The organism is Rhizobium tumorigenes (genome assembly GCF_003240565.2).
Classification (GTDB): Bacteria; Pseudomonadota; Alphaproteobacteria; order Rhizobiales; family Rhizobiaceae; genus Rhizobium; species Rhizobium tumorigenes.
On record NZ_CP117255.1, the window covers coordinates 2145725 to 2375821 of the forward strand.

Annotated in this window: 214 protein-coding genes and 1 other annotated feature (2 of these 215 only partly in view); of the genes, 98 read left to right on the plus strand and 116 right to left on the minus strand. The window is 61.1% G+C overall.

The features are described from left to right. From PR017_RS10575 to PR017_RS10600, 6 genes are all read right to left on the minus strand, one after another. Nucleotides 1-58: the beginning of a nucleotidyltransferase family protein gene (locus tag PR017_RS10575; RefSeq protein ID WP_111222608.1), read on the minus strand. Its footprint begins 236 nt before the window's first position; the window shows 58 of its 294 coding nt (coding positions 1-58); the start codon lies at nucleotides 56-58; its stop codon lies off the left edge, out of view. 55 nt (nucleotides 59-113) lie between these two features. Further along, nucleotides 114-1136 (minus strand): allantoicase, encoded by a 1023-nt coding sequence (alc, locus tag PR017_RS10580; RefSeq protein WP_111222607.1) that lies wholly within the window; start codon nucleotides 1134-1136, stop codon nucleotides 114-116. Then, nucleotides 1137-1634, minus strand: a complete 498-nt coding sequence (gene uraD, locus PR017_RS10585; RefSeq protein WP_111222606.1) for a 2-oxo-4-hydroxy-4-carboxy-5-ureidoimidazoline decarboxylase — start codon at nucleotides 1632-1634, stop codon at nucleotides 1137-1139. Then, nucleotides 1635-2558, minus strand: coding sequence for an allantoinase PuuE (gene puuE / locus PR017_RS10590; protein WP_111222605.1), 924 nt, complete (start codon nucleotides 2556-2558; stop codon nucleotides 1635-1637). A gap of 95 nt (nucleotides 2559-2653) precedes the next feature. Next, nucleotides 2654-3361: a DUF1045 domain-containing protein gene (locus tag PR017_RS10595; RefSeq protein WP_111222604.1), complete on the minus strand. Its 708-nt coding sequence runs from the start codon at nucleotides 3359-3361 to the stop codon at nucleotides 2654-2656. A gap of 98 nt (nucleotides 3362-3459) precedes the next feature. Then, nucleotides 3460-4644 (minus strand): NAD(P)/FAD-dependent oxidoreductase, encoded by a 1185-nt coding sequence (locus PR017_RS10600; RefSeq protein WP_111222603.1) that lies wholly within the window; start codon nucleotides 4642-4644, stop codon nucleotides 3460-3462. Here PR017_RS10600 and mnmC2 point away from each other — a divergent pair. Next, nucleotides 4643-5374 carry a tRNA (5-methylaminomethyl-2-thiouridine)(34)-methyltransferase MnmC2 gene (mnmC2, locus tag PR017_RS10605; RefSeq protein ID WP_111222602.1) on the plus strand — a complete coding sequence of 244 codons (732 nt, stop codon included), beginning with the start codon at nucleotides 4643-4645 and terminating at the stop codon, nucleotides 5372-5374. The genes PR017_RS10600 and mnmC2 overlap by 2 nt on opposite strands. Here the strand turns inward: mnmC2 and PR017_RS10610 are convergent. After that, nucleotides 5363-9118: a response regulator gene (locus PR017_RS10610; protein WP_161959388.1), complete on the minus strand. Its 3756-nt coding sequence runs from the start codon at nucleotides 9116-9118 to the stop codon at nucleotides 5363-5365. The two genes, mnmC2 and PR017_RS10610, sit on opposite strands and share 12 nt — an antisense overlap. Nucleotides 9119-9539: 421 nt before the next feature. Between PR017_RS10610 and PR017_RS10615 the strand changes: the two genes are divergently transcribed. The 5 genes from PR017_RS10615 (at nucleotide 9540) to PR017_RS10635 (ending at nucleotide 17306) form a co-directional block, all read left to right on the plus strand. Beyond that, nucleotides 9540-11120, plus strand: a complete 1581-nt coding sequence (locus PR017_RS10615; RefSeq protein WP_279619505.1) for a DEAD/DEAH box helicase — start codon at nucleotides 9540-9542, stop codon at nucleotides 11118-11120. 301 nt (nucleotides 11121-11421) lie between these two features. Next, nucleotides 11422-12831 (plus strand): circularly permuted type 2 ATP-grasp protein, encoded by a 1410-nt coding sequence (locus PR017_RS10620; protein ID WP_111222600.1) that lies wholly within the window; start codon nucleotides 11422-11424, stop codon nucleotides 12829-12831. A gap of 7 nt (nucleotides 12832-12838) precedes the next feature. Further along, the gene (locus tag PR017_RS10625; RefSeq protein ID WP_111222599.1) at nucleotides 12839-13780 is read left to right on the plus strand and encodes an alpha-E domain-containing protein; all 942 of its coding nucleotides are present in this window, start codon (nucleotides 12839-12841) and stop codon (nucleotides 13778-13780) included. A 12-nt stretch (nucleotides 13781-13792) separates the two neighbouring features. Beyond that, nucleotides 13793-14614, plus strand: coding sequence for a transglutaminase family protein (locus PR017_RS10630; protein WP_111222995.1), 822 nt, complete (start codon nucleotides 13793-13795; stop codon nucleotides 14612-14614). Between the two features lie 130 nt (nucleotides 14615-14744). Further along, nucleotides 14745-17306 (plus strand): GcvT family protein, encoded by a 2562-nt coding sequence (locus tag PR017_RS10635; protein WP_111222598.1) that lies wholly within the window; start codon nucleotides 14745-14747, stop codon nucleotides 17304-17306. 39 nt (nucleotides 17307-17345) lie between these two features. Here PR017_RS10635 and PR017_RS10640 read toward each other — a convergent pair whose 3' ends face one another. Together PR017_RS10640 and PR017_RS10645 are read right to left on the minus strand one after the other, a co-directional pair. Continuing rightward, nucleotides 17346-17747, minus strand: coding sequence for a DUF4112 domain-containing protein (locus PR017_RS10640; protein WP_240539152.1), 402 nt, complete (start codon nucleotides 17745-17747; stop codon nucleotides 17346-17348). A 45-nt stretch (nucleotides 17748-17792) separates the two neighbouring features. Next, complete coding sequence (locus PR017_RS10645) at nucleotides 17793-18659, minus strand: transglutaminase-like domain-containing protein (protein WP_111222596.1); 867 nt, start codon at nucleotides 18657-18659, stop codon at nucleotides 17793-17795. A 251-nt stretch (nucleotides 18660-18910) separates the two neighbouring features. Here PR017_RS10645 and PR017_RS10650 point away from each other — a divergent pair, with 251 nt between their 5' ends. The 3 genes from PR017_RS10650 to PR017_RS10660 all read left to right on the plus strand — a co-directional run bounded on the left by PR017_RS10650 (nucleotide 18911) and on the right by PR017_RS10660 (nucleotide 21506). Next, nucleotides 18911-19357, plus strand: coding sequence for a PRC-barrel domain-containing protein (locus PR017_RS10650; protein ID WP_111222595.1), 447 nt, complete (start codon nucleotides 18911-18913; stop codon nucleotides 19355-19357). Nucleotides 19358-19443: 86 nt separating this feature from the next. Next, entirely contained in the window at nucleotides 19444-19782 is a 339-nt protein-coding gene (locus PR017_RS10655) for a hypothetical protein (RefSeq protein ID WP_111222594.1), read from the plus strand. Nucleotides 19783-19913: 131 nt separating this feature from the next. Then, nucleotides 19914-19969 (plus strand) — a sequence feature (sul1 is cis-regulatory element that is thought to sense ions involved in sulfur or methionine metabolism; They are found in Alphaproteobacteria). Nucleotides 19970-20039: 70 nt separating this feature from the next. Further along, nucleotides 20040-21506 carry a SulP family inorganic anion transporter gene (locus PR017_RS10660; protein ID WP_111222593.1) on the plus strand — a complete coding sequence of 489 codons (1467 nt, stop codon included), beginning with the start codon at nucleotides 20040-20042 and terminating at the stop codon, nucleotides 21504-21506. A gap of 68 nt (nucleotides 21507-21574) precedes the next feature. Here PR017_RS10660 and msrA read toward each other — a convergent pair whose 3' ends face one another. The 3 genes from msrA to PR017_RS10675 all read right to left on the minus strand — a co-directional run bounded on the left by msrA (nucleotide 21575) and on the right by PR017_RS10675 (nucleotide 23320). Continuing rightward, nucleotides 21575-22081, minus strand: coding sequence for a peptide-methionine (S)-S-oxide reductase MsrA (gene msrA / locus PR017_RS10665; protein WP_111222592.1), 507 nt, complete (start codon nucleotides 22079-22081; stop codon nucleotides 21575-21577). Then, a complete protein-coding gene (gene msrB / locus PR017_RS10670) occupies nucleotides 22078-22527 on the minus strand; it encodes a peptide-methionine (R)-S-oxide reductase MsrB (protein WP_111222591.1) in 450 nt (149 codons plus the stop codon). Before msrB ends, msrA begins: the two co-directional genes overlap by 4 nt. 229 nt (nucleotides 22528-22756) lie before the next feature. Continuing rightward, a complete protein-coding gene (locus PR017_RS10675; protein ID WP_111222994.1) occupies nucleotides 22757-23320 on the minus strand; it encodes a TetR/AcrR family transcriptional regulator in 564 nt (187 codons plus the stop codon). 90 nt (nucleotides 23321-23410) lie between these two features. On the opposite strand from PR017_RS10675, the gene PR017_RS10680 reads away from it, so the two are divergent. Then, a complete protein-coding gene (locus PR017_RS10680) occupies nucleotides 23411-24154 on the plus strand; it encodes an SDR family NAD(P)-dependent oxidoreductase (RefSeq protein WP_111222590.1) in 744 nt (247 codons plus the stop codon). 59 nt (nucleotides 24155-24213) lie between these two features. Here the strand turns inward: PR017_RS10680 and olsC are convergent, their stop codons facing one another. From olsC to PR017_RS10735, 11 genes are all read right to left on the minus strand, one after another. Beyond that, nucleotides 24214-25050, minus strand: coding sequence for an ornithine lipid ester-linked acyl 2-hydroxylase OlsC (gene olsC, locus PR017_RS10685; protein ID WP_111222589.1), 837 nt, complete (start codon nucleotides 25048-25050; stop codon nucleotides 24214-24216). 152 nt (nucleotides 25051-25202) lie between these two features. Beyond that, nucleotides 25203-26246, minus strand: a complete 1044-nt coding sequence (locus PR017_RS10690) for a Gfo/Idh/MocA family protein (protein WP_111222588.1) — start codon at nucleotides 26244-26246, stop codon at nucleotides 25203-25205. Between the two features lie 7 nt (nucleotides 26247-26253). Further along, complete coding sequence (locus PR017_RS10695; protein ID WP_111222587.1) at nucleotides 26254-27045, minus strand: ThuA domain-containing protein; 792 nt, start codon at nucleotides 27043-27045, stop codon at nucleotides 26254-26256. A gap of 131 nt (nucleotides 27046-27176) precedes the next feature. Further along, a complete protein-coding gene (locus PR017_RS10700; protein ID WP_111222586.1) occupies nucleotides 27177-27518 on the minus strand; it encodes a DMT family transporter in 342 nt (113 codons plus the stop codon). A gap of 15 nt (nucleotides 27519-27533) precedes the next feature. Continuing rightward, complete coding sequence (locus PR017_RS10705) at nucleotides 27534-28097, minus strand: TetR/AcrR family transcriptional regulator (protein ID WP_111222585.1); 564 nt, start codon at nucleotides 28095-28097, stop codon at nucleotides 27534-27536. Between the two features lie 30 nt (nucleotides 28098-28127). After that, nucleotides 28128-29228 carry an ABC transporter ATP-binding protein gene (locus tag PR017_RS10710; protein WP_111222584.1) on the minus strand — a complete coding sequence of 367 codons (1101 nt, stop codon included), beginning with the start codon at nucleotides 29226-29228 and terminating at the stop codon, nucleotides 28128-28130. Beyond that, entirely contained in the window at nucleotides 29225-30052 is an 828-nt protein-coding gene (locus PR017_RS10715) for a carbohydrate ABC transporter permease (protein ID WP_111222583.1), read from the minus strand. The genes PR017_RS10710 and PR017_RS10715 overlap by 4 nt, the downstream gene beginning before the upstream one ends. Next, nucleotides 30049-30951: a carbohydrate ABC transporter permease gene (locus tag PR017_RS10720; protein ID WP_111222582.1), complete on the minus strand. Its 903-nt coding sequence runs from the start codon at nucleotides 30949-30951 to the stop codon at nucleotides 30049-30051. The genes PR017_RS10715 and PR017_RS10720 overlap by 4 nt, the downstream gene beginning before the upstream one ends. 142 nt (nucleotides 30952-31093) lie before the next feature. Beyond that, nucleotides 31094-32323 (minus strand): ABC transporter substrate-binding protein, encoded by a 1230-nt coding sequence (locus PR017_RS10725; protein ID WP_111222581.1) that lies wholly within the window; start codon nucleotides 32321-32323, stop codon nucleotides 31094-31096. 79 nt (nucleotides 32324-32402) lie between these two features. Beyond that, nucleotides 32403-33305 carry a sugar phosphate isomerase/epimerase family protein gene (locus PR017_RS10730; protein WP_111222580.1) on the minus strand — a complete coding sequence of 301 codons (903 nt, stop codon included), beginning with the start codon at nucleotides 33303-33305 and terminating at the stop codon, nucleotides 32403-32405. A gap of 26 nt (nucleotides 33306-33331) precedes the next feature. Continuing rightward, a complete protein-coding gene (locus PR017_RS10735) occupies nucleotides 33332-34366 on the minus strand; it encodes a Gfo/Idh/MocA family protein (protein ID WP_111222579.1) in 1035 nt (344 codons plus the stop codon). 135 nt (nucleotides 34367-34501) lie between these two features. Here PR017_RS10735 and PR017_RS10740 point away from each other — a divergent pair, with 135 nt between their 5' ends. The 3 genes from PR017_RS10740 (at nucleotide 34502) to PR017_RS10750 (ending at nucleotide 36398) form a co-directional block, all read left to right on the plus strand. Then, nucleotides 34502-35539, plus strand: coding sequence for a LacI family DNA-binding transcriptional regulator (locus PR017_RS10740; RefSeq protein WP_111222993.1), 1038 nt, complete (start codon nucleotides 34502-34504; stop codon nucleotides 35537-35539). A gap of 87 nt (nucleotides 35540-35626) precedes the next feature. Continuing rightward, the gene (locus PR017_RS10745) at nucleotides 35627-36016 is read left to right on the plus strand and encodes a group II truncated hemoglobin (protein WP_111222578.1); all 390 of its coding nucleotides are present in this window, start codon (nucleotides 35627-35629) and stop codon (nucleotides 36014-36016) included. 7 nt (nucleotides 36017-36023) lie between these two features. Continuing rightward, on the plus strand, nucleotides 36024-36398 hold the full coding sequence (locus PR017_RS10750; protein ID WP_111222577.1) for a DUF423 domain-containing protein: 375 nt from the start codon (nucleotides 36024-36026) through the stop codon (nucleotides 36396-36398). Nucleotides 36399-36413: 15 nt separating this feature from the next. On the opposite strand, the gene hmuQ is transcribed toward PR017_RS10750, so the two are convergent. From hmuQ to PR017_RS10775, 5 genes are all read right to left on the minus strand, one after another. Continuing rightward, nucleotides 36414-36728, minus strand: a complete 315-nt coding sequence (gene hmuQ / locus PR017_RS10755) for a heme-degrading protein HmuQ (protein ID WP_111222576.1) — start codon at nucleotides 36726-36728, stop codon at nucleotides 36414-36416. 29 nt (nucleotides 36729-36757) lie between these two features. Next, nucleotides 36758-37030: a hypothetical protein gene (locus PR017_RS10760; protein WP_240539151.1), complete on the minus strand. Its 273-nt coding sequence runs from the start codon at nucleotides 37028-37030 to the stop codon at nucleotides 36758-36760. Continuing rightward, entirely contained in the window at nucleotides 37027-37422 is a 396-nt protein-coding gene (locus PR017_RS10765) for a DUF2325 domain-containing protein (RefSeq protein WP_111222575.1), read from the minus strand. Before PR017_RS10765 ends, PR017_RS10760 begins: the two co-directional genes overlap by 4 nt. A 122-nt stretch (nucleotides 37423-37544) precedes the next feature. Continuing rightward, nucleotides 37545-38894, minus strand: a complete 1350-nt coding sequence (gene tolA / locus PR017_RS10770) for a cell envelope integrity protein TolA (RefSeq protein ID WP_111222991.1) — start codon at nucleotides 38892-38894, stop codon at nucleotides 37545-37547. Between the two features lie 62 nt (nucleotides 38895-38956). Beyond that, the gene (locus tag PR017_RS10775; RefSeq protein WP_111222574.1) at nucleotides 38957-39385 is read right to left on the minus strand and encodes a hypothetical protein; all 429 of its coding nucleotides are present in this window, start codon (nucleotides 39383-39385) and stop codon (nucleotides 38957-38959) included. Between the two features lie 177 nt (nucleotides 39386-39562). Here PR017_RS10775 and hemP point away from each other — a divergent pair, with 177 nt between their 5' ends. From hemP to PR017_RS10810, 7 genes are all read left to right on the plus strand, one after another. Beyond that, nucleotides 39563-39733: a hemin uptake protein HemP gene (gene hemP / locus PR017_RS10780; RefSeq protein WP_111222990.1), complete on the plus strand. Its 171-nt coding sequence runs from the start codon at nucleotides 39563-39565 to the stop codon at nucleotides 39731-39733. A gap of 11 nt (nucleotides 39734-39744) precedes the next feature. Beyond that, nucleotides 39745-40803: a hemin-degrading factor gene (locus tag PR017_RS10785; protein ID WP_111222573.1), complete on the plus strand. Its 1059-nt coding sequence runs from the start codon at nucleotides 39745-39747 to the stop codon at nucleotides 40801-40803. A gap of 10 nt (nucleotides 40804-40813) precedes the next feature. Continuing rightward, the gene (locus PR017_RS10790; protein ID WP_111222989.1) at nucleotides 40814-41740 is read left to right on the plus strand and encodes a heme/hemin ABC transporter substrate-binding protein; all 927 of its coding nucleotides are present in this window, start codon (nucleotides 40814-40816) and stop codon (nucleotides 41738-41740) included. A 3-nt stretch (nucleotides 41741-41743) separates the two neighbouring features. Further along, on the plus strand, nucleotides 41744-42868 hold the full coding sequence (locus PR017_RS10795; protein WP_111222572.1) for a FecCD family ABC transporter permease: 1125 nt from the start codon (nucleotides 41744-41746) through the stop codon (nucleotides 42866-42868). Nucleotides 42869-42875: 7 nt separating this feature from the next. Further along, on the plus strand, nucleotides 42876-43679 hold the full coding sequence (locus tag PR017_RS10800; protein ID WP_111222571.1) for a heme ABC transporter ATP-binding protein: 804 nt from the start codon (nucleotides 42876-42878) through the stop codon (nucleotides 43677-43679). Nucleotides 43680-43809: 130 nt separating this feature from the next. After that, on the plus strand, nucleotides 43810-44154 hold the full coding sequence (locus PR017_RS10805) for an ElaB/YgaM/YqjD family protein (protein ID WP_111222570.1): 345 nt from the start codon (nucleotides 43810-43812) through the stop codon (nucleotides 44152-44154). Nucleotides 44155-44163: 9 nt separating this feature from the next. Then, nucleotides 44164-44565: a hypothetical protein gene (locus PR017_RS10810; protein ID WP_111222569.1), complete on the plus strand. Its 402-nt coding sequence runs from the start codon at nucleotides 44164-44166 to the stop codon at nucleotides 44563-44565. A gap of 98 nt (nucleotides 44566-44663) precedes the next feature. Here PR017_RS10810 and PR017_RS10815 read toward each other — a convergent pair whose 3' ends face one another. After that, a complete protein-coding gene (locus tag PR017_RS10815) occupies nucleotides 44664-45218 on the minus strand; it encodes an RNA polymerase sigma factor (RefSeq protein ID WP_111222568.1) in 555 nt (184 codons plus the stop codon). A 4-nt stretch (nucleotides 45219-45222) separates the two neighbouring features. Further along, on the minus strand, nucleotides 45223-45432 hold the full coding sequence (locus PR017_RS10820; protein ID WP_111222567.1) for a NepR family anti-sigma factor: 210 nt from the start codon (nucleotides 45430-45432) through the stop codon (nucleotides 45223-45225). 248 nt (nucleotides 45433-45680) lie between these two features. Between PR017_RS10820 and PR017_RS10825 the strand changes: the two genes are divergently transcribed. The 6 genes from PR017_RS10825 (at nucleotide 45681) to PR017_RS10850 (ending at nucleotide 54137) form a co-directional block, all read left to right on the plus strand. Next, complete coding sequence (locus PR017_RS10825; protein WP_111222566.1) at nucleotides 45681-46475, plus strand: response regulator; 795 nt, start codon at nucleotides 45681-45683, stop codon at nucleotides 46473-46475. 201 nt (nucleotides 46476-46676) lie between these two features. After that, on the plus strand, nucleotides 46677-47630 hold the full coding sequence (locus PR017_RS10830; protein ID WP_111222988.1) for a sensor histidine kinase: 954 nt from the start codon (nucleotides 46677-46679) through the stop codon (nucleotides 47628-47630). Between the two features lie 447 nt (nucleotides 47631-48077). Next, a complete protein-coding gene (locus PR017_RS10835; RefSeq protein ID WP_111222565.1) occupies nucleotides 48078-49439 on the plus strand; it encodes an NAD(P)-dependent oxidoreductase in 1362 nt (453 codons plus the stop codon). A gap of 14 nt (nucleotides 49440-49453) precedes the next feature. Next, on the plus strand, nucleotides 49454-50767 hold the full coding sequence (preA, locus tag PR017_RS10840) for an NAD-dependent dihydropyrimidine dehydrogenase subunit PreA (RefSeq protein WP_111222564.1): 1314 nt from the start codon (nucleotides 49454-49456) through the stop codon (nucleotides 50765-50767). A 263-nt stretch (nucleotides 50768-51030) separates the two neighbouring features. Further along, nucleotides 51031-51570 carry a biliverdin-producing heme oxygenase gene (locus PR017_RS10845; RefSeq protein ID WP_111222563.1) on the plus strand — a complete coding sequence of 180 codons (540 nt, stop codon included), beginning with the start codon at nucleotides 51031-51033 and terminating at the stop codon, nucleotides 51568-51570. Then, complete coding sequence (locus tag PR017_RS10850) at nucleotides 51567-54137, plus strand: HWE histidine kinase domain-containing protein (RefSeq protein ID WP_111222562.1); 2571 nt, start codon at nucleotides 51567-51569, stop codon at nucleotides 54135-54137. The genes PR017_RS10845 and PR017_RS10850 overlap by 4 nt, the downstream gene beginning before the upstream one ends. A 7-nt stretch (nucleotides 54138-54144) precedes the next feature. On the opposite strand, the gene PR017_RS10855 is transcribed toward PR017_RS10850, so the two are convergent. Further along, nucleotides 54145-54798 (minus strand): TetR family transcriptional regulator C-terminal domain-containing protein, encoded by a 654-nt coding sequence (locus PR017_RS10855; RefSeq protein ID WP_111222561.1) that lies wholly within the window; start codon nucleotides 54796-54798, stop codon nucleotides 54145-54147. 298 nt (nucleotides 54799-55096) lie between these two features. Between PR017_RS10855 and PR017_RS10860 the strand changes: the two genes are divergently transcribed. The 16 genes from PR017_RS10860 to PR017_RS10930 all read left to right on the plus strand — a co-directional run bounded on the left by PR017_RS10860 (nucleotide 55097) and on the right by PR017_RS10930 (nucleotide 71414). Then, a complete protein-coding gene (locus PR017_RS10860; RefSeq protein ID WP_111222560.1) occupies nucleotides 55097-56350 on the plus strand; it encodes a Zn-dependent hydrolase in 1254 nt (417 codons plus the stop codon). Nucleotides 56351-56386: 36 nt separating this feature from the next. Beyond that, the gene (locus tag PR017_RS28415; protein ID WP_111222559.1) at nucleotides 56387-56599 is read left to right on the plus strand and encodes an antitoxin MazE-like protein; all 213 of its coding nucleotides are present in this window, start codon (nucleotides 56387-56389) and stop codon (nucleotides 56597-56599) included. Then, nucleotides 56557-56976: a type II toxin-antitoxin system PemK/MazF family toxin gene (locus tag PR017_RS10865; protein ID WP_240539150.1), complete on the plus strand. Its 420-nt coding sequence runs from the start codon at nucleotides 56557-56559 to the stop codon at nucleotides 56974-56976. The genes PR017_RS28415 and PR017_RS10865 overlap by 43 nt, the downstream gene beginning before the upstream one ends. Further along, complete coding sequence (gene hydA, locus PR017_RS10870; RefSeq protein WP_111222558.1) at nucleotides 56973-58427, plus strand: dihydropyrimidinase; 1455 nt, start codon at nucleotides 56973-56975, stop codon at nucleotides 58425-58427. The genes PR017_RS10865 and hydA overlap by 4 nt, the downstream gene beginning before the upstream one ends. Before the next feature lie 2 nt (nucleotides 58428-58429). Next, entirely contained in the window at nucleotides 58430-58807 is a 378-nt protein-coding gene (locus PR017_RS10875; RefSeq protein WP_111222557.1) for a hypothetical protein, read from the plus strand. Beyond that, entirely contained in the window at nucleotides 58798-59613 is an 816-nt protein-coding gene (locus tag PR017_RS10880) for an ABC transporter ATP-binding protein (protein WP_111222556.1), read from the plus strand. Before PR017_RS10875 ends, PR017_RS10880 begins: the two co-directional genes overlap by 10 nt. Before the next feature lie 3 nt (nucleotides 59614-59616). Further along, on the plus strand, nucleotides 59617-59952 hold the full coding sequence (locus PR017_RS10885; RefSeq protein WP_111222555.1) for a hypothetical protein: 336 nt from the start codon (nucleotides 59617-59619) through the stop codon (nucleotides 59950-59952). Between the two features lie 2 nt (nucleotides 59953-59954). Next, entirely contained in the window at nucleotides 59955-60842 is an 888-nt protein-coding gene (locus PR017_RS10890; protein ID WP_111222554.1) for an ABC transporter permease, read from the plus strand. Beyond that, nucleotides 60839-61966 (plus strand): ABC transporter permease, encoded by a 1128-nt coding sequence (locus tag PR017_RS10895; RefSeq protein WP_111222553.1) that lies wholly within the window; start codon nucleotides 60839-60841, stop codon nucleotides 61964-61966. The genes PR017_RS10890 and PR017_RS10895 overlap by 4 nt, the downstream gene beginning before the upstream one ends. Before the next feature lie 59 nt (nucleotides 61967-62025). Next, the gene (locus PR017_RS10900; protein WP_111222552.1) at nucleotides 62026-62994 is read left to right on the plus strand and encodes an ABC transporter substrate-binding protein; all 969 of its coding nucleotides are present in this window, start codon (nucleotides 62026-62028) and stop codon (nucleotides 62992-62994) included. A 360-nt stretch (nucleotides 62995-63354) separates the two neighbouring features. Then, the gene (locus PR017_RS10905) at nucleotides 63355-63771 is read left to right on the plus strand and encodes a hypothetical protein (protein WP_111222551.1); all 417 of its coding nucleotides are present in this window, start codon (nucleotides 63355-63357) and stop codon (nucleotides 63769-63771) included. A gap of 41 nt (nucleotides 63772-63812) precedes the next feature. Then, nucleotides 63813-65276 carry a CYTH and CHAD domain-containing protein gene (locus PR017_RS10910; RefSeq protein WP_111222550.1) on the plus strand — a complete coding sequence of 488 codons (1464 nt, stop codon included), beginning with the start codon at nucleotides 63813-63815 and terminating at the stop codon, nucleotides 65274-65276. A gap of 48 nt (nucleotides 65277-65324) precedes the next feature. Next, a complete protein-coding gene (locus tag PR017_RS10915; RefSeq protein WP_111222549.1) occupies nucleotides 65325-65798 on the plus strand; it encodes an NUDIX hydrolase in 474 nt (157 codons plus the stop codon). Between the two features lie 284 nt (nucleotides 65799-66082). Next, nucleotides 66083-67273, plus strand: a complete 1191-nt coding sequence (locus tag PR017_RS10920) for an efflux RND transporter periplasmic adaptor subunit (RefSeq protein WP_111222548.1) — start codon at nucleotides 66083-66085, stop codon at nucleotides 67271-67273. An 11-nt stretch (nucleotides 67274-67284) separates the two neighbouring features. Continuing rightward, on the plus strand, nucleotides 67285-70599 hold the full coding sequence (locus PR017_RS10925; protein ID WP_111222547.1) for an efflux RND transporter permease subunit: 3315 nt from the start codon (nucleotides 67285-67287) through the stop codon (nucleotides 70597-70599). A 131-nt stretch (nucleotides 70600-70730) separates the two neighbouring features. Next, nucleotides 70731-71414, plus strand: a complete 684-nt coding sequence (locus PR017_RS10930; protein WP_111222546.1) for a Crp/Fnr family transcriptional regulator — start codon at nucleotides 70731-70733, stop codon at nucleotides 71412-71414. Between the two features lie 3 nt (nucleotides 71415-71417). Here PR017_RS10930 and ureG read toward each other — a convergent pair whose 3' ends face one another. The 18 genes from ureG to urtA form a co-directional block, all read right to left on the minus strand. Beyond that, nucleotides 71418-72029: an urease accessory protein UreG gene (gene ureG / locus PR017_RS10935; protein WP_111222545.1), complete on the minus strand. Its 612-nt coding sequence runs from the start codon at nucleotides 72027-72029 to the stop codon at nucleotides 71418-71420. Between the two features lie 109 nt (nucleotides 72030-72138). After that, nucleotides 72139-72807 (minus strand): urease accessory protein UreF, encoded by a 669-nt coding sequence (locus PR017_RS10940; protein WP_111222544.1) that lies wholly within the window; start codon nucleotides 72805-72807, stop codon nucleotides 72139-72141. Between the two features lie 5 nt (nucleotides 72808-72812). Beyond that, the gene (gene ureE, locus PR017_RS10945) at nucleotides 72813-73277 is read right to left on the minus strand and encodes an urease accessory protein UreE (protein ID WP_111222543.1); all 465 of its coding nucleotides are present in this window, start codon (nucleotides 73275-73277) and stop codon (nucleotides 72813-72815) included. A 47-nt stretch (nucleotides 73278-73324) separates the two neighbouring features. Further along, nucleotides 73325-74215 (minus strand): GGDEF domain-containing protein, encoded by an 891-nt coding sequence (locus PR017_RS10950; RefSeq protein ID WP_161959387.1) that lies wholly within the window; start codon nucleotides 74213-74215, stop codon nucleotides 73325-73327. Nucleotides 74216-74542: 327 nt separating this feature from the next. After that, complete coding sequence (locus tag PR017_RS10955) at nucleotides 74543-75082, minus strand: peroxiredoxin (RefSeq protein ID WP_111222986.1); 540 nt, start codon at nucleotides 75080-75082, stop codon at nucleotides 74543-74545. 189 nt (nucleotides 75083-75271) lie between these two features. Then, nucleotides 75272-75556, minus strand: coding sequence for a hypothetical protein (locus tag PR017_RS10960; RefSeq protein ID WP_111222541.1), 285 nt, complete (start codon nucleotides 75554-75556; stop codon nucleotides 75272-75274). A 39-nt stretch (nucleotides 75557-75595) separates the two neighbouring features. After that, nucleotides 75596-75847 (minus strand): hypothetical protein, encoded by a 252-nt coding sequence (locus PR017_RS10965; protein WP_111222540.1) that lies wholly within the window; start codon nucleotides 75845-75847, stop codon nucleotides 75596-75598. 518 nt (nucleotides 75848-76365) lie between these two features. Next, nucleotides 76366-78078, minus strand: coding sequence for an urease subunit alpha (ureC, locus tag PR017_RS10970; RefSeq protein ID WP_111222539.1), 1713 nt, complete (start codon nucleotides 78076-78078; stop codon nucleotides 76366-76368). Between the two features lie 188 nt (nucleotides 78079-78266). Beyond that, complete coding sequence (locus PR017_RS10975; RefSeq protein ID WP_111222538.1) at nucleotides 78267-78683, minus strand: lysozyme inhibitor LprI family protein; 417 nt, start codon at nucleotides 78681-78683, stop codon at nucleotides 78267-78269. A gap of 23 nt (nucleotides 78684-78706) precedes the next feature. Further along, nucleotides 78707-79012: an urease subunit beta gene (locus PR017_RS10980; protein WP_111222537.1), complete on the minus strand. Its 306-nt coding sequence runs from the start codon at nucleotides 79010-79012 to the stop codon at nucleotides 78707-78709. A 13-nt stretch (nucleotides 79013-79025) separates the two neighbouring features. Further along, nucleotides 79026-79280 (minus strand): DUF1272 domain-containing protein, encoded by a 255-nt coding sequence (locus PR017_RS10985; protein WP_111222536.1) that lies wholly within the window; start codon nucleotides 79278-79280, stop codon nucleotides 79026-79028. Between the two features lie 6 nt (nucleotides 79281-79286). Further along, nucleotides 79287-79589: an urease subunit gamma gene (locus PR017_RS10990; RefSeq protein ID WP_111222535.1), complete on the minus strand. Its 303-nt coding sequence runs from the start codon at nucleotides 79587-79589 to the stop codon at nucleotides 79287-79289. Nucleotides 79590-79608: 19 nt separating this feature from the next. Next, nucleotides 79609-80430, minus strand: coding sequence for an urease accessory protein UreD (locus PR017_RS10995; RefSeq protein ID WP_111222985.1), 822 nt, complete (start codon nucleotides 80428-80430; stop codon nucleotides 79609-79611). Between the two features lie 103 nt (nucleotides 80431-80533). Continuing rightward, nucleotides 80534-81229 carry an urea ABC transporter ATP-binding subunit UrtE gene (gene urtE / locus PR017_RS11000; protein WP_111222534.1) on the minus strand — a complete coding sequence of 232 codons (696 nt, stop codon included), beginning with the start codon at nucleotides 81227-81229 and terminating at the stop codon, nucleotides 80534-80536. Between the two features lie 193 nt (nucleotides 81230-81422). Beyond that, nucleotides 81423-82178, minus strand: a complete 756-nt coding sequence (urtD, locus tag PR017_RS11005) for an urea ABC transporter ATP-binding protein UrtD (RefSeq protein ID WP_111222533.1) — start codon at nucleotides 82176-82178, stop codon at nucleotides 81423-81425. Nucleotides 82179-82182: 4 nt separating this feature from the next. Next, nucleotides 82183-83343 carry an urea ABC transporter permease subunit UrtC gene (gene urtC, locus PR017_RS11010; RefSeq protein ID WP_111222532.1) on the minus strand — a complete coding sequence of 387 codons (1161 nt, stop codon included), beginning with the start codon at nucleotides 83341-83343 and terminating at the stop codon, nucleotides 82183-82185. Next, complete coding sequence (gene urtB / locus PR017_RS11015) at nucleotides 83340-84956, minus strand: urea ABC transporter permease subunit UrtB (protein ID WP_111222531.1); 1617 nt, start codon at nucleotides 84954-84956, stop codon at nucleotides 83340-83342. Before urtB ends, urtC begins: the two co-directional genes overlap by 4 nt. 283 nt (nucleotides 84957-85239) lie before the next feature. Next, on the minus strand, nucleotides 85240-86535 hold the full coding sequence (gene urtA / locus PR017_RS11020) for an urea ABC transporter substrate-binding protein (RefSeq protein ID WP_111222530.1): 1296 nt from the start codon (nucleotides 86533-86535) through the stop codon (nucleotides 85240-85242). 214 nt (nucleotides 86536-86749) lie between these two features. On the opposite strand from urtA, the gene PR017_RS11025 reads away from it, so the two are divergent. Both PR017_RS11025 and PR017_RS11030 read left to right on the plus strand, forming a co-directional pair. Continuing rightward, a complete protein-coding gene (locus PR017_RS11025; protein ID WP_111222529.1) occupies nucleotides 86750-90136 on the plus strand; it encodes a hybrid sensor histidine kinase/response regulator in 3387 nt (1128 codons plus the stop codon). Next, on the plus strand, nucleotides 90129-91052 hold the full coding sequence (locus tag PR017_RS11030; RefSeq protein ID WP_111222528.1) for a response regulator: 924 nt from the start codon (nucleotides 90129-90131) through the stop codon (nucleotides 91050-91052). Before PR017_RS11025 ends, PR017_RS11030 begins: the two co-directional genes overlap by 8 nt. 109 nt (nucleotides 91053-91161) lie before the next feature. On the opposite strand, the gene PR017_RS11035 is transcribed toward PR017_RS11030, so the two are convergent. The 11 genes from PR017_RS11035 to PR017_RS11085 all read right to left on the minus strand — a co-directional run bounded on the left by PR017_RS11035 (nucleotide 91162) and on the right by PR017_RS11085 (nucleotide 104701). Next, nucleotides 91162-92286 carry a branched-chain amino acid ABC transporter substrate-binding protein gene (locus PR017_RS11035; RefSeq protein WP_111222527.1) on the minus strand — a complete coding sequence of 375 codons (1125 nt, stop codon included), beginning with the start codon at nucleotides 92284-92286 and terminating at the stop codon, nucleotides 91162-91164. A 118-nt stretch (nucleotides 92287-92404) separates the two neighbouring features. After that, nucleotides 92405-92758, minus strand: a complete 354-nt coding sequence (locus PR017_RS11040; protein WP_111222526.1) for a DUF6867 family protein — start codon at nucleotides 92756-92758, stop codon at nucleotides 92405-92407. A gap of 23 nt (nucleotides 92759-92781) precedes the next feature. After that, nucleotides 92782-93510, minus strand: coding sequence for an ABC transporter ATP-binding protein (locus PR017_RS11045; RefSeq protein ID WP_111222525.1), 729 nt, complete (start codon nucleotides 93508-93510; stop codon nucleotides 92782-92784). Between the two features lies 1 nt (nucleotide 93511). Then, nucleotides 93512-94375, minus strand: coding sequence for an ABC transporter ATP-binding protein (locus tag PR017_RS11050; protein WP_111222524.1), 864 nt, complete (start codon nucleotides 94373-94375; stop codon nucleotides 93512-93514). Then, nucleotides 94375-95766, minus strand: a complete 1392-nt coding sequence (livM, locus tag PR017_RS11055) for a high-affinity branched-chain amino acid ABC transporter permease LivM (RefSeq protein ID WP_111222523.1) — start codon at nucleotides 95764-95766, stop codon at nucleotides 94375-94377. Before livM ends, PR017_RS11050 begins: the two co-directional genes overlap by 1 nt. A gap of 4 nt (nucleotides 95767-95770) precedes the next feature. Continuing rightward, the gene (locus PR017_RS11060; protein WP_111222522.1) at nucleotides 95771-96673 is read right to left on the minus strand and encodes a branched-chain amino acid ABC transporter permease; all 903 of its coding nucleotides are present in this window, start codon (nucleotides 96671-96673) and stop codon (nucleotides 95771-95773) included. A 307-nt stretch (nucleotides 96674-96980) separates the two neighbouring features. After that, complete coding sequence (locus PR017_RS11065; RefSeq protein ID WP_111222521.1) at nucleotides 96981-99407, minus strand: GcvT family protein; 2427 nt, start codon at nucleotides 99405-99407, stop codon at nucleotides 96981-96983. Between the two features lie 233 nt (nucleotides 99408-99640). After that, nucleotides 99641-100195: a sarcosine oxidase subunit gamma gene (locus PR017_RS11070; RefSeq protein WP_111222520.1), complete on the minus strand. Its 555-nt coding sequence runs from the start codon at nucleotides 100193-100195 to the stop codon at nucleotides 99641-99643. 10 nt (nucleotides 100196-100205) lie between these two features. Then, nucleotides 100206-103163, minus strand: a complete 2958-nt coding sequence (locus PR017_RS11075) for a sarcosine oxidase subunit alpha family protein (protein ID WP_111222519.1) — start codon at nucleotides 103161-103163, stop codon at nucleotides 100206-100208. Next, on the minus strand, nucleotides 103160-103438 hold the full coding sequence (locus PR017_RS11080; RefSeq protein WP_111222518.1) for a sarcosine oxidase subunit delta: 279 nt from the start codon (nucleotides 103436-103438) through the stop codon (nucleotides 103160-103162). The genes PR017_RS11075 and PR017_RS11080 overlap by 4 nt, the downstream gene beginning before the upstream one ends. A 12-nt stretch (nucleotides 103439-103450) precedes the next feature. Then, entirely contained in the window at nucleotides 103451-104701 is a 1251-nt protein-coding gene (locus tag PR017_RS11085) for a sarcosine oxidase subunit beta family protein (protein WP_111222517.1), read from the minus strand. A 323-nt stretch (nucleotides 104702-105024) separates the two neighbouring features. Between PR017_RS11085 and PR017_RS11090 the strand changes: the two genes are divergently transcribed. Beyond that, nucleotides 105025-105756 (plus strand): polysaccharide deacetylase family protein, encoded by a 732-nt coding sequence (locus PR017_RS11090; protein WP_111222516.1) that lies wholly within the window; start codon nucleotides 105025-105027, stop codon nucleotides 105754-105756. Here the strand turns inward: PR017_RS11090 and PR017_RS11095 are convergent. After that, a complete protein-coding gene (locus PR017_RS11095) occupies nucleotides 105728-106657 on the minus strand; it encodes a hypothetical protein (RefSeq protein WP_133255665.1) in 930 nt (309 codons plus the stop codon). The two genes, PR017_RS11090 and PR017_RS11095, sit on opposite strands and share 29 nt — an antisense overlap. Before the next feature lie 278 nt (nucleotides 106658-106935). Between PR017_RS11095 and cysQ the strand changes: the two genes are divergently transcribed. From cysQ to sciP, 3 genes are all read left to right on the plus strand, one after another. After that, nucleotides 106936-107730, plus strand: a complete 795-nt coding sequence (gene cysQ, locus PR017_RS11100; RefSeq protein ID WP_111222514.1) for a 3'(2'),5'-bisphosphate nucleotidase CysQ — start codon at nucleotides 106936-106938, stop codon at nucleotides 107728-107730. Nucleotides 107731-107866: 136 nt separating this feature from the next. Then, a complete protein-coding gene (locus PR017_RS11105; RefSeq protein ID WP_111222513.1) occupies nucleotides 107867-108907 on the plus strand; it encodes a DUF2793 domain-containing protein in 1041 nt (346 codons plus the stop codon). A 422-nt stretch (nucleotides 108908-109329) separates the two neighbouring features. Next, nucleotides 109330-109605, plus strand: coding sequence for a CtrA inhibitor SciP (gene sciP / locus PR017_RS11110; protein WP_111222512.1), 276 nt, complete (start codon nucleotides 109330-109332; stop codon nucleotides 109603-109605). Between the two features lie 25 nt (nucleotides 109606-109630). On the opposite strand, the gene PR017_RS11115 is transcribed toward sciP, so the two are convergent. Next, entirely contained in the window at nucleotides 109631-110101 is a 471-nt protein-coding gene (locus tag PR017_RS11115; RefSeq protein ID WP_111222511.1) for a paraquat-inducible protein A, read from the minus strand. Nucleotides 110102-110280: 179 nt separating this feature from the next. After that, the gene (locus PR017_RS11120; RefSeq protein ID WP_111222510.1) at nucleotides 110281-110631 is read right to left on the minus strand and encodes a flagellar export protein FliJ; all 351 of its coding nucleotides are present in this window, start codon (nucleotides 110629-110631) and stop codon (nucleotides 110281-110283) included. 439 nt (nucleotides 110632-111070) lie between these two features. On the opposite strand from PR017_RS11120, the gene ctrA reads away from it, so the two are divergent. Then, the gene (ctrA, locus tag PR017_RS11125) at nucleotides 111071-111772 is read left to right on the plus strand and encodes a response regulator transcription factor CtrA (protein WP_111222509.1); all 702 of its coding nucleotides are present in this window, start codon (nucleotides 111071-111073) and stop codon (nucleotides 111770-111772) included. A 117-nt stretch (nucleotides 111773-111889) separates the two neighbouring features. Here the strand turns inward: ctrA and PR017_RS11130 are convergent, their stop codons facing one another. Both PR017_RS11130 and chpT read right to left on the minus strand, forming a co-directional pair. Next, nucleotides 111890-112252: a response regulator gene (locus PR017_RS11130; protein ID WP_111222508.1), complete on the minus strand. Its 363-nt coding sequence runs from the start codon at nucleotides 112250-112252 to the stop codon at nucleotides 111890-111892. A gap of 110 nt (nucleotides 112253-112362) precedes the next feature. Then, entirely contained in the window at nucleotides 112363-113010 is a 648-nt protein-coding gene (gene chpT / locus PR017_RS11135) for a histidine phosphotransferase ChpT (protein ID WP_111222507.1), read from the minus strand. 278 nt (nucleotides 113011-113288) lie between these two features. Here chpT and PR017_RS11140 point away from each other — a divergent pair, with 278 nt between their 5' ends. Both PR017_RS11140 and PR017_RS11145 read left to right on the plus strand, forming a co-directional pair. Beyond that, nucleotides 113289-113801: a DUF1134 domain-containing protein gene (locus PR017_RS11140; RefSeq protein ID WP_224127810.1), complete on the plus strand. Its 513-nt coding sequence runs from the start codon at nucleotides 113289-113291 to the stop codon at nucleotides 113799-113801. 116 nt (nucleotides 113802-113917) lie between these two features. Then, on the plus strand, nucleotides 113918-115108 hold the full coding sequence (locus tag PR017_RS11145; RefSeq protein ID WP_111222505.1) for a coiled-coil domain-containing protein: 1191 nt from the start codon (nucleotides 113918-113920) through the stop codon (nucleotides 115106-115108). Here PR017_RS11145 and PR017_RS11150 read toward each other — a convergent pair. Both PR017_RS11150 and PR017_RS11155 read right to left on the minus strand, forming a co-directional pair. Beyond that, on the minus strand, nucleotides 115105-115935 hold the full coding sequence (locus tag PR017_RS11150) for a TrmH family RNA methyltransferase (RefSeq protein ID WP_111222504.1): 831 nt from the start codon (nucleotides 115933-115935) through the stop codon (nucleotides 115105-115107). The two genes, PR017_RS11145 and PR017_RS11150, sit on opposite strands and share 4 nt — an antisense overlap. Before the next feature lie 11 nt (nucleotides 115936-115946). After that, nucleotides 115947-116321 carry a hypothetical protein gene (locus tag PR017_RS11155; protein WP_111222503.1) on the minus strand — a complete coding sequence of 125 codons (375 nt, stop codon included), beginning with the start codon at nucleotides 116319-116321 and terminating at the stop codon, nucleotides 115947-115949. Nucleotides 116322-116359: 38 nt separating this feature from the next. Here PR017_RS11155 and PR017_RS11160 point away from each other — a divergent pair, with 38 nt between their 5' ends. Together PR017_RS11160 and rpoH are read left to right on the plus strand one after the other, a co-directional pair. Then, on the plus strand, nucleotides 116360-117385 hold the full coding sequence (locus PR017_RS11160; RefSeq protein WP_111222502.1) for an RluA family pseudouridine synthase: 1026 nt from the start codon (nucleotides 116360-116362) through the stop codon (nucleotides 117383-117385). A gap of 292 nt (nucleotides 117386-117677) precedes the next feature. Beyond that, on the plus strand, nucleotides 117678-118586 hold the full coding sequence (gene rpoH, locus PR017_RS11165; protein WP_111222501.1) for an RNA polymerase sigma factor RpoH: 909 nt from the start codon (nucleotides 117678-117680) through the stop codon (nucleotides 118584-118586). Between the two features lie 88 nt (nucleotides 118587-118674). Here the strand turns inward: rpoH and PR017_RS11170 are convergent, their stop codons facing one another. The 7 genes from PR017_RS11170 to PR017_RS11200 all read right to left on the minus strand — a co-directional run bounded on the left by PR017_RS11170 (nucleotide 118675) and on the right by PR017_RS11200 (nucleotide 127802). Then, the gene (locus PR017_RS11170; RefSeq protein WP_111222500.1) at nucleotides 118675-121065 is read right to left on the minus strand and encodes a hypothetical protein; all 2391 of its coding nucleotides are present in this window, start codon (nucleotides 121063-121065) and stop codon (nucleotides 118675-118677) included. 60 nt (nucleotides 121066-121125) lie between these two features. After that, the gene (locus tag PR017_RS11175; RefSeq protein ID WP_111222499.1) at nucleotides 121126-122424 is read right to left on the minus strand and encodes an adenylosuccinate synthase; all 1299 of its coding nucleotides are present in this window, start codon (nucleotides 122422-122424) and stop codon (nucleotides 121126-121128) included. Between the two features lie 232 nt (nucleotides 122425-122656). Next, nucleotides 122657-123349 (minus strand): aspartate/glutamate racemase family protein, encoded by a 693-nt coding sequence (locus PR017_RS11180; RefSeq protein WP_111222498.1) that lies wholly within the window; start codon nucleotides 123347-123349, stop codon nucleotides 122657-122659. A gap of 4 nt (nucleotides 123350-123353) precedes the next feature. After that, a complete protein-coding gene (locus PR017_RS11185; protein WP_111222497.1) occupies nucleotides 123354-124196 on the minus strand; it encodes an ABC transporter permease in 843 nt (280 codons plus the stop codon). Between the two features lies 1 nt (nucleotide 124197). Further along, the gene (locus tag PR017_RS11190) at nucleotides 124198-125097 is read right to left on the minus strand and encodes an ABC transporter permease (RefSeq protein WP_111222496.1); all 900 of its coding nucleotides are present in this window, start codon (nucleotides 125095-125097) and stop codon (nucleotides 124198-124200) included. Between the two features lie 300 nt (nucleotides 125098-125397). Beyond that, nucleotides 125398-126696, minus strand: coding sequence for an ABC transporter substrate-binding protein (locus PR017_RS11195; RefSeq protein ID WP_111222494.1), 1299 nt, complete (start codon nucleotides 126694-126696; stop codon nucleotides 125398-125400). 29 nt (nucleotides 126697-126725) lie between these two features. Further along, entirely contained in the window at nucleotides 126726-127802 is a 1077-nt protein-coding gene (locus PR017_RS11200; RefSeq protein ID WP_111222493.1) for an ABC transporter ATP-binding protein, read from the minus strand. A gap of 263 nt (nucleotides 127803-128065) precedes the next feature. On the opposite strand from PR017_RS11200, the gene PR017_RS11205 reads away from it, so the two are divergent. Continuing rightward, the gene (locus PR017_RS11205) at nucleotides 128066-128773 is read left to right on the plus strand and encodes a GntR family transcriptional regulator (protein WP_111222492.1); all 708 of its coding nucleotides are present in this window, start codon (nucleotides 128066-128068) and stop codon (nucleotides 128771-128773) included. Between the two features lie 16 nt (nucleotides 128774-128789). Here the strand turns inward: PR017_RS11205 and PR017_RS11210 are convergent, their stop codons facing one another. Then, complete coding sequence (locus PR017_RS11210) at nucleotides 128790-130088, minus strand: amidohydrolase family protein (protein WP_111222491.1); 1299 nt, start codon at nucleotides 130086-130088, stop codon at nucleotides 128790-128792. 276 nt (nucleotides 130089-130364) lie between these two features. On the opposite strand from PR017_RS11210, the gene PR017_RS11215 reads away from it, so the two are divergent. After that, nucleotides 130365-131369 (plus strand): NAD-dependent epimerase, encoded by a 1005-nt coding sequence (locus PR017_RS11215; RefSeq protein ID WP_111222490.1) that lies wholly within the window; start codon nucleotides 130365-130367, stop codon nucleotides 131367-131369. A 3-nt stretch (nucleotides 131370-131372) separates the two neighbouring features. Here the strand turns inward: PR017_RS11215 and rutF are convergent, their stop codons facing one another. Beyond that, entirely contained in the window at nucleotides 131373-131912 is a 540-nt protein-coding gene (gene rutF / locus PR017_RS11220; RefSeq protein WP_374108276.1) for an NADH-dependent FMN reductase RutF, read from the minus strand. Between the two features lie 185 nt (nucleotides 131913-132097). Continuing rightward, on the minus strand, nucleotides 132098-132994 hold the full coding sequence (locus tag PR017_RS11225) for a DMT family transporter (protein WP_111222488.1): 897 nt from the start codon (nucleotides 132992-132994) through the stop codon (nucleotides 132098-132100). Between the two features lie 193 nt (nucleotides 132995-133187). Between PR017_RS11225 and PR017_RS11230 the strand changes: the two genes are divergently transcribed. Continuing rightward, nucleotides 133188-133616 carry a hypothetical protein gene (locus PR017_RS11230; protein WP_111222487.1) on the plus strand — a complete coding sequence of 143 codons (429 nt, stop codon included), beginning with the start codon at nucleotides 133188-133190 and terminating at the stop codon, nucleotides 133614-133616. 57 nt (nucleotides 133617-133673) lie between these two features. On the opposite strand, the gene PR017_RS11235 is transcribed toward PR017_RS11230, so the two are convergent. Beyond that, nucleotides 133674-134282 (minus strand): alpha/beta hydrolase, encoded by a 609-nt coding sequence (locus tag PR017_RS11235; protein WP_425069994.1) that lies wholly within the window; start codon nucleotides 134280-134282, stop codon nucleotides 133674-133676. A 14-nt stretch (nucleotides 134283-134296) separates the two neighbouring features. Then, nucleotides 134297-135229 (minus strand): VOC family protein, encoded by a 933-nt coding sequence (locus PR017_RS11240; RefSeq protein ID WP_111222486.1) that lies wholly within the window; start codon nucleotides 135227-135229, stop codon nucleotides 134297-134299. 222 nt (nucleotides 135230-135451) lie between these two features. Here PR017_RS11240 and PR017_RS11245 point away from each other — a divergent pair, with 222 nt between their 5' ends. Beyond that, the gene (locus PR017_RS11245) at nucleotides 135452-135940 is read left to right on the plus strand and encodes a hypothetical protein (protein ID WP_240539149.1); all 489 of its coding nucleotides are present in this window, start codon (nucleotides 135452-135454) and stop codon (nucleotides 135938-135940) included. 124 nt (nucleotides 135941-136064) lie between these two features. Here the strand turns inward: PR017_RS11245 and ung are convergent, their stop codons facing one another. The 4 genes from ung to PR017_RS11265 all read right to left on the minus strand — a co-directional run bounded on the left by ung (nucleotide 136065) and on the right by PR017_RS11265 (nucleotide 141213). Continuing rightward, on the minus strand, nucleotides 136065-136772 hold the full coding sequence (gene ung / locus PR017_RS11250) for a uracil-DNA glycosylase (protein WP_111222484.1): 708 nt from the start codon (nucleotides 136770-136772) through the stop codon (nucleotides 136065-136067). A gap of 92 nt (nucleotides 136773-136864) precedes the next feature. Then, nucleotides 136865-139306 carry a GcvT family protein gene (locus PR017_RS11255; protein WP_111222483.1) on the minus strand — a complete coding sequence of 814 codons (2442 nt, stop codon included), beginning with the start codon at nucleotides 139304-139306 and terminating at the stop codon, nucleotides 136865-136867. Beyond that, the gene (locus tag PR017_RS11260) at nucleotides 139303-140187 is read right to left on the minus strand and encodes a phosphotransferase (RefSeq protein WP_111222482.1); all 885 of its coding nucleotides are present in this window, start codon (nucleotides 140185-140187) and stop codon (nucleotides 139303-139305) included. Before PR017_RS11260 ends, PR017_RS11255 begins: the two co-directional genes overlap by 4 nt. Before the next feature lie 120 nt (nucleotides 140188-140307). Next, entirely contained in the window at nucleotides 140308-141213 is a 906-nt protein-coding gene (locus PR017_RS11265) for a LysR substrate-binding domain-containing protein (RefSeq protein ID WP_111222481.1), read from the minus strand. 102 nt (nucleotides 141214-141315) lie between these two features. Here PR017_RS11265 and PR017_RS11270 point away from each other — a divergent pair, with 102 nt between their 5' ends. Then, the gene (locus tag PR017_RS11270; protein WP_111222480.1) at nucleotides 141316-142329 is read left to right on the plus strand and encodes a YeiH family protein; all 1014 of its coding nucleotides are present in this window, start codon (nucleotides 141316-141318) and stop codon (nucleotides 142327-142329) included. A gap of 22 nt (nucleotides 142330-142351) precedes the next feature. Here PR017_RS11270 and PR017_RS11275 read toward each other — a convergent pair whose 3' ends face one another. From PR017_RS11275 to PR017_RS11290, 4 genes are all read right to left on the minus strand, one after another. Further along, nucleotides 142352-144142 carry a putative bifunctional diguanylate cyclase/phosphodiesterase gene (locus PR017_RS11275; RefSeq protein WP_425069995.1) on the minus strand — a complete coding sequence of 597 codons (1791 nt, stop codon included), beginning with the start codon at nucleotides 144140-144142 and terminating at the stop codon, nucleotides 142352-142354. A 237-nt stretch (nucleotides 144143-144379) separates the two neighbouring features. Then, nucleotides 144380-147565, minus strand: a complete 3186-nt coding sequence (locus tag PR017_RS11280) for an efflux RND transporter permease subunit (protein ID WP_111222479.1) — start codon at nucleotides 147563-147565, stop codon at nucleotides 144380-144382. Between the two features lie 126 nt (nucleotides 147566-147691). Beyond that, nucleotides 147692-148894: an efflux RND transporter periplasmic adaptor subunit gene (locus tag PR017_RS11285; protein WP_111222478.1), complete on the minus strand. Its 1203-nt coding sequence runs from the start codon at nucleotides 148892-148894 to the stop codon at nucleotides 147692-147694. A gap of 59 nt (nucleotides 148895-148953) precedes the next feature. Next, nucleotides 148954-149763 carry an alpha/beta hydrolase fold domain-containing protein gene (locus tag PR017_RS11290; protein WP_111222477.1) on the minus strand — a complete coding sequence of 270 codons (810 nt, stop codon included), beginning with the start codon at nucleotides 149761-149763 and terminating at the stop codon, nucleotides 148954-148956. 170 nt (nucleotides 149764-149933) lie between these two features. On the opposite strand from PR017_RS11290, the gene PR017_RS11295 reads away from it, so the two are divergent. Continuing rightward, nucleotides 149934-150845, plus strand: coding sequence for a LysR family transcriptional regulator (locus tag PR017_RS11295; RefSeq protein WP_111222476.1), 912 nt, complete (start codon nucleotides 149934-149936; stop codon nucleotides 150843-150845). Nucleotides 150846-150863: 18 nt separating this feature from the next. On the opposite strand, the gene PR017_RS11300 is transcribed toward PR017_RS11295, so the two are convergent. Beyond that, nucleotides 150864-151631, minus strand: coding sequence for an AraC family transcriptional regulator (locus PR017_RS11300; protein ID WP_111222475.1), 768 nt, complete (start codon nucleotides 151629-151631; stop codon nucleotides 150864-150866). A gap of 111 nt (nucleotides 151632-151742) precedes the next feature. On the opposite strand from PR017_RS11300, the gene PR017_RS11305 reads away from it, so the two are divergent. After that, the gene (locus PR017_RS11305; protein ID WP_111222474.1) at nucleotides 151743-152699 is read left to right on the plus strand and encodes a DMT family transporter; all 957 of its coding nucleotides are present in this window, start codon (nucleotides 151743-151745) and stop codon (nucleotides 152697-152699) included. Between the two features lie 479 nt (nucleotides 152700-153178). Further along, nucleotides 153179-154459, plus strand: coding sequence for a cysteine desulfurase-like protein (locus PR017_RS11310; RefSeq protein WP_111222472.1), 1281 nt, complete (start codon nucleotides 153179-153181; stop codon nucleotides 154457-154459). A 9-nt stretch (nucleotides 154460-154468) separates the two neighbouring features. On the opposite strand, the gene PR017_RS11315 is transcribed toward PR017_RS11310, so the two are convergent. Further along, complete coding sequence (locus PR017_RS11315; RefSeq protein WP_111222471.1) at nucleotides 154469-155560, minus strand: LLM class flavin-dependent oxidoreductase; 1092 nt, start codon at nucleotides 155558-155560, stop codon at nucleotides 154469-154471. A 134-nt stretch (nucleotides 155561-155694) separates the two neighbouring features. On the opposite strand from PR017_RS11315, the gene PR017_RS11320 reads away from it, so the two are divergent. From PR017_RS11320 to PR017_RS11335, 4 genes are all read left to right on the plus strand, one after another. Further along, nucleotides 155695-156459 (plus strand): HpcH/HpaI aldolase family protein, encoded by a 765-nt coding sequence (locus PR017_RS11320; protein WP_111222470.1) that lies wholly within the window; start codon nucleotides 155695-155697, stop codon nucleotides 156457-156459. Between the two features lie 149 nt (nucleotides 156460-156608). Then, nucleotides 156609-157865 carry a pyridoxal phosphate-dependent aminotransferase gene (locus PR017_RS11325; protein ID WP_111222469.1) on the plus strand — a complete coding sequence of 419 codons (1257 nt, stop codon included), beginning with the start codon at nucleotides 156609-156611 and terminating at the stop codon, nucleotides 157863-157865. 80 nt (nucleotides 157866-157945) lie between these two features. Continuing rightward, nucleotides 157946-158743 carry an ABC transporter substrate-binding protein gene (locus PR017_RS11330; protein WP_111222468.1) on the plus strand — a complete coding sequence of 266 codons (798 nt, stop codon included), beginning with the start codon at nucleotides 157946-157948 and terminating at the stop codon, nucleotides 158741-158743. An 89-nt stretch (nucleotides 158744-158832) separates the two neighbouring features. Next, nucleotides 158833-159507, plus strand: coding sequence for an amino acid ABC transporter permease (locus PR017_RS11335; protein WP_111222467.1), 675 nt, complete (start codon nucleotides 158833-158835; stop codon nucleotides 159505-159507). 108 nt (nucleotides 159508-159615) lie between these two features. Here PR017_RS11335 and PR017_RS11340 read toward each other — a convergent pair whose 3' ends face one another. From PR017_RS11340 to PR017_RS11350, 3 genes are all read right to left on the minus strand, one after another. Continuing rightward, nucleotides 159616-160899, minus strand: a complete 1284-nt coding sequence (locus PR017_RS11340; RefSeq protein ID WP_111222466.1) for an MFS transporter — start codon at nucleotides 160897-160899, stop codon at nucleotides 159616-159618. A gap of 289 nt (nucleotides 160900-161188) precedes the next feature. Further along, nucleotides 161189-161704, minus strand: a complete 516-nt coding sequence (locus PR017_RS11345) for a MarR family winged helix-turn-helix transcriptional regulator (RefSeq protein WP_111222465.1) — start codon at nucleotides 161702-161704, stop codon at nucleotides 161189-161191. 110 nt (nucleotides 161705-161814) lie between these two features. After that, nucleotides 161815-163383, minus strand: coding sequence for a phytoene desaturase family protein (locus PR017_RS11350; RefSeq protein ID WP_111222464.1), 1569 nt, complete (start codon nucleotides 163381-163383; stop codon nucleotides 161815-161817). 338 nt (nucleotides 163384-163721) lie between these two features. Between PR017_RS11350 and PR017_RS11355 the strand changes: the two genes are divergently transcribed. The 3 genes from PR017_RS11355 to PR017_RS11365 all read left to right on the plus strand — a co-directional run bounded on the left by PR017_RS11355 (nucleotide 163722) and on the right by PR017_RS11365 (nucleotide 166703). Further along, the gene (locus tag PR017_RS11355) at nucleotides 163722-164507 is read left to right on the plus strand and encodes a cyclase family protein (protein ID WP_111222463.1); all 786 of its coding nucleotides are present in this window, start codon (nucleotides 163722-163724) and stop codon (nucleotides 164505-164507) included. A gap of 74 nt (nucleotides 164508-164581) precedes the next feature. Beyond that, the gene (locus PR017_RS11360; protein ID WP_111222462.1) at nucleotides 164582-166171 is read left to right on the plus strand and encodes a phytoene desaturase family protein; all 1590 of its coding nucleotides are present in this window, start codon (nucleotides 164582-164584) and stop codon (nucleotides 166169-166171) included. A gap of 25 nt (nucleotides 166172-166196) precedes the next feature. Next, nucleotides 166197-166703 carry a MarR family winged helix-turn-helix transcriptional regulator gene (locus PR017_RS11365; RefSeq protein WP_111222461.1) on the plus strand — a complete coding sequence of 169 codons (507 nt, stop codon included), beginning with the start codon at nucleotides 166197-166199 and terminating at the stop codon, nucleotides 166701-166703. 161 nt (nucleotides 166704-166864) lie between these two features. Here the strand turns inward: PR017_RS11365 and PR017_RS11370 are convergent, their stop codons facing one another. From PR017_RS11370 to PR017_RS11380, 3 genes are all read right to left on the minus strand, one after another. Continuing rightward, a complete protein-coding gene (locus tag PR017_RS11370) occupies nucleotides 166865-167047 on the minus strand; it encodes a hypothetical protein (RefSeq protein ID WP_111222460.1) in 183 nt (60 codons plus the stop codon). A 244-nt stretch (nucleotides 167048-167291) separates the two neighbouring features. Further along, nucleotides 167292-168851, minus strand: a complete 1560-nt coding sequence (locus tag PR017_RS11375; protein ID WP_111222459.1) for an indolepyruvate oxidoreductase subunit beta family protein — start codon at nucleotides 168849-168851, stop codon at nucleotides 167292-167294. A gap of 10 nt (nucleotides 168852-168861) precedes the next feature. Then, nucleotides 168862-171015 (minus strand): ferredoxin family protein, encoded by a 2154-nt coding sequence (locus PR017_RS11380; protein WP_111222458.1) that lies wholly within the window; start codon nucleotides 171013-171015, stop codon nucleotides 168862-168864. A 371-nt stretch (nucleotides 171016-171386) separates the two neighbouring features. Here PR017_RS11380 and PR017_RS11385 point away from each other — a divergent pair, with 371 nt between their 5' ends. The 14 genes from PR017_RS11385 to PR017_RS11450 all read left to right on the plus strand — a co-directional run bounded on the left by PR017_RS11385 (nucleotide 171387) and on the right by PR017_RS11450 (nucleotide 186648). Continuing rightward, nucleotides 171387-172922, plus strand: a complete 1536-nt coding sequence (locus tag PR017_RS11385; protein ID WP_111222457.1) for an ABC transporter substrate-binding protein — start codon at nucleotides 171387-171389, stop codon at nucleotides 172920-172922. Between the two features lie 97 nt (nucleotides 172923-173019). Next, entirely contained in the window at nucleotides 173020-174027 is a 1008-nt protein-coding gene (locus tag PR017_RS11390; RefSeq protein WP_111222456.1) for an ABC transporter permease, read from the plus strand. Next, nucleotides 174020-174913: an ABC transporter permease gene (locus PR017_RS11395; protein ID WP_111222455.1), complete on the plus strand. Its 894-nt coding sequence runs from the start codon at nucleotides 174020-174022 to the stop codon at nucleotides 174911-174913. Before PR017_RS11390 ends, PR017_RS11395 begins: the two co-directional genes overlap by 8 nt. Next, nucleotides 174910-175791, plus strand: coding sequence for an ABC transporter ATP-binding protein (locus PR017_RS11400; RefSeq protein ID WP_111222454.1), 882 nt, complete (start codon nucleotides 174910-174912; stop codon nucleotides 175789-175791). Before PR017_RS11395 ends, PR017_RS11400 begins: the two co-directional genes overlap by 4 nt. Beyond that, nucleotides 175784-176626: an ATP-binding cassette domain-containing protein gene (locus tag PR017_RS11405; RefSeq protein WP_111222453.1), complete on the plus strand. Its 843-nt coding sequence runs from the start codon at nucleotides 175784-175786 to the stop codon at nucleotides 176624-176626. Before PR017_RS11400 ends, PR017_RS11405 begins: the two co-directional genes overlap by 8 nt. 122 nt (nucleotides 176627-176748) lie before the next feature. Continuing rightward, nucleotides 176749-177351 (plus strand): VOC family protein, encoded by a 603-nt coding sequence (locus tag PR017_RS11410; protein ID WP_161959386.1) that lies wholly within the window; start codon nucleotides 176749-176751, stop codon nucleotides 177349-177351. Between the two features lie 158 nt (nucleotides 177352-177509). Then, nucleotides 177510-179828 (plus strand): bifunctional salicylyl-CoA 5-hydroxylase/oxidoreductase, encoded by a 2319-nt coding sequence (locus tag PR017_RS11415; RefSeq protein WP_111222452.1) that lies wholly within the window; start codon nucleotides 177510-177512, stop codon nucleotides 179826-179828. A gap of 9 nt (nucleotides 179829-179837) precedes the next feature. Continuing rightward, nucleotides 179838-180626: an SDR family NAD(P)-dependent oxidoreductase gene (locus PR017_RS11420; protein WP_111222451.1), complete on the plus strand. Its 789-nt coding sequence runs from the start codon at nucleotides 179838-179840 to the stop codon at nucleotides 180624-180626. Continuing rightward, nucleotides 180623-181474, plus strand: a complete 852-nt coding sequence (locus tag PR017_RS11425) for an enoyl-CoA hydratase family protein (RefSeq protein ID WP_111222450.1) — start codon at nucleotides 180623-180625, stop codon at nucleotides 181472-181474. The genes PR017_RS11420 and PR017_RS11425 overlap by 4 nt, the downstream gene beginning before the upstream one ends. A gap of 3 nt (nucleotides 181475-181477) precedes the next feature. After that, on the plus strand, nucleotides 181478-182659 hold the full coding sequence (locus PR017_RS11430) for an acyl-CoA dehydrogenase family protein (protein WP_111222449.1): 1182 nt from the start codon (nucleotides 181478-181480) through the stop codon (nucleotides 182657-182659). A gap of 14 nt (nucleotides 182660-182673) precedes the next feature. Next, nucleotides 182674-183861: an acyl-CoA dehydrogenase gene (locus PR017_RS11435; protein ID WP_111222448.1), complete on the plus strand. Its 1188-nt coding sequence runs from the start codon at nucleotides 182674-182676 to the stop codon at nucleotides 183859-183861. Nucleotides 183862-183868: 7 nt separating this feature from the next. Further along, nucleotides 183869-184300 (plus strand): acyl-CoA thioesterase, encoded by a 432-nt coding sequence (locus PR017_RS11440; RefSeq protein WP_111222447.1) that lies wholly within the window; start codon nucleotides 183869-183871, stop codon nucleotides 184298-184300. Next, entirely contained in the window at nucleotides 184278-184673 is a 396-nt protein-coding gene (locus tag PR017_RS11445; RefSeq protein WP_111222446.1) for a RidA family protein, read from the plus strand. Before PR017_RS11440 ends, PR017_RS11445 begins: the two co-directional genes overlap by 23 nt. Nucleotides 184674-184683: 10 nt before the next feature. Beyond that, a complete protein-coding gene (locus PR017_RS11450) occupies nucleotides 184684-186648 on the plus strand; it encodes a 3-hydroxyacyl-CoA dehydrogenase NAD-binding domain-containing protein (protein WP_111222445.1) in 1965 nt (654 codons plus the stop codon). A 6-nt stretch (nucleotides 186649-186654) separates the two neighbouring features. Here PR017_RS11450 and PR017_RS11455 read toward each other — a convergent pair whose 3' ends face one another. Next, complete coding sequence (locus PR017_RS11455) at nucleotides 186655-187863, minus strand: adenylate/guanylate cyclase domain-containing protein (protein ID WP_111222444.1); 1209 nt, start codon at nucleotides 187861-187863, stop codon at nucleotides 186655-186657. A gap of 215 nt (nucleotides 187864-188078) precedes the next feature. Here PR017_RS11455 and PR017_RS11460 point away from each other — a divergent pair, with 215 nt between their 5' ends. After that, nucleotides 188079-189425 (plus strand): LLM class flavin-dependent oxidoreductase, encoded by a 1347-nt coding sequence (locus PR017_RS11460; protein ID WP_111222443.1) that lies wholly within the window; start codon nucleotides 188079-188081, stop codon nucleotides 189423-189425. A gap of 52 nt (nucleotides 189426-189477) precedes the next feature. Further along, on the plus strand, nucleotides 189478-190020 hold the full coding sequence (locus PR017_RS11465) for a carboxymuconolactone decarboxylase family protein (RefSeq protein WP_111222442.1): 543 nt from the start codon (nucleotides 189478-189480) through the stop codon (nucleotides 190018-190020). A 5-nt stretch (nucleotides 190021-190025) separates the two neighbouring features. Here the strand turns inward: PR017_RS11465 and PR017_RS11470 are convergent, their stop codons facing one another. Continuing rightward, nucleotides 190026-190454: an OsmC family protein gene (locus PR017_RS11470; RefSeq protein ID WP_111222441.1), complete on the minus strand. Its 429-nt coding sequence runs from the start codon at nucleotides 190452-190454 to the stop codon at nucleotides 190026-190028. 158 nt (nucleotides 190455-190612) lie between these two features. Here PR017_RS11470 and PR017_RS11475 point away from each other — a divergent pair, with 158 nt between their 5' ends. The 5 genes from PR017_RS11475 (at nucleotide 190613) to PR017_RS11495 (ending at nucleotide 197490) form a co-directional block, all read left to right on the plus strand. After that, the gene (locus PR017_RS11475; protein WP_111222440.1) at nucleotides 190613-191878 is read left to right on the plus strand and encodes a glycerate kinase type-2 family protein; all 1266 of its coding nucleotides are present in this window, start codon (nucleotides 190613-190615) and stop codon (nucleotides 191876-191878) included. A 95-nt stretch (nucleotides 191879-191973) separates the two neighbouring features. After that, the gene (locus PR017_RS11480; RefSeq protein ID WP_153816486.1) at nucleotides 191974-192129 is read left to right on the plus strand and encodes a hypothetical protein; all 156 of its coding nucleotides are present in this window, start codon (nucleotides 191974-191976) and stop codon (nucleotides 192127-192129) included. Between the two features lie 342 nt (nucleotides 192130-192471). Then, nucleotides 192472-194151 (plus strand): gamma-glutamyltransferase, encoded by a 1680-nt coding sequence (gene ggt / locus PR017_RS11485; RefSeq protein ID WP_240539165.1) that lies wholly within the window; start codon nucleotides 192472-192474, stop codon nucleotides 194149-194151. Between the two features lie 235 nt (nucleotides 194152-194386). Next, nucleotides 194387-195835, plus strand: a complete 1449-nt coding sequence (locus tag PR017_RS11490) for an MFS transporter (RefSeq protein WP_111222438.1) — start codon at nucleotides 194387-194389, stop codon at nucleotides 195833-195835. An 83-nt stretch (nucleotides 195836-195918) separates the two neighbouring features. After that, nucleotides 195919-197490: a VOC family protein gene (locus tag PR017_RS11495; protein ID WP_111222437.1), complete on the plus strand. Its 1572-nt coding sequence runs from the start codon at nucleotides 195919-195921 to the stop codon at nucleotides 197488-197490. Between the two features lie 239 nt (nucleotides 197491-197729). Here the strand turns inward: PR017_RS11495 and PR017_RS11500 are convergent, their stop codons facing one another. From PR017_RS11500 to PR017_RS11520, 5 genes are all read right to left on the minus strand, one after another. Continuing rightward, entirely contained in the window at nucleotides 197730-198761 is a 1032-nt protein-coding gene (locus PR017_RS11500) for a hydroxyacid dehydrogenase (protein ID WP_111222436.1), read from the minus strand. A 126-nt stretch (nucleotides 198762-198887) separates the two neighbouring features. Beyond that, nucleotides 198888-200165 (minus strand): L-fuconate dehydratase, encoded by a 1278-nt coding sequence (locus PR017_RS11505; protein WP_111222435.1) that lies wholly within the window; start codon nucleotides 200163-200165, stop codon nucleotides 198888-198890. A gap of 229 nt (nucleotides 200166-200394) precedes the next feature. Further along, nucleotides 200395-200781 (minus strand): BRA0787 family protein, encoded by a 387-nt coding sequence (locus tag PR017_RS11510; protein WP_111222434.1) that lies wholly within the window; start codon nucleotides 200779-200781, stop codon nucleotides 200395-200397. A gap of 236 nt (nucleotides 200782-201017) precedes the next feature. After that, nucleotides 201018-201401, minus strand: a complete 384-nt coding sequence (locus tag PR017_RS11515) for a DUF427 domain-containing protein (RefSeq protein ID WP_111222433.1) — start codon at nucleotides 201399-201401, stop codon at nucleotides 201018-201020. A 530-nt stretch (nucleotides 201402-201931) separates the two neighbouring features. After that, complete coding sequence (locus PR017_RS11520; RefSeq protein ID WP_111222431.1) at nucleotides 201932-202135, minus strand: hypothetical protein; 204 nt, start codon at nucleotides 202133-202135, stop codon at nucleotides 201932-201934. A gap of 352 nt (nucleotides 202136-202487) precedes the next feature. Here PR017_RS11520 and PR017_RS11525 point away from each other — a divergent pair, with 352 nt between their 5' ends. From PR017_RS11525 to PR017_RS11545, 5 genes are all read left to right on the plus strand, one after another. Then, a complete protein-coding gene (locus PR017_RS11525; protein ID WP_111222430.1) occupies nucleotides 202488-203399 on the plus strand; it encodes a hypothetical protein in 912 nt (303 codons plus the stop codon). Between the two features lie 132 nt (nucleotides 203400-203531). Further along, a complete protein-coding gene (locus tag PR017_RS11530; protein ID WP_111222429.1) occupies nucleotides 203532-204044 on the plus strand; it encodes a (2Fe-2S)-binding protein in 513 nt (170 codons plus the stop codon). Next, nucleotides 204041-205057 carry an FAD binding domain-containing protein gene (locus tag PR017_RS11535; RefSeq protein ID WP_111222428.1) on the plus strand — a complete coding sequence of 339 codons (1017 nt, stop codon included), beginning with the start codon at nucleotides 204041-204043 and terminating at the stop codon, nucleotides 205055-205057. The genes PR017_RS11530 and PR017_RS11535 overlap by 4 nt, the downstream gene beginning before the upstream one ends. Then, the gene (locus PR017_RS11540; RefSeq protein ID WP_111222427.1) at nucleotides 205054-207321 is read left to right on the plus strand and encodes a xanthine dehydrogenase family protein molybdopterin-binding subunit; all 2268 of its coding nucleotides are present in this window, start codon (nucleotides 205054-205056) and stop codon (nucleotides 207319-207321) included. The genes PR017_RS11535 and PR017_RS11540 overlap by 4 nt, the downstream gene beginning before the upstream one ends. A 10-nt stretch (nucleotides 207322-207331) precedes the next feature. Continuing rightward, complete coding sequence (locus PR017_RS11545) at nucleotides 207332-208435, plus strand: catalase family protein (protein WP_111222426.1); 1104 nt, start codon at nucleotides 207332-207334, stop codon at nucleotides 208433-208435. On the opposite strand, the gene PR017_RS11550 is transcribed toward PR017_RS11545, so the two are convergent. The 3 genes from PR017_RS11550 to PR017_RS11560 form a co-directional block, all read right to left on the minus strand. Then, entirely contained in the window at nucleotides 208432-209721 is a 1290-nt protein-coding gene (locus tag PR017_RS11550; protein ID WP_111222425.1) for a DUF763 domain-containing protein, read from the minus strand. The genes PR017_RS11545 and PR017_RS11550 overlap by 4 nt on opposite strands. 52 nt (nucleotides 209722-209773) lie before the next feature. Beyond that, nucleotides 209774-210271, minus strand: a complete 498-nt coding sequence (locus tag PR017_RS11555; RefSeq protein WP_111222424.1) for a GAF domain-containing protein — start codon at nucleotides 210269-210271, stop codon at nucleotides 209774-209776. A 112-nt stretch (nucleotides 210272-210383) separates the two neighbouring features. Further along, nucleotides 210384-211457: a hypothetical protein gene (locus tag PR017_RS11560; RefSeq protein ID WP_111222423.1), complete on the minus strand. Its 1074-nt coding sequence runs from the start codon at nucleotides 211455-211457 to the stop codon at nucleotides 210384-210386. Between the two features lie 231 nt (nucleotides 211458-211688). Here PR017_RS11560 and PR017_RS11565 point away from each other — a divergent pair, with 231 nt between their 5' ends. Next, the gene (locus tag PR017_RS11565) at nucleotides 211689-212591 is read left to right on the plus strand and encodes a heparin lyase I family protein (protein WP_161959385.1); all 903 of its coding nucleotides are present in this window, start codon (nucleotides 211689-211691) and stop codon (nucleotides 212589-212591) included. Nucleotides 212592-212771: 180 nt separating this feature from the next. Here PR017_RS11565 and PR017_RS11570 read toward each other — a convergent pair whose 3' ends face one another. Next, entirely contained in the window at nucleotides 212772-213224 is a 453-nt protein-coding gene (locus PR017_RS11570; RefSeq protein WP_240539148.1) for an NUDIX hydrolase, read from the minus strand. 209 nt (nucleotides 213225-213433) lie between these two features. On the opposite strand from PR017_RS11570, the gene PR017_RS11575 reads away from it, so the two are divergent. Further along, nucleotides 213434-216706: a cellobiose phosphorylase gene (locus tag PR017_RS11575; protein WP_111222420.1), complete on the plus strand. Its 3273-nt coding sequence runs from the start codon at nucleotides 213434-213436 to the stop codon at nucleotides 216704-216706. A 76-nt stretch (nucleotides 216707-216782) separates the two neighbouring features. On the opposite strand, the gene glmM is transcribed toward PR017_RS11575, so the two are convergent. From glmM to ybgC, 10 genes are all read right to left on the minus strand, one after another. Then, entirely contained in the window at nucleotides 216783-218135 is a 1353-nt protein-coding gene (glmM, locus tag PR017_RS11580; protein ID WP_111222419.1) for a phosphoglucosamine mutase, read from the minus strand. Nucleotides 218136-218343: 208 nt separating this feature from the next. Next, nucleotides 218344-220287 (minus strand): ATP-dependent zinc metalloprotease FtsH, encoded by a 1944-nt coding sequence (ftsH, locus tag PR017_RS11585; RefSeq protein ID WP_111222418.1) that lies wholly within the window; start codon nucleotides 220285-220287, stop codon nucleotides 218344-218346. 127 nt (nucleotides 220288-220414) lie between these two features. After that, nucleotides 220415-221719 carry a tRNA lysidine(34) synthetase TilS gene (gene tilS / locus PR017_RS11590; protein WP_111222417.1) on the minus strand — a complete coding sequence of 435 codons (1305 nt, stop codon included), beginning with the start codon at nucleotides 221717-221719 and terminating at the stop codon, nucleotides 220415-220417. A gap of 11 nt (nucleotides 221720-221730) precedes the next feature. Continuing rightward, a complete protein-coding gene (gene ybgF, locus PR017_RS11595; protein ID WP_111222416.1) occupies nucleotides 221731-222732 on the minus strand; it encodes a tol-pal system protein YbgF in 1002 nt (333 codons plus the stop codon). 176 nt (nucleotides 222733-222908) lie between these two features. Then, a complete protein-coding gene (gene pal / locus PR017_RS11600; RefSeq protein WP_111222415.1) occupies nucleotides 222909-223448 on the minus strand; it encodes a peptidoglycan-associated lipoprotein Pal in 540 nt (179 codons plus the stop codon). A 156-nt stretch (nucleotides 223449-223604) separates the two neighbouring features. Further along, nucleotides 223605-224912 carry a Tol-Pal system beta propeller repeat protein TolB gene (gene tolB / locus PR017_RS11605; RefSeq protein ID WP_111222414.1) on the minus strand — a complete coding sequence of 436 codons (1308 nt, stop codon included), beginning with the start codon at nucleotides 224910-224912 and terminating at the stop codon, nucleotides 223605-223607. Nucleotides 224913-224933: 21 nt separating this feature from the next. Further along, nucleotides 224934-226127: a hypothetical protein gene (locus PR017_RS11610; RefSeq protein ID WP_111222413.1), complete on the minus strand. Its 1194-nt coding sequence runs from the start codon at nucleotides 226125-226127 to the stop codon at nucleotides 224934-224936. A 9-nt stretch (nucleotides 226128-226136) separates the two neighbouring features. Then, a complete protein-coding gene (gene tolR, locus PR017_RS11615; protein WP_111222412.1) occupies nucleotides 226137-226601 on the minus strand; it encodes a protein TolR in 465 nt (154 codons plus the stop codon). Nucleotides 226602-226622: 21 nt separating this feature from the next. Continuing rightward, complete coding sequence (tolQ, locus tag PR017_RS11620; protein WP_111222411.1) at nucleotides 226623-227342, minus strand: protein TolQ; 720 nt, start codon at nucleotides 227340-227342, stop codon at nucleotides 226623-226625. A gap of 376 nt (nucleotides 227343-227718) precedes the next feature. Further along, the gene (ybgC, locus tag PR017_RS11625; RefSeq protein ID WP_111222410.1) at nucleotides 227719-228195 is read right to left on the minus strand and encodes a tol-pal system-associated acyl-CoA thioesterase; all 477 of its coding nucleotides are present in this window, start codon (nucleotides 228193-228195) and stop codon (nucleotides 227719-227721) included. A gap of 131 nt (nucleotides 228196-228326) precedes the next feature. Here ybgC and PR017_RS11630 point away from each other — a divergent pair, with 131 nt between their 5' ends. Both PR017_RS11630 and PR017_RS11635 read left to right on the plus strand, forming a co-directional pair. Beyond that, nucleotides 228327-229547, plus strand: coding sequence for an NAD-dependent epimerase/dehydratase family protein (locus PR017_RS11630; protein WP_111222409.1), 1221 nt, complete (start codon nucleotides 228327-228329; stop codon nucleotides 229545-229547). After that, nucleotides 229544-230097 carry the 5' portion of a glycosyltransferase gene (locus PR017_RS11635; protein ID WP_111222408.1) on the plus strand. 277 nt of this gene lie beyond the right edge of the window, so 554 of the gene's 831 nt are visible here — the first part of the coding sequence; it begins with the start codon at nucleotides 229544-229546; the stop codon falls past the right edge of the window. Before PR017_RS11630 ends, PR017_RS11635 begins: the two co-directional genes overlap by 4 nt.

A 230097-nucleotide genomic window follows, 5' to 3' on the forward strand; every position in this document is an offset into this window, starting at 1 on the left:
GCCCTGCGACGTCACGGATCGCCTGCCTATTTTTCTCCAGCACTTCCGATGGCTTCATGGCCAAACTCGCTCCAGATGCCGCCACCATACCGCAACAAGAAAGAAAAAAGAACTCAAGCCTTCGTCCCGAACAACCGCAGCCGCATGATACCGCCGTCCGGGTGCATCGCCAGCCTGACGTGGGTGACCGGGCCGATGTCGGCCAGTGCCTCGCTGCCGAATGGATGGATGTGATCCATCTGCAGCTTGGTGCGTGGCAGGAGCGGCTTCCACTGTTCGGAGGCGGCGATATCGGCCTCCGTCAGGCTATCGCCGAGGTCGGGCAGATAGGCGCCGAGGATCTCGCACGTATCGGGGAAATTGCCCTTGTAGAATGCCGTGTCAACGATGGCGCGATGGATTCTTCCGGCATGGCCGAGGCGGATGATTGCCCAGTCATGGCCGGGCCCGCGGCGACGCTTGGTTTCCCAGCCATCGCCCATATTGACACCGCGGCCCGGGCCGAGGAGCTTGTCCGGATGGCCGTAATGGGCGTCGGACCAGGCCAGTGCCTTGGCACCGTGGAAGACATAGGCAAGATCGATTTCCTCGGAAGCACCCACCTTCGACCAATCGAAATAGGCTGTGCCGTAGACCCGCAGCCGGGCAATGCCGCCGTCCGGATAGATGTGCAGCCGCAGATGCGTCCAGACCCTCTGCTTGTCGTCTGTCTCGAAGAAGTGGTGGGCGCTCGGGCCGAGCGGCGATTTTGCCAGCAGTTCCGTCCACGCGGTCGTTGCATCGGGCTCGCCTGCCTCGACGAAGGCCGCCTCGATGGAGCAATGGGGCGGATAGTTGCCGGTGAAGTAGCCGGTATCGACGTCGAAGCCGAAGATCTTGCCCGGCATGGCAAGGCGAATGATCGCCCAGTCGTGGCCAGCAACGCGCTTGCGGCGACTTTCCCAGCCATCCATCCACTTGCCGTTGTCGTCATAAGCCGTCGCATCCCAATGGGGCGACTCGTCCTGGAGCATGCGGCTGAGCGGCGCGAAGAATTCGTCGGAGACATCGATACCCTTGGCACCGAGGCGGGCGGAGGCAAGGTTGATGGCACCCTCGGTGAAGGATGGCATGTCGGGCAGGTCGATGTAGGTCATTCAAGTCTCCGGAAGCATGGTTTTAAGGCGCAGCAGGGCAATTTTCTCCACCTGCACGCAAGCGGTCGCGAACTCCGTGTCGCGGTCGTTGTTGATACGCATCTCGAACGCATCGAGTATGTCGTCCCTGGTCAGCCCCTTGACGGCGATGATGAAGGGAAAGCCGAATTTCGAAACGTAGGCCTTGTTCAGTTCGGAAAAGCGGGCGTGTTCCTCCGGGCTCAGCCGGTCGAGCCCCGCCCCCGCCTGTTCCTGCCGGCTCTCCATCGTCAGCTTGCCGGCAATGGCCAGCTTGCCGGCGAGATCGGGATGCGCCCGCAGCACCGCCAGACGCTCGGCATCGGTGGCGTCACGAAACACCGATACCATGGCGCCATGAATACCGGTGGCCGTCAGCGGCTCCTTGATGATGCCGGCATCGACCGCACGCTCGGCGATGTAGGGCGAATGCTCGAAAACGCCGCCGAAGCGCGTCACGAAGTCGTAGCGCATGATCATCTACAGCGTTCCCGGCTGGTGGTGCGCGTGCCAATGGCGGGCGATCTCGATACGCTGCGGGATCCAGACCTTCTCATGGCCGAGGACATATTCGATGAACCGCTTCAGGGCCGCGGCACGCGCCGGACGGCCAACGAGGCGACAGTGCAGCCCGACAGAGAGCATCTTCGCGCTACCGACCTTGCCTTCCTGATAGAGCGTGTCGAAGGCATCCTTCAGATAGGAGAAGAACTGGTCGCCCGAGTTGAAGCCCTGCGGGGTCGCAAAACGCATGTCGTTGGTATCGAGCGTGTAGGGGATGACAAGGAAGGGCTTCTGGTCGATGCCTTTCACCCAGTAGGGCAGATCGTCCGCATAGCTGTCGGAAGAGTAAAGGAAACCGCCCTCCTCCATGACCAGCCGCAGCGTGTTGTCGGACGGTTTGCCCTGGTACATTCCGTATGGCCGCTCGCCGGTCAGTTCCGTATGCAGTCGCACAGCTTCGACGATGTGCTTGCGCTCGACCTCCTCCGGAAAATCCTTGTATTCGAGCCACCTGTAGCCGTGGCTGGCAATTTCCCAGCCCGCCTCCTTCATCGCTGCTACGGCCTCCGGGTTACGCGCCATGGCCATCGTCACGCCGTAAACGGTCGCCTGGACATTGAGATCGGTAAACATCCGCCACAACCGCCAGAATCCGGCCCTCGAGCCGTATTCGTAGATCGATTCCATGTTCAGATTGCGCTGGTTGGGCCAGGCTGCCGCGCCGACGATTTCCGAGAGAAGATTTTCCGAGGCCGGATCACCGTCGAGAATGGAGCTTTCACCGCCTTCCTCGTAGTTGATGACGAACTGGACCGCGATATGCGCGTCACCCGGCCATTTCGGATCCGGCGTTGTCCGGCCATAGCCTATCAGATCGCGCGGATAGATATCGGATACCATCGAACCACCTCATGAAGTCCGGCTGACGGTAAGCATCGAAAGCGGAGTTGTCGAGACGGAAAGTGAGCGCCTGCAGCATGTCAGACGACGGTTTGTCAGGCGGATTTCCGCGCACTGACCTTGCCCATCGGATGCAGCGAGTGGACGCGGAACGGACCGTCGTTGCTCTCTTCCATCATCAGCGCGATATTGGAGACGAGAATCGGTTCAGCCAGAACAGGCTCGAAGAGATCGCGCAGGACCCGTTCCATACGCGGCATGTCTGCTGAATGCACTGGTCCCGTCAGCGCCATCCTGAAACGGAATTCATCCATCACGTCGGCGCATCCCCAACGATGGAGGTTGGCGAACTGCGTCGCCGACAGCAGGTCGGGATCGCATCGATCGATTTCCGCCTCGGTCAGCGGTGCGCGGAAATGATCGAACTCCTGCGTCAGCGCCGAAGCGAGATAATTCAGCGCACTGAGCGGATAAGACGGCACGAGGCCAAAGGCATTGCCGAGCCGTGCGACTTCGAGGCGCGGGATTTGAAACGGCTCGAATGTCCCTGAATAGCGCATGAGGTCGCGCAGCAAAGCGGCTTCAGCCGTTGGCTCGGCCAGTCGGAACGGTGCTTTCAGCGCTGCATGGAATCCATAGCGACGCGGCAGGGCGGTCTGAAAGGCGACCTCGCGCAGGCCGAGACCGCCGATCTCCGGCTCCTCGACCCGTTCGCCCGTATAGACGTTCCGACCAAGCCAGCTCGCAGCAACCATCGTCAGCGGATCGCGCGGAGGCGGTGTAAATCCAATGATATAGCGCATGATCCCTCCTCCGGGCCGCGGCCACACGGATAGGTCCATGCGCAACGATGCAGATAAGCGATTTGCGTGACAGAATGACGAAGCGCGGCCGGCAAACTTCACGCAGTGCGCGAAGCCACGCGAATATGATTCACCAAGGTGAAGCTTTCGGGCATTTCAGATGCGAAAGCCGGAGCACCGGAGATCTCGCCGATGGCAATGGCAGCAAGCCGGTGTGCCAATCCGAAGGTGATCTTGAAGCCGCCGGTCAAAGCGATCAATGAAGGGTGATCCGGATGCGGCCCTACCATCGGATCGCGATCGATGGCTTTCGGGCGTAAGCCTGCCCATCGCTCCACGAGTTCCGCTTGCGCTAGCAGCGGCACCATGGCTCGCACGGATGCCAGCAGGGTGTCGAGCAGCGCATCGGTCGACAGGGGATCGTCGAACTGGTTTTCGCTTGTGCTGCCCACTGCCACATGACCGCCCTCGTGCGGCACGATGTAAAGACCGTCGCGAAAGATGACAGGGAGATTGGGGTCGACATCCACCTTCAAAAGCGCTGCCTGTCCCTTGACGGCCTGCCCCAGCGGCTTTTGCAGATGCGCAGTCAACTGTCCCAGCAGCGGAAAGGCAGCATGCCCGGCCGACAGGATGCAATGTCCGAAGCGAATTTCGCCTGCCGTGGTATGCGCCAAGCCGCGGACAGGATCGAGGCCCTCGACTGCCACGCCCTCGAGGATGCGGACATGCCGCCCGCGTCGCAGGAAGGCCGACAAAACCGCGATCAGCCCACGCGGCGCGACCCGCGCGGCCAGCGTGTCATGCACAAAGCCGCTTTCCCCCGATGCCGGATCGATCCAGCCTTCGCCGGGATCGTCGATGACATTCCAGTGGAATTGCCGGCCACCCTCGCGCCAGTTGGCATCGGCGTCTCGCGAATGTCCTTCGGCGATCTTGCGCAAGTGTGGCTTCGGCAAGGGGATGAAACGACCGGAGCGGCGATAGCCGGCTGACAGGCCGGTTTGGAACTCTAGTTCGGAGATATCGCCTTCGAGCGCCACGAGCGAGGCCAGCTGGAACTGCTTCTTGTTGTCCCAGCGATCCGGCATGTAGGGCATCAATGCGCCGAGCACGCCACCGCTGGCTCCGGAGCCGAGAAGACCGCTATCGACCAGCAGCGTCTCGATGCCCTGGCGTTCCGCATGGACCGCAGCCCAGAGGCCCATGATGCCGCCGCCGACGATCAGCAGTGCGTTAGACGATTGACCGGCAGGCTTTGCCGGATTAACGGCTCTTGGCATGACAGATCCAGTTTCCGATGACGCGTCGCAGACGATGAGCCAGCCGCTCGAATGGCGCGACGGCGATATGCCTTATTCGTCTGCCTTTGGCGATCATTTTTATTGCCAGACCGATGGTCGCCTCGAATGCGGCCACGTCTTTCTCGACGGCAACGGCCTGCCGGCGCGCTGGCGCGACCGGTCTGAATTCCGCATCGGCGAACTCGGCTTCGGCACCGCCCTCAATTTTTGCGAGACATGGCGGCAATGGAAAACCGAACGCGCGCCCGGCTCGACCCTGCATTTCATGTCCTTCGAACTGTACCCGATGCGTGCTCAGGAGATCGACCGGGCTTTGTCCCGCTGGACGGAAATCGATGACGAACGAAAGGCGCTGGTGACCTGCTGGCCCGAGACGCCGGAAGGCATCGTCTCGTTGCAACTCGACGGGCAAACGCGGCTGAGTGTCGTCTGCGGCCCCGCGCTAGCTGGAGTAGATGCCGCGGAAACGGGTTTCGACGCATGGTTCCTCGATGGCTTCGCGCCGTCCCGCAACGGCGATATGTGGTCGCCTGAACTGATGCAACTGGTCCACGACAAGACATCGCCAGGCGGGACGTTCGCGACCTACGCCGCCGCTGGTTTCGTACGCCGCAATCTGCAGGCTGCGGGTTTCGCAGTCGAACGACGCAAGGGCTTCGCCGGAAAGCGCGAAATGCTCTGCGGCGTCAGGGGCCCATCAGACGCTTGATTGCTGCTCGGAGCCTTTGGCGTTTTTCATCCACAGCCCGATCTTCGCTTCCAGCAGTTCCGGACTTATCGGCTTCGACATGTAATCGTCCATCCCCGAGGCCATGCACAGTTCACGGTCGCTTTCGAGCGCATGGGCGGTGACGCCGATGATCGGCACGTGACGTCCGGCACGATCCTCCGCTTCGATCTCGCGGATGGCACGGGTCGCCTGCAGCCCGTTCATGATCGGCATCGAGACATCCATCATGATCAGCGACGGAGTGCACCGGCGATAGGCGGCGACCGCTTCCTCGCCGTTCCTGACAATCAGGAAGTGAGCGCCGGCCGCCTGCAGGATTTGCGTGAAGACGATCTGGTTGACCTCGTTATCCTCTGCCACAAGGATATCGATACTCTCCGCCGGCCGGTCGCTCACGAAAACCGCAGCAGCGGACACGGACCGCCCGGCGACGGCCGCGGGGGCCTCGGACACCAATGGGTGCGGCGCCTCGCTGGTAGAGCGACGCTGACGGGCGGTGCGCACGACCTCGATCACCGTGTTGCGGAGCACGTTTGCACGCGCCGGCTTCATCAGGTGAGCGTCGCCGCTCAGCGCCGCATATTCCCTGTCATCGCCTGCAACATCCATCGAGGTGAGGAAAATCAGCGGCACGCCGTCGAGACGTCGGTCCTCCCGCATGGTGCGCGCGATGTCGGCTCCGGTCATGCCCGGCATGTTGTAGTCGAGAATGACGGCATCGACCGCAACCCCGATGTCGGCGGCCTCCGAGAGGATGGCGAGACCCGTCGGACCATCGGCAACGGCGACGCTCTGGAAGCCCCATTCGGCAAGCTGTTCGGTGAGGATCTGGCGATTGATGGCGTGATCGTCGATGACGAGGATCTGGGCACCCTTGACGTTCACCGGAACCTGCCCTTTTCCGCGAGAACCGGTCGCAGTCGGCAATGGCAGGTGGATCTTGAACGTCGAGCCGCTGCCAAGGGCACTTTCGACTTCCAGATAACCCCCGAAAAGATCCACGAGCCCAGCCGTGATCGCAAGGCCGAGGCCGGTGCCCTCATGGCGGCGTGTAGACGACGAGTCGACCTGCGAGAATTTGTCGAATATCGAGCCCAGGCGATCCTTCGAGATGCCGATGCCGGTGTCGGTCACACGGATGGTGACCATGGTCGCCCTGCCCGGCACAGGGCCCGCTTCGACATCGACAAGCACATGACCGTGCTCGGTGAACTTGACAGCGTTTCCGACGATGTTGGTGAGGATCTGGCGGAAGCGCCCGGCGTCGCCGATCACCATCGACGGCAGGCGCGGTGAGACGCGCACCAGTAGCTCTACATTCTTTTCGCCGGCCTGAGACGAGAGCAGCGTCGCAACATCCTCTACCGCTTCCGCCGGATCGAAGCTCGTCTGGCGCAACTGCATCTGCCCGGCATCGATCTTGGAGAAATCGAGGATGTCGTTGATGATTGTCAGCAGTGCATTGCCGGATTTGGAGATGATGTCGACGAAGGTCGTTTGGCGGGCATCGAGCCCGGTCTTGCCCAGCAATTCAGCCATTCCCAGCACGCCGTTCATCGGGGTCCGGATCTCATGGCTCATATTGGCCAGAAATTCTGACTTTGCCCGGTCCGCGGCTTCGCTGCGGGCAAGCAGGCTCTGCAATTCCGTCTCGCGGTCTTTCATGTCCGTGACATCGGTGAACACCACCAGCCATCGGCCGGAAGGACCCATGGAAGCGTTCATATGTAGCCAGGTCGTACCCCGGATCTTGAAATTGGTGGAAATCGGCTGGTGACTACGGATGTTCTCCGCCCATCCAGCGAGTGCCGCTTGTGGCGCGGGTCCAAGGTCGCCCCGCGAGGCACAATGGCGGAAGATCTTCAGCCATCGCCTGCCCACGGACAGCGATCCCGGCTCGATCTGCAACATACCGGGCAACGCATCGTTGGAGAGCATGATGATCCCGTCCTCGACGATCATCAGCCCTTGCGACATGGCATGTGTCGCATCGGTCATCAGTTCACCGAGGCGCTCCAGTGCCTCGCGCCCTTCCGATAACTCCCTTTCCTTACGGCACAGCGACGAAACGTCAGCGTAGCAGAGCAAGGTCCGGTTGCCGGATAGCTTGCGACCATCCACCAGCACCCGGCGGTCCACACCAAAACTGATTTCGGACTGGAGACTGCCGTCGGGGCCGGAGATCGCCTCTATCCGTGCCTTGTAGAGCGTTTCCCAATTCGGGGCGTCCGGGCCGAAATAGCCGCGCGCATGATTTCGGCGCATCACCTCGCTAAGCGACGTCGCCTCCCGGCGATCCTCCTCGGACATTCCCCATATCTCGTAGAAGGCATCGTTGGCATATTCGAGGTCGAAATTCTGATCGAAGATCAGCACGCCTGTCGGCAGCGAACCGATGATATTTTCCAAATCCTGACTGAGCTGATCGGCGCGCGCGCGCGTCTCCGTCAGTTGCCTCTCGCCCTGCTTCAGCGTCGATACGTCATCCATCGAGCCGACGACATAGTGATTGCCAGTGGAGGTCGAAATGCCCTTGAGCCGCGTAACGACCGCATGCTGACGTCCCGGGGCGTATGCGACCTCGTGCTCGAATTCGAGATGCTGCTGGCTGCGCAACATGGCTTCGTTTTCCGCGAAGAAGGCCGTTCCCTCTTCGCCGAACATTTCCACTTCTGTTTTGCCGAGCGACGCCTCCGCTGTCAGGCCGGTCATCCGGAAATATGCCTCGTTGCCGTAGATGAGCCGGTGATCGGCACCGCGCACGAAGGCAGAGACGGGAAGATCGTGCAGGAGAGTACGGTAGAGCGTCGCCTCGTCGATCTGGCGGCGCAACAGCGCCTCACCTTCCTTGATCGCCGTCACGTCGATGCGCAGCGCGACGATGGATCCATCCGGCAGGCGCTTGTGGATACAACGCAGCCATTCGCCATCCGGCGTCCGCTCGACGAGATCGCTATGCTCTGCGCGAAGGATCGACAGTCGCTTTTCGATCCAGCCCTGCTTGTCCGCAGTGATCGAATCGGGGCTCCTCCCCGACCAGAAATCGAAGACGGACGAATAGACGTCACGGGCGTTCATGCCGAGCGTCGGACCGCCCACCAAGCGCAGATAGAGGTCGTTCCAGCGTCCGTTGCAGTAGGCAAGCTGCAGATCGGCAGTGTAGATGCCCACTCCCATGTCGAGGAGACCGAAGATGTCCTCGACCACACCCGAACGAAGCAGCGACGTGTCGGCGGCGGCGATTAACCCGGTTCCCAGAGCAACCGTAGGGTCTGCGAGCTGCATTTTCGATGTCGCGACATCACCGGGCGAAACACGTTCTACCGAGCGGCTGGCACCGATCGGGGGCGGCGCTTCGGTAAAGATGCCGAAGATATAAGCCCGGTCTTCCGCCGGCATGAAGCTTTCGATTTGCACCTCGAACGCCGACAGGCGATCCCGACCGAAGCAGATCGACGTTTCTTCCGTTCCGAAGACGATGGCGCGGCGCTCTTTATCCTCGCGGTCTGCATCTTCGACACGATGGGAGAGCTCGTGACTGCGACAACCGATGAAATCCGAGATTTCGCGGCCGAAAAATGCCGCATAGGCCTCGTTTACAGCGATATATCGAAGATCGCTGTTTTTGACATAGGCAGGCCGGTCGGTCTCTGTGATCCGATGACAGGCAATATCCAACAGTTCACCACGGCTCTTCAAGAAAGCCTCGCTCGTTCGACGCATACAGTCTGTCTTTTTACCAAGCAGGCCGCTAACAATGCGTTAACCATACGCCTTTCCGGTCTTTGCGGCCGCATCGGGCTGCGACACAAAGTGCTGCTGGCGACAGCTGCTTTATCGAAGCGGACGGTTGACTTCAGCGACGAATAGGGCCATATCCCCCTCAGCTTTCACCTTCCCGGCCGCCGCGTGAGCGTGCCCTGCGAAAAAAGACGACCCGCAAGAGAAGGACAAAAGCGCTCGAAAAACGACTGCCGAATGGCGGCAGTCCCATGCGCTGGAAAGCTATTTTCCAACTTACAAGTTCCCACTTCACGCGGGGTTCTTGACGCCAGAGACCGACCGGACCGCAAGACGCGTTCCGGCGAACTCGTTTTTGGCGCCTCGAAAGGCAATTGAATTGACCACTTTTAGCGATCTTGGCTTGTCCGAACAGATTGTGACGTCTCTGACCCAACAGGGATATTCGACCCCTACCCCGATCCAGGCGGAAGCCATTCCGCTCGTTCTCCAGGGCCGTGACCTCGTCGGCCTCGCCCAGACCGGCACCGGCAAGACGGCCGCTTTCGGCCTGCCGATCATTGAAATGCTGATGAAGGACGGCAAGCGTCCCGAACACCGCAGCACCCGTACGCTGATCCTCGCGCCGACCCGCGAACTGGTGAACCAGATCGCTGCCAGCCTGAAGGAATACACCCGCAAGACGCAGCTGAAGATCGGCCTCGTCGTTGGCGGCGCTTCGATCAACAAGCAGCAGATGCAGATGGAACGCGGTGTCGACATTCTCGTTGCAACGCCTGGCCGCCTGCTCGACCTGATCGCCCGTCGCGCCCTGACGCTCGGCCATGTGTCCTACCTCGTCCTCGACGAAGCCGACCAGATGCTCGACCTCGGCTTCGTACACGACCTGCGCAAGATCTCGAAGATGGTCCCGGCCAAGCGCCAGACGCTGCTGTTCTCGGCCACCATGCCGAAGGCCATCGCCGATCTCGCTGCCGACTTCCTGAGCAACCCGGCCCGTGTCGAAGTTTCGCCTCCCGGCAAGGCTGCGGACAAGGTCGAACAGTTCGTTCACTTCGTTTCCGGCCAGAACCACAAGACCGAACTCCTCAAGGAATCGATGAACGCCAACCCGGACGGCCGCGCCATGGTCTTCCTGCGCACCAAGCACGGCGCCGAGAAGCTGATGAAGCATCTCGAGCACGTCGGCTTCGCGGCAGCCTCGATCCACGGCAACAAGAGCCAGGGCCAGCGCGAGCGTGCTCTGAAGTCCTTCAAGGATGGTGAAACCCGCGTTCTCGTCGCCACCGACGTCGCTGCCCGTGGCATCGACATCCCCGGCGTCAGCCACGTCTACAACTACGACCTGCCGGAAGTACCGGATGCCTACGTTCACCGCATCGGCCGTACGGCCCGTGCCGGTCGCGACGGCATTGCCATCGCCTTCTGCGCTCCGGATGAAATCCGTCTTCTGCGCGACATCGAACGCCTGATGTCCATCGACATCCAGGTTGCCAGCGGCGAAGCCCCGGCAGACCGTGCTCGTCCTGCACGTGGTGGCGGCGGCGGCAATCGCTCGGGCGCCGGTGGCAACCGTGGTGGTGGCCAGGGCCAGGGTCGTGGCGCCGGATCGGGCGCTCCCCGCTCCGACGGCCGTCCAGCCCGTCGTCCGCGTCCAGACGGTGATTTCCGCAGCGAAACTCGCGGCGATCGCCCGGCAGTTGCTCGCGAAAACAACCGCAACGCCGACTTCCGTGGCCAGCGCACCGCAGAACGCGCGCCACGCGAGATCGACAACGATCTGGCTTCGACCTCGGATTTCCGCCCAGCCAAGGCGCCGCAGCGTCCTCGGCCCGCCGGCGACAACGGCGCACCACGCAGCCGTCCGCCGCACGGCCGCCCAGCTCACAAGGCTGGCGAAACCCGCGGTCGTCCTGACGGCAACAACGGCCAGGCCCGCAAGCCAGCCGGCGGTCGTCCAGGTCCTCGTCGCGAACAGGCGTAAACCAAACCATCTGACATAGCGAAGCGGCGGGAGCAATTCCGCCGCTTTTTCTTTGCGCGCCGCACCGTCCCTCGGCTCCCGCCGCAAGGCATACTGCAGCAAAAATAGCCAGCTGCGTAAAGGATGCGCAGAGCGAGCATGCGAACCGGAGAGCTTGGCATATTAGCTATTGTGTCTATGCCAGCTTTTTCAGCGCCTGCCGGGCTTCCCCATCGGTTCCAAAATTCTATCTTCAATTGCGCATGCTTCTTGCATTGCTTCCGCCATTGTATTCAAATGAGAAAAAACGGGGACCGCAGCTTTGGCATTTGACGAAATGATAACGGCCGGTGAAAGCCCGCGCGCGCCTTATCAAACTTATTCGGAATGGTTCAACAACCAAGATCGCGCCCATCTGATTGCCAAGTCCCGCGACGCCGAAAACATCTTTCGCAAGACAGGCATAACCTTCGCGGTCTATGGACACGAAGATTCATCGGAAAAGCTGATCCCCTTCGATATTATTCCGCGCATCATCTCCGGCCGGGAATGGCGAAAGCTGGCGCAGGGCATCGAACAGCGCGTCATTGCATTGAATGCCTTCCTCGACGACATCTACCATAAGCAGGAGATCATCCGCGCCGGCCGTGTGCCGCGTGAGTTGATCGAGAAGAACATCGCCTTCATTCCCGAGATGATCGGCTTCCGGCCGCCGGGCGGCGTCTATACCCACATCGTCGGCACCGACATCGTGCGCACCGGCGAAGACCAGTTCTATGTGCTTGAAGACAATGCCCGTACGCCGTCGGGTGTCAGCTACATGCTGGAAAACCGCGAAACCATGATGCAGATGTTTCCAGAGCTGTTCCACCAGAACAAGGTGCGACCGGTCGAGGACTATCCGAACCTGTTGCGCCAGAGCCTTGCGTCGCTGGCACCTCCCGGTTGCTCCGGGAAGCCGCGCGTCGCCGTTCTGACGCCGGGCATCTTCAACTCCGCCTACTACGAGCACTCGTTTCTCGCCGACATGATGGGCGTCGAGCTGGTCGAAGGTTCAGACCTCCGCGTCATCGACGGCAAGGTGAAGATGCGCACGACGCGCGGCTACGAGGCGATCGACGTTCTCTACCGCCGCGTCGATGACGAATACCTCGATCCCCTGACCTTCCGGGCGGACTCGGCGCTCGGCATTCCCGGCATCATGGATGTCTATCGCGCCGGCCACATCACCATCGCCAATGCACCCGGCACCGGCATTTCCGATGACAAGGCGATATACTCCTACATGCCGGAAATCGTCGAATTCTACACCGGCCGCAAGCCGCTTCTGGAGAACGTGCCGACCTGGCGCTGTTCCGAACCTGACAGCCTCAAATATGTGCTCGAACATCTGTCCGAACTGGTGGTCAAGGAAGTCCATGGATCCGGCGGCTACGGCATGCTGGTCGGCCCGACCTCCTCCAAGAAGGAATGCGCCGAGTTCGCCGAGAAGCTGAAAGCCCGGCCCAACAACTATATTGCCCAGCCGACGCTGTCGTTGTCGACCGTTCCAATCATGGTCAACAAGGGAATTGCCCCACGCCACGTCGACCTCCGACCCTACGTGCTGGTGTCCGACAAGGTGCAGATCATTCCCGGCGGACTGACCCGCGTGGCGCTGAAGGAAGGTTCGCTGGTCGTCAACTCCAGCCAGGGCGGCGGCACCAAGGATACCTGGGTATTGGAGGACTGATACGGACATGCTTGGAAGAACCGCCAATGGCCTCTACTGGATGTTCCGTTACATCGAGCGCGCCGAAAACATTGCCCGGCTCGTCGATGCCGGAATGCGCATGTCGCTGACCCGCACGGGCGCGGTCGAAGACGATTGGGACGGCGTGCTGCAAAGCGCCGGCGTCCGCGAAACCTACAACGCCGGTCATTCCAAACTCACCGGTGCTGATGCCATCGACTACCTGTTGCGCGACCGCAACAATCCGTCGAGCGTCATGTCCTGCATCGATGCCGGCCGCAACAATGCCCGCATGGTGCGAACCGCGCTGACACGCGAGACCTGGGAAGCCACCAACGAGTGCTGGATCGACCTCAAGGCACTGCTCGGCAAACGGCTGAAGGCGGCTGAAATGCCCGAAGTCATCGATGCGATAAAGCGTCGCGCCGGACTGATTCGTGGCGCGTTCCACGGCTCCATGCTGCGCAATGAACTTTACAACTTTGCACGTATCGGCACATTCATAGAGCGTGCGGACAACACGGCGCGCATCCTTGACGTCAAATATTATGTGCTGCTGCCATCCGTCTCGGCAGTCGGTTCTTCGCTCGATAACGTCCAGTGGGAATCGATCCTCCGGTCGGTCTCCGCCCATCGCTCCTACAGCTGGGTCTACGACGCGGAATACAAGCCGTCGAATATTGCCGACTTTCTGATCCTCAATAGCCAGATGCCGCGTTCGCTCGCCTATTGCTACGAGAAAATCGTCAGCAATCTCGGCTATCTCGCCCGGGAGGATGGCGAGCGTCTTGCAGCCCATGACACCGGCGAGAGCATCCGCAAGATGCTGCAGACGCTGCAGATCAAGGATATCATGAACAACGGCCTGCACGAGTTTCTCGAGAACTTCGTCTGGCGCAATAATCAGCTCGGCCAGGAAATCTCCGACGGTTATCGTTTCAATCAGTAGGCGGGTTTGATCATGAGACTGAAGATTAGTCACGTCACGGAATACCGCTACGACGAACCGTCGCAATTCTCGTTGCAGAGGCTGCGGCTGACCCCGCTCACTGGCCCCGGACAGACGGTGATCGACTGGTCGTTGACCGTCGAAGGTGCCAAGACGGAGGTCGAATACGACGACCAGTTCGGCAATCGCACCAACCTGATGTCGCTCGACGGCGCGCAGGATCGCACCCGTATCGTGGCCACCGGAGAGATCGAGACGCATGAATTGAACGGTGTGATCGGTCTCCATTCCGGCTATTGCCCGCTCTGGCTGTTCCTGCGGGACACGCCGCTCACCAAGGCCGGCAAGCTCACCAAGGAGCTTGTTCGCTCGGCAGCCGGCGAAAGCGAGATCGGTCGCATGCACGCGCTGATGGGCGTCATCAACCAGACAGTCGAGTATATCCAGGGCACCAGCGATACCGAGACGACGGCCGAGCAGGCGCTGGAGAGAAAGAGTGGCGTCTGCCAGGACCACGCTCATATCTTTATCGCCGCCGCCCACGCCATGCGCATCCCTGCACGTTATGTGTCGGGCTACCTGATGATGGAAGGGATCACCGAGCAGACTGCGACCCATGCCTGGGCAGAAGCCTACATGCCTGGCCTCGGGTGGATCGGCTTCGACCCGGCAAACGACATCTGCCCGGACGAACGCTATGTCCGGATTGCGACAGGCCTCAGCTACCGCGACGCCGCTCCCGTCTCCGGAATGCGCATAGGCACCCCCGGCGAGAGCCTGACGGTGAAGGTGACAGTCGAAGCAGAACAGATGCAGAGCCAGTCGCAAAGCTGATACCATACGCCACGACCGAAGGAGCACATTTACCGTTGGTCGTGGCGCATTTTGATAATGTCGCAGACAGGCTTCAGTCGGCCCGCCGCTTGATCTAATGTCGCCCAAAACACGAAGCGGAGTGGCATTCATGGCAGAGTTCCCGAACAAGGCGAAGGTCGTTATCATCGGTCTGGGGGGCATCGTCGGCGCCTCGATTGTCCATCACCTGATTGAGCGCGGCTGGGACGACATCGTCGGGATCGACAAATCGGGCGTACCAACCGACATCGGCTCCACTGCCCATGCCTCCGACTTCTGCTACGCCACCAGCCATGATTTCCTGTCCTGCTGGACAACGCTCTATTCCATCGATTTCTACGAGAAAATGGGCCATTACGCCCGCGTCGGCGGCATCGAGGTCGCGCGTGTCGGCGACGACAGCCGCATGGACGAGATCAAGCGCAAGGTCGCCTCAGGCAAGGCTTTCGGCACCCGCGCCGAACTGATCGGGCCGGCTGAGATCAAGGCAAAATTCCCGCTGATCGAAGAAGACCTGGTTCAGGGCGGCCTTTGGGATCCCGATGCCGGCCTCGTCATTCCACGTTCGCAGACCGTCGCCGGCAAGCTGGTCGATCAGGCCGAAGCCTCCGGCAAGCTCAAGGTGTTCGCCAACACTTCCGCGCGTTCACTGGTGGTGGAGAATGGCAGCATCAAGGCCGTCGTCACCGACCGGGGCACCGTTGAGGCCGATTACGTCGTCGTTTGCGCCGGCATCTGGGGTCGCCTGATCGCCGAGATGGTTGGCGAGGATCTGCCGGTCATGCCAATCGACCACCCGCTGACCTTCTTTGGCCCCTATACGGAGTTTGCCGGCACCGGCAAGGAGATCGGCTGGCCGCTGATGCGCGACCAGGGCAACTCCGCCTACATGCGCGACACTGGCGACCCGAAGACAGCCGAAGGTGGCCAGATCGAGTGGGGCTATTACGAGGAAACCAATCCGCGGCTCTGTCATCCCCGCGAGCTGCTCGAAAAGCACCAGACCCGCCAGTCGCCGTCACAGCGCGATCTCGACCTCGAGCAGGTGCTGGCGCCGCTCGAACGCGCCATGGAACTGACGCCGATCCTGGCCGAACTCGGCTACAACGAAAGCCATTCGTTCAACGGCCTGCTGCAGGTGACATCCGATGGCGGTCCGTCCATGGGCGAGAGCCAGAAAGTGCGTGGCCTCTGGTATGCCGTCGCCATCTGGGTCAAGGACGGCCCCGGCATGGGCAAGCTGATCGCCGACTGGATGACTGACGGTCGCACCTCCATCGACCATCACGCCATCGACTATTCGCGCTTCTATCCGCACCAGATGGAAGAGCAGATGATCTGGGATCGCTGCTCGGAAACCGCCACCAAGGTTTACAATCCCGCCGTCCACCCGCGCGAGCCCTTCTCCAAGGGCCGCAATGTCCGCCGTTCGCCCTTCTGGGAGCGCGAGAAGGAACTGGGCGGATACTTCATGGAGCTGGGCGGCTGGGAGCGCGCCCATGGCTATGCCGCCAACGAGCATCTGCTGGAAAAATACGCCGACCGCGTGCCCGTGCGCGACAACGAGTGGGACAACCGCCATTTCTGGCGCGTGTCCAACGCCGAGCACCTGGCGATGAGCGAGGATTGCGGCATCGTCAACCTGTCGCATTTCGCCATGTTCGATATCGAAGGTCCGGATCACGTCGAAATGATGGAATGGCTCTGCGCTGCCAAGATCGGCGGCGATGGCAATATCGGCAAGGGCATTTACACCCACTTCCTCGACGAGGAGGGCATGGTACGCGCCGACTTTACGGTGATCCGCATGACCGATCGCTGCCGGATGATCGACGGCGCCGATGCCGGCCCGCGCGATTTCCACTACATGCGTCGCGTCGCCGAGGACAAGGGTTTCGACGTCACCATTACAGACGTCACCGAAAAGTACATCACCATCGGCATCTGGGGACCGAATGCCCGGGAGACGCTGCAGAAGGTAGTCGAAGATCCTGCCGCCCTCGCCCCGGAAAACTTCCCCTTCGCAGCCATCAAACCGCTGAAGATCGGCGGCAAGAACGTCACGGCGTTCCGCATCTCCTACGTCGGCGAACAGGGCTGGGAGTTGCACATGGCCTATGACGACGGCCTTGCCGTCTGGGATGCCCTGCGCGCAACCGGCGTGATGGCCTTCGGCGTCGAGACCTATGCCAACTCCCGCCGCATGGAGAAAAGCCTGCGCCTGCAGAATGCCGATCTTCTGACGGAGTACAATCTTCTCGAGGCGGACCTTGCTCGCCCGAAGGTCAAGGAAGCCGGTTTCGTCGGCAAGGCGAAGCACCTCGAATACCGCGCCCGAGACCATCAGCCGGCCATGCTCTGCACACTGGTGATGACGGATAACGTCGATGCCAACGGTGTCGCCCGTTACCCGGTCGGCATCCTGCCGGTCATGGATCCGGAAACCGGCGAGACGCTGGTCGATGAACTCGGTCGCCGCTCATTCACCAGTTCCATCGCCTACGGCCCGACAATCGGCAAGAATATCGCGCTTGCCTATCTGCCATGGTCCTATGCCGAGATGGGTCGCAAACTGAGTGTCGAGTATTTTGCCGAGACCTACCCCGTCGAGGTAGCCGCCGTCGGCTATAAGCCGCTTTACGATCCAGACAACCTCAAGCCACGAAGCTGATGCGCAATCGGGCACTCCGCAACCGGAGTGCCCGATCCACTACCGCCGGCCGGCGAACAGCTCGCGTTCTTCCACTTCGAAATGCTCGAGAAGGAGCTGGACGTTGCGCCGGTTGGACTTGAAGTAGACGTCAAAGAGATCGCCGATCAAGGGCACGCTCCCGGCGACAGTATCGAGCCCGATATTGCCCAGCATCTTCAGAAGCAGCTGGTTCGAAACGCCCAGCCGCCTCGCCTCGTTGACAATCACCAGGCCGATCAGCGCGCCGCCGGCGTCGCCGATGCCCGGGATAAGCCCCATAACCGAGTCGGCACCGAAGCTGATCCCGGTGCCGGGTATGCGGATGGCGCTGTCCATCAGCCGGGCAATGCCGTGGGTGCGGCGCAGCCGGCTGACCAACTCGTGACGTTGCATCGCCTGGCCCGTGTCAGTTCTTGTCATGAATACCTCTGTCAGCCGCCAGCACGGCGGCAATTTGTAGGAGCCTCAATGGGCGCCGGCGTTCGGCGCCGGCTCTTCCGTGGAGATCGCATCCGTCGTCCGCCCCGGCTTCTCTCCCGACCCGTCCGCATGCTCGATAGTGATCTCCACCGGACCGGGCTCCATTTTGCCGAAGGGAGAAGCAAAGGCGATTTCAGCCGCATCGCGCCCCACACCGATACGCACGAGACCATCGAGATTGGCCTGGCGGGTGGCATCGAACAGCCACCAGCGGCCATCCATATAGGCCTCGAAAACAGCATGGAAATCGCGAGGCTCGAGCCCATAGGCATAGCAGGACAGGAAGCGGGCCGGGATATTCAGCGCGCGGCAGAAGGCGATGCCGATATGCGCGAAATCGCGACACACGCCGGCCCGCAGCAGCAGGCTTTCGTCCGCCGTCGTCCGCTCGTTCGACGCACCCCGGCGGTAATCGATATTCTCATGGATCCAGTTGCAGATCGCTGTCACACGTCTGTGCCCACCGGGCATCGCCCCGAACTCGCGGCTGGCGAAGGCGGAGAGCCGGTCGGAGGGCACGAACCGGGACGGTAGCAGGAACGGCACGATATCGAGCGGCAATTCGGACAGCGGCATCTCGTTGATGGTGTCCGGGTCGGCGCGGAAGACATTGAGCGTCACCTCAGCCTCGTAGGAGAGGTGAAGCGGACCCGGCGACGCGTCGATGCTGAGATAGCGGTTGTTGATATCGGGAACCACATACGTCCGACGCTTCAGATCCGGGGTGATGGTCAAGCGTTCCTTGAGCTGCTGATGACGCATCAGTCTCGCAACCTCGAGATTGAAGATGAACGTCGTCGGCTCGAGAACCTCGTACGACAAGTCGCAGCCGAGCGTGTAGCGTACGGTCATATCCAATCCCTGATCGCGTGTGTTGTACAACGCTTCCCAACAGTTCACCCGCTATTTTGTTCCAGCCGATGTCAGCGCATGAGCTGCAATTACCAGGGCTCAGCGAGTGGCCTCCTTATATTAGACACTTATCGGCGGATTGAAGGAAAGCGATTTAAAACAACGCGCTATGGAACAACATTCACGTTCGGGAATTTCTCATCCGCACTGGCCGACACGCCGTCGGCCTACATAATCCTAGGGAGTCCTTTATGAAATTCCGTTCGCTCGTTGCCGGTCTGACGCTCACACTTATCAGTGGTGCAGCCTTTGCTCAGACGTCGGCAGCTACCGGGGCAGATGCCACGATGGCAGGCCCAGGCATCACAATGGGCAAGATGGCTAGCGGCCCCCTGAAGTACGTCAACATTCAGGACACCGACATCGTCACTTCGAAGCTGATCGGCGTCGACATCTACAACAAGCAGAATGACAAGATCGGTGAAGTCTCCGACATCGTCATCGGTGGCGGCAAGTCCGTCATCGGCATCGTCGCCAGCGTCGGGGGCTTCCTCGGCCTCGGCGAAAGCTATGTCGTGCTCGACCCGTCGTCCGTCGCACTTGCCGATGATAACGGCACCTGGAAGGCCTATGTCGACACTTCCAAGGATGATCTGACGAAGGCGCCTAAGCTCGACTACTCCAAGTTCAAGAAATAATCGCCGACAACCGGATTGGGCCAGCCACACGCTGGCCCTTTTCGCATCTCCCGACCCACCTGAAACGCAGCGGAAAGATTAAGCCCATGACCTACAAGACATTGATCCTCGCCACCGTCGCCGCTGCCGTTCTGGTGACACCCGCGCTCGCCCAGACCAAGGAAGATCCTGCAGTGACCGCATGCAAGGCCACCGGCCTGATCGCCCTGCAGGCAAAATCGCCCGACATCACCGACATCGTTTTTGACATGGAGAGCCTGGCCGTGAGCGCCGCGGATACCAAGGTCGAGGATGTTTCGGTGAAAACGGTGGTGCTCGGCGAGGCCTATCTCTCGCGCAAGGGCGTGACTGGTAAATCCGACCGCTTCGTCTGTCTTCTCGGCGACAAGGGCAAGGTCCTGCTGACGTTCTTCACCGCGCAGTAAGGTTTCAGGCCAACCGGACCAACGGCCCGGCAGCCATTTTTAAACGTCTGAATGGCATCGACTGCAAAACTGCAAGCGGTGCCATTTTCTGTTGCGCCGCAATATCGAGTCTGGCTATAAGAGCTTATTCGACTGGACCCGGTGAAAATCCGGGTGGCTATTCCGGCCGCCGATCCGCCGGACCACGCAAATATGTGCATGCCAGGATACGACCGCATTTTCAGCGGCGATCGCCATGCTTTGCGAGAATTCATCCCATGATCCTATCGTCCTTCAGCCGGGACTGGTCTGCCCGTCCCACGCGTGAAATGCTGGCCGGTGCAGTTGCCACCTTTGCCCTCATCCCGGAAGTCATCGCCTTTTCCTTCGCAGCGGGCGTCGATCCGCAGGTCGGCCTGTTTGCCTCCTTCGTCATCGGCATCGTCATTGCCTTTACCGGCGGCCGCCCCGCGATGATCTCGGCTGCGGCAGGCTCCGTCGCCCTCGTGGCGGCTCCGCTGGTCCACAGCCACGGTCTTCCCTACCTTCTCGCCGCCGGACTGCTCGCCGGCGTAATCCAGATCCTCTTCGGCCTTCTCCGCCTTGGCGTGCTCATGCGCTTCGTCTCGAAGTCTGTTCGGACGGGCTTTGTCAACGCCCTTGCGATCCTGATATTCTCGGCGCAGATGCCGCAGGTCATCGGTGCCGGATGGGCAACCTATTCGGTGCTTGCCGCAGGCCTTGCGCTCATCTACCTGCTGCCCCGCATAACCACGGCTATCCCCTCGCCGCTGATCTGCATCGTCGTTTTGACAGTCGCGTCGGTGATGCTGCACCTGCCGGTGAAGACCGTCGCCGATCTCGGACAACTGCCCGACAGCCTCCCGATCTTTGCCTGGCCCTCCGTCCCGTTGACGTTCGAAACCCTCGGCATCATCGCCGGCCCGGCGCTTGCCATTGCCATGGTCGGGCTGCTGGAATCGATGATGACCGCCAGCGTTGTCGATGACCTCACCAATACGCCGAGTTCCAAGAACCGTGAAGCCACCGGTCTCGGCCTGGCCAACGCGGCCGCCAGCCTGTTTGGCGGCATCGCCGGCTGCGGCATGATCGGCCAGACGGTGAGCAACATAAAATATGGCGGACGTGGCCGCCTGTCGACGCTGTTTGCAGGCGCATTCCTGCTCATACTCATGGTGCTGCTGAAGCCATGGGTATCGCAGGTACCGGTTGCCGCGCTGGTGGCGATCATGGTCATGGTCTCGATCGACACATTCGACTGGTCCTCGCTCAGGGCCATCGTCATCCATCCGAAAATGTCGAGCACAGTGATGCTGGCAACCGTTGCCGTGACTGTCGCCACGTCGAACCTGGCGATGGGCGTCGCAGTCGGCGTGCTCCTCAGCGGCGTGTTCTTCGCCTTCAAAGTGGCGCGACTGATGGACGTGACGCTGGAACCGGAAGCGGCTGACGGTCAATCCACCTTCCGTGTGACGGGACAGGTGTTCTTCGCCTCGGCCGACCTTTTCGTCGACGCCTTCGACGTCGCGGAGTTTGCCGGCAAGTCGGTCGTCATAGACGTGTCGCGAGCACATTTCTGGGACATCACCGCCGTCGCGGCGCTGGACCGGGTGGTTGCCCGCTTCAGGGCGCAAGGCGCGAACGTCGATGTCCGCGGCATGAACAAGGCCAGTTCGACGCTGGTCGAAACGCTCGACCGACCATCGACCGACAACGCCTCGTGAGCTGCGCATCAAAGGGAAAAAGGGCCCGCTGGCTGATGCCAGCGGGCCCTTTGACATAAGTCCTAAGCTCAGGCGGCCTGCGTCCGGCGCGGCAACTTCCAGTTCGGGCGGATGAAATGGCAGGTATAGCCATTCGGGATCCGCTCCAGATAATCCTGGTGCTCGGGCTCTGCCTCCCAGAAATCGCCGACCGGCGAGACTTCGGTGACGACCTTGCCCGGCCAAAGCTTGGACGCGTCGACATCCGCAATCGTATCTTCGGCGATCCGCTTCTGCTCGTCGTTGGCATAGAAGATAGCAGACCGGTAGCCCGGGCCGAGATCGTTACCCTGCCGGTTCGGAGTCGACGGATCGTGGATCTGGAAGAAGAACTCCAGAAGATCGCGATAGCCGATTTTGGAAGGATCGAAGTTGATCTCGATGGCTTCGGCATGGTTTCCGTGATTGCGGTAGGTCGCATTGCGCACCTCGCCGCCGGAATATCCGACGCGTGTCGAGACGACGCCAGGCATCTTGCGGATCAGATCCTGCATGCCCCAGAAGCAGCCCCCGGCAAGAACAGCACGTTCGGTCATTGGACTTCCTCCGTCTGGTTGATATAGGCGCCGTAGCCTTCAGCCTCCATCTTGTCACGATGGATGAAGCGCAGCGACGCGGAATTGATGCAATAGCGAAGACCGCCGCGATCTTGCGGCCCATCGGGAAAGACGTGGCCCAAATGGCTGTCGCCATTCTTGGAGCGCACCTCGATGCGGACCATGCCATGCGACGAATCATGTACCTCGTTCACATAGGCAGGCTCGATGGGCTTGGTGAAGCTGGGCCAGCCGCAATGCGAATCGAACTTGTCGGACGAGGCAAACAGCGGTTCACCGGAGACGATGTCCACATAGATCCCGGGATCCTTGTTATTCAGCAAGGGGCCGCTGCCCGGACGTTCCGTTCCGCTTTGCTGCGTCACCCGGTACTGTTCCGGCGTCAGCTTGGCCACTGCTTCCGCCGTTTTCCTATATTCCGTCATTGTAACCTCCAACGGTTTCTTCTGACCAGAGATGGCGATGCCAAGCCGATTTTTCAATCGCCGGCAGCGGCAGGATAATGGAAATTGCTTATATGCAGACGCAGTTGTTGGGTTGGATAGAAGATGCAATTGCCCCGGTGACCTCCTGCCAACGTGAAACCGATCGATCAAGAAATTCGGCTCAGTTCAATTGAACGGCTGGCAGAGGACTGAAAAGTAGATCGATGGCCTAATCCGAACCTCTTACGGTTATGCCATTCAGGAACAAGTCCACCAGATGGCCGATACGCGATTTCGATGAATCGTCATTTTCGATGGCAATGGAGATGGCAGTTACAACGTAGATGAAATCCTCGTAAGTGACATCGCGGCGGATGGTGCCTGCTTCTTGTCCACGCTGCAGCAGCCGACGCCCTTCCGCGGTAGTCGCAATACATCCGGGCGTCCCGCATTGGATAACAGTCCCGATCGAAACAGCAAGGCTTTGATACGTGCTCGTGTTCCTAGCAAGATCTTCAAGATAAGCTCGCACCGCATCGCCTGGAGTTAGATCTGGGTCGCGCGTACGGCTGGTCTCCGCCAGCGACAGGAAACGCTCGTTGCTGGTAGCGGCCAAAAGTGCCTCACGCGTGGGAAAGCGACGATAAAGCGTGCCGATACCGACGCCTGCGCGCTTGGCAACCTCTTCCAGCGGAACACCCGCTCCTTTTTCCAGGAAGAGCTCCTCTGCGGCAGAAAGGATAAGTTCGCGGTTTTTTTTCGCGTCAGCCCGGAGGGCAGGTTCATCACTCAACTTATTTTCCTTGATCGCTTGCCAAGTGGAGATTACCTCCATATTGTAAGTGGAGCAATCCTCCACTTGTCAAAAAAGGGCAAATGAGAAATGAAGAAACGTTTCGAAAACAAAGTCGTGGTGATAACGGGAGGTAGCGACGGCATCGGCCTCGCAACGGCAAAACTTTTCGCCATCGAAGGTGCGCATGTTTACATTACAGGGCGCCGGCAAGAACTACTGGCCGAGGCCGTGAAAGAGATCGGCCACAGGGCGGTCGGCGTGCAAGGTGACGTCACCAAGTCTGCCGACGTCGTTCGGCTTTACGAACAGATCCAAAGCGACCACCAAAGGGTCGATGTCGTCTTCGCCAATGCGGGAATTTACGAGGTCGTTCCGCTCGATGCGATCGACGAAACGCATTTCGACTCGATCTTCAACGTCAATGTGAAAGGTATGGTGTTCACAGTGCAGAAAGCACTGCCGCTGATGACTGCAGGAAGTGCCGTCGTCCTCAACGGCTCAATTGCTGGCAGTAAAGGCCTGCCAAACCAGTCTCTTTATAACGCCAGCAAGGCAGCGGTGCGCTCGTTCGCCCGAAGCTGGACAAATGAGCTTAAGGAGCGAGGCATCCGCGTCAACGTCGTCTCGCCTGGCGGAACAGAAACACGGCTGATACGCAGCTACCTTGATACACAGCCAGAAGTAGAAGAAGCGCTCAATAGAAGCGTGCCCCTTGGGAGATTGGGAGAACCGGACGAGGTGGCACGCGCAGTCCTCTTCCTGGCATCAAGCGAGAGTAGCTTTGTCGCTGGACATGAACTCTTTGTCGATGGCGGTGTCGCCGCGGTTTAGGCCTCGGGCATCGCAATGCCATTGCAATCCGGGCCTCACCGTAACTACCTGTGGTTGACCTAGTCCGCCTTGCGGTTCCGCAATGCCTCGGCCTGGGCGTAGAACTTCTTTTCCCATTCCTTGTGATTGTCGAGACCTTCGCGGATGAATGGGGTGAAGATCGCCAGGTTCATCAGCATCCAGTTGACGAAATTGGCCGGGAAACGGGTTGGCTTGTTGAAGTCGACGAACAGCACGACGCGGGTCTTGTCAGTATGGTTCCAGGCCTCGTGCTCGTAGGCGTCGTCGAAAATGAGGACTTTGCCTTCCTGCCAGTGGCAAATCTGGTCCTTGACGCGGATCGCCAGTTTGTCAGCCGGTTCAGGCACGATCAGCCCCAGATGAAGGCGCAACACGCCATTATAGGGGCCGCGATGGGCCGGCAGGTGCTTGCCCGGTTCGAAGATCGAAAACATCGCCGTTTTCATGCCGGGAATTTTCTGCACGACCCGCCACGTATCCGGGCAGGCCTGGATGTTCTGCTCGGATTTCAGCCCGAAGCCGGCGAGGAAGAATGTCCTCCAGTGGCTGTCCGTCGAGATCGTCTTCACATCCGTGGAAATTTCCTGGAAGGTCGGCAATTCGCTTTGGCGCAGCAACACGCGATCGAGTTCGGCGCGGATCAGCGGCCAGTCCTTCTCGATCTCGGCGACCCAGGGAAAGATCGCATTGTCGTAGACGGGGGGATTGCCGAGCTTGGCGTATTTCAGGTTCAGCCGTTCGGCCCAGGCGACGATGCCCATGAAGAAGCGTGTCATGGCTCCCGGGCGCTCCATCGGCGCGATTCCGGTCGTGGCGAAAGTCTGGTCGGAAGGCTTTGGCTCTACGGAAGAGGAATTGGTCAGGGTATCGGTCATATCTATCAATTTCTGCTGGAAAGACGATCGTCGAGCGTCCGGAGTTGGGCTTATCGAGCCATTCGGTTTGGGGCTAGTATGTATGCAATCGCCTATGATGCGCAAGCATCGCCTCCCGCGATGCCGGCACACATCACCGCATTCTGATCGCCTTACACTTTCAATTCGCGGCGCTCGAGTTCCGTCACAAGCGCCAGATCCAGAACCTTCTGCAGATTGGCGGCATGGCGGAAATTCGGATCCTGAGGCACACCGGTGCGCACAGCCTCTGCAAAGCGCTGGTAGTTGGTCGGCACCGCGGGGACGTCGATGACTTTCCACTCCGCCGTTTCCACATCGTCTCCGACGCAGGCGCGCAGTTCCGAACCGTCCGGACGGTGGATGACTTCTAGCCCGCCGCGCTCGCCATAGACCCGCAACTTCAGTTCGTTGAGATGCCCCGTCGCCCAGCGCGTCGCATGCACGACGCCGAGGGCGCCGTTGGCAAAATCCACCGACATCGCAAAGCTGTCATTGGCATCCAGGCGGTATTCGCCGATCTGGCCGCCCGGGGCCTTGTTGAAGGTCTTCAGCCGCGCAAACACGTGATCGATATCGGTCGCTGCGCCATAGGCGGCAAAATCGAGAATGTGGATGCCGATATCGCCCAGCACGCCGTTCGAGCCATGGCCGGTCGACAGCCGCCAGAGCCAGGTGGATTCGCTGCGCCAATCTCCCCAGGCCTTGGAAACGAGCCAGCTCTGCAGGTAGGACGCCTCGACGTGCTTGACTGTGCCGATCTCACCGGCGATCACCATCTCGCGGGCCCGCTGCAGCTGTGCGACGTTGCGATAGGTCAGGTTGACCATGTTGATGACGCCGGCCCGTTCGGCCGCCTCCGTCATCTCGAGAGCCTTTTCATAGTTCTCGGCGAGCGGCTTTTCACAAAGCACATGCTTTCCGGCCGCCAGCAGGGCGAGCGTCGTCGGGTGGTGCATGCGATCCGGCGTGACGTTCGTCGCCGCGTCGAATTTTCCCCAGGCGATCGCCTCCTCCAGCGACGTGAACCGGGTCTTGATATTGAAGCGGTCGGCAAAGGTGGCGAGTCTGGTGGCATCGCTGTCGACAGCCGCGACCACCTCCACGCCGTCAATGCGCGCGAAATGATCGAGCTGGTTCTTGCCCATGACGCCGGTGCCAACGATGATGAGACGCATATTCACCTCAGCGGTAACCGGCTTCGCCAGCCTGGTGCAGTTTCGGGCCACGTTCGGTAATCGGCTCCAGCGCCTGCTCGACGGGAACGTTCGGCGCGTCATGGATGCCGGTCAATGCGGCCTGCGGATTATGGGCCCAGGCAACGGCGTTGATCAGCACGGTCTTGATATTCGGATCGTAGTAAGTCGGATAGGTCTCATGACCCGGGCGGAAATAGAAGATGTTGCCGGCGCCACGCTTCCAGGTCATGCCCGACCGGAAAACCTCCCCGCCTTGGAACCATGATATGAACACCGTTTCGAGGGGTTCCGGCACCGAGAAAGCCTCGCCGTACATTTCCTCGTTTTCGAGCACGAAATTGTCCGGCAGACCGGCAGCGATGGGATGGCTTGGATTGACGACCCAGACCCGCTCCCGCTCGCCGGCCTCGCGCCATTTCAACGCACAGGGGGTGCCCATCATCCGCTTGAAGATCTTGGCGAAATGGCCGGAATGCAGGACGATTAGCCCCATGCCCTCCCAGACGCGCTTGGCGACGCGCTCGACGACCGCGTCATCGACGGCTCCATGGTCGGCATGGCCCCACCAGACGAGGACATCGGTGTCGCGAAGCCGATCCTCGCTCAATCCGTGTTCCGGCTGCTGCAAGGTGGCGGTCGTTGCCTCGATGCGCGCATCGCTGTTCAGCGCTGCGGCAATCGCCGTGTGCATGCCATCCGGATAGACCTTTCGAACCACATCGCTGGTCTGCTCGTGGATATTCTCGCCCCAAACTACTGTTCGAATTGTTTTTGCCATAGCATCTCTCCCGTGAGTCTCTGTTGTATTGCGGCATTCCCGCCTTTTTCGGGGCACGCCGCCGGCTCGGATATGATGTTGATGCACATAGAGCGGCCATAGGAGTCGAGAAAGGGCTCCGCGCCTTCCGCTCAATGCGAAATCGATTTGGAAAACAGGTTGACGACGAGCACTCCGGCGATGATCAGCGCAAGGCCGATGACGGCCGGCAGATCAAGCCGCTGACGGAAGAACACCAGCCCGACGACCGAAATCAGCACGATGCCGAGCGCGCTCCAGATTGCATAGGCAACGCCCACGGGTATGGCCTTGAGCGTGATCGACAGGCAGTAGAACGAGGCTGTGTAGCACGCTACGAGGACGACGATCGGCCAGGGTCGCGTGAACTGCTGCGACAGTTGCAGCGCCGTCGTGCCGATCACCTCCAGCACGATTGCGACCAGCAGCAGGCCATAAACGGATGCATTCGCCATAGGGCCTTCTTCTTTCTATTTGCGCGTGAGACTGACAAGCCGTTCGACGAGCGCCTGCCGGGATGCGGGTGATGCATCGCCACTGCCGAGAACCTCGGCAAGCCAGATCCCGTCTGTGGCAAACCGTACGATCCGGGCATCGACGGACGAATCCGTACCGACGAAATTCTCGCTCTGCTTTTCCACCCAGTCCCGCCAGCGCTGTCGCAGAGCCGGGTCGGTCAGCAGCGTCAGCGTCGCCTGCCCCCAGTCCCCGGGGGCGTCGGTACGCTCTCTGAGATCGACGACCGCACGCAAATAGCCACGGGTGAAACGGCCATAAGGCACTGGGTCGTTGCGCATCTGACCATCGATAGCCGCATCAAGCTGGTCCAGCAGGCTGTCGAGCATGCCTTCGAGCAAGCTGGCCTTGGTCGGGAAGTGATGCAGGAGCCCTCCCTTGCTGACGCCGGACGCAGCCGCCACGGCATCCAGCGTGACGGCGCCGACCCCGCGCTCAGCCGCCAGACGCGCGGCAACCGCGAGCAGTTGCTGGCGGATAAGCAACGGTTGCTTTTTTCTGTGATGTGCGTCGGACATTCCGCATGACATACCGTCCAGACGGTATTGTCAATCACTAGAAGTTATCAGCTTACCCGCCTCGATACGCCTTTCCGTTGCCACATCGAACAAATGCACCTGCGTTGGGTCAATGGACAGGCCGATGCGATCTCCTGGCCGCACGCCCCGGCGCGAGGTCTCGACGATGGTCAGCTCCGGAACCGTGACTGTCGTCAGGAACGTCGAGGAACCCGTCGATTCGACCGTGTCTATGCGGATATCGAATGTACCCTGCCCTTCGGGCGCGGTGATGAGATGTTCCGGCCGCAGCCCGGCAAGCACCGGCTGTCCGGATTGCAACTGGCCGGAGATCGGCAGCGTCCGCTGACCCTCTGCGAAATCGAGCACCAGGCTACGTCCGTCGGCAGCAGCGCGCGCCGGCACGAAATTCATCGCCGGTGAGCCGATGAAACCGGCCACGAAACGATTGACCGGCCGGTCGTAGAGATCGAGCGGCGCACCCTGCTGCTCGATAACCCCGTCCTTCATGACAACGACATGGTCGGCCATCGTCATGGCCTCGATCTGGTCATGGGTCACGTAGACGAAGGTCGCTTTCAGCCGCTCGTGCAGCATGCGGATTTCCTTGCGCATGTGGACGCGCAACGCCGCGTCGAGGTTCGACAGGGGCTCGTCGAACAGGAAGGCTTTCGGATGGCGGACGATGGCGCGGCTCATGGCAACACGCTGCCGCTGGCCGCCGGAGAGCTCGCGCGGGTAGCGTTTCATCAACGGCGTCAGCCCGGTCGTGGCGGCAACATCTGCAGCGGCCTTGCGGGCCTCGGCTTTCTTCACGCCACGGATGCGAAGGCTGTAAGTGAGGTTTTGCTCGACCGTCATGTGGGGATAGAGCGCATAGGACTGGAACACCATGGCGATGTCGCGCTTGCGCGGCGGTACGTTGGTCATCAACTCGCCGGCAATGCGCATGTCTCCCGCAGAGATCTTCTCCAGACCCGCCAGCGACCGCAGAAGCGTGGACTTGCCGCAGCCGGACGGCCCGACCAGCGCGACGAACGTGCCGTCCTCGATGGCCAAGTTGATATCCTTCAATGCGTGGAAGGCACCGTAGTACTTGTTGACGCCGCTAAGTTCGATTTGAAGGGTCATTTGAGGGCTCCCGATGTGAGGCCGGAAACGATGCGGCGCTGCAGAAGAACGAAGATGGCAAGGATGGGCGTCACATAGATCGTCGAATAGGCCATGATCTTGTTCCAGTCGGTGGTGTTGGGGCCCATGAAACTGTTGAGCCCGACGCTGGCCGGCTGCAGATCCGCCGCCTGGATCATCGACTTCGAGTAGACGAACTCGCCAAAGGCCTGCATGAAGATGAGGATGGCACTGACGAGGATACCGTTGCGGGCCAGCGGCAGAACGATGTTGAAGAAGGCACCGATGCGCGAATTGCCATCCACCAGCGCAGCCTCTTCCAGTTCCATCGGCACGCTCATGAACGTGGCGCGCACGAGCACCACGAAGAACGGCATCTTGTTGGCGGCGATGGCGATGATGACGGACAGACGCGGGTAATCGAGCAGTCCGATCTGCGAGAAACCGACGAAAATCGGCGTGATCATCAACGACGGCGGCAGCACCTGCAAAAGCAGGATCAGGAACAGCCCGACATCAATCCAGCGGTTGCGGTACCGCGCGAGCACATAGGCGCATCCGCAGCCGAATATCGAGATCAGCACGACGGCACCGACGGCGATGACCAGCGAGTTCCAGAGATAGCGGGCCATGTTGCGGCTCGCCCAGACCTCGCCATAGATGCTCCATTGCGGATCGTGCGGCCAGAAGCTGGGCGGCGTGACATACATCGCAGACCCGCTTTTGAGGCTGGTCACATACATCCAGTAGAGCGGGAAGAGGTAGATGACGGCAAGCACGATGGCGGCAAACAGCATCAGCCTGTTGCGGAAAGTGTCACTCATCCCCGCACCTCATGGCGTGTTGACCGGACATAAATCACCGAAGCGACAATGACGAAGACCAGCATGATGACCGAAATTGCGGCTCCCTTGGCGAAGTCGTACTGGCGGAACGACAGGTCCCAGGCCCAGAATTGCGCGACGTTGGACGAGTTGTTCGGCCCCCCGTCGGTAATCGCCGCAAACAGGTCGAATTGCTGCAGCGTGAAGATCAGCCCGAGCGAGACGACGGCACCGATGGTCGAGCGCATCATCGGCAGCGTGATCGTCCAGAAGCGCTGGAAGACATTGGCGCCATCGAGTTCGGACGCCTCGAACAGATCCTTCGGAATAGCGGCAAGGCCGACCGATAGGAGGATCATGTTGAACGCCGCGCCCAGCCAGATGTTGGCGAGAATGACCGCCCACAGAGAGAAGTTGGGGTCCGAACGCCAGAAGATGTTGCTGCTGATGATGCCGGTTTCGCGGAGCATGAAGTTGAAGATGCCGAAGTCGCCGGACAGCATCCAGTTCCAGACAGCGCCGACAACAAGACCGGGCATCACCCACGATACCAGGAACAGCCCGCGCAGCCAGGAGGCACCCGGAAAATTCACCCAGAAAAACAATGCAAGGCCAAAGCCGATGGCAAACTGGCCGGCAATCGATGCCACGACGAAGATCGCCGTGTTGAAAAGGATGCTGCGCGTCTGCGGCAGCTGGAACAGGTCGATATAGTTCTGAAGACCGGCAAACGGCCTGATGACGGTGCCCATGCTGAACATGTCGACCTGCTGGAAGCTCATCAGCACATTGTAGATCAGCGGCAGTCCGGACAGCAGGAACAGGAAGGACAGCGGAAAGACGACAAGGGTGATGTCGAAACCGCGACCGTCGGTAAGACTGGATAGGATTTTGCGCATGGTCTCCCTGTGGGTCAGCACGGCGGTGCTGCCTTGCAATCTCGAAATGGGGCCATCTCTACATTCGCGACGAGACGGCCCCTTCCGGGAGGAAACTGTGGGGATGGCGGCTTCGCACCGCCATCCGGCTAGAGTGCTGGTATCAGCCGAGCGCCTTGATTTTCTGGGCAGCCTGATCCAGCGCATCCTTCGGCGACATCTGGCCGCTCAAGGCTGCCTGGATGGCATCCTGGATCGCCTTAGAGATCTTTGCCCATTGTGGCGACGGACCGCGCGGCTTGGCATATTTCAGCTGTTCTACGAAGGTCTTCAGAGCCGCGTCTTTCAGAGCATTGCCGGTCGGCGGAACGGTGATGTCAGAGCGGGCCGGCAACTGGCCGAAATCCTTGAACATCGTCGGGTCCTGGGACACGAAATATTCCACCACCTTGAAGGCCTCTTCCGGGTGCTTGCTCTTCGAGAAGATCGCCCAGTTGTAGTCGCCCATGGCCGACGAGCGTTGCGCGCCTTCCTCAGGAACCGGCAGGAGAGCGGTGCCCCAGTCGAACTTGGCATCCTTCAGCATGCGATCGATTTCCCACGGACCGGAAATGACCATGGCGGCATTGCCGGAGTTGAAGGTGGCGGTCGAATCCCATTGCCCGCGTGTCAGCGAATCGCGCGAGGCAAGCTTTTCGTCGATGATCTGCTTCCAGATGGTCAGTGCCTTTACAGCGCCATCCGTATTGATGTGGTCGTAGGTGGCGCCGCCCATTTGTGCCCAGGGAAGGAACTGGAACGTCCCTTCCTCACCGGCCTTGGCGGAAAAAGCCAGGCCATAGACGTTCTTTGCCGGATCGGTCAGCTTCTTGGCATCCGCAACCAGCTCGTCCCAAGTCTGCGGCGGCTTGGCAGGATCGAGCCCGGCGGCCTTGAACATGTCCTTGTTGTAGTAGAGGGCGATGGTGTTCGTCGCTTTCGGAACCCCGTAGTATTTGCCGTCCCACATCACCGACTTCAGCGGACCGGGGAAGTAATTGGCGGGCTTGACGACCGTCGACTTGGAAATCATGTCGGTGAGATCGAGAAAAGCGCCATGCGAGGCGAACAGTGCATGGTCCGGATTGTCTATGGCAATGATGTCGGGCGCCTTGCCGGTCGAATAGGCGCGCATCGCCTCGCTGACCACGTCGTCGAACTGGATTTCGCGATATTCGATCTTGATGCCGTTGTTGAGCGCATTGAACCGCTTCGCAAGATCGGGGGCCGGTTGCCCATCCTTGTCCAGCGACCAGACGGTGATGACCGTGTCCTCTGCCCTCGCCGACAGGCCGAATGCGGAGACGCTGGCCAGAGCCAGGACGCCAAGCAACATGATTTTACGGATACCCATGGTTCTCCTCCTTCTTGGTTATCCATTGGACCGGCGTCCTCCCGCCGGCCTTATGCACGTCTTCAGTATCCTGCCAACCTCAGGCGGCGATCGCGACGAAATCGCCACCGCGGCTCTTCTTCAGGTAATTCAGACCGTGGACCTGGCCGGTCATCTCCAGCTCGTTGCGGTAGACCGGATCATGCCAGCCTTCGATGTCGATCGAGCCGGACCAACCAGCCATCCGCAGCTCGGAGATGATGTCGGTCCAGTTGCTGTCGCCAAAACCTGGCGTGCGCATGAGGACGAATTCTTCCTTACCGAAAATGCCATGCTCCTTGATGACATCCCAGCGGATCGTCGCGTCTTTGCCGTGGACATGAAAAATCTTCGACGCCCACTTGCGGATCTGCGGCAGCGGCTCGATCAGGTAGACCATCTGGTGGCAGGGTTCCCATTCCAGCCCGATGTTGTCATCCGGAGTCTCGTTGAACATAAGCTCCCAGGCATCCGGATTGTGGGCGATGTTCCAGTCGCCGGTTGCCCAGTTGCCTTCCATGGCGCAGTTCTCGAAGGCGATCTTGACGCCCTTGTCGGCGGCGCGCTTGGCAAGCTCGCTCCAGATCTGCTTGTAGCGCGGCAGGCTGTCGGTCAACGGCTTGTTGCGGACGCGGCCGGTAAAGCCGGCAACGCAAGTGGCGCCAAAATGATGGGCATTGTCGATACAATCCTTCCAGCCCTGCAGCGTCTGCAGGTCCATGTCGCCCTCCTCAAGCGGATTGCCGAACATGCCGAGCGTCGACATCGTGATATCGCGATTGCCGATGGCATCAATGCAGCGTTTGCCGAGCTCGGCAAGGTTCTGGCCGTTTGTCGTTTGCCAGAAGAACGGCTCGAAACTTTCAAAACCGAGATCGGCGATCTTGGAAATGCGCGCGGCAGCGTCCTCGTCGGAGGCCTTGACCATGGTGCCGATGCGGATGGAATTGGCTGGATTGTTCACGATCTCTGTCCTTGTACTGAAGGTCTTCAGGCTGAAATGTCGATGCGTTGGCCGGACCTAGCGCTCTCAATGGCGCCAAGCACCATGGCAAGGCTGCGGATATTGTCGCTGCTCACCGTCTCAGGAGGCCGCCCGGTCTTCACGGCCTCGAGGAAGCTGGCGATGACGCTGGCATGACCGTGGGTCTCCACCTCATGTTCAGGTCCGGGCACCTCGATCGGGGTAAAGCCATGCAGCAGCCCCTCCTCATTGCCGGCGACCGTCGCCTCGAAGGCGTCCTCGCCATCCCAGGTCAGCATGCCCTTCGAGCCTGTCAGCCGCCATTGGCTTTCCCAGCTCGTCCGCCGCCCCTCGGCACACCAGGAGCCGCGATAGGTGAAGGTCACGTTATCCGAAAATTCGAAGATGGCGTGGGCAGATGCACCGTCGCGGTACCATGAGCCCTTCGGATTGGTCTCGACGCAATAGACGGTCAGCGGCTTGCGGTCGGCAACGAACCGCGCCGCATCGAAGGTGTGGATTGCCATGTCGAGCAGCAGCACATGGTCCATCTCATCGCGGAAACCGCCGAAATGCGGCCCGAGGAAGAAATCGCAGTGGATGCCGGTCAGTTCGCCGATGGCACCGCTTTCCACAAAGCGCCGCAGGCGCCGGATGCCGGCGATATAGCGGCGGTTCTGGATGATGGCGTGCACCTTGCCGGTCTCCGCGGCCAGTTCGATCAGTGCCGCACCTTCCGCCAGCGATGTCGCCATCGGCTTTTCCGAGAGCACATGGCAGCCGGCTTTCAGCGCCGTCGACACGACGCCGAAGCGCGCAGCCGGAATGACGACGTCGAAAACCATGTCCGCCTTTGTCCGGGCGATGACATCGCCGAGATCGGAGCCGATGACGGCACCCTCGAGACCGAACTCCTTGGCGAGGTTCTCAGCCGTCTCGCGGTTGAGATCGACGAGGCCGACAATTTTTATGGCAGCGGCTACCGCCGGGTCAGATGCGATGGCGCGCAACCAGCCTTTGGACATAGCTCCGCACCCGCACAAAATGGCATTGAATGTCAAAATCTTTTCCTCCGCCGGAGCGCGTCATCTCCCATGACAATGGCTCCGTAAACGTTTACGAGACTAGTCGGAAATGTTTTGCTGTGTCAAGAGAGGGAAAAACGGAATTTGCCGACCGAAGGAAAAACGCCGCCGATGAAGGGTATCCGACAGCTCGCCAAACACCTCGATATTTCGATCGGCACGGTCTCGCGCGCCCTCAATGGCAAGGCCGATGTCAATGCCGAGACGCGTCAGCGTGTGCTCGCAGCAGCCGTCGAACTCGGCTACGTCGCCAACCAATCCGGCAGAAGCCTGCGCCAGGGAACGACCAACGTCATCGGCCTGATGATGGAATCGAGCAAGGAAACCAACGAGAACGGTGACAACTTCTTCCTCGGCCTGACCAGCGGGCTGCAGAGCGTACTATCGCGCCATAAGCTTGACCTTATCATGCTGCCCTGCCCCAGCGAGGAGGATCCGACCGAATACCTGCAGCGCATGGTCGCCCGCGGCATCGTCGACGGCATGATCATCTCGGCAACGCAGCGAATCGACCACCGTCTGGACTTACTGTCGCGCACCAAGATCCCTTTCGTCACACTTGGCCGCAGCCGGTCTGGCGGCGAATATTCCTGGGTCGATCTCGATTTCGACGGCGTCGCAAACCGCTCCGTCGATAGGTTGATCGCCAAGGGCCACCGCCGCATTGCTGTCGCGGCACCATCCAACGACGTCAATCTCGGTTATATCTTTATCGACGCCTATCGGAATGCCCTTAAGCGCCACGGCATCGCGTATGATGCGTCGCTGGTTTTCAGGGTCAAATCCAGCGAGCAAGGCGGCTACCAGGCGGCACACGAGATGCTGTTGCTCGACGACCGGCCAACGGCGATCATCCTCATCTACGAACTGATGGCGATCGGCCTTTACCGCCGGCTGACAGAGGCAGGCGTCATTCCCGGCCGCGACCTCGCCGTCATCGGCTTTCGCGAGGAGCCCCGCGCAAAATTCCTGCAGCCGACGCTGACCTGCTTTCGCATGTCCGTGCGCGATCTCGGTGTGGAGCTGGCCGAGACCCTGCTGGCCACCATGCCCGCCTACGCGTCCTTCTATCCGAAAGGCGCCTGCAACACGATCTGGCCGCTGGAACTGGTGCCGGGCGAAAGCGATGGCTTCGAGCGGAAATCCTGACGGCAGCGCCGAAACGCCGCAGCCAGCCATCGAAGCTTGCGGGATTGTCGACCGCGCGGCATTTAGGATGCAAAGCAGGAGCCGGCCGTGAGCGAAGAGACGACCACATTGTATGAAGCCATCGGTGGCGCGCCAACGGTGCAGGCGCTGACCGATCGCTTCTATGCGCTGATGGATACGCTTCCCGAGGCCGCCCGCTGCCGCGCCATCCACCCGCCGAGCCTCGACGGCAGCCGGGAGAAATTCTACGAATACCTGACCGGCTATCTCGGCGGCCCTCCGCTCTACACAGACAAGCGCGGCCATCCCCGCCTGCGCAGCCGCCACTTGCCCGCAGCTATCGGACCACTTGAGCGCGACGAATGGCTGCTCTGTTTTCGCCGCGCACTGGATGAGACGATTGCCAGCGAGCAACTCAGGGGCATCATCTGGGAACCAGTCGAGCGCCTTGCCCACCATATGCAGAACAAGGAATAGCAGCCCGATGAACGCCTATGTCCGCCCTACCCTTCTGCTTATGTCCGGTATCTTCGGCTGCGCAGGCGTTGCCTTGGCCGCAGCCTCCGCGCATGCCGGCGGCGATACGCACCTGTTGGCGTCGGCGTCGGCGATGTGCCTTGCCCACGCGCCGGCCCTGCTGGCGCTCTACGTCGGGTATCGCAGCCTTCCCACCGCGCCGCTTGGCGGCCTGATGATGGGGCTCGGCACACTGCTGTTCACAGCCGATCTAATGGCGCTTTACGCACGGGGCGTCGGCCTGTTTCCGATGGCGGCCCCCATCGGCGGCTTCGCCATGATGGGCGGGTGGCTGGTCGTGGCGGCAGGCGCCTTCTTGCGGACAACACCGACGCCCGATTGAGATCAGCCAGACGGCTCAGATGCCTTGGACAACGTTAAAACCCTCGAACACGGGATGGCCGATATAGACCGCCTTGTGATCGCCGGCATTGCGGTGCGACTTTCGAAAGCTCTCGGACTTCGTCCAGTTGATGAAATCCGCCTCGTTGGCCCAGGTCGTGTGCGAGGAAAACAGCGTATAGCCCTCGTCTTCGTTGGTCTTGCTGCGCAACAGCCGGAACTCGACGAAGCCCGGAACTTCCGGCAGGCTGGAATCGCGATTTCTCCAGATGGATTCGAATTCCGCCTCCGAGCCGACGGCTACCTTGAAGCGGTTCATGGCGATATACATGGTCACCCCTTTCGACCCCTACGGGCCTTTCAAGCCTTGGAAGAATATCGCCGATGTTTGCCCGATGCGCCGGCAAAGGCAACCACATTTCTGCCCGTCGCTGCATCGCGGCCGAAAGCTGCAACTGGCACCTCGCCCGGCGGACGGGCGGCCTCGCGTGGAAAGACAATGACATCAGGCGCATGGGGTGCTGTCGCCCGCTTTGACATCAGCGCGGAAATCTCCGGCACTGCAGCGCCACCCTCACCCGGCGCCAGCCTGTGAAGGCCGATCATATTCACGCTGTCGGAGCTATCGGTCATTGCGTCGCAACCCGGTCGTTCATGGTATGAAGGGCGCGCTCGAGGCTGGATTTGCTGCCGTTGCGCAAGGGGATAAAGATCTTTCCGTAGCGCTTGCAGCCGGTCTTGACCCTGAGGCAGGCATCGTGGCTGATACAGTCGATAGGGCAGAAGACGCAATCGACCGACTGCAGTGCGGTGTCGATGCGGGATACCGCTTCCCGCAGTCCGCCGTCATGGTGCAGCAGTTCTGCGCCGAAATTGCTGGCAATCTGGCGGAGATGGGCAACCTGGCAATCGCGGCCGCCGACATAGAGAAAGCTGCGGCCGTCCAGGCGGGATTTGCCCGTAGCCACTGGCGCAGCCTCGGCGATCGCTACCTCGCGGATATCCCTCTTGCCCTTGCGCGCCATGCCATCACTCCGTTTTTCTGGTTTCATCCCTGCCCGATTTCGGCGGGCCTGGAGCGACCTTATTAAACTGGAGTATTCGAGTAAAGTATAAACTTGATTATTTTACTCATCTTATTTTCCCGTTAGTTGCCGGTGACCTGCACCTCCTGCGTGAAGGTCCAGCTGGGCTTTCCCCACTCCGGCGGCAGCGATGGAAACGGTGCGGCACGGCGAACGCCGTCGAGCACGGCGGCATCCAGATCGGGGACGCCGGAACTGCGGGCGAGCGACACGGCACTCAGTTCGCCGCTGGCGCCGACCGTCAGCCGAACGCGTACGGTCATCGCTGCCGTCATTCGCCGGTATTCGGAGGGCACGCGCACCGAGCGGCGGATGCGCGACTGTACCTTGCCGGGATAATTCGCGACGGCAGCGCTGCCTGATCCCTGGCGATTGCCGACTGCCGCCGAATTGCTGTCAGAGCGGGCCGTTTCAGTGCCTTCCGATGACCCTCGCTTGGAATCCTGCTCGTTTTCGCCCTTCGAGCCAGACTTCAGCTTCGCAGCTTTCGGCGGCGGCTTTTTCACCACTTCCTTCGGCTTCTGCACCTTCGGCGGTGGCGTCGGCTTCTCGATCGGCTTCACAGTCTCCTCTGGCGGAATGATTTCCGCTGGAGACGCGGGCACCGGCGGGACAGGCGTGGTCGCCGCATCGCTCGGAGGTGCCGCCGGGGGCTTCGTCTCCTCGAGCGGGACCTCGGTCGCTTGCGGCTGGATAACAGTCGGTTCGGCCGGCACTTGCGCCGCAAGCACCTCCGGTTCCGGAGAAACGACGGTCTCGGGAGAGACCTGGCTCAACGCCTGAGTCGGCTGCGCCGGATCGGGCTGGATAGCCTCAGGCACCGGTTCAGACGGCTGGACAGCGGGTGCGGGTTCGGTCTGTTGCGGCTCGACCGGCGTGACTTCGGCCGTTTCAGTCTTGCTCGGCTGGACGGCCTCGGCAACGATCTCGTCGGGCTTGGGAGGTTCCTTGTTCTCTTCGCCCGAGGCCTGCTGGTCTGCGTCGCCGTTTCCAAGCATGACGACACTGACGCTGTCGCCGGCATCCTCGACAGGATTTTCCGGCAACGTCACGACGGCCGTCATCAGCGCCGAAAACACCGCTACGTGAAAAAGCAGCGAGCAAAGGCTTGCCGCAAGACTAGCCGTCCTCGTTCCCGCGCGGACCGACCTTGGCACGTCCGGCAGCGGATCGATCGGCGGCGCTGCGGTGCCGGCTTCTGCGGCCGCGTCGGGATGCGCCGGATAGGACGCGATGCGGGTAAGGCGCGCATAGTGGACGACCGCCTCGGCAGCGGGCGGACGCGGGAGCTCGTCCAGTCCCAACAGCTCGTGGGCCGGAAAGGTCGGCGGCGTGTTGTCGTTGACAACGGCTCCCATGCGCGGATCGATGCCGGCAAATGGTCTGGATCGGGACTTGGCTGGACTGGTCATGCGCTGCATCCGCCGTTCGGGGAGTAGGCGGGCGGCCGGGATCAACCCCGACGCCCGGGATTTCAACCCTCGAAGGGGATTGACGTCTGCGACCGGGTCGTCAGCGCTGCCTTGCATTCTCCGGCGGCCGGCCCGTCACAAACCGGCGTGTCGTTGACGATGACCCGGGTGACCGCCTCGCACTTGAGGTTCGGCATATCGAATTGCCGCACCCGCTTCTTGCCGACCGGCAGATCGCGGAAATCGAGCACGGTACCTTTGTCGACGGCGTTCTTTTCGTTGAAAAATGCCAGTTCAAAGGAGATCTTCGCAATCGGCGTCGCCATGTCGTTTTCGGCGACGAAGGTCATCATGCACCCCTTGGCCGATGGCGTAAGGGCATTGAGCTCGACATTCAGGCGAGCGGCAACCGGTGTCTGTTGCTGGGCCGACGCGGAACCCGCGATGACAGCATTGCAGACAAATAAACAGACGATCGTCTTCAAGCGCATAGGGCTCTCCTGCACCGGTTCAGGGCGGCAACGACCTTGAGGTGCGTCGCCTGCAAATTTAAACTTGACTCAGTTAGTATCCTATTGCGTCTTTAGGAAACCATGACTATGAGAGTCAAGATAAAACTCCGGGTAGACCGGCCCGATCCCATGATTTTGCAGGCAAAAATAAGCCAGATGATTGCTGATAAGACGCCAGCGACCCCACCGCCGCATACGGTGCAGACGGTCAGGACGATCGAGAGCGCGGAGATCTTTCGCGGTCAGAACGAGATCGTCATTCGGCATGAAGATTTCACTTACCGACTGAAAATCACCCGACAGGGCAAACTGATACTCAACAAATAGGGCATTTGACGATGACGACCCCCACCCGACCAAGCCCCGCCGAAATCCGCAGCTTCCGCGCCGAGAACCCGAAGATGCGCGAACGCGATATCGCAGCCCGCCTCGGCATCTCCGAGGCCGCCCTCGTGGCCGCCGAAGTAGGCCTCACGGCCATCCGTATCGACGCCAGCGCCAATCGCTTTCTGGAGCATGTGGAAAGTCTCGGCGAAGTGCTCGCCCTGTCGCGAAACGAAAGCGCCGTGCACGAAAAGATCGGCATCTACGAGAACATCAAGACCGGCAAGCATTCCGCCATCGTGCTGGGCGAAAACATCGATCTCCGGATTTTCCCGTCCCGCTGGGTGCACGGCTTTGCAGTCACCAAGACGGACGGTACCGACGTCAAGCTGAGCCTGCAGTTCTTCGACAAGGCCGGCAGCGCCGTCCACAAGGTCCATCTGCGCCCCGCCTCCGATGTTGCCGCCTATCATGCGATGGTGGCGGCACTCCGTATCGAGGACCAGTCCCAGGAACTCGTCGAGGACATGTCCGGCTATGACAAGGGAAGCATCGACGGCGAGGTCAGCCGCGACGAATTGCGCGACCACTGGGGCCAGATGAGGGATACCCATGAGTTCATCGGCCTGCTGAAGAAGCTGAAGATTGGCCGCCAGTCTGCCCTCCGGACAGTCGGCGATGATTACGCCTGGAAGCTAGACGGCAGCGCCGTCGAAACCATGCTGGAGGCTGCCGCCGCAGATGGCCTGCCCATCATGTGCTTCGTCGGCAATGACGGCATCATCCAGATCCATTCCGGCCCGGTCGCCAGCATCAAGACGATGGGTCCGTGGATCAACGTGATGGACCCCACCTTCCATCTTCACCTGCGTCTCGACCACATCGCCGAGGCATGGGCGGTGCGCAAGCCGACCGCCGACGGCCATGTGAGCTCGCTTGAGGCCTATGGCGCCGATGGCGAGATGATCATCCAGTTCTTCGGCAAGCGCAAGGAAGGCTCCGACGAGCGTCCAGAATGGCGCAATATCATCGAGGCCTTGCCGAAAATGGCAGCCGAAAGCGTTGCAGCCTGAGGATCAGACGATGAAGTCCATTCGGAATTTGCACCGGATCAAGACCTGGCAGGCAGCCCTCACCCTAAGCGTCATGCTGATGCCGATCGTCCCTGAAGCGACGACGTTCTACCAGTTCGCTGGTGAGGCCCGTGCCGAGGAAGCACGCAAGCTGGACACATCGCGGCTGGTGTCGATCGGCGGCGACATCACCGAAATCGTGTATGCGCTTGGCGAGGAACATCGGCTGATCGCCCGTGATTCCACCAGCGTCTACCCGGAAGCAGCCACGAAGCTTCCGAATGTCGGCTACATGCGGGCACTGTCGCCGGAGGGCATCCTCGCGGTCAATCCCACTGCCATCATCGCCGTCGAAGGCTCCGGCCCGCCGGAGGCCGTCGCCGTGTTGCGCAATGCCAGCCTGCCATTCGAAACCGTGCCGCAGGGCTACGACCGGGATGGCATCCTGAAAAAGATCGCTGCTGTCGGCACGCTTCTCGGCGTTCCAGACAAGGCCCGTGCGCTGGATGAGAAGGTTGCCGCCGATCTCGACGCCGCCATAGCGGCATCGGAAAAGCGACCACTTACGGAGCGCAAGCGGGTCCTGTTCATCCTCAATGCGCAGGGCGGCAAGATCATGGCATCGGGCACCGGGACCGCCGCCGACGGCATCATCACGCTCGCCGGCGCTATCAACGCCGTCGGCGTCTTTCCCGGCTACAAACCGCTGACAGACGAGGCGATCATCGAAGCCAAGCCCGACGTGATCCTGATCATGAACGGCGGCGGCGGACACGCTTTGAGCGACGAGGACCTGCTGAAGCAGCCGGCACTCGCCCTGACCCCGGCCGCCGAACACAAGGCGATCGTCCACATGGACGGCCTGCACCTTCTCGGTTTCGGTCCGCGGACGGCCAGCGCGATCCGCGACCTCAACCGCGCAATCTACGGAGGCTGAACCATGGCGATCAGCGATACCGCCGGACACTCCCTGGGGATCGCGGCACGGGGTCGTGATTGCCTGGCCCGTTATCGTGCCGGCGATCGGTCGCAGATCGCCATCGTGGTCATCGCCACGCTGGCCATCCTTTCCGTCTTCGCGCTGCTGTTCTCGATCACGACCGGCGCATCCGATGCCTCCGCATTCGATGTGGTCCACGATCTCTTTCGCGGGACCGGAGCCGCCACCGCGCTCAGCATGCGCGACCACATCATCGTCTTTGATATCCGCCTCCCACGCGCCATCCTGGGCTTTCTGATCGGCGCCTCCCTTGCCGTCTCCGGTGCCATCATGCAGGGCCTGTTTCGCAATCCGCTGGCAGACCCGGGCCTCGTCGGCGTGTCCTCCGGCGCAAGTTTCGGGGCGGTGGTGATGATCGTTCTCGGTGGTACGCTGGCGGCACCGATCTATGCCGTGCTCGGCATCTACGCCCTGCCGCTCGCAGCCTTTGCCGGCGGCCTTGTTACCACCCTGTTTCTCTACCGCATCGCCACCCGGGACGGTCAGACATCCGTTGCAACCATGCTGCTTGCCGGCATCGCGCTTGGCGCGCTGGCGATGGCGGCCACCGGCGTGCTTGTCTACATGGCCGACGACAGGCAACTGCGCGACCTCACCTTCTGGAGCATGGGCTCGCTTGCCGGCGCCACCTGGACGAAGATCGCTGCCGCCGGCCCGATCATCTTACTGTCGCTTCTCGCCATCCCTGTGATCGCCAGGGGACTCAATGCGATTACGCTGGGAGAAGCCGCAGCCTTTCACATGGGCGTGCCGGTGCAGCGGCTGAAGACGGTCGCCATCCTCGTCGTCGCTGCGGCAACCGGCGCATCCGTCGCCGTCAGCGGTGGCATCGGCTTCGTCGGCATCGTCGTGCCCCATGCCCTGCGCATGGTGATTGGCCCCGACCACCGCTACCTGCTTCCAGCCTCCGCACTGCTTGGCGGAACCTTGCTGATTTTCGCCGACATGCTCGCCCGCACCATCGTCTCGCCGGCGGAAATGCCGATCGGCATCATCACTGCAGCTGTCGGCGGTCCCTTCTTCCTGTGGATCCTGCTGCGCAATCGCACCCGGCTCAGCCTGTAAGGACAACATGGCCATCGATGTTTCCAACCTCTCCGTCCGGCTTGCGGGCAAATGCGTGGTCGATGGCATGAGCTTCACCGCCCACCCGGGCCAGCTGACGGCAATCTGTGGGCCGAACGGCTCCGGCAAGACGACGGTGATGAAAGCGATCTCCGGCGAGCTTGCCTATGGCGGTTCGATCCGGCTTGGCGAGCACGAGGTCAAGACGATGAAGCCCTGGGCGCTCGCTCTCTCACGGGGCGTCCTGCCGCAGGCGAGCACTCTCTCCTTCGCCTTCTCGGTGCGCGAAATCGTCCTGATGGGCCTTACTGCAGGCGCCAACAGCAAGCCGCAGCACGCGGAGAGGATCGCCATGGAGGCTCTTCGCGCCGTCGATCTCGCCGGTTTTGAGGGGCGGCTCTACGAACAGCTGTCCGGCGGCGAGCAACAGCGCGTACAGTTTGCCCGCGTGCTCTGTCAGATCCCGCAGCCGGTCGTTGACGGCAAGCCCTGCTGGCTGCTGCTCGATGAACCTGTGTCCAGTCTCGATATCAGCCACCAGTTGGCGATCATGCAGCTGTCGCGCGCCTTCTGTGCGGCCGGAGGTGGCGTCATCGCGATCATGCACGATCTCAATCTGACGGCCCTGTTTGCCGACCGGATCGTACTTCTGAAGGCAGGCCGGCTGGCTGCCACCGGCGCGGTCTCATCGGTTCTTACCGACGAAAACCTGCATGCCGTGTTCGGCTGCGAGCTCCGCGTGAACCGGGTGCCTGAGAAGGCGATCCCGTTTGTCCTGCCTCACAGTGTGTTCGCCGCGGCAGGCGTCTGAGATGGAACTTTTCGACCATCGTCGCGTTCAGCTGTCAACGACACAGGTAAATGCCGACACCTCAGTTTTACCGTTGGTATTGACCTCCACAAAAAGACGCATTGGCGCGTTGACAATAAGGAGAACAAAAATGGCAAACTCCCTCCTCGACACCATCCGCAGCAAGCGCAACGGTGCTATGAGCGACATAGAAGACACCATCGAAGATCAGATGGATAACCTGCGCGGCGAGATCGCTGCGCTCACAAAGCTCATCAGCAAGAACGGTGCAAGCCAAAGCAAGCGCATCCGCGCTCAGGCAGAATCCGGCTATGAAGACCTGCTTGCCCGCAGCGAAGATCTGATGCAGCAGCTGCAGGATGGATACGCTCGCAGCGCCAAGGAAGTCCGTGCGACCGTACGCGCGCACCCGACGGCCTCGATCGGCGCAGTGGCTGCCATCGGCCTGCTGTTCGTCTTGCTCGCACGCCGCTAAGGAGCATCAATGCTGGGTCCCATCCTTGGCTTGCTGCTATCTGGCTCCGTGAAGAACACCGTTGCGCGAACCAAGCGCAACGGTATTTTCATTGCTATCGCAGCGGTCTTTATCCTCACCACATACGTGTTCGGCCTGTCTGCCCTGGCGCTCTGGCTCGGTACGATTTACGGCGCGCTCCACGCATCGTTGATCATAGGCGGCGGCTGCCTGCTGATCGCAGTTGCCATCCTCATCGTGATGGCCAGCATCAATGCGCAGGAAGCCCGCCGTGTGCGCGAAAAGCGACTGGCCGCGCAATCCATGGCAACTGTTGGCCTCGGACTGTTGCGCTCGCAGCCGATGCTCGCCGCCGCTGTTGCCGGCGCGTTCCTGCTCAGCACCGTGATGGGCTCGCGCGACGACGATTGAGCGGATTGGTTCTGCAAAGCGCTCTAGACAATAAAACCCGCCGCACTTTTTAAAGTGCGGCGGGTTTCTTTTGTAGCATGTAGACGCTGGTCGGACGATTAAAACGCGAACGCCCTTGAGGTCAGCGGCGAAGACGTTGCATCCGGCCCGAAGTCGGCCTCGCCGGTAATCTGCAACAGTTCCTGCAGACGCTGGCGGGCACGATTGACGCGGCTCTTGATGGTGCCGACTGCGCATTCGCATATCTCGGCGGCTTCTTCATAGGAAAAGCCGGAGGCGCCGACCAGAATGATTGCTTCGCGCTGATCTGCAGGAAGCTGTTCTAGAGCCTTCCGGAAGTCCTGAAGATCTAATGCACCGTACTGCGACGGATGGGTGGCCATCGATTCCGTGAACAGGCCGTCGCTGTCTTGGATTTCCCGACCACTTTTGCGCATCTGGCTGTAAAGCTCATTACGCAGGATGGTGAAGAGCCAGGCCTTCATGTTGGTGCCCATCTCGAAGTGGTCCTGCTTGGCCCACGCCTTCATGATGGTGTCCTGCACCAGGTCGTCTGCACGGTCATGGCGACCGATGAGCGAGATCGCAAATGCACGCAGGCTGGGCAGCGCGGACAGCATCTCGCGTTTGAAACTTGGTTGGACCTTATCCATAAGCCTACTCCCGCTCGACCGACTTTGCGGACGCCATTTCAACCTGGTCGAGCTTCTCAAGCAAATCGAGGAAGCGGTTCGGGATGGCTTCGTCTTGTGCAGCGGCATAAAGGCTGCGGAGACGGCTGCCTATCTGGCTGTTTGGATCGAGGAGGTCCGCAACTCTAACATCGGGCCTTGGCTGTTCCGTGTCTTCCTGATGGGACGCTGTCATATAAATTTCACTCTCGGACGTGTTGGCGTTAGGCTTGTTTCCGGGCGACACCGGAAACGCGGATTGGGGTTGTCAAGGACCGCATTTACGTTGTCATCGAGGCTGGACATGCTAGATCCAATAACACGTGGACGCATAATGCATGCAGCGAAAAAAAGTTCCAGCACCTCGGAACATTTCTGGTTGCCGCCTGTTATAATCCTATTAAAGACGGTTAAACATGCCATGGCACTGACGGGAGCTATTTTATGACACTTTCCACTCGAATCGCTCCGCATCTCCCTTACTTGCGTCGCTATTCCCGGGCACTTACAGGCACTCAGACCTCCGGCGACGCTTACGTAGCAGCCGTTCTGGAAGCCATTATCGCCGATATCTCCATCTTTCCAGACACTTCGAACGACCGAGTGGCGCTCTATAAGCTTTTCACCACCCTGTTCGGTTCCAGCTCGGTGCAGGTTCCTGAACCGACTTCGCCTTACGCCTGGGAAAAACGCGCCTCCGCAAACTTGTCGAAGGTCTCCCCGGTAGCCCGGCAGGCCTTCATCCTGGCATCCGTCGAAAATTTCCGCATGCCGGAGATCGCTGAAATTCTTAGCCTCGACGAAGCGGAAACGGCCGGTCTGCTCGACAGGGCGTCTACCGAGATCTCCCGTCAGGTCGCCACCGACATCATGATCATCGAGGATGAGCCGCTCATCGCCATGGACATCGAGCAGATGGTAGAAAGCCTCGGTCATCGCGTGACCGGGATCGCTCGCACCCACGCAGAAGCCGTCGCGCTCTATAATGCGACCAAGCCGAGCATGGTTCTTGCCGACATCCAGCTGGCTGACGGCAGCTCTGGAATTGATGCCGTCAACGACATTCTGAAGAACGCCAGTGTGCCCGTCATCTTTATCACCGCTTTCCCGGAACGTCTGCTGACAGGCGAACGCCCGGAACCAACATTCCTGGTGACGAAGCCATTCAACCCGGACATGGTGAAGGCACTGATCAGTCAGGCGCTGTTCTTCAACGAATCGACGAAAGTCGCGGCCTGATATTCGAGCCACGGAACAATAGAAAAGTGAAAGCGTTCCGTCAGCCCGGAGCGCTTTCATAAAGCGACTTGCGATTTGGCTGATGTGACCGCCTTGTCGGACACCCCGGGTTTTAATCCGGTTAGGCGAAGGAAAGGCATCTTGGTGAATAACGTTGATCCATCGTCCAGCTCACCGCTCGGGTTCGAGGGTAAGGCTGCTATGATGGAACGCGCACTTGGAAGTGCGGGCGTTTCGATCATCCATCAGGACGCCTGGCTTCTGGTGTCCTATTTCGAGAATCTCCCCGAACATCTGACCGGCATTGCAGCCCTCGGTATGGACGACATAGCGTTGTTCGGCGAGAAGGATGGCAATCACATCCTCGAACTGAAGCGCGACGTGCTTAGCAGCGGCAAACAGGCCAAGGCGGAAATCTCCATTCCCTCGGCCGAAGGCGTAAAGATCTATGAAATCAAGATGGAGCGGACCGATGGTGCCAGCCACGGTATCCTCTCCGTGATCTTCGAGGTGACCGAAAGCCGTCATCGCGAAAAGGTTCTGAAATCGCTACTGCGCGAACTATCGCATCGCTCCAAGAACCTGCTTGCCATCATCCAGGGTATCGCGACCCAGACTGCGCGCAACACCCTGTCGCTCGATAACTTCCTGATCAAGTTCCGGGGACGCCTGCAGTCGCTGTCGAACTCTCAGGACCTTATCACCGATTCGAGCTGGCGCGGCGCCTACCTCTTCGAACTCGCCCAGAAGCAGTTTGCGCCCTACTGGCCGGATGCGAGCATCCCTGTTCCGATCCATGGCATTAATGCCCACCTGACGCCGAACGCCGCCGTGCATCTCGGATTGGCGCTGCACGAACTCATCGTCAATTCCGCCACCCATGGCGCGATCGCCGCCGGCACGACCAGCATTACGCTCGACTGTCGGGCCGTTGAATGGGAGGGCAAGCAGGCCGTCGAAATCGTCTGGTCGGAAACGATCGTGACACCTGGCGCTGCGAATGATTTTGAAGACAACAGTTTCAGCAAGACGGTGCTGGAGCGCGTCGTACCGACGTCGATGAATGGCCGCGCCAAGCTCGGCGTCAGCCCTGAGCATCTCGACTACCGTTTGACCATTCCGGAAACGGAATACGAGATCCTGAAGCAATCGTGATCTCACCGACCCCTTCGAAATACGGCCTCGGAAGACGCAAAAAATCAGCCGTTGCGAGGGCGCGCAACGGCTGATTTATAACTCACCGGGAGGGGGACCGTGAGTAGACGTCCGACGACGCTTTGAAGGGGCGCGCACCTGGGTGGGTGCATTCATCATCAGGACACACCGATAACTGCCCAACGTCCCGCCGGTTCCACGGTGTTCGAAATAATTCTGTCTTTTTGACAAGAACCGCCTCAGCGTGTCTTCCGTGGGGGAGCCACGCTTGCGCGCCGGCAGTGCAACGCAGAAAATATTCAAAATATAGTCCAATAAAATCATATATTTAGAGAGACCCCCCCCCTACCGGCAGCCTGAACAGAAGCTCCAAAAATTTACCGTTTGATAAATTTTTTTTCCTGAGTTAGCTTTTGCAGACTGGCCGTAGATAAGAGGGAACTTAAAATGGGACGACTGGAAGCTGGGATCAAAAGTGGCCGACTGACCGCGGCGGAGTACGGTCAAAACTTTTCCGACCTTCATCCGCGGCTCGGCAACCACGAGGCGCTCGTCGAATCCGATCGCTGTTATTTTTGTTACGATGCGCCCTGCATGACAGCCTGTCCCACCTCGATCGATATTCCCCTGTTTATCCGGCAGATATCGACGGGCAACCCGATCGGCTCTGCCAAAACCATCTTCGACCAGAATATTTTGGGCGGCATGTGCGCCCGCGTCTGTCCCACCGAGCAACTCTGCGAGGACGTGTGCGTCCGCAACACGGCCGAGGAACGGCCTGTGGCAATCGGCCGGCTGCAGCGCTATGCGACCGATGCGGCGATGGCGGCTGAAAAACAGTTCTACACGCGCGCCGAGCCCACCGGCAAAACCATCGCCGTGGTCGGTGCGGGCCCCGCCGGTCTCGCCTGCGCCCACCGACTTGCGGTCAACGGCCATGCTGTCGTGATCTTTGATGGCCGCGAGAAGGCTGGCGGCCTCAATGAATACGGCATAGCCACCTACAAGGCTGTCGATGATTTCGCCCAGCAGGAGGTCGATTACGTCCTGTCGATCGGCGGCATAGAAGTCCGCAACGGCCAGATGCTCGGCCGCGATTTCACGCTCGGCGAACTCAGCGCCAAATACGACGCCGTCTTCCTGGGCCTCGGCCTCACCGGCGTCAATGCCTTGAGGGCTGAAGGCGAAGACCTCGAGGGCGTGACGGACGCCATTTCCTATATCTCGGACCTCCGCCAGATCGCCGACAAGGCCGACATCGCCATCGGGCGCCGTGTCGTCGTCATCGGCGGCGGCATGACGGCGATCGACGTTGCGGTACAGGCCAAGCTGCTCGGCGCCGAAGAGGTGACGATCTGCTATCGGCGCGGCAAGGAACACATGAATGCGTCCGAGTGGGAGCAGGATCTCGCAGCCTCGAAGGGCGTCATGATCCGCCATTGGCTGGCACCAAAGCGCATCATCGAAAAGGACGGCAAGGTCGCCGGGATCGAAGTTGAATATACCGAGCTTCGCGATGGTCGCCTCTCCGGCACCGGCGATACCGGCGTCATCGCTGCCGACCAGATTTTCAAGGCCATCGGCCAGACGCTTGTGGCGTCCGGCATCGACACGCTGCAAATGGAAGCCGGACGCATTGCCACCGACGCTGACGGAAAAACCTCGGTCGACGGCATCTGGGCCGGCGGCGACTGCATTGTTGGGGGAGACGACCTGACGGTGTCAGCCGTGGCACAGGGCCGCGACGCTGCCGAATCCATCAACCGCACGCTGGCTGCCGTTGTGCACCCCGCCGCTGCCGTCGCCTAAGGGGAGAGTGAACAATGGCTGATTTGCGCAACAATTTCGTCGGCATCAAATCCCCCAACCCGTTTTGGCTGGCCTCTGCGCCACCGACGGACAAGGCCTATAATGTCAACCGCGCCTTCGAGGCCGGCTGGGGTGGAGTCGTCTGGAAGACACTCGGCGAAGACGGCCCACCGGTGGTCAACGTCAACGGACCGCGCTACGGCGCCATCTGGGGCGCCGACCGCCGCCTGCTCGGGCTCAACAACATCGAACTCATCACAGACCGCGACCTCCATACCAACCTGCGGGAGATGAAGGAGATCAAGATGAAATGGCCGGATCGGGCGCTGATCGCCTCGATCATGGTTCCCTGCGAGGAGCAGGCCTGGAAGGCGATATTGCCGCTTGTCGAGGAAACCGGCTCCGACGGCATCGAGCTCAACTTCGGCTGTCCGCACGGGATGTCGGAGCGCGGCATGGGTGCAGCGGTCGGACAGGTGCCGGAATATATCGAGATGGTCGTTCGCTGGTGCAAGCAGTACACCCGCATGCCGGTCATCACCAAGCTGACGCCGAATATCACCGATATCCGCAACCCCGCCCGCGCCGCCAAATCCGGCGGAACCGACGCGGTATCGCTGATCAACACCATCAACTCCATCGCCTCGGTAGATCTGGACAATTTCGCGCCGAACCCGACTGTCGGCGGCAAGGGCAGCCACGGCGGCTATTGCGGCCCGGCGGTCAAACCGATTGCGCTCAACATGGTGGCTGAGATCGCCCGCGATCCGCAGACCCACGGCCTGCCGATTTCCGGCATCGGCGGCATTACCACATGGCGCGACGCTGCAGAATTTCTGGCACTTGGCGCCGGCAACGTCCAGGTCTGCACCGCCGTCATGACCTACGGCTTCAAGATCGTGCAGGAAATGATTACCGGCCTCTCAGACTGGATGGACGAAAAGGGCCACCGTACGCTCGACGATGTCATCGGCCGTGCCGTTCCGAATGTCTCCGACTGGCAGTATCTCAACCTCAACTACATCGCCAAGGCCAAGATCGATCAGGATGCCTGTATCAAGTGCGGCCGCTGCTACATCGCCTGCGAAGATACCTCCCACCAGGCGATCACCAACATCGTCGATGGCATCAGGCATTTCGAGGTGAAAAACGAGGAATGCGTTGGCTGCAATCTCTGCGTCAGCGTCTGTCCGGTCGAAAATTGCATCACCATGGAAGAGCTCCCGGCTGGCGCTCTCGACACGCGGACCGGCAGGATTGTCGACCCGAACTATGCCAACTGGACGACGCATCCAAACAACCCGATGGCACGCCAAGCCGCCGAATAGGCTTCGGTCGCCAGCCAGTTGCCATCGATCTTCGCCCTGGCCCCGCCACATCGTTCTACAAGGTGGCGGGGCACTCGCTATCGGGTCGCCCCACATGGGAATGCCAAGCCGCCGATCGAGACCGGTAAGGCCGGCGTAATAAAATTGGCGACTCATGAAAAATAAAAGAAACTCGGCTTTCAACTGGCAATATTTCAACCCTGAGGTATACCGGGCTCTTGGTGCTCTCGCTGGGCAGTAAAAATACTGTTCGGGCCGACTGAATGACCTTTCGAAATGCCCTCCGTGCCGGCACTGCCGAGTACCATGATGTTGTCGACCATCTGTTTGGTCGCTTCGACATGACTGATCGTGTTCAATATACAGCATTTCTGGCAGGCCACGCGCGTGCCCTGCCCGCAGCCGAGCAAGCCCTCGAGGCCGCCGGCATTGCCCGCATCTTCCCGGACTGGCCAGAGCGTCGCCGCAGCCATCTCTTGCGCGCCGACATGGCGACACTCGACCTAGTCATGCCGCCGCCCGTCGCCATTGTCGCTTTCGCCTCCGACGATGAGGTCTGGGGTGCAGCTTATGTCATCGAAGGTTCGAAATTGGGCGGCGCCATGCTTGCAAAGCGCGTACCGGGCCATTTCCCATCCGCATATCTTTCTTACCAGGGACCCAAAGGCGCGATGAAAGCGTTTATGGATAGGCTTGATGCCGCGGCACCCATTGACAGCGATCGCGCGATAGCGGCGGCTAGATCGGTATTTGCCGCCTTCCGGGCCGCAGCCGAACTCGAATTGGAGAAATCCGCCTTTTGACCGATGAATTGCAGCGTATCGATCTCACCAATTGCGACCGTGAGCCGATCCACCAGCTCGGCACGATACAACCCTTCGGCTTCCTCCTCGCATTGTCGTCCGACTGGTTGATTGCACGAGCCTCTGTCAATCTCGGAAAGTTCACCGGCGTCGAACACGAGCAGATCCTAGGCCGCCCGCTGACGGAATTGTTTACGCCGGACGCCGTGCACACGTTGCGCAACCGGACCGCTGTGATCCGCGGACAGGATACAGTCGAACGCGTTTTCGGCGTCGTGTTGCGTGAAGGCGGCGCCCTCTTCGACATCGCCCTGCACATTTCAGACGGACAGATCGTCATCGAGGCTGAGCCATCTCCTGCAGCGGACGAGAGCACTGCGATATCCATACGCAGCATGACCGCACGCCTCGACCAGACGGACACACAGCAGGCCTTCTTCCGCGAGGGCGCCCGGCAGGCGCGCGCACTGACTGGCTTCGACCGCGTCATGATCTATCGTTTCGACGAAACAGGCGCAGGTGAGGTCGTGGCGGAGGCGGCACGATCGGGCATCGGATCATTTCTAGGACTGCACTATCCGGCCTCCGACATTCCAGTGCAGGCGCGGGCACTCTATCTCCGCAATCTTTTCCGGATCATCTCCGACGTCGATGCTGTTCCCGTGTCGATCGCACCGCAACTCACGGAACACGGGCAACCGCTGGATCTTTCAATGTCGGTTCTGCGCTCGGTGTCGCCGGTCCATATCGAATATCTGAAGAATATGGGTGTGGAAGCATCGATGTCGATTTCCATCGTGGTCGAAGGCGCCCTGTGGGGCTTGTTTGCCTGCCACCACTACAGCCCTCGCCTGCCCTCGCTGGAACGCCGCGCCAATGCCGAGTTGTTCGGACAGATGTTCGCTTCGCGCCTGGAAAGCCGTGAAAGACGTATCGCCCTCGAATACGAGCGCAAGGCAAAGCAGATCGGCGATCGCCTGCTGACATCCGTTGCCGGCAATACAAGCTTGCTCGATGACCCAGCTTGGCTGATCGACGCTCTCGCCGATGTCATTCCGGCAGACGGGGTCGGCGTCTGGATCGACGGGCGCATGGCATTGAGCGGCGCCACCGTCTCGGAAGAGCAGGTTTTGGAACTGAAGTCTCTTCTCAATCGAAATGCGGCAGGGAGGGTCTTTGCGACGGACAGCATTCGCAGCTGGTATCCCGATTGGGACGAGAGCACGCATGTCTGCGGCCTTTTGGCTATCCCGATTTCCCGCTCTCCGCGCGACTACGTCATCCTTTTCCGTCAAGAGATAATTCGCTCCGTGCGCTGGGCAGGCGACCCAAACAAACCTGCCGAGTATGGTCCGGGTGGCCTACACCTGTCACCGCGCAAGAGCTTCGAGAGCTGGTCGGAAATGGTGCGGGGCCACTCCCTCGCCTTCACACCTCCGCAACTGCGTGTCGCCGAGACGATCAGGGTGGCCCTGATCGAGGTCATCCTGCGCCTCTCCGAGGAGGCAAACGCGGAACGGCGTGCTGCAAGCGAGCGTCAGGAACTGCTGATTGCCGAGCTCAACCACCGTGTCCGAAACATTCTCAGCCTGATCGGCGGGTTGATTCGTCACTCGAAATCCGCCGATTTGTCCGTCGATGGCTACATCGAGCAGCTTCAGGGACGTGTGCAATCGCTTGGCCGCGCCCATGACCAGCTGACGCAAGACCAGTGGGCGCCGGCTTCATTCAGGCAGTTGCTGGAAGCAGAAAGTGCCGCGTATCTCGGCAAGACCTCCGGCCGGCTGGATATCAGCGGCCAGGAGGTGCTGCTGGACCCGAAGGCCTTCACGACATCGTCGCTGGTCTTCCACGAACTCGTTACCAACAGCGTCAAATACGGCAGCCTTTCGGCTGCAGGCGTTGTGGCGATCAACTGGGAGCGGAACGCCGAAGGTAATCTGCACATCCAGTGGCGTGAACGCGGCGGCCCTGCCGTGACGACACCCACACGCGTCGGTTTCGGCTCGACAATCATCCGACGCTCGTTCATCTACGATCTGGACGGAGAGACCGACATCCGCTTTGCCGAAGGCGGACTGGAAGCCGATTTTGTCATTCCGGCGAAATTCGTAACCTTCGTCAGAGCAGCCGTCCTCACGGCTCCTCAGAAGGAAATGATCGACAGCCAGATTGCCTCGGCGCCGCTCGGCCAGCAACCGCTGGCCGGAATGTCGGTGCTGCTGGTGGAAGACAATCTGATCATCGCCATGAACGGGGAGGATATTCTGAAAAGCCTCGGCGCTGCGGAGGTCATTGCCGTCCCCAACGTGTCGCAGGGGCTTGCGGCCATCGAGCAGCAGCCGCTTCAGATGGCGCTGCTGGACGTCAATCTCGGCGTGGAGACGAGCTTTCCCATCGCCGACCGGTTGATCAGCATGAACATCCCGTTCGGCTTCGTGACCGGCTACGGAGACAGCATTCCCCAGGGCGACAGCTACGCGGACATCTCCGTCTTGCAGAAGCCCTACACCTGGGAAAGCATCGAGGCCTTCCTGCCGGTTGTCCTCAGGCCGCGCGACGAGTAATTGACCGTCATTGCGCCTTCTTCTGCGCGATCATCAGCCCGTTGACGAAAAGCTGCTCGAGATAGCGGGCGGCATCCTCGAACCGGCCCTCGCCGGAACTCGCCTGTCCGAGGACGGCGCGCACCTGGACATCAAAGTCGGCATAGTGCTGTGTGGTTGACCAGATGGAGAAAATCAGGTGGTAGGGGTCGCATTTGGCGATCTTGCCGGCCTTCGCCCAGGCGCGGATCACAGCCGCCTTCTCGTCGACAAGGCTCTTGAGTGGCCCCCTCAATTCGTCCTCGACATGCGGTGCACCCTGCAGCATCTCGTTGGCAAACAGCCGGCTCTCGCGCGGAAAATCCCGGGCCATTTCAAGCTTGCGGCGGATATAGCTGCGGATCTCGCTTTCGGGGTTTCCCTCCGGGTTGAAGACGCGCAGCGGCTCGAGCCAGGTGGACAATACGCGGTCGATGAGTGCCCGGTGGATCGCCTCCTTGGTGCGGAAATAATAGAGCAGATTGGGCTTCGACATGCCGGCCACCTCGGCAATCTGGTCGATGGTGGAACCGCGAAAACCATGAACTGAAAAGACATCGAGAGCCGCCTCGAGAATGACCTCTTCTTTCACTTCCTGGATGCGGGTGCGACGCTGCGTCTTCGCCGCTCTGGGGGTCGTCATGTCGATTTCGCTTCTCCTTGAAACCCGCGCAGTTGTCACATGTGCTATGCGCCGGCACCAAATCGGATCGCCCGGGTATCTGCCTGTATTTTGTCGCCGCTTTTCGCGATTTTCATCTTGAGCACCGGCGTGGAAGCTGTAATGTTTACCAATCGGTCAAATTATCGATGAGTTGCTACGCAAAGGCAACCGCCGATTTTCCGGAGCAAGAAAAACAAAAAACGCTCCGCAGCAAGACCAAGGGAACCACCGGTCATGCCATCAGCATGGCCGCGACAAAACGGGCGAGGATTATCTTATGGTGGCCGCACCAGGCGAAAACATGCGTATCAATGGCGACCGCCTTTGGGATGCGCTGATGGATATGGCGAAGGTCGGACCAGGCATTGCCGGCGGCAACAACCGCCAGACGCTGACCGATTCCGATGGCGAAGGCCGCCATCTCTTCCAGCAATGGTGCGAAGCAGCTGGAATGACTGTCAGCGTAGACCGCATGGGCACGATGTTTGCCACCCGGCCAGGCACCGATCCGGACGCACTTCCGGTCTATGTCGGCTCGCATCTCGACACCCAACCGACCGGCGGCAAATACGACGGCGTTCTCGGCGTGTTGGCTGGTCTCGAAGTCGTGCGCACCATGAACGACCTCGGCATCAGGACAAAGCATCCAATCGTCGTCACCAACTGGGCGAACGAAGAAGGCGCCCGCTTTGCTCCGGCGATGCTGGCCTCTGGCGTTTTTGCCGGCGTCCACGATCTCGACTACGCCTACAGCCGCAAGGATCCGGACGGAAAGACCTATGGCGACGAACTGAAGCGCATTGGATGGCTCGGCGCCGAGGAAGTCGGCGCCCGCAAGATGCACGCCTACTTCGAATACCATATTGAGCAAGGCCCGATCCTCGAAGCCGAAAAAAAGGCGATCGGCGTTGTCACCCACTGTCAGGGCCTGTGGTGGCTGGAGATCACCCTCACTGGCCGCGAAGCCCATACGGGCTCGACACCGATGGCGCTGCGCGTCAACGCCGGCCTTGCCATGTCGCGAATCATCGAGATGGTCCAGGCCGTCGCGATGGAAAGCCAGCCCGGCGCTGTCGGCGGCATCGGCCAGGTATTCTTCTCTCCCAATTCCCGGAACGTGCTGCCCGGCAAGGTCGTCTTCACCGTCGACATCCGCACACCGGATCTGGCCAAACTCGACCGGATGCGCGAAAGGATCGAGGCCGAGGCGGCAGGCATCGCCGAAGCCCTCGGCGTCGGCTGCTCGATAGAGGCCGTCGGTCATTTCGATCCGGTCACCTTCGACGCGACACTGGTATCGGCCGTCCGCAACGCCGCCGAAAGGCTTGGCCTCAGCCACATGAACATCATCTCTGGCGCCGGCCACGACGCCTGCTGGGCCGCAAAGGTGGCCCCGGCCACGATGATCATGTGCCCCTGCGTCGGCGGCCTCAGCCACAACGAGGCGGAAGAGATTTCCAAGGAATGGGCATCAGCCGGCGCCGACGTACTGTTCCACGCGGTGGTGGAGACGGCGGGGATCGTGGAGTAGAATAGCTCAAGTACCTCGGAGACAGGGAAACGGACGATGGGAAGGCCTAGAGAGATTTCACCCGAAGAGCGCGCCGAGCTGGTCAGTCAGGGATATCGTCCAGTGGAAATCTGGGTTCCCGATTTGAGCAATGAGATCTTCAGGAGGCAGGTTCAGAAAGAGATGCAGTCCATTGCGGCAGCGGCCGAGACGGATGATGTCTCCCAATGGACTGTCGCCGTCGGCCCCACGGATTGGGACAAGCCGTGAAGATAAGTCGAGGAGATGTGGTGGTGGCAGTTTTCCCTGGAGAGCTTGGCAAGCCGCGACCGGCCGTCGTCCTCCAGGCGAATGAACTCCTCGATATCTACACGACGGTACTCGCCTGTCCTCTTACCACGCATTTGCTCGACGCCCCTCTCCTCCGACCCACGATCGAACCCAGTATGGAAAACGGACTTCAGCAGAGGTCTCAAGCCATGGTTGAAAAGATCACGCCGGTGAGGAAGGACGTCATCGGTCAGCTGATCGGCCGTCTGACGGATGAAGATCTTGCTCGGATCGAAGTAGCTTTGGTTCAGGTCATCGGTCTTCATCACACCATAGCGCCTCCAAGAATAACGCCAGATAGGGAACGAAAGCCATGAGCACAGTCATCAAGAACGGCACCGTTGTCACGGCGGACCTGACCTACAAGGCCGACGTCAAGATCGCGGACGGTGTGATCGTCGAGATCGGGCCGAACCTTTTGGGCAACGAAGTGCTCGACGCCACCGGCTGTTATGTCATGCCGGGCGGCATCGACCCGCATGTGCATCTCGAGATGCCGTTCATGGGCACCTACTCGGCCGACAATTTCGAAAGCGGCACGCGCGCGGCGCTCGCGGGGGGCACGACGATGGTCGTTGATTTCTGCCTGCCGGAGCCCGGCCAGTCACTGCTCGATGCGCTGAACCGCTGGGACAATAAGTCCGCCAGCGCCAATTGCGACTATGCTTTCCACATGGCGGTGACCTGGTGGGGCGAGCAGGTCTTCAACGAGATGGAGACTGTCGTCAAGGACAGGGGCATCAACTCCTTCAAGCACTTCATGGCATACAAGGGTGCCCTGATGGTCGACGACGACGAGATGTTCCACTCGTTCTCGCGCTGCGCCGAGCTTGGCGCCTTGCCGATGGTGCATGCCGAAAACGGCGATATTGTCGCCCAGATGCAGGCTAAGCTGATGGCGGCAGGTAACAATGGCCCCGAGGCCCACGCCTATTCGCGGCCTGCCGCTGTCGAGGGCGAAGCGACCAACCGCGCTATCATCATCGCCGATATGGCCGGCGCCCCGCTCTATGTCGTCCACACCTCCTGCGAGCAGGCACACGAGGCGATCCGCCGCGCCCGCCAGAATGGCATGCGCGTCTATGGCGAGCCGCTGATCCAGCACCTGACGCTCGACGAAACAGAGTATTTCGACAAGGATTGGGACCACGCCGCCCGTCGCGTCATGTCGCCACCGTTCCGCTCGAAGCTGCATCAGGACAGCCTGTGGGCGGGTCTGCAGTCAGGCTCGCTGCAATGCGTCGCGACCGACCACTGCGCCTTCACCACCGAGCAGAAACGCTTCGGCGTCGGCGACTTCACCAAGATCCCCAACGGCACGGGCGGCCTCGAAGACCGTCTGCCGATGCTGTGGACCCATGGCGTCGCCACTGGTCGCCTGACGATGAACGAGTTCGTCGCGGTCACCTCTACCAACATTGCCAAGATCCTGAACATGTATCCGAAAAAGGGCGCGATCCTGGTCGGTGCGGACGCCGATATCGTCGTCTGGGATCCCACCCGCGCCAAGACGATCTCGGCTGGAAACCAGCAGTCGGCCATCGACTACAACGTCTTCGAGGGCAAGCAGGTCATCGGCCTGCCGCGCTATACGCTGACCCGCGGTGTCGTTGCCATCGAGGAGACGACGGTGAAAACCCAGGAAGGCCACGGCAAGTTTGTGAAGCGCGAACCCTTCGCCGCCGTCAACAAGGCCCTCTCCACCTGGAAAGACGTCGTCGCGCCCCGCAAGGTCCAGCGTACCGGCATCCCGGCAAGCGGGGTGTAACTGTGCGCGCCCGCCACCTTCTGGTCACCACCATTCTGCTCGTCCCGACCTATGCCGATGCCGATGGCCTGGGACTGGCCATCGGCGGCAACTATGGCAGCAAGGAAGGATGCATCTATGCAAAGACCGGAGAATCGAGCGGCGCCGATACATTCCTGCTACTGACGCCGGATGCCGTAACGACGTCCGTTTCCAGTTGCGAGTTCAAGAAGATCGTCAAGACCAGCAGCGACGGATTCACCGTCACGGCAGCCTGCCAGGCAGAAGGTGAAGACAGCGCTGGAGACGAGAGGATTGATATCATCCGTATCGACAAGAGCAGTTACCGCATCCTTTTCGAGGACGGGACAAAATTGGGACCCGTGAAGAAATGTCGGTAATCGCATCCAACCCCGAACAGAAGATTGCGGCATCCGTCGTGTCTGCCCGCAATCTCTGTCTCACCTACCAGACGAGCGATGGTCCGGTGCATGCGCTGAGCAACGTCGATCTCGATGTCCGCAAGGGCGATTTCATCTCCTTTATCGGTCCTTCCGGCTGCGGCAAGACGACCTTTCTGCGCTGCATCGCCGATCTCGAAAAGAAGACCTCCGGCGAAATCGACGTCAACGGCATGACGCCTGAAGAAGCCCGAAAGGCGCGTGCCTATGGCTATGTCTTCCAGGCTCCAGCGCTCTATCCGTGGCGCACCATCGAGAAGAATATCTCCCTGCCGCTGGAGATCATGGGATACGCCAAGGACGAGCGCGACAAGCGCATCGCCCGGACGCTGGACCTCGTCAACCTCACCGGCTTCGAGAAGAAGCATCCCTGGCAACTGTCGGGCGGCATGCAGCAGCGCGCCTCGATCGCGCGCGCACTCGCCTTCGACGCCGACCTCCTGCTGATGGACGAGCCTTTCGGCGCACTCGACGAGATCGTTCGCGATCATCTGAACGAGCAACTGCTGAAACTCTGGGCCCGCACCAACAAGACGATCTGCTTCGTCACTCACTCGATCCCCGAAGCGGTCTACCTGTCGACGAGGATCGTCGTGATGTCGCCCCGCCCCGGCCGGGTGACCGATATCATCGAGTCCACCCTGCCGGCGGAGCGCCCGCTCGGCATTCGCGAAACCCCGGAATTCCTGGCCATCGCCCATCGCGTCCGCGAAGGCCTGCGCGCCGGCCACTCCTATGAGGAATAGGCCATGAACGGCACCTTCCTCCTCTGGCTCGGCGGCGCCATGGTGATCTTCCTCGGCGGCGCCACCGCATCGCGGGCCTATATCGCCACCAGCAATGTCCTGATCCTCGTGCTGTCGCTCGGGCTTTACTGCGTCGGCAACCTGATGATGGTGAGGCTGATGCGCGAGGGCGGCCTCGGGCTTGCAATATCGGCCTCGGCCATCGTGCAACTGGTCATGGTCAACATCATCGCCTTTGTGGTCTTCGGCGAACGCCTCAGCTTGGCGCAGATGGCAGGCGTCGGGCTCGGCGTCGTCTCGATGGCGCTGATGCTGCTACCTTTGCAGGGAAAGGCGTGAGCATGGAGAACGAACAGTTCTTCCGGCACAAGTTCATTCCGGTGACGACGGTTCTCCTCGCCATCGTGGCGATCTGGTATATTGCCACCGTTATCATGAACGCCCCTTTCCAGATCGACCTCGACAGCCGCGCCGGCGTCTCCACAGGTACGCTTGAGTTCATCGGAAGGACTATGGCGCAGCCGAAGCCGACGCTTCCGGCGCCGCACCAGGTGGCAATTGCGGTTTTCGACAACACCTTCCTGCGTGCCATCGATAGCAACCGCAGCCTCGTCTACAACGCCTGGATCACGCTGACATCCACCGCCGTCGGCTTCGTCTTCGGCACGCTCCTCGGTATCCTCATCGCCATCGGCATCGTCCACGTCATGACGCTCGACCGCAGCCTGATGCCCTGGGTCATCGCCTCCCAGACCGTGCCGGTGCTCGCCATCGCACCGATGGTCATCGTCGTGCTCGCTGCCGTTGACATCACCGGGCTGATCCCGAAGGCACTGATTTCGACCTACCTGTCGTTTTTCCCGGTGACGGTCGGCATGGTCAAGGGCCTGCGCTCGCCCGAAGCCATGCACCTCGACCTCATGCGCACCTACAAGGCGACAGCCAGCCAGACCTTCTGGAAGCTGCGCCTGCCAGCCTCCGTGCCTTACCTGTTCACCTCGATGAAGGTCGGTATTGCGGCGAGCCTGGTCGGCGCCATCGTCGCAGAATTGCCGACCGGCGCGGTCGCCGGCATCGGCGCAAAGCTGCTTGCGGGCTCCTATTACAGCCAGACGATCGACATCTGGGCCGCGCTCGTTGCGGGCTCGGTGCTGGCGGCCCTGCTCGTCGGGATCGTCAGCATTGCCGCCCGCATCGTCGACCGTGCGATGGGGACGCGACGGTCATGAAGAATGTGCAGTATTCCTGGCAAAGCCTGATAGCGATCCTGCTTTGCATCGGCGCCGCTCTCACCTTCCCGCTGATCGAGCCGAGCAGCGGAGATCCTATCCTGCCCGGTATCAGCGCCCTGATCTTCTTCATGATCATCATCTCCTGCTTTTTGTCGCAGCTGACCCTGCCGCCGGCGATCAGCGCCGCCATCCTGTTTCTAGCCGCCCATGAAGTGGCCTGGCTGCTGTTGACCGCAATCGGCGGCAATGAGGGCGCCGCCCGCCCGGCGTTCTTCCTGTTGCTGGCATCGGCATGGCTGCTCGCCTGGCGCTGCGTCAGCATCCTGTCGGATATCCGGCCCCACTCCCGCTTTTCCGGGACGGTCCTGCGGATGCTGATCCCGGCGATTTTCGGTGCCTGGATCCTGATCATCTGGGAGGCCGCCACCCGTGGCGCCGGTGTGCCGTTCATCATCCTGCCACCGCCGAGCGCCATCGCCGTCCGAATTGCCGGCTCCCTGCCGATCCTTGCCGCCGACGTCCGCCAGACGATCTTCAAGGCAGTGATCGCCGGCTATGCGATCGGCTGCATCAGCGGATTTCTTGTGGCGATCCTCGCCGACCGCTTCGCGTTCCTGAGGCGCGGCCTGATGCCGATTGCCAACCTCGCCTCCGCCCTGCCGATCATCGGCGTCGCGCCGATCATGGTCATGTGGTTCGGCTTCGACTGGCAGTCGAAGGCTGCCGTGGTCGTCATCATGACGTTTTTCCCGATGCTGGTGAACACGGTCGCCGGCCTTGCCGCATCGGGCGCAATGGAGCGCGACCTGATGCGCACCTACGCCTCGAGCTACACCCAGACCCTGTGGAAGCTCCGGCTTCCGGCAGCGGCACCCTTCATCTTCAACGCATTGAAGATCAACTCGACGCTGGCGCTGATCGGTGCCATCGTCGCGGAATTCTTCGGCACCCCCATCGTCGGCATGGGCTTTCGCATCTCGACCGAAATCGGCCGGATGAACGTCGACATGGTGTGGGCGGAAATCACGGTGGCGGCGATTGCCGGCTCCGTCTTCTATGGCGTCGTGGCCCTCCTCGAAAGGGCGACGACTTTCTGGCATCCGTCGAGCCGTGGTGGCTAGGCGGCCTGATATCCCGGCCAGGGATTGCAGGTTGAACTTCAGAGGGAAAAGGGAAGAAAATGAAAAAAATAATCATGACATTGATGGCCAGCACCATCGCACTTGCCGCAGCCCAATCGGCACTGGCTGCCGACAAGGTGACGCTGCAGCTGAAATGGGTCGCACAGGCCCAGTTCGGCGGCTATTACGTCGCCAAGGACAAGGGTTTCTACAAGGCGGAAGGCCTCGACGTCGACATCAAACCGGGCGGCCCTGACGTCGCCCCTGAGCAGATCATCGCCGGCGGCGGCGCCGACGTCATCGTCGACTGGATGGGCGGTGCCCTGGTTGCCCGCGAAAAGGGCGTGCCGCTGATCAACATCGCCCAGCCCTTCGAGAAGTCCGGCCTTGAAATGGTCTGCCGCAAGGACGGCCCGGTCAAGACCGAAGCCGACTTCAAGGGCCACACGCTCGGCGTCTGGTTCTACGGCAACGAATATCCGTTCTTTGCCTGGATGAACAAGCTGAAGATCCCGACATCGGGCGGCACGGACGGCGTCACCGTCCTGAAGCAGAGTTTCGACGTCCAGCCGCTGATCCAGAAGCAGGCCGACTGCATCTCGGTCATGACCTACAACGAATACGGCCAGGTACTCGACGCAGGCTTCAAGCCGGAAGACCTCACCGTCTTCAATTACACCAAACTCGGCGTCAACCTGCTGGAAGACGGCCTCTACGCCAGCGAGACGAAGCTGAAGGACGCCGCCTTCAAGGAGAAGATGGTCAAGTTCGTCCGCGCCTCCATGAAGGGCTGGAAATATGCCGTCGAGCATCCTGACGAAGCCGCTGAAATCGTCGTCGACAACGGTGGGCAGGACGAAGCCCACCAGAAGTTCATGGCCGGCGAAGTCGCCAAGCTGATCGGCTCCGGCAAGCTCGACAAGGCACTCTACGAACGCACCGAAAAGGCCCTGCTGGATCAGAAGATCATCACGAAGGAGCCCAAGGACGCCTGGACGCACGCCATCACCGATGCCGCGCTGAAGTAGTTTTGACGCTCGAATAGTCCTGAAACGCGCGGGCTCTCATGCCTGCGCGTTTCTGCGTTTGAGGGGGCAGTGAAATTGTCGAGTCAGATCCGAAGACGACCGATATCCCGCGATCCAAGACGAAAAAAAGGCTCCGGACCGATCGGGTCGTCACCACTTTCGCCCAAACCTGCCAAAATAAAAGCGTACGGGCTGTAAACTGATTGTCACCCGCAGCAGCTATCGTGGCGATATCTGGGTCCTTCGACCTGCAGATTTTCAGCTCGCGTTGGAGCGTCCGCGCGGTAGCGGACTGCGTGTTGCCAGCCGCGCTATTTCCAGCGACACTCGCTTTGATCGCAGCCGAACGAGGAGAACGATATGAACACCATCTCCAGTGAAAACGACCCGGATTTCCACCCGGCGTCCGCCTGCACGCTCTCAGCGATCTTCGACAGGAGGAGCGAAGCAGCGTCTGCAGTCGCCCGCCTGCAAGACGCAGGCATTCCGTCCGAAGCAGTCCATTTCCTCCCTAGTATCGCCAGCGAAGGCGACAAGCCGGCGACTGCAGCGGAGCCGGTGGACTTCTGGCACCAGCTCGAAAAGTGGTTCTTCGCCGATCACGAGCGGGCCGCCTATTCCGAAGGCCTTCGACGCGGCGGTTTCCTGGTGTCGGTGATCGACGTCGACAAGGCGCAGTACGACATCGCCCGCAATATCCTCGACGACGAAGGCTCCATCGACATCGACGAGCGTGCGGACCAGTGGCGTCGGGAAGGCTGGAGCGGCAAGCCTTAACACTTGAGGGCTATGGCGTGTTGCAACCTGGAGAATGACATTTGACACGCGAAATCGAACTGAAGCTGGAATTATCGCAGGAAGCCAAGGACAGGCTTCTGAACTCGCCATTGCTGGGCGAGCCATCGGCGGTCTTCCAGCAGCGCGCGCTCTACTTCGACACTGCTGACCAGACGCTCCGCAAGGCCGGTTTCTCGCTTCGCATCCGGCAGGCAGGCGATGTCCGCACCCAGACGATCAAGGCAACGCACCAGAGCACTGCCGGCCTGTTTGCAAGGCCCGAATGGGAATCGATCGTCCAGACGGACATCCCTGTTCTCGATCATACAGCGCCCATATCCACCGACCTATGGCCCGATCTCGATGCCGATGAACTGGTGGTCCAGTTCATCGTGCAGGTGCAGCGAAAGAAGTGGCTGCACAGGGAGGACAGCTCCGAAATCGAAATCGTCGTCGACGAGGGCATCGTCATCGCCGGAGACCGTCGCAGCCCAGTGTGCGAGGTCGAACTGGAATTGAAGGACGGCCACACCCTCGATCTCTTCCGCGCCGCGCGCAAGATCCAGGATATCGACGCCTTGCGCCTCGGAGTGCTTTCCAAATCCGAACGCGGCTACGCCCTGATCGCGCCGTTGCAGAATTTCTTTAAAGCCGAGCCCGTGCAACTCGACCGAACCGCCAACGCCGTGACGGCCTTCCAAACCATTGCCCAATCGTGCTTCCGCCAATTTCGCCTGAACGAGACGGTGCTTGCCGATCGACGAAATCCGGAAGCGCTGCATCAGGGCCGCGTCGCACTGCGAAGGCTCCGTTCGGCCGTGTCCATCTTCAAGCCGATCCTCGTCGATCCCGAAGCAGGCAGAATTGCCGCAGAGCTGAAATGGCTGGCCTCGATCATGGGCGACGCCCGCAACTTCGACATCCTCGTATCGACTGCGGACAACGGCGAGCTTCGCGACCGCCTGAAGGTTCTGCGCACCGAAAAATACGATCTCGCAATAGAGGCGATGGCATCTCTGCGCGCACGGCAGATGGCCATGGATTTCATGGAGTGGCTATGGTGCGGAGCCTATCTGGAGACGGAGGAAACCCGGGAAGCGCGCCACGCGCCGGCCTCGGAGTTCGCCTCCCATGCCCTCGACCGCCTGCGCAAGACCATCAGGCGAAATGCGAAACTTCTGGCTGATGGCACCGACACGGAGCGCCATGAGGTCAGAAAGGATGCGAAGAAACTCCGATACGGAGCCGAGTTTTTCGCGTCCTTGTTCAGCGACAAGCAGGGACGAAGGCGCCACAGGGAGTTCGTCAAAGCTCTGGAGAAAGTTCAGGAACACCTGGGCGACGTCAACGATCTCGCTACCGCGCCATCTGTCCTTCGTGATCACGGCCTGGAAGGCCACCCGGATGCCGGCAGGCTATCGCCGACGGGAAAGAAGACCAAGTTGCTCCAAGCCTCCGCGGATGCGCTGGACGATCTGCTCGATGTCAAAAGGTTCTGGCGATGACGTCATCATCGGTGTGTGCCCCGCTGAAGGCTCCAGGAGCGCGCTGCCATGGATGAGCCGACGGTGAAGCTGCAGACGGGCGGGCCTGCCCTGAAGCAGACCGCGCAGCCGCTGTTTGAGCAGGCGGGCGCGATATGCTATCGCCGGATTTCGCGCGAGGTGCTGCTGATCACCAGTCGTCGGAGCGGGCGATGGGGTATCCCCAAAGGCAATATAGAAGCTGGCGAGACAACCGCACAGGCGGCGGAACGTGAAGCGTTCGAGGAGGCCGGCATACGAGGCACATGCGCGCCCGAGATACTTGGAGCCTTCGCCTACCGCAAGGAGGGAGCAAGCGCGTCTTACCGTGTGTCGGTCCACCTTCTCGACGTCCGCCTTGCCGTTACGGAGTTTCCGGAGAAAGGTCAGCGCATAATGAGATGGGTGCCCTTTCCGGAGGCGATTGAAGCCGTGCATCAGCCCGGATTGAAAATGCTGCTCGGTGTCCTCGGAAAGACCAGTCTTTTCGGCGAAAATTCGTAGAACCGGAACAGCATCCGATGCCTTGAGGAAGTCCAACGGAGTGTCGTCACTTCCGATTCGGAAGGCGATCGCAGGAACTTTGAAACAAGGCGCTTTTAAAACTTATTTTTGCTAGTATTGAACTTCATGATCCGAAGCTCGGAACGGGTCGTAACCTCGGACACAGGTCTACGGCGTGCCTTCACAGGTGAGAGCGCTATTGTAGATGGCGAATAAACCGAGCATCGAGAACTGCCGCATTTTCCAAACGCCTGAACATTGATCGCAACATTCGAAAGAACAGTATGTTCCGCACGCCGCTCAAAGCCCAGACCGCCGCATTCCTGCTCTTGAGCTTGCTGCCCGCCTTTGCCGCACGCGCGGAGGAAACTGCTGTCGCGGCTCCCAAGCAGAACCTTCCGGCCATCGTCGTTACGCAGGCCGTGAAGCGCAACATGGTCGAAAAGATCGTCGCCACCGGAACGGTCAAGGCAGTCGAGGAAGTCTATATCCAGCCGCTCGTGGATGGCCTGCCGATCAAGACGTTGCATGCCGACGTCGGCGACAAGGTGACGGCCGACAGCACGCTGGCGACGCTGAGTGACGATGCGCTGGTGCTCCAGAAGGCCGAGACGCAGGCAACGCGCGCCAAGGGTCAGGCGACGCTTGCCCAGTTGCACGCCCAGCTGATCGAGGCGCAGGCCAACGACGCCCAGACCGAATTGCAGCGCGCACGCTCCGTCGCCATGGGTGAAAAGGGCACAGTCTCGGTATCCACCGTCGAGCAGGCAACGGCGTCTGCAGCAGCCAACAAGGCAAGGGTAACATCGGCCGAACAGGCGATCGCCGTCGAGGAGGCCGATCTCAAGGTGGTCGACAGCCAGATCGCCGACATCGACCTCAAGCTTGCCCGCACCGGCGTCAAGACGCCTGTCAGCGGTACCGTCGCGTCGCGCAATGCCCGCGTCGGCGCCATTGCCAACGGCTCCGGCGATCCGCTGTTCACCATCATCCGGGACAGCGCCCTCGAGTTGGTCACCGACGTCTCCGAGAGCGACATCATCAAGATCCAGGCGGGGCAGAAGGCCACCGTCTCGCTCTCCGGCGGTCGCGAAAAGCTGACCGGCTCGGTGCGCCTCGTTTCCCCGACCGTCGATGCCGTCACCCGGCTCGGCGCGGTCCACATTTATATCGACGACGGCAGCAAGGCACGCGCCGGCATGTACGGCAGCACCGAGATCGTCATCAACCAGACGGACGGCATTGCCTTGCCGCTGACGGCTGTCAACAACGAACCCCAGGGATCGTCCGCCCGCAGGGTCGAGAACGGGATCGTCAAGTTCGTCAGCGTTGAAACCGGCATCCAGGACGGCGCCTACATCCAGATCGTCAAGGGCCTGAATGCCGGCGACCAGGTGGTGGCCAAGGCGGGTGCCTACGTGCGCGACGGCGACCACATCACGCCGGTGCACGATATGCCCGCTGCAACGAACTGAACGAGGCTCAGATGAATTTCTCCGCCTGGTCCATCCGCAATCCCGTCGCACCGCTGCTGGCGTTCGTTCTGCTGCTGTTCGTCGGCGTGCAAGCTTTCAACAAGCTGCCGATCACCCGTTTTCCGAACATCGACGTGCCCGTCGTCAACATCACCGTCACCCAGAACGGCGCCTCTCCGGCCGAACTGGAAATGCAGGTGACCAAGGAGATCGAGGACGCCGTCGCCAGCATCAATGGCATCGACGAAATCCAATCGACGATCAATGACGGCGTTTCCCAGACGGTCGTGGTATTCCGTCTCGAAGTGCCGACCCAGCAGGCCGTCCAGGACACCAAGGACGCCGTCGACCGTATCCGCGGCAACCTGCCGGGCAACGTGGACGAACCGATCGTATCCAAGGTCGATGTCGAAGGCCAGGCGATCCAGACCTTTGCGGTCTCCTCTCCCAATATGACGCTCGAGGAACTCTCGTGGTTCGTCGACGACACCGTGAAGCGTTCGCTTCAGGGCCAGAAGGGCATCGGCCGCGTCGACCGATACGGCGGTGCGAACCGCGAGGTGCGGATCGAGCTCGATCCCGACAAGCTGAACGCCCATGGCATCACCGCGCTCAGCGTCAACCAGCAACTGCGCGGCACCAACATCGATCTCGGCTCAGGCCGTGGCCAAGTGGCCGGATCAGAGCAGGCAATCCGCGTGCTCGGCGATGCCCGCGACGTGGCCCAGCTTGCGGATACCACGATTGCGCTTTCAAACGGGCGCTTCGTCAAGCTGTCCGACCTCGGCGCGATCAAGGATACCTATGAGGAGCCGAAATCCTTCTCGCGCTTCAACAACAATCCGGTGGTCACGTTCGGCGTCTTCCGCGCCAAGGGTGCCAGCGAAGTCAGCGTCGCCAAGACCGTGTCCGAAAGCCTTGCCAAGGTCAGGACGGAAAACCCGAACGTCAGCATCGAGCTGATCGACGATTCGGTCTACTTCACCTTTGGCAACTACGAGGCGGCCATCGACACGTTGATGGAAGGCGCGCTGCTCGCCGTCATCGTCGTGTTCCTGTTCCTGAAGAACTGGCGCGCAACGCTGATCTCGGCCATCGCCCTCCCCCTGTCGGCCATTCCCACCTTCTGGATCATGGACCTGATGGGCTTCTCGCTCAATCTGGTGAGCTTCCTCGCACTGACGCTGGCGACCGGTATCCTCGTCGACGACGCCATCGTCGAGATCGAAAATATTGCCCGCCACATCAAGATGGGCAAGACACCATATCGTGCGGCTATCGAGGCGGCCGATGAAATTGGCCTGGCGGTCATTGCCACCACCTTCACCATCATCGCCGTGTTTGTGCCCGTCTCCTTCATGCCGGGGATCCCCGGCCAGTATTTCATCCAGTTCGGCCTCACCGTCGCCTTCTCCGTGTTCTTCTCGCTGCTGGTCGCCCGGCTCATCACGCCGATGATGGCGGCCTACCTGATGCGTGCCGAAGACGGCATGGACGATCATCACGACAATGACGGGCGCATGATGCGCGGCTACACGCGGATGATCCGGGTTACGACGCGCTGGCGCTACACGACGCTGCTGGCGGCCATCGCCTTCCTGATCGGGTCCGTCTATTTTCTCTTCCAGGTGCCGGGCAGCTTCCTGCCGCCGGACGATGCCTCGCGGATCGTGCTCTCCGTCGAACTGCCACCGAATGCCCGCCTCGACGACACCGACAAGGCAACCGACGCCGTCTACAAGCGGGTCAAGGACATCGCCGGCGTCGAAAGTGTCTTCGTGCTCGGCGGAGCGTCTCCGAAGGGCGACCTGGAACTGCGCCGCGCGACCGTGACGCTCGGGCTTTTCAAGCGCGACCAGTCGCTGGTAACGAGGCTGGTCAACGACGTCGTCGGCTCCATACCGGTTATCGGCCCGCATTTGCCAAAGGTAACACCAAAGGGCCGCGTCCGTCCGCAGTGGGATATCGAGAAGGAAGTCTTTGCCAAGCTGCGCGATATCCCGGATGTCCGGATCACCAAGCTGAACGACCGCGGCGAACGCGACCTGTCGTTCAACTTCCTATCACGCAGCGCAACCGATCTCAACGGCGCCATCGCCACGCTGGAATCGAAGCTGCGCGCCGATCCGCTTTTGGCAAACGTCAGCCCCGATGGCGCCTTGCCGCGTCCGGAACTGCAGATCCATCCGCGCAAGGACGAGGCTGCCCGGCTCGGCATCACGCCGCAGGCGATATCCGACACCTTGCGGGTAGCGACCATCGGTGACAGCGATTCGCTGCTTGCGAAGATCTCGCTCGACGACCGCCAGATTCCGATCCGCGTCCAGGCATCTCTCGACATGCGGCGCGATCTCGCCGCCATCCGCGCACTCAGGATCCAGACGGCAACCGGTGGCACAGTGCCGCTATCGACCGTGGCCGACATCGACTATTCCGAAGGCCTGAGCTCGATCAAGCGCAACAACCGTTACCGCGTCGTCTCCATCGGCGCCGACCTGCCGCAGGGGGTCGCGCTGAACAGTGCGTCAGACCGTTTCCGTCAGATTGTCGCCGACGCGAAAATTCCGGCAAGTGTCCATCTCGCCGAAAGCGGCGACGCGAAGGTACAGAACGAAATGCAGCAAGGCTTCATCAATGCCATGCTGCTCGGGCTGCTGCTGGTGCTTTCTGTGCTGATCCTGCTGTTCAAGGATGTCATCCAGCCCTTCACCATCCTGTTCTCGCTGCCGCTCGCCATCGGCGGCGTCGCAGCCGCGCTGATCGTCACCCACAACCCGCTGTCGATGCCGGTGCTGATCGGTATTCTCATGCTGATGGGCATCGTCACCAAAAACGCCATCCTGCTCGTCGATTTCGCCATTGAGATGATGCACAAGGGCATGCCCCGCGTCGAAGCCATGGTCGAAGCCGGACGCAAGCGCGCGCGGCCGATCATCATGACCTCGATTGCCATGTCGGCCGGCATGCTGCCCTCGGCGTTGGGCGTCGGCGAAGGCGGCTCGTTCCGCGCACCGATGGCGATTGCCGTCATCGGCGGCATCATCGTCTCGACCGTGCTGAGCCTGATCGTCGTCCCGTCCTTCTTCCTGATCATGGACGATCTGTCGCGCCTGCTCGGCTGGATCTTCGGACGGCTGGTTGGTCGCAGGGACGCCGATGACGTGGTCGTTACCCAGGAAAGCCTCGCAGCTGACATGGCGGCGAACCGGGCGGAACTCACCGATCTGGAGCGGCGTTTCGAGCGGCTGGAGCAGAAGGATCGCTCCCACCGGGCGGGCGACGATAAACGGAATATCCTGAACTTACCGCCTCACGCCGCTGAATAATGTGCGATAGTGACAGGCTGCTGCGAAAGCAGCCGTGATGACTGGCCGACAAGGGCATCCTTGATCCAGGTCAAGTTGGCGACACCCACGGGTGGCTATGATGAACATGATATTGTTGGAGGGCTTCGTGCATGAGCAGTCTGCTGCCGATGGGCGAGCGGGAGAAGTCGCTTCTCCGAACAATGCCGTTTATCAGTTCACTGATCGGAGAGGCCTCGGACCAGATGGTCGAGAGCGCCTCCGGCGTCCACTGTGAAGCGCGCGATATCATATTCCGCCAAGACGAACCGTCTGACTTCTTCTACTGTGTGCTGAGCGGCTATGTTCGCCTCTACCGCCTGAATAGGGACGGCAGGGAGGCGGATATCCGTCTATGCGGCCCCGAAGACACATTTGCAGAGTGCGTGCTCTATGCGGAAGGCGGCTACCGCTACAATGCGCAGGCGACCGACACGACGCTCCTCTGCCGGTTCGAGACGCGCTCTGTGCGGCGTCTTGCAGAGCGGTATGGCGCGATCGACAAGGCGATGGTGGGCGTTATCTCGGGCCACTTTCTCGAAAGCATGGATTGCATCGCCAATGATAGGCTGCAGACCGCCCCGCAGAGGGTCGCCAACTACCTCCTTAATGCCTGTGAAGGCAGTGTAGAAACCGCACAGCTCCGCCTGCCTTTCCCGAAAAGCCTGCTTGCCGGGAAACTCGGCCTGGCGCCGGAAGCCTTGTCGCGGGCGTTCTCGACACTGCGGGGCTCCGGCGTAACGGTCCACGGCCGCCTGATCGAGATCAGCGACCCGGAGGCGCTCAGAAACGTCTGAGCCTCAAAGGCCACCGTGGAGCTTGAGGAAATCAACGATCGTACCGACGCCGTCGCCGCGCTTCATGTCGGCGAACACAAAGGGCAGATCGGCCCGCATGCGGGTCGCGTCCCGGCCCATGACCTCGAGATCGGCACCGACATGCGGCGCAAGGTCCTTCTTGTTGATGACCAGCATGTCCGATTTCGTGATGCCGGGCCCACCCTTGCGCGGGATTTCCTCCCCCTGGCAGACCGAGATCACATAGATGGTGATGTCGGCAAGATCCGGCGAAAATGTTGCGGCGAGGTTGTCGCCACCGGATTCAATGAAGACGATGTCGAGATCCGGAATTCGAGCATTCAGCCCGGCTATCGCCTGAAGGTTGATTGTCGCATCCTCGCGGATGGCGGTGTGCGGACAACCGCCGGTCTCGACGCCGACAATTCGATCCGACGGCAGCGCCTGCATCCGCACCAGCGCCTCGGCATCTTCCGTCGTGTAGATGTCGTTGGTGACGACGGCGACGGAATACTCGTCGCGCAGCGCCTTGCACAGCTTCTCAGTCAGCGCCGTCTTGCCGGAGCCAACAGGACCGCCGATACCGACGCGCAAGGGACCGTTTCTGGATTTCATGGTTCGAACTCCGATAAAACAACAGGATAGTGAAACGCGACGATGGCGGATAGAGGCAAATGACGTAGTCGCGGCCCGCCCCGCCGGGATGGAAGTGGCCGAGCAGCGATCACGACCGGAACAGCCTCACTCGTTGCGTCTCATGCCTGAGCGCGACGATGTCCGCCTGGACAGCGGCCGAACCAAGATCGTCCAGGGTGGAGGATGCTGCTTTTCCAGCGGTAGTCGCAACCAGCGTTTCAAGCCCTGCAAGCACCCCGACGCCGTCGCTCTGGCCACAGACACTCAGCCGGATGGACGCCGAAACGCCCTGCGACACGAACGCGTGCAGGTAGGCAGCAATCGCCTCCCCGGCTCCGATCCCATGAGCTGCTGCCACCGCGCCGACGGCAACGGGATAGGCAAGCTTTTCTGGAACAGACACCGGCATCTGCGGCCATGCGCCGGCAGTCGCCAGGAAAGCTTCCCCCAGTAGCATTGTTTCCTGATGCCGCTCCCGCGAACCGGCCAAAGCTTCTGCGAGTTCGGCGCAGGCAGCAAGCCGCTCGGGATCAGATGCCGAAGTATGCGCCTCCGCCATCAACACCGCATCGTTCCAGACAGCGCCATGGGTAAGGACCGAGGACAACCATGCATCGAGATCCCGGGCATTGGTCACCAGTCCGTCATGCACCGCTTTTTCGAGGCCTCCGGAATAAGCAAACGAACCAATCGGGAAGGCCGGCGACAGCCAGGCCATCAGCCGTAGCGAGGCGATTGTTTCACTCACGTCACCCATGACGGTCAGTCGTGTGCCGGATGGCCGTGGCCGTGACCATGCGAATGGTAGGCGCCTCGCGCCGGCTGGAAAGGCTCGGTGACATCGGCAACATCAGCACCCAGGCCTTCGAGCATCGAGCGAATGACGTGATCGCGCAGGATGAGGATACGGTCCTCCTCGATCTGTGCCGGCAGATGCCGGTTACCGAGGTGCCAGGCGAGCTCGATCAGATGCAGCCGGTTACGCGGCTTGATCTCGAACAGCTTTTCGGGCGCAGCAACGATCTCGATGAGTTCGCCGTCCTCGCGCACCAGAAGATCACCGTGGGCCAGCAGAACCGCTTCCTTGAGGTCGAGCATGACCATGTCGCCGCTCTCCAGATGCAGAAGCTTGCGGCGCAAATGGCGCAGATCATGCGGCAGGACGACCTTTTCGATCGGATGGGAAGATGGGGTGCCAGCCGGAAGATAGGAGGTGATGCGTTGCATGGAAGGTTCCGTTTCTGTGAAGCGTGACCATGCAAAATAGTCATCGTCTATGCAACAGGAATGCGACCGCGACGTTTGGTTTCCCAGGCGCCAAACCCGCGCTGGGGCATCGCGGCGAGGAAAGTCATGTCAGCCTCAGGCAGACTGGAACAGTGCACAGCGTTCTGAGATTGGTCGTTTTCATGCACGACCCGGTTCCGGCCCAGCGCTTTTGCCAGATAAAGCGCGTTGTCGGCAGCTGCATAGACAGCCTCCGGGCTGCGTCCAGTGGTGAAGTCGGCAATGCCGGCCGAGATGGTGACTGCAATTCCGCCAGATTCGATCAGGATGCTGGTGTTGCAGACTATTGCCTTCGCCGCCTCGATCCGCGCGATACGATCCGCGACGCTGCCTCCTGACAACAAGACACCGAACTCCTCCCCGCCGAGACGACCGACCACGGCCTGCTCGCTGAAAATTGTCGACAGGACCCCTGAGATGGCGACGATCACCGCGTCGCCGGCTGCATGGCCAAAGCGGTCGTTGACGGACTTGAAGCGATCGACATCGAAGATGACCAGTGACGCTTCGGTATCCGCACCCGCCATGAATTCGGCAAAGGCGCGGCGGTTGAATAATCCTGAAAGAGTGTCGGTGCGACTTAAGCGCTCGAACTCGGCGCGCGAAACCGAAATTTCGTGGATGGAGTAGCCCGTCAGCATCGCAAGAATGGCGGACACCGTTCCCCCGATCAGCCAGGAAAGCATGATGCCGAGCCGGATGGAGTCAGCCAGCGGCAGGGTCACGATCCCGAGCCACGACATGACCGGCAAGGCCGTCACGACCACCATGAGAGAAAGGAGAACCGACAGAAAACTCGCCTTTAAGGCGAAGATATAGATCGTTCGGCGTTGATGAAAGTTACCGAGCTCGACCTGTAGCGGTATCCATTTAGACATGCGAACCGCCCTCCCAACCCCCGGAACACCCGCATTTGGGATAGCCGCCGTTCTCATTCCAGAGGGTTAAGGAAATCGATAAAATGCGACGTATGGAGAAGTTGTGAACGATGAAATAACAAACCATAAGCAATTGATTACAATCGTCTAATTTAGATAGCTTCGTTGTGGTCGACAACGGGAATGCGTAACGAAATCGCTGCCGGATTTCTGTCTCTATACGGCACGCAATCGTATCAAAACCAGGCAGGGGCGTTCCCGCTGCCACGGCGACGCTAACAAATTGAGCCCCGAAATCGGGGCTCAACCAATGCCGCACTTTTGGTGTTAGGCAGCGACCTGGAGCGACTTCAGGTTCTCCAGGATATTCTGCGGCGAGGATATCCCGTAGGGATCGTTCTCGGCGTTGTCCGAATAGCCCTCTTCTTCAAACCACTGCTCGACGACGCCGTCGTTGATGACGGCAGCGTAGCGCCAGGAGCGCATGCCGAAGCCGACATTGTCCTTGCAGACGAGCATGCCCATCTTGCGGGTGAATTCGCCGGAACCGTCTGGAATGAGCTTGATATTGACGAGGTTCTGCGACTTGCCCCAAGCATTCATGACGAAGGCGTCGTTGACCGAGATACAGTAGATATCGTCGATGCCCGCGGCCTTGAACTCACCGTACAGCTTTTCGAAATCAGGGAGCTGGAAGGTCGAGCAGGTCGGTGTGAACGCACCCGGCAGTGAAAACACGATGACGCGCTTGCCGGCGAAATAGTCGGCCGATGTCATGTCCTGCCAGCGGAAGGGGTTGGAGCCACCAACAGATTCATCGCGAACGCGGGTGCGGAAGGTGACGGAGGGTACTTTTTTCCCGATCATCATAATCATGTCTCCTTGGAAGGATGGGTCAGCAGCAAGTCTTGGGAGAAAATCTACTGGCCCGATTGAATACCCTTCCGTAGCGAAGAAATTGCGGCAGTGCAGCATAAAAATGGGCGTCCACCGGCCCGCACGACAGTCATGCGGGAAGCGCATGGCATGCTTGTCAATGGATAGGCTGTGACGGCTTCAGGACGTCTGGAGCGACTGCCATTCCCTTAGATCGTCCGTCTGAATCCAGATCGTATCGTCCTCGCCGGCGCGGCCATGCTCCAGCTTGAAGGCTGCAACCTCGAGAAACAGGGACTGATATTCAAGCAACCGCGAAAGGGACGCATCCGCAGGCTCGGCGACATCCTCGAGCGCCTCGTGGGTGACAATTACCAGCCAGTTCTGGCTTTCGTCGCACACCGAGATATGGCCGTTCTCATCCGACAGAAAGGGTGGGAAACCGTCCCTCATCGACAGCGTCATGACTTCTCCTCCCTCTTGGCCGGCAGTTCCCGGGTACTATTATTGGCGATTGGGTTTGCCGCCCGCGCCGTGCAGCTTGATATCGCCATTGTCGGGGAAGAACTGTGGACCGACCACACGCACCACCCTGCTAGGACGGACTTCGTCGCTGGACACGCTCGTGTCGGCCTGGCCTGTCGTCGGCCGCTCCAGTACAGCACTGCCGCCCGCGGAAGCCCCGTAAACGCCGACAGAGGTTACAGCCGCGAGAAGCCCCAGGATGATGACGGTTGTTTTCGGAAAAGTTTTCATGTGAACCTCGCCAGGGTTGGTGTGTTGCTGGCGAAATGGTTGAGCGCTCCATAAGTTCCCGCGAAGAGCGACTTAAGCGAGAGACAGCCAGGCGCATGCGGAAATACTTAGCGAAGCAGCCGAAATTCGCGTCGTTATTGCACTGTCCACCCAGCCCCGCCCGCGTTTGCAATCGTCAACCCACGCATTTTGCATAGCTGCAGTGAAATATGAAGGTATTGTGACAAGGCTCCACGGGGCGTACACGCGGCCTCCTCGGAACAAAAGTACACGCAAATCACATGCTCAACATCAAAACTTTTTTAAGCGCCAAGATAGTCAGGCGCGCGATCTGTCGTGCAAACGTCGTTGGCAGACGCCGTCGACGCGCTGAACTGCTGGCGAAGAACGCCGTGCATCCATCGATGTTCGGAGACAGCCTCGGCTGATAGCGGCACGCGTCCGCCTGCCGATACGCTTTCGTTGAAAATCAAGGCCCGCCAGCATTTGCGATGCTGGCGGGCCGATTTGTTTGTAGCCTAGAACAGGAAGTAGCGCTGCGCCATCGGCAGCACCGTCGCCGGCTCGCAGGTGAGAAGCTCGCCGTCCGCCCGCACCTCGTAGGTTTCCGGATCGACCTCGATATGCGGCAACAGGTCGTTGTGGATCATCGATGCCTTGGAGATGCCGCCGCGGGTGTTCTTGACTGCAACAAGCTTCTTGGCGACACCCAGCCTGTCCTGAAGTCCGGCATCCAGCGACGCCTGCGACACGAATGTCACCGAGGAATTCGTCAGGCTCTTGCCGAAGGCGCCGAACATCGGTCGGTAGTGGACCGGCTGCGGGGTCGGGATCGAGGCATTCGGATCGCCCATCGGAGCAGCCGCAATCGTGCCGCCGATGATGACCATGTCCGGCTTGACGCCGAAAAACGCCGGGCTCCACATGACGAGATCGGCGCGCTTGCCGACTTCGATAGAGCCGATCTCGTGGCTCAACCCCTGCGCAATCGCCGGATTGATGGTATATTTGGCAATGTAGCGCTTGACCCTGAAATTGTCGTTTTCGCCGATTTCCTGCGCCAGCCTGCCGCGCTGGCGCTTCATCTTGTCGGCTGTCTGCCAGGTGCGGATGGCCACCTCCCCGACGCGACCCATGGCCTGGCTGTCCGAAGAGATGATCGAAAAGGCGCCGATGTCGTGCAGGATATCTTCCGCCGCAATGGTTTCCTTGCGGATGCGGCTCTCGGCAAAGGCAATGTCTTCCGGGATCGACGACGACAGGTGATGGCAGACCATCAGCATGTCGAGGTGCTCGGCAATCGTGTTGACCGTGTAGGGCCGCGTCGGGTTCGTCGACGACGGAATGACATTCGGCTGGCCGCAGATCTTGATGATGTCTGGCGCATGCCCGCCACCCGCACCCTCGGTATGGAAGGCGTGGATCGTCCGGCCCTTGATCGATCCGATGGTATCCTCGACAAAGCCGCTTTCGTTCAGCGTGTCCGTGTGGATCATCACCTGCACGTCGTACTCGTCGGCAACCGTCAGGCAGCAGTCGATGGCCGCCGGCGTCGTACCCCAGTCTTCGTGCAGCTTCAGCGCACAGGCGCCGCCCAGCACCATTTCCTCGAGCGCGCCCGGCAGCGAGGCATTGCCCTTGCCGGCAAAGGCGAGGTTCATCGGAAACGCGTCGGCAGCCTCGATCATCCGCGCGATATGCCAGGGACCGGGCGTGCAGGTGGTGGCGAGCGTGCCGTGCGCCGGGCCGGTACCGCCGCCCAGCATGCAGGTGATGCCGGACATCAGCGCTTCTTCGATCTGCTGCGGCGCGATGAAGTGGATGTGGCTGTCCATGCCGCCGGCGGTGATGATCTTGCCTTCGGCGGCAATCGCCTCCGTGCCCGGTCCGACAATGATGTTGACGCCAGGCTGCATGTCGGGATTACCGGCCTTGCCGATGGCCACGATGCGTCCATCCTTAAGGCCGATATCTGCCTTGACGATGCCCCAGGTGTCGATGATCAGCGCATTGGTGATGACCGTATCGACGGCACCGTCGGCGCGCGTCACCTGGCTCTGCCCCATGCCGTCGCGGATGACTTTGCCACCGCCGAACTTCACCTCTTCGCCATAGGTGGTGAAATCCTTCTCGACCTCGATGAACAGTTCGGTGTCGGCAAGCCGCACCTTGTCGCCGGTGGTCGGCCCGAACATGTTGGCATAGGCGGCGCGGGAGATCTTGTAGGCCATCGTCTTTTTACCTCTGGAGCTCGGATAGTTGCGTGTCTCTGGCTTATGCTTTGTCTAGGTCGTCGCTGTCGGTCGATGTGTTACCGTGCCATCCGGGGAACGAATCCGGGATATCGGCGGCTTGCTTTGCTGGAAGAAGGAGCCGAGGCGTGGTCACCAGCGGGGCCGGCGGCATCGTTCGACGAAGCTCAATTTCCCGACCCTTCCGCCATTTCCTTCAGTTCCTTTGTCCGCAGCCGGGTCATCGTCGCCTTGCAACTTGAGACGAGCATTGGCTCCATCGATCCGCCGCGCGCCTGGAAGCCCTCTGCCTCGCATTGACCGTCCCGGTAGGCGATCCAGCCGCGCTGTCCGGCAAGCAGTGCCTTCTCAGCGCCCTTCATCTCTCCTTCGAGATCGGCATCGACTGCCTGCAGGGCCGCCCGGGTCTTCTTGTATTGCGCGTTCAGCTCGGCATCCGCCGTATCGAAATCCTGTTCCGCGCAGATGTTCATATCCATTTGCGTTTCGGCCTTGCTGCAGTCGGGCGTTTCGTCGGCCAAGGCTAGACCGTGGGCCATCGCCATCATCATGCCTGCCGCAGCCATCATCAGGTTCAAACGCATCAGCTGTCCTCAGTGGGGTGGGATCAGAGCTTGCCCATGACCAGCTGGCGAAAACCGTAGACCTCGCGCTTGCCGGAAAGGGGAATGAGCGTCACAGAGCGGGTCTGGCCTGGCTCGAACCTAACGGCCGTCCCGGCTGGAATATCGAGCCGCATGCCCCTCGCCTGCTCGCGGTCGAAGGCGAGCCCGCCGTTTGTCTCAGCGAAATGGTAGTGGCTGCCGACCTGCACCGGCCTGTCGCCGGTATTGGACACGTCGATGGAGATCGTCGGGGCGCCGGCGTTCAATTCGATATCGCCGCTGGCGGCAATGATTTCACCGGGGATCATCGGATGCTCCTCTTCATGCGGCCTCGGCGGGCGGGCAGCCCCCGGCCTTCAATATACGTTTCGTCGAGGCCGGATTGGCCGCAAGTTTTGCTGCCGGCCGTACCGGACGACGGACCAGCTCACCACCGCAGTTCGGGCATATGCCGGAAAGCGTGCCGGAGGCGCAATCGGCACAATAGGTGCATTCGAAGCTGCACATCATCGCCTCGCGGCTATCCGCCGGCAGGTCGCGATCGCAGCATTCGCAATTGGGCCTGAGCTCGAGCATGACAGGTTACCGGATAGGTTCGTGGACGGTGACAAGCTTGGTGCCATCCGGGAAGGTCGCCTCGACCTGCACATCGTGGATCATCTCGGCAATGCCTTCCATCACCTGGTCGCGACCGATGACATGGGCGCCGGCGGACATGAGGTCGGCAACGGATCGGCCGTCGCGTGCGCCCTCGACGACAAAGTCGCTGATCAGCGCGATGGCCTCGGGATAATTGAGCTTGACGCCGCGCTCAAGCCGCCGGCGCGCCACCATCGCCGCCATGGAAATCAACAGCTTGTCTTTTTCTCTCGGAGTGAGGTTCATCGTCTGCCTATCGCTTGAACTAGAGATTCCAGACTTTCGGCACTGGCGCGCCATTGCGCAAGGCCGAAATGATCGGGATAAGGATTTTTCTGAGCGCAAAGCCATCTGCCGCCGCAAGCCGGATCACCAGCTTGCCGTTCCAGTGGCTGACGCCCCCGTTGCGCCCCTCCAGCATCGGCCGAACGGTCGAGAGATAGCGCTCCGCCGAGGGGCCTGCGTAGAGAACCGTGACGAAGGCAACCTGCCCGCCCAGCACCGCCCGCTCGGCAGTCAGCGCCGCCACATCGCCGTCGAGCCGCAAGTCCTCGGCATGGATCAGCCGGCCGGCCCGGCGAATACGCCAGCGGTCGCGAAAAAGCCCGGTCAGCATCGCCTCGCCCATCGCCTTGCGGCCCAGCAATACGGCTTCGACAGCGAGGAATTCTGCCGTCCCGTCGAGGTCGACATCGAGCGTGCGCGACAGCGCAGCACGGTCGAAGAGGATCGTTTCCTGCGGCAACCAGTCCACCCGCGCTCCGGCACCGACCTCGATCCGCGTCCTGATTTCGGCAATACCGGCGGATGCCTTGTAGATCTTCTCGCAGGCCTGCGTTGTCACGTCGATGCGTGTCTGCGCCGCCGCCGTGACGCTCCAGTCCATGCGGTCTCCACCGGTCAGCCCGCCGGCCGTGTTGATGATGACGGCTTCCATCGAGTTGTCGAAGGTGTCGGGCAGGCGGATCTTGGCAGCCCCTTCCTGGAAGAATTCGGCCAGCCGGGTACGTCCGTCGAGCCACTTCGCTGCCAGGTGGCCGCGTCCCTCGGCCCTTTGCGGCCTGGTGCTCGCTGCCATCGTCGTCATCATGCGATCCTTGCGATAAACTTACACAATAGCCGCCATTCAACCTCGCAAGCGTCTGAATGCAAGCTCTTTTTCGTTTCGCCGTATTTCTGCGAAGTGTCCATCATACCGTCAGGTGGCGGCGGGCTTCCGGCGTATCCAGCGTTTCGGCCAGCCCTTCATGAACGATCTCGCCGCGGTCCATGATGTAGACATAGTCGGCAAGCTCCCGGCAGAAATCGAGATATTGCTCGACCAACAGGATCGCCATGCCGGTGGAATCCCGCAAGTACTGGATGGCGCGGCCAATGTCCTTGATGATCGAGGGCTGGATACCTTCCGTCGGCTCGTCGAGCACGAGGATCTTCGGCCGCGTCACCAGCGCCCGGCCGATGGCTAACTGCTGCTGCTGCCCGCCCGAGAGATCGCCGCCCCGCCGCGACAGCATGGATTTCAGCACCGGAAACAATTGGAAGATATCCTCCGGCACCGTCCGGTCGCGGCGCGCCAGCGGCGCAAAGCCGGTCTCGAGATTTTCCTTCACCGTCAGCAGCGGAAAAATCTCGCGCCCCTGCGGCACATAGCCGATACCCTGCTTTGCCCGCGCATAGGGCGCCAGGCCGTCAAGCTTATGATCGTTGAAGCTGATACTGCCGGCACTCAGCGCATGCTGGCCGGTGACAGCCCGCAGCAGCGAGCTCTTGCCGACGCCGTTGCGCCCCAGTACGCAGGTGATCTTCCCCATCTCCGCCTTGATCGAAATGCCCCGGAGTGCTTGGGCGGCGCCGTAATGGAGATTTGCGTTTTCGACGGTCAGCATGGTGCGGGTTCCTCATTCATCGGGGCGGGCACCCCCCTCTGTCCCTCCGGGACATCTCCCCCACAAGGGGGGAGATCAGCCGAGACCTTTTGGCCAGAAAGGGAAAAGAAGGATCTCCCCCCTTGTGGGGGAGATGTCAGCGAAGCTGACAGAGGGGGGTAAGCCCACCCCAAGCTGTGGATCATCCCGTTCATCATCGCCCCAGATAATTCTCGATCACCTTCGGATCGCTGCTGACGAAATCGATCGAGCCTTCGGCCAGCACGGAGCCTTCAGCGAGACACGTCACCTTGACGCCGAGATCGCGGATGAAGCCCATGTCGTGCTCGACGACAACCACCGAGCGGGTCTTGGCGATTTCCTTTAGCAGGATCGCCGTTTCCGCCGTCTCCGCGTCCGTCATCCCGGCCACCGGCTCGTCGACCAGCAGCAGCTTCGGCTCCTGCGCCAGCAGCATGCCGATCTCAAGCCACTGCTTCTGGCCATGGCTGAGGTTGGCCGCCAGCTCGTCGCGCCGATGGTGCAGCCGGACGGTATCGAGGATCTCGTCGATGCGGGCGCGGTCGGTCGGGGTCATCCTGTAGAACAGCGTCGCGAACACGCCGCGACTGCGGTTCAGTGCCAGTTCCAGATTGTCCCAGACCGTATGGCTCTCGAACACCGTCGGCTTCTGGAATTTACGTCCGATGCCGAGAAGCGCAATGTCGGCCTCGTCCTTCTTGGTGAGATCGACGGCGCCGTTGAAGAACACCTCGCCCGAATCCGGCTTGGTCTTGCCGGTGATGATGTCCATCATCGTCGTCTTGCCGGCACCGTTCGGGCCGATGATCGCCCTGAGTTCGCCGGGCTCGATGACCATCGACAGCGAATTCAGCGCCTTGAACCCGTCAAAGGAGACAGACACGTTGTTGAGGTAGAGCATGCTTGTGGGTTTGCCGTCCGTGATCATGCTCTTACTCCGCCGCCTGAATGGGTTCGTCGCTCTCGCCTTTTTCCGCCGCCGCGGACGCCCGCCGCGACCTGCCGCCGCCGGTGCCGTAATGGGCAATCGTGCCGACCACGCCACGTGGCAGGAACAGCGTCACGGCGACGAATAGCCCGCCGAGCGCAAACAACCACACTTCGGGAAACAGGCCGGTAAAGATCGTCTTGCTGCCGTTGACGAGGATCGCCCCGATGATCGGACCGATCAGCGTGCCTCGCCCGCCGACAGCCGTCCAGATGACCACTTCGATGGAGTTGGCCGGTGCGAATTCGCCGGGGTTGATGATGCCGACCTGCGGCACGTAGAGTGCACCGGCAATGCCAGCCATCATCGCCGAGACCACGAAGGTGAACAGCTTGATGTTCTCGACACGGTAGCCGAGGAAGCGGGTCCGGCTTTCGGCATCGCGAACACCGACCAGCACCTTGCCGAACTTGGAGCGCACGATACCCGACGCGATCAGCAGGGCCAGCGCCAGAAACAGCGCGGTCAGCGCGAACAGCGCCGCACGGGTGCCGTCGGCCTGAATGTTGTAGCCGAGGATCTCCTTGAAGTCGGTGAGGCCGTTGTTGCCGCCGAAACCCATGTCGTTGCGGAAGAAGGCCAGCAGCAGCGCGTAGGTCATCGCCTGGGTGATGATCGAGAGATAGACGCCGTTGACGCGCGAGCGGAAGGCTAACCAGCCGAATACATAGGCGAGCAGCCCCGGCACCAGCAGCACCATCAGTGCTGCAAACCAGAAATGGTCGAACCCGTACCAGAACCACGGCAGCGCCTTGTAGTTCAGGAACACCATGAAATCGGGCAGGATCGCGTTGCCGTAGGAGCCGCGGGCACCGATCTGGCGCATCAGGTACATGCCCATGGCATAGCCGCCGAGCGCGAAGAAGGCGCCGTGGCCGAGCGACAGGATGCCGCAAAAACCCCAAACGAGATCGAGCGCCAGCGCCAGTAGCGCGTAGGTCAGGTATTTGCCGAACAGCGACATGATGTAGGTCGGCACATGCAATGCGCTCTGCGGGCTGGTCAGGAGGTTGGACGCCGGGACGAGGATTGCCACTGCAATCAGCAGCAGGATTGCAATGATGATCTTGCGGTCGAGAGACCGGAGCAGGAAGGCCGTTATCATGCTTCCACCGCCCTTCCTTTGAGTGCGAAGAGCCCACGCGGTCGCTTCTGGATGAACAGGATGATGAGGACGAGCACCAGGATCTTGCCGAGCACGGCGCCGGCATAGGGCTCGAGGAACTTGTTGAGGATGCCGAGCGACATGGCGCCGACCAGCGTCCCCCAGAGACTGCCGACACCGCCGAAGACGACGACCATGAAGCTGTCGATAATGTAGGCCTGGCCGAGATTGGGCGAGACATTATCGATCTGACTGAGCGCGACGCCAGCCATGCCGGCAACGCCCGAGCCAAGCGCGAAGGTGAAGGCATCGACCCAGGCGGTGCGGATACCCATCGAGGACGCCATACGCCGGTTCTGGGTTACCGCCCGCATCTGCAGCCCGAACGACGAGCGCTTCAACAGCAGCAACAGGGCGACAAAGACGACCAGCGCAAAAGCGATGATCCAGAGCCGGTTCCAGGTGATATCGAGGCCGCCAAGGTCGAACGAGCCGGACATCCAAGAGGGATTGCGGACTTCCCGGTTGGTCGGGCCGAAGATCGATCGCACCGTCTGCTGCAGGATGAGCGAGATACCCCAGGTGGCGAGCAGCGTTTCGAGCGGCCGCTTGTAGAGGAAGCGGATGACCGTGCGCTCGATCAGGAAGCCGACGGCGCCAGTGAACAGGAAGGCGGCGGGCACTGCAAAGGCCAGGGAGTAGTCCGCAAGTCCCGGCGCATATCGGGTGATGGACTCCTGCACGACATAGGTCGTGTAGGCGCCGAGCATCACCATTTCGCCATGCGCCATGTTGACGACGCCCATGACGCCAAAAGTGATGGAGAGGCCGATGGCGGCCAGCATCAGCACCGAGCTCAGCGACAGGCCGTACCAGATATTTTGCGCCACATCCCAGAGCGCCAGATTGTCCTTGATCGCATCCATATCCTTCTGGATGGCAGGCTGCAGCTCGGCGGATGCCGTCTGCATGGCTGCCGTCAGGATTGTCAGCGCATCGCGGTCGCCACGGGCCGCGATCATGTCGATGGCAGCCTTCTTGTCGGCCGGGCTGGCATCGGTCTTCAAAAGCACGACAGCGCGCGCCGCTTCCATGGTTTTCTTGACCTGCGGATCTTTTTCCTCGGCCAGCGCGGAATTAAGCAGATCTATATTGCTGGGGTCGGCATCCTTCAGCATGCCCTCGGCTGCCGCCAGGCGGGCGCCGCGATCCGGGCTCAGCAATGTCAGTTGGCCGATTGAGGCGCTGATTACGCCGCGCAGAGAATTGTTGACCTTGACCTTAGTCATCGTGTCCGGATCGATGTCGGCCACCGCCTCGCCGGTGACCGGATCGGCAAAGGTCGGCGCATCGTCGGTGCCGCCCTGCAGCAACACCGGACCGCCGTCCTGGTTGACGAACAGCAGGCCGTCGCTCAGTTCCTGCAGAATCTTGCCGACATGCGGGTCCTTGGAGGCAACCAGCGCCTTGATCGCCGCTTCGCGTTCCGGAAAATCGCCGACGCCGAGTGCATCGACCAGCGGGTGAATGGTGTCTTCGGCCTTCAGCACCGGCGCAAAAGCCGGCATGGCGAGGCAGAGGGTCACAAGGAAAATCTTGATGGCGCGATACATCGGCTCTTTCGCCTCGGTTATCGTAAAGCTGCGGGCCGGTTTGGCCAGGCGAAGGTTTGTTTTCTGGTGTCGTTGCATCGTGTCTGCCGTCTCCTCGGGCCAGCGTCGCTGCTGTCATCCTTGGGGCATCGTCTCTGTCGTCATCCTCGGGCTTGACCCGAGGATCCAACCCAGTCGTGCGATCGCAGATGCTCGGGACAAGCCCGAGCATGACGCCGGAGAGGCTTAGGCAAAGTCTTGGCGGATGATGCCCGGGAATGTGACCTCCCGGGCATCGATCGAATTACATGCCCTTGCCGCCGCACTTGCCGGTGGCAACGTTGAAGTTGCCGCAGGACATCGGCTTGCGCCAATCGGAGATCAGGTCCTTGGAGTCGGGCAGGTAGTCCGACCATTCGTCGCCAACGACAGCAGGCGTCTGCTGGACAATGTCGAACTGGCCGTTGCCCTGGATTTCGCCGATCAGTACAGGCTTGGTGATGTGGTGGTTCGGCATGACGGTCGCATAGCCGCCTGACAGGTTTGGAACGGTAGTGCCGATGATCGAGTCCAGCACCTTGTCGGTATCGGTCGAACCGGCAGCCTGGACAGCCTTAACCCAGGCGTTGAAGCCGATATAGGCAGCTTCCATCGGGTCGTTGGTGACGCGCTTGTCATTCTTGGTGTAGGCGTGCCACTGCTTGATAAAGGCCTTGTTGGCAGGCGTTTCAACGGATTCGAAGTAGTTCCAGGCAGCGAGATGGCCGACCAGTGGCTTGGTGTCGAGACCGGCAAGCTCTTCCTCGCCGACCGAGAAGGCGATGACCGGGATGTCGGTGGCCTTGATGCCCTTGTTGCCGAGTTCCTTGTAGAACGGCACGTTGGCGTCGCCGTTGATTGTCGAGACGACGGCGGTCTTCTTGCCGGCCGAACCGAAATCCTTGATCTTCGACACTTCCGTCTGCCAATCGGAGAAGCCGAAAGGCGTATAGTTGGTGATGATGTCTTCCTTCGGAATACCCTTGGAAATCAGGTAGGCCTCAAGGATCTTGTTGGTGGTGCGCGGATAGACGTAGTCGGTGCCTTCGAGAACGAAGCGCTTCACGCCTTCCTTCTGCATCAGGTAGTCGACGGCAGGGATCGCCTGCTGGTTCGGCGCTGCGCCGGTGTAGATGATGTTACGCGAAGATTCTTCGCCTTCATACTGGACCGGGTAGAACAGCAGCGAGTTCAGCTCTTCGAATACCGGCAGGACAGACTTGCGCGACGAGGACGTCCAGCAACCGAAGACGGCGGCAACCTTGTCCTTCTGGATCAGCTCGCGGGCCTTTTCGGCAAACAGCGGCCAATCGGAGGCGGGATCGACGACGACGGCCTCGAGCTTCTTGCCGAGAAGGCCGCCCTTCTTGTTCTGCTCGTCGATGAGCATCAGCATGGCATCCTTGAGAGTAGTCTCGGAGATGGCCATGGTGCCGGAAAGCGAATGAAGAATGCCGACCTTGATCGTGTCGTCCGCAGCATAGGCGGCGCCGTTGAACAAAGCCGACGTCGACAGGACGGTACCGATAACGGCACCCGTGACGTAGTTCTTGAAATTCATTGTTTTATCCCCTCTTCGAATTCGACAACACTGGCGAAAACCCGCCGTTAACTGTTGCTTGAGGGACTATGGTTTGGCGCGGGAGAAAACCGTATACGCAATTTGACGTAGGCGGTGGGCGAAACGTGCATCCTTTGCGTCGCGCCGCTTTAAGGCCGGCGATGAACCGTGTTAGCTATCCTCACAGCAAATCGCAGAGGACGTCGACAAAGGCATGGCCGCACGCCAACGCATCATTCCCGTCAGGCGGGAGTATAATCGCTGGGTCGCCAACCAGACGCTCGAAGACTACGCGCTGCGCTTTACCGCCAAGAGCGCCCGGCAGTTTTCATCGCAGCGCATTTCGCAGACAGCCATCGGCGCCATCTCGTTCCTGGCGCTGGAGGCAATCGGCGGCGCCATCACGCTGTCATACGGCACCACCAACGCGTTCTATGCGATCATCGTCGCCAGTCTGGTGATGCTGGGCGTCGGGCTGCCGATCAGTCGCTACGCCATCCGCCACGGCGTCGATATCGACCTCCTGACCCGTGGTGCCAGCTTCGGATACATCGGGTCGACCGTGACCTCGCTGATCTATGCCAGCTTCACCTTCATGCTGTTTGCCATCGAGGCGTCGATCATGTCCGGTGCGCTGGAGCTGACGCTCGGGATACCGCTGTGGATCGGCTATATCATCAGCGCCTGCATGGTCATTCCGCTGGTGACCCACGGGGTCCGCCTGATCAGCCGTTTCCAGCTGCTCACCCAGCCCTTCTGGATCGTCCTCAATGTCCTGCCCTTCGTGTTCATTGCCTTTTCCGACTGGGAAAAATTCGATATCTGGCGGGCCTTTGCCGGCCTCGACCGGCCATCCTCTTCCGGCACCCTTGCTCCCTTCAACCTCATCGATTTCGGCGCCGCCTCGGCTGTCATCCTCGCCTTGATCTCGCAGATCGGCGAGCAGGCCGACTTCCTGCGCTTTCTGCCGCCGGAAGGCCATCGCAAGCTTCGCCACCGGCTGGCGATCTTTCTGGCCGGTCCCGGCTGGGTGATCATCGGCGCGCCGAAGCTGCTGGCCGGTTCGTTCCTCGTCGTGCTGACGCTGAGCGCCGGCGTTCCGGCCGACCGTGCCGCCGACCCGGCACAGATGTATCTCACAGCATTTGGCTACATGATCCCCTGGCACAATGCAGCGTTGCTGCTGATGGTCGCCTTCGTGATGGTCTCGCAGCTGAAGATCAACGTCATGAACGCCTATGCCGGCTCGCTGGCGTGGTCGAATTTCTTCTCGCGCCTGACCCATAGCCATCCCGGCCGCGTCATCTGGCTGGTGTTCAACGTCGCCATCGCGCTGCTACTGATGGAGCTTGGCATTTACCGGCTGCTGGAAGAGACGCTTGGCATCTTCTCGATCATCTCCATGGCCTGGCTCTGCACGATTTCGGCGGACCTGTTCATCAACAAGCCGCTCGGCCTCGCCCCAGAAGGCATCGAGTTCAAGCGCGCCCATCTCTACGACATTAACCCAGTCGGCCTTGGCGCCATGACCCTGTCGGCCGGCATCGCACTGACGGCGCATTTCGGCCTGTTCGGCGCGGTTGCCGCATCTCTTGCGCCCTACATCACCCTGATCGTAGCGCTGGTCGCCTCGCCTGCCATCGCCTGGGCCACCAAGGGCAAGTTCTACCTCGCACGCAAGCCGCGTCAGAGCTGGAAGAACCTCACCGATATCACCTGCTCGATCTGCGAGCACCCGTTCGAGCCGGAGGACATGGCCTGGTGCCCCGCCTATGCGGCGCCGATCTGTTCGCTTTGCTGCTCGCTCGACAGCCGCTGTCACGACATGTGCAAGCCGAACGCCAATCTCAACGCCCAGATCGGCACCGTCGCCCGCGCCGTGCTGCCGGCGACGGTCATCGCCAAGCTCACCACGAGGCTTGGGCGCTACGGCATCGCGGTCGTACTGGCGCTCAGCGCCGTCGGCGTCATCCTCGCCCTCATCGCCCACCAGGTATCCTCCGCCTCGCCGGAGACGGCCGAAGTGGTCAACCGCACCATCCTGATCGTCTTCTTCGTCTTCGCCGTCATCGCTGGCATCGTCTGCTGGTTCTACGTGCTCGCCCATGACAGCCGCGTCGTTGCTGAAGAAGAGTCCTCTCGGCAGAATACCCTGCTGCTGAAGGAAATCGCCGCCCACAAGAAGACCGACGCTGCGCTGCAGACCGCCAAGGAAACAGCTGAAAGCGCCAACCGCGCCAAGAGCCGCTATGTCGTCGGCCTCAGCCACGAATTGCGCACCCCGCTCAACGCCGTGCTCGGCTACGCCCAGATCCTCGAGCGCGACGAAACGATACCCGCGCCGCGCCAATCCTCGATCCGCGTGATACGGCGCAGCGCCGAGCACCTGTCGGGGCTGATCGACGGCCTGCTCGATATTTCGAAAATCGAGGCCGGTCGCCTGCAGGTCTATTCGAACGAGATCAACATCCGCGATTTCCTCGACCAGATCATCGACATGTTTCGGCCGCAGGCACAGGCAAAAGGCCTCACCTTCATCCATGAGCGCGCCGCCTCCCTGCCGGATTACGTCCGCACCGACGAGAAGCGGCTGCGGCAGATCCTCGTCAACCTGCTGTCCAACGCCATAAAGTTCACCGACCGGGGAACGGTGCGCTTCGACGTCGGCTATCGTAGCCAGGTGGCCACATTCTCGCTTTCCGACACGGGACGCGGCATCGCCGAGAAGGATCTCGGACGCATCTACGAGCCGTTCCAGCGTGGCGAGGCAGAAACCGTCCGGCCGATGCCAGGCCTCGGCCTAGGCCTGACCATCACCCAGCTCCTCACCAACACGCTGGGCGGCGAAATTTCCGTGACCAGCGAAAAGGATGTCGGATCGACCTTCAAGGTGCGGCTGATGCTGTCCGCCGTGCAGCGGCAGATGAAGCCCGTGCCGCAGGAGCGAAAGATCGTCGGCTATGACGGCTCGCGGCGGACGATCGTTGTCGTCGATGACAACGAGGATCACCGGGAGATGATGCGCGAGATTTTGGTGCCGCTCGATTTCGTTGTCCTGACCGCCGTCAGCGGCCCGGATTGCCTGACACTGATCGAAGGCATCAAGCCCGATCTTTTCCTTGTCGACATCTCGATGCCCGGCATGAACGGCTGGCAACTGGTGGCAAGGCTGCGCGAAAGCGGACAGGCGGGACCGATCCTTATGCTCTCGGCCAATATAGGCGATGGAACCGCCGGCAGGGAAAACAGCAGCGGCCACGACGACGCCATCAGCAAGCCGGTCGATATCCGGCAATTGCGCGACCGGCTGGCGCTGCATCTCGGCCTCAAATGGATCTATGCCGACACCGTTGCAGCCCCTGCCATCAAGGCACCGCTGCCAATGAAGAGCCCCGGCCTCGATCATATCGGAGAGTTGATAAGCCTTGCCGAAATCGGCTATATCAGAGGCATTGAGGCAAAGCTTGCAGATCTCGCCAGGCTGCCCGAGAACCAGCCTTTCATCGATGCGCTGCGGGTCTATGTCCAGGCCTTCGATCTGACCGGCTTTCTGGCATTCCTGCGTGAATTCGACATCGAAAAGGTAGAACCGATTGGCTGAACCCGCCCTGCCACGCGACATCGTTCTGCTCGTGGATGACTCGCCGGAAGCCCTCGGATTTCTGACCGACGCCCTCGAACAATCGGGCTTTTCCGTCCTGATCGCCACTTCCGGTCCGGCGGCGCTCGCCATCGTCGAGCGCATCACGCCCGACCTTATCCTGCTCGATGCCGTGATGCCCGATATGGACGGTTTCGAAACCTGCCGCCGGCTAAAGGCGAATTCCGGCATTTCGCAGGTGCCGGTGATCTTCATGACGGGGCTGACCGAGACCGAGCACGTCGTCCACGCGCTGGAATCCGGTGGCGTCGATTACCTTACCAAGCCGATCAATATCGACGAGCTGCGGGCCCGCATCCGCGTTCATCTGCGCAATGCCCGCTCGGCGCAAAGTGCCAGGGTGGCGCTCGATGCCGCCGGCCGGCACCTGCTCGCCGTCAGAGGCGATGGCAGCATCCACTGGTCGACGCCGCAGGCAACGCGATTGGTCAATGCCGCCACCGGCAGCGACGATGGCCTTGAGCTTGTCGTGGCTGAAATCAGCAGCTTCATGCGAAAAGGCGGGCGCACCCTTCCCACTCGCGACAACGTTCTGTCCATCAGCCCCAACGGCCATGCAGCGCTGCAACTGGCCTTTCTCGGCACGATTGGTCCCGACGAGCACCTGTTCCGGCTGACCGCTGCACGGCAACATGCCGACGACAGCGTGCTGCGCCAGCATTTTTCCCTCACCCAGCGCGAATCCGAAGTGCTGCTGTGGATCGCCAAGGGCAAGGCCAACCGCGACATCGGCGAAATCCTCGGCCTTTCCGCCCGCACGGTGAACAAGCATCTGGAGCAGATCTACGTCAAGCTCGGCGTCGAGAACCGCGCCTCGGCAGCCGTCAAGGCGGCCCATGTGCTGCGCGAGATGTAGCGACGTAGTCGATCGACCGCCGCTCATCCCTCGAAATCGTTGCTCGTGTAAAACGAAAGAAGCCCGGCCAATGGCCGGGCTCCCAACTGATTGCCTACAACTTACAAGCTTACTTCACGTCCTGCGGGAAGTAGCTGATTTTGCCGTCAGGACCCTTCTTCCATTCGTACATGATGTAGCCTGGGATCTTCGGGTCGCCCTTGGCGTCGAACGAGATGTCGCCGAGAACGGTCGAGAACGGACCCTTTTCGTGCATGGCCTTGGCAACGGTTTCAGCGTCGACCGAGGCAGCAGCCTTGGCAGCGGCAGCGATCGTCTGAACGGCAGCATAGGAGTACAGCGTGTATGCTTCAGGGTTGAAGCCGGCAGCCTTGAACTTCGCAACGAGGTCCTTGTTGGCCGGGTTCAGTGTCGGATCGGGACCGAAGGTGTTCAGCGTGCCGATGACGGCGTCGCCAGCGATCGAAGCCAGTTCGTTCGAAACGATACCGTCGCCCGAAACGAGTGTGGCCTTGACGCCCTGGTCGGCAGCCTGGCGGATGATCAGGCCAGCTTCCGTGTGCAGCCCACCCCAATAGATGATCGAGACGCCGGCTTCCTTCATCTTGGCGATGAGGGCCGAGAAGTCCTTGTCGCCGACGTTGATGCCTTCGTACATGACTTCCGTCATACCGGCTGTGTTCAACGCCTTCTTGGTTTCATCGGCGAGACCCTGACCGTATGGGGTCTTGTCGTGAATGATGGCGATCTTCTTGTCCTTGAAATGGGCAGCAAGATAGGCGCCGGCAACGCCGCCCTGCTGGTCGTCGCGACCGCAGGTACGGAAGGTGTTCCACAGGCCGCGTTCCGTGAAGGTCGGGTTGGTCGCGGCAGGCGTGATTTCGAGAATTCCGTTTTCAGCATAGACCTCCGATGCCGGGATGGAAACGCCCGAGTTGAAGTGACCAACGACGTACTTGACGCCATCGGCAACGAACTTGTTGGCAACCGAGATGCCCTGCTTCGGGTCGGAAACGTCGTCGCCGAGTTCGATCTTGATCTTTTCGCCATTGATGCCGCCGGCAGCATTGATGTCTGCTGCGGCCTGTTCGGCACCCTTCTGGAGCTGTGCACCGAAGGCTGCGTTCGGACCGGTCAGGGGACCGCCGACGCCAATGATGATATCGGCCCATGCAGTACCGCTGAAAGCGACGAGCGCCGTCAGAGCCACTGCCGAAAGAAGAGATTTCTTCATATTATTACTCCCAATTTTTGGGCGGGGACCGGTCAAGAACCCAACGCATTACCCACCATTGTCCGCGTCGGGGAAGCTGTTCCACTCCAGGCAATTCATGCCCAGTTTCAACGGGCTGTCAATGTTTGTCCTTCCACGAAAACGCGGAAGTCCGTTCGTACAGCCAGTAATAGTTGTTGACCATCTGATTGGTGCGGCGATAGCGGAAACCGGCCATCGAAACGATCAGAAGGACAACGAAATCGATGCCGAAATACAAGGCGCTGAGCATGGGCCCATCGAAGAGCGCATGGTGCAGGAACTGCATCACCCACGCCAGGAGAAACGTATAGGCGATGACCAGGCCGTAGCCATCCCAGTTCTCGGCAACAGCCCTGCCGGCCCGCGACGCGGTCCACAGGCCGAGCAGCAAGACGAGGCCCCGGATGATCATCCGCACGCCGGTGTCGGGCTCGAAGAAAAGTCCCTGCATATTAAAGCTCCCCTTCTGTCGGCCTAATGCCGGCCGCCTTCGAGATAGGCCGCACGGACTTCCGGATTGGCAAGCAGTTCCCTGCCGGAACCGCTCATAGTCACCTTGCCGTTGACCATCACATAGGCCCGATGCGAAAGCTTCAGGGCTGCGAATGCGTTCTGTTCGACGAGGAAAACCGTCAGGCCTTCCTTCTCGTTCAGCTGTTTGATCGTCTCGAATATGCCCTTTACGATCAGCGGCGCGAGACCGAGCGACGGTTCGTCCAGCAACAGCAGCTTAGGGCGGGCCATCAGCGCGCGGCCGATCGACAGCATCTGCTGCTCGCCACCCGACAGTGTCCCGCCGCGCTGCGCATGCCGCTCCTTGAGGCGTGGAAACATCGTGAAAATCTTCTCGACGTCTTCCTTGAAGTATTTGAGATCGTCCAGGCCCGCGCCCATCTGGAGGTTTTCCATGACGGTCATGCGCGGAAAGATGCGACGACCTTCCGGTGACTGGGCGATGCGCAGCCGGGCGATCTCGTGCATCGGCAGCTTGGTGATGTCGCGGCCTTCGTAGATGATCGAGCCGGAGCGCGCCTGCGGACTGCCGCAGATGGTCATCATCAGCGTCGATTTGCCGGCACCGTTGGCACCGATCAGGCTGACGATTTCGCCGCTGTTGACGTGAACGTCGACGCCGGCGAGCGCGCGGATATTGCCGTAGTAGGTTTCGACGTTCTGGACGTGAAGCAAGGGTTGGGTTGTCATGTTACTGGGCGCCCCCTTCGAGGTGCTCGACTTCGGCGATCACGTCTTCCAATTCGTCGTCCTCGACGCCGAGATAGGCGGCAATCACCCTCGGGTCGTTCTTGACGTGGTCAGGCGTACCGTCGGAAATCTTCTGGCCATATTCGAGAACGATGACGTGGTCGGAAATCTCCATCACCACGGACATGTCATGCTCGATCAGCAGGATTGACGTCCCGGTTTCGGCGCGGATGGCGCGCAGCAATGCGTTCAGCACCGCCGATTCCCGCGGGTTCAGACCGGCGGCAGGTTCATCGAGGCAGAGTAGCTCCGGCTCGGTGCACATGGCACGGGCGATTTCCAGACGACGCTGGGCGCCGTAGGGCAGATCGCCTGCGGGATCGTCGGCACGTTCGATCAGATCGGCCTTCTCCAGCCAGAAGCGGGCCAGTTCGATGGCCTTCTTGGCTTCCCGGCTGTATCCGCCGATGCCGAGCAGGCCGAGGATTGTGTAGCCGGAAGCCTTCATCAGCTTGTTGTGTTGCGCCACCAGAAGGTTTTCCAGCACCGTCAGGCCGGAAAACAACCTGATATTCTGGAACGTGCGGGCGACCTTGGCTTCGCGGGTGATGCGGAAATCCGGCAGCCGCTCGAGCTGGAAGGTCTTCCCGCTCTTCTGGTTCATGGTGATCATCCCCATCGTCGGCTTGTAGAAGCCGGTGATGCAGTTGAACACGGTGGTCTTGCCGGCACCGTTAGGGCCGATGAGAGCTGTGATATTGCCGCGCTTGGCCTCGAAGGAGAAGTCGTTGATGGCCATCAGGCCGCCGAACTTCATCGAAAGGTGCTCGACCTTGAGAAGCGTGTCGCTGGACAGGGTGTTCATCAGCCGTGTCCCTCCTTGGTAAAGCTGCCGGAAACTGACTTGCTTTCCTTCAGGAAAGCCGTCGGCGAGCGAGACCCGACAAAACCACGCGGCTTGAAGAGCATCACGATCACCATGGCCAGCCCGAACAGCAGCATGCGGTAGAGTTCAGGGGTGAAATCGGGGCCGAAGATCGCTTTCAGGAAGTCCAGTTCGCGCAGGATTTCCGTGCCGCCGACCATAACGACGGCAGCGATGGCAATCCCGGTCAGCGATCCCATGCCGCCAAGGACGACGATGGCAAGGATGACGGCCGATTCCAGGAACACGAAGGATTCCGGCGAGACGAAGCCCTGGCGCGCGGCGAAGAAAGATCCGGCGAAGCCACCGAACATCGCACCTGTCGCAAATGCCGTCAGCTTGGTCGTCACGGTGTTGATACCGAGCGAGCGGCAGGCGATTTCGTCTTCGCGCAGCGCTTCCCAGGCACGGCCGATCGGCATGCGACGCAGGCGTATGGTGACATAGGCGGTCAGCATGCAGAGCGCCAGGATCAGGTAGAACAGGAAGATCTTGTAGTAAGCCGACGACATCGGCAGGTCGAACATCTTGGCAAAACCGGTCGACGTCGCGTCGAACTTGATGCCGAATAGCGTCGCCTTCGGGATACCGGAGATACCGAACGTTCCCTTGGTCACCTCGGTCCAGTTGATCAGCACCAGGCGAATGATTTCACCGAAGGCAAGCGTCACGATTGCGAGGTAATCGCCACGCAAGCGCAGAACCGGGAAACCCAGGATGACGCCCCACAAGGCGGCGAAGATACCCGACAGTGGCAGCAGCAGCCAGAAGGACAGGCCGAAATGGGTCGAGAGCAGAGCGTAGGAGTAGGCCCCGACGGCGTAGAATGCCACGTAGCCAAGGTCCAGCAGACCGGCAAGGCCGACAACGATGTTGAGACCCCAGGCAAGCATGACGTAGATGAGGATCTGGATGCCGAAGTTGTCGACGTAGAGCAGCGAGCCCTGCGCGCCCACGAGGCCGACGACGATCATCGGATAGAGGATCATCAGAACGAGGGCAGCCTTGAGAAAGTGCTTTTGAAGAAAGGTCTTTTCCGTCGATATCGCGAGTTCGCCGGCGCGCGCCTTGCTGAGCTTGCGCTCGTCCAGGTGTGGGCGGAGGAAGACGATAACGGCGAAGCGGCCGACGGCGGCGATGGCGACGAATATCGCCAGCAAGCCCCAACGCTGGACGATGATCAGCTCGTTGTGGATGTTCTGGTCGGTCTTCAGGCCGATATAGAGAACGAACATGCCGAACGAGATGAGGGCAGCAAAAAAGGCTTCGATGAGGCCTCTCCGGATCAGGCCCGAGGAGGTCTTGCCGGTATCGGTGATCGCATTTGCCATATTATTAAACCTTCTCGACTTCAGGCCGTCCGAGGATACCAGTCGGCTTGAAGATCAGCACGAAGGCCAGGATCGCAAAGGTTGCAACGTCTTTGTATGCGATGGTGAAGTAGGCAGACCATAGCGACTCGATGAGGCCGATGAGCACCCCACCGAGCACAGCGCCGGGAAGGGAACCGATACCGCCGAGAACCGCCGCGGTGAAAGCCTTGACACCGGGGGTGAAGCCATCGGTGAACGAGGCCACGCCATAGTACATCAGGTACATGGTGCCGGCGACGGCAGCGAGCGCTGCGCCCATGATAAAGGTAATCGAAATCGTCTGGTCGACGTTGATGCCGAGCAGCGCCGCCATTTTTCGGTCTTGTTCGGTGGCGCGCTGGGCACGCCCGAGCGCTGTGAACTTGACGATGTACCAGAACACAGCCAGCAGCACCGCAGTGATGATCAGGATGATGATCTGCTTCAGCGAGACGGAGATGCCACCAATGGTATAGACGTCACGTACCAGCGAGGGGATCGGCTTGTTGCGCGGGCCCTGAGCAACCTGGATGAAATTCGACAAAGTAATGGACATGCCGATCGCGGTAATCAGCGGCGCCAGCCGGAACGATCCGCGCAGTGGCCTGTATGCGACACGCTCGATCACCCAGTTCCAAAGGCTGACGACCAGCATGGCGACAACCATCATGATCAGCAAAATAACCGCCACCGGCAGGCCGATGAAGATGGATGTCAGCACTAGATAGACTATGAGGGCAGCAAACCCGCCGAGCATGAAAACGTCGCCATGGGCAAAATTGATCATGCCGACAATGCCGTAAACCATCGTATAGCCGATGGCGATGAGGCCATAGATGGACCCAAGAGTCAGCCCGTTAAGGAGCTGCTGGATAAAGTACTCCATATATCTCTTTCCCCTGGACGCGAATTTTTCTCGCGTCTCTTATTGGTTAACGTTTGCCTCCAAAAGAGGCATCCATTCCCCAAAATCCATAGCGCTTTCGGCGCGAATGTGAAGACAAAAATACAGTACGTTGATAATTTCTTTTCAGAAAATGAGTGATTGACGCATTTTAATCCACAGGATGATCAAAAAAAGCACGCTCGGGCTGAAAAATAATCGATAATGCGCGTAAAAACATTTTAGGCTGAAAATATTCAAACAGAAACGGGCCCCGCGAGGCCCGTTCGATAACAAAGGTCATTGGGGATCAGGAGCGCATGCGGGAGCCGTCAACGTCGAACAGCGGCTCGGCCTGAAGGCTCGCCGGCAGCAGTTCGCCGAGCAATTCGATTGACCAGCCCACTGCCTCATCGGCGATTTCCTTGGGAACGTAGCCAAGTGCAACCGAGACACCGGAGCCATGGGCAAACCCGCCCGATGTCACCCAACCCTTCACCTCCCCCTGGTAATAGATCGGCTCGTCGCCGATGACGTCAGCGTCCTTGGCCGAAAGAATGAAGGTTTTCAGCCGCATAGAGCCGCCCTCCGCCTTTTCCCTGGCCGCCGCCTGCTTGCCGACGAAATCGGCGCCCTTCGACAGAGCCACGAAGCGACCGAGGCCTGCCTCGTAAGGTCCGTAGAGCGGCCGGTATTCTCGCGACCAGCTTCCATAGGATTTTTCGAGACGCAGCGCATTGAGGGCGCGAAGTCCGAACAGCCTGATGCCGTATTCTTCTCCGGCCTGCATGATGAGATCGAAAAGATAGCTCTGGTACTCCGGCTTCATCCAGAGCTCGAAGCCGAGATCGCCGGTATACGAGACGCGACCGACGATCGCCGGCGCCATTCCGATATCCATCCGTCGTGTTTGCATGAACGGGAACGCCGCATCGGAAAGATCCTGGTGGGTGAGCTTTTCCAGAAGCTTGCGAGCATTGGGACCGGCAATCGACAATCCGAGCAGGGAAAGGCCGAGCGCCTTCAGTTCGACGGAGCCATCCTTCGGCAGGTGATCCTCGAACCAGCGCATATGGTAGGATTCGGCAACGCCGGAGCCTATCAGCAGGAAATCCCCCTCCCCGAGCTTGGCAAGCGTGAAATCGCCGATCAGCTTGCCGTCGTCCTTCAGCATCGGCGCCAGCGTCATGCGGCCGATAGCGGGTATGCGGCAGGTGAGCAGCCCGTCTAGCCAGCCTTCGGCACCCGCTCCAGTGACCGTATACTTGGCAAATCCCGAGGTCTCCATCAGGCCGACGCTTTCGCGCACCGCCTTGGCCTCGGCGCCGACCACGTCGAAATCGTTGGAGCGGCGCCAGGAAAAAGCGTCCTCCTCGCCTGCAGGCGCAAACCACAGTGCCTGTTCAAGTCCATAGTAAGCACCGAACACGCCGCCGGCAGCTTTCAGCTTGTCGTAGATCGGCGTCGTCAGCAGCGGCCGGCCGGCGGGCAACTCTTCGTTCGGATAGCGGATCGAGAAGCGGCGTTGGTAGTTTTCGCGCACCTTGGCATTGGTATAGGCAAGCGTCGCGTAATCGCCGTAGCGAGAGACATCCATGGCAAAGACATCAAAACCCGGATCGCCGTAGATCATCCAGTTGGCAAGCGCCAGACCGACGCCGCCCCCTTGGCTGAAGCCGGCCATCACGGCGCAGGCCGACCAGTAGTTGGTCATGCCGCGCACCGGACCGACCAGCGGATTGCCATCCGGCGAGAAGGTGAAGGGACCGTTGATGATCTTCTTGATGCCGGCATTGTTGAAGGCCGGGAAATGCCGGAAGCCGACTTCAAGCTCGGGCGTGATCCGCTCGATGTCCTCGGCCAGCAGCTCATGGCCGAAATCCCAGGGCGTATTCAGCGGCGACCACGGCCGACAGGCTTTTTCATAAGTGCCCATCAGCATCCCCTGCCGCTCCTGGCGGAGATAGATCTCGCCATCGAAATCGACGCAGTGCATCAGCTCCTTGCCGGTCGCGGCATTGAAGTCGGTGACTTCCTTCATGTCCTCGGTAATGAGGTACATGTGCTCCATGGCGAGAACCGGCAGCTCGATGCCAACCATGCGCCCGACTTCACGAGCCCAGAGGCCACCGCAATTGACGACATGCTCGGCGATGATCTCGCCCTGGTTTGTAATCACTCGCCAGCAGCCGTCCTCGCGCTGAACGAGATCTTCCACCTTGGTGTGCAGGTAGATGTCAGCCCCATTTTTCTTGGCCGATTTGGCATAGGCATGCGTCGTGCCGTAGGGGTCCAGATGACCTTCGACCGGATCGTAGAGCGCACCGACGAACTGGTCGGGGTCGAGAAGCGGCATCATCTCGTGCGCCTCTTTCGGCGACAGCAATGTCGCCTCGAGCCCGTTGTAGCGACCCTTGGCAAGGATGGACTTCAGCCAGTCGAACCGCTGCGGCGTTGCCGCCAGCATCAGGCCGGAGGTCATATGCAGGCCGATGTCCTGGCCGGAATACTCCTGGATTTCCTTGTAGAGTTCGACCGTGTATTTCTGCAACTTGGCGACATTCGGATCACCGTTGATCGTGTGCATGCCGCCGGCCGCATGCCAGGTCGAGCCGGATGTCAGCTCCGAGCGCTCCAGCAGAACCACGTCGGTCCAGCCGAATTTCGTCAGATGGTAGAGGACCGAACATCCGACGACACCGCCGCCGATGACGACGACCTTCGTATGGCTTTTCATGGATAATCTCCGGTTGCATGCGCCTGCGGGTAGCGCAATCGAAACAGTCTGGAATGGGTTGGCGTTCGATGCCGGGGAAAGGGTGTTCGGCAAGGCAATCCCCGCCGAAAAACTCCCTTCGATCCGTCGAATTGACGATCAGCCTAGAGGCAAAATTTCAGGCCACATAGCCCGAACTGCGAAGCAGATACTTCCATTTGCGACATGCAGATTGTCCTCATCGCGCCATGATCCTAGTCTGCGAAACCAGCCGTCAGGTTGAATTCGCGACCCATCTCCAGCACCTCGTCGAAGACCGTTCCCGCGAAGGAGCGCATCACCGCAATCTCGAACGTATCGGCCCCGGTACGGGCCAAGTTGGCGCTGACATGGCAGCAGAGCATGGCGCCCGACTGGCCGTCGGCAAAGACGTCGCGATGCAGATCGACCGGCACGCATTTGGCGAGGATAGCGCGGACATTCGGCCCCGAGAGACGCAGCAGCGTCCGTCCGTCGCTCTGCTCGAAAAACGACAGCCGTGCCGCGTCGAGCATGGAGAGATCCCGCGCCAGGCTTTCGGCACCCAGTGCCTCGGAAATCACCAGCCATTCGCCCGGCCCGACGCTGCGCACCGACACATCCTGCATTGCGCGCAGCGCCGCCAGCGCCCAGGCCTCATGGCCTGTATGCGCGAGAACGGAAAAGATGGCTGCGTGGCGGATGATCGACAGGTGATCGGCGCTTGGCTGCGAATGGAAGCCGGCAATCCGATCTTCCAGGATATGGCGGTTGGTGAATGCGACGCTCATGGCCCGCTCCTCAAACATGCAGTTTCTGGGCGTCCGGATCGACGAATACCGGACTGCAGACCTCGGCCAGGAACTCCTCTCCGCGCAGCCGATCCCACACCAGCACCTTTTCCCCAATCCGCTCGCGCCCTGATTTGAGCATGGCAAGCGCGATGGAATGACCGAGCACCGGTGAGAAGCAGGCCGATGAGACATGCCCCTGGTCGTGGGCTGTCGACGGCGCAGCGCCTTCCTTGAGGATATGCGCGCCGGCCTTGATTTCCTTGTCATGGTCGATCGGCTTCAGGCCAACGAGCTGGCCACGGTCCGCTGCCGTCAGCCCGAAGCGGGTCGACAGTCGCTTGCCGATGAAGTCTGCCTTTTGCGTCGACAGCATCCGCCCGAGACCGACGTCGTCGGGCGTAGTACGGCCATCGAGTTCATTGTGGGTGACATGCCCCTTCTCTATGCGCAGCACATTCAGAGCCTCGACGCCGTAGGCGCAGATATCGTGTGCCTTGCCCGCTTCCATCACCGCATCCGCCACCGCCTCGCCGAAACCTGCCGGCACAGCCAGCTCGAAGGCGAGTTCGCCGGAAAACGAAATCCGGAACAGCCGCCCCTTCAGTCCGCCTTTGAGCGTCACGCTGGCTGCGGCCAGGAACGGAAATGCCTCGTTGGAAATATCGTCCTCGATCACTTGCTCCAGCACCATTCGGGCTTTCGGACCTGCAACCGACATCTGCGCCCACTGGTCCGACGAAGACACGAAGCGCACGTCGAGATCTGGCCAGAGAACCTGCGCACAGAATTCCATGTGGGTCATAACTTCGCCGGCATAGGCCGTCGTCGTGGTGACGAAGAAGTGGTTTTCGGCGAGCCGGCTGGTCGTGCCATCGTCGTAGACAAAACCGTCTTCGCGCAGCATCAGACCATAGCGCGCCTTGCCGACCGGAAGCTTGAGAAAGGCGTTGCTGTAGATCCGGTTCAGGAACTCTGCCGCATCCTTGCCGAACACCTCGATCTTGCCGAGCGTCGAGACATCGCAGATGCCGACATTGGCGCGAACGTTGAGCACTTCGCGATCGACGCTTTCACGCCAGGTCTTTTCGTCGCCCCTCGGAAACCAAGATGAGCGGTACCAGGCACCAGCCTCGACAAAGATTGCGCCGTTCTTCTTCGCCCAGCCGTGCAGCGGCGATTGCCGCACGGGCCGCGCATGTTTTGCACGCGCAGTCCCCGCCATGGCACCGAAGGAAACCGGTGTGTAGAACGGCCGGAAGGTCGTCGTTCCAACCGCTGCCGGGCTGACGCCGCGCATTCCGGCGATGATGCCGACCGCGTTGACGTTACCGAGCTTGCCCTGATCGGTCGCCATGCCGTTGGTGGTGTAGCGCTTTGCATGCTCGACATGGCCAAAACCTTCGCGGAGCGCGAGGCCCATATCCTTGGCATGCACATCGTTCTGGAAGTCGATGAATGCCTTGTCCCGGGCGCCGGGCACATGCCAGGCGGCGGCGAAAGACGGATCGTACTCGCCCTCAACCTCGGGCAAGTCATGGCCCTGAACGCTGAAGCCCAGACTTGCTATGACGGCGGCAGCCTTCGCCGCACCGTCGGAGAGGCAACCGGCGACGCTGTCGATACCGCCGGCAGATCCGGCCACCACTAGCCCACCTGTATCCTCCGGCGCCATGAATGCCTGTCGCTCGTCAGACCAGACGGGCTTGGCGCCGCGCTGGCAGGCGAGATGGATGATCGGCGACCAGCCGCCGGACATCGCCAGCGCATCGCAGCCGATGAACTCGTCCAGTCCACCACGATCGGCAAGCAGACCCTCGATCCGGTATTTGCCCTTGGTGGCAACGACCGTGCCACCATGGATAACGCGCACGCCGTTCGGCGCGACATCCGATGTCCCCGGGCGGGTGTCAATGATCGCGGCGATCTCGACTCCTGCGGCGATCAGGTCGTGCGCCGTGCGATAACCGGAGCCACCATTGGTGAACACGGCGACCTTCTGGCCGATGGCAACACCGTAGCGGTTGAGATAACTGCGCGCAGCCCCAGCCATCATCACCCCCGGCCGGTCGTTGCCGCCGAAAACCAGCGGCCGCTCCTCGGCGCCGGTGGCGACGATGGCGCGCTTGGCAATAATTCGCCACAGCCGCTCCACCGGCCGATCCGTCGATGGCATGGCGATGTGCTTCTGCACCTTCTCGACTGCGCCGAAAACATTGTCGTCGTACCAGCCGAAAACCGTCGTGCGCGGCATCAGCGTGACGTTGGGGAAGCCTGCTAGTTCGTCGAGCACGGTCTTGGCAAAAGCATCGGCGCTGATCCCGCCGATGGCGAGCTTTTCCGACAGCAGCGAGCCGCCGAGACGAAAGCCTTCGTCGGCAAGGATGACCCGCAGTCCGGCGCGGGCCGCAGTACGGGCCGCCATCAGGCCAGTCGGCCCGGCGCCGACCACCAGCAGGTCGCAATGGGCCCAGGATTTCTCGTATCGATCTGGATCGGCCTGCATTACGGCGCGGCCGAGGCCTGCGGCCTTGCGGATGATTGGCTCGTAGACCTTTTCCCAGAAGGCCGCCGGCCACATGAAGGTCTTGTAGTAGAAACCAGCCCCGAGGAAGGGCGACAGCAAGCTGTTGAGCGAGCCGATATCGTGCTTCAGCGACGGCCAGCGATTCTGGCTGACCGCATCGAGCCCCTGGTAGAGTTCGGCAACCGTAGCGCGCGTATTGGGCTCGGTGCGGCCACCCTTGCCAATGGTCACCAGCGCGTTCGGCTCGGCCGATCCCGCCGTGACGATGCCGCGAGGACGATGATATTTGAAACTGCGGCCGACCAGCATCTGGTCGTTGGCCAGCAGTGCGGAGGCGAGCGTATCGCCACCCAGCCCCTGCAGGCGCTTGCCGTCGAAGGTGAAACCGAGGGAGGTGCCGCGATCGACAAGACCGCCGGTGGAAACGCGATAGGCCGTCATTCCACGCCCTCCCGCACAGCATCGGCGACATCCGTCACGGAAAACACCTCGTGCGTGACGTTGCTGCGCTCGACCACCAGCCAGCGGCGGCAGCCGGAGGCGTGGTGCCAGTGTTCGCGGTAGCGACCGCGTGGATTGTCGCGAATATAGACGTAGCGGTGCCACGCGTCGTCGGATGCCGTGGGCGATGGGCGCGACACCGATGCGTCGCCGCGGATCGCAAATTCTTCCTTCGGGCGGATGCCGCAATGCGGGCAGTGTATCAAGCTTGCCATTATCTCATGCCCTCAATGCAGGTTCGGCTGCGGGCCCTTGCCGCCTTCGTCGATCTCGAAACCATGGGCGAAGCGGTCGAGCCGCAAAAACCGGCTGACGTCGTGGGTCTCGTTCCGGGCGATCAGATGCGCAAAGCAGAAGCCGGAAGCCGGCGTCGCCTTGAACCCACCGTAGCACCAGCCGCAGTTCAGATAGAGATTGTCGATCGGCGTCCGATCGATGATCGGCGAACCGTCCATGCTCATGTCCATGATCCCGCCCCAGGCGCGCAGCACCCGCACGCGCGACAGCCCGGGGATGAGAGAGACCCCCTCCTCCAGCGTGTGCTCGACCGTCGCCAGGTTGCCACGCTGGGCATAGGAACTGTAGCCGTCGATATCGGCGCCGAACACCAGCCCGCCCTTATCCGACTGCGAGATATAGAAGTGACCCGCACCATAGGTGATGACATTGTCGATCACCGGCTTCAGCCCCTCGGTCACGAAAGCCTGCAGCACATGGCTTTCGATCGGCAGGTCGAGATCGGCCATGCGACCGAGCGTCGAGGTATTGCCGGCAGCAGCCAGTGCCAGCTTGTTGCAGCCGATGAAGCCGCGCGTCGTTTCGACCCCGGTGACCTGACCGTTTTCCCGCCGGATGCCGGTCACTTCGCATTGCTGGATCAGATCGACCCCGCGCGTATCGGCGCCCCGCGCATAGCCCCAGGCAACCGCGTCATGGCGGGCCGTTCCGCCACGCTTCTGCAGCAGACCACCGAGGATGGGGAAGCGGGCATGATCGTAGTTCAGGTATGGCATCATCTTGCGGACCTGCTCGCGGTCGAGCAACTCTGCATCGACGCCGTGCATCCGCATCGCATTGCCGCGCCGCGCATAGGCGTCGCGCTGGCCGTCCGAATGGAACAGGTTGACGATGCCGCGTTGGGAGACCATGGCATTGTAGTTGAAGTCCTGCTCCAGACCTTCCCACAACTTCATGGAAAGCTCATAAAACGGCTCGTTGCCTGGCAGCAGGTAGTTCGAACGGATGATGGTCGTGTTGCGACCGACATTGCCGGAGCCGATATAGCTCTTCTCCAGCACGGCGACATTGGTGATGCCATGCTCCTTGGCGAGATAATAGGCCGTCGCCAGCCCATGCCCGCCACCGCCGACGATGATCACGTCGTAATGCGGCTTCGGCTCTGGCGTCCGCCAGACCGGCTTCCAGTCACGGTTGCCGGTAAATGCCTGCTTCAAGATGTTGAGTGCTGAATAACGCATGCGATGTCCCAAACTCGATCCCGTCAGACATTCGCACATGCAGCAAAAACAACAAGCCTCCGAAGGACCTAAAATTCGCTGATAAGGACCTCGCACCTTTTCCAGTGGCACATGCGAGAAGTGCGTTGGTCAGGTCGCTTTCGCGGAACACCTTAGACCTCACCCCGCCCGCCGGAATTCGAAGATTTCAACAGTAAGATATTGCGCAGGCAACCGCGCCGCACTTGTGGAAAATCAGCATTGTGACGCGAATTTCACATTACCGCTTACCAATCCCCAGCGCCTTGAAGTAAACGACAGATCACTGAAATTGGTATCGTGTCATGAATACTGTCGTAACCGGCGATAAGGCGAGCCATCGGAGCTTCCCGATACTCATGTATCATCATATCGCCGATGCTCCGCCGCGCGGGGTGGGGTCGCGATATATGTTCGTCAGCAAGCGGCGTTTTCGAAGCCAGATGCAGGCTCTGAAACTGCTTGGCTATACCGGCTGCTCGATGGCGGAACTGGGCCTCTACATGTCGGGCGAAAAGAAGGGCAAGGCGGTCGGCATCACCTTCGACGACGGTTACCGCAATGTTCATCACAATGCCCTGCCGGTTCTGGCCGAGTTCGGCTTTACCTCCACCACCTATTTCGTCAGCCGTCAGGTCGGCGGCTACAACAAGTGGGACGAAGGGCGGATGCCCGTCGACCCTTGCATGACGAAAGAGGAACTGCGGGAATGGATGGCTGGCGGCCAGGAGGTAGGTGCCCACACCCTCGATCACGCCCGTTTGGGTGTGCTCGGCGAGGCCGAGGCACGCGAGCAGATGGCAGGCAGCAAGGCCGAGCTCGAGGATATCAGCGGCAGCGCGGTGACGGCTTTCAGCTACCCGTTCGGAAGCCACAATGATCTTGTCGTGGCGATTGCACGAGACAGCGGCTTCCTGACGGCGACGACCACCATCAAAGGCAAGGCAAATGCCATATTGGACCAGATGCGTCTGCCACGCGTCACAGTGCGCCGGAAGGATATCGTTCCTAAATTTCTCTGGAGCCGGATTCTGTAACGAGCCGGATTTCAGGCGCGTCATTCGCCTCGGGCGCGGTGCCGGTCCAATAGGACTGGCCCGCAACCACTTGCTTCACGATATTGCGCTCTTTCCTCCAGCTCCGGCCGATATCTTCGATGTAATAAGCATCTATCTCGCCGACGATAAGGTTGCGATATTGCGCTGCATAGCGTTCCAGCGACCGGTTGACCCCCCGGCAAAATTGCTTTTCCGGATCGAGAGCGAAGTCCATCAGTTCGGCAGACCGGTGAGCGAAGGATCCCCTGAGAAAGGATGGCCCTGTCAGAAACGTCGGCTTCTTCTGGCCGATAGAGCATTTGATGCCAATCAGCCGGAAATGCTTGAGGGCGTAGCAGAACGACCCGTTTTTACGGACATCCCATCGCTTGTTGGCATGATTGAAGCTGATCTGCCCGATCCACGGGTAGTCTACGAAGGCATGCAGGTGATCCGGGCGGACCGGACGATTGAGAAGCCAGTCGTCCTCCAGATGGAGGATGACATCGGTTGAACTGGCCAGCCAATTGCTGGCGACAGCCTTCGCGAAATTCGGCCGCTCTGGAAGAGAGATCAAGGCATTCGGATCGTACTGGCGAATGATGGCAATGCACCTCTCCTGATCCGCCACGCTCCCGAACAGCGGATCGATATTTGCGATGATCCTGCGTATCCTGAAGGCACTGAACAGATTTGCGTGGAAAGACCGAAGTGTCCGCTCCAGCAATTCAGGGCGACGCGTTGCAACAATACAGACGTCGATCCACTTCAATTCTGCCGGCATAAAAGAAGTATTGTACTCTTCCTGCTGATACATTTTTGCATTTCTCGTAAATCGCAATAAAATTTTCTTATTCCATACATCGCAGAGTTGAAACGAGAATTCAGAATTGCGATACAAGACAGTTATATTCTAAAATTTAAAATTACAGAAATCAAATGATGATCTGAAGTTTACTCATATATTCTGTAATTTTTTTTGTCATATTCTTGTAGAAAATCTGAAATTAAGTTTCGCCTCATAAAGTAAAAACAATAAAGTATTACGGGATAGTGAAGTCAACCTGATTTTTACTCATGGTTTCGACGAAGGGATCTCACTCGCCCATAGCGGGTCGATGCTGCTGCCGCCCAAACACTCCCTTGGCACCGAGACGAAGGATGGCATAAAAGAAGATCATGCTTACTGTATTTGAAAAGGCCGCGTTGGAAGCGGGTGAGGCAATTCTGGCCGTCTACCGCTCCGCACATGCGGTGACACAGAAACTCGACCTGTCGCCCGTCACCGTTGCGGATGAGCGGGCGGAGGTCATCATCCTTGCCCATCTTGCAGCGGCTTTTCCGGACATCCCCGTCATCGCAGAGGAGGCAGTCGCTGCCGGCTACAGTCCGGCAACCGGCACGACGCCGTTCTTTTTAGTCGATCCGCTCGACGGCACGCGCGAATTCATCGAGCATCGCGACGAATTCACCGTCAACATCGCCTATATCGTCGATGGTCAACCTGTTGCAGGCATCGTCTATGCCCCTGCCCTCGGCGTCGCCTTTACGGGCGAAGACGGCGTGGCTGAAAAGCTGATGGTGGATGCCGATTTCACGATCGCCAGCCGGGCGCCGATCACCGCGCGCCAAGCTGGTGAAACGCTGACGGGGCTCGCCAGCCGCTGCAACGGCAACGACCGTACCGACGATTTTCTCTCCGACAATGCCGTCAGTGCCTGCACGATGATCGGCTCATCGCTGAAATTCTGCCTGCTCGCCGAAGGCAAGGCCGACGTTTATCCGCGTTTTGCAAGAACTATGGAATGGGACACGGCTGCCGGCGATGCCGTGCTTCGGGCTGCCGGAGGCACGACGGTGACCCTCGACGGCAAACCACTCAGCTATGGCAAGCGAAACCAGCCGACCGACAGCGACTTCGCCAACCCCGACTTCATCTCATGGGGTGCACGGAACACAGTTTCCGGGGGATAAACCGTCAGGAAAATCCAGCAGAAACAACGCCGACTACCGTTTTTCATCCCCGCACTCTCCATCGGCTTTAAACTCGACGGTGAATGACGCCGGCGAGCTGACCTGAAAGCTCCGGCCCACACCGCGGGAGATGCCAATGTCAGACCAGACCGCCAACCTGTCCCTGCCCTATATCCTACCATCCCAGGCTCAAAAGCACGTCACCCATAACGAAACGCTGCAGCGGCTGGATGCCATCGTCCAGCTCGCCATCACCGCAACCCGTTCATCGCCGCCGCCCGACCCCATCAGCGAGGGCGACTGCTATCTCGTCGCCTCGGAGGCGACAGGCATCTGGTCAGGCAAATCGGCACAGCTGGCTTTCAGGCAGGACGGAGCCTGGATTTTCCTGCAGCCGCGCACCGGCTGGCGCGCCTGGTTCAAGGTCGACAACCGACTTCGCGTCCTTGAAGACAGCATCTGGAGCGAGATGAGCCTTCCGTCCGAGGGCACGATGTCGGCGCTCGGCATCAATGCGTCTGCCGATGCCACCAACCGCCTCACCGTCAGCGCAGCTGCGACGCTGTTCAACAATGCCGGCAACGGCCACCAGATCAAGGTCAACAAGAACTCCTCTGGCGACACTGCCTCGCTGCTCTTCCAGACCGGCTGGTCTGGGCGCGCGGAAATGGGACTGGCGGGCAACGACAGTTTCTCCATCAAGGTCAGCCCGGACGGTGGGACATGGCAGACCGGGCTGTCGGTGTCGCCGCAGGGCATCGTCGACATGCCGCAACAACCGGCCGCGCGTGCATCGCTCGCCGTCGGCGCGCTGACACCGTCGAGCGGCAGCCAGACCGGCTTTACCCAGCTGAGCGCCGCACGTGGCGGCTTCGCACTCGGCGCCAGCCTCGGTGGCAGCCTCGGCAATCGCCTCGTGGTGCCGGCCGCAGGTCTCTATCTCCTATCATTGAGCGCAAGCATCCTCACTTCCGGTGAGCATTCCGTCAGCCTTGTCGCCAACGGCACCACCACCCTCGCCACCGCCAGTGCCGCGGCGAGCAGCAATCCCTTTCGCCACAGCGGCGTGGGACTGGCGGGCCTTAATGCCGGCGATCTGCTCACATTGCTTCATTCCGGCACGGCGCAATACGATTTCGGTGCCGGTAAAACGGAGATAGCCATAGTCCGGCTTTGAGAAATTAACGGAGAGGCCGGCAGATCCAAAAACTGCCGGCCGATGGCTCGGCTGGTACCGAACACATGCCTCGACCTCGCCTCCGCACCGGAAAGCAGGCTCAACGATCCACCGGTTTGCGCCAATCTCTGAGAGATCAGCCGGATGCCATTGAAAAAATACAAAATAATTTCGGCTGTTCGCTGCGGCCTAAAACCACAAAATACTGAATTAGCGACTTAAAAGAAATCCCGCGAATCAGCCAGTTTCCGCGCAAACGTAAGGACTTGGCTGCAGTCCGCGGCCATTGGAACGCCGCTGCAAATCACCTGCGAGCCACACTCCGTAAAATTGTTATCAAAGTGTTACTGAGGGCTTAGTCAATTTTTAAATGTGGCGAGATACAGTCCTGGAAGTGGTCTTGAGTGTGTGTAGAGAGTCCAATGACCGAAATGATACGTCCCCGGGTGAAATACGTCATCGGCCCCGATGGCAGCCCCCTTACGATTGCTGACCTGCCACCGCCCAATACGCGGCGCTGGGTCATCCGCCGTAAAGCAGAGGTTGTCGCGGCTGTGCGCGGTGGCCTGTTGAGCCTGGAAGAAGCCTGTGACCGTTATACGCTGACGGTCGAGGAGTTCCTGTCTTGGCAGTCCTCCATCAGCAGCCACGGTCTTGCCGGCCTGCGCACCACGCGCATCCAGCAATATCGCCACTGACGCGATAACCTGATCTTCGCAAAACCTATTTTTTCGGGCCCGATCCATTCCTCAGGAGGAAATGGAGGAGGCCCGAAATTATTGTCGAGCCCGCGTAAAACCAGAGACCGGGCTGCGTGAAAGCGCTCGCGAGACCACTGGTCTTGGCAGCCGCGATAACAACAGCCACCAGCATCACATCCATCATCGACCAGCGCGAAAGTTGCGGGACGACCCGCTCGAAAAATGCTGCGCCTCCGCCCCTGCCATCGCTCGGCAGGGCCTCCATCGCCAGGGCCACGAGCTTCACGATCGGCAACCCGATCGACACCACCGCCACGACCGCCGAAAGCACACCGTTGCCGCTCTGCCAGAGCGATGCGACGATGCCAAGCAACGACGGAGTGTCGCTGAAAAAGTAGAGCCGGTCGAAACGCACCAGCGGCAAGACCAGGCCCAAGGCCAGGAAAAACGGCGCCGCAATCAGGAGAACGGCCCTGACGCTCCTGATATCCATGACCCGATCCCTCCAAGACGATGCTGCGGGTGCAGCGATAGCCTGAAGCCGGCATGGGGCGCAACGGTACCCGAAATGGCGAACGGTCGGAAAACACCAAAAACCGTGCATGGCTGGCCAACAGGCCAGTCATGCACGGCTCTTCGCGGTAACTTTCGCAAACCCCAGCGAAGATGCGATCAGGCGCGGGCTCTCGCCCCACCGTCACGCTCTTCCAGCGCTGCCGCCTTGGCATACTCGGCCTGCATCTCTTCGAGAGTGCTTTCCAAGGCCTCCTCCTGCGTCCGCAGTTCCCGGATCGAGACCTGCAGGTTGTCCGCACGCTGCCGCGCGGCCTTGGCAAAAGTCGGATAGGCAAAGTGGTTCGGGTCCGTAATTCCGGACTTTTTCTCTTCCAAGACGATCTGGCTTTCCAGATCCTTGGTCATCCTGTCGAATTCCGCTGTCATCATTTGCAACTGCTGCAACTGGCGACGTTTTTCGTTTACCTGGAACTCTTTCAGACGGACTAGGCTCTCACGTGACTTCATACGCATTACTCCCGTGATGAGAGACCCCGGATCTCTACACATTACCCGCCCACCTCGATTTGAATCGCAATGGGACAAAAAAATTCCGGCGGCGTTAACAAAAAGCTACCTCTGGTAACCTTTCGTTTACGGGCATCGTTAATGATAGGCCCTATCATTTAAGGGTCGGTAAATACCTCGGACGAAATCGAAACAAAGGCATTATCGATTCAAAAGAATCAGTTGGCTTATTTTCTTAATGTAGAAGTTAAGAAAATCGGAATGCTGATTTACGTGGAAAATCAGGGAAGTGAGAAAAATATTTAATAAAGTCGATACAGCTTGCCAGATGGAATCAGAATTTGTTAACCATTCCGTGGCAGCTTTCAAATCAGGCAGTGGTTGAATCGGTATCGCGTAGGAGGCTTTCGACCTTTCGGCGGCGGTAAAGGGGAATATTATGCGGGTTCTACTCATTGAAGACGACAGCGCGACAGCGCAGAGCATCGAATTGATGCTTAAATCGGAGAGCTTCAACGTCTACACGACCGACCTCGGTGAAGAGGGCGTGGATCTTGGCAAGCTGTATGACTATGATATCATTCTACTCGATTTGAACCTTCCAGACATGTCTGGCTACGAAGTTCTTCGTACGCTGCGTCTGTCGAAGGTCAAGACACCGATCCTCATCCTTTCCGGCATGGCCGGCATCGAGGACAAGGTTCGCGGTCTCGGCTTCGGTGCCGACGATTACATGACAAAGCCTTTTCACAAGGACGAACTGGTTGCTCGCATTCATGCGATCGTCCGTCGCTCCAAGGGTCACGCCCAGTCGGTCATCTCGACGGGCGAACTGATCGTCAACCTCGACGCCAAGACCGTCGAAGTCGGCGGCCAGCGCGTCCACCTGACCGGCAAGGAATACCAGATGCTGGAGCTTCTTTCGCTCCGCAAGGGTACGACGCTTACCAAGGAAATGTTCCTGAACCACCTTTATGGCGGCATGGACGAACCGGAACTGAAGATCATCGACGTTTTCATCTGCAAGCTTCGCAAGAAGCTCGCCAATGCGGCCGGCGGTGCGAACTACATCGAAACAGTCTGGGGCCGCGGCTATGTGCTGCGCGAACCGGAAAGCAGCAGCTACGCCGAAAGCGCCTGAGCTACCCGACGGAACCCGACCACTGCCACCTATCAAAAATCCCGCCTCGGCAACGAAGCGGGATTTTTAGTGGCAATCGTTCGGGCGAAGCAGATCGGAAACTTGCGTGCCTGATCGTCAGGCGGCGATGGCGCGGTTGCCGAACACGGCAGTCAGGATCTTGCGGTCGAATGGCTTCAGCAGGAAATCGGTCGCCCCTGCCCGCTTGCCGGCCATCAGCTTCTTGAGATCGGCTTCGACGACGCAGTAGTAGATCTTGACGTCCTTGCCCTCCGGCATGGCGCGGATCGCGGCGATAAGCTCGAGCGCGCCGTCCATGCCAGCATCGACGATCATATAGTGCGGAATACCGGATTCGAAGCGGCTTAGCGCTTCGTGCGCGTTCGATGCCTCGCTAACGAGGAAATCGAGTTCGGACAGGATGCGCATGCCGACCTTGCGCACGACGTCGGATGTGTCGGCTATCATGAACCGCTGCATGGGCAACTCCTTTGCATCGAACCACTGTCCAAGGAACGCGTCTTCGGGAAAGACGATAGTGGCTCGACGCTAAAGAAATCGTTACTTTCCCCCGTTAGCGCAACGCAGGGTTAAGCGGCCCGCATTTCTACGACGTAGGTTATCTCTTCGGCGGTTGCCGTATAGGTGATGTCCATGCCGCTCTCGTCGGCCAGCAGCACGGTGTAATAGGGCTGCACGGAGTGGGCATCGATCGCTTCCTCGATGACACCATTGCAGATCTCGGCAAATTTTGCCGGAACGCGCATCAGCTTGCCCTTGACGACAAGTGTGAACTTCGCGTCGAATTCGGGATTTTCGAGCGTCACTTCGATCGTACCACCGCGCGGGATGGACGCATAGGCGACCAGGAACAGGTTGAGAAGCAGCTTGACCCGGTTCTTGGCGACAATCGCCCGCGGTCCGTTCCAGACGACAGTTGCCTTCTTCTCGGCCTCGGCAAAGTCCTTGGCGGCGCGCTCGGCTTCGCCCGTATCGATGGAAGCACCGACAGACCCGGATGCACCGAAAGCGATGCGCGCGAACTTCAGCCGTACGGAGGCATTCAGCGCGCTCGTGCGGATGAGATCCATGGCATCCGCATCAGCGCCACCCTCGTCCAGCAGTTCCAGTCCGTTGTTGATGGCGCCGACGGGCGAAATGACATCGTGGCAAACGCGGCTGCACAGGAGCGCGGCCAGATCCGTCCCATTCAAAGTCAGATTCGGATTTCTTGACATTCATTGTCTCCTGTATGCCGGGCGAGGTTTCATGACCTGAGATTGCCACGGCAAGTTTGCACGGGGATTACCAGTTTCGGCATCTGTTGCGCCATAAAGACACCATATTTGGTAAACCGATTGTTAAGAGGATCAACGCAAAATGCGGCCATCGTCGGGCGCATGCTTTGCGCCCACTGAGATGAACGGATGAGCCTATGCGCAATCAAATCCTACGCAGACTATTCGGCCTCGGAATGGTGGCTGCGTTCGCCGCCCTCGTCAGTGTTTCCTTGCCCATGCGCGCGGCGGAAGCAGCGCCCAATAGCGGCCAGTACACCGTTCAGGAGATCATCGACGCCGGCCATTCTTTCTTCGGCTCCACCAGCGGCGGCCTTGCCAAGGTTGTCGAGACCGCCTTTGAGCGCTACGGCCTGCCGAACGGCTATATCCTCGGACAGGAGGGCTCCGGCGCCTTCATCGCCGGCCTGACCTATGGCGAGGGCCAGCTCAACACCAAGAACGCAGGCGAGCACCCGCTGTACTGGCAGGGTCCTTCGCTCGGCTTCGACTATGGCGGCCAGGGCACCCGCGTCATGATGCTGGTCTATAACCTTGCCAATACCGAAGCCATCTACACCCGCTTCGGAGGCATCAGCGGACAGGCATTCGTTATCGCCGGCGTCGGCATGACCGCGCTGAAAAACAACAACATCGTCGTCGTGCCGATCCGCACCGGTATCGGCGCCCGTCTCGGCCTCAACCTCGGCTATCTCAAGGTCACGCCGCAACCGACCTGGAACCCGTTCTGACCGGGCGACCCCTACCGCGATATTGACTGCGCACAGACATGAAGCTTGCCCGATGGCAGGCTTCCTGCTTAATTTCCACCTCCGCTCTATGCCCAAGTACAGGTGATTGCCGCGCCGTGATACAATTTGCGCTACTGTTCGGTTTAGGCTTTCTGACGGCGGTGATCCTCGTATGCATGGTGGCGCCCGCCATCCATCGCCGCATCGTCCACTTCACGGAAAAGCGCCTGCGCGCCACGATGCCCCTGAGCGCCCAGGAAGTACGTGCCCAAAAAGACATGGCACGGGCACTCTATGCCGCAGAAAATGCCAAGACCGAGCAGGCCCTCTCCCGGCAGCGGGAAAAGAGCATCGCTCTTCAAATCGCGCAGGAAGTTGTAAAAAAGGAAGCCGGGCGGCTGGCGACGGAAAACGAACAGCTACACGCCCAGATCAACGATATGAGCGTGGAGGCGAGCGACTTGCGGGCACGCCTGCGCCGCGAGGAGAGCAGCATCAGCCAGTTGCGGTCGTCCTTGCGCATTTCCGAGCTGGCCCATGCAGAGAAGGAAGCGGATCTCGACAGCCTGCGTAAACGCATCGACAGGATGGCGGTCGACGCGGACAACACGAAGATCGACCTTGCCGCGCGCGAAGCAGAGATCGAGAACCTGCGTGTCCGCTTCAATGGTCTTCGCACCGAAAGGGATGCGGCGCGCAGTGAGCTCGAGACCTTTACGAGGCGCGCAACCGAAGCCGAGATGCGTCTCGGCGAGGAGCAGAACAAGGTGACCCGGCTCGAGGAAAAACTAAGCCGCGAAGTCGCATCCAACGCCGACCAGCAAAACCTTATCGCGCGCCGGGTCGAAGAAGTGACGCGCCTCAAACAGAAACTGAAGATGGCAACGATCGACGCCAGGGAAGCCGCGAAGTCGTCGAGAGGTGCTGCAGGACCGGCGAAAGTGACCGCAGCCGATGGGACGAAAACCGTGAAATCCACCAGTAGCGCAACCGCTGACACTGACACCGTTGCTGATGACGCAGAACCCGCTTTGGGAACCGACATCGCGGTGCTCGCCGACGACGCCCGCAATCGCAGCACGGCCCTCTCGGACAGGCTGCTCAAATCCCGCTCGACCGCCCAGGATGGGGCTCTGCGCGAAGAGATCGCCACCATTGCCGCCAGCATGGTAGCGCTTACGGCGCTTACCGAGGGCAAGCAGTCGCCCATCCATGCCTTGCTCGAGAAAAATGGAGAGAGCGACAGCGGCGACCGCAGGAGCCTTGCCGATCGCGCCTCCGAACTGCTCGAGAAACCGTCGCTCTAGATCCGCCCGGCCGACGATGCCATTGCATACAGCGCAATGCCGGTGGCCGTCGCCACATTGAGGCTGTCCAGCCCCGGCGCCTGCGGAATGCGCGCGGTCCGGAAGCGCGACAGGATGGACCGAGGCAATCCCTGCCCTTCCGTACCCACCACCAAGGCCAGCCGCTCCGATGGCGGCACAACGGCAATCGACGTTTCGCCGCGTGGCGAAAGCCCCCAGATGGCAAAGCCACGGGCATCGAGCGCGTCGAGAATGGCAAGATTGGAGCCGGCCCGACAATAGGGCAAGGTCAGCACCGAGCCAACCGAGACCCGCACTGCCTTGCGATAGAGCGGGTCGCAACTCGTCTCGTCCAGAAGAATACCGTCGGCACCGAAGGCCGCAGCATTGCGAAACATCGAACCGACATTGTCATGATTGGAAATGCCGCACCCGACCAGCAGCAGGGTCGATTTCGGCAGACTGTCGATGAAGGCAACCGTATCGTCCGTGAGCACACGGCGCCCGAGCGCCAGGACACCACGATGCAGATGGAAGCCGACGATGGCATCGAGCACCGGCGCCTCCGCCACGTAGACCGGCACATCACGCGGCAGCGCCGCGATCATGTCGGCAAGTCCCGCCGCTCGGTTGCGCAGCAACAGCACCTTTTCAGCGACGAAGCCGCGCTCGGCCCGGTGCGCCTCGGCCAGAAGCCGCAGCACCACGGTTCCCTCGGCAATGAAGCGGCTTTCACGGCCGGTCAGGTCGCGCTCGCGGATATCGCGGAATTCGGCGATGCGCGGATCGTCGGCATCCGCGATGATGGTCAGCCGGTCCTCGCTCATCGGGCTATCCGTCAGGGCGTCGGCAGCGAGACGGTCGAGACGATGCGGCCAACGCCGTAGTCGAACACGATCGCCTGTCGCTGGCCGGCCATGGTCACGCCGTAAAACAGCATCTGGTTGCCGGAGAGACTGACCGACTGCACAGAAAAGCCCGCCGGCAGCGCCACCGAGGACGAAACCGGAGCATCCGAAGGCACGCCGCTCGTCGCAACAGCCTTGGCCGCCGGCCGCATCGCCTTGTAGACAATGGCACCGAACACCGCCATAAGGCTCACCACCATGACGGCACCCGAGACGATCATCAGCCGTACCATCTTGCGCCGCACATTTTCCATTGCCGGATCGAGAGGCTTTTCGTCCTGGTCGTCTGGCTTGAGACTTGTCATGAATACGTCCTGTTCTTGATCTCGCCGGAGAGAAGCGTTTGAACGACCCCTTTAAAGAAGCCGATGCCATTAGCAAAGTGCTGATCGCCGACGAAGCCGCAGAAGGCCGCCTCGATGCCTGGTTGACCGCGCAACTCGGCGACGACATTTCGCGCAGTCGCGTCAAGGTGCTGATCAAGGAAGGGGCTGTGCTGCGCAACGGCGAACCGATGACCGATCCGCAGCGCAAGGTCCGACCGGGCGAGCGTTTCGAGATCACCATGCCGGAACCGGAAGATCCGACACCCCAGGGCGAGGACATTCCGCTCGACGTGCTCTACGAAGACAGCGACCTCATCGTCATCTCCAAGCCCGCTGGCCTCGTCGTTCATCCCGGCGCCGGCAACTGGACCGGGACGCTGGTCAACGCCCTCATCCATCACTGCGGCGACACCCTGTCTGGCATCGGCGGCGTCCGCCGTCCCGGCATCGTCCACCGCCTCGACAAGGACACCACCGGTGTCATGGTCGTCGCCAAGAACGACATCGCGCACCGCCACCTGTCGGCGCAGTTTGCCGATCACGGTCGGACGATGCCGCTTGAACGCGCCTACCGCGCCATCGTTTGGGGCCGGCCGCGCCAGCTCAACGGAACGATCGATGCGCCGCTCGGCCGTTCGACGGGCGACCGCACGAAACGCGCCGTTCAAAAGCCTGACCGCGAGGATTCCGACGAGGCGATCACCCATTACACCGTGCTCGAACGCTTCCACGAGCAGCCGGATGCGACGGCGCTAGCCGCGTTTGTGGATTGCCGCCTCGAAACCGGCCGCACCCACCAGATCCGCGTTCACATGGCCCATATCGGTCATCCGCTGCTCGGCGACACAGTGTATGGCGCCGGTTTCCGCACCAAGGCGAACCTTTTGGCGGATGAACGCAAGGACATCGTCACCCGCTTCCCGCGCCAGGCGCTGCATGCGTACCTGCTCCAGTTCGAACATCCACGCACCGGCGAAATCCTGCATTTCGAAGCCGCTCTGCCCGACGATATGCTGGAGCTGGCCGAGGCTCTCCGCAAATAGTGCATGGATCTGGACATCCGACCGCGCAGAGCTTATAAACGCGTTGATTGTTCAAGATCTTCGCCAGCATGCCGGTTATGCGCTGGATAATTTCGAAATCGCCAATAATAATTGGCCTTTGGTGCATCTCACAGGTCACACATGCGTGACACAGTTCTTGAATCCCAGTTTCGTCATACTTATTTATAACTAGACTTAGTGCGGGGTCTGCCAGAACCGCACGTGCTGGCCCGCTTTTCGCCATGTTGAATGGCGTATCGAAGGGGCTGGTTTCCAACAAGGAGGGTGCTTCATGGCCCGCAATAACTTGCCATCCATTACCGCCGGCGAGACCGGCCTCAATCGCTATCTTGACGAGATCCGCAAGTTCCCGATGCTGGAACCGCAGGAAGAGTACATGCTCGCCAAGCGTTATGCCGAGCACGCCGACCGTCAGGCAGCCCATAGGCTTGTCACAAGCCATCTTCGTCTGGTGGCGAAGATTGCCATGGGCTATCGCGGCTACGGCCTGCCGATCGGCGAAGTCGTGTCCGAAGGCAACGTCGGCCTTATGCAGGCCGTCAAGAAGTTCGATCCGGAACGCGGCTTCCGTCTGGCCACCTACGCCATGTGGTGGATCAAGGCCTCGATCCAGGAGTACATTCTGCGCTCGTGGTCACTTGTGAAGATGGGGACGACCGCCAACCAGAAGCGGCTGTTCTTCAACCTTCGCCGCCTCAAGGGCAAGATCCAGGCGATCGACGAAGGCGACCTAAAGCCTCACCAGGTGACCGAGATTGCCACGACGCTGAAAGTGTCCGAGGAGGAGGTCATCTCGATGAACCGCCGCCTTTCGGGCGACGCATCGCTGAATGCGCCGATCAAGGCTGCGGAAGGCGAAGGCGGCCAGTGGCAGGATTGGCTGGTGGACAACCACGAGAGCCAGGAAGCGGTACTGATCGAACAGGACGAACTCGAGACACGTCGCAACATGTTGGCCCGCGCAATGAGCGTGCTCAACGACCGCGAACGCCGTATCTTCGAGGCTCGCCGCTTGTCCGAAGATGCCGTGACCTTGGAAGACCTGTCGTCCGAATTCGACATCAGCCGCGAACGTGTCCGCCAGATCGAAGTGCGCGCCTTTGAAAAGGTCCAGGAGGCTGTCCGCAAGGACGCCCTCGACCGCGCCAAGGGCCTGCGCGTCGTGGAAGCGACAGCATAACCATCCGGTCCGCAGACCGGATGGTTGAAACTGAAAAAGGCGGGCCCGTTCGGACCCGCCTTTTCTGTATCGCTTGGAAATCCGTTCGTTACTGGCCGCTAGGACCGGCAATGGCGGCCCATTCGCCGATTACCTTGTTGAAGGCGTCCGTGCCGGTCGTGCCCTTGTCCATGGTCAAGAGGGCGCGACGGCCGTTGCGGTAGGTGATCGGAATGTCGATCCAGTTGCGGTTGCGCAAGAGGTCAAGATTGGTCTTGCGGGCATCCGGGAAGTCGTTCAGCGCCACCATGTGGAAATCGTCTGTGATCTTGGCCGGCACACCGATCAGCGCATCGCCACGATCCTGCTCGGTCGCCTTCATCGCCACGCGCTGGACGCTGTCGATGGCGCCGCCTTCGAAGTTCGGCGGCAGCGAGAAGACCAGTTCGATCAGATGGCTGGCCGGCAGCGACGGGTCGCTGTTGCGCTTGAACGTCACCAGCGCGGTCATGCCACGCTCAGGCACGTTGATGCTGCCCTGGACAGTCGGAGATGGCTTGCCATCGTCGCCCTTGTCCTCATGGACGCTCCAAGTCACCGTACCTTCGATCGCGGTCGGCGACGTCTGGCCAAGACGTTCTTCGTACAAGAACATCTTCTCACCCGTGCCGACAGTCGCCGTCTGCGTCGCTGCCGGCGGCGTAGCCGTCGGAACCATCGCGGTCGGCTGTGCGGGGGCCGGCGCAGGCGCAGCAGCTGTCGGCGCAGGCGTCGGAGCCTGTGCCGGCGGCGCGGATGCGGGAGCCGGTACGGATGGATTGGCAGCAGCCGCAGCCGGTGGCGGCGTCGCAGCTGCAACATTCTGCTGGGCGATGGACTTGCCCTCGGCGGCGACCGGTCCACCTGGGACAGGAGGCACGCCTGCATCCACCTCGCTGCCATCCGCCATCAGGCGCTGGGTAAATTTGCTGTTGACGGTGTTGCCGTCGTCAACCGGTGGAGTTTCCGGCGTCGTCGGCTTAGTGGCGACAGGCGTGGTCGCTGCCGGTGTTGCGGTCTTGTCTGCAACCGTTGCATTTTTCGGTGCGGAACTCACCAGTCCGGCGACCATCTCGTTGAGCGCGGTACGGTTCATCCAGGCGGCATAACCCCCGCCGGCGACAACAGCGACACCAGCCAGAGTAAGGAGAATACCTGCGACACCAAAGCGGCGGCGCTTCGGCTCCATGCGGTAGCTCTTGCCCTGAAGCCCAGCGACACTGACCTGCCCCAGATCCGACGGTACCGAATCGCTGAAATCGGTTTCGGCGGCGAATTTCTCGTAACCGGAAAGCTCCTTGATCTCGTTCCAGCCGTCCGACTGCCCGGGTTGAGCGGCAGGTTTGGCCACCTTTCCGTGGACATCGGCAAACAGGTCGACATCGTCAAAATCACCGGCAGGCGTCGGCGGGACCTGCTTGACAGGAGCAGCCTCTGCAACGGGAGCAGATTTTACCGGCGGCAGATCGTCGAACGTCGCAGCTTCCCAGGCGACGTGTTCGGCGGCATCCCGCATGCGGGCGGCGGGATGTTCTTCAGCCGCAAAGCCCACATCCGGCGGATAGTGAACGGGAATAGCCGTTGGTGCCGGCTGTCCGCCCGGAGCCGGCGCTGGCCACTCATGATGCGGCGCGCCAGCGTCCTCTGGTTCCGGGGTTGCGGTTTTCGCCCAGACGTCGTCGAAATGGCCGGCATTGTCCGAATGAGCGGGATCGCTATGGGTCTCGGTGATGCCGTAGCCGGTGTGGTCGGCCGCATCCAGATCCGGCGCCGGCTCGTGGACCTCGCGTGGGACCTCGTCGACGGAAGAGGAGTGATATGCCTCCGGCTCCGGCTGCCATTCGGCATGCACGGGCTCCACGGCAACCGGCTCGACCTGCTCACGATAACGCTCGTGCTCGGGCGCTTCGTAAACGGCCTCCAGCGCTTCCAGAGGCTGCGGCTCTTTATCCGCCTGCCATTCATCTTCGGCGCGCCAATTATCGTCGACGGTCGGAGAGGTGTCCGGATGAGCACTCTCTTCTAAGTGGTGCACCTCGGCAACCGCGACGGGCGCCGGTTCCTCGATATCTACAGGCTCTTCATGTATCGCTGCTGCCGGCTCTGACTGCACCGCCGGTACTGGTACTGGTACTGGCTCTGGCTCTGGAACATGCTCCGCCACCGGTTCCGGCTGCTGATAGGCCTCGGCCGGCTGGGCGTGAAATTCCTCCGCAGCAGCTTCCTCGGCGATTGCAGGCGGCACTCCGGCTTCGGCATGCTCTGCCTCGACGTCGCGAATGGCGGCTTCGAGTTTCTCGAGCTGGCGCTGCAGCATCGTCTCCGGCGGTCGCGGCTTCATGCTTTCCAGCTGGCGCTGTACGGCACCGCGAGCGCGGGCATAAACTTTCACCCGCATTTCGGGTGTATTGTCGGACAAGCCATCTACGGCACGTCGGATGACTGCTACAAAATCCGCCATCAGTACTTTCTCGTGATGTCCAGCAGTAAGGCCGAACAGCGTTTTATCGTTGGCGCGACATTAATCCTCAAACGGATCAGTCACAAGTATGGTGTCGTCGCGCTCCGGGCTGGTCGAAAGAAGCGCTACCGGGGCACCGATCAGCTCTTCAACCTGTCGCACATATTTGATTGCCTGAGCTGGCAGGTCGGCCCATTTGCGGGCGCCGACGGTCGATTCTTTCCAACCCTCGAGCGTAATATAAACCGGCTCGACCCGGGCTTGCGCACCCTGGCTTGCCGGCAGGTGGTCGATCTGCACGCCGTCGAGCATGTAACCGACGCAGATCTTCAGTTCTTCCAGTCCATCCAGCACGTCTAGCTTGGTCAGAGCGATGCCGGTAATGCCGTTGGTGGCGACCGACTGGCGCACCAGCGCCGCGTCGAACCAGCCACATCGACGTTTACGCCCGGTAACTGTGCCGAATTCATGACCTTTCTCACCGAGAAACTGGCCAATCTCGTCTGTCAGCTCCGTCGGGAACGGCCCTTCGCCAACGCGGGTGGTGTAGGCCTTGGTGATGCCGAGGATATAACCGAGCGATCCCGGCCCCATGCCGGAACCGGCCGACGCCTGCCCTGCAACGGTGTTCGACGATGTCACGAAGGGATAGGTGCCGTGGTCGATATCGAGCAGTGACCCCTGTGCGCCCTCGAACAGGATACGCGCACCCCGGCGACGCTCCTTGTCGAGAAGAAGCCAGACGGTCTCGCGGAACGGCAGCACACGGTCGGCGACCGATGTCAGTTCTTCCATGATGGTCTCATGGCTGACCTCGGCAACACCGAGACCGCGACGTAGCGCGTTGTGGTGCGTCAGGATACGGTCGACCTTGGCCGGGAGGCTTTCGAGATCGGCAAGATCCATGAAGCGGATCGACCGGCGGCCGACCTTGTCTTCGTAGGCAGGGCCGATGCCGCGACGTGTGGTCCCGATCTTGGTGCCGCTGTTGCTGGCAGCATCTTCGCGCAGCGCATCGAGTTCGCGGTGCAGCGACAGGATCAATGTGGCATTATCGGCAACGCGCAGGTTTTCAGGGGTGATCTTGACGCCCTGGACCGCGAGCCTGTCGATTTCGGCCAGCAGCGCATGCGGATCGACGACGACGCCATTGCCGATGACGCCCATCTTGCCCGGCCGCACGACGCCGGAAGGCAGCAGCGACAGCTTGTAGCTGATGCCGTCGATGACGAGTGTATGGCCGGCATTGTGGCCGCCCTGGAAGCGGACAACGATGTCCGCGCGCTCCGAAAGCCAGTCGACAATCTTGCCCTTGCCTTCGTCACCCCATTGCGAACCGATCACGACCACGTTCGTCATTTGTCTCTTCCTGCTTCCTGCGCAAAGATGCGCCTTGCCCAAACCCGCGCATCTATAAAGCGTTGCTTTTCGGAAAGCGACCCCGTTGTCGGCGGAGATCGCGCTTTTGCAGGGCAAATCAAGCGGAACGACAACAGCCGGCTAGCGACCTCGCCGTGTCTTTGGCCAGTGAGGGGGATGACGGGACCGACGGAACTCTGGAACAGGGCTTGAAGCTGGGGAACGGTTCCGCTCACGCAACCTTGCGGAACGGACCGGCCTGCGAGGTCTGCAGCCCCAGTGCATGCAGCATTTCGGCAAGTTTTACGGCCGCAGCCACACCGTCGACCACGGGCACGCCGTGTTCGAGGCTAAGCTGCCGGGCAAGATCCGCCATGCCGGCGCAACCAAGCACGATGGCATCGGCATCGTCCGTCGCCAATGCGGTTGCAATCTCGAGGGAGATGGTGCGACAGGCATCGGAGCCTTCACGCTCGAGTTCCAGCACCGGCACTTCGGAAGCCCTCACCCGGGCACATCGGAGACTGAAACCGTAGGCACGAACATTGTCCTCGATGACAGGCACCGACACGGACAGCGTCGTCACGACGCTAAATTTCGACGCAACCAGCGTGGCTGCATGAAAGGCCGCCTCGCCGATGCCGATCACCGGCCGCGCAGTTCGCCTGCGCGCCTCGTAGAGCCCGGTATCGTCGAAGCAGGCGATGATGACGGCGTCGAAATCCTCGACGTTGGACCGCTCGATTTCATAAAGCAGCCCAGGCAAGGCCGCCTCACCGTCCTCCGGTCCCTGAATGCTGACGGGGCCGATGACGGGATTGCGGGCAACGACTTCCGTCCCCGGGCTTGCAACCGCTCGCGCCGCGATGCCGATCTTGTCCGTCATCGAGGCCGTCGTGTTCGGGTTGATCACCAGGATCCGCATGCGCTCAGACCCCCTTGCCGGCATCCGAACCCACGGCAGCGCGCCGCCGGCTGACATACATGCCGATGCCGACGCAGGAGAGGATGATGGTGAAGGAAAACAGCGTCGTCACCGTGCCGAGCGCATAGAGAACCGGCGTGGTGACATTGGTGGTCATCCCATAGATCTCCAGCGGCAGCGTATTGAACGAGCCCGACGTCATCAGCGTCCGGGCAAACTCGTCGTAGGACAGCGAGAAGCCAAACAGCCCGACGCCGATCAGGCTGGGCGCGATCATCGGCAGCACGACATGGCGGAACGTCTGCCAGGAGTTGGCGCCGAGGTCGCGCGCCGCTTCCTCATACGATGGCGAAAAACGGTTGAAGACGGCAAACATGATCAGCACACCGAACGGCAGCGTCCAGGTCAGGTGTGCGCCGAAGGCCGAGGAGTACCAGGCAGGCGCAAATCCGAATTGCTGGAAGACGACGCCGATGCCGAGCGAGATAATGATCGACGGCACCACGAGGCTGGCGACCGTCCCATAGAACACGAGCGAGGCGCCACGGAACTTGCGCCGGAAGGCAAGGCCAGCCAGCAGCGACACTACCACAGTCACAACCATCACCATAAGGCCGAGCAGGAAGGACCGCTGGAAAGCGGCGCCGAAATCGCCGACCGACTGCTTTTCGAACAGGTTTGCAAACCAGTGGAACGACACGCCGTTGAGCGGAAATGTCAGCCCGCCGTCGGGACCCTGAAAGGACAGGATGAAGATTGCCGAAAACGGCCCGTAGAGGAACAACACGAACAGGATGAAGAAGGCGGTGAGCACGTAGAACTCGAGAGGGCGTTTGTCGGCGTTCATCTCAAAGCTCCTTGCGGATATCGACGACGCGCAGGATGGCGGCAACCATCAGCAGCACGAGGACCAGCAGCACCACGGCGTTGGCGGCAGCGGCCGGATACTGCAGCAACGACATCTGGTTCTTCATCATCAGCGCCACCGAGGCGCTCTGGCCGCCGGACATCACCTGCACGGTGGAGAAGTCCGCCATGACCAGCGTCACCACGAAAATCGAGCCGATGGCGATGCCGGGCTTGGCGAGCGGGATCACGACGTTCCAGAGGATCTGCCAGCCGGTCGCCCCGGCATCGCGGGCCGCTTCGAACAGCGAGCGATCGATCCGCATCAGCGTGTTGAAGATCGGCGTCACCATGAACAGCGTGTAGAGATGGACCATGGCGAGCACCACGGCGAAATCGGAATAGAGCAGCCACTCGATGGGCTTTGGAATGATACCGGCACTGATCAGCGCCGAATTGATCAGCCCGTTTCGCCCGAGCACCGGGATCCAGGAGATCATGCGGATGATGTTGGACGTCAGGAACGGTACCGTGCAGATGAGAAACAGCACCATCTGCGTCGATGGCTTGCGTATATGGAACGCGAGGTAATAGGCGACCCAGAACCCGATGAACAGGGTGATCGCCCAGACGATCAGCATGAATTCGATGGTGTGGAGATAGGTCTTCCAGGTGACCCACGATTCAAGACTGTCCGAATAGTTGGTAAGCAACATCGCCGGATAGATGCCGGCAAAATCATAGTCCCAGAAACTGACGACAGCGATCATCAGGATCGGAAGGATGAAAAAGAAGCCGAGAATGGCAAGCAGCGGCAGCGCCTGGAGATAGGACACGAGACCGAGCGGTATCGTCAGGCTGCGTTTCAGCGGTTTGCCCGCCTGTGTCGTTGCTGATGCCATGAAGTGCACTCCGCCAGAGATAGTTTTTTCGTGTTGGTCGCGGCAACCTATCCAACCTCATCCCTGTGCTCGTCACAGGGATCCAGCCACGGCGCGTCTGCGCCGTGAATGACCCTTGCCGTCAAGCGGCGGAGTCCTTCGCGCCCACAGACGTGGTCGCACTGGATTCCTGTGACGAGCACAGGAATGAGGGAGGAGAGTGTAGTGCCAAACCCGCCTTATCAGTTCGAGGGGGCATGGAACCTGAATGCCCCCTCCTTTCATGCAGCCTTCTCCCCCAAGGGGAGGTGAAAAGGTGCCTTACGCAGCGATGAATTCGTTCCAGCGCTTTACCATGTAGCGGTCTTCGTCCATGACCGAGTTCCAGCAGGCGACGTGGCCCATGCGTTCTTCGAACGACCCGCCGTCGCGGACTGCGCCGGCCTTTTCCATGACCTTGCCTTCAGGCGACATGATATCGCCCTGTGCCGGCTTGCCCTCGATCCAGTAGCCCCACTCGTCGGCTGTCATGAAATTCTTGGCGGTATCCATGCAGGCGGAGTAGTAGCCTTGGCGGTTGAGGTAGCCGCCGACCCAGCCGGACGTGTACCAGTTGATGTACTCGTAGGCCGCGTCGAGCTCGGCGCCCTTCAGGTGCTTGGCAAGGCCGAGACCGCCACCCCATGAGCGATAGCCTTCCTTCAGCGGCTGGAACTTGCAGGCGATGCCCTTGGAGCGCACCGCGGCAACGGCCGGCGACCACATCGACTGGATGACGACTTCGCCCGATGCCATCAGGTTGACGCTCTCGTCGAAGGACTTCCAGAAAGCGCGGAACTGGCCGGCCTGCTTGGTCTTGATCAGGAAGTCGATCGTCTTGTCGATCTCCGCCTTGGTCATGTTGCCCTTGTCGGCATATTTCAGCTGGCCGGAGGCTTCCATGATCATGGCAGCGTCCATGATCCCGATCGAGGGGATGTTGAGGATCGCCGTCTTGCCCTTGAAGGCAGGATCGAGGATGTCGGCCCAGGAAGTGATGTCGCGACCGACGAGGTCCGGCCGGATACCGAGCGTGTCGGCATTGTAGATGGTCGGAACCATCGTCATCCATTCCGTCGGCGTCTTCGAGAACTTCTTGGAGTCCTGGCTGTCGACGAAGCCAACCGTGTGCGGCGCCGTGCCCTGGGCGATGACGCTGTCCGGCTTCAGCTTGCCGTCGATGAAGAGCGGTACGATCTTGTCGTAGTACTTCAGCTTCTTGGTGTTCATCGGCTGCATCACGCCGGCCGGGTAGACCTTCTTGGCGATCCAGTATTCGATATCGGCGATGTCGTAGGAGTTCGGCTGGGTGACGGCGCGCTGGGCGGCAGCGTCGGAATCCGTTGCCGTCATCTGCAGCGTGATGCCGAGGTCGGCCTTGCACTTGTCGGCAATGGCGTTGAGGTTCGATACGCCGGTGCCGAACTGGCGCAGCGTGATCGGGTTCTGAGCCCAGATTGTCGGGAAACCGGTAACGAGGCCGGAGCCGACGACGGCGCCGAGCCCGGCAGCGCCGGTCTTCAGGAGATTACGGCGGGAAATACCCTTGGCCGGCTTGGTAGACTTTGTGTCCTTGGTCATGCTCAGTTCCCCTTCAGGTGGTTGATGGATCAGGCGCGGCCGAGGAGGACTGCATCCTCCAGGGCCCAGCTCAGTGACAGTGCATCGCCGACCGAAACCGGCTTGGCGAAATAATCGGTGTCGCGAATGATCGCGGTGAAGTCTTCGCTGCCGGCGCCGATAACGGTGATTTTCACGGTTGCGCCGCGATATTCGACGTTGGAAACGATGCCATTGAAGCCAAGCCCCTTTTGCGATGGCTCTGCGAGGCGAACCCGGTCCGTGCGGATACCGATATCCACAGGCGCGCCGACTTCCGTCTGGCCGCGAACGGAAAATGTCTGGCCCTCAGGCGCTTCCAGCGTCACGACGCCGTCCTGGCTATGGGTTGCGCGACCTGAGAGAACATTGTGATCGCCCATAAAGCGAGCAACGAAGGCGGTGGCGGGCCGCTCGAAGACCTCGCGCGCAGAGGCTGCCTGCTCGATGCGGCCGTTGTTCATCACCACGATCAGGTCCGAGAGGGCCATCGCCTCTTCCTGGCTATGGGTGACATGGACGAAGGTGATGCCCAGCGTCTTCTGCAGCTTCTTTAACTCGGCACGCATGCGAATTTTCAGGAACGGATCGAGCGCCGACAACGGCTCGTCGAGCAGCAACGCTTCCGGATCGGTGATCAATGCGCGAGCCAGCGCCACACGCTGCTGCTGGCCGCCGGAGAGTTGCGCCGGACGCCGGGTAGCGTAAGGCTCCATCTGCATCAGCGTCAGCATCTCGAGCGCCTTGGCCTGACGCGCCTGCTTGTCGACGCCCTTCATCTTCAGGCTGAAAGCGACGTTGTCGATGAGATCGAGATGCGGAAATAGCGCGTAGCTCTGGAACATCATCGCCGTGCCGCGCTCGGCCGGACGGGCGTGGGTGATCTGGCTTTCGGAAAGAACGACATCGCCGCCGGAAACACTTTCATGGCCGGCCGCCATGCGAAGAGTCGAAGACTTGCCGCAGCCCGACGGACCCAGCAGGCAGCAATAGGTGCCAGCCGGCACTTTCAGATCGATCGCGTCGACGGCAACCGTGCCACCGTAACGCTTGGTCAGCCTGATAAGTTCTAGATCGCCCTTAGCCATCGGCCCCTCTTCCACTTCTTCACAGAAAAAGGGATTGCAAGGCCCATGCCAAATCTTAAATATTGATTAACATATTGAAATCATTGAATTCGAAGATAAGCAGCCAAGCGTAGCATCGGGAATCTGCCCATTTATTAGATGCGGCAGATTCAGCAGATGCACACAACGTAAGCAAATATTGTATACAAAACTCACATGGTATTGGACGCAATAATCAGTTATGCTCTCGGCCAAGATCAATACTCGGATTTCGGCACCGCGCCATGTTTGAAAGATCCATCAGGGCCAGAGCGGCGGGGCAACCGCCCGTGCAACAGTCGCCGGTTTATCTCGGCATTCGCAGTGCCATTCTCGGCCACAGCGTGGCGCCCGGAATGAAGCTGCCGGAAGACGAGTTGGCCGAGATCTACTCTGTCAGCCGCACCGTGATACGCGCAGCCCTGCAGGCACTGGCGCTCGACCATCTCGTGACGCTCGAAGTCAATCGCGGCGCTTTCGTCGCCAAGCCGACACGGCTGGAGGCCCGGGAGGTTTTCGAGGCCCGTGCGTTGCTGGAGCCGAAAGTCGCCGCCATGGCTGCCGAGATCGCCAAGCCGGCCGACATCGTCCTGCTGCAGCGCCACATCGCCGAGGAACATGCGGCGGTCGCCGCCGGGCGGGACGGCGAAGCGGTCCAGCTCTCCGGCCAGTTCCATGTGGCCATCGCCGAAATTGCCAATCATTCTATCTACATAGACTTCGTCCGCAGGCTTTGCTCACGCTCATCGCTGATCGTCGCCCTCTACTGGCGCCGCCGCGACGCCATCTGCGAGCACCACGCTCACCATGCGCTGGTCAATGCGATCGCCAGCAACAAGCCAAAGGACGCGTCCGAGTTGATGGTCAGCCATCTCGTCGACCTGTTTTCGGGCCTCGATTTGTCAGAGCGCGAGCCCGGTTCCCGCCGCCTCGCGGAGATCCTTAAGGCGTGACCGACACTGCTTCGCTTCAATGCTCGCTGGCAACCGGCGCGTAGGCAGCAGGATCGACGAAATCGGGCCGCCCGTCGAGCGACACCCTCGCGCCTCTCGCGGGCGTCTCGCTGATCACCTTGCCACGACGCACGACGAACAAACGCGTTGCGCGCAGCCGGATTGCCTCGATCGGGTCTTTCGCCTGCAGCACCACCAGATCGCCGTTGCAGCCGACATCGAGACCATAGCCTTCCAGCCCCATCAGTTTGGCGGGATTTCTGGTGACCGCGTCGAAACAGAACCGCATTGCCTCGCGAGCCGACAGCTGCCCGACATGCAGGCCCATATGCGCGACATCGAGCATGTCGCCGCTGCCGAGCGAATACCACGGGTCCATGCAGCAATCCTGGCCGAAGGCGATGTTGATGCCGTGCTCGCGCATCTCCTTCACCCGTGTCATGCCACGCCGCTTCGGGTAGCTGTCGTGGCGCCCCTGCAGCATTATGTTGATCAGCGGGTTGGCGACCACCTGAACATCCGCCTCGGCTATCAGCGGCAGCAGCTTCGACACGTAATAATTGTCCATCGAATGCATCGAAGTCAGGTGTGAGCCGGTCGCGCGGCCTTGCAGTCCCAGCCGCTGCGTCTCACAGGCAAGCGTCTCGATATGCCGCGAAAGCGGATCGTCCGTTTCGTCGCAATGCAGGTCGACGCGCAGGCCCCGCCTCGCAGCAATCTCGCAAAGCGCCCGCACCGAACGCGCGCCGTCTTCCATCGTCCGCTCGAAATGCGGAATGCCTCCAACGAGGTCGACACCGAGATCCAGCGCCCGCTCAAGATTGGCGGCAGCCGTCGGCGAACGGTAATATCCATCCTGCGGAAAGGCGACGAGTTGCAAATCGAGATAGGGCGCGACCGCCTTCTTCACATGTAGCAGCGCCTCGACAGCCAGAAGCCGGTCGTCGCAGATATCGACATGGGTCCGCACCGCGAGCAGCCCTTGCGATACAGCGAGGTCGCAATAGCGCAATGCCCGCTCGACCACCGCCTCCTGCGTCAGCAACGGCTTCAGTTCGCCCCACAGCGCGATGCCTTCGAGGAGTGTACCGGACGTATTCAAGCGCGGCAGGCCGAGCGACAGGGTGGCATCCATGTGAAAATGGCAATCCACGAAAGGGCTCGAGACCAGCTGGCCTCCGGCATCGATTTCGCGCCTGGCGTTCGCAGCGATCTTCGGTTCGATTGCAGCGATCCTGCCGCCGGCGATGCCGATGTCGATTTCCGTGCGGCCATCCGCAAGCGTTGCGTTTCGGATGAGTAGATCGAACGTCATGAACCGGCCCCTTGCTCGACAGGCGCTGCGCCTGCGCGTGACGGATTTTTAGCATGCCGACACCACATGCCAACCGCTGAATGCGCGGAACAACATGGACGGGCTGTATTTTTTTCACACGAGAGTCAAAGCCAAGCGACGCCTCCGAGCTATAGGCGGCGGCGGAAACGCTGTGTATAAGCGCAGGCAATCAACTGCTCCTGAAAGCCGGGACCGCTCTAGCACGCTCCCGAAGCGTTGACCGGGTGCGCCCGGCGCCATCACGAAGGACCTGACATGCGCTACCTGATCACCGGCACCGGTGGCTTCATCGGATTCCATCTCGCCAAGCGACTGCTTGACGAAGGCAATTTCGTTGTCGGCTTCGACGGCATGACTCCGTATTACGATGTCGCGTTGAAGGAAAAGCGGCACGCTATCCTCGCGCGCTCGAACGGCTTCAAGCCGGTCATCGCCATGCTGGAGGACAAGGCGGCGCTTGATCGGGCTGCCGAGCTGGCAGAGCCTGACGTCATCGTCCACCTCGCCGCCCAGGCCGGTGTTCGCTACAGCCTCGAAAATCCGAAATCCTATGTCGATTCCAACGTCACCGGCTCGTTCAACATTCTCGAACTCGCCCGCGCCATCAAGCCGAAGCATGTCCTGCTTGCCTCGACCTCATCGGTCTACGGCGCCAACGAGAAGATGCCGTTTGCCGAAAGCGACAAGGCCGACGAGCAGATGACGATCTACGCCGCGACGAAGAAAAGCATGGAGCTGATGGCCCACAGCTACGCCCATCTCTTCGACATCCCGACAACAGCATTCCGCTTCTTCACCGTCTACGGCCCCTGGGGCCGGCCGGACATGGCGCTGTTCAAGTTCGTCGACGCCATTAGGAACGATCGCCCGCTCGATATCTATGGCGAAGGCCGGATGAGCCGCGACTTCACCTATATCGACGACCTCGTCGAAGGCATCGTCCGCCTGATCGCGGTACCACCAGCGGAGGCGAACCGCATCGTCTCCGATACCGTCATCGATTCGCTGTCGAGCACCGCTCCCTTCCGGATCGTCAACATCGGCGGCGGCGCACCGGTCGAGCTGATGCACTACGTCGAGACGATAGAGGCGGCACTTGGCAAGAAGGGCATCCGCAACATGCTGCCGATGCAGCCGGGCGACGTGCATCATACCTACGCAGAACCCGGCCTGCTCGTCGCCCTGACCGGCTACAAGCCGGAGCTGGGCGTCGAGGAAGGTGTCAGGCGGTTCGTCAAATGGTATCTCGAAAACTACTGAGGGTCAGCCGGCCGTGTGATAATTTCGGTCGAAATAGACGAGGCCCTGCCCGCCATCGCGCCGACGGATCGCCTCGACTTCGCACATCAGCACTTCGTGGGTACCGACCTCTGCGCGCTGGGCGATCCGGCAGTCGAACGACACGAGCGCGTCCTCGAGCGCCGGCGAGCCGGTGACCAGTTCCGACCACTCGGCAGCTGCAAAGCGCTCGGCAACCGGCGTCTTGCCGCCGAAGAGGCGCGACAGATCCTGATGGCTTTCCGACAGGACATTGACGCAGAGCACGCCATTGGCAGCGACAGCCGGATAGACGGAGGCATTGCGGTTCAGGCACACCAGAAGCGTCGGCGGGCTGTCCGTGACGCTGCAAACTGCAGTCGCGGCAAATCCGGCGAGACCTCCCGGACCGTTGCTGGTGACGATATTGACGGCTGCCGCCATGCGCGCCATGGCATCGCGGAAAGTGAGCCGCAGCGCTTCGGCATCAGCCACGGGTATCTTCTGGTCGGTGGCTGCAGACGTTTTCATGTTCATCCCCATAATTTCATGCGGCAGGTGCTGTCCCGGGCCGCAAACTAGACGCCGGACCAGTGCGTCTCAAGCAAAAGCATTTCGCCCGACGGCGGGCAAGAGACAATACATTCCCCCAAATCGGCTATCGTCAACCGCCTACTTCGAAAAATGTTGCGATGCACAATGTCGATGACGGCTTTGACGCCTTCCAGTTCTCAGCCTGGATTGACGACCATCGGCACCCGGTTGCGCCGGACCTCCGTGAAAATATGGCCGAACAATGCGACAAGCACGATCGGTCCGCCGATCATCGTCGCGCTCGATGGCGTCTCGCTGAAGAATATCCACACCCACAGCGGCGTCAACGGCACCTCGAGCGCGGTCAGCAGGCTGGCATCGGCAGCGGGAATAAGACGGGATCCGAATGTATAGAGGCTTAGCCCGAGCGCATTCTGGAGCAATCCGAAGGCGACGATCAACCCGGCATCGCTCGCCGAGACAGACGATGGCGATGCGAACCAGAAACACACCAGCGAGCACAGCCACCCGGATGCAGCCATGGCCGGCAACATCGGCACGTCGCGGTGGCGGCGCATGACGACTGCAAGTCCGGCCACCATCAGCGTCATGATCGCCGCAAGGGCGCGCCCGAACCAGCCTCCGCCACCGGCGCTATTGCCCGTCAGCATCACCAGGACCCCGGCCAGCGCCACTCCGGCAGCAACCATCGTCGCGACACTGGGGCGCTCGTGGATATACAGGAAGGCGACGCCGGCGGTGATGAAGGGCACCGTGGCGTAGATCACCATCGAATCGGCGACGGAGGTGTAATAGATGGAGCCGATGCCGCTAATCATCGCGGCAGTCGACAAAAACATTGCGGCAAACGACGGTCCGCGCATGGCCCCGATGATCCGCCAGGCGCCACCACGTTCGATGAACAGGAAAAGCAGGAATACCCCGCCGCCCGAGACGATGCCACGATAGAAAAGGATGGTCATCAGATCGGCGTGGATTGCCCGCATGAACAGCCCTGCCGACGACCAGGCCAGCGCAGAAAGCGCCACATAGAGGACGCCCAGGCGATATTGGCTCTGCTCGGCAAGCGTCACGACGATTCCCCCTGGACTTGAAGGCTGACCATTAGCGAGCTAGGCAACCACCTGCAAGCAGGCGTTGCGCCCTTTGGGATAACGGAACACATAACGGCGATTGGTGGCCCAACCGCCACTGGTGGCCGCCGTTCTCCTCCATGTCCACGCAAGGCTTTTCATGGTCTTATCGGCAGCGATTCGGGAGATTGGTATGAATGCTTTGATGGCTGGGCTTTTGGCATGTGGCTGCGTCAGCCTGATCGACGCTCCCCTCTGGCCGCCTGCCAGCGACTACATCAACGCCGCCGTCGATTGCCGCCAGAGCAGCAATGCGACAGGGTGTGAAAGCGCACGCAAAAGCTGGACCGGCGATTTCAACGATGCAATTGCCGGCAAAAATGAGGCGCAAACCACTATCGCCACGTGCTTCAGCACCGGTTGCGATGGCGCGATCAGGCCCGACCCAATGCTCGGCTGCGCCTGGCGGAAGGTGGCGATGAGGGCAGCCCACGGGCAGGCCGACGCACGCGACGCAGCAGGCCTGAAGCAATATTGCAGCCAGCCCTATCTAGACGTGGCCGGCCAGCACGCGGCCGACGAAGAGGCCCTCGCCCTCCAGCAAATGTTGAGCGCAAAGTAGACGTGGCTCGCGCCGGCGCAACGTCCTCGGACGGCCGCGCCGGATCGCAGACCTCATTCAGGCATAGGCTGCAAGCAGCGTCCGCACCGCTTCGATCTCGTTTGGCCGGATATCGTGACCGCCCAGATGCCATTCGAGCGTCACATCCGCCTTCTGGCGGGCAAAGTAATCCGCAAGCGCCTTCGTCAGGGAGACCGGTGCAATCGGGTCTCGCTCGCCGGCCGTGATCAGTACCTTCGAGCCCGCCAGACCGGTATTGTCGCGCGGTTCGAACGGCATCAGTGGATGCATCAGAATAGAGGCGTCGAAAAGGTCGCCTTCCTCGATCAGGACATTGGCAAGGATATTGGCCCCATTCGAAAAGCCGAGGCCGATAACCGCCGACGCCTTGTGCTCATCCGCCAGGCTTTTGACGAAGCCAACCATCTTCGCCGTCGCCCGGGCAAGATCGTCCATGTCGTAGACGCCCTCGCCGGTGCGGCGAAAAAAGCGGGCAGCGCCATGTTCGGCGACGTCGCCGCGCGGCGAGACGATGGTCGCCTCCGGCAGCAACTGGCTGGCAAAGTCGAAAAACTGGTTCTCATCGCCGCCTGTACCGTGAAAGACGAAGAATATCGGCTTCCCCGGCGCACCGGCTCGCAGCCGGTGCACATATGTCGATGTCATAATGACCTCCTGCCTCAAGCGTCGAGTGGCTCGAGATGTTCTTCAAGCAATGAGCGCAGATGGGCATGCTGCGGTGGCAGCTTCAGTGCCTCGCCGAGATGTGCAGTATCCTCGTCACGATCGAAGCCAGGTTCGTTGGTGGCAATCTCGAACAGGACGCCGCCCGGCGTGCGGAAGTAGATCGCCCAGAAGTAGTCGCGATCGATGACCGGCGTCACCTGATGGCCGGTATCCATCAGCAGTTTGCGCACTTCGAGTTGCTTGGCGCGGTTTTCGACCGAAAAGGCTACGTGGTGGACCGACCCTGCCCCCGGCAGCGAACGGGCGATGTTCGGCATGGTTTCGAGATCGATGAAATCGGCACCGTTGCCGCCCGGGATGACCAGCCGCTTTGTGCCCTCATGGGTATCGGCAACCTGATAACCCATGTATCGCAGCAGTTCGTCCGTCGCACCGTCGTCGTGCAGGCGCATCGACACCGAGTGAAAGCCGCGAATGGCATGATCGGCCTCGATGCCTCCATGCAGCCATGGCTGGCGAAGATCGTCCCGGACCTCGACAAGCGCAAGGTCGTCACCATCGGGACCTGCAAAGTGCAGGCGCTTCTGGCCGAAGGATTCATCGGCCTTCAGACCGCCGATGCCCTGCGCTGCGAGACGATCCGTCCAGAAACCGAGCGAACCTTCGGGAACCGAGAACACCGTGGTACCGACCTCGCCTGTACCGGGACGGCCTCGCGCCATCTTCGGGAACGGAAAATAGGTCATTACGGAGCCGGGCGCGCCGACTTCATCACCGTAGTAAAGATGATACACATCCGGCGCGTCGAAATTGACAGTCTTCTTGACGCGGCGAAGGCCCAGCGTCTGCGTGAAGAACTTGTTGTTGGTGCGGGCATCCTCTGCCATCGATGTGACGTGGTGGAGGCCTTTGATCTGGTCAAGCATGTCAAACCCCTTTGTTCTGCCCGGTCGTATCGACCGGTTCCATGGGGTGAAGATGGTCGCTGTCAGGCTTTTGCGATAGACCGCAAGACCCGGACGGATTGTCTCCAGATCGTGAACGATCTATCGATGTCGTTCACGTAAGCGATTGAGGGCAAATCCAAACCGCAGTCTGCGACAGTGTCCTTCAATGAAACGCTTGCATCTCGAGACCCGCAGCTTCTGATGATCGAGGCGCTCCGCTCTCGCCTATTTCCCCTCGACCTCTTTATCGCGCTGGCAACAGATTTCGGCGATGGTTTTCACCATCTGGACTGTGTGCGGACATGTGAGCGAGTAGCGGACGTTCTTGCCGCAGCGGTGGCTGCGAACGATGTTGTTGTCGCGAAGGATCGTCAGGTGACGCGAGACGCCAACCGGAGTTTCATTCAGCTCACGCATCAGATCGCGGACGGAATGCTCGCTTTCGAGCAACAAAAACAGGATGTGCAGACGATGGCGGTTTGCCATGATCCCGAGAAAATCGGATTGCGCTGCAGCCGCCCGCTGCACGTCTTCACCGTATATGCCGAAATCCTCGCCCCCCGACGCTACCACCAAGAAATTCGCCCCCAAATTCCGCCCCCGGAATTTCAAACTATTGCTGCCGTTCCACTTCTATTCTCTATGATTACAGGAAAAAGGGAAATTGGCCGTAAAATAATAATATTTTGATTTATATCTATGTTTTATATTTGCATGAAAGTACTTGGCTGCATATCGGGACACGTGCGCACACAATCCAGCCAAAGGAATACAGAACTGTAGCAGCCATGCCGGCTACACTTCCATCAAATCCCTAGGCCTGAGCGACACCTGGATTTTCGGGAAGTGCCCAGTCGATGGGCGTGCGACCGTATTTCTCAATATAGGCGTTGGCTTGCGAGAACGGCCTCGATCCGAGAAATCCGCTATGGGCCGACAGCGGCGACGGATGGGCGGACTTCAGCACCAGATGGCGAGATGTGTCGACGAATGCGGCTTTCTTCTGCGCATAGGCACCCCACAGAATGAAGACGACATGCTCGCATTGATCGTTGACGGCCCGGATCACGGCATCGGAAAACCGCTCCCACCCCTTGCCCTGATGGGACGCGGCGCGCGCTTCCTCGACGGTCAGCACGCTGTTCAGCAAAAGCACGCCCTGCTGTGCCCAGCTTTCGAGAAATCCGTGGCGGGCCGGTGGAATGCCGAGGTCGGCCTGCATCTCCTTGTAGATGTTAACCAGCGACGGCGGGGTGCGGACGCCCGGACGGACGCTGAAGCAGAGCCCGTGCGCCTGCCCGAGGCCGTGGTATGGATCCTGACCGAGGATCACCACCTTGACATCATGCAGGGGCGTAAGATCGAGCGCGCGGAAATATTCGGGCCCGCGCGGAAAGATCGTCTTTCCGCTTTGCTTTTCCTCGAGCAGGAAGGCCTTGAGCTTCTCCATGTAGGGGCTGGAAAACTCCGCCGACAGCGCATTTTTCCAGCTTTCCTCCAGCTTCACTCCCGTCTCCGGCATTCACCCTGCTCCTGCTTCGGCATTCACCGTGATGGCCAAAAGCTGCCCAAGTCAACAAAATGAAGCCGGAGATGTCCGTAAAGCCACAGCCTTTACGCCTTGATGCGAGCCATGTGGGGGTCGTAGAGCGGCTTCAGCGAGACAGCACAGGGAACGCGCCGCATCGCGACGTCGAGCGTATAGCGCCCCGACATGACAAAATCGGCGCTGACCCCGGCAGCGTTGCGGACATAACCGTAGCCGATCGGCCGGTCGATGGTATATCCGAAGCCGCCGCTCGACAGCCACCCGACGCGTTCGCCATCGCGATAGATGGTTTCCCGTCCGAGCAGCACCGTATCGCGGTCCTCCGGCACGAAACAGGCTAGCATCTTCTTGACGCCGGACCCGCGCTGCGCTTCGATGGCCGCCCGTCCCCTGAAATCTGCGTTTTTCTTTACGGCCCAGCCGAGCCCGGCTTCGATCGGCGTGTGGTCGGGGCCGATATCGGCACCCCAGGCTCTATAACCCTTTTCCAGCCGGCAGCTTTCGATCGCCCGGTATCCGGCGTTGACCAGATGATGCGCGGCACCTGCCGTCATCAGTGCATCGTAGACCGCCCCGGCATTTTCCACTGGCACATGCAACTCGAAGCCGAGTTCACCGACATAGGTGATGCGCAGCGCCCGCACAGGTGCACCGGCGATACCGATGGTACGCACCTGGCCAAACGGAAATGCCGCATTCGAGACATCGGCGCGGGTCACCTGCTCGAGCACGGCGCGCGATTGCGGCCCCATCAGCGACAGCACGGAATAGCCCGATGTCACCTCCACGAGTTCTGCCTGCAGACCCTTGGGGATATTGCGGCTGATCCAGTCGAAGTCGTGAGTGGCGAAGCCGGTACCGGTGGTGATGTAGTATTCGTCGTCTGCCAGGCGAGCGACCGTCAGATCGCATTCGATGCCGCCCCGGTCGTTGAGCATCTGGGTGTAGATCAGCGATCCGACCGGCCTCGCCACGTCGTTGGAGGCGATCCAGGTGAGCGCCGCTTCGGCATCCCTCCCCTTCAGCACGAATTTCGCAAACGACGTCTGGTCGAAGATGACGACGGATTCGCGCACGGCCTTGTGTTCGCGGCCAACGGCATGAAACCAGTTCTGCCGACCGTAGGTGTAGATATCGCGGGGCTCCTCCCCGGCAAAAAGGTCGGCAAACCAGTTCGGCCGCTCCCAGCCGAGCTTTTCTCCGAAGCAGGCCCCTTGCGCCTTCAGGCGATCATAGAGCGGCGATTTGCGACAGGGACGTCCGCTCGCATGTTCCTCGAATGGCCAGGCCATGGTGTAGTGCTTGCCATAGGCCTCCAGCGTCCGGCTGCGCACCCAGTCGGTGTCGAAATGCGGGCGACCGAAGCGGCGGATGTCGACAGGCCATAGGTCGTAGGGAGGCTGCCCCTTCGAGACCCATTCCGCCAGAGCCATGCCGGCACCACCGGCAGATGCAATGCCGAAAGCATTGAAGCCGGCGCCGACGAAGAAGTTACGCAGCTCAGGCGCCTCACCGAGGATGAAGTTGCCATCCGGCGTAAAACTTTCCGGGCCATTTAAAAGTTGCTTGATACCAGCCGTTTCCAGCGCCGGAACGCGGGCGAGTGCCTGCTCCATGATCGGCCCGAAATGATCGAAATTGGAATCGAGCAGCGAGAAATGGAAATCCTTCGGTATGCCGTCGACTGCCCAGGCGATCGGGTTGGGCTCGTAGCCACCCATGACGAGACCGCCGACCTCCTCCTTGTAGTAGGTGAGCCTGTCCGGGTCGCGTAGCGTCGGCAGGTTCGAGGGCACACCGAAGGATTCGGTGATGACATATTGGTGCTCGACCGAGACAAGGGGCACGTTGACCCCGAAGCGCGCCGCGAAATCCCGCGTCCACTGGCCAGCGCAGACGACGACCCGCTCGCACTCGATCCGCCCGCGATCGGTGAGGACGGCGCGGATCCGCCCCTTGTCGATCTCGATGTCGAGGACTTCCGTATCCTCGAAGATCGCAGCGCCCGCCATGCGCGCGCCCCGCGCCAGCGCCTGGGTGATATCGGATGGGTTCGCCTGGCCGTCGGTTGGAAGGTAGGCTGCACCGATGAGGTCGTCGACCTGCATCAGCGGCCAGAGCGACAGCGCCTCCGATGGCGTCAGCAACTGCATGTCGAGACCGAACGACTGGGCGGTCGTTGCCTGGCGCTTGACTTCGATCCAGCGCTCTTCGTTGCAGGCAAGGCGAAGGCCGCCATTCATCTTCCAGCCGGTCGCAAGACCCGTCTCCGACTCCAGCCGCTTGTATAGATCGACGGAATAGCCGAGCAGCTGGGTGATGTTGGCGCTGGAGCGCAACTGGCCGACCAACCCAGCCGCATGAAACGTCGTCCCGGACGTCAGCTTGCGGCGCTCGAGAAGAACGGTATCCGTCCAGCCGAGCTTGGCGAGGTGATAGGCGGTCGAGCAGCCGATAATGCCGCCGCCGATGACGACTGCTTTTGCTGTCCTGGGCAGTTCCTTCATCGACGTTCCTCGATATCAAACAGGTCGTAGGCGCGCTCGAACCGCGCCATGTTTTCGGCGGTATAGGCGACGTAGTCGAACTCTATCGTGGAATAGGTTTCGGACACCATGCTCCAGAGCGTTTCGCGCAACAGGGACGCACATTTCATCGCCTCGTAGCGGCGCTTCAATCCTCTTTCACCGACGCCGTCGTGGTAGATGTCCAGCATGGCGGCCTCCTGATCGGCAGAAAATCCGGCATTGGAGGCAAGCCCGCCCAGATCGAACAACGGCGTGTTGAAGCCGGCATAGTCCCAGTCGATAAGCCAAAGCCGATGACCGTCGTCGAGAAAATTGCTGGCCAGCAGGTCGTTATGGCAGAAGACGATGTCAAACGGTCCCGCCGCCTTCTCCAGCCTCCCCATCTTTTCCAGCAATCCCGGCAGCAGGGGCTCGTAACGGCTCCCGATATCCCGGAGCGTCGATGCGTAGTCGGCAATGATATGAAACGACCAGAACATCCCGGCAGCACCACGCAGGTGGCCGCCGACCCTGCGATGGGCATCACGCACCAGCAGCACGACACGCTCCAGCATATCCGGCCGCCCGAGCGCCTCGGCCGACAGCGCCGGCGCGTCGATGTAGTCGAGCACGAGAATGCCGGGCTCATGATAGACGACATCGGGAGACAAGCTGGCAGCATGGGCAGCCCGGCTGGCCGCCAGTTCGTTGGCACGGACGATATGATGAACCGGAATATCGGAGCCGAGACGCACGACGCGGCGCCGCGAACCGTCCCGTACGAGATAGTTGCGGTTGGTGATGCCGCCGGTCAGGGCAGCGATCTCGATTGGCCCATGCCAGATATCGAGCGCGCGAATACGATCCTCGGGCTTGTCGATAGTGCCGGTTCTCCCATTGCAGAAGATCTGACCCGAAATTTCGTCACAATTGCCGGACTGTCAAGGATAATGCCGGAAAATCAAGCATTCCGGCCAATTTGGAGCCGCACCGCACGCGTCTCAAGATGCGCTGGCTCGAGGTGTAACAACGCTGCACATCTGTTCCAGCGCGATGGACGCCTTGCTGGCGTGCCGCTCCTTGTGGCGCAGCAGGCGAAAACTGCGGGCCGGTAGCTCGAAGCCCGCCTTCACCAAAAGCCCCTGTTGCAGATAGAGACTGGCCGAGACGCTGGAAATCGCCGCCGCGCAGGCGCCTGCCTGCACGGCCGATAGAACCGCTTCGTTGGATGGGAAGACCAGCGCGACCTGCATGTCCTGCGGCGAAATTCCGAAACCCCGCATTGCCTCCTCGAAGGCCGAGCGGGTGCCCGACCCTTTCTCGCGCATCACCCAGAGACTGTCGGCCACGAGGTTGGCTGCTGACAGCGTCCGGCCATCCGCCCACGGGTGGTCCGGCGCCACCACCACCGATAGCGCATCGCTTGCAACAACGACGGACGACAGTTCCGGTGCGTCGATTTCGCCCTCCACCAGCCCGAGTTCCGCCTCGCCGGCGATGACTGCATCCGCGACGGTGCGGGTATTGCCGATGGTCAGGCTGAGATCGATGCCGGGATAGGCCTGGTGGAAGCGCATCATGACCGGCGGCAACCAGTAGCTGGCGATGGTCTGGCTAGCGTAGAGATCGAGTTGGCCGCGCTGCAGTCCGCCGAGCTCCGACAGCATCAGTTCGGCCGCGCGCACGCGCGCCAGTGTCGCCCGCGCCTCGTTCAAAAACACCCGTCCCGTCTGCGTCAGCTCGATCCGTCGCCCGACGCGATGAAACAGTTCCACGCCGTAGAACGCCTCGAGGTTCTTGATCGAGGCGCTGACGGCTGAGGGCGTCAGACGTATGGCTTGCGCGGCCCGGGTGAGGTGCTCCCGCTCGGCAACGGCAACGAAGATGGCAAGCTGTTCAAACGTCATTGGCCAACCGTTCGTTTTCATCGAACGAAACATGCCATAATATTCGATAGAAATCTACAACGCGCTGTAGGACACTTCGGGCACCAAACCAGAAGGTGACCCATGTCTATAGCCTTGCGCTCACGTCACATTTTGCCAGGATTGGCACTTTGTCTTGCCGTCGCACTGGCTGCAGTGGCGGTCGAAAAGCTTGAGGTTGTGATGCTTGGTGGCCGATGGATCGAAGGTCTCATCCTGGCGATCGGCTTCGGCATCGCCGTTCGAACCGCATTGCCGCAGATGCCCTCGATGCGCGCGGGTATTGATTTCAGCGCCAAGATCCTGCTGGAAGTGGCGATCGTGCTGCTGGGCGCATCGATCAGCCTGTCGGCGATCCGGGGTGCTGGGTTACCGTTGATCGGCGCGATTGCCGGGGTGGTCCTGCTGTCGATAGCCATCAGCTACGCCATCGGTCGCCTGCTGGGCCTTCCGGGCAAGCTGGCGACGTTGATCGCCTGCGGCAATGCCATCTGTGGCAACTCCGCCATCGTCGCCGTTGCGCCGGTCATCGAGGCCGATGCCGAGGAAATCACTGCCGCACTGGCCTTCACCGCCGTGCTTGGCGTTTTCGCGGTGTTCCTGCTGCCGGTGCTGTTCGTCAGGGCGGGTCTCAGCCCGTCGCAATACGGCGTCCTTGCCGGCTTGACGGTCTATGCCGTGCCTCAGGTGCTGGCTGCGACGGCACCTGCAGGCTTGCTGGCCGTCCAGACGGGCACGTTGGTCAAGCTCGTGCGCGTGCTGATGCTCGGCCCCGTCATCGTCATGATCGGAACGATGATGAAGGGCGTGAAGACGGAACTCCCGGCACAGCACCACTCCATCGTGCCGTGGTTCATCGTCGGCTTCGTGCTGATGATGGGCTTGCGCTCGTTCGGCCTCATCCCGGAGGTCGCCCTTTTGCCGATGACGTTCGTCGCCAACACGCTGACGGTGGTCGCCATGGCAGCGCTGGGATTGTCGGTGGACATTCGGGTTGTCGGCCACGCCGGTGGCCGGGTGATCGCGGCAGCGACGCTATCGTTGCTTGTTCTCGGCGGGCTGAGCTGGATCGTCATTGCCGTTTTGCAGATCCAGTAGAACGCCTGCGGCTACAGCTGGTCTACGCGCTGTCTGCCGGCATCTGTGACAGCAGCGTGAAGATGTCGGCCGCCGGGCTCGGATAGCCGAGAGCAAAACCCTGCAGCCCGTCGCAGCCGACCTCTCCCAGCACCCGGGCATGCTCCTCGGATTCGACACCCTCGGCAATAACTTCGACATTCAATGTCTTGGCAATCTCCACGATCGACGCCACAAGGCGTCGCTGCTCTTCCGACACGGTAATGTTGGTGACGAGCTGGCGATCGATCTTCAGCCGCTTCGGCCGCAAGCTGACCAGCCCGATCAACGACGCATGCCCCGACCCGAAATCGTCGATCTCGATATCGACACCCAGCGTCTTCAGACCCGCGATATTCGAGACGACGATATCATCGCAATCATCGAGGAAAATCGTTTCAACCAGCTCGAAAACGATAGATTCCGGCGGGATATCGAGCCTGTTCAATTTCTGGATCAGTTGCGGGTCGTTGAGCCGTTTGGCAGACACATTGACCGCAATGCGCGGCGGCACGATACCTTCCGCCCGCCATCGTCCGTAGTCAGCAAGGGCCTGCTCCAGAACCGCGGCATCAATTTCGGCTTCCAGACCGTATTCCTGGGCAACCTTGAGGAAGGTCCCCGGAAGCATCAGGCCATGCACGGGATGCTTCCAGCGCGCCAGGGCCTCGAGGCCAAAGATGCGCCGCGTGCGCGCATCCACCTGCACCTGGTAATAGGGGATGATTTCGTGGCGCTGCAATGCAAGCTTGAGGTCGCCGGCCAATTGCCTTTTGCCCAGCAGATCGGATTGCAGCTTTGCACTGAAAAACTGCACCCTGTTGCGACCAAGTTTCTTCGCCTGGTAAAGCGCCAGATCGGATTCCGCCAGAATATTCCCGGCCTTTGAAGTCATATTCCACGCGATACCGACCGAGGCATTCGTCTGCACGACGCCGGCTGCGAAAGGGACATCGGCGCGCAGCGCAGAGAGGGCGCGGTCGGCCAGCGTCTCCAGCACGCCGGCCTCGGCCACGTTGGTCAGCAGGACTACGAATTCGTCGCCTCCGATGCGGGCAACCATGCTCGCTCCGGAAACGGCGCCGGAAAGACGCGCGGCGGTGGCCTTCAGCATGGCGTCGCCAGCCGCATGCCCGAGCTTGTCGTTGATCTCCTTGAAGCGGTCGAGATCGATATGAATGACGGCGAGGCTCTCGACCGTCGGATCGCCCAACAGCTCGGCAAGCCGGCGGTCAAAATAGCGGCGATTGGGCAAGCCGGTGAGATAATCATGGTTGGCAGCGTGCTCGACCAGCCCTTTGCTGCGCTCCACCGCGACCGCCCTCGCCTCTGCCACAGACTTTTGTTCCGCCAGTTCGCGGGTCAGGATGACGTCGGCGGTGACGTCCCACTCGGCGCCGATGATCGACACAGAGCCCTCGGGCCCCTCGTAGAAACGTGCGCTCGAGCGGATGTGGCGCGTCTGGCCGTCGGCAAGAATGATGCGAAAATGGGAGTTGTATCGGCCTCTGGAGGCCACAGCTAAATCGAATTCGGCAGAGGCTCTGTCTCGGTCGTCGGGATGAAGCGCGTTTAGCCAGATGTCACCGGTTACCCTGCCCAACATGCCGGTCCCGTAGAGCCGGTGCATGGAGAGGTCCCAGACCATGCTGTCATCCCGGAGATCGTGCTCCCACACACCAATTTGCGACGTCTCCAGCGCCAGCTCCAACCTCCTCACGAGATCCTGGAACTCCTGCTCTGTCCGACCCGCATCGATAGATGGTTCTGCGATCTCCGCTCCTCCCGACGCCAAGGCAATGCGACACACCCTGCCAACCTCAGATCACGTCGCCTTGCTTTAGCCAATGTTAATAAACATCAGAAACGCGGGCGTCTACCTTTGTGATGCATTGGATGAGCAAAGCCACGGCATTCCGTGCCTTGGACCTCTTGCGAAGATATATCTTATTCCCGAAACAACAATGGGCGGACCCTTGCGGATCCGCCCATTCCGTCTGTCCGGGGAGGTCAAGCGCCGAACAGGCAACTTCTATTCGGCAGCAATCCGGATGATCTCGGCGTTATGCTCCTCGTGCTGCTTAAGCGGACGGTTGCCCGACAGCTTGCGGATCAGCACGTAGAACACTGGCGTCATGAAGATGCCGAAGAACGTCACGCCGATCATGCCGGAGAACACTGCCACGCCCATGGCCGCGCGCATCTCGGCGCCGGCACCTGTCGAGGTGATCAGAGGGACGACGCCCATGATGAAGGCCATCGATGTCATCAGGATCGGCCGCAGCCGCAAACGGCTGGCTTCCATGGCAGCCTGTACAGGCGTCCTGCCGGCAAACTCGAGTTCGCGGGCAAATTCGACGATCAGGATGGCGTTCTTCGCCGATAGCCCAACCAGCACCATCAACCCGATCTGGGTGAAGATGTTGTTGTCGCCTCCCATCAGCCAGACCCCGGTCAGCGCCGCAAAGACCCCCATAGGGACAATCATGACGATCGCCAGCGGCAGTGCGAGGCTTTCGTACTGTGCGGCCAGCACGAGGTAGACGAGCAGCAAGGCCAGCGGGAAAATGATCAGTCCGGAATTTCCGGCGATGATCTGCTGATAGGTCAGGTCGGTCCACTCGTAGCCGATGCCTTTTGGCAGAGTATCTGCCGCAATCCGCTCGACTGCTGCCTGCGCCTGGCCGGATGAAAACCCGGGTGCCGCGCCGCCGTTGATATCGGCAGCCAGGAAGCCGTTGTAGCGCGTCGTCCGCTCAGGCCCGGTGCTGGCCTCGACCTTCAGCAACGCCGAAAGCGGGATCATCTGCCCTGTCGACGAGCGCACCTTCAACTGCCCGATATCGCCGGGATGAGCCCGAAACTTGGCATCCGCCTGTATTCGGACGCTATAGGTACGTCCGAAAGCGTTGAAGTCGTTGACGTAGAGCGAGCCGAGATAGATCTGCAGCGTATCGAAGACATCCGTCACCGAGACACCCAGCTGCTCTGCCTTGGCGCGATCGAGGTCGGCGTAAAGCTGAGGCACGTTGATCTGGAAGCTCGAGAACAGACCCGCAAGCTCAGGCGCCTGATAGGCCTTGGCCAGAAACGCCTTGTTGGCTTCGTCGAGGGCCTGGTAGCCAAGTCCAGCCTTGTCCTCGAGCTGCAGCTTGAAGCCGCCGGTGGTGCCGAGGCCCTGGACGGGCGGCGGCGGGAACATGGCGATGAACGCTTCCTGGATGCCGCCGAACTTCTTGTTCAGCTGCATGGCGATGGCGCCGCTCGACAGATCGGGTGTCGTACGCTCCTCGAACGGCTTCAGCTTGACGAAGATGACGCCGGCATTCGAGGAGTTGGTGAACCCGTTGATCGACAGGCCGGGGAAAGCGATCGAATGCTCGACGCCCGGCTCCTTCATGGCGATCTCGCTCATCCGCTCGATGACATTCTGCGTCCGGTCAAGGCTGGCGGCATCCGGCAGCTGGGCAAAGCCGATCAGATACTGTTTATCCTGGGCAGGCACGAACCCGCCCGGCACCGCCTGGAACAGAAAGTAGGTGGCGCCGATCAGGGCGAGATAGACGACCATGACGACGCTCTTCATCGACAGGATGCCGCCGACCCCACGGCCATAGCCGTTCGAACCGCGCTGGAAGACAGTATTGAAGCCACGGAAGAACCAGCCAAGGCCCTTGTCCATCACCCGCGTCAGCCAGTCCTTCGGGGCATGGTGGTCCCGCAGCAGCAGCGATGCCAGAGCCGGAGACAGCGTCAGCGAGTTGAAAGCCGAAATGACCGTGGAAATGGCGATTGTCAGCGCGAACTGCCGATAGAATTGGCCGGACAGGCCCGAGATGAAGGCAAGCGGCACGAACACCGCGACCAGCACCAGGGCGATAGCAACGATCGGGCCGGAGACTTCCTTCATCGCCCGGTAGGTAGCGTCCCTCGGAGATAGGCCGTTCTCGATGTTGCGCTCGACGTTTTCTACCACGACGATGGCGTCGTCGACGACGATACCGATGGCCAGCACCAGCCCGAACAGGCTGAGGGCATTGATCGAGAAGCCGAACATGTACATGACGCCGAAGGTACCGATGATCGACACCGGCACTGCCACCAGCGGAATGATCGACGCACGCCATGTCTGCAGGAACAGGATGACGACAACGACGACCAGCGCGATGGCTTCGAGCAGGGTATGGACGACCTTGTCGATCGAGGTGCGGACAAACTCGGTGGTGTCGTAGACGATCTCGTATTTCACGCCGTCAGGCATCGCCTGCTGCAGCTCGTTCATGGTCTTGTGGACCTCGTCCGAGATGGTAATGGCGTTGGAGCCGGGTGCCTGGAAAACCGGGATGGCGACAGCGGACTTGCCGTCGAGCAGCGAGCGCAGCGAATAATCGGATGCACCGAGCTCGACGCGGGCGACATCGCGCAGGCGGGTGATCTCGCCGTTGGTACCGCTCTTGACGATGATGTTGCCGAATTCCTCCGGCGTCTGCAGGCGGCCCTGCGCATTGACATTGAGCTGCACGTCGATGCCGGTAAGGTTCGGAGACGCGCCGATGACGCCGGCGGCAGCCTGTACGTTCTGCGCCCGGATGGCGTTGGCAATATCGTCGGCCGCAAGCCCGCGTTCAGCGGTCTTCTGCGGGTCGACCCAGACGCGCATGGCATAGTCGCCGGACCCGAAGATCTCGACCTGGCCAACGCCCTGGATGCGCGCCAGCCGATCCTTTACGTTAAGGACCGCATAGTTGCGCAAGTATGTGATGTCGTAGCGATTATCCGGCGACACCAGATGCACGACCATCATCAGGTCGGGCGAACTCTTGACGGTGTTGATACCGAGATCGCGGACGTTCTGCGGCAGCCGCGGCTCGGCCTGCGAAACGCGGTTCTGCACCAGCTGCTGCGCCTTGTCCGGGTCGGTGCCGAGCTTGAAGGTCACTGTCAGCGTCATCAGGCCGTTGGATGTGGCCTGGCTGGACATGTAGAGCATGCCCTCGACGCCGTTGATCTGCTCTTCGATCGGCGTTGCCACCGTCTCGGATATGACCTTCGGATTGGCACCCGGATATTGCGCGGTGACGACAATCGATGGCGGCACGACTTCCGGATATTCCGAAATCGGCAGCAGTCCCATGCCGATCAATCCTCCAACGAGGATCAGGACCGACAGCACGCCGGCAAACACCGGTCGGTCGACGAAAAAGCGAGACATGTTCATGATGTGGCCCTCTCCAGGGATAACGGTGGACGCACTGCGCAGGACCACGCGGCAACTCCGCCGCAGGTCTCATGCCATTTGCAATTTTTAACCGACCGGGAGGCCCCCTCCCGGTCTTGAAGGCGCCTACTTCGAAGCGGCGACCTTCTGCTCGGGCTTCTGTTCAGGCTGCGGATCGACCAGTGCACCCGGGCGCACCCGCTGCAGGCCGTTGACGACGATCCGGTCGCCGACCTTGAGGCCCGATTCGACGATACGCTGGCCGTCATTGAGATCACCGAGCGTCACCTGCCGATAGACGAGCTTGTTGTCGGCGCCGACAAGAAACACGAACTTCTTGTCCTGATCGGTGCCCACGGCCCTGTCGTTGATGACGATCTTGTTTTCAGACTTCGGCTGGCCCATTCGCACCCGAACGAACTGCCCGGGGATGAGATGGCCGCCCGGATTGGCAAAGACGGCGCGCACGCCGATGGTGCCGCTGGCAGTATCGACCTCGTTGCCGATCAGTTGCAGCTTGCCGGTGATCGGCGTGCCGCTGTCGCGTGTCGTACCGATCTCAACCGGGATCTGCTCGACCGGCGGCGCAACGCCGTCATTGGCCGTGAGCTGTCCGAGGGCACTGGTCACGGCCTGCTCGTCTGCATTGAAGCTGGCATAGATCGGATCGACCGAAACCAGCGTCGTCAGCGCCGGAGACGCCGAGCCGGCAGCGACGAGGTTGCCGGCGGTAACCTCAAGCTTGCCGACACGACCAGCTATCGGTGCGCGGACCTGCGTGTAGTCGAGGTTGAGCTGGGCGGTCTGCAGGGCTGCCTGGGCCGCCTGGACATTCGCCTGCGCTTCTGAATAGGCGCTCGCCCTGGTGTCGAGGTCGCTCTGCGAAATCGTCTTGTTGTCGGAAAGGCGACGACCGCGGTCGAGTTCGAGCTTGGCAAGATCGACGCGCGAAGCGGCGGCTTCGACCTGCGCCTTTGCCTGGGCAACGGCTGCCTGATAGGGCGCCGGATCGATGGTCAGCAACAGGTCGCCAGGCTTTACCAGTGCTCCTTCGCGGAAGTTGACCGACTGGATGGCACCCGCGACGCGCGGACGGATGGACACCCGTTCGATCGCTTCAAGCCGTCCGGAAAACTCCTCCCACGCCGTCACGTCTGCAGCTGCAACGGTGGCGACGGTCACGGGAACGGCCGCCGGCGCCGCTGCCTTGGCAGGCTCGCTGGCAACCGCGCCACGTGGCAGGTCTAGATAGAAGGCTGCTCCGGAAACCGATGCAGCAAGGCTTATGCCGGCGCCCCACAGGGCCCAGCGCTTGTCTTTGGTTGTCATTGCATTCTCTCCTTTTCAGCCCCGGCTTGGGATCCCGGGCTGCAGATCACTGGCTTCAATCAGCCAGGCCGAACACGAATATCGTCTATGAAACTCTTGAAACTCTTGCAGATATCACCCTGCCAGGTTTGCTCGTCGGTCGATTGCCCGCCATAAATTCTTGCCCAGCCCATACCGGCGGGCAGGATGCGCTGCTGGACAGAAACACCTGCCTTTTCCAGCAATTTACCGTATTCCACGCTCTCGTCGCGCAACGGATCGTCCTCTGCCGTCAACAGCAAGGTCGGCGCCACGCCCGAGAGCCGCGAACAGAACCGCGGCGCGGCATAGGGATGACACACACCACCGAGGAAACCCAGATAGTGGTTCCAGCCCTCGCTCCAGCGTTCACGCATCCCGCTCCTGTCGGCGCACTGAAACGACTTGCTGCCCATGAACGGGTCTAGCAGAGGCGAGATCAGCACCTGGCCGTCGAGCATCCCAGGCATCTGGTCGCGCGCCTTCAGGGCAACGCCAGCTGCAAGGTTTCCGCCCGACTCTTCGCCGGCAACAAGTAAAAGCGACTTCTTGCCACCTAGCTCGCGCTTGCGGGCAAGATATTCCAATACGCCGTAGGCATATTCGAGCGACTTCGGAAAACCGTTGTCGGTCGGCCCACTGCAATCCGCATCGACGACGATGGCTCCGGCATCTGCCAGGCACTCCGCGACGGGACGACCAACATAGACCGCTTTGTCCAGAAAGGCGCCACCGTGAAGATATAGCACGACCGGCGCTGTCTTGTCGTCAAGCGAGTCACAGAACACACGCGCAGAAACCGGACCTGTGGCCACGCCTTCCAACACAACTTCCTTAAACGGGGCACGCATCGAGGGCTCCCAACTGAGTGGATCGACCAAACGAGATCAATTCCGCCTCATCTCTTGGGTGGAACATATTGTTATTCCGTTTTACAGATAAGTCCCCTATATTCGATCAGACTATTCACGATCTCGAACAATGAGCTGTTTTCCATAAACCGGCTCAGGATGATTACAGGATGGATCAGCTTTCCGCCATGCGCGCTTTCGCCCGTGTTGTCGAAACCGGCAATTTCACGCGCGCAGCCACGACCCTGTCGATGCCGAAGGCGACGGTAACGACACTCATTCAGGGGCTCGAACAGCACCTGCACACGAAATTGCTGAACCGCACGACCCGCCGTGTCATGGTGACTACCGACGGCGCCCTCTATTACGAGCGCGCGATCCAGATCCTTTCGGAAATCGAGGAGCTCGACGGCAGCGTCAGCAATTCGCAAAGCCTGCCGAGCGGCCGGCTGCGAGTCGAAATGGCCGGCGCCTTCGCCGACGAGATTGTCATCCCGGCGCTGTGCGACTTCCACCTGCGGTATCCCGATATCCGCATCGACATGGGTGTCGGCGACCGGCTGGTGGATTATCTCGCCGAAAACGTCGATTGCGCCCTGCGCGCCGGCACCCCTACCGATCAGTCCCTGATTGCCCGGCGCGTCGGCGAAATCCCGATGGTCACCTGCGCCTCACCGCGCTACATCGAAAAATTCGGCACGCTTCAGTCCCCGCAGGACATCGAAACCGGACACTTCGCCGTCAATTACTTTCGCGCCCAGACGGGAAAGACGATACCGTTCGAGTTCTCCAGAGCCAACGAGACGTTCGAAATCAGCCCCACCTACATCCTGTCGGTCAATGATAGCAGAAGCTTCGTCAACGCCGCGCTGAGCGGCCTCGGCATTATCCAGGCTCCCGCCTTCATGATCCGCGAAGCGCTGGCCGATGGGAAGCTTGTGCGAATGCTTCCCGATTGGCACCGCGACCCCCTGCCCCTGCACATCGTCTATCCGCCGAACCGGCATCTCAGCAACAAGGTCCGCGTCTTCGTCGACTGGCTGGCAAAGCTGCTGGTCACCTCGCGCATCGGTGATCTCTGATGCATGGCATCGACAGGGTCATCTCCGGCGCATCTGCGTGGGGCTGCCGCCTGTCAGGCGTCGGAACATGGCAATGAAGGCCGAGGCGCTGCCGTAGCCCAGTTCTTGCGCCACCCGGCGCACTGGCATGTCGGCTTCGAGCATCGCCAGCGCTGCGACCAGCTTCAATCGCTGCCGCCAGTCGTTGAACGACATTCCAAGCTCGTCCTGGCATCGTCTCGAAAGGGTCCGCTCGGTGGTTTTCATCATCCGTGCCCATTCTTCGAGGGACCGGCGATCCCCTGGCGACTCCTGCAAGGCGGACAGCACAGGTCCGAGCAAGGTATCGACGGACAGCGGCAGATAGCTTTCGCAGCGTTCCGCCAGCCGTATCTGGTCGACCAGCACCTGCGCCAGCCGTAGATCCTCCGTCGTTTGCGGCACGCCGACGTCGCGGATCGCAAAGTCCGCCAGAACAGCCTTCAACAGGGGACTGAGGCTGAGCGTCTGCGGAACGGGCGGCAGGTCAGCACACAACTCTCGCGCGACATACACCGTGACGTAGCGAACATCATGCCTGATCCACGCTTCATGCAGAGTGTCGGGCGGTAGCCATATGCCGTAATGTGGTGGGGAGAGATAGCGGATACCTTCGATATCCAGTTCCGCGACGCCGACGAGCGCATAGTTCAGCTCGCCCCACTCCTGGCTTTTGGCCGGAAAGACCGTACCTCCAACATAACTCTCGGTTCGAAAAGAAACCGGGGCTGGCGGCTGTCCGTCAAGGCGTGGCGATCGAAACGACATGGCGGGTTTCCGGGATTGGCTTTCTGGAATTCGCTATATACCACTAATCGGACAACCGCTAAACACACCGCTGCAGCAGACATCTCCATTATTCGTTCTGCGGGAAAATCCATGGCCGACGGAAAATCCATCGAGACAGCCTCGCCGCTGACCCCGGCTTCGGCCTTCGCGCCGTTTGCGACCGTGCTGATCTGGTCCGGCAATGTCATTGTCACGGAGGCGGCATTCGATGTCATCGCTCCGGGATCGATCGCGTTTTACCGCTGGCTGATCGCTCTCCTCGTTTTGCTGCCCTTCGTCGCCAAGGCAGCTTGGCAACAGCGAGCCGTCGCGGCGCGTCACTGGTTGCAACTGGCAGTGCTAGGAGCGCTTGGCATGGTCGTCTACCAGAGCCTTGCCTATGAGGCGGCGAAGACCACGACCGCCGTCAACATGGGCGTTATGCTGGCTCTGATGCCGCTGATGTCGGCGCTGCTTGCAAGCCTGCTTGCCGCGGAAAGACTATCGTTCAACCGTCTCGCCGGCGGCGCCGTATCGCTCGCTGGCCTCGTCTACCTCACGTCGCACGGCCATCCCGCCACGCTCCTGACCGGTGGATTTCACCTCGGCGATGGCCTGATGCTGATCGCGATTGCGGCAAACTCGCTCTACGGCGTTCTGCTGAAGCGCTGGACCATTCCGCTGTCGCTCTGGCTGCAGCTGTTCTGGCAGATCGCCTTTGCGACCTTGATGCTGGTTCCCGTCTGGCTGATGGGGACGATTTCGCCGATCACGATGGCAAACCTGCCGCTCATCCTCTACGCCGCCATCCCCACATCCCTGATTGCGCCACTCTATTGGATGACGGCGATCCGCAGGCTCGGCGCCGCGCGCACGGCCCTCTTCATCAACCTTCTCCCGGTCGTCGTCGCCATTCTCGCCTGGGCGATCCTGAAGGAGGAGCTGCACGCCTACCACGCCATCGGTGGTGCACTTGCGCTAGCAGGCGTCAGCATCGGCCTACGCCAGAGCAAACCCTCTCGCGTAACCGCAAAAGCCGCCACCGACCCTGTTCAACACAGGTCGTGATCTCCCAGCAAATACAATCTTAGGGCGATTTTTCTATCTTGCCCTTCACCACTTCGACTATGACTGAGAGCGTCGGTAGCGAAAGCAGCAGGCACCGTGGCCAGCGGTGCATCGAGGAAGACGGGCCTCCTCGACCCAGGCGAGGGCCTCGTTACCGAAAACGGAGGTGATCTATGTGGTACATACCGCTTAGTTTCACGCTTTTGCTAAGAAAAACCCGCACAGGCTGGTCAATGACCGTGCGGGTCCAATTCTTAGCATAAAAGCAAAACGGTGGGTGGAGTTAGCGCTCCATCCACCACTCCAAGATATGTCGAAACAGCCAATTTTGCAAGCACTGTATCAAGCTCACCGAGCCGATCCCAAGACCACCCTCGAATTTAGTTGAACTATAAAATATCTCGTGATCATATGCTTGCGAGACGGCAGGGGACCCCGCCTCAAGCCGACCAAACGAAACGCGCGCCCGCGAGACTCCCATGAACGCTGCAGCTTCCGACACTACGTTTACCGGCGAAAACGGCTTTCCGGTCGAGGAATTGCGCGGCATGTTTCCGGCACTGCAGAAGGCCGGCGATTTTGTCTTTCTCGACAACGCCGGCGGCGCACAGGTGCCGCAGGCTGTTGTCGATGCGGTCGCAAACCACCTCATCGACTTCAACGTCCAGCGCATGGCCAAATACCAGCACAGCCAAGGGGTCGACCGTAATCTCGATGAGGCACGCGAAACCGTTGGCCTGCTCGTCAACGCCTACCGACCGGAAGAAATCTCCTTCGGCCTGAACGCCACATCTTTCATCCGGCTCGTCAGCCTCGGCATTGCCAGGATGCTGGAAACACGCAACGAGATCATCGTCACCGACATGGACCATGACGCCAACATCGCCACTTGGATGGCGCTGGAGGCCGATGGCGCCAGGATCATCTGGTGGCACATGCGCGAAGACGGTACGCTGCATACGGATGATCTGAAGCCGCTGCTGTCGGAGCGCACCCGCCTCGTCGCCTGCACCGTCACGGCCCATTCGATCGGCACCATCGTCGATGTCAAGACGGTCGGGCAGCTGGCCCATGCTGCCGGCGCCGAAGTCTTTCTCGACAGCGTCCACTACGGCCCGCACGGCCTGATCGACGTGCAGGACTGGAATTGCGACTATCTCGTCTGCTCCGGCTACAAGAATTTCTCGCCACACATGGGTTTTCTCTGGGGCCGCTACGATGCGCTGGTCAAGCTGCCGACATTCAAGGAAGACTTCATTCCGGATGTCCCGCCCTACAAGATCGAGGTCGGCACCTTCGCCTACGAGAACGTGGCCGGCATGAACGCTGCCGTCAAATATCTGGAAACCCTCGGCCGCCGTTTCCTGCCCGCCGGAGAACACTCCCGACGCGCTGCCATAGCCGCCGCCATGGGCGCCATCCGCGCCTACGAAATGACCCTGTCACGCGAATTGCTGGCAATCCTCAAGCGTCACGGCGCGGTGATCTACGGCATCTCCGACGAGACCGACATTGCCGGTCGCGTGCCGACAATATGCTTCAACATCCCCGGCATCACGCCCCAGCAGATTGCCGGTCAGATGGGCGAAGCCGGCATCGGCCTGCGCGACGGACACATGTTCGCCCCGCGCCTGATGAAACGTCTAGGCCTGACCATGGAACAAGGCGCGCTCAGGATTTCCATGGTGCACTACAACACCCTGGCCGAAGCCGCCCGCTTCGACCTGGTCCTCGGCAACATCATCGCCCGCCATCGGTGAAATGCATTCTCACCTCCGATACCCCGCCTGCCGCAGGATCGGCAGCACGCGGTCGCAGAAATATGGCAGTTCCTGCGTGTAGTTGACGAAGGACAGGGCTATGCCGGCATAGCCTTTTTCGCTGATCTCGATCATTTCAGCGGCGATGCTCTCCGGCGTCCCGATCAGCGGATAGCTTCCGGCACCGCCTGCAAAGCGCTGGCGATAGCGATCATAGGCTCCGGCATCATGCGATTGTGAGAACTCCTTCTTGCCTGCCATATGGGCCTCGACCGCCTCGTGATCGGCCATGTTGACGGCGTAGCGCGTGTAATAGTCCTCCGCTTGCCGCCGGCTCTCGCGGCAGACGACATGGCAGACGGTGTAGACGCCGACATCACGGCCTTTGGCCTCCGCCCGCTCGCGGATATCGGCAACCGGCTTTCCGGCATCCGCCATCTCCGTGAACGTGGTGAACAGGTAATCACAATGGGCTGCGGCGAAATCCCGACCCGGACCGCCGAAGGCCGCATTCATGGTGACCGGCCTCGGCATCTGCAGGCTCGCCGGCCGGCTGACGGCATCCTTCAGGCTGTAATAGACCCCGTTGAAATCGAAGGGCTGATCGGGGCCGTAGGCGCGCTCGACAATATCGAGCCACTCGGCTGCCTGATAATAGCCCTTCTCGACCAGGGGCGTGCCGAACATGCCGAATTCCTTTGGGTTCCAGCCGCAGACGATGTTGAGGCCTGCCCTGCCGCCGCTGACATGGTCGACCGTCGCCAGCGATTTTGCGGCGTAGAGCGGATGAACGAGTGGCACGTGAACGGTCATGAACAGGCCAATCTGCTTGGTCGAGGCGGCCAGCGCCGCTGCCCAGGTGAAAGTCTCGAACGACCATTCGCGCACCCGGTTGCGGCCACCGAAACCGCGCCAGCGGGCAATCGGCAGCAGGAATTCCAGCCCGGCGCAGTCGGCGATCTTTGCCGCAGCAAGATTATCCTCCCAGCTTGCCGTCCACCGCTCCGGCACATCGGTGATCGCCAGCCCACCATCGGCATTGGTCGAAAACACGCCGAGCTTCAGCCTGTTCGGCCCCTTGAGCGGATGCTGCATGATCATGGTTTCTCCCTCACCTTTCCAGTCAGGCTACGTCCGGGATAAAATATTTCAAGCCTAAAATAGATTTCCCTTTCGCGAGCTTTGCGTTTAGGTTTATCGATGAACGAACCAATGCCGCCATCCGGGGATCCACCATGACCAGTTTTCGCCAGCGCTGCCTCGACCGCGCTCCGCTGATTGGCACGTTCTCGGCCATCCCCCACCCTGTCGCCGTGGAAGTCGTGGCAATGGCAGGCGTCGATTTTCTCTGCGTCGACTGGGAGCACGCGCAGATCAGCCGCGAGCGCATCGAGGATCTCATTCGCGCCGCCGACGTGCATCGCGTGCCTGCAATTGTCCGTGTGCCCGGCCATGCGCCGGAATCCATCGCCGCCGTTCTCGATGCCGGAGCAGCCGGCGTGCTGGTGCCGCGCATCTCCAATGCCGCCGAGGCCAGGGCCGCAGTGATGGCAACGCGCTACCCGCCGGTCGGCGAGCGAGGCGTTGGCCCAGGTCGTGCCGCAGCCTACGGCTATCGCATCCCGGACTACCTCGCGACAGCCAATGAATCCCTCGTTCTCGCCATCCAGGTAGAGACGGCGGATGGCCTTGCCAATATCGGAGAGATCGCGGCAGTCGAGGGCGTTGATATCATTTTCATCGGCCCCGGCGACCTATCGGTGTCGATCGATGCGCTTGGACCAGATGGCAAGGACAGGCTCGACAAGGCCATTCGTACCATCACGGAAACGGCGCTTGCAGCCGGCCGGACTGTTGGCATTTTCCGCCCCTCGACATCAGATATCGCGACCTGGTCGGCGGCCGGCATCAGTTTCTTTATGCTGGCCAGCGACACGATGTTTCTCGGAGCCGCCATGGCGGAAAACGCTGCAAAAGCGCGCAATTCTTGCGTTCACTAGAAATATATATTTAGGGTAAGGCTATCAAAGACTTGGCGCCTGTTTCTAAGCTCCGGAAATGTGCTTTTTCCCAAGACTTTTTAAGCTTCAAATTTTTTTCTTGAAATGCCCTTCGTTTTGGATAACCATTCGAAATCAAGGGGTGATCCATGCGTCTTCCGAAACTATCGGCGACGTTCCGACATCTGAATTTCAAGGAAAAGACCGTGCCTCTACGAGCATTACCCGCAGCCGACAACGACCGTTACGCTTTCGACGGCATCCGCGCCCAGATCCGCGACCTGCACACCGAGAATATTGCCGAGCTCGCCATGCGCGCCCGCGAACTCGGAGATGTGATCCCGCTCTGGTACGGCGAAGGCGACATGGTAACGCCGGCTTTCATCCGTGATGCCGCCAAGCAGGCGCTCGATGACGGCGCCACCTTCTACATCCCCAATATGCGCGGCTCCGGTCCGCTCAACGAAGCCCTTTCGGCCTATCAGTCGCGGCTGCACGACCGCGACATTCCGATCCAGCGTACGACGATCACGCCAGGCGGCATGCAAGCGCTTTATCTCGCCCTCCAGTTGCTGGTCGATGTCGGCAGCAACGTCGTCTACGTCGCGCCGCAGTGGCCGAACATTCACAATGCCATCCACCTGATCGGCGGCGAGCCGAGGCCGGTACCGCTCGACTTCGACACCGACTGGCACCTCGATCTCGACAAACTGTTTGCCCGCTGCGACTCCCGCACCCGCGCCATTTGCCTGTCGACACCATCCAATCCGACCGGCTGGACGGCTTCGCGCGACGAGATGCAGGCGCTGCTCGAATTCAGCCGCCGGACCGGCATCTGGATCATCTCGGACGAGGTTTACGCGCGGCTCTATTTCGAAGGGATCGTTGCACCCTCGATCCTCCAGGTTGCCGATGACGGCGACCGGGTGATTTCGGTCAACAGCTTTTCGAAAGCCTGGGCGATGACCGGCTGGCGCATTGGCTGGCTCACCCACCCCTCGGGCGTCGCCGACCAATTGGCTGCGATGACACAGTATATCAACAGCGGAACGGCCGGCATGATCCAGGCCGGAGCGCTCGCTGCCGTCAGGGATGGCGAACCGCTGGTCGAGGACGTCAGGCGGAAGATCAAGGCCGGCCTCGACCTTGCCTATGAGAAACTTCCGCAGATCCCGGGCATCGTCCTGCCGGTGAAACCGCGCGGCGGCATGTACGCCTTCTTCGCGCTCGAAGGCGAACGCGATGCCCGCGCTGCCTGCACCCGCATCCTGGAGACCTCGCGCGTCGGCCTGGCACCGGGCTATCTTTTCGGAGACAGCTCCCGCGCCTTCCTGCGCATGTGCATCTTCCGCGACATCGAACAGATCCGCACTGCGCTCGACCGCATGGTTGGCGCCATGACATGACGGCCAGCCCTTGAGGGCGCGCCGATGATACCCGCGTGGGCCAACGATGCCCACGGGTCCATAACCAGAGGGAAACAGACATGAGCCTTACGCGTCGTAATCTATTGGTGCTCGCCGCCGCCATCGGCCTTGCCGGCGGGTCGTCCATTGCCCATGCGGCAGAGACCCTGAATGTCGGTTCCTACCCGAGCAATCCACCGTTTGAATACAAGACCGACTCGGGCGCCTTCGAGGGCTTCGAGGTCGACATCGTCAAGGAAGCCGCCAAGCGCGTCGGAATGACCCCCGAAATCGCCGACTATGGCTTCCAGGCGCTGTTCGCCGGAACCTCATCCAAGCGCATCGACGTTGCGATCTCGTCGATCACCATCACGCCGGAGCGGCTGAAATCGCAGTCCTTCACTCAGCCCTACTACGATTCCGACATGGGCATCGCCGCCAAGGCCGACAGCGCCATAAAGGGCATTGCCGATCTCAAGGGCAAGACAATCGGCGTGCTGTCAGGCTCGACCGGCGCTAAATGGGTCGACGAGCATAAGGCCGCAGATGGCTTCGCAGACGTCAAGGGCTACAATGCCCAGCAGGAAATGTTCCTCGATCTCGGCGCCGGCCGGGTCGACGCCGTGGTCAGCGACGTGCCCGGCATGGAATACCTGTTTGTCAAGATGAAGGGCTTTGCCGTCAAGGAGCGCATCAAGACCGGTGAACAATATGGCCTGATGATGACGAAGGACTCTCCGTTGCTCGGCAAGCTCAACGATGCCCTGACGGCGATGAAAAAAGACGGCAGCCTGCAGGCGATCCACAAGAAGTGGTTCGGCAGCGATGCACCGGCTGGCTCCTCCACCGTCGTCGAAATGCCGATCCCCAAGGCTTGATCGAACCATAACCTGCCATGAGCCATGCCGGTCGCCCAGATGCCGGCATGGATGTGACGGACTGAACGCTTGCAAGACCGGTGGATACCATGTCGCTCGTCGAGACCTTCTTCAACTACGACGTCCTGATGTCGTCCATACCGGCTCTGCTGCGGGGATTGTGGAACACCGTCCTGCTCGGCATGATGAGCATCGTCATCGGCGTTCCCTTCGGCCTCGTTATCAGCCTGGTCAGGCTCTATGCGCCGAAACCATTCCGGCTGCTCGCGGTCGGCTACATCGACATCCTGCGCGCAACGCCGGTCCTCGTCGTCCTCATCCTGATCTATTATGCCCTGCCGTTCCTCGGCATCAGGCTGACGTCCTGGGCATCAGCCGTCATCGCCTTTTCCATCGTCATGGCCGCCTACTCCGCCGAGGTCTTCCGCTCCGGCATCGAGAGTGTCGCGAGGGGCCAGTTCGAGGCCGCCTCGGCCCTCGGCCTGCCCTTCATCGTCACGCTCTACAAAGTGGTCCTGCCGCAGGCGATCCGCATCGTCATCCCGCCGATGACCAGCAATTGCGTGTCGATGTTCAAGGATACCTCGCTCGCCTCGACCGTCGCCCTGCCGGAACTGCTGAAGGAAGCGCAGGACGCCCAGGCCCTCTACGCCAACCCCTCGCCCCTGATCGGCGCAGCCCTCGTCTACATCATCCTGCTATGGCCAATGGTGCGACTGGTGAGCATGCTGGAAAAGCGCTTCAAGACCGAAAAGGCGCATTGAAGGCTGAGGTTGCCTGGACGGCAGACGTGGCCTCTTGGACAGCACCGGCATCAATCATTCCGGAGTGCCTCCGCAAGAAGGCACTCCAGAGCGGAAAACATTCAGCTCCTACGCCGAACCGACTTCTGCCTTGCGGCCAAGTGCGCGTTCAACGACGATCACCAGCAGGCCTGCGGCTGCAAGGCATGCGGCAAGGAAGAACATCGGCACAATCTTGCTTCCGGTGGCATCGCTGATCCACGGCACCACGTTCTGCGCGATGAAGCCGCCGAGATTGCCGACCGAGTTGATGGCAGCGAGGCCTGCTGCGGCGCCGGCACCCCGGAGGAAGCGCGATGGCAGGCTCCAGAACACCGGCTGCCCGGCAAAGATGCCGGCGGCGGCAATGCAGAGGAAGATGAACTGCAGCAGCGGCGAAGTGACAAGGGCGGATAGCGTAAGGGCAATGGCGCCGACGAAAGCAGGTCCGGCAATGTAGGGTGTCTTTGCTTCCGTCTTGTCGGCAGCGGCAGGCACGACCCAGAGGGCAATCGCCACGACCACCCAAGGGATGATGTTGATGAAGCCGTTGACGGTGTTGGTAACGCCGAAGCCCTTGACGATGGTCGGCAGCCAATAGCTCAGCCCGTAGGCTGCCAGCGGGAAGCCGATGTAGCAGATAGCCATCAGCATCACCCGCGGGTTGATAAGGGCCTTGAAACCGTCATCTGCGGTGCCGTCCATGCCCTGGTTTTCCTGCGCCAGCCGCTCTTTCAGCCAAAGCTTTTCAGCGTCATTGAGGAATTTTGCCTCTTCCGGCCTGTCGTCGAGATAGAAGAACGTTACCAGACCGACCAGAACCGCTGGGATACCCGTGGCGAGGAACACCCACTCCCAACCGGCAAGGCCGAGGAAGCCGTGCAGATCCAGCAACATGCCGCCAAGCGGCGCGCCGACAGCATTGGCGATGGCGCTGAAGATCATGAACAGACCGACCATGCGCCCTCTATAGTTCCGGGGAAACCAGAGGGTCAGGAGAAACAGCACGCCCGGGAAGAAACCGGCTTCGGCGACGCCGAGCAGGAAGCGCAGGATGTAGAACATCGTCATATTCTGTGTGAAGGCCAGCGCGATCGTCACCAGACCCCAGCTGACCATGATGCGCGTGAACCAGACACGGGCTCCGAACCGCGTCAGGAACAGGTTTGCCGGGATTTCGAAAATGAAATAGCCGACAAAGAACAGGGATGCACCGAGGCCATAGGCGTATTCGCTCATTCCGAGCGCATCGACCATCTGGAGCTTCGCATAGCTGACATTTTGCCGGTCGATATAGGCGATGAGATAGAGGAGACCCAGAAACGGCATGAGCCGCCAAGTGATCTTCCTGATAAGTGCCTGTTCCGAAACCATGCCGCGTCTCCTCCTCACAAAATAACAATCAGCCTGCCGTCACCTAGTGCCGGCGCAAAGGCTGGCAACCCTGTAAGGGAAACTTATAGTTGTGTCGCGGATTTGGTGGAGCGCCGTTTGATGCATTAGCAGATAGAACTGGTAGTGGCAGCCCAAGTCGAATTCGGGGCAATGTGTTTCATATGTATATAGTCGTGAAATAAAATAACTAAAGCGATTGAGCAAATGTAGACCTGCTCACTTTATGGCCTGCCAGTAAAGATAATCCGTGATGCTCTGCCTCCACCCCTCAGTCAAACTCCCCACCCGAAAGGTGGTTGCTGACGGAGGCCTTGACGGTGCCGATGTCGGTCCAGAGTTCTGCGATGATGGACGGGTCTACGTCTCCCAGCATGTCGCGCAGCCACCCTTCGTGGGCGGCGGCCATGGCGGTGAACAGCTTTTCGCCCTTGGCCGTCAACTTGGCGACGGTCACGCGCCGGTCGCCGTGGGGCGTTTCGCGCAAAACCATGCCGTCGATTTCCAGCCGCTCGACAAGCCCCGTGACGTTGCCGTTGGTGACCATCGTCCGTTTTGAGAGTTCACCGAGCCTCAGCCCGTCGCTTTCACGATAAAGCTGCGCCATCAGGTCGAACTGCGGCAGCGTCGCGCCGAATTCAGCCCGCAGTCGGCGGCGCACTTCCTGCGAGATCAGCTTCGTGGTCGACAGCATGCGCAACCAGAGGCGCAGTTCCTGCTTCTTGCCATCCTGGGCGCCGTGGGCAATCGCCTCCAGGTCGACAGTTTCGCTTTCTGCTTCGGCCATGATCCCCGCTCGAATTCCTGGACCGCAATCCGTGTTCCCATGGCATACGAAGCAATATTTGAAATGTCAAAGGTTTCGGGGCGGCCTGCCTTGCACGCCAGTGGATAGCTTCACTTGGCCAGCATCCGGGCAAGCAGGAAGCCGGAGCCAGCTCCCGTTCCCGCCCCCGGCCAGGTGGACGCGCCGCACATGTAAAGGCCGGCGACCGGCGTCCTGTAGCGCGAATATCCGGCGACGGGACGGAACAGGAAATTCTGGTCCAGGTGATGGCTGCCGGAAAGGCTGTCGCCGCCGATGAGGTTGGGGTTTTCGCGCTCGAGATCCAAAGGCGAGACGACCGTCCGGGCGAGGATCTTGGCTCGCAGGCCCGGCGCATGGGCCTCGATGATATCGATCACCCTGTCGGCATAATCCTCCTTGGCCGCATCCCAGCTGAGCGCGCCGATCTTGCCGGCGGCGTCGCCGAGGATCTCGGCCGGAAGAACCCGCACCTGCACCCAGAGCACATGCTTTCCCATAGGCGCCCGCGATGGATCGATGGCGGTCGGCTGACCGACGACCAGAGCCGGCTCTACCGGCAACAGACCGGCCGCCGCTTCCGCATAGACTTTCGACATCATCTCTAGATCGGGCGCGATATGCACATAGGCAAAGCTCTTCAGTGCCTCTCCCGCCGTCCAGTCCGGCAGGCTGTCTAGCGCCAGATGGATCATCATCGTGCCGGGTCCGGCACGAAACCGGCTGACCTTGCGATCGAAGTCCCGGCGTTTCGGATCGGCATCGAGTAGCTTCCCGAACAGGTTCTTCGGATTGACGTTGGCGATAACGGCGCGGCTCGCCTCCAGCCGACGACCATCGGCCAGCAGCACGCCGGTCGCCTTGCTGCCGGACACCAGCACCTTGTCCACCGCCGTCCCGAGCAGGATCTCGCCCCCGCGTGCAGTCAGCATGCCCGTCATCGCCTTGATGATCGTATCCGCACCGCCTTGGCCGATGACCATGCCAAAGGCCTGATTGGCCATCGATTCCAGATAGGGAAACAGCGCACCGCCTGCGACATCCGGCGCAAAATCGAGGTGTAGCCCCCAGGCGGCCATCATCGTCTTCAGCTTGGCGTGACGAAACCGGGCATCGAGGAAATCGCGCGGAGAGGAAAGCAGCATGCGCACCGTGTCGTAGAGCCAGCCGCTGCCCTTTTGCCGCCATGCCTTCCAGAGGACATTCGCTGCAGCGAGCGAGGGCATGGGTGCGCCGAGCAGCCCGAAAATGTGCGGCGCATCGGTGGTGAATTCGGCAAGCATCGCCCGCCAGGCCGCCGCGTCCTCCGGCGAAAGTGCCTTAATCGCAGCCGCCGTCTTTTCGAGATCGGTGCTGACGCCGAGATACGTGCCGTCGCGGAAGACGCTGGCGAAACAATCGGCGGCCGGCACGAAACCGAGACCGTTTGCGACGAGCTCCTGCCTGTATTGGGCAAGGAAAGCCGAACCCGCAAACATCGATAGGTTCATGGCACAGAGATCGTGCCGAAAACCCGGCAGCGTCACCTCCGCAGTCTTGACTGCGCCGCCGGCGGTCGTGCTGCCCTCGACGACTGCAACCTTCCAGCCTTTGGCGGCCAGATGTACCGCTGCTGCAAGCCCGTTATGCCCCGCCCCCACCACCACCGCGTCGTATGCCATGCTCCACCTTCCGTTCCCTTGTTATTTTATACATCACATGCATACATTCTGCGCCGCCGGCATCAAGGGCAGCGACCTCGAAATCCCGTCATGGACTGCAATACGATGCGAAATTTGGCTGGAATAACCTCACTAGATAGCCTGTTTTATAGGCCATATGTCCGCATTTGCCCAATTGTCGGGCGGCCTGAAGCTTGACGCCCGGGCCGCCCCGCAAATGCTTGCAATATCATATGGTGTGACATAGGCTTGCCCCATTCAGCCGCAGGCCTGGGCGCAAGAAGGGCAGATCAATGCCCCATCCAGCACGGCGGTTTTCGTTCAAGGGGAACATACGAATGACGTCGAACACGCTTGCCAGCCTGGCCACCGCCCTCGTTTCGGGCTCCATCAAGGTCGTCGATCTCACTGCATCGCTCGGGCCCGACACCCCCGTGCTCTACCTGCCGCCGCAGTTCGGCAAGAACACGCCGAAGGTCAAGGTCCACACCATCTCGCAGTATAACGAGGATGGACCGTTCTGGGCCTGGAACTGGCTGGAACTCGGCGAGCATACCGGCACCCATTTCGATGCGCCGAGCCACTGGATCACCGGCAAGGACAACCCCCAGAACACCACCGACACCATCCCACCGCAAAACTTCGTCGCCCCCGTCAATGTCATCGATCGCTCGAAGGAGGCAGCCGCCAATCCGGACTATCTGCTGACCGTCGACAGCATCAAGGAATGGGAGGCGGAGCATGGCGACATCGAAGCCGGATCCTGGGTATTGCTGCGCACCGACTGGTACAAGCGCAACGGTTCGACCGAGACATTCCTGAATGCCGACGAGAACGGCCCGCATTCGCCGGGTCCGACTGCCGAGGCGATTGAATATCTGCTCACCAAGGACATCATCGGCTGGGGCCAGGAAACTATCGGCACAGATGCCGGCTCGGCCGGTGGCATGAACCCGCCCTTCCCGGCCCACAACCTGATGCACAAGAACAACCGTTACGGCCTCGCCAGCCTCTGCCAGCTTGATCTTCTGCCGCCAAAGGGCGCCATTCTCATCGCCGCCCCACTGAAAATCGTCTCCGGCACCGGCTCCCCCGTGCGCGCCCTGGCCCTGATCGCCCAATAGGCGCACCATGGCCTCTTAAATATCCCTTCTCCCCCGCGGGGAGAAGGCATACCATGCAGCGACCGGAGTAGACGATGAGCAGCCATGACTACATAATCGTTGGCAGCGGCATCAATGCGCTGGTTGCGGCGGCCATGCTGGGCAAGAAGGGTCGCAAGGTTCTGATCCTCGAGCGCAACGAGCGCATCGGCGGATGCCTGCGCAGCGAGGAGATCACCGAGCCCGGCTTCGTCCACGACGTCATGGCGACAACGATGGTGCTGTTCCTGACCTCGCCGGCCTACGGGGCGCTCGGCAAGGATCTGGAGGCGCGCGGCCTTGCTTTCTCGCATGCCGAACTGCCAACCGGCGTGCTGCGTCCTGACGGATCGAACGTCATCTTTTCCAGGGATCGCCAGCGCAATATAGCCACCTTCGAAGACCTGTCGGCAGGCGACGGCAAGACTTTCTCCGACGAAATGGACAGGCTCGGAGCCGATGCGCCGTTCCTTTTCTCCCTGCTCGGCGGCGCTCTCTGGTCGGGCAACATCCTGAAGACTGTGTCCCGGCAGGCCTGGGGGCGAGGCATTCGCAACCTTGCTGCCTGGTTCGGCAGCGCGCTGACGCCCGCACGAGGCTACCTGCAGACGGCCTACGGCTCGGACCTCGCCCGCGCACTCTGGGCGCCCTGGGTGCTGCATTGCGGCCTCAGCCCGGAAGATGCCTATTCCGCCGAAATGCTGAAGGTCATCGGATTTGCCATCGAGCTTGCAGGCTGCCCCGTCGCAACTGGGGGCGCCGGCACCCTGGTGACGGCGTTCGAACGGCTGATCGCGGACCAGGGTGGTACCATCCGGACAGGTGCCGATGTTGCAAGCATCCTGCCCGGCCCCGGCAACGTCGCCGGCGGCGTTCGCCTTGCGAGTGGAGAAACCATTACCGCCACCGGCGGCGTCATCTGCTCGACCACCCCGAACCAGCTTTATGAGCGCCTGATGGCCGACTGGCCCGAGCCGCTGCCGGAGCGGATCAGCAAGGATGTGGCCCAGTATCGCTATGGCAAGGGCAACATGCAGATCCACTACGCGCTGTCCGCACCGCCCCGCTGGAGGCATAACCCGGAGCTCGGCCAGGTCGCGTTGCTGCACTTGACTCCTGGCCTCGACGGTGTCTCGCGCGCCTGCAACGAATGCGAACGCGGTCTGCTGCCGGCCGAACCCACCGTTTGCGTTGGCCAGCCGGTATCCTTCGACCCCAGCCGGGCGCCTGAGGGAAAGTCCATCCTCTGGCTGCAATTGCCCGAAGCGCCGCGCGTGCTGAAAGGCGATGCCGCGGCCAAGATCGAGACGCCGGCGGACGGCCGCTGGACGGAGACGGTGCGCGAACAGTATGCGGATCGCATCGAGGCGTTGCTGGAGAGCCACATCGAAAACTTCGCGGAAATCAAGCTTGCCCGCCGCGCCTATTCTCCGGCCGATCTCGAGACGATGAACATGAACCTCGTCGGCGGTGACCCCTATGGGGGCCATTGTGGCCTCGACCAGTTTTTTCTCTGGCGGCCCTTCAAGTCTTCGGTTAATCACCGCACCCACATCAAGGGCCTGTACCACATCGGTGCGTCGTCCCACCCGGGCCCTGGCCTCGGCGGCGGTTCGGGTTTCCTGCTCGCATCCTCGCTGAAATAACAGGAAGACGAGGAGGCATGTGTTCATGGAAGAACGGTTTTCAGGTGTCGTGCTTAGGCGCAAGGACGATGGCTACGATGCCCGCCCGACCATGGGCGAGATCGGCCTGAACCATTTCGCGCCCTATCTGATGAACCGGCTGATGTCCCGCTGGAACGCCAACATGGCCGACGAGCTAAAAGAACTGGACATCTCGACCACCAAGATGCGGGCGCTGGCGGTGCTCAGCGTCTCGACGTCAGTCACCATCAACGAGCTGTCGATCTTCGCCGTGACAGAGCAATCGACAATGAGCCGGACGCTGGATTCGCTGGAAACCCAGGGCTACATCCGTCGGCAACCGCGCGCCGAAGACATGCGCATCCGCGACGTCTCGATCACCGAGGAAGGCCGCGCCGCCTTCGAAAAAGTCTGGCCGACGATGTACGACCTGCTGCTGCAGATGTTCGACGGCGTCGAGGAAGCCGAATACCGCGCCTTCATCGGAACACTCCACAAGGTGCTGCATAATATCCGCAAGCACGAGATTTGAGGACATTGGAGTGGCTGCGGCGCTGCGCGTCGTGACAAGATCCAATAGATGGCAGTGCGCTTGTCTTCATTCATGACAGGCAAATCGGTAGAACGCCCTGCTTCAGTTACAGGGCGCTCGCGTATTAACCGCCGCACCTGTCCGGTTCGGACGTCGGTACGCTATTGGGTCTGTGTGGTCACCGCAGGCTGCGGACGGGTGGATGCGTCGGGGGCATTGGCCTTTCCGACGAAATACATTCCGCCGACAAAGATCACGCAGGCAACCACCGTGATCGCTGCCAGCTTGGCAATCGATCCCACGCTGGTCCGTTCGGTACCAAAACCCATCTCTTCTGAAGTCATCGTTTAAAAACTCCTCCGTTGATGCGAGCGCTTCTCCTCTTCGCCCGCATGTCAAAAGGGTAACACAGCTTTTCCCCGGTTACAGCCCCTAAGATGTAACCAGGCATATCTACACGTATTGCGGTGCAACATTTAGCGCCAGCGAGCTGTCGCAGTGCGGCACGAGATGACGATCATGCAGATCGTAAGCAGGGATAGGGCGCCTAACTTTCCGCAAAAATGACAAAGCAGCCCAGGACAGCGCCTACAGCGTCGCCACCGTCTTTAGCGCGCCATCGAGCGCGATACCGCTTTCGTCGAGCAGGGCTGCCTGTCTCAGGCGCTTCATCCAGGCGGCACCGTCCTCCCGATCTCGCAACAGCGGCAGCGCCGACATGACCCGGTCGAATTTCGACAGGCCACGGGCGTGTGTGTCGGAGTAGCCCTTGACGAGGCGCCGGTTGTTGAGCACCTCGACGGCCAGATCGTAGTTTGCAGCGAGCAGGCCGGTGGCGGTTGCAAGCCACGCGTCACGATGTGCCATCTCGCGGGAATGGCGCAATGTTCCCCGGCGTGTCCCGCGCAAAGCCGAGACGGCATAGAGGCTGAGGAACCAGAACATAGTTCCCGTTTGCACCCTTCGCCCCTTGTTGACGAAGCGATCGAGCCGGGCAAACAACTTCGGCCGGTTTTCGATCCATAGGCCCAGCCGCTTCGGAAGAGTGCCGCAGATCTCCTCCATGCGCGGATGCATGTACTCTGTCATGTAGACGATCTGGTCGGCTTTGGCCCCGACCTCTTTGCGAACCCGGTCGAAGCGGGATGCACGCACCTTCAGGTCGGCGACACGGATGACATCGTCATAGGCCATAGAGATCGCGACGTATTTCGCTGCCTGAACGGTGAACGCGAAGCTTTTTCCCGCGCCGCCATATCTGCGGTCGAGTTCAAGCAGACTTGCCACGCGGCTCAGATATTCGTCGCCATAGGCGGGGTCCTGAAAATCCGTCAGCTTCCTGGCGCCGGCAAAGAGCAGTGGATGCGCCTCTTCCGGAAATTCGGCGCGGATGCGGTGGACGATCCTGTCGAGAGAGGGATGTCCTGCCGTCTCGGGCAGCGCGTCGAAATGCTTGTGCGGCGTCGCCGAGACCACATCGTTGGTCCTCGCCGTTGCCCGCTCGAAGGCGGCGTTGAAAGCCTTGAGGCTTGGCTTGATGCCTTTTCCGCCGCCGCGAATGGTCGCCTCGAATGCCTCCTTGGCAAAGGGCAGCACACCGGCGGCGGCCAGCGCACCGAACATGGACGAGGAAATGACGCTGCCGTTTTTGGCCGCCAGCGTATCCATGTCGAAGGCGATAATCCGCTTGGCGGCAAAATCAGTGGCCTCGACGACGACCTCGGGATTACCGATACCGTCGCCCGGCTTCTCCTTTTCACCGACAGCCAGTGCACGATGGGTCGAGGCAATCAGCGTCGTACGATCCGGCGTCACCAGGCCGCGCAGCACCGAGCGTCCGGCTTCCATCAGTTCGGCAGCAAGCACGATATCGACATCGCCCGGCGTCGGCATCAGCGCGAAGATCGGATGACGGCCCTCGCGGGCGGGCAACAGTTCGAGATAGTAGATAGTGGCGCCGGTACGCTGGGCAACGCCGGGGACAGACGTCGTCTGTGCCATCCAGCCTTGGCTTTCCGCCAGCCCGACGATCCAGTCGGCAAGCACCCCGCCGCCCTGGCCGCCCATGGCGAGAATGGCAATCGAGATCGGCTTGTCCGTCGACAGGCGAATGGCGCCGACGGCCGTTGTAGCAACATGCTCGTTCATGGCGATCCCCTCAATCTGCAAAGACGATACGGCTTGCCTTGCGGCGCGCCTGCAGCCAGCCGATGACGGCACTGCGCATCCTGGCGAGAAAACGGTCCCAGCCGGTGGGATTGTGGATGATATCGGCACGATAGAACGACGGACAGAGGATAGCGGCCTCCGCCACCTCGCCGCAATTGCCGCAACCGACGCAACTGTTGTCGATGGCAGCGACCGGATCGTCCTTCAGCGGATCGTCGGTGTGCTTGACCGACAGCGACGGGCAGCCGGAAAGACGGATGCAGGCGTGGTCGCCGGTGCAGATGTCTTCGTCGACGCCGAAGCGCTCCTTGACCATCCGCTTGCCGTCCTTCACCGCCTTGTTGAACAAAGGCTTAACCCGGCGCTGCTTGTTGAGCATGCATTCCGACGAAGCGACGATGATCTTAGGACCCGGCTCCTTCGTCGTCAGAGCCTCGCGCAAAGTGTCGCGCATCTTGGCGACATCGTAGGTCCGATCGATCTGGCGGACCCATGTGGCGCCGATGCCCTTGACGGCATTGACGATGGAATTGTTGGTCTTGCGCCGCGGGTTTTCGGCGCGCGAGGACAGGATGTCCTGGCCGCCGGTCGCAGCCGAATAGAAATTGTCGACGACGAGAATGACGCCGTCCTGCTTGTTGAACACGGCATTGCCGACCGAGGTCGCCAGCCCGTTGTGCCAGAAACCGCCGTCGCCCATCACAGAGATCGAGCGCTTGTCGGCCTCGACATTGAAGGCCGACGCCGAGGCGGGTCCGAGACCATAGCCCATCGTCGTGCCACCGATGTTGAACGGCGGCAGGATCGAGAACAAATGACATCCAATATCCGCCGCGACATGGTGCTCGCCGAGTTCCTGCTCCACCAGCTTCATCGCCGCAAAGATCGGTCGCTCCGGACAGCCGATGCAGAAACCGGCAGGCCTCGGCGGTACGACCTCGGCCAGCGCTCTGACCTTCGGATCGTTGAGAACGGGCGACGGATCCGGCAGCGGCGGCTGGTTGCCGAGCAGCACGCGGGCATGGGTCTCGAGGAAGGTCTTGATGCCCTTCATCAGCACCTGCGTCGTATATTCGCCGCCCATCGGCAGCGTATCCTTGCCGGCGATCCGGGTCTGGATGTCGCGGCGGCGCAGGATCGTGTTTAGCGACTGCTCGATATATTCCGGCGCGCCCTCCTCGACCATCAGAACGGCCTTTTTGCTGGCGCAGAATTCGGCCAGCTGGTCGTCGATCAGCGGATAGGCGACGTTGAGCACGTATAGAGGCACGGAACAATTTCCGTAGACATCGGCGAGGCCAAGCTGCTGCAGCGAACGCATCACGCCATTATACATGCCGCCCAACAGGATGATGCCGACATCGCCTTCGCTGGGACCGAAATATTCGTTGAGCTTGCGGCGCTTGATGAACTCTACGGCAGCCGGCCAGCGTTGCTCCAGCTTCTGCTTTTCATGGACGAAGGTGGCCGGCGGCAGGACGATGCGGTTGACGTCGCGGACCGGATTTTCCAGCGCCTGGCGCAGCGTGAACTCCGGCCGCTTGTTGTTCTTTGCTTCGAACTGGCCGTGCACATGGCAGCTGCGGATACCGACCTGCAGCATCACGGGTGTATTGGACGCCTCGGAAAGCTCGAAGCCGGTTTCGACAGCATCGACGATCGACGGCAGGTTGGGGCGCGGATTAAGCAACCACATCTGCGACTTCATCGCATAGGCATGGCTGCGCTCCTGCATGATCGACGATCCCTCGCCGTAATCCTCGCCAATGATGATCAGCGCGCCGCCGGTCACGCCGCCGGACGACAGGTTGGAGAGTGCGTCCGAGGCAACATTGGTGCCGGCCGTCGACTTCCAGGTGACGGCGCCGCGCACCGGGTACATCACCGACGCCGACAGCATCGCCGCCGCCGCCGCCTCCGAGGCCGATGTCTCGAAATGGATGCCGAGATCCTCCATGACATCCTTGGCGTCGGCCAGCACGTCCATCAGATGCGAGATCGGCGAGCCCTGGTAGCCGCCGACATAGGAGACGCCGGACTGCAGCAGGGCCTTGGTAATCGCGAGAATTCCCTCGCCGCGGAAGGTGTCGCCCTCCCCCAGCTTCAGGTCCTCGACTTCGCGGGCAAAAGACCGTTCAGCCATTTCAGTTCCCCTTCGCCCTTGTCAGGCGTTTTCTTCAATCATTTGCAAAAGCATATTTTGCGCTTCGACCGACTGTCAATCAGCAAATGGCCTGAAGCCATCAACATACGTTACCGGACGCTCGTTTGATCGAAGTAGAAGCAACCTGAGCCGAATAAATATGCAAAAGCATACATTATGCTCAACTTGATTTTGCGCAGTCTCCGGCCGATTCCGGGAGATGGAGACCGACACCGCAATTTTTCTACAACGCCAGAGAATCCGCTTGCGCTTCCCGATGGTTATTTTAAGATTAAAACATTCCGATAATAAATCGCCAGCGGCAGGCCGGCCACAGGTCATCTACCGCTGAACAGGGGAACGGAGTGACCATGGACCATCTGACACGGCGCCAGGCGTTGAGCCTAGGCGCGGCTACTTTCATCACGGGCATTCTCGCTGGCCGGACGGTCGTCGAGGCGGCCGATGTGAATACGCTGACGATCGCATTCAACGTCAACCTGCCGGCCTTCGACCCGACGACAGGCCCCTCGGCCGTCAACCCGACGATCCAGGCGATCTACCGCTCGGTCTTCGACCAGTTCATCGGCCAGGGCCCGGACCTGAAGTTCCAGCCCGGCCTTCTAACGAAATGGGGTTGGAACGACGACAAGACCAAAGTCTGGATGGACGTCCGCGAGGGCGTTACCTGGCACGATGGCTCGAAGTTCACCCCTGAGGATGTCGTCTGGTCGCTGAACCGCGCGGGCGATCAGAAGGGCGGCAATCCGATCTCCTTCATCTGGTCCACCGCCACCAACTACAAGATCGAGGGCAACCGGATTACCGGGGACGTCGTTCGCTACGAGCCGACGTATTTCATGTGGATGGCCTTCCTGACAGGCTATGTCCTGCCCAAGGACTACTTCACGAAAGTCGGCCCGGAGGGGTTCGAAAAGAAGCCTATCGGTACCGGCCCGTATATGGTCGATGCCTACGAGGGCAATTCCTTCCTGCGCCTCAAGGCCAATCCGAACTATTTCGGCGGCAAGCCAGCCTTCGAGACGGTCATCTACAAATTCGTCCCGGACACGACGAGCCGCGTCGCCGAGATCGAATCCGGCTCCTCCGACGTGACACTGGAAGTGCCCTACGAGGATTTCGACCGTCTCAGGAAGAAGAAGGGCCTTGACGGCGTCGCCACGCCTGTCTCCGACATTGGCATGATCTTCATCTCGAACGTCGGCCCGATGCTCGACAAGAACGTCCGCCTCGCCGCCAACATGGCAATCGACAAGGAAGCCATCATCAAGCGTCTGTTGCGCGGCTACGGCAAACCGCTCTCGACGCTCGAGGCCCCTGAATACTCGGCTTACGATGCTGGGATCAAGACGCCTTACGATCCGGAAGGTGCCAAGAAGCTTCTGGCGGCCAGTGGCTTCTCGCCGGAAAAGCCGGTGAAGTTCGCCATCAAGACCACCCGTGGCTTCAAGCCGAAGGACTACGAGATGATCCAGGCGATCGTCGGCATGTGGCGCAAGGTAGGCATCGAGGCTGAAATCGAAGTCTACGAGATCGCCAAGCACTACGAGCTTCGCGCCGCCCACCAGCTCGGCCCTGCCGCCTTCTACAACTGGGGCAACGCCATCGGTGACCCCACGACCTCGACCGGCTTTGCCATGTACAGCAAGTCCCCGCATTCGGGCTGGAAGACGGACGATGTCGACAACCTCATCAACCCACTCTGGGGCGAGAAGGACGAAGCCAAGCGCATCGCGGGCTGGAAGGCGGTCGACAAGTATATTGCCGAAGAGGGATACGTCATCCCGCTGCTGCAATATGCCCAGCCGATCCTCTACAAATCGAGCGTCAAGGTCACCCCGAACGTCTCGGGCGCCCTACAGGCAGCGCAGGTAGCGAAGGCGTAACTCCAGGCCTGCCGCCATGCGGCGGGCTTATCTCCCCCTTGTGGGGGAGATCGCTGGAGCCGCATTGCCGCGTCAAGCGGTTGGAAATCTGTAACCCATGATAGCCGTCACCATCCTTAACCGCCTCGTCATGGCCATCGTCACACTGTTCGGCGTGGCGCTGGTCGTCTTCGTGCTTTTGCGCGTTGTCCCCGGCGATCCGATTGCAATGATGATCTCGCCAGGCGCGACACCGGCCGACATTGCCGCGATGCGCGCCCATTACGGGCTCGACGCCAGCTTGCCAGTGCAGTTTGGCCTGTGGCTGAAGGCTGTCGTGATCGGTGATTTCGGCACCTCGATCTCGCTGAAGCGCAGCGTCCTCGGCCTGCTCGGAGATCGGCTGCCGGCGACCCTCGAGCTGGCCTTTGCCGCCCTGGTGCTGGCAGTCCTGCTCGGTGGTCTCGTGGCGATTGTTGGTACACTGGTACGCCGTACAATCCTCGAGCCGATCATCGACAGCCTCAATGGGCTTTTCCTCGCCGTACCCGATTTCGTCTGGGCGCTGGCCCTTGTGCTGGTCCTCGGCGTTGCCTTTCCGCTGTTTCCGCTGTCGGGCCGCATCGATCCCAGTATCGACGCGCAGTTCCACACGCCCTTCTACCTGATCGAGAGCCTTGTGACCCTGCGCTTTCAGATCTTTGCCGACGTTGCCGCCCATATGGTGATGCCGGTGCTGGCTCTCGGCCTGCCACTTGCCGCCATCGTCGCCCGGGTCCTGAAAGCAACGCTTTCGGAGGCGATGCTGCAGGACTACATCCTGCTTGCAAGGCTGAAGGGCATGTCCAACCTGCGCCTGGTGCTGCAGGAGGCGCTGCGCAATGCCGTCGGACCGACCATCGCGCTGACCGGCGTGCAGTTCACCTTCCTCATCGGCGGCACAGTCATCGTCGAACGTATCTTTGCCTATCCGGGCATCGGCAATATGGCGATCGACGCCGTCATTAATCGCGACCTGCCGCTGATCCAGGGGCTGGTGCTGGTCTTCGGCCTGCTGTTCATCGTCATCAACCTGCTGGTCGATGCGCTCGTCGCGGCCTTCAATCCGAGGCTGGCTCATGGCTGAGATCATTGCATCCACCGCGCCGAGAACGCAGTCACGCTCCGTAAGACGCCTGCTGGCCCTGCTGCGCGAGCCGAAGGTCCTCATGGGCGGCGGCTTCATCCTTTTGCTGGTCATCCTTGCCCTATTCGCACCCTTCATTGCCCCGAAAGACCCGCTCGAGCAGGACCTGATGTCCGGCACCTTGCCCCCCGCCTGGATGGATGGCGGCGACCAGAACTTCCTTCTCGGCACCGACGATCTCGGCCGCGACGTGCTCTCGCGCATGATATTCGGCACCCGTATCGCCCTGACAGTTGCCTTCGTGGCCGCCGGGCTTTCCGCACTGATCGGCACCTTGCTCGGCCTGTTTGCCGGCTGGTACGGCGGGTGGCCGGACCGCATCATCTCGCGGCTGGTCGATATCTGGATGGCATTCCCGCCGGTGCTGTTGTCGATCCTGCTGGTCGCCGTGTTCGGCTCCGGCGTCCATTCGGTGATCGCCGCCATCGTCATCATCGACTGGACCCGCTTCTGCCGCGTCGTTCGCTCGGAAACCCAGGCGCAGGCGCAGATGGACTACGTCATCGCCGCCCGCACCATCGGCTTCTCCAGGCTGCGCATCCTGTTCTCGGAAATTTTGCCGAATGTGGCGCCCGTCCTCATCGCGCTTGTCAGCCTCGAAATGGGCATTGCGGTCATCGTCGAAGCCATCTTGTCCTTTGTCGGCCTTTCGGTCTCCTCGGACACGCCAACCTGGGGCGGCATGATCGCCGAGGGCCGGCAGATTATCCATGACGGTTGGTGGGTATTGGTGGCGCCGCTGCTGGCGCTATTTGCGACGGTCCTGGCCTTCAATCAGCTCGGCGATGGCCTGCGCCGCGCCCTCGACCCGGTGATGCGCCGATGAACCAGCCGCTTCTCGCGATAACCGGCCTCAGCGCCGTCTCCGACCGCGACGGCGGCGCGCCGATCCTGCGCGACGTCTCGCTGACGCTGGAGCGCGGCGAGGTCCGCGGCCTCGTTGGCGAAAGCGGCGCCGGGAAATCGACCATCGCCAAGGCGCTGCTCGGCATCCTGCCGCGCACCGTTAGCGTCGTCGGCGGCTTTATCAATTTCGAGGGCCGCGACTTGCTGCGGCTGCCGCAGAAGGAACTGCGCTCGATCATGGGCAGCGAGATCTCGCTGATTCCACAGGATCCGCAGACGGCCCTCAATCCGGGACGCCGCATCGAGGCACAACTGACCGACGGCCTGCGCCTGAAACGCGGCCTGTCGTCGAAGGAGGCCGCTCAACGGGCGCTGAAACTGTTGGAAGAAGTTCATATCCGCGATCCCGAAAGGGTACTGCGCTGCTACCCGCACGAACTTTCCGGCGGCATGCGCCAGCGCGTTCTGATTGCCGCCGCCTTCGCGCTGGAGCCAAAGCTGGTCGTCGCCGACGAGCCCACGACGGCGCTCGACGTGACGGTGCAGAAGCAGATCCTGCGGCTGATCCGCGGGCTGCAGGAAGCGCATGGCACCGCCGTCATCTTCGTCACCCACGATCTCGGCGTCGTTGCGCAGATCTGCGACAGCGTTACCCTGCTCTACGCCGGCAAGGTCATCGAGGAAGGTCGTACCGCCGAGGTGCTGGCGACCCCGCGTCACATCTATACGCAGGCCCTGATCGCAGCCGGGCCACGCTACGACCGTCCAAACGCCGGCCTGACACCGGTACCGCCCGAAATCTTCGACGAACTCCGCCGCGAGATTGGCCTTCACGACGGGAGCCGCAGCCATGTCTGAGCCCCTCCTGACGGCCACTGGCCTCGAGGTCACCTATGGCGGGCGTCGCACGCTGGCCGGCCACCATGTTGATGGCGTCAAAGTGCTGCACGGCGTCGATATCACCATCCATCGTGGCGAGACCATCGGCATCGTCGGCGAAAGCGGCTCCGGCAAGACGACGCTCGGCCGTGCCCTGCTGCGGCTGGTGGACACCTCGGCCGGCGAGATCCGCTTCGACGGCACGGATATCACCCACCTGCCGGACGGACGGATGCGGCCGTTGCGGCGCCGAATGCAGATGATATTCCAGGATCCGATGGCCTCGCTCAATCCGCGCCACACGATCCGTCGCATCCTCGTCGAGCCGCTGCTGCTGCACGGCGTTGCCAGAGATCGGCGTGAAGCCGAGCGCAAAGTCGCTTCGATCCTCGATCGGGTGACGCTGCCGCAGGCCTGCCTCGACCGCAATCCGCACGAACTCTCCGGTGGCCAGCGCCAGCGCATCGGCATTGCCCGGGCGGCGCTGCTAAAGCCGGCTTTCGTGCTTGCCGACGAGATCGTCTCCGGCCTCGACGTCTCGACGCAGGCTCAGGTGCTAAACCTGCTGAAAGAGCTTTCGACGGATCTTGGCCTGTCGATGGCTTTCATCAGCCACGATCTCTCCGTCATCCGCGCCATCTGCGACCGCGTCTATGTGATGCGGCAGGGCCGCGTCGTCGAGGAAGGTCCCTGTGAGCGCGTCTTCTCCGCGCCCGCCTCCAATTATACCCGCATGCTGCTCGATGCCATTCCCCTGCCCGAGGTCGATCCGGAATGGCTGTGGCGCGTCAGCGAAAACGAGGACGCGGCCTGACCTGAGGCCGAGCATTATGTGCTTGCCATGGCCATGAGATACGCACCGGGGCCGCGGGCCTTCGGGGCGGGGGAAGACTGTTGCCTTCCGGAAAACGCCCGCCAAAACAGGGGAACGTAGAAATGAAGAAGCATATCACGGCCTTCGCATTTGCCATGACCACTGCCCTCTCCAGCGCTGGTATCGCGTCTGCCGACGGCATACCCGGCATGCGCGGTCACGACCACACGGGCATCACCGTGCCCGACATGAAGCAGGCGCTCGACTTCTTCGTCGGCGTCGTCGGCTGCGAAAAAGCCATGTCCTTCGGCCCGATCTCCGACGACAAGGGCACGCTGATGACAGACCTCGTCGGCGTCGATGCCAAGGCCAAGATCGACCAGGTGACGCTGGTGCGCTGCGGCTACGGCTCCAACATCGAGATATTCCAGTACGAGGCCCCGGACCAACGCGACCTGAAGGCGCGCAACAGCGATATCGGCGCCTTCCACATCGCCCTCTATGTCGATGACGTCGGAGCCGCCAAAAAATATCTCGACGGCAAGGGCATCGCCACCCGCATGGGGCCTGTACCGATGAACGACGGCCCGATTGCCGGGCAGACGATCATGTATTTCCAGGCCCCCTGGGGCCTGCAACTCGAAGCCATCAGCTATCCCAAGGGCATGGCCTACGAGAAGGAGTCCAAGGTGATCCTGTGGTCGCCCAAGGACCCCGCAAAATAGAGCTGCGACACTATGGCCGCCTGCTTTCGCTGGAAATCGGGCGGCCACCGGTCACTTCCCGCAATTGCGACTTGACGATAACCGGGGACGTTTATATTTTAAACTTAAAATAACTTTCGACGTGCAGCGACATGCACCGCGACAGGGAAGGATTGACGATGAAGATCGTTTGCATCGGTGGTGGCCCGGCTGGTCTTTATTTCGGACTTCTGATGAAGAAGCTGCATCCCGGCCATGCCATTCGCATCGTCGAGCGCAACAAGCCCTATGACACCTTCGGCTGGGGCGTGGTGTTTTCCGACGCGACGATGGAATCGATGAAGGTCTGGGATCCGGAGAGTGCCGCCGAGATACAGGATGCCTTCAATCACTGGGACGATATCGAAGTCTGGTTCAAGGGCACGAAACAGCGCACCTCCGGCCATGGCTTCGTCGGCATCGGCCGCAAGAAGCTCCTCAACATCCTGCAGCGCCGCTGCGAGGCGCTCGGCGTGGAACTGATCTTCGAGACCGACGCCACCTCGGACCTCGATTACCCAGATGCCGACCTCGTCATCGGCTCCGACGGTCTGAACTCGAAGATCCGCAACCATTATCCGGAGATATTCCAGCCGGACATGATCACCCGGCCGAACCGTTATATCTGGCTCGGCACCAACAAGCTGTTCGATGCCTTCACCTTCGATTTCCGCAAGACGGATCACGGCTGGTTCCAGGCGCATATCTACAAGTTCGACGAGCAGACATCGACCTTCATCATCGAGACGACGGAAGAGGCCTACCGCGCCCACGGCCTCGACACCATGGAGCAGCAGGCCTCGATCGATTTCTGCCAGGACCTGTTTGCAGAAGCGCTGGACGGCGCGCCACTGATGACCAATGCACGTCACATGCGCGGCAGCGCCTGGCTGAATTTCAACCGGCTGATCTGCGGCAAGTGGAGCCATTTCAACGGCAATTCCCATGTCGTGCTGATGGGCGATGCCGCCCACACCGCGCATTTCGCCATCGGCTCCGGCACCAAGCTTGCCATCGACGACGCCATCGAACTCGCGCGCCAGTTCGAGATCCACGAGCACAGCGCCGACAAGATCCCGGCCGTTCTGCATGCCTACGAGGAGATCCGCCGGGTTGACGTCGCCCGCATCCAGAACGCCGCGCGCAACGCGATGGAATGGTTCGAAGTCGTCGGCACCCGCTATGCCGACGCGCTGGAGCCGGAACAGTTCATGTATTCGATGCTGACCCGCTCCCAGCGTATCAGCCACGAGAACCTGCGGCTGCGCGACAGGCACTGGCTGGAAGGCTATGAGCGCTGGTTTGCCGAGAAATCCGGGCTGACGGTGGGCAACGGCCGCTGCCTGCCGCCGATGTTCACGCCATTCACCCTGCGCAACGTCACCCTGCCGAACCGCCTCGTCGTCTCGCCGATGGCGATGTATTCGGCAAACGACGGCTTGATCAACGACTTTCACATGGTTCACCTCGGCGCCCGCGCTCTGGGTGGTGCTGGCCTGATCTTTGCCGAGATGACCTGCGTCTCGCCGGATGCACGCATCACGCCGGGCTGCCTCGGTCTCTGGAACGAGGAGCAGGCCGCCGGCTGGAAGCGCGTCGTCGCTTTCGTCCATGGCAATGGCGATGCCAAGGTCGGTATCCAGATCGGCCATGCCGGCCGCAAGGGTTCGACCAAGCTCGCGTGGGACGGCATCGACCAGCCGCTCGACGACGGCAACTGGCCGTTGATTTCGGCCTCTGCCATTCCTTACCTGAAAAACAGCCCGGTGCCGAAGGCAATGGACCGCGCCGACATGGACCGCGTCAAGGCCGACCATGTGCGCACGGTGGAGCTTGCCGTCACCACCGGCGCCGATTGGCTGGAGCTGCACTGCGCCCACGGCTACCTGCTGTCGAGCTTCCTGTCGCCGCTAACCAACCAGCGCACCGACGAATATGGTGGCAGCCACGAAAACCGCGCCCGCTATCCGCTGGAAATCTTTGCCGCCATCCGCGCCGTCTGGCCGGACGACAAGCCGATTTCCGTGCGTCTCTCCTGCAACGACTGGGCCGACGGCGGCAACACGCCTGAAGACGCAGCCGTCTTTGCGCAGATGTTCAAGGATGCCGGCGCCGACCTGATCGATTGCTCCTCGGGACAGGTGTCGAAAGAGGAGAAACCGGTTTATGGCCGCCTGTTCCAGACGCCGTTTTCCGACAAGATCCGCAACGAGATCGGCATCCCGACGATCGCCGTCGGCGCCATCTCGGAGGCCGATCATGCCAATTCCATCATCTCGGCTGGTCGCGCCGATCTCTGCGCCATCGCCCGGCCGCATCTCGCCGATGCCGCCTGGTCATTGCACGAAGCAGCAAAAATCGGCATCACTTCCATTCCCTGGCCGAAACAGTACCAGTCGGCCAAATCGCAGTATGAAAACAATCTCGCCCGTGCGGTTCCCGCCGCGCCGGCCAAGTGAGAGCCTGACATGACCCATTCGGGCAGACTTGGCGGCCGCCATGCGCTCGTCACCGGAGCAGGAAGCGGCATCGGTGCGGCGATTGCCCGCGCGCTGTCCGCCGAGGGCGCCAACGTCACGCTGGCCGGCCGGCGGCTGGAGCCGTTGCAGGCGCTGGCCTCCGAACTGGGCGTAGCGACCTTTGTTGCGGACGGCTTCGACGTTACCAGCGCAGACGCCATCGCCGCTGGCTTTGCAGCCGCGAAGGCTAAATTCGGTCCGGTCGATATCCTGGTCAACAATGCCGGCGAAGCCCCGAGCGCGCCATTCGAAAAGACCAGCCTTGAGATGTGGTCGCGGGTCATCGCTGTCGACCTGACCGGCGTATTCCTGGTGACGCAAGCAGCAATGACAGATTTGCGCGCCCATGGGCAAGGTGCCCGTATCATCAACATCGCCTCGACAGCCGGCCTCACCGGCTATGGCTATATTTCGGCCTACACCGCAGCCAAGCACGGCGTGATCGGGCTTACCCGATCGCTGGCGGTCGAGCTTGCCAGGACTGGCATCACCGTCAACGCCGTCTGCCCCGGCTTCACGGATACGCCGATCCTCGATCAGTCGATCAACAGGATCGTCGAGAAGACCGGCCGAACTCGGGAAGAGGCAAAGGCGGAATTCACCAGATCCAATCCGCAGGGGCGGCTGGTGAGACCCGAGGAAGTGGCAGACACCGTGATATGGCTGGCCTTGCCCGGTAGCGCGTCTATCAACGGCCAGGCAATCGCGGTTGCCGGCGGGGAGGTTCTGACGGGATGAGCGAGCGCGACATGACGATGCAGGGCCATCTGCGCCCCCTCAGGGACTATCGACCGAAGACCTTCCTCTGGGATGTCAGCGAAGACGGACGGGTAGCATTGCTGCGGCTGAACCGCCCGGAACGCAAGAACCCGCTGACCTTCGACAGCTACGCCGAGCTGCGCGATCTCTTCCGCGCCCTAGCCTATGCCTCCGACGTCAGAACCATCGTCATCACAGGTGCCGGCGGCAATTTCTCCTCAGGCGGCGACGTGTTCGAGATCATCGAGCCGTTGACACGCATGGCGATGCCCGAATTGCTGGCCTTCACACGCATGACCGGCGATCTCGTCAAGGCGATGCGCAAATGCCCGCAGCAGATCATCGCCGCCGTCGATGGCATCTGCGCCGGCGCCGGCGCGATACTCGCCATGGCGTCCGATTTGCGCGTGGCGACGCCAGAGGCCAAGACCGCCTTCCTGTTTACCCGCGTTGGCCTTGCCGGCGCAGACATGGGCGCCTGCGGAATGCTGCCGCGCATCATCGGCCAGGGCCGTGCCGCCGAATTGCTCTATACCGGCCGCTCCATGTCATCGGCCGAAGGCCATGCCTGGGGCTTCTACAATGCCCTGCATGCGAGCGCCGATCTCGAGGCCGAAGCCACCAAGCTCGCCCGCTCGATCGCCGATGGCCCGTGGTTTGCCCATGGCATGACCAAGACCATGCTGAACCAGGAATGGGCGATGGGCATCGACGAAATGATCGATGCGGAAGCCCAGGCCCAGGCGATCTGCATGGCGACACAGGATTTCCGCCGCGCATTCGAGGCATTCGCCGAAAAGCGCCGGCCGGAATTCAAGGGAGACTAGGCGATGCAGCCGGTAGCTACCCTGAAAGGACCAACCCGCGACCATCTCGACTGGCCGTTTTTCGACATCAGCCATCGGCAGTTCGCCGAACGGCTCGATGCCTTCGCCGCGTCTGCACCGATGGTCGCCATCGATCACGCCGATGTCGACGGCGCCTGCCGCAAGCTGGTGCGCGCGCTTGGCGATGCCGGCCTGCTCGAAGCCGCCGTCAGTGCGCCCGACGACCCGATGCCGATCGATTCCCGCAGCGTCTGCCTCGCCCGCGAAACGCTCGCCTGGCATGATGGACTGGCCGATTTCGCCTTCGCCATGCAAGGCCTCGGCACCGGCGCCATCGGCCTGTCCGGCTCCGGGGCATTGCGGTCGTCCGTACTGCCAAAAGTCCGCTCCGGCCAATGGGTTGCGGCCTTCGCGTTGTCGGAAAAGGATGCCGGCTCCGATGTCGCGGCCATGAGCTGTGCCGCCCGCCTGGAGGGCGACCACTACATTCTCGATGGCGAAAAGACCTGGATTTCCAACGGTGGCATCGCCGATGTCTGCACCGTTTTTGCCCGCACCGGCGAAGCACCGGGCACGCGCGGTATCTCTGCCTTCGTGGTCTTTGCGGACGACCCCGGCTTTTCGGTCACCGAACGTATCGAGGTGATCGCGCCGCATCCGCTGGCAACGATCCGCTTCGATGCCTGCCGCATCCCGGCTTCGCGCCGCTTGGGCACACCCGGCGAAGGCTTCAAGATCGCCATGCGCACCCTCGACATCTTCCGCGCCTCGGTGGCAGCCGCCGCCCTGGGCTTTGCGCGCCGGGCCCTGGATGAAACGCTCGGTCATGTCCAGGAACGCCCGATGTTCGGCGCCCGGCTTGCCGACCTCCAGTTGACGCAGGCAGCGCTCGGCGATATGGCGACCGGCATCGACGCAGCGGCTCTTCTCACCTACCGCGCCGCCTGGCGTCGCGACGTGCAGCAGCTGCCGACGACCCGCGAGGCGGCGATGGCCAAGATGACGGCAACGGAGACAGCGCAAGTCGTAATTGATCGCGCCGTCCAGCTGTTTGGCGGGCGCGGCGTGAAAACGGGCGAGATAACCGAGAAACTTTACCGCGAGATCCGCGCGCTTCGCATTTATGAAGGTGCGACCGAAGTGCAGAAGCTGATCGTCGCGCGCGAACTGCTGAAATCAAAGTGATGGGAGAGAAACCAATGGCGCATAGCCGCGAGATATTCGACTGGGCCGACCCTTTCCGTCTGCAGGACCAGCTGACCGACGACGAACGCATGGTCCACGACACCGCTCGCGCCTATGCGCAGGACAAGCTGGCGCCGCGCGTGCTGGAAGCATTTCGCCATGAAAAGACCGATCCCGCGATCTTCCGCGAAATGGGCGAACTCGGCCTGCTCGGCCCGACCATCGCACCTGAATACGGCGGCTCCGGCCTCGGCTATGTCGCATACGGCCTGATCGCCCGCGAGGTCGAGCGCGTCGATAGCGGTTATCGCTCGATGATGTCGGTGCAGTCCTCGCTGGTGATGGTGCCGATCGATGCTTTCGGCTCGGAAGCGCAGAAGCAGAAGTACCTGCCGAAGCTTGCCACCGGCGAATGGATCGGCTGCTTCGGCCTGACGGAACCCAACCACGGCTCCGACCCAGGCTCAATGGCAACGCGCGCCAAGAAGGTCGACGGCGGCTACCAGCTGACCGGGTCGAAGATCTGGATTTCCAATTCGCCGATTGCCGACGTCTTCGTCGTCTGGGGCAAGACCGAGGACGGCGTCATCCGCGGCTTTATCCTCGAAAAGGGCTGGAAGGGCCTGACCGCACCGGCCATCCACGGCAAGGTCGGCCTGCGCGCCTCGATCACAGGCGAAATCGTCATGGACAACGTCTTCGTGCCGGAAGAAAACCTGTTGCCCAACGTCACCGGCCTCAAGGGCCCGTTCACCTGCCTGAACTCGGCCCGCTACGGTATCGCCTGGGGCACCCTCGGGGCTGCCGAGGATTGCTACGCCAGGGCACGCCAATACGTCCTCGACCGGCATCAGTTCGGCCGGCCGCTCGCCGCCAACCAGCTGATCCAGAAGAAGCTCGCGGACATGACGACCGAGATCGCACTTGGCCTGCAAGGTTGCCTGCGGCTCGGCCGGATGAAGGAGGAAGGCCACCCGCCGGTAGAACTGACGTCGATCCTGAAGCGCAACTCCTGCGGCAAGGCGCTCGACATCGCCCGCAACGCCCGTGACATGCTCGGCGGAAACGGCATTTCCGACGAGTTCGGCATCATCCGTCACATGGTCAACCTCGAAGTGGTCAACACCTACGAGGGCACCCACGATATCCATGCCCTGATCCTCGGCCGTGCCATCACCGGCATTGCCGCCTTCGCGAACTGAGGCTGTCGTGGCATTCAAGACGACAAGGCCGTTGCGCTTCGGCGATTGCGATCCCTCCGGGATTGCATATTTCCCGTCCTACCTGAACATCCTCGTCGGTGTTCTCGAGGACTATTTCGCAGCGCTCGGTTTTCCCTGGAAGACGATGATCGAAGAGCGGCGGATCGGCGTGCCGACCGTCCGCCTCGACCTGACCTTCTCGTCCCCCGGCTTTCAGGGCGACGAACTGGAATTCGTTGTAATCGTCCGTCGCATCGGCCGCGCCTCCCTCGATCTCGAGCATCAGGTTTCGGCCAGGGGCAAGATCCTCTGGACAGCCACCCACCGCGTCGTTGCCACGAACCTCGACACACAGCAATCGCTTGCCTGGCCGGCCGACATCAGCGCCGCGCTGGAACACCATCTGGAGAAGACCGATGCACACGATCCTGCAGCCTGAGGGCTGGGCCAAGCCGATCGGATACGCCAACGGTGTCGCCGCGACGGGTCGCACGGTATTCGTCGGCGGCCAGATCGGCTGGAATGCCGCTTGCGAGTTCGAGAGCGATGACTTTGTCGATCAGGTCCGCCAGACCCTTTCCAATATCGTCGCCATCCTCGCCGAAGGCGGTGCCGGGCCACAGCACATCACGTCGATGACCTGGTATTTCACGGACAAGGCCGAATACCTCGCCAACCTCAAGGGCGTTGGCCAAGCCTACCGCGACGTCATCGGCCGGCATTTTCCGGCGATGGCTGCAGTGCAGGTCGTCGGCCTCGTCGAGGACCGCGCCAAGATCGAGATCCAGGCCACCGCCGTCGTTCCGGAATAGGAGAGCGGCGATGTCGGCAACGACCTTTTCGGAGAGCGTCTCGGGCGAGACATCGGACGGCGTACTGGTTGTCACCCTCGACAACCCGCCGGTCAACGCGACGTCGAGCCACGTGCGCGCCGGCATCATGGCAGCGCTGGATCATGCGGCAGCAACGGCGTCGATTGTCGGCATCGTCATCACCGGCGCCGGTCGCACATTCGTTGGCGGCGCCGATATCAGGGAGTTCGGCAAGCCACCGATCGAGCCCCATCTGCCAGATCTCATCAACCGCATCGAAGCCTTTGAAAAGCCGATCGCCGCTGCCGTAAACGGCGCGGCACTGGGCGGCGGCTGCGAAATCGCCCTCGCCTGCCACAGCCGTATCGCTAACCCGAACGCCAGCTTCGGACTGCCGGAAGTCAAACTCGGCCTTGTGCCCGGCGCCGGCGGTACCCAGCGTCTTCCAAGGCTCATCGGCACGGTTGCTGCCCTCGATCTCATCGGAACCGGGCGGATGGTCAAGGCTGCGGAAGCAGCATCGCTCGGTCTTGTCGATGGCACCAATGCCGATGAGCGGTCAGCGGCCATTGCGATGGTACGAACACTTGCAGGAACTCCGCTCCGGCGCACCGGTCAGTTGGCCGTTCCGCAACAGGATATCGCAGCGGTAGAGGCTGCAGCGGCGAAGGTCGTCGGAAAATCGCGCGGCCAGGCAGCACCCGTCGAAGCCGTGCGGCTTGTCAGGCTAGCAGCCTCCACGACACTTGCCGATGGCCTGTCGGACGAACGCGCGACATTCCTTGGCTTGCGCGACTCCGAGCAATCGGCAGCCCTCCGCCATGTCTTCTTCGCCGAGCGCGCCGCCGGCAAGGTCGATGGGCTCGCAGGCATCGCGCCCCGCAGCATAGATACCGTCGGGATCGTCGGCACCGGCCTCATGGGCGCTGGCATTGCGGTGGCGACGCTTAGCGCCGGCTTCCGGGTCGTCGCGATAGAGCAGACCGAAGGCGCCGCTCACAAAGGCCAGGAGCGCATCGCGACCATGCTGCAAAAGGCGGTGCAGATCGGCCGTCTCGACGCCGACGGCCTTGCCGATCAGCTCGGCCGCCTGACCGTCACCAGCGACATGACGGCGCTAGCCGATGCAGACCTGGTCATCGAGGCTGTGTTCGACGACATAGCGGTCAAGACGGCGCTGTTCCAGCGGCTTGATGGCATCGTCCGCGCAGATGCCATCCTTGCCACCAACACCAGCTATCTCGATCCCGACGCCATTGCCGCAGAAACACTTCATCCACATCGAATCCTCGGTCTGCACTTCTTCTCCCCCGCCAACATCATGCGGCTGGTGGAAGTGGTGAATTGCGCGGAGACGGCACCGGATGCGCTGGCCAGCGCCCTGGCCTTTGCCAAGCGTCTCGGCAAGCTGCCGGTCGTCTGCGGCGTCACCGAAGGCTTCATCGGCAACAGCGTCTTTTCCGCCTACCGCCGGGAGGCCGAGTTCATGCTCGAGGATGGCGCGCTGCCCCACGAGATCGACGAAGCGCTCGAAGCATACGGCTTTCCGATGGGCCTCTTTGCCGTCTACGACATGGCAGGCCTCGAAATCGCCTGGGCCCGCCGCAAGCGTCAGGCGGCAACGCGCAACGCAGATGAACGCTACGTCCCGATTGCCGACCGTCTTTGCGAGGCCGGCCGCTTTGGCCAGAAGTCCGGGCGCGGCTGGTATGCCTACCCGGACGGCAAGCGGACCGTCGATCCCGAAGTGACAGCGTTGATCGAGCGGGTGCGGGCCGAAAAAGGCATCACCCCGCGCAGTTTTTCGTCGGAGGAAATCGTCGCAAGGCTATTGCGGGCCATGGCCGACGAAGGCAAGGCCTTGCTCGAAGGTGGTGTCGCCGCTCGCCCGGGCGACATCGATCTCGTGATGATCAACGGCTACGGCTTCCCGCCTCACAAGGGCGGTCCGATGTTTGCCGCCGGCAATCGCTGAACCCGGTCAGGCCGCGTGCATCAGCGTGAACAGTTCCTGCGCCCGCTTCACGCCCCGAAGCGCATAGCGGCCGACGGAGACGAGATCGTTGCGCTGGGAAACCTCAGCCGCGGCAACGAAGTTCGACGACATCAGCACGTCGCGGTCGACGGAGTGACACATCGAGGCGATGCGGCTGACCTCGTTGACCGCCGGCCCGATGACGGTGAAATCAAGCCGGTCCTGGCTGCCGATATTGCCGTAGAACACTTCTCCGATATGCAGGCCGAGATAGATCTCCGTCACCGGCCTGCCCTCGATCTGCCGCTGGGCATTGAGATTGCGCAACCGCTCCCGCAGCAGCGATTCTGCCTTGAGGGCCGCCGCACAGGCATCGCGCTCGTCACGCGCCTTGAAGATCGCCAGCGTGCCGTCGCCGATCAGCTTCAGCACGTTGCCGCCCGCCTCGTGAATCGACGAGATGACGGCGTCGGCGTAATCGTTGAGCATCGGGATGATCTCGTCGGGCTCTGCCGTATCCGAGATGCGCGTATAGTTGGCGAGATCGGAAAACCACAGGGCCGCCGAGATGCGCTCCGTCTTGCCGCGCGTGATCTTGCCGCCAAGCACATGCTGCGCCGCGTCTTCGCCGAGATAGACTTCGGCGATAGTGCGGGCAATCCGACCGAGCGCCGTGCACTTGATCGCCAGCGCCAGCGCAGGCACCAGCCGGCGCAGCGTGGCGATGTCTTCGTCCGGGAAGCCATCCTTGTCGGCAGTGGCGAAATGCGCGAAAAAGCAATCCATGTCGCCGATCGTACCGGCGTCTTCGAAAGGATGGGCAAAGGCGATGAAGTCGGTGACGCCCGCGTCCTTCAAGACATCCAGCGTGTAAAAATCGACAGGATCGCCAAAGCCTATTCGACGGCGAACTTCAGATGTCATGGTTTCCTGCAAATAGTAAAACGCCGACTTCAGCCAGTTTTCCGCAGCGATACCCTGATTGGTCGAGCCATATTCGAACACCGGCTCGATCACTTCGGTGCTGTCCCAGCGAAACACGCGACCTTCGTAGACTGGATGCAACGTGTCCATCAGCGCCATGCCGCGACTAAGCTGCAGCCCGCTTCGGCTGCAGGCCTCGCAGAAGCCGCTCAAAAGATCGATTTCAGTCGCGCCCTTCAGACCTCGCTGCATCAGCCATGCGGTAATATCTGCGATGTCTTTCTCATGCATGGATTGTTGTCCCCGAGGCTTGAAAGCTTGGTCTATTCCCAATTTGCCATACGGAAAAGCCGGGCGATAAAAAAAGCTTGGTCACCTATGTATTTTCCTAGGCGCGACTTCTGGCGCCCGACCGTTGATTGATACGAATGCATCCCCCATCTCAAGTGATGCAATTGCTGCATCGCAGACTGGCGGTGCCAAGAAAATTTGAAAAGGATCCCCCGATGTCCGGCCAGAAGCAAATGAAGCTCGGCGCTTTCATGCGTCCTGTCAGCCTGCACACCGGTGCCTGGCGCTATCCCGGAGCCTATCCGGATGCCAATTTCAACTTCAGGCACATCAAAAATTTTGCCCGGAAACTCGAATCCGCCAAGTTCGACGCCTTCTTCATGGCCGATCATCTGGCCGTCCTCAACATGCCCATCGAGGCCCTGAAGCGCAGCCATACGGTGACATCGTTCGAGCCGTTCACGCTGCTCTCGGCGCTGGCTGCGGTGACCGAGAAGATCGGCCTTGTCGCCACCGCCTCCACCACCTTCGAGCAGCCCTACCATATCGCCCGGCGCTTCGCCTCGCTCGACCACATCAGCGAAGGACGTGCCGGCTGGAACATCGTCACCACGTCCAATCCCGACGCCGCCCTCAACTTCGGCCTCGAGGATCATGTCGAGCACGACGAGCGCTACCGCCGGGCGCGCGAATTCTATGACGTCGTCACTGGCCTCTGGGACAGCTTTGCCGACGACGCCTTCGTCCGCGACACCGAAACCGGCATCTTCTTCGACCCGGAAAAGATGCACGTGCTCGACCACAAGGGCGAAAGTCTCTCCGTGCGCGGCCCGCTCAACATTGCCCGTACGCCGCAGGGCTGGCCGGTCATCGTCCAGGCCGGCCAGTCGGAGCCCGGCAAGCAACTGGCAGCCGAGACCGCCGAAGTGGTATTTGCAGCACCCCGCGATCTCAAGACCGCAAAGGCGCTCTATGCCGACATCAAGGGCCGCATGCCTGGCGTCGGCCGCAACCCGGACCACCTTAAAATCCTGCCGGCCGCCTTTGTCGTCGTTGGCGACAGCGTCGAGGAAGCGCGCGCCAAGCGGGCCCGCCTCGACAGCCTGGTGCATTACGACAGCGCCATCGCCTCGCTGTCGATCTCGCTCGGCCACGACGCCTCGAAGTTCGACCCCGACGCCCCTCTGCCGCAAATACCCGAAACCAACGCCAGCAAGAGTGGCCGCGAGCAAGCGATCCGCATGGCCGAACAGGAAAACCTGACAGTCCGCCAGCTCGCCCAGCGTCTGGGTGGTTACGGCGGGCTGGCCTTCGTCGGCACGCCCGAGACCATTGCCGCCGAAATGGAAACGTGGCTGTCGGAAGAAGGCTCGGACGGCTTCAACGTGGTCTTCCCCTTCCTGCCGCAGGGGCTCGACGATGTCGCCGACCGCCTGGTGCCGGAGTTGCAGCGGCGCGGCCTTTTCCGCAAGGAATACGAAGGCATCACCCTGCGCGACCATCTCGGCCTGCCACGCCCGGACAATCGTTTCTTTCCCGCCGTTTCGGAAGCCGCAGAGTGACAGCGCTGTGGAAATCGGCAAGAAGAGTGCGATCCCTCCGAGAGCAGCGCCGATGAGCCATCTGTCACACCTCGACTACGCCACAGCATCAGAAGAGGCCCGCGCCGAGCACGACCGCGAGGTCGCCCTGCGCGGCCGGATGACCAACATGAAGCGGACGCTGCTGCATTCGCCTGTGGCCCACCGCATCTATGCCGAATGGTTTACCCTCCGCGAAGAGCTGCGCCCCGATCTCGACGACCGCGCCGTCTGGCTTTTCTGCCAGGCAATCGCCATCCAATGCCGCTCCATCATACCCGTCGGCTTTTTCCGTCGCGCGCTGATCAATGCCGGCCTGACACCCGAGACGATCGAGCCAAGCCCAGACGAGGCCACGCTGATCGCCTTCGGCAAGGCAATGGTCGCGGACTCCAACGCCATTCCCGACGACCTCTGGGCCCGCCTTAAAGCCCGCTACGATGAGCCGACGCTGGTCAACCTCGTCGCCTTCGCCGGCATCATGATCGCCACGGCGATCTTCAACAACACGGTCAAGATCGACATCGATCCCGAACTTGGCCCCTTCCTTGAAGGTTTCGTGATGCCGCCCCGCTAATGGGCCTAGCCAACCACCACCGTTGAAAATTCAGGGTTGCCGCGGATGGTGTTGCTGACGGTGCAGATCTCGCCTTCGGCGGCGTGGGCAATGGCGTTACGGGTTTTGTCGTCGAAGTCGCCCTTGATGGTGAAGACGATTTGGAACGTCTCGACGCGCGACACGCCCGAGGACGCCTTCTGCCCCGTTACCTCGGCCGTCACTTCGGATAGCTTGTCCAGCACGCCCATCTGTCCTGCGGCCATGCGGGCGCTGAGCACGAGGCAGGCGGACAGCGATGCGTAGAGCAGGTCGAGCGGGTTGAAGCCGACCTGCGACGGTGCCGTCACCACGTTGATCTCGCCGCCGGTAACCGACGTCACCTGCGGAAAGCCGGTGCGGCCGAGCACGGCCTTGGCACCCGTCTGCCGTTCCTTGCCCTTCAACGCAACCATGTCGAAAACCCCTACCTGCAATTCACCTGTCGATACGAAACAGATAGGCATTTCGCGTCAGGGAAACAATCGCCGTCCTTCCGTCAACCCCGCCGTTGAGGCTTGCAACGGGAGCGGCGTTGGTTCATGCCCGTGTTAACGACATCAGGCAGGCAACCATGACCGTCACCGATCCCCGCGCCTTTCTCACAGCCCTGTTCGATGCGGCCGTCGCTGCGGCCGATCCACTGGCCGGCATCCGCCACCATCTTCCACGGCAGCCGAAAGGCCGAACCATCGTCATCGGCGCAGGAAAGGGCTCGGCGCAGATGGCCGCGGCGCTGGAAAGCTGCTGGGACGGACCGCTGGAGGGGCTCGTCGTCACACGCTACGGCTTTGCCGTCGCCTGCGAGCGCATCGAGGTCGTCGAAGCCTCGCACCCCGTCCCCGATCGATCAGGGCTCGATGCCGCGACGCAGCTGCTGCGTCTGGTGCAGGGGTCGAGTGCCGACGATCTGGTGATTGCGCTGATATCGGGAGGCGGGTCGGCGCTGCTGCCTTCTCCGGCCGGAGGGCTGACGCTTGACGACGAGATTGCCGTCAACCGCGCCCTCCTTGCATCCGGCGCGCCGATCTCCGTCATGAACACTATCCGCAAGCATATCTCGACTATCAAGGGCGGCCGGCTTGCCGTCGCAGCCTATCCGGCAAAGGTCGTGACCCTTGTCGTCTCCGATATCCCAGGCGACAACCCGGCGCTCGTGGCCTCCGGCCCGACGATTGCCGGTGCCGGCAACCGCGCCGACGCCCTGGACCTCATCCGGCAATATTCTCTCGCCCTTCCCGCCAATGTCCTCGCGCACTTGGCAAGCCCGCAAGCCGATGCACCGGCGACCGACGATCCACGCTTTGCGCGCAACGAAGTTCACCTGATCGCCTCCGCCGGCGTTTCGCTGGAGGCGGCCGCGAACGCATCCCGCGCCTTCGGCATCGAAGCGGCCATCCTGTCGGACGCGATCGAAGGTGAGGCCCGGGAGGCGGCCCATGTCCATGCCGCCATTGCCCGCGAAATAGCGGCGCGCAATCGCCCGTTCGCAAAACCCGTCGTGCTTCTCTCAGGGGGCGAGACCACAGTGACGGTGGCGGGCGATGGCAAGGGTGGCCGAAACTCGGAATTTCTCCTGTCTCTCGCCATCGATATCGACGGTTTTGAGGGCATCGACGCCATGGCGGCCGATACGGATGGTATTGATGGTAGCGAGGACAATGCGGGAGCCTTTGCGGACGGCAGTAGCGCTGTTCGCATGCGCGCGGCCGGCATCGTGCCCGCCGATCGCCTGCGCAATAACGACGCCTGGTCGGCTTTTCACGCTATCGGCGATCTCTTCGCCCCCGGTCCAACCGGCACCAACGTCAACGATTTCCGCGCCATCCTGATCCGCTAGCGCAGCAACCCAGCAAGGCTATTGATTTAGGATTTGGAGCAATCGTCGCATCGACCATAGGCTGCGGCGGTGGATGTCCAGCGGAAGAAATGGCTGTGGCAGCCAACGCATTCGATTTTGGTGACGGGACTTTTCTTGGCGGGACGCGCAAGAAATGGCAGGCGATTCTCGGTCTTCCACTGCTCAAGCCTGGTGACGATCATGTCGCCCTCCCGCAAACCGCGTTCTGTCTCGAAACAAGACTGCCCTAGTTTGGAAATTTTACGAGAGGCTGGCCTGTCCAGACACACTAAATTTTTCCAACAGCGTTAATCCATAGTAAAAATACAATAAGTACTCCGTGAGAAATAGGGCTCTATTGTTGAAATCTACAGACAAGCCCCGCCATAAAGCGTTCACCCGACGATTCAAGCGACTCACGTTACAACGCGACAGGACGGCATCGTTGTTACTTCCGATTGAATTGTGACTGGACATATGAAGAAGGCAGCCCTCTTCTGCGGTGTATCCTGTTTCGGAGAACCGACATGCACCTGACTGCCAACCGCCTGACCCTGACCGCCCTGATCCTCACACTCGACCTGATAGCAGTGATGCCGGCCTCTGCAGCCTCCCCGCAACCGGTGAAGGCAGATCACGGCATGGTGGTCACGGCCCAGCACCTGGCGACGGATGTTGGCGTCGCAGTCCTGAAAAGCGGTGGCAACGCTGTCGATGCTGCTGTCGCGGTTGGCTATGCCCTCGCGGTTGTCTATCCGACAGCTGGCAACATCGGCGGAGGCGGCTTCATGACCATCCGCCTGAAGGACGGCAGGACAACCTTTCTCGACTTCCGCGAACGGGCGCCGCTGGCCGCCACCAAGACGATGTATCTCGACGACAAGGGCAACGTCGTCAAAGGCGCGAGCACCGAGGGTTACCTTGCCGTCGGCGTGCCGGGATCGGTGATGGGCCTCGAGACGGCGCGCGAAAAATACGGCACGAAATCGCGCGAGGAGCTGATGGGGCCGGCAATCCGCTATGCCCAGGAAGGCTTCACGCTCGACCAGGGCGATGTCGTCGAACTCGGCGGCGGCCAGAAGCGCCTGTCGCGCGACCCGGCTGCGGCTGCCATCTATGTCAAGCAAGATGGCAAGTCGTTTGCGGTCGGCGACCAGTTGCGCCAGCCGGACCTCGCTGCAACCTTGTCGCAGATTGCCGAGAACGGACCTGACGGCTTCTACAAGGGCCGGACGGCAGATGCGATCGTCAAGGCTAGCCAGGACAAGGGCGGCGTCCTCGCCAAGGCAGACTTCGAACAGTACAAGGTCCGCGAACTCACACCGGTCACCTGCAATTACCGGGGCTACGAAATCGTCTCCTCGCCCCCGCCCTCCTCCGGCGGCGTCATCATCTGCGAAATCCTCAACGTGCTGGAAGGCTATCCGCTGTCCTATCTCGGTTACGGCTCGGCGGAAACAGTACATCTGATGGTCGAGGCCATGCGCCACGCCTACGTCGATCGCAACGCGGCCCTCGGCGACCCCGACTTCATCGACAACCCGGTCGCCAGGCTGCTCGACAAGGGATACGCCAAGCAGATCCGCGACAGCATCGATCCCTACCGCGCTGGCGTCTCCAAGGATCTGATACCGAAGGGTTTTGGCGAAAGCCACGAGACCACCCACTATTCGATTATAGACAATGACGGCAACGCCGTGGCCGTCACCTATACGTTGAACGGCTCGTTTGGCGCCGGCGTCGTCGCGCCCGGTACCGGCGTGCTACTCAACAACGAGATGGACGATTTCACCTCCAAGCCCGGCGTGCCCAACCTCTATGGCCTGGTGCAGGGCGAGGCCAACGCCATCGAGCCGAAGAAGACGCCGCTGTCGTCGATGAGCCCGACCATAATCGCCAAGGATGGCAAGCCATTCATGGTCATCGGCAGCCCCGGCGGCGCCCGCATCATCACCATTACGCTCGAGACGATTGTCAATGTCATCGATTTCGGCATGGATATTCGCCAGGCCATAGATGCCCCGCGCATCCATCATCAGTGGCTCCCTGACAAGGTGTTCACCGAACCCTACGCGCTGTCGCCCGACACGATGCGGCTGCTTGCCGGCATGGGCTACAACGTCGCAGTCGACAAGGACTGGCCGATCTGGGGCCAGGCAGCCGGCATCATGGTCGGCGGCAAGAGCCTTGCCGAGATCACAGCCGGCGGTGGTGCGCGCTACAACGGCGCGATGGACAGCAGGGCCGGTTCCGGTACGGCGAGCGGCTACTAGCGCGTTATCTGTCGGCAAATCCGGCCGGCGCCCGCCAGATCCGCGCGAAACTGTTGCAGGTCTGCAAAATAAGTCTGCCTTTCTATTTTTGCGGGGTTGATCTGCATAATTGCATATAGCAATGCTGGAAAACGAGGCGTATACCGGCCCCGTTCAAATGCGGCTCTTGCGCCGTTACCAGATTTGCGGGTCTGCCCCCGGGCTCCCACCGCACCACCGAGAGCGATAACCGACGATGTCGGATCAGACCTATCCGTCCGCCTCCCGGCCGGCGGCACCCAATTTCCGTACTATTGCGCTGATCGTCGCCAGTTCGATGTTCATGGAACAGCTGGACGCCACCGTGCTGGCAACGGCCCTGCCGACGATGGCGCGCGACTTCAACGTCAGCCCACCGGCGATGAGCATCGCGCTGACATCCTATCTGCTCAGCCTGGCGATTTTCATTCCCGCCAGCGGCAAGATCGCCGACCGCTTCGGCTCTAGAACCGTGTTTCGCAGCGCGATAGCCGTGTTCGTGTTCGGCTCCATCCTCTGCGCCCAGGCACCGACATTGTCCTTCCTCGTGGTCGCCCGGCTGATCCAGGGCATCGGCGGCGCCATGATGATGCCGGTCGGCCGTCTCGTGCTGATGCGTAGCGTCGACCGCAAGGATCTGGTCTCGGCCATGTCCTGGCTTCTGGTGCCGGCGCTGATCGGCCCGATCGTCGGACCGCCGGTAGGCGGCATGTTCGTAACCTACCTCGACTGGCGCTGGATCTTCTACATCAACGTGCCCATCGGCATCCTCGGCTTCGTGCTCGTCAGCATCTTCATCGAGGACGTCAAGGGACCGGCGAACGGCCCGTTCGATCTCTCGGGCTTCATCCTGTCCGGCATTTCGCTGGGCTCCCTGCTGTTCGGCTTCGAGATGTCGAGCCGCTCCGGCGAAGGCTCGATGGCAATCATGCTGATTGCAATAGGCGTGCTGTTCGGCATCGCCTATCTCAGACACGCCCGGAAGCACCCCTCGCCGATCATGGATTTCTCGCTGATGCGGGTCCCGAGCTTTGGGGCGTCCGTCATCGCCGGCTCGCTCACCCGCATCACCCAAGGAGCCCAACCGTTTCTCATCCCGCTGATGCTGCAGCTCGGTTTCGGCATGTCGGCAGCCGCTGCCGGCCGTATCGTCATCGCCACGGCCATTGGCTCCATGGCCATGAAAGCCCTGCAATCAAAGGTGCTGAAACGTTTCGGCTTCCGCAACAGCCTGATGGTTTTCGGCGTCATCGGCACGCTCGGCTACGGCACCTGCGCCGCCTTCCGTCCGGATTGGCCGATGCCTCTGATCTTCGTCATCCTGATGCTGTGCGGCTTCTTCATGTCGTTCCAGTTCACGGCCTACAACACCATCGCCTATGACGAGATCGACCGCGACCGGATGAGTGCTGCCACCAGTTTCTACACGACCTTCCAGCAGCTGATGCTGTCGCTCGGCATCTGCGTCGCGGCTCTGGCGCTGCACGGCTCGATGTTCATCCAGGATCACCAGCAGGCCGAACTCAACGATTTTTCAGCCGCCTTCATCGTGGTCACCCTGATTTCGCTGAGCGCAACGATCTGGAACTCCCGCTTTTCGAAGACCGCCGGCGCCGAAATGAGCGGCTACAAGAGCAAGCGTCCGTCGCCGATCAGTGAACACTGAGGGCTCGAAGGGCGCATTGATGCCGGCCCTCCTTCCGGTCTAGATGGCTTATGTCGCAAAGCGCGCAGAGCCCTGGAGCAGAGATGGTCGCCGGTATTCACCACATCACGCTGATCACCCGCAAGGTGCAGGCAAACGTCGATTTCTACGCGGGCTTCCTCGGGCTGCGGCTGGTCAAGCGTACCGGCGGCTTTGAGGATGCGACGCAGCTGCACCTGTTCTACGGTGACGCCAGCGGCTCGCCCGGCTCGCTGGTAACTTTTCTCGTCTGGGAAGACGGGTCGCCCGGTCGCGCCGGCTACGGCCAGACCGGCGAGATCTCGCTTGTCATCGATCCCCTCAGCATCGGCTTCTGGCTGACCCGATCCCTCACCTTCGGCCTGAAGGTAGAAGGGCCAATGGATGAATTCGGCGAACCGGTGCTGCGGCTCAAGGACCCTGATGGCATGATCGTCAAGCTGGTCGGAAACACCGGATTGCACGCCGGCACGCCATGGGCATCGGACGGCATCCCCGGGGAACACGCCATCCGCCGCCTGCGCGGCGCGACGCTGTTTACCGAGAAGCCCGGTGAGACGCAGTCTTTCCTCGAACGACATTTCGGCTACCGGCTGCAGGCGACCGCCGGCACCATCCGCCGCATGGTCTCGGAGCCCGGCGACATCATTGATGTCCGGGATGCCGCCGGCTTCTGGTCGAGCGCGCCGGGAACAGGCACCGTCGATCACGTCGCCTTCCGCGCCAGCGACGATGCCGAACTGCAGGCCGTTCTCGGCACTCTGCAGGATTCAAATTCGGGCACTATCAACGTCCACGACCGAAAGTATTTCCGGTCGCTCTACGTCCGCGAGCCCGGCGGTATCCTGTTCGAACTCGCGACCGGTACGCCCGGCATGCTGATCGACGAGGACAGCAGTACACTCGGAACGAAACTGTTCCTCCCGGCCGGCAATGCCGAGCGGGAGCGCGAACTGACGCTGCTGATGCCGCAATTTGCGATGCCGGGCGAGCCGAGGGTGATCTATCGCGACCTGCCCTTCGTTCACCGCTTCTATACGCCGGAAGATGCAGACGGCAGCGTGATCGTGCTGCTGCACGGCTCCGGCGCTAGCGAAACCAGCCTTTTGCCGATGGCCAGCAAAATCGCACCACGCGCCACGTTGCTTGCGGTCCGGGGACGCGCCGAGGAGGACGGGCTACCGCGCTGGTTCCTGCGCCTCACGCCCTTCACCTTTGTCCAGAGCGATATCGTCAGCGAGGCCGAAGCCTTCGCCGCCTTCATCGACGGCGCCATCACATCCTATGGCCTCGACCGTCACAGAACCGTCTATCTCGGTTATTCCAATGGCGCCAACCTCCTCAACGCAATGCTGTCGCTCCATCCGCACGTGATCCACCGTGTCGTACTGCTGCGTTCGATGCCGGTCCTCGACCAGCGTCCGCAGGCTGATATGAGTGATGTGGACGTGCTGATGATCTCGGGCGAATTCGACGACTACGGCCGCTACGCTGAAACGCTGCGCAGCGAGCTTGCCGCCGCTGGTGCCAGCGTTGACTTCAAGATGGTGCCGCATGGGCATGAGTTGACGGTCGACGATGTAAGGATCGTGCAGGCCTGGCTGCATACGCATCAAGCCGTGGACGAGGCCGTCTGAGACACTGCTGAATCAGGTCGTCCGGCGCGAGACGCCCCCCTCTGTCGGCGACGCCGACATCTCCCCCACAAGGGGGGAGATGAGCCGCAGGCTTCCCGGCTGCCTTACAAGAAATACGAGCGAGCTTTGATGCTCTATGGTCTGCGGCTCGCGCCACAGCCAATCTCCCCCCTTGTGGGGGAGATGTCACGAAGTGACAGAGGGGGTCACTTGCGCCGGCGCTTTGAAACCAGCTCGTACTAGTTCTTCGTCACCGGCTTGGAGCGCATCCGCGATACCGTTTCGCGCTCGGCGCGCTTGCAGCGCATCGGCGGCAGGCCTCTATCCATGAGGTCCATGTCCTCGATGACCATGTCGCCCATCTTCTTGAAGGCGCTGTCGAGGGCGCCGGCGCGGTGTGCGGAGCGGATGAAGCCCTTCAGACGGCGCACGGGATGATCCTTGCCCAACGGCTCTTCCGGATAGACGTCGCTGGCAGCGACGATGTGGCCCGAGGCGACCGCTGCCATCAGCGCGTCGAAATCGACGACGTCAGCGCGGCTGAGCAGGATGAAGGCCGCCCCCTTGCGCATGCCGGCAAAGGCCTCGGCGCCTAGAAAGCCCTTGTTTTCGCTGGTGACGGACGCGACCACAAAGACGAAATCGCTGTTCGACAGCACATCGTCGAGGCTGGCAGGCTGCACACCAAAATCCGCGAGAATGGAGCGCGGCATCCAGGGATCGTAGACCTTTATCTTCGCCCTGAAGCCACTAAGCACCCTGTTCAGCGCCTTGCCGAGATCGCCGAAGCCGACGATGCCGATATCGGAGCCACTGAGCTGGCGAGCGCCGGCATTGCCGTCGCCGCCCCAGAGTTCGTTGCCTTCGCGAAACGCCACGTCCGCATCGACGATACCGCGCGCCAGACTGAGAGCGAAACCGAGACCGATCTCGGCCACGGGCTCGGCAAACACCTGACCGGTGGTCACAACATGGATGCCTCGCTGGAACAGCACGTCATAGGGCATGTTGTTCATCAGGTTGCTCTCGACGTTTAGAATGCAGCGCAGTTGCGGCATCCGGTCGAGCGTTTCATGGGAAAGCGGCGGCTGGCCGATGATGTAGCGCGCCCGGCCGAGAATATCGTCGCCAAGGCCGGCGATGTTTTCCGGGTCGGCTTCGACGATCTCGTAGGTCGCCCTGAGATGCGCTAGCGCTTCCGGCGTGAAGATCAGTTCGAGCGTGCGCGGCTCGGGCGCGCTGATGGCCAGCGGCCGGTCTGTGGTGGGCATATGATCTCCTGTCGTCAGACGCCACTCCCCGGGCGCGTCTCGGTGAAACATGGCGAGTAACGGAAAAAACCGCAATGGCCGCGAACGCTCCTCTCGTCCGCGGCCCGCCGCAGGCCTGAAACGCGTTCAGCCGCGGAATGTGTATGTTTCGATCGATTGCGGCTTCATCTCGATCGAGAAGCCCGGCATGCTCGGAGGCATGTAGGCGGCGTCCTTGATCGTGCAGGGATCGAGGAAATGCTCGTGCAGATGATCGACATATTCGATCACGCGGCCATCCTTCGTGCCGGAAACCGCGATGTAGTCGATCATCGACAGGTGCTGCACATATTCGCAGAGACCGACGCCACCGGCGTGCGGCCAGACCGGCAGCTCGTACTTTGCCGCGACCAGTAGCACCGCCAGCACCTCGTTAAGCCCGCCCATGCGGCACGAATCGATCTGCACGATATCGATCGCCCCCTCGGCGATGAACTGCTTGAACATAATGCGGTTCTGGCACATCTCGCCGGTGGCCACCTTCACCGGCGCCACGGCTTCGCGGATCTTGCGATGGCCGGCGATATCGTCCGGGCTGGTCGGCTCCTCGATAAAGAACGGTTTGACAAAGGCCAGCTGGTTCACCCAGTCGATGGCCTCGCCGACTTCCCAGACCTGATTGGCATCGATCATCAGATAGCGGTCGGGGCCGATCACCTCGCGGGCGATGGTAAGGCGACGGATATCGTCCTCGAGGTCGCGGCCGACTTTCATCTTGATATGATTGAAACCGGCATCGATCGCTTCCTGGCAAAGACGTCGCAGCTTGTCGTCGCTATAGCCGAGCCAGCCGGCCGACGTCGTGTAGCAGGCATAACCATCCCGCTCGAGGGTGGCGATGCGCTCCGCCTTGCCGCTTTCGGCTTTTTTCAGAAGCGCCACGGCGTCGTCGCGCGTCAGCACGTCGGTCAGGTAGCGATAATCGACGATATCAGCGATCTGTTCGGCGTCCATCTCGCAGACCAGCCGCCAGACCGGCTTTCCAGCCTGCTTGGCGAGCAAATCCCAGACCGCGTTGACGACGGCGCCGGTTGCCAGATGCATGGCGCCCTTCTCCGGGCCGATCCAGCGAAGCTGGCTGTCGCTGGTCAGGTGCCGCCAGTATTTTCCTGGATTTTCGAGCACGGTAGCAAGGTCGGTGCCGACAACCAGATGCGACATCGCCTTGATCGCCATGCAGCAGATCTCGTTGCCCCGGCCGATAGTGAATGTCAGGCCATGGCCGGAAAGGCCCGGCTGGTCGGTATCGAGAATGACGTAGGCCGCCGAGTAGTCCGGGTCGGGGTTCATCGCATCCGATCCGTCAAGGCTGAGCGAGGTCGGGAAGCGGATGTCGAATACGCGGAGATCGGTGATACGCGTCATGGCGGCGGCTCCTTGGAATTGCCTGTCAGCGACTGAGCACTGGCGTTAACGGGCCGCAAACTCCAGCAGAAGCCCACCCGGCTTGTTCTTATGTGAAGAATATTTTCACAGATGGGTCGCACGTGCAAGATCGCCAAGCGAGTTGAGAGTTCGGGAGCGCGCTTTTCACGGCACTAAAAAGCCGCCGGTCTTTGCAAACCAGCGGCTTTTCAATCCATCCCGATACGACCTAGCGGTCGGAAATATCTTCCGCCTGGCGCTCGGCAACTGCGGCAACTGACAACGCGCTGTCGTCGGCCAGGAGCCGCTTGCGCACCAGGACGCTCATTACGCGGGCGGCGGTCGAAAATGTCATCGTGTCGAGCGGGCCTTCACCTTCCCAGGGCTTTGTCAGACGCTCGGTCACCGCGCCGAGCAGGTTGCTCGGCATGATGTCTGTACAACCCCGCATCGCCTCGAAGGCGGCACTGATCGGAAAGATCCGGCCTTCAAAGGTGACCAGCGGCTCGGAGCTTTCGGCGTCCCATTCCTCGAACGCGTGGATCGCTTCGCGGAAAAGCTGCTGCAGGGTGATAGGTGCGTGCCCGTCATGGAGGGCTGGCAGTACATTGGTCATGGCTGTCTCCTTCTATGAAGATCCGAGGACCTCCGGTAAGGCCGGCAACATGGGTAACGAAACGTATTCCCGTTGGCCAACTAACACGACCGAGTCTATAGATTAATCAGGATTAGGAAAGCCCCCATCGGCCAGTTCGTCGATTACGCTTCACTTTCAAGACCTTATTTGCCTTATCATCCTGATGAAAGTTAGTGCAATGCGCCACCTGGCGCATCCGTGGGGAGCAAGTTATGTCAGGTCGCGGGGGTGATTTTGATATCATCGACGCGATTGGGGTAGAAAGCCATGAAGCCCTTTATGGCGGCAACTGCGTCATGCGGGTTTTCGTAGGTCCAGATTGCATTCTCCGAGCGCTCGCCGCCACCTGGTATGCTGTAGTAGGAACAGTCGCCCTTGTATGGACAATGGGTGCTGTGATCCGTTCTCTGCAACTCCGTCATGTCGACATCCTCGCGGGGTATGTAGAGCACCGGCGGATATGACGCCTCCCGCAAGCTGAGTGCGCGGCGCGTATTAGCGATTGTCTTGCCTGCCACCGTGATAACCACGTGATCGTTTGTCTGCTCGATCGAGATGGGATGGTCGGGTCCGGGGATCTTGATCGGGTTTTGCGGCATTTGCATTCCTCCACCGTGTCCGGCGCCTTGCCGGGCTATCTTCACGATATAGGGTGGCGCGTCGTCGACGCAATGCATGCCTTAGGCGTATACTCTCCTCTTGTGGTTACGCATTAAGGTTTACAGCGGAAGCAGCTGGAAGTAGCAATCGTGCTGACATAGGCATGCCCGATAGATGGGTGCAATGATTGCAGTCCACGCCGGGAGGCTCGACCTATGCTTATGACCTCGCGCGAAGCTGCAGATCTCAGTCTTCAGATAATCCTGGCGGTCGGCGCAGTCACTTGGGGCATGGCGGTGGCGGATGTCTCGCTCCGGGGCCGGCAAACGCCAGTGCACATCATAGACATCGGACGTCCCGTCCTTTGGGCAGCTGTGCCCATGCACATCGATCGACCAGATCAGATGTTTGCCGTCAACGCAGCAACACCGATAGCACCCCGGCCGGAAAACGGCATCTGTATCGACACGATCGGGCTGAGAATGGCGTGCGACCTCATCGCCCCACGTCCGCGATCGTCGTAAGCCGTTTATCCCTCGAGCATGGTCCTGAGTTCGGCGGGGTCGCTGATGCCGAACTCGTACCAGTCGATCAGCGACCGCGCGGCCACCTGCGCATCGGCGCTTTGAATATCGATTGACCTGTCCGCGCACCAGGCGTCCAGCACCGTCTGCAGCATGCCGAGATCGCTGGATTGAATGCCTTCCTTGGGCCAGTCCGTCGTTGTGGTCATTGCTCGCCCTTGACTTAGATCCTCGCTCTGCAAACTTACCCACAATTGCCGTATTTTCAACAAATTTGCTCAGACTGCCCAACTGTTAAGTCGGACCCGTGGGAAATTTGCAGCAGTTCGGACTGTCGAACCACAAGAGAGGTAATTTTCGGCCTGAAATCAGGAACCAACTTTCCACTTGCTAGTTCTTGAAACGGTTGGTCGCGCCACATTTGCGGCAACTCAAGATTAATTGAAAAGGCCATTCATCTGGCAGGAGGTTATTATGGGTCGTGGTATTTTGCTTTGGCTGCTTGGCATTCCGATTCCGCTCATCATCATTATTCTCCTATTCGTCCGATAGGAGGTCTCAGTGACCATTCCAACAACAGGCTACGCACCGGCGGCTCCGCTCGAATCGTCGGCTTCCGCCGTCAGCTGGGCGCCGGTTATCGCCGGTGCAGTCGCTGCGACGGCGATCACCCTGATACTTCTGCTGGTAGGCTCCGGCCTCGGGCTAACGATGGTGTCCCCTTGGGCGAACGCCAGTTCGTCGGCAGCAACTGTCGGCGTCGCTGCAGCCGTGTGGCTAATCGTCATCCAGTGGCTTTCTGCCGGCGTGGGTGGCTACCTCACCGGGCGGCTTCGCACGAAATGGACCGGCGTTCATACCTACGAGGTCTTTTTCCGTGACACGGCCCACGGGTTCCTGTCATGGGCATTGGCAACGATCGTCGTTGCCGGCCTGTTGAGCTCGGCTGTGAGCTCCGTCATAGGTACCGGCGTGCAGGCAACGGCAGCTGTCGCCGGTGGTGCAGCTGCAACAGCTGGTTCAGCTGCGGCCTCTGGTGCTTCCCAGTCCACGAGTACATTCTCGCCCGCTTACTACACCGACGCGCTGCTTCGGCCCTCACGTCCCCAGGCTGCGCCCGGCAATGACAGCAACGAGAACGTGACTGCCGAAGTGTCGCGCATCCTGCTGACTGGCGCCGCCGATGGCGGTATTTCGCCTGACGACCGCACCTATCTGCAGCAGGTGGTCGCCTCGCGCGCCGGCCTGTCCGATGCCGACGCAAAAGCGCGCGTTGACACAGTCCTGAAGCGTATCGACGACGCCAAGGTTGCCACCCAGCAGGCAGCCGACAAGGCTCGCAAGAGCGCATCGGTCGTCGCTCTTCTCGGCGCCCTGTCCCTGCTCGTCGGCGCATTCATCGCCGGTGTTGGCGGCGCCATTGGTGGCCGTCAGCGCGACGAGGACGAAGAACGCATGGCGCTCAACACCTGAGCCAACTTTGCAACTGATTCGGGAGGCGGCCTCAAGCGGGCCGCCTTTTTTATTTGCGCTGCGACCCGTGAGCGCCTCCGGAACAAACTGCGCCTTTTGAGGTTTGCACCCTGTCCCACTGAAAGGTTTCCTATGCAAAACCCATCCCCAACGCCGTCCGGCTTTACGGTGCCGGTCGTCCTTACCATCAATGGCGAAAAGCATGATCTTCAGGTGGCGCCCTGGACGACGCTGGTCGATCTCCTGAGGGAAGATCTTCATCTGACCGGAACAAAGAAGGGCTGCGACCACGGTCAATGCGGCGCGTGCACGGTGCTGATTGATGGTGTCCGCCTGAACTCGTGCCTCATCCTTGCCGTCACCCGCGACGGCGCCGAAATCACTACCATCGAAGGTGTCGGCGAACGCGACAATCTTCATCCCATGCAACGGGCCTTCGTCGAAAACGACGCCCTGCAGTGCGGTTACTGCACCCCCGGCCAAATCTGTTCCGCCATCGGCCTCGTCAACGAGGGCAAGGCAAGCAACCGGACGGAAATCCGCGAGCTCATGAGTGGTAACATCTGTCGTTGCGGAGCCTACACCAACATCGCCGATGCGGTCGAAGACGTGCTGTTTGAAGACCGCCGGGAGGCAGCCGAATGAACCGCTTTGAATACATCAAGCCCGCCAACGTCAGCGAAGCGGTTGCCGCACTCGCATCGAATGCCGGTGCGCAGGTTATCGCCGGCGGCACCAACATCGTCGATCTGATGAAATACGATGTGGTCGCCCCTTCCGTGCTCGTCGATATCAATGGCCTCCAGCTGAAAGACATAGAAGCACTGCCAGACGGTGGATACCGGATTGGTGCGCTCGCATCCAACAGCGCAATCGCCTATCACGAAGGTATCGAGCGGGACTATCCGCTGCTCTCCAGCGCCATTCTTGCCGGCGCTTCCCCGCAGCTCCGCAACGCTGCCACGGCGGGCGGAAACCTGCTGCAGCGGACGCGGTGCTATTATTTCTATGACCCCTCGACGCCGTGTAACAAGCGCGAGCCGGGCAGCGGCTGTTCCGCCATCGGTGGCCTCAACCGTATCCATGCCATTCTCGGCACGAGCGACAGCTGCATTGCAACCCACCCATCCGACATGTGCGTCGGACTGGCGGCGCTTGATGCCGTTGTCGAGGTCACAGGCCCGGACGGTGAACGCACCATCGAATTCGCCGACTTTCACCGCCTTCCCGGCGATATGCCGGAAAAGGACAACACGCTGATGCACGGCGAAATCGTCACGGGCATCCGGATTGGTGGCAAGCCGAGCACCACGCATCACACATACCTGAAACTGCGCGACCGTCTTTCCTATGCCTTCGCGCTGGTATCCGTCGCCGTTTCGCTGGACATGGACGGGGGTGTCGTATCCGGCGCCCGTATCGCGCTCGGTGGCGTTGCCCACAAGCCATGGCGTGACCGGGAAGCCGAGGCCGCGCTCATAGGGCGCCAACCTTCGGAGGCCGATTTCCGCGCCTTCGCCGCTACGCTGCTTGCGCCAGCAAAGGGCCAGGGCAGCAATGATTTCAAGATACCGCTGGCAGAGAAGGCCATCGTGCGTGCCCTGAGGCAGGCCGTTGCCGGAACCCCGCAGGTCCAGTCCGTGAAGGCGATCGCATGAAAGAGAGCCCCTTGAGCACCAACACACGCCACATTGGCCACCCTGTCCCGCGCGTTGACGCCGGTCTGAAAGTCACCGGCCAAGCGACGTATTCCGCCGAATATTCCGAACCTGGCCTGCTGCACGGCGCCGTCGTGCTGAGCACCATAGCCGTCGGCAAGATCGTCAGCATCGACACCACGGCCGCGAAGGCCTTTCCCGGTGTCGTGGAGGTCTTTACCCACGAAAACCGGATGGACGTCGCGTCGTCGGACAAGAAGTGGCAGGACGATACCGCAGCCCCCGGCCATCCTTTCCGACCGCTCGATTCCGACAAGATCCTGTTCGACGGCCAGCCCGTCGCTTTCGTCGTCGCCGATCGATTCGAGACTGCCCGCGATGCGGCAGCTCTGGTGAAGGTACAATACGAGGCAGCCGAGGCGCGTACCGACATCGAGGCGGAGCGCGGCAACAGCTACGTGCCGCCCACAAAGAGAAACGGCATAGCACCTCCCCCGAAGCCGCGCGGCAAGGCAGAAGAAGCCTATGCATCGGCGCCCTTCAAGGTATCGGCGGATTACGCGCTGGAAGGCGAACACCACAACCCGATGGAAATGTTTGCCACCACCGTTCTATGGGAAAATGATAAGCAGCTGACCATCTACGACAAGACACAGGGATCGCAAAACTCGCAAAAGTTCGTCTGCAATGTTTTCGGGCTGGAACAAGATGACGTGCGCGTCATCAACGCCTATGTCGGGGGCGCCTTCGGTGGCGGCCTCCGCCCTCGCCACCAGCTTTTCCTCGCTGTCATGGCAAGCCTACAGCTGAAGCGCTCCGTGCGTCTGGAACTGACGCGTCGCGAAATGTTCTATCTCAGCTTCCGGCCGCTGATGCTGCAGACGGTATCCCTTGGCGCCGATGCCAACGGCCAGCTGCAATCCGTCATGCACGACGTTGTTTCCGGCACTTCCCAGTTCGAGGACTACCAAGAAGTCGTCGTCAACTGGTCGGGTCTCGCCTACCGCTGCGAGAACGTCAAGCTGGGCTACGAACTCACCAAGCTAGACACGATGACACCGGGCGACATGCGCGCCCCGGGCGCTGCATCAGGCCTTTTCGCGCTGGAATCCGCGATGGACGAACTCGCCTACGAGATCGACATCGATCCGCTCGAACTCAGGACCCGCAACTTCATTCATTTCGACCAGAACGATGACAAGCAGCTGACCAGCAAGGCGCTGCATGCCTGCTACCGGCAGGGTGCGGAACGCTTCGGCTGGTCCCGTCGTCAGATGCAGCCGGGCTCGATGCGCGACGGCAACGAACTGGTTGGCTGGGGCATGGCCACAGGCTTCTGGGATGCGATGCTCAGCCCCGCCGAGGCCAAGGTTCGCTACACCGGCAATGGCCAGATCGTCGTGGAAGCGGCAGCCAGCGATATCGGCACCGGCACCTATACGATCCTGACGCAGATCGCCGCCGAAGCCTTCGACGTTGCCATGGACCAGGTCGTCGTTCAGATCGGCGATTCCGCACTGCCGACGACGACGGTCGAGGGTGGTTCGTGGACAGCCGCCTCCACGGGTTCAGCCGTACAGGCCGGATGTCAGGCTGTCATCCAGAAGATCCTGACGCTGGCACAGAAGACCAAGGGATCGCCACTCGACGACGCCAAGATTGGCGATGTCGTCATCCGCGAAGGCCGCCTGGTGCTGAAGACGGACGAAACAAAGGGAGCGGCCATCGCCGATCTCCTTGCCGCCGAGGGGCTGTCGTCTCTCGAGGGTGACGGCTCCGTGGCACCGGACAAGATGCAGATGATGAAGTTCATCAGCTACACCCATTCCGCAGTCTTTGCGGAGGTGCGTGTCGATGCGGAACTGGGTGTCGTTCGTGTCACCCGTATCGTCAGTGCGATCGCTGCCGGCAAGATCCTCAACCCGAAAACGGCACGCAGCCAGATTCTCGGCGGCGTCGTCATGGGGATTGGCATGACATTGCATGAAGAAGGCATGTGGGATCACCGCAGCGGCCGGATCATGAACCACAACCTTGCTGAATATCACGTGCCGGCCCATGCCGACATCGACGACATCGATGTGATCTTCGTCGAGGAATTCGACGACAAGGCAAGCCCCATCGGCATCAAGGGCCTCGGTGAGATCGGTCTCGTCGGCGTCAGCGCGGCGATTGCGAACGCGATCTTCCATGCCACAGGCAAGCGCCAGCGAAACCTGCCGGTGACCATCGACAAGATCATCGACCAAACGATGCCAGCCTGAGGACGACCCCATGACAAAGAGCCCCCCGCACAATCCGCAAGCCTACCGCGACGATCTGGAAACCGTCGAAAAGGACGAACCGGAGACTGCCCGCGCACTGGCGGAGACCATGCTCTCGATCTCGCACAAGACCTACCGCGACGGAGGCCATGCCATCCGCAGCGTCCATGCCAAGAGCCACGGCCTGCTGGAAGGCGAGTTCCGGGTCATGGACGGCCTGCCGCCGGAACTGGCGCAGGGCCTGTTTGCAAAGCCTGCCAGCTACAAGGCTTTCGTGCGGCTATCGACGACGCCCGGAGACATTCTCCATGACAGCGTCTCGACACCGCGCGGTCTGGCGTTGAAAATCGTCGATGTCGATGGCCCGAGGCTTGACCCGGAAGACGACAGCGCATCCCAGGATTTCCTGATGGTCAACGGCAAGCAGTTCAACGCGTCTAGTGCCAAGGCCTTTCTCCTCAACCTCAAGGCACTGGCGGCAACCACCGACCATGCCGACGGCCTGAAGGAAGTTGCCTCGAAGGTGCTGCGTGGCATCGAAAGCGTTATCGAGGCTGTCGGAGCCAAAAGTGCCTCGATCATCTCGCTCGGCGGCCATCCCGAGACCAATATCCTCGGCGAAAGTTTCTTTGCACAGCTTCCCCTTCGCTACGGCGACTATGTCGCCAAGTTCGCGCTCGTTCCACAATCCGAAGAGCTGAAAGCGTTGACCGGCCAGGAGCTGGACCTCAACCATAACCCAGACGGGCTGCGCGAGGCTGTGTCCGACTATTTCGCCAGCAACAAGGCGGTTTGGGAGTTCCAGGTGCAGCTCTGTTCGAGTGCGGAAGAGATGTCGATCGAGGATGCCGCTGCCGTCTGGGACGAGGAAAAAAGCCCGTTCATCACTGTGGCCACCCTGACGGTCGAGCCGCAGCCATCCTGGACAACTGAGCGAGATCGCGAGATCAACGACGGCATGTCGTTCCGCCCCTGGAACGGCCTTGCCGCCCACCGTCCGCTTGGCAGCATCATGCGGATGCGCAAGCTAGCTTATGCCCGCTCCGCAGCCTTCCGCTCGGAACGCAACCAGACGCCGGTCGAAGAGCCTACCCAGAAGGCGCTGACCGCCTAGCTGAGATCAGCCTTGCGGCAGCCGCTTTCAGCATCCGGAATTTCAACACTCTCTTCGGCTGGTTCCCAGCCGAAGACGCTCCGGCCGCCCCACTCCGCCGAGCGCCGGAATTCGCCGGCGATGATCTCCTTCAGATCGGGGCCGGTAACGTAGCGCTCCAGCTGGCGTGTCTGGTCATCGAGCCGTTTCAGCGCCTGCATCTCCTCGTCACGACCGAGCCGCCCCTTGCGCACCGCCGATTTCATCACGTTGATTGTCTCGTCATAGACCTTCAGCGGCACGGGAAACGGATGCCTGTCCTTGCCGCCATGGGCGAGCGAGAAACGAGCCGGGTCGGAAAACCGGCAGGGCGCGCCATGCACCACTTCCGCTACCATCGCCAGAGCCCGCACCGTGCGCGCGCCAACACCGGGCACCAGCAGCAATTGCGAAAAGTCCTTCGGCCCACGATCGGCCGCAGCAGCAATCGCGCCATGCAGCCGCCGCATGTTGACATCTTCCTGGCGGACATCGTGATGGGCAGGCATGATCAGGTGTGGCAGCGTCATTTGATCGGATATTTTGGGAGGTTTGCCGGCAGCCTCGAGATCGATGACCTCGCGCAGGATGCGGTCGGGGCCGAGCGAGGCCAGCAGATCCAGCTGGCCGGAGCGCGACTGGTCCGCCCGCCGGTCGGCAAGGTTGACGATCTCGCCGAGGCTATGGCCTTCTATCGCGGCATGCGGCGAATCGAGGAAGCTTTCCAGCCCCGCCGATTGCCAATGGTAGCGCCGCGCCTGTCTCGCCTCGCCGTTCATGCCCTGCTGCACCACCACCCACTTGCCGTCGTCGGTGACGATGAAGCCGTGCAGATAGAGATCGAAGCCGTCCTGCAGCGCTGCACTGTCCACCTTGGCGACAAGCCGGCTGGTCGTCGCCAGCGCCGCCCCATCGACGCCGACGCGCTGGCCGATGGCCATCAGCTCGTCCGGTGTCTTGCGCGATTGCGCGCCTCGACCGCCGCAGACATGGATGCCCAATTCACCGGCCATCGGCGCCAGCCCGCGCTTCAGCGCTCCGATGACGCTCGTGGTGATACCGGACGAATGCCAGTCCATCCCCATCACCGAGCCGAAGGATTGAAACCAGAAGGGATGAGCAAGCCGGCTGAGAAACTCGTCGCGGCCGTAGTGCTGGACGATGGCCTCAGTGATCAGCGCACCCAGCCGCGTCATGCGCTGCCCCAGCCACGGCGGCACACGACCACCATGCAGCGGCAGATCCGCGCTTCCCGCCCTTTTCGTCACGAACCCGTTCCTCTCAGCCGATTACCCCCAAATCACAGGCGAACGATGGTTGTCAGCCATCCCAAGCCGTCGCACCGATAAAGATCGCCGCCATCGCTTCGATGCCGGCCTGATCGACACGGTCGAAACGGCCCGGCAGCGGGCTGTCGAGATCGAGCACGCCGAACACCTGGCCATCGCGGATCAACGGCACGACCAGCTCCGAGCGCGAAGCGGCGTCACAGGCGATATGGCCGGGAAAGGCATGGACATCCTCGACCAGCATGGTTTGCGCCTTCTCCACCGCCGTCCCGCACACACCACGGCCCACGGCGATCCGCACGCAGGCAGGCTTGCCCTGAAAAGGACCGAGCAGCAATTCGTCCTCCGACTGGAGAAAATAGAAGCCGGCCCAATTGATATCGGGCAGCATCTGGAAGATCAGCGCCGAGGTATTGGCAGCATTGGCAATGGCATCTGTCTCGCCGGCAAGCAGGCCGCCCAGCTGCGCCTGCAGCGCATGGTAGAACTCCGCCTTGTCGGCATGTACAATCATGGTTTCCTGGAACATCGCCTATCTCCCTTGTTCTGTCATACCGCTGGGCGGGGATGCCTCATCCCCGATGCCCGCACCTGTCGTCTTGCCCTTTTATCGTCCCGGAGCGTGTATAGGCCAATTCGCATCACCCTGACAGGGACTGTCGCGGCCGACCCAGCCTCCATAACCAGCGGAGAATACGATATCCCGCAAATACCGCTGCCAGCACCCACATCAGCCCCGCCAAAAGCCAGCCGGATACGGTTGCAAGAAGGCCTGCCGTGGTCAAAGCGGCACCGCCAACCAGCACCAGCGCGCCACGGAACCGCGGGCCGAAGCTTTCCGCAAGCCGCCGGAAACGCGAGATATCGGCGGGACTATCCGCAAGCTTCAGCACATCGTGCGTGGCACGGTAGCCCGCTCCCTTCGCCAGAGCGCCTAGATCGGTCGCGGTGGTCGTCAGCGCCGCCAGCGGTTTCGCCCGCACCGAACGGGAAAGCGCCAGCCGGGCCGCGCCAAGATTGCCGGCGGAGGCAAGATCGACCGTCTCCCGGACAGCCTTGCCGTCGATCAGATCAGTCGCCACCGAGGTCATCGCGCGACGGAACGGCGGCCGCAGCAAATCCGCCTTGTCGGCGACCTTCAGCGCCGTGACGCCGACCCGCGCCGGCGATGCCATGCCGAAACTCGCAATCGTCGCGCCCGTAATCACCAGCCCTGCGGCGGCAAGCCCCATCGTCAGCGGACTGTAGACCTCGCCGTTGATGTAGGCTCGGCCTTCGTGCACCAAGTCGCGGGCGTCGCTGATGCCGGTGAGATCTGCGGTCACGGCACCCGCCAGCGCCTCGGGGCTCCTGGCGTCACCGCCGGCAAGCCCGCTCCAGGCATCCCGCAGGCTGCGTCCGGCATCAAAACCCTGTGCAGCTGCGACACGCTGTCGAAGATCGGGCGGGGTGATAACATCACGGCTATCGGCGAGGGCCAACAGGCTTGCAGCCAGATCCGGATCGTCATCGCCAAGCGCCTTGACGATCGCATCCTGGTAGGCAGTGGCCGGAACCCCGCGCAGGCGATAAGCGACAATCTCCGCCTCGCCCGCCCCCGGCCGCAGAACCGCCACCCCCTCCACCGCCTTCGGCACGACGACAACCCCCGCAACCAGCCCGCAGGCAAGGATCGCAGAGAGCGCAAAGCGGGATACGGAAGAGAGCAAAACCACGAAAACCTCGCTGGCTCGAAGCTTCGGCCATGCGCAGGATATAGGGAGCGAGGGGGGAAACGGCAATTGAGTTGGGATGTTGGGGCAATGGTCGATCTGAGAGCGCGCCCTGACTTGTACTTTATGACCGATTGAGCAGGATCTGAAGCTTTGCTGTCGTGATCCTGTCCCATAAGCTGCTTGTAGCCACCGACTCTGAGGCCCTGCGCTCTCAAGGAAATGCTGACGATAATGACCACGAGATCCATAAAACTCGCATCCATCCTGTTGGGCCTGCTTGGCTTCGGTCTATCCTTAGCCGTTGCGCAGGATGTAGCAGCACCGCTCTCGGCGGGATTTGAGGACCTGTGTGTCGCTGATAGCGCCCATCCACCGAAGCTCTGGAAGATAAGCGGCAAACTCGACCCCAATGCATGGAGATCGCGTATTGTCTGCGACCTCTCGTCGCCTGCGCGGCCCGTCTTGCATATCACGGTGCATCCCGGCGACGCGCCTGACCAGAGCGTCGGTGACGCACCGATAGAGCGCGTCGAAATCCAGATCAGGAAGCAGGTCATCAAGTTCGACAAGCCGACCTGGTATCACTTCGCCTTCAGGCTCGACGCGCCATGGGCAGGGATCGGCAATCGCACCGTCATCCATCAGGTAAAGCAGAATATCCCGACAGAAGAGACGAAGCCTCTCGGTTCCTGCCAGTCAGCCAACCCGCTGTTCAAGATCGAGGCGATCCCCTCCAAGTCCGGCGCAGTTTTCGTTGCAAAGGTGAGAGGAACATCGGACTGCAATGCCGGTACGTCCCAGATCGTCTGCGGACCTTGGCCCCTCGAGATCGGCGAATGGAACGATGTCAACGTCATGCTGAAGCCAAGCCTTCAGGAGGGCGCAAGCGCCTTGCAAGTCGCCCTCAACGGACGCGCCTGCGCAATTTCCTACACCGGACGCCTCGGCTATCTCGATCACGGCATGCGCGACGAAGACGGGCACCCATACATAGACGTCCAGCCACGTTTCGGAATCTACAGGGACACCCTGCCCGATCTCATCCAGTCCATCGACTTCGCCGATATTAAATTCTGGTCCACCGACCCCACCGGCGATCCCGCCTGGTCGAAACTGGCAGGATCCAGCAGGTAAAGGAGAGCCGCAAAAGCATTCTTGCTTCACGCCCAGAATGCTCTTGTGGAATACCTCCTGGCTTGATCCACGACCATAATCGCCAAAGGTGGCATTGATGGTCTCACGCTGGGCGATGTCAAATCGGACGGGAGGTCGGCATTCGGAGCTACGGGAAATAGTGCTTATGGGGTCATCCCCTTAGTTCGGATCTGCCAACTTCAGTTTGGCCAGCGCGCTCTTCAGCCCTTTGGGATAGAGTTCCGGGTAGCCATCGCGATCGAGTTCGTCCGGGTGGTACCAGCGCGCGACATTGCGGGTGCCGTCGCTTTCGTGAAAGACGATGTGATCGCCTGTCATGGATTGTTCGAGAGGGAATTTGACCTCGAAGACGAAGATCACCTCATGACCGGGCACGCCGCCAAAGGTGTAGAGGTTTTCAAAAACCTGCGGTCCGCCGACAATTTCGATCTCGACACCCAGTTCTTCCATGAACTCACGCTTCAGTGCGACTTCGGAAAGTTCGCCAAACTCGATACTGCCACCCAGCGGACGCACACCTGCAACGCGACCTTGGCCGTCTGGAACCTCGGCTGCGAGAAGGCGCCCTTGGTGCCAGACCAGGCCTATTGCCTTCACGCTGATTGGCGTCACTGGATACGATGTGCTCATCCTCGATACAATTAGAAGAGTAAATTAACGGCCGCAAGTCGTCGAAACGCGCTGCGGTCGGAGGTCAAAGACCACCTCCGCCGTTTCCCCGAACCCACTATCCCGCTCATCCCGTTTTGCCGCAGATTTTACTGCGCTTTCTCTGCGGCTTGTGATGTAGTCCCCGCAGGCCGCAATCAGCGAGAGACATCATGGCATCCGACCTCCACCGTAGTTTCCAGACATCCCGTCGCGAAGATCTTGGCCTTACGACGATCGGCAATCCGGCCGGTCTTTCGGTATCTGCGCTTGCCAATGGCGCGCTGTTTGCCATCGAGCACAGCGACGCCGCAGGCGTGCAGGTGATGATCAATCAGGTGCAGGGCTCGCCGATCTATGGCGGCATCGGCCGACTTTATCTGCGCACCGGCGGCCCCGATCCGGTGGTGGAGATCGTCGGCCCGCGCGCAAAGGCTCGCTTCGCCAGCAGCGACAGCGCATTCTCGTGGACCGGCGAAACCTATGGCATCCGCCACCGCGTCCGCCTCGAGTTGCATCCAGCCGAGCCGATCTGGCTTTGGCGCGTCTCGCTGGAAAACACCCGCTCTGAAACCGTCGATGCCGACCTCGTGCTGGTCCAGGATATCGGGCTCGGCGACCGCGGATTTCTGATGAACAGCGAAGCCTACGCCTCGCAATATATCGACCACCACATCGCGACGCACGAGCGCTTCGGGCCGGTGATCATGAACCGCCAGAACCTCAAGCAGGGCGGCGGCCACATACCATGGCTGGCACAGGGTTGCCTCGAAGGAGCTGCGGCCTTTGCCACCGATGCGATCCAGCTCGTCGATAGCGGCAGGCCGGACGGACAGCTCGTTGCCGCCTTCGGGGTGGCCCTGCCGAGCGAACGGCGCCAGCACGAAGTCGCCTGCCCGGCACTTCAATCGCCATCGATGTCGCTTGCGCCCGCAGCCTCGGGCAGCGCCACCTTTTTCGGCCTGTTTGTCGCCGATCATCCGGAGGCATCGAGCGATGCCGATCTCGCACTCCTGGCACCGCTGGCGGACCTGCCGACCTCCACCACCGGTGCGCTCATCGAAACGCCACCCGTGCGCAGCCTGGTGCAGGATGCGCCGTTGCTGGTGGCGGTGGCCCTCGACGACGCAGCCGTTGCCAAGCTCTACCCAAGCCGCGAGCTGGAGGAACGTGTGGATGGCCAGCTGCTATCGTTCTTCGTGCCCGGCGGCTTTCAGAACCGCCACGTGGTTTTGCTCGAAAAGGAGCTCCGTGTCGCGCGCCGCCATGGTGCTATCCTGCGCAGCGGACAAAGCATGCTGCCGGACGACAACACGCTGGCGGCAACATGCTGGATGCAGGGCATCTTTGCCGCCCAGCTGACCATCGGCAACACCTCTTTCCACAAGCTGTTTTCCGTCTCCCGCGATCCCTACAATCTCACCCGCAACAGCGGGTTGCGGATCATGGTCGATACCGGCTCAGGCTGGCAGCTGCTGGGCGTGCCCTCGGCATTCGACATGGGCCTCAGCGACTGCCGCTGGATCTACCGGCTGGCCGACCGCACCATCACTGTTTCGGCGATCGCCTCAGGCGACGATCCTGCCATGCAGTGGAGCATTACCGTCGAAGGCCCGGCCTGCCGCTTCCTCGCCTACGGCCAGGTGACGCTCGGCGAGCGTGAATACGAGACGCGCGGGCGGATCACCATCGATGCCGATGCCAAACAGATCACGCTGCAGCCGGACCCGAACTGGCTCTGGGGGCAGCGCTATCCCGATGCCAGCTACCGGCTGGTGTCATCGACGGCAGATGCCGTCGATGTCGTCGGCGGAGATGAACTGCTCTATGCCGACGGCGTCGCGCGGAATGGCCCTTTCATCGCCCTCAGGTCGCATGCGACGCAATTGCTGACCTTCGCCGTCGTTGGTTCGATGGTCGATGCCACCGAGGCCGAACGCCTTGCCCGCAGATACCAGGCCGGCGTCTCCAAAGCCGCCATGCTCGACCCAGCAGACCGCTTCTGGAAACACGCGACACGCGGCCTCGAAATTGCCGGGACCGGCCCGGATCTCGCAGCCCATGCAGCGATCCTGCCCTGGATGGCCCATGATGCCATCGTCCATATGAGCGTGCCGCACGGTCTGGAGCAGTATACCGGCGCCGCCTGGGGCACGCGCGATGCCTGCCAGGGGCCGATCGAATTCCTGCTCTCCTACGAGCATGACGCGGAGGCCAAGCAGGTCCTGAAGATAATCTTTGGCGAGCAGTTCCGCGACCGGGGCGACTGGCCGCAATGGTTCATGTTCGAGCCCTACGCCAATATCCGCTCGAGCGAGGCCCATGGCGATATCGTCGTCTGGCCGCTGAAGGCGCTCTGCGACTATATCGAAGCCACCGGCGATCTCGGCTTCCTCAACGAGACCACGGCCTGGCGCGACGACGGGACCATGGAGCGGACACCCGAGAAGGCATCGATCGCCGACCATGTCGAAAAGCTCCTGGCAACGATCCGCACCCGCTTCATCCCCGGTACCAGCCTGATCCGCTATGGCGAGGGCGACTGGAACGACTCGCTCCAGCCGGCCGATCCGCACCTGCGCGACTGGATGGTCAGCAGCTGGACCGTGGCCCTGCTGTACGAGCAGATCGTCCGCTACGGCGCGATCATGGAAAGCGTCGGCAAGATCGCCGAGGCAAAGCGGCTTCGTGCCAGTGCGGCGGCGATGCGCAGCGATTTCAACCGCCTGCTGATCCGCGACGGCATCGTCGCCGGCTATGCCATCTTCGATCCAGCCCACGACGGTGTCGAACTGCTGCTGCATCCGGAAGACCAGCGCACCGGCCTGCACTATTCGCTGATCTCCATGACCCAGCCGATGCTCGGCGGTCTGTTCACCGCAGACCAGCGCCACGGTCACAAGGCTCTCATCCGCGACCACCTGCTGTTTCCGGACGGTACGCGTCTGATGGAAAAGCCCGCCACCTATTCTGGCGGTCCCGAGACGCTCTTCCGCCGCGCCGAATCGTCGTCCTTCTTCGGACGCGAGATCGGCCTGATGTATGTCCACGCCCATCTGCGCTACTGCGAAACGCTGGTGCTCGATGAAGATGCTGATGGTCTCTGGCAGGCTCTGGCGCTCGCCAATCCGATTGCCGTCACCGACCGTCTTGCGCACGCATCCCTGCGCCAGCGCAACACCTATTTCAGCAGCAGCGATGCCGCCTTCCATGACCGCTACAGCGCCGCACGCGAATGGGATGAGGTGAAGGCAGGCTCCATTGCCGTCGATGGCGGCTGGCGCATTTACTCGAGCGGCCCGGGCCTCTACACCAAAGGCCTGCTGCAAAACGTCTTCGGCTTTCAACGGCAATCGGGCAAACGTGTGGAAAAGCCGTTGATCTCGGCATCGATCGACGTCTCCCGCATGACCCGGGACGATATGCCATCGGAAAGTGCCAGTTAGGGTATCGAGAGCTCAAAGCCGATATAATGAAAAAAGGGCCCGCCAGGAGAACTCGGCGGGCCCTTTGTGTAAAATGTCAAGCGGCAGTTCGGACGTTCGAAATCACGCCGATCAGGTCGTTGACGATGCGCTCGACCTGAACGCGGTCGTCGCCCTCGGCCATCACGCGGATCAGCGGTTCGGTTCCTGACGGCCGGATGACGAGGCGACCGTTGCGTGAAAGCTCGCTCTCGGCATCGGCAATCGCCTGCTTGACCTCGATATTTTCCAACGGCCGGCCTCCGGTGATGCGCACGTTGCGCAGCAGCTGCGGCACGGGTTCGAAGCGGCGGCAGACTTCGCTGACGGGCTTGCCGGAACGCTTGGCACAGGCAAGGATCTGCAGCGCCGCGACCAGGCCATCGCCCGTCGTGCCGTAATCCGACAGCACGATATGGCCCGACTGCTCGCCGCCGACGTTGAAGTCGTGCTGGCGCATGTGCTCGACGACGTAGCGGTCGCCGACCTGCGTGCGGGCCAGTTCCAGCCCCTTGTCGCCAAGGAAGCGCTCGAGCCCGAGGTTGGACATGACAGTTGCGACGATGCCTTTGCCGCGCAGTCGCTGGGTATCGGCCCAGCTCTCGGCAATGACAGCCATCAGCTGGTCGCCGTCGATGACCGAACCGTTCTCGTCGACGATGATGACGCGGTCGGCATCGCCATCGAGGGCAATGCCGATATCGGCGCGCACCTCGTCGACCTTCTTCTGCAGCGCCATCGGGCTGGTGGACCCGCAATTGAGGTTGATGTTGATGCCATCGGGCTCGTTGCCGATCGTCACGACCTCGGCGCCAAGCTCCCAGAGAACGGCTGGTGCGACCTTGTAGGCGGCACCATTGGCGCAATCGATGGCGATGCGCAGGCCCTGCAGCGTCACGTCGCGCGGCAAAGTGCGCTTGGCATTCTCGATGTAGCGGTCATGGACGCCGTCGATGCGCTTGGCGCGGCCAATATCGTCCGATTTCGCCAGCTGCAGGCTCAAGTCCTGGTCGAGCAGATCCTCGATCTGCATTTCGATGTCGTCGGAGAGCTTGTAGCCATCGGGGCCGAACAACTTGATGCCGTTGTCCTTGTAGGGATTGTGGGAGGCGGAGATCATCACACCGATGTCGGCACGCAGCGAGCGGGTCAGCATGGCGACGGCAGGCGTCGGGATGGGACCGAGAACGAAGGCATCGATACCGGCAGCTGTGAAGCCTGCCACGAGCGCGTTTTCCAGCATGTAGCCGGACAGCCGCGTATCCTTGCCGATCACGACTCGATGGCGATGATTGCCACGGCGAAAGATCGTTCCGACCGCAATGCCGACCCGCATGGCAAGATCTGGCGTCATCGGGAAGACGTTGGACTGCCCACGGATTCCGTCCGTGCCGAAATAGCGACGCTTCATAGTGTCTCCCGCAAATTTAAGCGCCTCCCCCACGGAGGCGCGTCCCGACTTGGTTGATGTCCGGGTCATCGAATGCGACGCTCATGCCACAGATCGCCGTCTTCATCACGTCAATTAACGCAAAGAACTATCACATGTCGTGACCGACGAAAAAGGCCGGCTCCCGCATGACGGGAACCGGCCTGATGTTATGAACGCTATTTTGGGATCAACGTGGCTGCGGCTCAAGCCCGCCGTCGGCTTCGTCGCCCTTGGCACCGATGGAACCGTCCTTCTTCGTGCCGGTCTTCGGCACGGCGGACCCACGGCTTGGCGGCGTATCGTCGCCCATATCGCGGGCAGGCTTTTCGCCGCGGATCAGCGCCTTGATCTCCTCGCCGCTCAGCGTCTCGTATTCCAGCAGCCCTTCGGCCACGATGATGAATGCGTCGTGCTGTTCGGTAAGGATGGTACGGGCCTGGGTATAGGCTTCGTCGATCAGGCGACGGACTTCGTTGTCGATCTTCTGGGCCGTCGCTTCTGAAACGTTCTTCGACTGCGACACAGAGTGCCCGAGGAAGACTTCCTGCTGGTTCTCGCCGTAGGCAACCTGGCCGAGCTGGTCTGAGAAGCCCCACTGCGTCACCATCGCACGGGCAAGCTTTGTGGCCTGCTCGATATCCGACGATGCACCGGAGGTGATGTTTTCCTTGCCGAAGGTCAGTTCTTCCGCAACGCGGCCACCCATCATGATGCAGAGACGTGAAATCATCCACGTGTAGCTCATCGAGTAGCGGTCGCCTTCCGGTAGCTGCATGACCATGCCGAGCGCGCGGCCGCGCGGAATGATCGTCGCCTTGTGTAGCGGATCGGCAACGGCGACATAGAGCGCCGTCATCGCATGGCCCGCCTCGTGGTAGGCGGTCAGCTTCTTTTCTGCCTCGGTCATGGCCGACGAGCGACGCTCGGCGCCCATCATGATCTTGTCCTTGGCGTCCTCGAATTCCGCCATGGTGACCATGCGCTTGTTGCGCCGTGCCGCCATCAGTGCCGATTCGTTAACGAGGTTCATCAGATCCGCGCCGGAGAAGCCCGGCGTACCGCGAGCGAGAACCTTGAGATCTACATTCGGTGCCAGCGGCACGTTACGGGCATGCACCTTGAGAATGCGCTCGCGACCGATGATATCCGGGTTAGGCACGACGACCTGGCGGTCGAAGCGGCCCGGGCGCAGAAGCGCAGGGTCAAGAACGTCGGGACGGTTGGTAGCGGCGATAAGGATGATGCCTTCGTTGGCCTCAAAACCGTCCATCTCGACTAGCAGCTGGTTGAGCGTCTGCTCCCGTTCGTCGTTACCGCCGCCAAGACCGGCGCCACGATGACGACCGACGGCGTCGATTTCGTCGATGAAGATGATGCAAGGTGCGTTCTTCTTCGCCTGCTCAAACATGTCGCGCACGCGGCTTGCGCCGACGCCGACGAACATTTCGACGAAGTCCGAGCCGGAGATCGTGAAGAACGGCACATTGGCTTCACCAGCGATGGCACGGGCCAGAAGCGTCTTACCGGTACCGGGAGGTCCGACCAATAGCACGCCGCGTGGAATACGACCGCCAAGACGCTGGAATTTCTGCGGATCGCGCAGGAATTCGACAATTTCCTCGAGATCCTGCTTGGCTTCGTCGACGCCGGCGACGTCCTCGAATGTGACGCGACCATGCGCCTCGGTCAGGAGCTTGGCCTTCGACTTGCCGAAGCCCATGGCGCCGCGCGACCCGCCCTGCATCTGACGCATGAAGAACAGCCAGACACCAAGGATCAGCAACATCGGCAACAGCGTGCCGAGATAGCTGAGGAAGCTCGAAGAGCCATCCGATTCCGGACGGGCCGAGACGACCACGTTCTTCGCCTGCAGCTTATCGAGCAGGCCGCTGTCGATCACCGGAGAGTAGGTCTGGAAGGCAGCGCCATTCTCGACATAGGTACCGACGACACGGTTTCCTGTGATCACCGCATCGCGGACGCGACCGGAATCGACTTCGCGAAGGAACTGCGAATACGGGATATCCCGCGAACTCGTCTGCGAAGGCGAGGTCTGGAACATGCTGAACAAAGCGATCAGCAACAAAGCGATAATCGCCCAGAGAGCGAAATTACGAAAATTAGGGTTCATTGAACTCCCCAGGGACTGAGACAGCCCGGCCTTTTGGCGACTGCATTACTTGGCTGCTAACATAGGGTTACGCCGGGCCCTTGCCAAGGCAGTCAGCGCAACCACATGCGATTTCCGTCAATAACTCCTAAAACGGAGGTGAAACATAGGCTGACCGTCCGAAGGCATTCGCTAGCCGATCCGCAAGATTGAGATCGATTCGTGTCAAAAAGCGGTCGAATGGCGGCAGATACGGTGCAAAACGAAGAGGATAGCCCTTCTCGCACTGGTCTTCATTGTCGAAACGAAATGTGGGTGCCGACGCCGCTGCGCGCATCGCCGCACCTTTTGGGGTTCCCGCAGCGAAAGCCATCCGCGAAGTTGCGCCGGCTGCGACAATTTGCACCCCGCGATGGCCGTCATTGAAAACCTCGAAACGGCCATCCCAGATACCCCTTGCCCCCGGTGCAAGATGCAGAGCGTCAATGTTGCGGCTTTCGCGCATCAAGAAGAGAGCGCTGCGCCTGAGGTCGAAGACCACCCCGCCCGCCGTTCGTCGACCGGGCGCCCCGTTGCCGATAAACCCGAGGATGCGCTGCATCCTCTCCTGGCCCAATCCGTAAGGCTGGCCGCCGAAGATGGCCGCAAGGCAGGAGAGCCCATGGGCAAACTCGGGCGCTGCGGCATCGATGCCATCGGGAGCGATGCGGCACAGCACACCGCCGTCTATAGCCACCGACTGTTCCACCCAGCGCGCCGCCGCCGCCGATAGTTCAGCCTTTGCACTCCCGACGCCAGGCGATGCGACAGGACCGCCGGTTGCGAGACCCGCCCGGACACGGACGCGTTCATAATGAAGGTCGAGATTGCTCGGGTCGTCGATCCAGCCGATATTTCGTTCGGTGAGAAATGCCCGGATGTCATTACGCAGGCAGGACAGAAACGGACGTATCACCCAGATGCGCCGATCGAACAGCACCGCATCGGCAATACCGGTCGCAGTAAACCGCCCTGCCCGCACACGCGCATTGCGCATCGCCAGCGTCTCCTGCTGGTCGTCAAGCGTGTGACCGGTGACGATCAGGTCTGCTTGGACCTCGGCAGCAACGTCGGCCAGCAGGTCGTAACGCGCCTCGCGCGCGGCGGCCATGATGCCGGTCGCAGGCTTGTCACCAAGCCAGCGGTGCGTGCTGTGGGCGATGCCCAGTTTCCGGCAGAGATTGGCCACGGATTTCGCCTCGTCGGCCGAACCGGGGCGCAGGTCGTGATCGACGGTGGCGGCGGAAAGCCGGTGCGAGGGGTGGCTGTCACGGATCGCATCGGAAAGGGCAATCAGCAGCCCGGTCGAATCGCTGCCGCCGGAGATTGCAACGAGGATGTGCGAGGGCTGGCGAAGCGATGCCAGCAGACGGGTTGCAGCCGCCTGAGGCGATAAGACCGTGCCACCGGCCATGGCCTCGCCGCTCAGCAGGCGAGACGTTTTTCTTCGCTGGCGACCTTGGCCACGACGGGCTTGGAAGCCTTAGGATATTTCTTGGTCACTTCATGCAGCGTCGCGCAGGCTGTGTCCTTCTTGTCGAGGGCGGCGAGCGACATGCCGAGCTTCAGCAACATTTCCGGTGCCTTCTCTGACGTGCCGTATTTCTTGTAGGCGTTGACGAAGGTGGTCGCCGCATCATTGTATTTGCCCTGCGAATACAAGGCTTCGCCGAGCCAGAAATTGGCATCCGGCGAACGTGCGCTTTCCGGATAGGTGCCGAGATACTGGCGGAATTCCTTCTCGGCGATGGAGTAGTCGCCCGACAGCACGTGGCCATAAGCAGCCTTGTAGGTGTCGCCCTCGTTGCCGAGCGACGCAGTCTTGTCGCCGACGGCAGGCGCCGGGCCGGACCCAACGTCATCCGAATTGACATTGCCGCCAACCGGCCGGCCGTTCTGGTCGAACTGGATCGAGCCGAGCTGTGCAGGCGGTGGCGCAAGAGTGCTGCCCGCAGCGCGGTTGGCATCGGCACCCTGGGGTGTCTCGATTACCTTGGCGACATCGTCGGATTGACCGGTCGCGGACGTGTCTGCCTCGCTCTTCTTGATCGGCGCGCCCGCGGCCGGTGCGGCACCCGTGGCACCGCCCTTCTTTTCCAGCATCTGGAAGCGAATTTCGTTGTCGGCCTGCGCCTTGCGGATGGTCTCCTGCATCTGCAGAAGCTGATAGCTCATTTCCTCAATGCGACCGTTCAGCTGCCGCATCTGGTCTTCCGCCTGCTGAAGGCGGATTTCCGCGTCGCCGCTCTGAACCATGATTGGCTGCTGCGGCTGCTCGCGCTGCTGCGAGAGCGGCGCCGGCGGAACCTGGTCGGACGAACTGCGGTCGCCGAGGTGAAGGCCGAACAGGTTCATCGAATAAGCTTCACGTTCCGTGCCGGACAAGGCCACCAGACAAACCATGCCTGCGACGACGAGTTTTCTCATAGGTTCGATCCCGTCTCTTTGATTCTTGTGCCCAGCGGCACCAGCCGGGGATTTTTAACAATTGCCGTCAAAAAGCAACGGAGTTCGGCCAAAGTGTGGTTGAAAATACAAACCCGCGTTGAAAACGAAGAAGGCGACCTCTCGGCCGCCTTCAAAATCAAGTGATACCGAAGATATCAGGAGCCGGCGCCGTTGAGAACGGTAACTGCGCGGCGGTTCTGCGACCAGCACGAGATGTCGTCGCAAACGGCGACCGGACGTTCCTTGCCGTAGGAAATCGTCTTCATGCGGCGAGCTGGCACGCCCTTGGAGGCCAGGTAGTCCTTGGTCGATGCTGCGCGGCGTGCACCGAGAGCCAGGTTGTATTCACGGGTGCCGCGTTCGTCGGCATGGCCTTCGACGGTGATTGCGTAGTTCGGATAGCGGGCAAGCCACTGTGCCTGACGATCGAGCGTCTGGGCAGCATCGGCGCGGATCGACGTCGAATCGGTGTCGAAGAAGATGCGGTCGCCGACGTTGACGGTGAAATCCTGAGCCGAACCCGGGGTTGCCGAGCCGCCATTGGCGCCATTGAGGCCAAGATCGCCTGCGTTGTTCGGCAGGTTCTTCTTGGATGCGCAGCCCGCCAGGGACAGGCCCAGGAAGAGGGCAAGCATCATCGGGTTGCGGGCGAAGCTCTGCATGCGGCTTGTGGCCGAATTGTCAATACGGCTCATGGCCGGTCTCTCCTTACGACATTATCACGGTTGCCAGACTGTAACCGCACGCGGTTAATGCTGTTTCAACGGTTATGGTTAATTTTGTCTTATAGCGTCCCGCCGCATGAAGTCACAGGACTTTTTGCGACGGGAAATCGGCTGGCGCAATTGCCACTATTCCATCAGCGGCGACCAGGCCGGGTCGGACGCGAAGGATGGAGTCTTGATCTTCTGCTCGTTGTAGCCGGTCAGGTCGATCGAGTAGAGCTGCGGACCACTGGCTCCGGCAGGTTCACGGAAGAACATGATGACGCGACCGTTCGGCGCCCATGTCGGACCTTCGTTGTGGAAGCCCGACGTCAGCAGGCGATCGCCAGAACCGTCCGGCTTCATCACGCCGATGCCGAACGTTCCGCCCGACTGCTTCGTGTAGGCAATCAGATCGCCGCGCGGCGACCAGACCGGCGTCGAATAGGAGCCGTCGCCGAAGGAGATGCGGTGCTGGTTGGAGCCGTCGGCGTTCATCACATAGATCTGCTGCTTGCCGCCACGGTCGCTTTCAAAAGCGATCTGGGTGCCATCCGGAGAATAGGACGGCGACGTGTCGATGGCAGCCGTGGAAGTCAGGCGGGTCGTGGTGCGCGAGCGCAGGTCCATCGTATAGATATTGGCGTTGCCTTCCTGCTGCAGCGACAGCACGACGCGCTGGCCATCCGGTGAGAAGCGCGGCGCGAAGGTCATGCCGGGGAAGTTGCCGACGACCTCACGCTGGCCGGTGGCGATGTTGAGCAGGTAGACGCGCGGCTGCTGGTTGGCAAACGACATGTAGGTCACTTCCTGCTTGTTGGGCGAGAAGCGCGGCGTCAGCACGAGATCGCTGCCATCTGTCAGCATGCGGGTATTGAAACCGTCCTGATCCATGATGGCCAGCTGGTTCTTGCGTGCTGTCTTTGGTCCGCTTTCGGACACGAAGACGACGCGCGTGTCGAAGTAGCCCTTTTCGCCAGTGATCTTCTCGTAGATCGCATCGGCAATGATGTGGGCAACGCGGCGCCAGTTCTCCGGCTGGGTGTAGAACTGCTGGCCGGTCATTTGCGTGCCGGCAAACGAATCCCAGAGGCGGAACTCGGCGCGCAGGCGGCCGTCGGGCTGCTGCGTCACGCGGCCGGTGACCAGCGCCTGCGCATTGATCGACTTCCAGGACGCGAACTGCGGCGCTGCGTCAGGATTTGTGATTTTCTCGATGAAGGCGGCCTTGTCGATCGGTGCGAAAAGCCCCGAACGCTTCAGGTCGGCGGCGATGACGCCGGAGATCTGGGCTCCGAGGTCACCCGTCGAGATGAAATCGGTGATGGCAATCGGCAAGGGCTGAACATTGCCCTTGTTGATGTTGATTTCCACCAGGGCGTAGGCCGGCGAGATGTAGGTCGCCATCAGGCCACCCATCACCAGCATCAGACGAACGAGAGAACGCATTTTCATGTGTACACAGCCTTTCAGCATTTATAGTCCCAGGTCGCTGGGGTCGAAATTGACGATAACTTCGTTCCAGGCGTCGTATTTGTCGCGCGGTAGGTTCTTGAACGGCGAGGACATCATCACCGCCCGGGTGGCACTGCCTGACAGGGCCTGTTGAGCCGACTCTGAGCCGCCCGTCACCTGCACGTCCGGCATTCCGACGATGGTGCCGGATTCGTCGAGCTTCATGTGTACCCGGATCACCATGCCCTCGACGCCCGACATGCCTGCCGGAACATTCCAGTTGTTCTGGATCTGGCTGCGCAGGGCATCGATCTCGCTCTGGCTCAGCTTTGCTCCGTTCGCGGGCTTGTCGGTACCGAGAGCTGCCTGCTGCTGCTGGCGCTTGGCGCCGCCGCCGGTGGCCTGCTGCTTGTTCAACAACGCTGAGATCTCGTCGGCGTCGAAGTCGCTGTCCTTGGAGGACGCAGCCTTGGCCATCTCGCGTTTCTTGTCGTCCTTCTTCTTGTCGGTATCCGACGACTTGTCAGCCGGCTTTTCGACCGGCTTGGTGTCAGGCTTCTTCTCGGGCGGCTTCTCGACCGGCTTTTCGGCAACCTTCGGCGGTGCAGGCGGCTGCGGCTTCAGCTGCGGCACGGGAACGTTGTCCGGCGTCGCCTGATCGCTCGGCGCCAATTCAGCCTTGTCCTGCGTCGGGGCCGGTGCAGGCGGGGGTGGCGTCGGGGTTGGTGTCGGCGTCGGCGTCGGCGGCGGTGGCGTGGGGGTCGGCACGGGCGTCGGCGTCGGCGGCTTCGGTGCGGCCGTCGGCGTCGGCGGTGGCGGCGCAACGTCCGTCTCTTCCTTTTCGACGGACTTCACGTCGTTAGGGGTCGGGTCGACCTTCGGCGTCGGGGCCTCGACTTTTTTCGGCGCACCGGTCGACTGGTTTTCGGTAGGTTTGGGAACCGGCTTCGGCGCGGATTTCAGGTCGACATCGTTCTCGCCGGCATTTTGCGCATTGGCGATTTCGGTCTGCTTGGTCGTCGGCTTCGGCGCGGCTTTGTCCTTCTGCGGAGCCTTCTTGTCACCTGTCTGTGTCATCGACACGTCAGTCACGATCTCGACCGGCGTCGATTCGTCAGGCTGCACCTCGAAGGATTTGGGAGCGCCAATAGTCACCAGCGCCCAGACGAGGACCAGGCCGTGAACAACCGCCGATGTGACAATGCTGGCCTTCATTGAATGGGTTTACTTCGTCTTTTCTTGCTGGGTTACCAGACCGATGTTCTTAAAGCCTGCAGACGATATCCGCGCCATCACCTTCATGACGGTGCCATAACCAGCGGCACTGTCGCCGCGCACATAGATCCGCTCGTTATAGCCGGTCTTGGCGATAGCCTGCAGCTTCGGCACAATGTCATCGAGCGCGATCGGCGATTCCTGCATGAAGATGTCGCCGGCCGGATTGACCGACACGGTGATCGGCTGCGTGTCCGAATTCATTTCCTTGGCCGCCGTTTCCGGCAGGTCGATCGGCACGCCGACCGTCAGCATCGGTGCCGCGACCATGAAGATGATCAACAGCACGAGCATGACGTCGACCAGCGGCGTCACGTTGATTTCAGAGATAGGTCCACTGCGGCCATGACCGCCACGACGGCTGCCGCGACGACCACCGCCGCCACCGCCACCGCCTCCACCTGACATTCCCATAAGCTTGCTCCGGTTCTGTCGTTACTGCGCGGCCGCACGGGGCTGCAGCTTCTCATCGATCTGGCGCGAAAGAATGGCGGAGAACTCATCCGCAAAACCTTCCATGCGGCCAGACAACTTGCCGGCATCTGCGGAGAACTTGTTGTAGGCGATAACCGCAGGGATGGCCGCCACAAGGCCGATGGCAGTTGCGAGCAGCGCTTCCGCGATACCGGGTGCAACGACCGCGAGATTGGTGGACTTCGATCCGGCGATAGCCTGGAACGAGGTCATGATACCGACGACCGTGCCGAACAGGCCGATGAACGGGCCGGCCGAACCGATGGTCGCCAGCGAACCGAGACGGGCACCGAGATGTTCCGATTCCCGCGCCAGCGTCACGTCCATGGCCCGGTCGATGCGCATCTGCAGACCAATAGGCGAGCGTGCGCCGCGCTCGAAGGACTTTTTCCACTCGCGCATGGCAGAGACGAAAATCGCTGCAAGCCCGGTATTCGTGCGCTCGGAAAGCGTCCGGTAAAGCTCTTCCAGCGACTGGCCGGACCAGAAAACCTGCTCGAACTGGTCGAACTGCCGGCGAGCCCGGCTGAAGCTCAGATATTTGTCGATGACGATCGCCCAGGTCCACACGGATGCCGCTATTAGTCCGAGCATCACCAACTTGACGACAAGGCCAGCCTCCATGAAGAGAGACAGAAGCGTCACGTCACTTGTCGCTGCAGCCAATCCAACTTGTTCCATTTGATCCAAATTCCCCGAATCCAAACGCCCGGTGCAGGACCGGGCGGCAAAAAAATGATCGCACAAGAAATGTCTGGCAGCTGCCGCTGAACGCCGTCGTCAGGCTTCCAAGTCTACATCTGCCTTCTTGCCGTCAAATTTGGTCAAAGGAAGGCGTGCACCGCACAATCTCTGACCATAATATTAAGACACTATTATGGTTAAGAGATCGTTAGTGTCCGCGCGATCGGCCATTTTTCTTGGCACGCGGATATACGTTGTAGAGAAACACAAAGCGTAAGCAGCAGCGAACGAGAACTTCCCGCGCACCGCAGGAATTCCTTCTCATGTCAGTCATGTTTTAACAAGAGACGTTTTCAGGCAGCTGCCCCGCGTTTCAGGCAACTGCATCTGATGCATCGGCCGTCCGTGAAGCCTGCAGCAGCTGTGCCGCCAGCGCTTCCGGCAACCGGCGCGGACGGCCGCTGGCATTGATGACGGCAATGATCACCCGGGCAGCGATCAGCAGCGCGCCGTCGCGGAGGATTTCCTGCGTCAGCACCATTTTGGCACCACCGGCCTTTTCGGTCACCGTCTGAATGGTAAGCACATCGTCCATGCGGGCTGGGCCCTTGAAGTCGATCTCCATGCGGTGGACGACGAACACCAGGCCTTCCTCGTCAGCGGAAATGAGCTCACGCTGCTCCACGCCGAGGCAGCGCAGATAATCTGTGCGGCCGCGTTCGAGGAAATGCAGGTAGCGGGCGTGATAGACCAGCCCTGAAAAATCAGTATCCTCGTAGTAGACGCGCTGCAGCAGCCGATGGCTGCCTTCGATCAGTTCCCCGGCGATCAAAAAGGGACCATTCGTCATCAAAAGCTCCAAAACCTGTGGAGAGCCTGTTTGGCCGAAGTCGGTTTGGCAGGCAAGTATTGAACAATTGTCATACTGCCTAATTATTTGAAAACAAGCGGTCGGCGACCGGCCAGCAAGGAGACGATGTGATGAAAATTGCGATCATGGGCGGCGATGGATTTATCGGATGGCCAACATCGCTGCATCTGTCCGATGCCGGTCACGACGTTCACATCCTCGATAACCTTTCCCGCCGCTGGATCGACACCGAGCTTGGCGTACAATCCCTGACCCCTATGGACAGCATCCAGGAACGCACCCGGATCTGGCACGCCGAGACAGGTCGCCGCATTCACTTCAACCTGATCGACCTTGCCAAGGACTACGAGCTTTTGAAGAACTGGCTCGCCGAGCACCGCCCGGATGCCATCGTGCATTTTGCCGAGCAGCGTGCCGCCCCCTACTCGATGAAAAGCGACCGCCACAAGAACTACACCGTCAACAACAACGTCAGCGCCACCCATAACCTCTTGAACGCGCTGACGGAGCTAAACCTCGATACCCACCTCGTCCACCTGGGCACGATGGGTGTGTACGGATACTCGACGGTCGGTGCCGCTATCCCGGAAGGCTACCTGCCCGTTGGCATCGAGACGGTCGACGGCCGCACCGTCAGCCAGGAAATTCTCTATCCGGCCAATCCGGGCTCCATCTACCACATGACAAAGTGCCTGGATCAGTTGCTGTTCCAGTTCTACGCGAAAAACGACGGCCTGAGGATCACCGACCTCCACCAGGGCATCGTCTGGGGCACCCACACCGAGCAGACGCGGCGGCACGAGCAGCTGATCAACCGCTTCGACTATGACGGCGACTACGGCACCGTCCTCAACCGCTTCCTCATCCAGGCGGCGATCGGCTACCCTCTGACGGTGCACGGCACCGGAGGCCAGACGCGCGCCTTCATCCACATTCAGGATTCGGTCCGCTGTATCGAGATCGCCTTGAAAAACCCGCCGTCGCGCAATTCCAAGGTGGAGATCTTCAACCAGATGACCGAGACGCACCGCGTCCGCGACCTCGCCGAGATGATTGCCGGGATGACCGGGGCCGAGATCGCCTGGCTGCCCAATCCGCGCAAGGAAGCGCCTGAGAACGACCTCGTCGTCAGAAACGAGAAATTTCTCGGTCTCGGCCTCGAGCCAACGACCCTGAAAACCGGCCTGCTCGGCGAGATCGTCGATGTTGCCCGCAAATACGCCTACCGCGTCGACCGCGCTCGGGTGCCGGCTGTTTCGGCATGGACAAAGGACCTTGCGGCCAAGCTCAACCACGATCCGGAAGGTAAGCGGCTGAAGTCGGTTTCGTGAACGCCTCCCCCCGGACGACGACAGCCTACGTCACGCTCGTCACCAATGCCGATTACGCCCTAGGCGCCACCGCGCTCGTCCGCTCACTAAGGCGAACCGGCTCGAAAGCCGACATCGTGGTGCTGCACACCGCCGGAGCCAGCTCCGATGATCTTGCGCCGTTAGCGTTGCTCGGATGCCGGCTGGTACCCGTGGACCATCTGCCGCTCTCCGACCCGTTCAATGCGCGCCATGGCCGCACCGCCCTGCATTCGGCCGCTCCCTTTACCAAGGGTCGCAAGCCGTCCTTCCACTCACCGCTCGACAATTTCTGCAAGCTGCGGCTTTGGCAGCTGGTGGAATACGAAGCTTGCGTCTTCATCGATGCCGATGCCCTGGTGCTGAAGCCGATCGACAAGCTGTTCGATTACCCGGAATTCTCGGCTGCGCCCAATGTCTATGAGGGCCTGGCAGACTTTCAAAGGCTGAATTCGGGCGTCTTCGTTGCCAGGCCGTCGCTGCAAACGTTCGACGCGATGATCGATAGTCTCGACCAGCCGGAGGTCTTCTG

What these genes read in the sequence shown, in the direction of transcription:
- alc (WP_111222607.1), bottom strand. Translation starts at nt 1,136, where the DNA reads ATGACCTACATCGACCTGCCCGACATGCCATCCTTCACCGAGGGTGCC.
- uraD (WP_111222606.1), bottom strand. Translation starts at nt 1,634, where the DNA reads ATGATCATGCGCTACGACTTCGTGACGCGCTTCGGCGGCGTTTTCGAG.
- puuE (WP_111222605.1), bottom strand. Translation starts at nt 2,558, where the DNA reads ATGGTATCCGATATCTATCCGCGCGATCTGATAGGCTATGGCCGGACA.
- PR017_RS10595 (WP_111222604.1), bottom strand. Translation starts at nt 3,361, where the DNA reads ATGCGCTATATCATTGGATTTACACCGCCTCCGCGCGATCCGCTGACG.
- mnmC2 (WP_111222602.1), top strand. Translation starts at nt 4,643, where the DNA reads ATGACAGATCCAGTTTCCGATGACGCGTCGCAGACGATGAGCCAGCCG.
- PR017_RS10600 (WP_111222603.1), bottom strand. Translation starts at nt 4,644, where the DNA reads ATGCCAAGAGCCGTTAATCCGGCAAAGCCTGCCGGTCAATCGTCTAAC.
- PR017_RS10610 (WP_161959388.1), bottom strand. Translation starts at nt 9,118, where the DNA reads ATGCGTCGAACGAGCGAGGCTTTCTTGAAGAGCCGTGGTGAACTGTTG.
- PR017_RS10625 (WP_111222599.1), top strand. Translation starts at nt 12,839, where the DNA reads ATGCTTGGAAGAACCGCCAATGGCCTCTACTGGATGTTCCGTTACATC.
- PR017_RS10630 (WP_111222995.1), top strand. Translation starts at nt 13,793, where the DNA reads ATGAGACTGAAGATTAGTCACGTCACGGAATACCGCTACGACGAACCG.
- PR017_RS10635 (WP_111222598.1), top strand. Translation starts at nt 14,745, where the DNA reads ATGGCAGAGTTCCCGAACAAGGCGAAGGTCGTTATCATCGGTCTGGGG.
- PR017_RS10640 (WP_240539152.1), bottom strand. Translation starts at nt 17,747, where the DNA reads ATGACAAGAACTGACACGGGCCAGGCGATGCAACGTCACGAGTTGGTC.
- PR017_RS10645 (WP_111222596.1), bottom strand. Translation starts at nt 18,659, where the DNA reads ATGACCGTACGCTACACGCTCGGCTGCGACTTGTCGTACGAGGTTCTC.
- PR017_RS10650 (WP_111222595.1), top strand. Translation starts at nt 18,911, where the DNA reads ATGAAATTCCGTTCGCTCGTTGCCGGTCTGACGCTCACACTTATCAGT.
- PR017_RS10655 (WP_111222594.1), top strand. Translation starts at nt 19,444, where the DNA reads ATGACCTACAAGACATTGATCCTCGCCACCGTCGCCGCTGCCGTTCTG.
- PR017_RS10660 (WP_111222593.1), top strand. Translation starts at nt 20,040, where the DNA reads ATGATCCTATCGTCCTTCAGCCGGGACTGGTCTGCCCGTCCCACGCGT.
- msrA (WP_111222592.1), bottom strand. Translation starts at nt 22,081, where the DNA reads ATGACCGAACGTGCTGTTCTTGCCGGGGGCTGCTTCTGGGGCATGCAG.
- msrB (WP_111222591.1), bottom strand. Translation starts at nt 22,527, where the DNA reads ATGACGGAATATAGGAAAACGGCGGAAGCAGTGGCCAAGCTGACGCCG.
- PR017_RS10680 (WP_111222590.1), top strand. Translation starts at nt 23,411, where the DNA reads ATGAAGAAACGTTTCGAAAACAAAGTCGTGGTGATAACGGGAGGTAGC.
- olsC (WP_111222589.1), bottom strand. Translation starts at nt 25,050, where the DNA reads ATGACCGATACCCTGACCAATTCCTCTTCCGTAGAGCCAAAGCCTTCC.
- PR017_RS10690 (WP_111222588.1), bottom strand. Translation starts at nt 26,246, where the DNA reads ATGCGTCTCATCATCGTTGGCACCGGCGTCATGGGCAAGAACCAGCTC.
- PR017_RS10695 (WP_111222587.1), bottom strand. Translation starts at nt 27,045, where the DNA reads ATGGCAAAAACAATTCGAACAGTAGTTTGGGGCGAGAATATCCACGAG.
- PR017_RS10700 (WP_111222586.1), bottom strand. Translation starts at nt 27,518, where the DNA reads ATGGCGAATGCATCCGTTTATGGCCTGCTGCTGGTCGCAATCGTGCTG.
- PR017_RS10705 (WP_111222585.1), bottom strand. Translation starts at nt 28,097, where the DNA reads ATGTCCGACGCACATCACAGAAAAAAGCAACCGTTGCTTATCCGCCAG.
- PR017_RS10710 (WP_111222584.1), bottom strand. Translation starts at nt 29,228, where the DNA reads ATGACCCTTCAAATCGAACTTAGCGGCGTCAACAAGTACTACGGTGCC.
- PR017_RS10715 (WP_111222583.1), bottom strand. Translation starts at nt 30,052, where the DNA reads ATGAGTGACACTTTCCGCAACAGGCTGATGCTGTTTGCCGCCATCGTG.
- PR017_RS10720 (WP_111222582.1), bottom strand. Translation starts at nt 30,951, where the DNA reads ATGCGCAAAATCCTATCCAGTCTTACCGACGGTCGCGGTTTCGACATC.
- PR017_RS10725 (WP_111222581.1), bottom strand. Translation starts at nt 32,323, where the DNA reads ATGGGTATCCGTAAAATCATGTTGCTTGGCGTCCTGGCTCTGGCCAGC.
- PR017_RS10740 (WP_111222993.1), top strand. Translation starts at nt 34,502, where the DNA reads ATGAAGGGTATCCGACAGCTCGCCAAACACCTCGATATTTCGATCGGC.
- PR017_RS10750 (WP_111222577.1), top strand. Translation starts at nt 36,024, where the DNA reads ATGAACGCCTATGTCCGCCCTACCCTTCTGCTTATGTCCGGTATCTTC.
- hmuQ (WP_111222576.1), bottom strand. Translation starts at nt 36,728, where the DNA reads ATGTATATCGCCATGAACCGCTTCAAGGTAGCCGTCGGCTCGGAGGCG.
- PR017_RS10760 (WP_240539151.1), bottom strand. Translation starts at nt 37,030, where the DNA reads ATGACCGATAGCTCCGACAGCGTGAATATGATCGGCCTTCACAGGCTG.
- PR017_RS10765 (WP_111222575.1), bottom strand. Translation starts at nt 37,422, where the DNA reads ATGGCGCGCAAGGGCAAGAGGGATATCCGCGAGGTAGCGATCGCCGAG.
- tolA (WP_111222991.1), bottom strand. Translation starts at nt 38,894, where the DNA reads ATGACCAGTCCAGCCAAGTCCCGATCCAGACCATTTGCCGGCATCGAT.
- PR017_RS10775 (WP_111222574.1), bottom strand. Translation starts at nt 39,385, where the DNA reads ATGCGCTTGAAGACGATCGTCTGTTTATTTGTCTGCAATGCTGTCATC.
- hemP (WP_111222990.1), top strand. Translation starts at nt 39,563, where the DNA reads ATGATTGCTGATAAGACGCCAGCGACCCCACCGCCGCATACGGTGCAG.
- PR017_RS10785 (WP_111222573.1), top strand. Translation starts at nt 39,745, where the DNA reads ATGACGACCCCCACCCGACCAAGCCCCGCCGAAATCCGCAGCTTCCGC.
- PR017_RS10790 (WP_111222989.1), top strand. Translation starts at nt 40,814, where the DNA reads ATGAAGTCCATTCGGAATTTGCACCGGATCAAGACCTGGCAGGCAGCC.
- PR017_RS10795 (WP_111222572.1), top strand. Translation starts at nt 41,744, where the DNA reads ATGGCGATCAGCGATACCGCCGGACACTCCCTGGGGATCGCGGCACGG.
- PR017_RS10800 (WP_111222571.1), top strand. Translation starts at nt 42,876, where the DNA reads ATGGCCATCGATGTTTCCAACCTCTCCGTCCGGCTTGCGGGCAAATGC.
- PR017_RS10805 (WP_111222570.1), top strand. Translation starts at nt 43,810, where the DNA reads ATGGCAAACTCCCTCCTCGACACCATCCGCAGCAAGCGCAACGGTGCT.
- PR017_RS10810 (WP_111222569.1), top strand. Translation starts at nt 44,164, where the DNA reads ATGCTGGGTCCCATCCTTGGCTTGCTGCTATCTGGCTCCGTGAAGAAC.
- PR017_RS10815 (WP_111222568.1), bottom strand. Translation starts at nt 45,218, where the DNA reads ATGGATAAGGTCCAACCAAGTTTCAAACGCGAGATGCTGTCCGCGCTG.
- PR017_RS10820 (WP_111222567.1), bottom strand. Translation starts at nt 45,432, where the DNA reads ATGACAGCGTCCCATCAGGAAGACACGGAACAGCCAAGGCCCGATGTT.
- PR017_RS10825 (WP_111222566.1), top strand. Translation starts at nt 45,681, where the DNA reads ATGACACTTTCCACTCGAATCGCTCCGCATCTCCCTTACTTGCGTCGC.
- PR017_RS10830 (WP_111222988.1), top strand. Translation starts at nt 46,677, where the DNA reads ATGATGGAACGCGCACTTGGAAGTGCGGGCGTTTCGATCATCCATCAG.
- PR017_RS10835 (WP_111222565.1), top strand. Translation starts at nt 48,078, where the DNA reads ATGGGACGACTGGAAGCTGGGATCAAAAGTGGCCGACTGACCGCGGCG.
- preA (WP_111222564.1), top strand. Translation starts at nt 49,454, where the DNA reads ATGGCTGATTTGCGCAACAATTTCGTCGGCATCAAATCCCCCAACCCG.
- PR017_RS10845 (WP_111222563.1), top strand. Translation starts at nt 51,031, where the DNA reads ATGACCTTTCGAAATGCCCTCCGTGCCGGCACTGCCGAGTACCATGAT.
- PR017_RS10855 (WP_111222561.1), bottom strand. Translation starts at nt 54,798, where the DNA reads ATGACGACCCCCAGAGCGGCGAAGACGCAGCGTCGCACCCGCATCCAG.
- PR017_RS10860 (WP_111222560.1), top strand. Translation starts at nt 55,097, where the DNA reads ATGGTGGCCGCACCAGGCGAAAACATGCGTATCAATGGCGACCGCCTT.
- PR017_RS28415 (WP_111222559.1), top strand. Translation starts at nt 56,387, where the DNA reads ATGGGAAGGCCTAGAGAGATTTCACCCGAAGAGCGCGCCGAGCTGGTC.
- PR017_RS10865 (WP_240539150.1), top strand. Translation starts at nt 56,557, where the DNA reads ATGGACTGTCGCCGTCGGCCCCACGGATTGGGACAAGCCGTGAAGATA.
- hydA (WP_111222558.1), top strand. Translation starts at nt 56,973, where the DNA reads ATGAGCACAGTCATCAAGAACGGCACCGTTGTCACGGCGGACCTGACC.
- PR017_RS10880 (WP_111222556.1), top strand. Translation starts at nt 58,798, where the DNA reads ATGTCGGTAATCGCATCCAACCCCGAACAGAAGATTGCGGCATCCGTC.
- PR017_RS10885 (WP_111222555.1), top strand. Translation starts at nt 59,617, where the DNA reads ATGAACGGCACCTTCCTCCTCTGGCTCGGCGGCGCCATGGTGATCTTC.
- PR017_RS10890 (WP_111222554.1), top strand. Translation starts at nt 59,955, where the DNA reads ATGGAGAACGAACAGTTCTTCCGGCACAAGTTCATTCCGGTGACGACG.
- PR017_RS10895 (WP_111222553.1), top strand. Translation starts at nt 60,839, where the DNA reads ATGAAGAATGTGCAGTATTCCTGGCAAAGCCTGATAGCGATCCTGCTT.
- PR017_RS10900 (WP_111222552.1), top strand. Translation starts at nt 62,026, where the DNA reads ATGAAAAAAATAATCATGACATTGATGGCCAGCACCATCGCACTTGCC.
- PR017_RS10905 (WP_111222551.1), top strand. Translation starts at nt 63,355, where the DNA reads ATGAACACCATCTCCAGTGAAAACGACCCGGATTTCCACCCGGCGTCC.
- PR017_RS10915 (WP_111222549.1), top strand. Translation starts at nt 65,325, where the DNA reads ATGGATGAGCCGACGGTGAAGCTGCAGACGGGCGGGCCTGCCCTGAAG.
- PR017_RS10920 (WP_111222548.1), top strand. Translation starts at nt 66,083, where the DNA reads ATGTTCCGCACGCCGCTCAAAGCCCAGACCGCCGCATTCCTGCTCTTG.
- PR017_RS10925 (WP_111222547.1), top strand. Translation starts at nt 67,285, where the DNA reads ATGAATTTCTCCGCCTGGTCCATCCGCAATCCCGTCGCACCGCTGCTG.
- PR017_RS10930 (WP_111222546.1), top strand. Translation starts at nt 70,731, where the DNA reads ATGAGCAGTCTGCTGCCGATGGGCGAGCGGGAGAAGTCGCTTCTCCGA.
- ureG (WP_111222545.1), bottom strand. Translation starts at nt 72,029, where the DNA reads ATGAAATCCAGAAACGGTCCCTTGCGCGTCGGTATCGGCGGTCCTGTT.
- PR017_RS10940 (WP_111222544.1), bottom strand. Translation starts at nt 72,807, where the DNA reads ATGGGTGACGTGAGTGAAACAATCGCCTCGCTACGGCTGATGGCCTGG.
- ureE (WP_111222543.1), bottom strand. Translation starts at nt 73,277, where the DNA reads ATGCAACGCATCACCTCCTATCTTCCGGCTGGCACCCCATCTTCCCAT.
- PR017_RS10950 (WP_161959387.1), bottom strand. Translation starts at nt 74,215, where the DNA reads ATGTCTAAATGGATACCGCTACAGGTCGAGCTCGGTAACTTTCATCAA.
- PR017_RS10955 (WP_111222986.1), bottom strand. Translation starts at nt 75,082, where the DNA reads ATGATCGGGAAAAAAGTACCCTCCGTCACCTTCCGCACCCGCGTTCGC.
- PR017_RS10960 (WP_111222541.1), bottom strand. Translation starts at nt 75,556, where the DNA reads ATGACGCTGTCGATGAGGGACGGTTTCCCACCCTTTCTGTCGGATGAG.
- PR017_RS10965 (WP_111222540.1), bottom strand. Translation starts at nt 75,847, where the DNA reads ATGAAAACTTTTCCGAAAACAACCGTCATCATCCTGGGGCTTCTCGCG.
- ureC (WP_111222539.1), bottom strand. Translation starts at nt 78,078, where the DNA reads ATGGCCTACAAGATCTCCCGCGCCGCCTATGCCAACATGTTCGGGCCG.
- PR017_RS10975 (WP_111222538.1), bottom strand. Translation starts at nt 78,683, where the DNA reads ATGCGTTTGAACCTGATGATGGCTGCGGCAGGCATGATGATGGCGATG.
- PR017_RS10980 (WP_111222537.1), bottom strand. Translation starts at nt 79,012, where the DNA reads ATGATCCCCGGTGAAATCATTGCCGCCAGCGGCGATATCGAATTGAAC.
- PR017_RS10985 (WP_111222536.1), bottom strand. Translation starts at nt 79,280, where the DNA reads ATGCTCGAGCTCAGGCCCAATTGCGAATGCTGCGATCGCGACCTGCCG.
- PR017_RS10990 (WP_111222535.1), bottom strand. Translation starts at nt 79,589, where the DNA reads ATGAACCTCACTCCGAGAGAAAAAGACAAGCTGTTGATTTCCATGGCG.
- PR017_RS10995 (WP_111222985.1), bottom strand. Translation starts at nt 80,430, where the DNA reads ATGACGACGATGGCAGCGAGCACCAGGCCGCAAAGGGCCGAGGGACGC.
- urtE (WP_111222534.1), bottom strand. Translation starts at nt 81,229, where the DNA reads ATGCTGACCGTCGAAAACGCAAATCTCCATTACGGCGCCGCCCAAGCA.
- urtD (WP_111222533.1), bottom strand. Translation starts at nt 82,178, where the DNA reads ATGATCACGGACGGCAAACCCACAAGCATGCTCTACCTCAACAACGTG.
- urtC (WP_111222532.1), bottom strand. Translation starts at nt 83,343, where the DNA reads ATGATAACGGCCTTCCTGCTCCGGTCTCTCGACCGCAAGATCATCATT.
- urtB (WP_111222531.1), bottom strand. Translation starts at nt 84,956, where the DNA reads ATGTATCGCGCCATCAAGATTTTCCTTGTGACCCTCTGCCTCGCCATG.
- urtA (WP_111222530.1), bottom strand. Translation starts at nt 86,535, where the DNA reads ATGAATTTCAAGAACTACGTCACGGGTGCCGTTATCGGTACCGTCCTG.
- PR017_RS11025 (WP_111222529.1), top strand. Translation starts at nt 86,750, where the DNA reads ATGGCCGCACGCCAACGCATCATTCCCGTCAGGCGGGAGTATAATCGC.
- PR017_RS11035 (WP_111222527.1), bottom strand. Translation starts at nt 92,286, where the DNA reads ATGAAGAAATCTCTTCTTTCGGCAGTGGCTCTGACGGCGCTCGTCGCT.
- PR017_RS11040 (WP_111222526.1), bottom strand. Translation starts at nt 92,758, where the DNA reads ATGCAGGGACTTTTCTTCGAGCCCGACACCGGCGTGCGGATGATCATC.
- PR017_RS11045 (WP_111222525.1), bottom strand. Translation starts at nt 93,510, where the DNA reads ATGACAACCCAACCCTTGCTTCACGTCCAGAACGTCGAAACCTACTAC.
- PR017_RS11050 (WP_111222524.1), bottom strand. Translation starts at nt 94,375, where the DNA reads ATGAACACCCTGTCCAGCGACACGCTTCTCAAGGTCGAGCACCTTTCG.
- livM (WP_111222523.1), bottom strand. Translation starts at nt 95,766, where the DNA reads ATGGCAAATGCGATCACCGATACCGGCAAGACCTCCTCGGGCCTGATC.
- PR017_RS11060 (WP_111222522.1), bottom strand. Translation starts at nt 96,673, where the DNA reads ATGGAGTACTTTATCCAGCAGCTCCTTAACGGGCTGACTCTTGGGTCC.
- PR017_RS11065 (WP_111222521.1), bottom strand. Translation starts at nt 99,407, where the DNA reads ATGAAAAGCCATACGAAGGTCGTCGTCATCGGCGGCGGTGTCGTCGGA.
- PR017_RS11070 (WP_111222520.1), bottom strand. Translation starts at nt 100,195, where the DNA reads ATGAGCGTCGCATTCACCAACCGCCATATCCTGGAAGATCGGATTGCC.
- PR017_RS11075 (WP_111222519.1), bottom strand. Translation starts at nt 103,163, where the DNA reads ATGACGGCCTATCGCGTTTCCACCGGCGGTCTTGTCGATCGCGGCACC.
- PR017_RS11080 (WP_111222518.1), bottom strand. Translation starts at nt 103,438, where the DNA reads ATGGCAAGCTTGATACACTGCCCGCATTGCGGCATCCGCCCGAAGGAA.
- PR017_RS11085 (WP_111222517.1), bottom strand. Translation starts at nt 104,701, where the DNA reads ATGCGTTATTCAGCACTCAACATCTTGAAGCAGGCATTTACCGGCAAC.
- PR017_RS11090 (WP_111222516.1), top strand. Translation starts at nt 105,025, where the DNA reads ATGAATACTGTCGTAACCGGCGATAAGGCGAGCCATCGGAGCTTCCCG.
- cysQ (WP_111222514.1), top strand. Translation starts at nt 106,936, where the DNA reads ATGCTTACTGTATTTGAAAAGGCCGCGTTGGAAGCGGGTGAGGCAATT.
- PR017_RS11105 (WP_111222513.1), top strand. Translation starts at nt 107,867, where the DNA reads ATGTCAGACCAGACCGCCAACCTGTCCCTGCCCTATATCCTACCATCC.
- sciP (WP_111222512.1), top strand. Translation starts at nt 109,330, where the DNA reads ATGACCGAAATGATACGTCCCCGGGTGAAATACGTCATCGGCCCCGAT.
- PR017_RS11115 (WP_111222511.1), bottom strand. Translation starts at nt 110,101, where the DNA reads ATGGATATCAGGAGCGTCAGGGCCGTTCTCCTGATTGCGGCGCCGTTT.
- PR017_RS11120 (WP_111222510.1), bottom strand. Translation starts at nt 110,631, where the DNA reads ATGAAGTCACGTGAGAGCCTAGTCCGTCTGAAAGAGTTCCAGGTAAAC.
- ctrA (WP_111222509.1), top strand. Translation starts at nt 111,071, where the DNA reads ATGCGGGTTCTACTCATTGAAGACGACAGCGCGACAGCGCAGAGCATC.
- PR017_RS11130 (WP_111222508.1), bottom strand. Translation starts at nt 112,252, where the DNA reads ATGCAGCGGTTCATGATAGCCGACACATCCGACGTCGTGCGCAAGGTC.
- chpT (WP_111222507.1), bottom strand. Translation starts at nt 113,010, where the DNA reads ATGTCAAGAAATCCGAATCTGACTTTGAATGGGACGGATCTGGCCGCG.
- PR017_RS11140 (WP_224127810.1), top strand. Translation starts at nt 113,289, where the DNA reads ATGCGCGCGGCGGAAGCAGCGCCCAATAGCGGCCAGTACACCGTTCAG.
- PR017_RS11150 (WP_111222504.1), bottom strand. Translation starts at nt 115,935, where the DNA reads ATGAGCGAGGACCGGCTGACCATCATCGCGGATGCCGACGATCCGCGC.
- PR017_RS11155 (WP_111222503.1), bottom strand. Translation starts at nt 116,321, where the DNA reads ATGACAAGTCTCAAGCCAGACGACCAGGACGAAAAGCCTCTCGATCCG.
- rpoH (WP_111222501.1), top strand. Translation starts at nt 117,678, where the DNA reads ATGGCCCGCAATAACTTGCCATCCATTACCGCCGGCGAGACCGGCCTC.
- PR017_RS11170 (WP_111222500.1), bottom strand. Translation starts at nt 121,065, where the DNA reads ATGGCGGATTTTGTAGCAGTCATCCGACGTGCCGTAGATGGCTTGTCC.
- PR017_RS11175 (WP_111222499.1), bottom strand. Translation starts at nt 122,424, where the DNA reads ATGACGAACGTGGTCGTGATCGGTTCGCAATGGGGTGACGAAGGCAAG.
- PR017_RS11180 (WP_111222498.1), bottom strand. Translation starts at nt 123,349, where the DNA reads ATGCGGATCCTGGTGATCAACCCGAACACGACGGCCTCGATGACGGAC.
- PR017_RS11185 (WP_111222497.1), bottom strand. Translation starts at nt 124,196, where the DNA reads ATGAACGCCGACAAACGCCCTCTCGAGTTCTACGTGCTCACCGCCTTC.
- PR017_RS11190 (WP_111222496.1), bottom strand. Translation starts at nt 125,097, where the DNA reads ATGGCATCAGCAACGACACAGGCGGGCAAACCGCTGAAACGCAGCCTG.
- PR017_RS11195 (WP_111222494.1), bottom strand. Translation starts at nt 126,696, where the DNA reads ATGACCAAGGACACAAAGTCTACCAAGCCGGCCAAGGGTATTTCCCGC.
- PR017_RS11200 (WP_111222493.1), bottom strand. Translation starts at nt 127,802, where the DNA reads ATGGCTAAGGGCGATCTAGAACTTATCAGGCTGACCAAGCGTTACGGT.
- PR017_RS11205 (WP_111222492.1), top strand. Translation starts at nt 128,066, where the DNA reads ATGTTTGAAAGATCCATCAGGGCCAGAGCGGCGGGGCAACCGCCCGTG.
- PR017_RS11210 (WP_111222491.1), bottom strand. Translation starts at nt 130,088, where the DNA reads ATGACGTTCGATCTACTCATCCGAAACGCAACGCTTGCGGATGGCCGC.
- PR017_RS11215 (WP_111222490.1), top strand. Translation starts at nt 130,365, where the DNA reads ATGCGCTACCTGATCACCGGCACCGGTGGCTTCATCGGATTCCATCTC.
- PR017_RS11230 (WP_111222487.1), top strand. Translation starts at nt 133,188, where the DNA reads ATGAATGCTTTGATGGCTGGGCTTTTGGCATGTGGCTGCGTCAGCCTG.
- PR017_RS11235 (WP_425069994.1), bottom strand. Translation starts at nt 134,282, where the DNA reads ATGACATCGACATATGTGCACCGGCTGCGAGCCGGTGCGCCGGGGAAG.
- PR017_RS11240 (WP_111222486.1), bottom strand. Translation starts at nt 135,229, where the DNA reads ATGCTTGACCAGATCAAAGGCCTCCACCACGTCACATCGATGGCAGAG.
- PR017_RS11245 (WP_240539149.1), top strand. Translation starts at nt 135,452, where the DNA reads ATGATCGAGGCGCTCCGCTCTCGCCTATTTCCCCTCGACCTCTTTATC.
- ung (WP_111222484.1), bottom strand. Translation starts at nt 136,772, where the DNA reads ATGCCGGAGACGGGAGTGAAGCTGGAGGAAAGCTGGAAAAATGCGCTG.
- PR017_RS11255 (WP_111222483.1), bottom strand. Translation starts at nt 139,306, where the DNA reads ATGAAGGAACTGCCCAGGACAGCAAAAGCAGTCGTCATCGGCGGCGGC.
- PR017_RS11265 (WP_111222481.1), bottom strand. Translation starts at nt 141,213, where the DNA reads ATGACGTTTGAACAGCTTGCCATCTTCGTTGCCGTTGCCGAGCGGGAG.
- PR017_RS11270 (WP_111222480.1), top strand. Translation starts at nt 141,316, where the DNA reads ATGTCTATAGCCTTGCGCTCACGTCACATTTTGCCAGGATTGGCACTT.
- PR017_RS11280 (WP_111222479.1), bottom strand. Translation starts at nt 147,565, where the DNA reads ATGAACATGTCTCGCTTTTTCGTCGACCGACCGGTGTTTGCCGGCGTG.
- PR017_RS11285 (WP_111222478.1), bottom strand. Translation starts at nt 148,894, where the DNA reads ATGACAACCAAAGACAAGCGCTGGGCCCTGTGGGGCGCCGGCATAAGC.
- PR017_RS11290 (WP_111222477.1), bottom strand. Translation starts at nt 149,763, where the DNA reads ATGCGTGCCCCGTTTAAGGAAGTTGTGTTGGAAGGCGTGGCCACAGGT.
- PR017_RS11295 (WP_111222476.1), top strand. Translation starts at nt 149,934, where the DNA reads ATGGATCAGCTTTCCGCCATGCGCGCTTTCGCCCGTGTTGTCGAAACC.
- PR017_RS11300 (WP_111222475.1), bottom strand. Translation starts at nt 151,631, where the DNA reads ATGTCGTTTCGATCGCCACGCCTTGACGGACAGCCGCCAGCCCCGGTT.
- PR017_RS11305 (WP_111222474.1), top strand. Translation starts at nt 151,743, where the DNA reads ATGGCCGACGGAAAATCCATCGAGACAGCCTCGCCGCTGACCCCGGCT.
- PR017_RS11310 (WP_111222472.1), top strand. Translation starts at nt 153,179, where the DNA reads ATGAACGCTGCAGCTTCCGACACTACGTTTACCGGCGAAAACGGCTTT.
- PR017_RS11315 (WP_111222471.1), bottom strand. Translation starts at nt 155,560, where the DNA reads ATGATCATGCAGCATCCGCTCAAGGGGCCGAACAGGCTGAAGCTCGGC.
- PR017_RS11320 (WP_111222470.1), top strand. Translation starts at nt 155,695, where the DNA reads ATGACCAGTTTTCGCCAGCGCTGCCTCGACCGCGCTCCGCTGATTGGC.
- PR017_RS11325 (WP_111222469.1), top strand. Translation starts at nt 156,609, where the DNA reads ATGCGTCTTCCGAAACTATCGGCGACGTTCCGACATCTGAATTTCAAG.
- PR017_RS11330 (WP_111222468.1), top strand. Translation starts at nt 157,946, where the DNA reads ATGAGCCTTACGCGTCGTAATCTATTGGTGCTCGCCGCCGCCATCGGC.
- PR017_RS11335 (WP_111222467.1), top strand. Translation starts at nt 158,833, where the DNA reads ATGTCGCTCGTCGAGACCTTCTTCAACTACGACGTCCTGATGTCGTCC.
- PR017_RS11340 (WP_111222466.1), bottom strand. Translation starts at nt 160,899, where the DNA reads ATGGTTTCGGAACAGGCACTTATCAGGAAGATCACTTGGCGGCTCATG.
- PR017_RS11345 (WP_111222465.1), bottom strand. Translation starts at nt 161,704, where the DNA reads ATGGCCGAAGCAGAAAGCGAAACTGTCGACCTGGAGGCGATTGCCCAC.
- PR017_RS11350 (WP_111222464.1), bottom strand. Translation starts at nt 163,383, where the DNA reads ATGGCATACGACGCGGTGGTGGTGGGGGCGGGGCATAACGGGCTTGCA.
- PR017_RS11355 (WP_111222463.1), top strand. Translation starts at nt 163,722, where the DNA reads ATGACGTCGAACACGCTTGCCAGCCTGGCCACCGCCCTCGTTTCGGGC.
- PR017_RS11360 (WP_111222462.1), top strand. Translation starts at nt 164,582, where the DNA reads ATGAGCAGCCATGACTACATAATCGTTGGCAGCGGCATCAATGCGCTG.
- PR017_RS11365 (WP_111222461.1), top strand. Translation starts at nt 166,197, where the DNA reads ATGGAAGAACGGTTTTCAGGTGTCGTGCTTAGGCGCAAGGACGATGGC.
- PR017_RS11370 (WP_111222460.1), bottom strand. Translation starts at nt 167,047, where the DNA reads ATGACTTCAGAAGAGATGGGTTTTGGTACCGAACGGACCAGCGTGGGA.
- PR017_RS11375 (WP_111222459.1), bottom strand. Translation starts at nt 168,851, where the DNA reads ATGAACGAGCATGTTGCTACAACGGCCGTCGGCGCCATTCGCCTGTCG.
- PR017_RS11380 (WP_111222458.1), bottom strand. Translation starts at nt 171,015, where the DNA reads ATGGCTGAACGGTCTTTTGCCCGCGAAGTCGAGGACCTGAAGCTGGGG.
- PR017_RS11385 (WP_111222457.1), top strand. Translation starts at nt 171,387, where the DNA reads ATGGACCATCTGACACGGCGCCAGGCGTTGAGCCTAGGCGCGGCTACT.
- PR017_RS11390 (WP_111222456.1), top strand. Translation starts at nt 173,020, where the DNA reads ATGATAGCCGTCACCATCCTTAACCGCCTCGTCATGGCCATCGTCACA.
- PR017_RS11395 (WP_111222455.1), top strand. Translation starts at nt 174,020, where the DNA reads ATGGCTGAGATCATTGCATCCACCGCGCCGAGAACGCAGTCACGCTCC.
- PR017_RS11400 (WP_111222454.1), top strand. Translation starts at nt 174,910, where the DNA reads ATGAACCAGCCGCTTCTCGCGATAACCGGCCTCAGCGCCGTCTCCGAC.
- PR017_RS11405 (WP_111222453.1), top strand. Translation starts at nt 175,784, where the DNA reads ATGTCTGAGCCCCTCCTGACGGCCACTGGCCTCGAGGTCACCTATGGC.
- PR017_RS11410 (WP_161959386.1), top strand. Translation starts at nt 176,749, where the DNA reads ATGAAGAAGCATATCACGGCCTTCGCATTTGCCATGACCACTGCCCTC.
- PR017_RS11415 (WP_111222452.1), top strand. Translation starts at nt 177,510, where the DNA reads ATGAAGATCGTTTGCATCGGTGGTGGCCCGGCTGGTCTTTATTTCGGA.
- PR017_RS11420 (WP_111222451.1), top strand. Translation starts at nt 179,838, where the DNA reads ATGACCCATTCGGGCAGACTTGGCGGCCGCCATGCGCTCGTCACCGGA.
- PR017_RS11425 (WP_111222450.1), top strand. Translation starts at nt 180,623, where the DNA reads ATGAGCGAGCGCGACATGACGATGCAGGGCCATCTGCGCCCCCTCAGG.
- PR017_RS11430 (WP_111222449.1), top strand. Translation starts at nt 181,478, where the DNA reads ATGCAGCCGGTAGCTACCCTGAAAGGACCAACCCGCGACCATCTCGAC.
- PR017_RS11435 (WP_111222448.1), top strand. Translation starts at nt 182,674, where the DNA reads ATGGCGCATAGCCGCGAGATATTCGACTGGGCCGACCCTTTCCGTCTG.
- PR017_RS11445 (WP_111222446.1), top strand. Translation starts at nt 184,278, where the DNA reads ATGCACACGATCCTGCAGCCTGAGGGCTGGGCCAAGCCGATCGGATAC.
- PR017_RS11450 (WP_111222445.1), top strand. Translation starts at nt 184,684, where the DNA reads ATGTCGGCAACGACCTTTTCGGAGAGCGTCTCGGGCGAGACATCGGAC.
- PR017_RS11455 (WP_111222444.1), bottom strand. Translation starts at nt 187,863, where the DNA reads ATGCATGAGAAAGACATCGCAGATATTACCGCATGGCTGATGCAGCGA.
- PR017_RS11460 (WP_111222443.1), top strand. Translation starts at nt 188,079, where the DNA reads ATGTCCGGCCAGAAGCAAATGAAGCTCGGCGCTTTCATGCGTCCTGTC.
- PR017_RS11465 (WP_111222442.1), top strand. Translation starts at nt 189,478, where the DNA reads ATGAGCCATCTGTCACACCTCGACTACGCCACAGCATCAGAAGAGGCC.
- PR017_RS11470 (WP_111222441.1), bottom strand. Translation starts at nt 190,454, where the DNA reads ATGGTTGCGTTGAAGGGCAAGGAACGGCAGACGGGTGCCAAGGCCGTG.
- PR017_RS11475 (WP_111222440.1), top strand. Translation starts at nt 190,613, where the DNA reads ATGACCGTCACCGATCCCCGCGCCTTTCTCACAGCCCTGTTCGATGCG.
- ggt (WP_240539165.1), top strand. Translation starts at nt 192,472, where the DNA reads ATGCCGGCCTCTGCAGCCTCCCCGCAACCGGTGAAGGCAGATCACGGC.
- PR017_RS11490 (WP_111222438.1), top strand. Translation starts at nt 194,387, where the DNA reads ATGTCGGATCAGACCTATCCGTCCGCCTCCCGGCCGGCGGCACCCAAT.
- PR017_RS11495 (WP_111222437.1), top strand. Translation starts at nt 195,919, where the DNA reads ATGGTCGCCGGTATTCACCACATCACGCTGATCACCCGCAAGGTGCAG.
- PR017_RS11500 (WP_111222436.1), bottom strand. Translation starts at nt 198,761, where the DNA reads ATGCCCACCACAGACCGGCCGCTGGCCATCAGCGCGCCCGAGCCGCGC.
- PR017_RS11505 (WP_111222435.1), bottom strand. Translation starts at nt 200,165, where the DNA reads ATGACGCGTATCACCGATCTCCGCGTATTCGACATCCGCTTCCCGACC.
- PR017_RS11510 (WP_111222434.1), bottom strand. Translation starts at nt 200,781, where the DNA reads ATGACCAATGTACTGCCAGCCCTCCATGACGGGCACGCACCTATCACC.
- PR017_RS11515 (WP_111222433.1), bottom strand. Translation starts at nt 201,401, where the DNA reads ATGCCGCAAAACCCGATCAAGATCCCCGGACCCGACCATCCCATCTCG.
- PR017_RS11520 (WP_111222431.1), bottom strand. Translation starts at nt 202,135, where the DNA reads ATGACCACAACGACGGACTGGCCCAAGGAAGGCATTCAATCCAGCGAT.
- PR017_RS11530 (WP_111222429.1), top strand. Translation starts at nt 203,532, where the DNA reads ATGCAAAACCCATCCCCAACGCCGTCCGGCTTTACGGTGCCGGTCGTC.
- PR017_RS11535 (WP_111222428.1), top strand. Translation starts at nt 204,041, where the DNA reads ATGAACCGCTTTGAATACATCAAGCCCGCCAACGTCAGCGAAGCGGTT.
- PR017_RS11540 (WP_111222427.1), top strand. Translation starts at nt 205,054, where the DNA reads ATGAAAGAGAGCCCCTTGAGCACCAACACACGCCACATTGGCCACCCT.
- PR017_RS11545 (WP_111222426.1), top strand. Translation starts at nt 207,332, where the DNA reads ATGACAAAGAGCCCCCCGCACAATCCGCAAGCCTACCGCGACGATCTG.
- PR017_RS11555 (WP_111222424.1), bottom strand. Translation starts at nt 210,271, where the DNA reads ATGTTCCAGGAAACCATGATTGTACATGCCGACAAGGCGGAGTTCTAC.
- PR017_RS11565 (WP_161959385.1), top strand. Translation starts at nt 211,689, where the DNA reads ATGACCACGAGATCCATAAAACTCGCATCCATCCTGTTGGGCCTGCTT.
- PR017_RS11575 (WP_111222420.1), top strand. Translation starts at nt 213,434, where the DNA reads ATGGCATCCGACCTCCACCGTAGTTTCCAGACATCCCGTCGCGAAGAT.
- glmM (WP_111222419.1), bottom strand. Translation starts at nt 218,135, where the DNA reads ATGAAGCGTCGCTATTTCGGCACGGACGGAATCCGTGGGCAGTCCAAC.
- ftsH (WP_111222418.1), bottom strand. Translation starts at nt 220,287, where the DNA reads ATGAACCCTAATTTTCGTAATTTCGCTCTCTGGGCGATTATCGCTTTG.
- tilS (WP_111222417.1), bottom strand. Translation starts at nt 221,719, where the DNA reads ATGGCCGGTGGCACGGTCTTATCGCCTCAGGCGGCTGCAACCCGTCTG.
- ybgF (WP_111222416.1), bottom strand. Translation starts at nt 222,732, where the DNA reads ATGAGAAAACTCGTCGTCGCAGGCATGGTTTGTCTGGTGGCCTTGTCC.
- pal (WP_111222415.1), bottom strand. Translation starts at nt 223,448, where the DNA reads ATGAGCCGTATTGACAATTCGGCCACAAGCCGCATGCAGAGCTTCGCC.
- tolB (WP_111222414.1), bottom strand. Translation starts at nt 224,912, where the DNA reads ATGAAAATGCGTTCTCTCGTTCGTCTGATGCTGGTGATGGGTGGCCTG.
- PR017_RS11610 (WP_111222413.1), bottom strand. Translation starts at nt 226,127, where the DNA reads ATGAAGGCCAGCATTGTCACATCGGCGGTTGTTCACGGCCTGGTCCTC.
- tolR (WP_111222412.1), bottom strand. Translation starts at nt 226,601, where the DNA reads ATGGGAATGTCAGGTGGAGGCGGTGGCGGTGGCGGCGGTGGTCGTCGC.
- tolQ (WP_111222411.1), bottom strand. Translation starts at nt 227,342, where the DNA reads ATGGAACAAGTTGGATTGGCTGCAGCGACAAGTGACGTGACGCTTCTG.
- ybgC (WP_111222410.1), bottom strand. Translation starts at nt 228,195, where the DNA reads ATGACGAATGGTCCCTTTTTGATCGCCGGGGAACTGATCGAAGGCAGC.
- PR017_RS11630 (WP_111222409.1), top strand. Translation starts at nt 228,327, where the DNA reads ATGAAAATTGCGATCATGGGCGGCGATGGATTTATCGGATGGCCAACA.